General features: G+C 52.1%; 181 protein-coding genes, 33 tRNA genes, 6 rRNA genes, 1 other RNA gene and 1 riboswitch (2 of these 222 cut by a window edge). Of the genes, 167 read left to right on the forward strand and 54 right to left on the reverse strand.

The features are described 5' to 3' along the window. The 22 genes from ssrA to MKY59_RS01060 form a co-directional block, all read left to right on the forward strand. Positions 1-107: a transfer-messenger RNA gene (ssrA, locus tag MKY59_RS00955) on the forward strand; it begins 258 nt to the left of the window's first position. Positions 108-360: 253 nt separating this feature from the next. Beyond that, positions 361-1866 (forward strand): class I SAM-dependent DNA methyltransferase, encoded by a 1506-nt coding sequence (locus MKY59_RS00960; protein WP_339275534.1) that lies wholly within the window; start codon positions 361-363, stop codon positions 1864-1866. Continuing rightward, the gene (locus MKY59_RS00965) at positions 1859-3007 is read left to right on the forward strand and encodes a restriction endonuclease subunit S (protein ID WP_339275536.1); all 1149 of its coding nucleotides are present in this window, start codon (positions 1859-1861) and stop codon (positions 3005-3007) included. The genes MKY59_RS00960 and MKY59_RS00965 overlap by 8 nt, the downstream gene beginning before the upstream one ends. A 23-nt stretch (positions 3008-3030) precedes the next feature. Then, on the forward strand, positions 3031-6399 hold the full coding sequence (locus MKY59_RS00970) for a DEAD/DEAH box helicase family protein (protein ID WP_339275538.1): 3369 nt from the start codon (positions 3031-3033) through the stop codon (positions 6397-6399). A 359-nt stretch (positions 6400-6758) separates the two neighbouring features. Further along, entirely contained in the window at positions 6759-7664 is a 906-nt protein-coding gene (locus MKY59_RS00975) for an ABC transporter ATP-binding protein (RefSeq protein ID WP_339275540.1), read from the forward strand. 26 nt (positions 7665-7690) lie between these two features. Further along, the gene (locus tag MKY59_RS00980; RefSeq protein ID WP_339275542.1) at positions 7691-8434 is read left to right on the forward strand and encodes an ABC transporter permease; all 744 of its coding nucleotides are present in this window, start codon (positions 7691-7693) and stop codon (positions 8432-8434) included. Further along, entirely contained in the window at positions 8435-9607 is a 1173-nt protein-coding gene (locus MKY59_RS00985; RefSeq protein ID WP_339275544.1) for a sensor histidine kinase, read from the forward strand. Further along, complete coding sequence (locus MKY59_RS00990; protein WP_339275545.1) at positions 9608-10213, forward strand: response regulator transcription factor; 606 nt, start codon at positions 9608-9610, stop codon at positions 10211-10213. A gap of 399 nt (positions 10214-10612) precedes the next feature. Beyond that, positions 10613-10813 carry a cold-shock protein gene (locus MKY59_RS00995; RefSeq protein ID WP_236420365.1) on the forward strand — a complete coding sequence of 67 codons (201 nt, stop codon included), beginning with the start codon at positions 10613-10615 and terminating at the stop codon, positions 10811-10813. 79 nt (positions 10814-10892) lie between these two features. Beyond that, positions 10893-11105 carry a cold-shock protein gene (locus MKY59_RS01000; protein ID WP_236420364.1) on the forward strand — a complete coding sequence of 71 codons (213 nt, stop codon included), beginning with the start codon at positions 10893-10895 and terminating at the stop codon, positions 11103-11105. Positions 11106-11297: 192 nt separating this feature from the next. Continuing rightward, positions 11298-11495, forward strand: coding sequence for a hypothetical protein (locus MKY59_RS01005; RefSeq protein WP_236420363.1), 198 nt, complete (start codon positions 11298-11300; stop codon positions 11493-11495). Further along, positions 11488-12063 (forward strand): zeta toxin family protein, encoded by a 576-nt coding sequence (locus tag MKY59_RS01010; RefSeq protein ID WP_339275549.1) that lies wholly within the window; start codon positions 11488-11490, stop codon positions 12061-12063. Before MKY59_RS01005 ends, MKY59_RS01010 begins: the two co-directional genes overlap by 8 nt. A gap of 784 nt (positions 12064-12847) precedes the next feature. Continuing rightward, entirely contained in the window at positions 12848-13576 is a 729-nt protein-coding gene (locus MKY59_RS01015) for a YheC/YheD family protein (RefSeq protein ID WP_339275551.1), read from the forward strand. A gap of 42 nt (positions 13577-13618) precedes the next feature. Next, complete coding sequence (aepX, locus tag MKY59_RS01020) at positions 13619-14518, forward strand: phosphoenolpyruvate mutase (RefSeq protein ID WP_236420360.1); 900 nt, start codon at positions 13619-13621, stop codon at positions 14516-14518. Continuing rightward, positions 14515-15678 (forward strand): phosphonopyruvate decarboxylase, encoded by a 1164-nt coding sequence (aepY, locus tag MKY59_RS01025; RefSeq protein ID WP_339275552.1) that lies wholly within the window; start codon positions 14515-14517, stop codon positions 15676-15678. The genes aepX and aepY overlap by 4 nt, the downstream gene beginning before the upstream one ends. After that, entirely contained in the window at positions 15675-16775 is a 1101-nt protein-coding gene (locus tag MKY59_RS01030) for a 2-aminoethylphosphonate aminotransferase (RefSeq protein WP_339275554.1), read from the forward strand. The genes aepY and MKY59_RS01030 overlap by 4 nt, the downstream gene beginning before the upstream one ends. Positions 16776-16800: 25 nt before the next feature. Beyond that, positions 16801-17541: a YheC/YheD family protein gene (locus tag MKY59_RS01035; RefSeq protein WP_339275555.1), complete on the forward strand. Its 741-nt coding sequence runs from the start codon at positions 16801-16803 to the stop codon at positions 17539-17541. A 934-nt stretch (positions 17542-18475) separates the two neighbouring features. Further along, entirely contained in the window at positions 18476-19402 is a 927-nt protein-coding gene (locus tag MKY59_RS01040) for a metal-dependent hydrolase (protein ID WP_236420356.1), read from the forward strand. 216 nt (positions 19403-19618) lie between these two features. Then, positions 19619-19981 carry a hypothetical protein gene (locus tag MKY59_RS01045; protein WP_236420355.1) on the forward strand — a complete coding sequence of 121 codons (363 nt, stop codon included), beginning with the start codon at positions 19619-19621 and terminating at the stop codon, positions 19979-19981. 59 nt (positions 19982-20040) lie between these two features. After that, on the forward strand, positions 20041-20667 hold the full coding sequence (locus MKY59_RS01050) for a polysaccharide deacetylase family protein (protein ID WP_339275558.1): 627 nt from the start codon (positions 20041-20043) through the stop codon (positions 20665-20667). 142 nt (positions 20668-20809) lie between these two features. Then, positions 20810-22066, forward strand: coding sequence for a mechanosensitive ion channel domain-containing protein (locus MKY59_RS01055; RefSeq protein ID WP_339275559.1), 1257 nt, complete (start codon positions 20810-20812; stop codon positions 22064-22066). Positions 22067-22279: 213 nt separating this feature from the next. After that, entirely contained in the window at positions 22280-23134 is an 855-nt protein-coding gene (locus MKY59_RS01060) for an aldo/keto reductase (protein WP_339275561.1), read from the forward strand. Between the two features lie 128 nt (positions 23135-23262). On the opposite strand, the gene pdxA is transcribed toward MKY59_RS01060, so the two are convergent. The 4 genes from pdxA to MKY59_RS01080 all read right to left on the reverse strand — a co-directional run bounded on the left by pdxA (position 23263) and on the right by MKY59_RS01080 (position 28455). Continuing rightward, positions 23263-24264 (reverse strand): 4-hydroxythreonine-4-phosphate dehydrogenase PdxA, encoded by a 1002-nt coding sequence (gene pdxA, locus MKY59_RS01065; RefSeq protein ID WP_339275562.1) that lies wholly within the window; start codon positions 24262-24264, stop codon positions 23263-23265. After that, entirely contained in the window at positions 24261-25556 is a 1296-nt protein-coding gene (locus tag MKY59_RS01070) for a four-carbon acid sugar kinase family protein (protein ID WP_339275564.1), read from the reverse strand. The genes pdxA and MKY59_RS01070 overlap by 4 nt, the downstream gene beginning before the upstream one ends. Positions 25557-25619: 63 nt before the next feature. Then, entirely contained in the window at positions 25620-26609 is a 990-nt protein-coding gene (locus tag MKY59_RS01075) for a 2-keto-3-deoxygluconate permease (protein WP_236420349.1), read from the reverse strand. 163 nt (positions 26610-26772) lie between these two features. Further along, positions 26773-28455 (reverse strand): PrpR N-terminal domain-containing protein, encoded by a 1683-nt coding sequence (locus MKY59_RS01080; protein WP_339275566.1) that lies wholly within the window; start codon positions 28453-28455, stop codon positions 26773-26775. 516 nt (positions 28456-28971) lie between these two features. On the opposite strand from MKY59_RS01080, the gene MKY59_RS01085 reads away from it, so the two are divergent. Next, entirely contained in the window at positions 28972-31080 is a 2109-nt protein-coding gene (locus MKY59_RS01085) for an RICIN domain-containing protein (RefSeq protein WP_339275568.1), read from the forward strand. Positions 31081-31216: 136 nt separating this feature from the next. Then, positions 31217-31435 carry a hypothetical protein gene (locus MKY59_RS01090; protein WP_236420346.1) on the forward strand — a complete coding sequence of 73 codons (219 nt, stop codon included), beginning with the start codon at positions 31217-31219 and terminating at the stop codon, positions 31433-31435. A 152-nt stretch (positions 31436-31587) separates the two neighbouring features. On the opposite strand, the gene MKY59_RS01095 is transcribed toward MKY59_RS01090, so the two are convergent. Beyond that, positions 31588-33348, reverse strand: a complete 1761-nt coding sequence (locus tag MKY59_RS01095) for a methyl-accepting chemotaxis protein (RefSeq protein WP_339275570.1) — start codon at positions 33346-33348, stop codon at positions 31588-31590. 274 nt (positions 33349-33622) lie between these two features. Between MKY59_RS01095 and MKY59_RS01100 the strand changes: the two genes are divergently transcribed. The 7 genes from MKY59_RS01100 (at position 33623) to MKY59_RS01130 (ending at position 39933) form a co-directional block, all read left to right on the forward strand. Next, entirely contained in the window at positions 33623-34321 is a 699-nt protein-coding gene (locus MKY59_RS01100; protein ID WP_339275571.1) for a PspA/IM30 family protein, read from the forward strand. A gap of 72 nt (positions 34322-34393) precedes the next feature. After that, positions 34394-35425, forward strand: a complete 1032-nt coding sequence (locus MKY59_RS01105) for a TFIIB-type zinc ribbon-containing protein (RefSeq protein ID WP_339275572.1) — start codon at positions 34394-34396, stop codon at positions 35423-35425. A gap of 41 nt (positions 35426-35466) precedes the next feature. After that, entirely contained in the window at positions 35467-36225 is a 759-nt protein-coding gene (locus tag MKY59_RS01110) for a TPM domain-containing protein (RefSeq protein ID WP_236420419.1), read from the forward strand. 42 nt (positions 36226-36267) lie between these two features. Further along, the gene (locus tag MKY59_RS01115; RefSeq protein WP_236420342.1) at positions 36268-37278 is read left to right on the forward strand and encodes an SPFH domain-containing protein; all 1011 of its coding nucleotides are present in this window, start codon (positions 36268-36270) and stop codon (positions 37276-37278) included. Positions 37279-37515: 237 nt separating this feature from the next. Further along, positions 37516-37749, forward strand: coding sequence for a DUF896 domain-containing protein (locus MKY59_RS01120; protein ID WP_236420418.1), 234 nt, complete (start codon positions 37516-37518; stop codon positions 37747-37749). Between the two features lie 94 nt (positions 37750-37843). Then, entirely contained in the window at positions 37844-38809 is a 966-nt protein-coding gene (locus MKY59_RS01125; RefSeq protein ID WP_236420341.1) for a ring-cleaving dioxygenase, read from the forward strand. A gap of 35 nt (positions 38810-38844) precedes the next feature. Further along, positions 38845-39933, forward strand: coding sequence for a low temperature requirement protein A (locus MKY59_RS01130; RefSeq protein ID WP_339275574.1), 1089 nt, complete (start codon positions 38845-38847; stop codon positions 39931-39933). 187 nt (positions 39934-40120) lie between these two features. Here the strand turns inward: MKY59_RS01130 and MKY59_RS01135 are convergent, their stop codons facing one another. Next, positions 40121-40795, reverse strand: a complete 675-nt coding sequence (locus MKY59_RS01135) for a class D sortase (protein ID WP_339275576.1) — start codon at positions 40793-40795, stop codon at positions 40121-40123. Positions 40796-40881: 86 nt separating this feature from the next. Next, positions 40882-42063, reverse strand: a complete 1182-nt coding sequence (locus tag MKY59_RS01140) for a response regulator (RefSeq protein WP_236420338.1) — start codon at positions 42061-42063, stop codon at positions 40882-40884. Positions 42064-42592: 529 nt separating this feature from the next. Between MKY59_RS01140 and MKY59_RS01145 the strand changes: the two genes are divergently transcribed. Together MKY59_RS01145 and MKY59_RS01150 are read left to right on the forward strand one after the other, a co-directional pair. Then, positions 42593-45379, forward strand: a complete 2787-nt coding sequence (locus MKY59_RS01145; RefSeq protein ID WP_339275578.1) for a glycoside hydrolase family 3 C-terminal domain-containing protein — start codon at positions 42593-42595, stop codon at positions 45377-45379. A gap of 106 nt (positions 45380-45485) precedes the next feature. Beyond that, positions 45486-45677 (forward strand): hypothetical protein, encoded by a 192-nt coding sequence (locus MKY59_RS01150; RefSeq protein ID WP_236420336.1) that lies wholly within the window; start codon positions 45486-45488, stop codon positions 45675-45677. 172 nt (positions 45678-45849) lie between these two features. On the opposite strand, the gene MKY59_RS01155 is transcribed toward MKY59_RS01150, so the two are convergent. Next, entirely contained in the window at positions 45850-46755 is a 906-nt protein-coding gene (locus tag MKY59_RS01155; RefSeq protein WP_339275580.1) for an AraC family transcriptional regulator, read from the reverse strand. Between the two features lie 231 nt (positions 46756-46986). On the opposite strand from MKY59_RS01155, the gene MKY59_RS01160 reads away from it, so the two are divergent. The 14 genes from MKY59_RS01160 (at position 46987) to MKY59_RS01225 (ending at position 69368) form a co-directional block, all read left to right on the forward strand. After that, entirely contained in the window at positions 46987-48453 is a 1467-nt protein-coding gene (locus MKY59_RS01160; RefSeq protein ID WP_339275582.1) for an alpha-L-fucosidase, read from the forward strand. Continuing rightward, a complete protein-coding gene (locus MKY59_RS01165; protein WP_339275584.1) occupies positions 48450-50213 on the forward strand; it encodes a beta-galactosidase in 1764 nt (587 codons plus the stop codon). The genes MKY59_RS01160 and MKY59_RS01165 overlap by 4 nt, the downstream gene beginning before the upstream one ends. Positions 50214-50325: 112 nt before the next feature. Then, positions 50326-51192, forward strand: coding sequence for a sugar phosphate isomerase/epimerase (locus MKY59_RS01170; RefSeq protein ID WP_339278298.1), 867 nt, complete (start codon positions 50326-50328; stop codon positions 51190-51192). Positions 51193-51669: 477 nt separating this feature from the next. After that, positions 51670-52728: a Gfo/Idh/MocA family oxidoreductase gene (locus MKY59_RS01175; protein ID WP_339275585.1), complete on the forward strand. Its 1059-nt coding sequence runs from the start codon at positions 51670-51672 to the stop codon at positions 52726-52728. A gap of 217 nt (positions 52729-52945) precedes the next feature. Further along, a complete protein-coding gene (locus tag MKY59_RS01180) occupies positions 52946-54361 on the forward strand; it encodes an alpha-L-fucosidase (protein ID WP_339275587.1) in 1416 nt (471 codons plus the stop codon). A gap of 359 nt (positions 54362-54720) precedes the next feature. Next, on the forward strand, positions 54721-55701 hold the full coding sequence (locus tag MKY59_RS01185; RefSeq protein WP_339275589.1) for an ABC transporter permease subunit: 981 nt from the start codon (positions 54721-54723) through the stop codon (positions 55699-55701). 15 nt (positions 55702-55716) lie between these two features. After that, on the forward strand, positions 55717-56625 hold the full coding sequence (locus MKY59_RS01190) for a carbohydrate ABC transporter permease (protein WP_339275591.1): 909 nt from the start codon (positions 55717-55719) through the stop codon (positions 56623-56625). Between the two features lie 171 nt (positions 56626-56796). Continuing rightward, positions 56797-58434, forward strand: a complete 1638-nt coding sequence (locus tag MKY59_RS01195; protein WP_339275593.1) for an ABC transporter substrate-binding protein — start codon at positions 56797-56799, stop codon at positions 58432-58434. Positions 58435-58630: 196 nt separating this feature from the next. Then, entirely contained in the window at positions 58631-60850 is a 2220-nt protein-coding gene (locus MKY59_RS01200; RefSeq protein WP_339275594.1) for a helix-turn-helix domain-containing protein, read from the forward strand. Between the two features lie 325 nt (positions 60851-61175). Then, positions 61176-63497, forward strand: coding sequence for a glycoside hydrolase family 3 N-terminal domain-containing protein (locus tag MKY59_RS01205; RefSeq protein ID WP_339275595.1), 2322 nt, complete (start codon positions 61176-61178; stop codon positions 63495-63497). Beyond that, complete coding sequence (locus tag MKY59_RS01210) at positions 63494-66694, forward strand: alpha-mannosidase (protein ID WP_339275596.1); 3201 nt, start codon at positions 63494-63496, stop codon at positions 66692-66694. The genes MKY59_RS01205 and MKY59_RS01210 overlap by 4 nt, the downstream gene beginning before the upstream one ends. 222 nt (positions 66695-66916) lie before the next feature. Next, on the forward strand, positions 66917-67801 hold the full coding sequence (locus MKY59_RS01215) for a sugar phosphate isomerase/epimerase family protein (protein WP_339275598.1): 885 nt from the start codon (positions 66917-66919) through the stop codon (positions 67799-67801). 4 nt (positions 67802-67805) lie between these two features. Further along, entirely contained in the window at positions 67806-68678 is an 873-nt protein-coding gene (locus MKY59_RS01220; RefSeq protein ID WP_236420322.1) for a sugar phosphate isomerase/epimerase family protein, read from the forward strand. A 261-nt stretch (positions 68679-68939) separates the two neighbouring features. Beyond that, positions 68940-69368, forward strand: a complete 429-nt coding sequence (locus MKY59_RS01225) for a VOC family protein (protein ID WP_236420321.1) — start codon at positions 68940-68942, stop codon at positions 69366-69368. A gap of 162 nt (positions 69369-69530) precedes the next feature. Here the strand turns inward: MKY59_RS01225 and MKY59_RS01230 are convergent, their stop codons facing one another. Next, positions 69531-70403, reverse strand: a complete 873-nt coding sequence (locus MKY59_RS01230) for a hypothetical protein (protein ID WP_339275601.1) — start codon at positions 70401-70403, stop codon at positions 69531-69533. Positions 70404-70612: 209 nt separating this feature from the next. Between MKY59_RS01230 and ytxJ the strand changes: the two genes are divergently transcribed. The 7 genes from ytxJ (at position 70613) to MKY59_RS01265 (ending at position 80866) form a co-directional block, all read left to right on the forward strand. Further along, entirely contained in the window at positions 70613-71149 is a 537-nt protein-coding gene (ytxJ, locus tag MKY59_RS01235; protein WP_236420319.1) for a bacillithiol system redox-active protein YtxJ, read from the forward strand. A 411-nt stretch (positions 71150-71560) separates the two neighbouring features. Continuing rightward, a complete protein-coding gene (gene kdpA, locus MKY59_RS01240; RefSeq protein ID WP_339275603.1) occupies positions 71561-73243 on the forward strand; it encodes a potassium-transporting ATPase subunit KdpA in 1683 nt (560 codons plus the stop codon). Between the two features lie 193 nt (positions 73244-73436). Further along, positions 73437-75458 (forward strand): potassium-transporting ATPase subunit KdpB, encoded by a 2022-nt coding sequence (gene kdpB, locus MKY59_RS01245; RefSeq protein WP_339278299.1) that lies wholly within the window; start codon positions 73437-73439, stop codon positions 75456-75458. A 42-nt stretch (positions 75459-75500) separates the two neighbouring features. After that, positions 75501-76061, forward strand: coding sequence for a potassium-transporting ATPase subunit KdpC (kdpC, locus tag MKY59_RS01250; protein ID WP_339275604.1), 561 nt, complete (start codon positions 75501-75503; stop codon positions 76059-76061). Positions 76062-76252: 191 nt separating this feature from the next. Continuing rightward, positions 76253-78565 carry a histidine kinase gene (locus MKY59_RS01255; protein WP_339275606.1) on the forward strand — a complete coding sequence of 771 codons (2313 nt, stop codon included), beginning with the start codon at positions 76253-76255 and terminating at the stop codon, positions 78563-78565. Next, positions 78552-80171, forward strand: a complete 1620-nt coding sequence (locus tag MKY59_RS01260) for an ATP-binding protein (RefSeq protein ID WP_339275607.1) — start codon at positions 78552-78554, stop codon at positions 80169-80171. Before MKY59_RS01255 ends, MKY59_RS01260 begins: the two co-directional genes overlap by 14 nt. Continuing rightward, the gene (locus MKY59_RS01265) at positions 80168-80866 is read left to right on the forward strand and encodes a response regulator transcription factor (RefSeq protein WP_339275608.1); all 699 of its coding nucleotides are present in this window, start codon (positions 80168-80170) and stop codon (positions 80864-80866) included. The genes MKY59_RS01260 and MKY59_RS01265 overlap by 4 nt, the downstream gene beginning before the upstream one ends. A gap of 80 nt (positions 80867-80946) precedes the next feature. On the opposite strand, the gene MKY59_RS01270 is transcribed toward MKY59_RS01265, so the two are convergent. After that, positions 80947-82248 carry an alpha-glucosidase/alpha-galactosidase gene (locus MKY59_RS01270; RefSeq protein ID WP_339275610.1) on the reverse strand — a complete coding sequence of 434 codons (1302 nt, stop codon included), beginning with the start codon at positions 82246-82248 and terminating at the stop codon, positions 80947-80949. A gap of 222 nt (positions 82249-82470) precedes the next feature. On the opposite strand from MKY59_RS01270, the gene MKY59_RS01275 reads away from it, so the two are divergent. The 6 genes from MKY59_RS01275 to MKY59_RS01300 all read left to right on the forward strand — a co-directional run bounded on the left by MKY59_RS01275 (position 82471) and on the right by MKY59_RS01300 (position 88732). Beyond that, the gene (locus tag MKY59_RS01275) at positions 82471-83319 is read left to right on the forward strand and encodes an AraC family transcriptional regulator (RefSeq protein ID WP_339275611.1); all 849 of its coding nucleotides are present in this window, start codon (positions 82471-82473) and stop codon (positions 83317-83319) included. A 71-nt stretch (positions 83320-83390) separates the two neighbouring features. Further along, a riboswitch (cobalamin riboswitch) is annotated at positions 83391-83582 on the forward strand. Between the two features lie 113 nt (positions 83583-83695). Then, the gene (gene nikB, locus MKY59_RS01280) at positions 83696-84685 is read left to right on the forward strand and encodes a nickel ABC transporter permease (RefSeq protein ID WP_339275613.1); all 990 of its coding nucleotides are present in this window, start codon (positions 83696-83698) and stop codon (positions 84683-84685) included. Continuing rightward, complete coding sequence (nikC, locus tag MKY59_RS01285) at positions 84682-85518, forward strand: nickel transporter permease (RefSeq protein WP_236420309.1); 837 nt, start codon at positions 84682-84684, stop codon at positions 85516-85518. The genes nikB and nikC overlap by 4 nt, the downstream gene beginning before the upstream one ends. Before the next feature lie 15 nt (positions 85519-85533). After that, positions 85534-87126, forward strand: a complete 1593-nt coding sequence (locus MKY59_RS01290) for an ABC transporter substrate-binding protein (protein ID WP_339275616.1) — start codon at positions 85534-85536, stop codon at positions 87124-87126. After that, positions 87123-87914 (forward strand): ABC transporter ATP-binding protein, encoded by a 792-nt coding sequence (locus tag MKY59_RS01295; RefSeq protein ID WP_236420307.1) that lies wholly within the window; start codon positions 87123-87125, stop codon positions 87912-87914. The genes MKY59_RS01290 and MKY59_RS01295 overlap by 4 nt, the downstream gene beginning before the upstream one ends. Further along, positions 87911-88732, forward strand: a complete 822-nt coding sequence (locus tag MKY59_RS01300; RefSeq protein WP_339275618.1) for a dipeptide/oligopeptide/nickel ABC transporter ATP-binding protein — start codon at positions 87911-87913, stop codon at positions 88730-88732. The genes MKY59_RS01295 and MKY59_RS01300 overlap by 4 nt, the downstream gene beginning before the upstream one ends. A gap of 122 nt (positions 88733-88854) precedes the next feature. On the opposite strand, the gene MKY59_RS01305 is transcribed toward MKY59_RS01300, so the two are convergent. The 3 genes from MKY59_RS01305 to udk all read right to left on the reverse strand — a co-directional run bounded on the left by MKY59_RS01305 (position 88855) and on the right by udk (position 91673). Then, on the reverse strand, positions 88855-90003 hold the full coding sequence (locus MKY59_RS01305) for a DUF4179 domain-containing protein (RefSeq protein ID WP_339275619.1): 1149 nt from the start codon (positions 90001-90003) through the stop codon (positions 88855-88857). After that, entirely contained in the window at positions 89987-90520 is a 534-nt protein-coding gene (locus tag MKY59_RS01310; protein ID WP_236420304.1) for a sigma-70 family RNA polymerase sigma factor, read from the reverse strand. The genes MKY59_RS01305 and MKY59_RS01310 overlap by 17 nt, the downstream gene beginning before the upstream one ends. Positions 90521-91040: 520 nt before the next feature. Continuing rightward, complete coding sequence (gene udk, locus MKY59_RS01315; protein WP_236420303.1) at positions 91041-91673, reverse strand: uridine kinase; 633 nt, start codon at positions 91671-91673, stop codon at positions 91041-91043. Between the two features lie 361 nt (positions 91674-92034). Between udk and MKY59_RS01320 the strand changes: the two genes are divergently transcribed. From MKY59_RS01320 to MKY59_RS01340, 5 genes are all read left to right on the forward strand, one after another. Beyond that, a complete protein-coding gene (locus MKY59_RS01320) occupies positions 92035-92883 on the forward strand; it encodes a PRD domain-containing protein (RefSeq protein ID WP_339275621.1) in 849 nt (282 codons plus the stop codon). Between the two features lie 119 nt (positions 92884-93002). Next, positions 93003-94925: a beta-glucoside-specific PTS transporter subunit IIABC gene (locus MKY59_RS01325; RefSeq protein WP_339275623.1), complete on the forward strand. Its 1923-nt coding sequence runs from the start codon at positions 93003-93005 to the stop codon at positions 94923-94925. A gap of 93 nt (positions 94926-95018) precedes the next feature. After that, positions 95019-96476, forward strand: coding sequence for a family 1 glycosylhydrolase (locus MKY59_RS01330; RefSeq protein WP_339275625.1), 1458 nt, complete (start codon positions 95019-95021; stop codon positions 96474-96476). 5 nt (positions 96477-96481) lie between these two features. Beyond that, positions 96482-97432, forward strand: a complete 951-nt coding sequence (locus MKY59_RS01335) for a 2-keto-3-deoxygluconate permease (protein WP_339275627.1) — start codon at positions 96482-96484, stop codon at positions 97430-97432. A 243-nt stretch (positions 97433-97675) separates the two neighbouring features. Continuing rightward, a complete protein-coding gene (locus tag MKY59_RS01340; protein ID WP_236420298.1) occupies positions 97676-98146 on the forward strand; it encodes a hypothetical protein in 471 nt (156 codons plus the stop codon). A gap of 68 nt (positions 98147-98214) precedes the next feature. Here MKY59_RS01340 and MKY59_RS01345 read toward each other — a convergent pair whose 3' ends face one another. Then, positions 98215-101226 (reverse strand): DEAD/DEAH box helicase, encoded by a 3012-nt coding sequence (locus MKY59_RS01345; protein WP_339278300.1) that lies wholly within the window; start codon positions 101224-101226, stop codon positions 98215-98217. A gap of 5 nt (positions 101227-101231) precedes the next feature. Continuing rightward, the gene (locus tag MKY59_RS01350) at positions 101232-102995 is read right to left on the reverse strand and encodes a hypothetical protein (RefSeq protein WP_339275629.1); all 1764 of its coding nucleotides are present in this window, start codon (positions 102993-102995) and stop codon (positions 101232-101234) included. Positions 102996-103135: 140 nt separating this feature from the next. On the opposite strand from MKY59_RS01350, the gene MKY59_RS01355 reads away from it, so the two are divergent. Further along, positions 103136-103954 (forward strand): endonuclease/exonuclease/phosphatase family protein, encoded by an 819-nt coding sequence (locus tag MKY59_RS01355; RefSeq protein WP_339275630.1) that lies wholly within the window; start codon positions 103136-103138, stop codon positions 103952-103954. Between the two features lie 137 nt (positions 103955-104091). Here the strand turns inward: MKY59_RS01355 and MKY59_RS01360 are convergent, their stop codons facing one another. After that, the gene (locus MKY59_RS01360) at positions 104092-104919 is read right to left on the reverse strand and encodes a methyl-accepting chemotaxis protein (protein ID WP_339275631.1); all 828 of its coding nucleotides are present in this window, start codon (positions 104917-104919) and stop codon (positions 104092-104094) included. A 477-nt stretch (positions 104920-105396) separates the two neighbouring features. Between MKY59_RS01360 and MKY59_RS01365 the strand changes: the two genes are divergently transcribed. The 15 genes from MKY59_RS01365 to MKY59_RS01435 all read left to right on the forward strand — a co-directional run bounded on the left by MKY59_RS01365 (position 105397) and on the right by MKY59_RS01435 (position 125178). Further along, positions 105397-107691: a glycoside hydrolase family 88 protein gene (locus MKY59_RS01365; protein WP_339275632.1), complete on the forward strand. Its 2295-nt coding sequence runs from the start codon at positions 105397-105399 to the stop codon at positions 107689-107691. Between the two features lie 216 nt (positions 107692-107907). Continuing rightward, the gene (locus tag MKY59_RS01370) at positions 107908-109242 is read left to right on the forward strand and encodes an extracellular solute-binding protein (protein WP_339275634.1); all 1335 of its coding nucleotides are present in this window, start codon (positions 107908-107910) and stop codon (positions 109240-109242) included. Between the two features lie 43 nt (positions 109243-109285). Continuing rightward, positions 109286-110236: a sugar ABC transporter permease gene (locus tag MKY59_RS01375; RefSeq protein ID WP_236420292.1), complete on the forward strand. Its 951-nt coding sequence runs from the start codon at positions 109286-109288 to the stop codon at positions 110234-110236. Beyond that, entirely contained in the window at positions 110233-111081 is an 849-nt protein-coding gene (locus tag MKY59_RS01380; RefSeq protein ID WP_236420291.1) for a carbohydrate ABC transporter permease, read from the forward strand. Before MKY59_RS01375 ends, MKY59_RS01380 begins: the two co-directional genes overlap by 4 nt. Positions 111082-111108: 27 nt before the next feature. Next, positions 111109-112965, forward strand: a complete 1857-nt coding sequence (locus MKY59_RS01385; protein ID WP_339275635.1) for a sensor histidine kinase — start codon at positions 111109-111111, stop codon at positions 112963-112965. Further along, positions 112962-114569, forward strand: coding sequence for a response regulator (locus MKY59_RS01390; protein ID WP_339275637.1), 1608 nt, complete (start codon positions 112962-112964; stop codon positions 114567-114569). The genes MKY59_RS01385 and MKY59_RS01390 overlap by 4 nt, the downstream gene beginning before the upstream one ends. Before the next feature lie 57 nt (positions 114570-114626). Continuing rightward, positions 114627-115175 (forward strand): GNAT family N-acetyltransferase, encoded by a 549-nt coding sequence (locus tag MKY59_RS01395; RefSeq protein ID WP_339275639.1) that lies wholly within the window; start codon positions 114627-114629, stop codon positions 115173-115175. A gap of 188 nt (positions 115176-115363) precedes the next feature. Beyond that, positions 115364-117229: a 3D-(3,5/4)-trihydroxycyclohexane-1,2-dione acylhydrolase (decyclizing) gene (iolD, locus tag MKY59_RS01400; protein WP_339275641.1), complete on the forward strand. Its 1866-nt coding sequence runs from the start codon at positions 115364-115366 to the stop codon at positions 117227-117229. Between the two features lie 21 nt (positions 117230-117250). Continuing rightward, on the forward strand, positions 117251-118180 hold the full coding sequence (iolE, locus tag MKY59_RS01405) for a myo-inosose-2 dehydratase (RefSeq protein WP_236420286.1): 930 nt from the start codon (positions 117251-117253) through the stop codon (positions 118178-118180). Then, on the forward strand, positions 118177-119187 hold the full coding sequence (gene iolC, locus MKY59_RS01410; protein WP_339275642.1) for a 5-dehydro-2-deoxygluconokinase: 1011 nt from the start codon (positions 118177-118179) through the stop codon (positions 119185-119187). Before iolE ends, iolC begins: the two co-directional genes overlap by 4 nt. A gap of 448 nt (positions 119188-119635) precedes the next feature. After that, a complete protein-coding gene (locus MKY59_RS01415) occupies positions 119636-121108 on the forward strand; it encodes a CoA-acylating methylmalonate-semialdehyde dehydrogenase (RefSeq protein ID WP_339278301.1) in 1473 nt (490 codons plus the stop codon). 175 nt (positions 121109-121283) lie between these two features. Next, positions 121284-122336: an inositol 2-dehydrogenase gene (iolG, locus tag MKY59_RS01420; RefSeq protein WP_339275644.1), complete on the forward strand. Its 1053-nt coding sequence runs from the start codon at positions 121284-121286 to the stop codon at positions 122334-122336. A gap of 115 nt (positions 122337-122451) precedes the next feature. Next, positions 122452-123261 (forward strand): 5-deoxy-glucuronate isomerase, encoded by an 810-nt coding sequence (gene iolB, locus MKY59_RS01425; protein WP_339275646.1) that lies wholly within the window; start codon positions 122452-122454, stop codon positions 123259-123261. Positions 123262-123414: 153 nt separating this feature from the next. Beyond that, on the forward strand, positions 123415-124422 hold the full coding sequence (locus tag MKY59_RS01430) for a LacI family DNA-binding transcriptional regulator (RefSeq protein ID WP_339275647.1): 1008 nt from the start codon (positions 123415-123417) through the stop codon (positions 124420-124422). Between the two features lie 396 nt (positions 124423-124818). Next, on the forward strand, positions 124819-125178 hold the full coding sequence (locus tag MKY59_RS01435) for a hypothetical protein (RefSeq protein ID WP_339275648.1): 360 nt from the start codon (positions 124819-124821) through the stop codon (positions 125176-125178). 79 nt (positions 125179-125257) lie between these two features. Here MKY59_RS01435 and MKY59_RS01440 read toward each other — a convergent pair whose 3' ends face one another. The 4 genes from MKY59_RS01440 to pyk form a co-directional block, all read right to left on the reverse strand. Next, on the reverse strand, positions 125258-126058 hold the full coding sequence (locus tag MKY59_RS01440) for a DUF4261 domain-containing protein (RefSeq protein WP_339275649.1): 801 nt from the start codon (positions 126056-126058) through the stop codon (positions 125258-125260). A 108-nt stretch (positions 126059-126166) separates the two neighbouring features. After that, the gene (locus tag MKY59_RS01445) at positions 126167-126538 is read right to left on the reverse strand and encodes a DUF1304 domain-containing protein (protein ID WP_236420413.1); all 372 of its coding nucleotides are present in this window, start codon (positions 126536-126538) and stop codon (positions 126167-126169) included. A 148-nt stretch (positions 126539-126686) separates the two neighbouring features. Continuing rightward, complete coding sequence (locus tag MKY59_RS01450; RefSeq protein WP_339275650.1) at positions 126687-127436, reverse strand: WecB/TagA/CpsF family glycosyltransferase; 750 nt, start codon at positions 127434-127436, stop codon at positions 126687-126689. Between the two features lie 238 nt (positions 127437-127674). Beyond that, on the reverse strand, positions 127675-129090 hold the full coding sequence (gene pyk / locus MKY59_RS01455; RefSeq protein WP_236420278.1) for a pyruvate kinase: 1416 nt from the start codon (positions 129088-129090) through the stop codon (positions 127675-127677). 112 nt (positions 129091-129202) lie between these two features. Here pyk and MKY59_RS01460 point away from each other — a divergent pair, with 112 nt between their 5' ends. After that, complete coding sequence (locus MKY59_RS01460) at positions 129203-129982, forward strand: AraC family transcriptional regulator (protein ID WP_236420277.1); 780 nt, start codon at positions 129203-129205, stop codon at positions 129980-129982. Between the two features lie 55 nt (positions 129983-130037). Here MKY59_RS01460 and MKY59_RS01465 read toward each other — a convergent pair whose 3' ends face one another. Further along, positions 130038-130718: a phosphatase PAP2 family protein gene (locus MKY59_RS01465; protein WP_236420276.1), complete on the reverse strand. Its 681-nt coding sequence runs from the start codon at positions 130716-130718 to the stop codon at positions 130038-130040. Between the two features lie 301 nt (positions 130719-131019). Here MKY59_RS01465 and MKY59_RS01470 point away from each other — a divergent pair, with 301 nt between their 5' ends. From MKY59_RS01470 to MKY59_RS01480, 3 genes are all read left to right on the forward strand, one after another. Next, a complete protein-coding gene (locus tag MKY59_RS01470) occupies positions 131020-131805 on the forward strand; it encodes a CPBP family intramembrane glutamic endopeptidase (RefSeq protein WP_339275652.1) in 786 nt (261 codons plus the stop codon). Between the two features lie 357 nt (positions 131806-132162). Beyond that, positions 132163-132363 carry a cold-shock protein gene (locus MKY59_RS01475; protein ID WP_236420274.1) on the forward strand — a complete coding sequence of 67 codons (201 nt, stop codon included), beginning with the start codon at positions 132163-132165 and terminating at the stop codon, positions 132361-132363. 115 nt (positions 132364-132478) lie between these two features. After that, positions 132479-132697, forward strand: a complete 219-nt coding sequence (locus tag MKY59_RS01480; RefSeq protein ID WP_236420273.1) for a cold-shock protein — start codon at positions 132479-132481, stop codon at positions 132695-132697. Positions 132698-132858: 161 nt separating this feature from the next. Here MKY59_RS01480 and MKY59_RS01485 read toward each other — a convergent pair whose 3' ends face one another. After that, positions 132859-133215 (reverse strand): hypothetical protein, encoded by a 357-nt coding sequence (locus MKY59_RS01485; RefSeq protein WP_339275655.1) that lies wholly within the window; start codon positions 133213-133215, stop codon positions 132859-132861. A gap of 159 nt (positions 133216-133374) precedes the next feature. On the opposite strand from MKY59_RS01485, the gene MKY59_RS01490 reads away from it, so the two are divergent. Further along, on the forward strand, positions 133375-134118 hold the full coding sequence (locus tag MKY59_RS01490) for a class I SAM-dependent methyltransferase (RefSeq protein WP_339275657.1): 744 nt from the start codon (positions 133375-133377) through the stop codon (positions 134116-134118). A 136-nt stretch (positions 134119-134254) separates the two neighbouring features. On the opposite strand, the gene MKY59_RS01495 is transcribed toward MKY59_RS01490, so the two are convergent. After that, positions 134255-134899, reverse strand: coding sequence for a GntR family transcriptional regulator (locus tag MKY59_RS01495; RefSeq protein WP_236420270.1), 645 nt, complete (start codon positions 134897-134899; stop codon positions 134255-134257). Between the two features lie 278 nt (positions 134900-135177). Between MKY59_RS01495 and rocD the strand changes: the two genes are divergently transcribed. The 23 genes from rocD (at position 135178) to MKY59_RS01610 (ending at position 145349) form a co-directional block, all read left to right on the forward strand. Further along, positions 135178-136374 carry an ornithine--oxo-acid transaminase gene (rocD, locus tag MKY59_RS01500; protein WP_339275659.1) on the forward strand — a complete coding sequence of 399 codons (1197 nt, stop codon included), beginning with the start codon at positions 135178-135180 and terminating at the stop codon, positions 136372-136374. A gap of 64 nt (positions 136375-136438) precedes the next feature. After that, positions 136439-137401 (forward strand): arginase, encoded by a 963-nt coding sequence (rocF, locus tag MKY59_RS01505; protein WP_339275661.1) that lies wholly within the window; start codon positions 136439-136441, stop codon positions 137399-137401. Positions 137402-137933: 532 nt separating this feature from the next. Continuing rightward, positions 137934-139485, forward strand: a 16S ribosomal RNA gene (locus tag MKY59_RS01510). 229 nt (positions 139486-139714) lie between these two features. Further along, positions 139715-142640, forward strand: a 23S ribosomal RNA gene (locus tag MKY59_RS01515). 76 nt (positions 142641-142716) lie between these two features. Continuing rightward, positions 142717-142833: ribosomal RNA gene (gene rrf, locus MKY59_RS01520) — 5S ribosomal RNA — on the forward strand. The 16S, 23S and 5S rRNA genes sit together here with 17 tRNA genes alongside, the layout of an rRNA operon. A 48-nt stretch (positions 142834-142881) precedes the next feature. Beyond that, positions 142882-142958: transfer RNA gene (locus tag MKY59_RS01525), tRNA-Ile, on the forward strand. A 34-nt stretch (positions 142959-142992) separates the two neighbouring features. Further along, positions 142993-143068: transfer RNA gene (locus MKY59_RS01530), tRNA-Ala, on the forward strand. A gap of 1 nt (position 143069) precedes the next feature. After that, positions 143070-143145 (forward strand) — tRNA-Asn (locus MKY59_RS01535). A 4-nt stretch (positions 143146-143149) separates the two neighbouring features. Beyond that, positions 143150-143241, forward strand: a tRNA-Ser gene (locus MKY59_RS01540). A gap of 15 nt (positions 143242-143256) precedes the next feature. Further along, a tRNA-Glu gene (locus tag MKY59_RS01545) sits at positions 143257-143328 on the forward strand. A 9-nt stretch (positions 143329-143337) separates the two neighbouring features. Further along, positions 143338-143413 (forward strand) — tRNA-Val (locus MKY59_RS01550). Positions 143414-143429: 16 nt separating this feature from the next. Further along, positions 143430-143503: transfer RNA gene (locus MKY59_RS01555), tRNA-Met, on the forward strand. A gap of 26 nt (positions 143504-143529) precedes the next feature. Further along, positions 143530-143607: transfer RNA gene (locus MKY59_RS01560), tRNA-Asp, on the forward strand. A gap of 126 nt (positions 143608-143733) precedes the next feature. Continuing rightward, positions 143734-143809, forward strand: a tRNA-Thr gene (locus MKY59_RS01565). Between the two features lie 83 nt (positions 143810-143892). Continuing rightward, positions 143893-143965: transfer RNA gene (locus tag MKY59_RS01570), tRNA-His, on the forward strand. Positions 143966-143982: 17 nt separating this feature from the next. Next, a tRNA-Gln gene (locus tag MKY59_RS01575) sits at positions 143983-144057 on the forward strand. A 15-nt stretch (positions 144058-144072) separates the two neighbouring features. Beyond that, positions 144073-144148: transfer RNA gene (locus tag MKY59_RS01580), tRNA-Lys, on the forward strand. A 10-nt stretch (positions 144149-144158) separates the two neighbouring features. After that, a tRNA-Leu gene (locus tag MKY59_RS01585) sits at positions 144159-144246 on the forward strand. Between the two features lie 7 nt (positions 144247-144253). Further along, positions 144254-144328: transfer RNA gene (locus MKY59_RS01590), tRNA-Gly, on the forward strand. 5 nt (positions 144329-144333) lie between these two features. Continuing rightward, a tRNA-Arg gene (locus MKY59_RS01595) sits at positions 144334-144410 on the forward strand. Between the two features lie 17 nt (positions 144411-144427). Continuing rightward, positions 144428-144501 (forward strand) — tRNA-Pro (locus tag MKY59_RS01600). Between the two features lie 13 nt (positions 144502-144514). Beyond that, positions 144515-144585 (forward strand) — tRNA-Gly (locus tag MKY59_RS01605). A 158-nt stretch (positions 144586-144743) separates the two neighbouring features. Then, positions 144744-145349 (forward strand): short chain dehydrogenase, encoded by a 606-nt coding sequence (locus tag MKY59_RS01610; protein WP_339275662.1) that lies wholly within the window; start codon positions 144744-144746, stop codon positions 145347-145349. Between the two features lie 232 nt (positions 145350-145581). Here the strand turns inward: MKY59_RS01610 and MKY59_RS01615 are convergent, their stop codons facing one another. Beyond that, positions 145582-146451: a CYTH domain-containing protein gene (locus MKY59_RS01615; protein WP_339275663.1), complete on the reverse strand. Its 870-nt coding sequence runs from the start codon at positions 146449-146451 to the stop codon at positions 145582-145584. Between the two features lie 133 nt (positions 146452-146584). Next, on the reverse strand, positions 146585-147493 hold the full coding sequence (locus MKY59_RS01620) for a LysR family transcriptional regulator (RefSeq protein ID WP_236421466.1): 909 nt from the start codon (positions 147491-147493) through the stop codon (positions 146585-146587). Between the two features lie 164 nt (positions 147494-147657). Here MKY59_RS01620 and MKY59_RS01625 point away from each other — a divergent pair, with 164 nt between their 5' ends. The 7 genes from MKY59_RS01625 to MKY59_RS01655 all read left to right on the forward strand — a co-directional run bounded on the left by MKY59_RS01625 (position 147658) and on the right by MKY59_RS01655 (position 155717). Then, positions 147658-148674: an ABC transporter ATP-binding protein gene (locus MKY59_RS01625; protein ID WP_339275665.1), complete on the forward strand. Its 1017-nt coding sequence runs from the start codon at positions 147658-147660 to the stop codon at positions 148672-148674. A gap of 88 nt (positions 148675-148762) precedes the next feature. Then, positions 148763-149845 carry an ABC transporter substrate-binding protein gene (locus MKY59_RS01630; RefSeq protein WP_339275666.1) on the forward strand — a complete coding sequence of 361 codons (1083 nt, stop codon included), beginning with the start codon at positions 148763-148765 and terminating at the stop codon, positions 149843-149845. A gap of 29 nt (positions 149846-149874) precedes the next feature. Next, positions 149875-151560, forward strand: a complete 1686-nt coding sequence (locus MKY59_RS01635) for an iron ABC transporter permease (RefSeq protein ID WP_339275667.1) — start codon at positions 149875-149877, stop codon at positions 151558-151560. Further along, complete coding sequence (locus tag MKY59_RS01640) at positions 151557-153044, forward strand: MBL fold metallo-hydrolase (RefSeq protein ID WP_339275669.1); 1488 nt, start codon at positions 151557-151559, stop codon at positions 153042-153044. The genes MKY59_RS01635 and MKY59_RS01640 overlap by 4 nt, the downstream gene beginning before the upstream one ends. Positions 153045-153086: 42 nt before the next feature. Continuing rightward, on the forward strand, positions 153087-153347 hold the full coding sequence (locus MKY59_RS01645) for a hypothetical protein (protein WP_339275671.1): 261 nt from the start codon (positions 153087-153089) through the stop codon (positions 153345-153347). A 195-nt stretch (positions 153348-153542) separates the two neighbouring features. Continuing rightward, a complete protein-coding gene (locus tag MKY59_RS01650) occupies positions 153543-154772 on the forward strand; it encodes an anhydro-N-acetylmuramic acid kinase (protein WP_339275673.1) in 1230 nt (409 codons plus the stop codon). Positions 154773-154877: 105 nt separating this feature from the next. Further along, on the forward strand, positions 154878-155717 hold the full coding sequence (locus MKY59_RS01655) for a MurR/RpiR family transcriptional regulator (RefSeq protein ID WP_236421472.1): 840 nt from the start codon (positions 154878-154880) through the stop codon (positions 155715-155717). Between the two features lie 291 nt (positions 155718-156008). On the opposite strand, the gene murQ is transcribed toward MKY59_RS01655, so the two are convergent. Both murQ and MKY59_RS01665 read right to left on the reverse strand, forming a co-directional pair. Beyond that, positions 156009-156914, reverse strand: coding sequence for an N-acetylmuramic acid 6-phosphate etherase (gene murQ, locus MKY59_RS01660; RefSeq protein ID WP_339275675.1), 906 nt, complete (start codon positions 156912-156914; stop codon positions 156009-156011). A gap of 22 nt (positions 156915-156936) precedes the next feature. Further along, positions 156937-157899 carry a BadF/BadG/BcrA/BcrD ATPase family protein gene (locus MKY59_RS01665; protein ID WP_236421459.1) on the reverse strand — a complete coding sequence of 321 codons (963 nt, stop codon included), beginning with the start codon at positions 157897-157899 and terminating at the stop codon, positions 156937-156939. A gap of 326 nt (positions 157900-158225) precedes the next feature. Between MKY59_RS01665 and MKY59_RS01670 the strand changes: the two genes are divergently transcribed. From MKY59_RS01670 to nagZ, 7 genes are all read left to right on the forward strand, one after another. Next, positions 158226-159581: an extracellular solute-binding protein gene (locus MKY59_RS01670; protein WP_236421458.1), complete on the forward strand. Its 1356-nt coding sequence runs from the start codon at positions 158226-158228 to the stop codon at positions 159579-159581. Positions 159582-159619: 38 nt separating this feature from the next. Next, positions 159620-160543 (forward strand): sugar ABC transporter permease, encoded by a 924-nt coding sequence (locus tag MKY59_RS01675; RefSeq protein ID WP_236421457.1) that lies wholly within the window; start codon positions 159620-159622, stop codon positions 160541-160543. A 23-nt stretch (positions 160544-160566) separates the two neighbouring features. Further along, positions 160567-161400 carry a carbohydrate ABC transporter permease gene (locus tag MKY59_RS01680; protein ID WP_236421456.1) on the forward strand — a complete coding sequence of 278 codons (834 nt, stop codon included), beginning with the start codon at positions 160567-160569 and terminating at the stop codon, positions 161398-161400. Between the two features lie 51 nt (positions 161401-161451). Next, positions 161452-162561, forward strand: coding sequence for a sn-glycerol-3-phosphate ABC transporter ATP-binding protein UgpC (ugpC, locus tag MKY59_RS01685; protein WP_236421455.1), 1110 nt, complete (start codon positions 161452-161454; stop codon positions 162559-162561). A gap of 73 nt (positions 162562-162634) precedes the next feature. Then, positions 162635-163354 carry a hypothetical protein gene (locus MKY59_RS01690; RefSeq protein ID WP_236421454.1) on the forward strand — a complete coding sequence of 240 codons (720 nt, stop codon included), beginning with the start codon at positions 162635-162637 and terminating at the stop codon, positions 163352-163354. Positions 163355-163443: 89 nt separating this feature from the next. Further along, positions 163444-164625: a DUF1343 domain-containing protein gene (locus MKY59_RS01695; RefSeq protein ID WP_339275677.1), complete on the forward strand. Its 1182-nt coding sequence runs from the start codon at positions 163444-163446 to the stop codon at positions 164623-164625. A 19-nt stretch (positions 164626-164644) separates the two neighbouring features. Then, on the forward strand, positions 164645-166327 hold the full coding sequence (gene nagZ, locus MKY59_RS01700) for a beta-N-acetylhexosaminidase (RefSeq protein ID WP_339275678.1): 1683 nt from the start codon (positions 164645-164647) through the stop codon (positions 166325-166327). A gap of 109 nt (positions 166328-166436) precedes the next feature. On the opposite strand, the gene MKY59_RS01705 is transcribed toward nagZ, so the two are convergent. The 6 genes from MKY59_RS01705 to MKY59_RS01730 all read right to left on the reverse strand — a co-directional run bounded on the left by MKY59_RS01705 (position 166437) and on the right by MKY59_RS01730 (position 173597). After that, on the reverse strand, positions 166437-167279 hold the full coding sequence (locus MKY59_RS01705; protein WP_339278302.1) for a formylglycine-generating enzyme family protein: 843 nt from the start codon (positions 167277-167279) through the stop codon (positions 166437-166439). 168 nt (positions 167280-167447) lie between these two features. Then, positions 167448-168920, reverse strand: coding sequence for a sulfatase-like hydrolase/transferase (locus MKY59_RS01710; protein ID WP_339275679.1), 1473 nt, complete (start codon positions 168918-168920; stop codon positions 167448-167450). Further along, positions 168917-170467: a sulfatase gene (locus MKY59_RS01715; RefSeq protein ID WP_339275681.1), complete on the reverse strand. Its 1551-nt coding sequence runs from the start codon at positions 170465-170467 to the stop codon at positions 168917-168919. The genes MKY59_RS01710 and MKY59_RS01715 overlap by 4 nt, the downstream gene beginning before the upstream one ends. Before the next feature lie 7 nt (positions 170468-170474). Continuing rightward, the gene (locus MKY59_RS01720) at positions 170475-171341 is read right to left on the reverse strand and encodes a carbohydrate ABC transporter permease (protein ID WP_339275683.1); all 867 of its coding nucleotides are present in this window, start codon (positions 171339-171341) and stop codon (positions 170475-170477) included. Positions 171342-171350: 9 nt separating this feature from the next. Further along, entirely contained in the window at positions 171351-172223 is an 873-nt protein-coding gene (locus MKY59_RS01725; protein ID WP_339275684.1) for a sugar ABC transporter permease, read from the reverse strand. 69 nt (positions 172224-172292) lie between these two features. Further along, complete coding sequence (locus MKY59_RS01730; protein WP_339275686.1) at positions 172293-173597, reverse strand: extracellular solute-binding protein; 1305 nt, start codon at positions 173595-173597, stop codon at positions 172293-172295. A gap of 219 nt (positions 173598-173816) precedes the next feature. Here MKY59_RS01730 and MKY59_RS01735 point away from each other — a divergent pair, with 219 nt between their 5' ends. After that, positions 173817-174779: an AraC family transcriptional regulator gene (locus MKY59_RS01735; RefSeq protein ID WP_339275688.1), complete on the forward strand. Its 963-nt coding sequence runs from the start codon at positions 173817-173819 to the stop codon at positions 174777-174779. Positions 174780-174848: 69 nt separating this feature from the next. On the opposite strand, the gene MKY59_RS01740 is transcribed toward MKY59_RS01735, so the two are convergent. Next, a complete protein-coding gene (locus MKY59_RS01740; protein WP_339275690.1) occupies positions 174849-176282 on the reverse strand; it encodes a serine hydrolase in 1434 nt (477 codons plus the stop codon). Positions 176283-176544: 262 nt separating this feature from the next. Here MKY59_RS01740 and MKY59_RS01745 point away from each other — a divergent pair, with 262 nt between their 5' ends. Continuing rightward, the gene (locus MKY59_RS01745) at positions 176545-178518 is read left to right on the forward strand and encodes a methyl-accepting chemotaxis protein (protein WP_339275692.1); all 1974 of its coding nucleotides are present in this window, start codon (positions 176545-176547) and stop codon (positions 178516-178518) included. Positions 178519-178736: 218 nt separating this feature from the next. Beyond that, positions 178737-179912, forward strand: coding sequence for a DUF2087 domain-containing protein (locus MKY59_RS01750; RefSeq protein WP_339275693.1), 1176 nt, complete (start codon positions 178737-178739; stop codon positions 179910-179912). Between the two features lie 85 nt (positions 179913-179997). On the opposite strand, the gene MKY59_RS01755 is transcribed toward MKY59_RS01750, so the two are convergent. After that, positions 179998-181998 (reverse strand): methyl-accepting chemotaxis protein, encoded by a 2001-nt coding sequence (locus MKY59_RS01755; RefSeq protein ID WP_339275694.1) that lies wholly within the window; start codon positions 181996-181998, stop codon positions 179998-180000. Positions 181999-182349: 351 nt separating this feature from the next. Between MKY59_RS01755 and MKY59_RS01760 the strand changes: the two genes are divergently transcribed. From MKY59_RS01760 to MKY59_RS01780, 5 genes are all read left to right on the forward strand, one after another. Continuing rightward, positions 182350-183075 (forward strand): AzlC family ABC transporter permease, encoded by a 726-nt coding sequence (locus MKY59_RS01760; RefSeq protein ID WP_236421470.1) that lies wholly within the window; start codon positions 182350-182352, stop codon positions 183073-183075. After that, the gene (locus tag MKY59_RS01765; protein WP_339275695.1) at positions 183066-183395 is read left to right on the forward strand and encodes an AzlD domain-containing protein; all 330 of its coding nucleotides are present in this window, start codon (positions 183066-183068) and stop codon (positions 183393-183395) included. Before MKY59_RS01760 ends, MKY59_RS01765 begins: the two co-directional genes overlap by 10 nt. A 206-nt stretch (positions 183396-183601) precedes the next feature. Then, complete coding sequence (locus MKY59_RS01770; protein ID WP_339275696.1) at positions 183602-184408, forward strand: NAD(P)-dependent oxidoreductase; 807 nt, start codon at positions 183602-183604, stop codon at positions 184406-184408. Between the two features lie 184 nt (positions 184409-184592). Further along, a complete protein-coding gene (locus MKY59_RS01775; RefSeq protein ID WP_339275698.1) occupies positions 184593-185249 on the forward strand; it encodes an SGNH/GDSL hydrolase family protein in 657 nt (218 codons plus the stop codon). A gap of 160 nt (positions 185250-185409) precedes the next feature. Then, a complete protein-coding gene (locus MKY59_RS01780) occupies positions 185410-185751 on the forward strand; it encodes a general stress protein (protein ID WP_339275700.1) in 342 nt (113 codons plus the stop codon). Between the two features lie 138 nt (positions 185752-185889). On the opposite strand, the gene MKY59_RS01785 is transcribed toward MKY59_RS01780, so the two are convergent. Further along, complete coding sequence (locus tag MKY59_RS01785; RefSeq protein ID WP_236421437.1) at positions 185890-186144, reverse strand: hypothetical protein; 255 nt, start codon at positions 186142-186144, stop codon at positions 185890-185892. A gap of 510 nt (positions 186145-186654) precedes the next feature. On the opposite strand from MKY59_RS01785, the gene MKY59_RS01790 reads away from it, so the two are divergent. The 4 genes from MKY59_RS01790 (at position 186655) to MKY59_RS01805 (ending at position 194551) form a co-directional block, all read left to right on the forward strand. After that, entirely contained in the window at positions 186655-188607 is a 1953-nt protein-coding gene (locus tag MKY59_RS01790; RefSeq protein WP_339275701.1) for a heparinase II/III family protein, read from the forward strand. Positions 188608-188669: 62 nt separating this feature from the next. Further along, positions 188670-190601 (forward strand): glycosyl hydrolase, encoded by a 1932-nt coding sequence (locus tag MKY59_RS01795; RefSeq protein ID WP_339275702.1) that lies wholly within the window; start codon positions 188670-188672, stop codon positions 190599-190601. 111 nt (positions 190602-190712) lie between these two features. After that, positions 190713-191843, forward strand: coding sequence for a glycosyl hydrolase (locus tag MKY59_RS01800; protein WP_339278303.1), 1131 nt, complete (start codon positions 190713-190715; stop codon positions 191841-191843). 335 nt (positions 191844-192178) lie between these two features. After that, entirely contained in the window at positions 192179-194551 is a 2373-nt protein-coding gene (locus MKY59_RS01805; protein ID WP_339275703.1) for an Ig-like domain-containing protein, read from the forward strand. 110 nt (positions 194552-194661) lie between these two features. On the opposite strand, the gene MKY59_RS01810 is transcribed toward MKY59_RS01805, so the two are convergent. The 6 genes from MKY59_RS01810 to MKY59_RS01835 all read right to left on the reverse strand — a co-directional run bounded on the left by MKY59_RS01810 (position 194662) and on the right by MKY59_RS01835 (position 198875). Further along, positions 194662-195207 carry a chromate transporter gene (locus tag MKY59_RS01810; protein WP_236421543.1) on the reverse strand — a complete coding sequence of 182 codons (546 nt, stop codon included), beginning with the start codon at positions 195205-195207 and terminating at the stop codon, positions 194662-194664. Between the two features lie 3 nt (positions 195208-195210). Then, positions 195211-195798 (reverse strand): chromate transporter, encoded by a 588-nt coding sequence (locus tag MKY59_RS01815; RefSeq protein ID WP_339275705.1) that lies wholly within the window; start codon positions 195796-195798, stop codon positions 195211-195213. Between the two features lie 12 nt (positions 195799-195810). Further along, on the reverse strand, positions 195811-196305 hold the full coding sequence (locus MKY59_RS01820; protein ID WP_236421541.1) for an Lrp/AsnC family transcriptional regulator: 495 nt from the start codon (positions 196303-196305) through the stop codon (positions 195811-195813). 236 nt (positions 196306-196541) lie between these two features. After that, on the reverse strand, positions 196542-197654 hold the full coding sequence (locus MKY59_RS01825) for a PAS domain-containing protein (protein WP_236421540.1): 1113 nt from the start codon (positions 197652-197654) through the stop codon (positions 196542-196544). Then, positions 197647-198297, reverse strand: a complete 651-nt coding sequence (locus tag MKY59_RS01830; RefSeq protein WP_236421539.1) for a response regulator transcription factor — start codon at positions 198295-198297, stop codon at positions 197647-197649. The genes MKY59_RS01825 and MKY59_RS01830 overlap by 8 nt, the downstream gene beginning before the upstream one ends. Positions 198298-198443: 146 nt before the next feature. Continuing rightward, positions 198444-198875 carry a GAF domain-containing protein gene (locus MKY59_RS01835; RefSeq protein ID WP_236421538.1) on the reverse strand — a complete coding sequence of 144 codons (432 nt, stop codon included), beginning with the start codon at positions 198873-198875 and terminating at the stop codon, positions 198444-198446. A gap of 317 nt (positions 198876-199192) precedes the next feature. Between MKY59_RS01835 and MKY59_RS01840 the strand changes: the two genes are divergently transcribed. Then, positions 199193-199969 carry a Crp/Fnr family transcriptional regulator gene (locus tag MKY59_RS01840; protein WP_236421537.1) on the forward strand — a complete coding sequence of 259 codons (777 nt, stop codon included), beginning with the start codon at positions 199193-199195 and terminating at the stop codon, positions 199967-199969. Between the two features lie 116 nt (positions 199970-200085). On the opposite strand, the gene MKY59_RS01845 is transcribed toward MKY59_RS01840, so the two are convergent. From MKY59_RS01845 to MKY59_RS01855, 3 genes are all read right to left on the reverse strand, one after another. Continuing rightward, positions 200086-200625: a GNAT family protein gene (locus tag MKY59_RS01845; RefSeq protein ID WP_236421536.1), complete on the reverse strand. Its 540-nt coding sequence runs from the start codon at positions 200623-200625 to the stop codon at positions 200086-200088. A gap of 93 nt (positions 200626-200718) precedes the next feature. After that, positions 200719-200874, reverse strand: a complete 156-nt coding sequence (locus tag MKY59_RS01850; protein WP_236421535.1) for a hypothetical protein — start codon at positions 200872-200874, stop codon at positions 200719-200721. A gap of 177 nt (positions 200875-201051) precedes the next feature. Then, positions 201052-201348, reverse strand: a complete 297-nt coding sequence (locus MKY59_RS01855) for a hypothetical protein (protein WP_339275709.1) — start codon at positions 201346-201348, stop codon at positions 201052-201054. A 500-nt stretch (positions 201349-201848) separates the two neighbouring features. Between MKY59_RS01855 and MKY59_RS01860 the strand changes: the two genes are divergently transcribed. The 21 genes from MKY59_RS01860 to MKY59_RS01960 all read left to right on the forward strand — a co-directional run bounded on the left by MKY59_RS01860 (position 201849) and on the right by MKY59_RS01960 (position 210958). Continuing rightward, positions 201849-203400, forward strand: a 16S ribosomal RNA gene (locus MKY59_RS01860). Between the two features lie 225 nt (positions 203401-203625). Further along, a 23S ribosomal RNA gene (locus tag MKY59_RS01865) occupies positions 203626-206551 on the forward strand. 75 nt (positions 206552-206626) lie between these two features. After that, positions 206627-206743: ribosomal RNA gene (rrf, locus tag MKY59_RS01870) — 5S ribosomal RNA — on the forward strand. 39 nt (positions 206744-206782) lie between these two features. After that, positions 206783-206859, forward strand: a tRNA-Ile gene (locus tag MKY59_RS01875). A gap of 34 nt (positions 206860-206893) precedes the next feature. Then, positions 206894-206969 (forward strand) — tRNA-Ala (locus MKY59_RS01880). Positions 206970-206978: 9 nt separating this feature from the next. Next, positions 206979-207050, forward strand: a tRNA-Glu gene (locus tag MKY59_RS01885). Positions 207051-207070: 20 nt separating this feature from the next. Then, a tRNA-Val gene (locus MKY59_RS01890) sits at positions 207071-207146 on the forward strand. A gap of 5 nt (positions 207147-207151) precedes the next feature. Continuing rightward, positions 207152-207227: transfer RNA gene (locus MKY59_RS01895), tRNA-Thr, on the forward strand. Positions 207228-207237: 10 nt separating this feature from the next. Then, positions 207238-207315, forward strand: a tRNA-Asp gene (locus tag MKY59_RS01900). 187 nt (positions 207316-207502) lie between these two features. Next, a tRNA-Phe gene (locus MKY59_RS01905) sits at positions 207503-207575 on the forward strand. 11 nt (positions 207576-207586) lie between these two features. Continuing rightward, positions 207587-207672: transfer RNA gene (locus MKY59_RS01910), tRNA-Tyr, on the forward strand. A 9-nt stretch (positions 207673-207681) separates the two neighbouring features. Beyond that, positions 207682-207755 (forward strand) — tRNA-Trp (locus MKY59_RS01915). 17 nt (positions 207756-207772) lie between these two features. Further along, positions 207773-207848: transfer RNA gene (locus tag MKY59_RS01920), tRNA-Lys, on the forward strand. Positions 207849-207858: 10 nt separating this feature from the next. Continuing rightward, positions 207859-207946, forward strand: a tRNA-Leu gene (locus MKY59_RS01925). A gap of 7 nt (positions 207947-207953) precedes the next feature. Beyond that, a tRNA-Gly gene (locus MKY59_RS01930) sits at positions 207954-208028 on the forward strand. A 5-nt stretch (positions 208029-208033) separates the two neighbouring features. Further along, a tRNA-Arg gene (locus MKY59_RS01935) sits at positions 208034-208110 on the forward strand. Between the two features lie 13 nt (positions 208111-208123). Then, a tRNA-Leu gene (locus tag MKY59_RS01940) sits at positions 208124-208202 on the forward strand. Between the two features lie 6 nt (positions 208203-208208). Further along, positions 208209-208282 (forward strand) — tRNA-Pro (locus MKY59_RS01945). A 13-nt stretch (positions 208283-208295) separates the two neighbouring features. Beyond that, a tRNA-Gly gene (locus MKY59_RS01950) sits at positions 208296-208366 on the forward strand. A gap of 652 nt (positions 208367-209018) precedes the next feature. Further along, a complete protein-coding gene (gene cdaS / locus MKY59_RS01955; protein ID WP_339275710.1) occupies positions 209019-209648 on the forward strand; it encodes a sporulation-specific diadenylate cyclase CdaS in 630 nt (209 codons plus the stop codon). 203 nt (positions 209649-209851) lie between these two features. Beyond that, a complete protein-coding gene (locus tag MKY59_RS01960; protein ID WP_339275711.1) occupies positions 209852-210958 on the forward strand; it encodes a Glu/Leu/Phe/Val dehydrogenase in 1107 nt (368 codons plus the stop codon). A 75-nt stretch (positions 210959-211033) separates the two neighbouring features. Here MKY59_RS01960 and MKY59_RS01965 read toward each other — a convergent pair whose 3' ends face one another. Then, positions 211034-212245: an MFS transporter gene (locus MKY59_RS01965; protein WP_339275713.1), complete on the reverse strand. Its 1212-nt coding sequence runs from the start codon at positions 212243-212245 to the stop codon at positions 211034-211036. A 253-nt stretch (positions 212246-212498) separates the two neighbouring features. On the opposite strand from MKY59_RS01965, the gene MKY59_RS01970 reads away from it, so the two are divergent. Then, positions 212499-213077, forward strand: a complete 579-nt coding sequence (locus MKY59_RS01970; RefSeq protein ID WP_236417753.1) for a TetR/AcrR family transcriptional regulator — start codon at positions 212499-212501, stop codon at positions 213075-213077. A 74-nt stretch (positions 213078-213151) separates the two neighbouring features. Here the strand turns inward: MKY59_RS01970 and MKY59_RS01975 are convergent, their stop codons facing one another. Beyond that, positions 213152-214267 (reverse strand): LLM class flavin-dependent oxidoreductase, encoded by a 1116-nt coding sequence (locus tag MKY59_RS01975; RefSeq protein WP_339275715.1) that lies wholly within the window; start codon positions 214265-214267, stop codon positions 213152-213154. Between the two features lie 467 nt (positions 214268-214734). Between MKY59_RS01975 and MKY59_RS01980 the strand changes: the two genes are divergently transcribed. From MKY59_RS01980 to MKY59_RS01990, 3 genes are all read left to right on the forward strand, one after another. Next, positions 214735-216024, forward strand: coding sequence for a transcriptional regulator (locus MKY59_RS01980; protein WP_339275717.1), 1290 nt, complete (start codon positions 214735-214737; stop codon positions 216022-216024). Between the two features lie 292 nt (positions 216025-216316). Beyond that, positions 216317-217675, forward strand: a complete 1359-nt coding sequence (locus MKY59_RS01985) for a helix-turn-helix transcriptional regulator (protein WP_339275719.1) — start codon at positions 216317-216319, stop codon at positions 217673-217675. A gap of 247 nt (positions 217676-217922) precedes the next feature. Further along, a complete protein-coding gene (locus tag MKY59_RS01990) occupies positions 217923-218111 on the forward strand; it encodes an aspartyl-phosphate phosphatase Spo0E family protein (protein WP_236417742.1) in 189 nt (62 codons plus the stop codon). Between the two features lie 129 nt (positions 218112-218240). Here MKY59_RS01990 and MKY59_RS01995 read toward each other — a convergent pair whose 3' ends face one another. The 4 genes from MKY59_RS01995 to MKY59_RS02010 form a co-directional block, all read right to left on the reverse strand. Beyond that, positions 218241-218891 (reverse strand): amino acid ABC transporter permease, encoded by a 651-nt coding sequence (locus MKY59_RS01995; RefSeq protein WP_236417740.1) that lies wholly within the window; start codon positions 218889-218891, stop codon positions 218241-218243. 33 nt (positions 218892-218924) lie between these two features. Next, on the reverse strand, positions 218925-219650 hold the full coding sequence (locus MKY59_RS02000; protein WP_339275721.1) for an amino acid ABC transporter permease: 726 nt from the start codon (positions 219648-219650) through the stop codon (positions 218925-218927). A 107-nt stretch (positions 219651-219757) separates the two neighbouring features. After that, complete coding sequence (locus MKY59_RS02005) at positions 219758-220594, reverse strand: transporter substrate-binding domain-containing protein (protein WP_339275723.1); 837 nt, start codon at positions 220592-220594, stop codon at positions 219758-219760. Positions 220595-220636: 42 nt separating this feature from the next. Further along, complete coding sequence (locus tag MKY59_RS02010) at positions 220637-221377, reverse strand: amino acid ABC transporter ATP-binding protein (protein ID WP_290371467.1); 741 nt, start codon at positions 221375-221377, stop codon at positions 220637-220639. Between the two features lie 458 nt (positions 221378-221835). Here MKY59_RS02010 and MKY59_RS02015 point away from each other — a divergent pair, with 458 nt between their 5' ends. Beyond that, positions 221836-223455: a glycoside hydrolase family 28 protein gene (locus MKY59_RS02015; RefSeq protein ID WP_339275724.1), complete on the forward strand. Its 1620-nt coding sequence runs from the start codon at positions 221836-221838 to the stop codon at positions 223453-223455. A 255-nt stretch (positions 223456-223710) separates the two neighbouring features. Here MKY59_RS02015 and MKY59_RS02020 read toward each other — a convergent pair whose 3' ends face one another. Beyond that, positions 223711-224562: an AraC family transcriptional regulator gene (locus MKY59_RS02020; protein ID WP_236417728.1), complete on the reverse strand. Its 852-nt coding sequence runs from the start codon at positions 224560-224562 to the stop codon at positions 223711-223713. 254 nt (positions 224563-224816) lie between these two features. Between MKY59_RS02020 and MKY59_RS02025 the strand changes: the two genes are divergently transcribed. Then, positions 224817-225275 (forward strand): cupin domain-containing protein, encoded by a 459-nt coding sequence (locus MKY59_RS02025; RefSeq protein WP_236417726.1) that lies wholly within the window; start codon positions 224817-224819, stop codon positions 225273-225275. 108 nt (positions 225276-225383) lie between these two features. Here the strand turns inward: MKY59_RS02025 and MKY59_RS02030 are convergent, their stop codons facing one another. Continuing rightward, the gene (locus MKY59_RS02030) at positions 225384-226211 is read right to left on the reverse strand and encodes an aldo/keto reductase (RefSeq protein ID WP_339275725.1); all 828 of its coding nucleotides are present in this window, start codon (positions 226209-226211) and stop codon (positions 225384-225386) included. A gap of 329 nt (positions 226212-226540) precedes the next feature. Between MKY59_RS02030 and MKY59_RS02035 the strand changes: the two genes are divergently transcribed. The 4 genes from MKY59_RS02035 to MKY59_RS02050 all read left to right on the forward strand — a co-directional run bounded on the left by MKY59_RS02035 (position 226541) and on the right by MKY59_RS02050 (position 230177). After that, positions 226541-227797, forward strand: coding sequence for a DUF445 domain-containing protein (locus MKY59_RS02035; RefSeq protein ID WP_236417717.1), 1257 nt, complete (start codon positions 226541-226543; stop codon positions 227795-227797). A gap of 388 nt (positions 227798-228185) precedes the next feature. Next, positions 228186-228557, forward strand: a complete 372-nt coding sequence (locus tag MKY59_RS02040) for a hypothetical protein (RefSeq protein WP_236417716.1) — start codon at positions 228186-228188, stop codon at positions 228555-228557. 15 nt (positions 228558-228572) lie between these two features. Continuing rightward, complete coding sequence (locus tag MKY59_RS02045; protein WP_236417715.1) at positions 228573-229853, forward strand: hypothetical protein; 1281 nt, start codon at positions 228573-228575, stop codon at positions 229851-229853. Positions 229854-229904: 51 nt separating this feature from the next. Continuing rightward, complete coding sequence (locus tag MKY59_RS02050) at positions 229905-230177, forward strand: hypothetical protein (RefSeq protein WP_236417714.1); 273 nt, start codon at positions 229905-229907, stop codon at positions 230175-230177. Positions 230178-230340: 163 nt separating this feature from the next. Here the strand turns inward: MKY59_RS02050 and MKY59_RS02055 are convergent, their stop codons facing one another. Then, on the reverse strand, positions 230341-230686 hold the 3' portion of the coding sequence (locus tag MKY59_RS02055) for a YxeA family protein (protein WP_236417713.1). The gene runs 8 nt beyond the window's last position; the window shows 346 of its 354 coding nt (coding positions 9-354); its start codon lies off the right edge, out of view — the gene reads right to left on this strand; the stop codon is at positions 230341-230343.

Here is a 230686-nt window from a genome sequence, read left to right on the forward strand (position 1 = left end):
CCGGTTACGGGGCGTCGGCTTAGGTGACATCAAAACTGTGACTACACCCGTAGAAGCTTATGTGGCGTTATCTTCGGACAGGGGTTCGACTCCCCTCGCCTCCATTCTCAAAACCCGCTCTGTGAGCGGGTTTTATTTATTATTATTGAGTGAAGAAATGTAATTTGGATGTAGAAACAACAAGGATTCGTCAAGGACTTGTTCCAAGAAGAACTAAAGCTGAAAATGGACTATAACAGATTTTTACATAGTACAAGATGATTGATTATGATCAAATGGCACTGGTCACACATTTAGTTTAAAATAGATCGTAAGAGAAGGTGTCCGCAATAGGTACCTTACTATAATGGGGGTTACAACTTGATTACAGGTGAGATCAAAAACAAGATCGATATTATATGGACAACATTATGGACAGAGGGAAATACAAACCCTTTAACAAATATTGAGCAATTAACATACTTACTCTTCATTAAAGGCCTAGATGAAGGCGAACTTAAGAAAGAAAACGAAGCGGAATTTTTAGGGCTTGAATATAAAGGGATTTTCTCGGAAATGCCAGCAGACTTCAATGAAGTGCAAAAGAAACACTGGCCAATGATGCGTTGGACACAGTTTAAGAACTTACCAGCCCAAGAGATGTATGAAGTAATGGTGAGTACGATTTTCCCATTCATCAAAACGTTAGGTGGTAAAGAAGAATCTGCATTCTCAAAGTACATGAAAGATGCAATGTTCCAAATTAATAAGCCTGCTACATTACAAAAAGTAGTAACAGCACTTGACAGCATCCCGATGGAAGAGCGTGATACAAAAGGGGACATTTACGAGTACTTATTATCGAAGCTACAACAAGCGGGTACAAATGGTCAATTCCGTACACCACGTCATATCATCAATATGATGGTAGAACTCATGAAGCCGTCACCAGAAGATATCATTATTGATCCGGCAATGGGTTCAGCGGGTTTCCTTGTTTCAGCAAGTGAATATTTACGAAAGAACCATCAAGACTTATTTTTAGTACAAGGGTTAAATGAGCATTTCCACAACCACATGTTCTATGGTAACGATATGGATACAACGATGTTACGTATTGGGGCTATGAACATGATGTTGCACGGGGTAGACGCTCCAAATATTGATTATCGTGATTCACTATCTGAGGAAAATAAAGATGAGGAGAAGTACACATTAGTACTAGCGAATCCACCATTTAAAGGATCTTTAGACTATGATGCGGTATCGAATGACTTATTAAAAGTAGCGAAAACGAAGAAAACAGAGCTACTATTCTTATCACTAATTTTACGAGTGTTAAAGGCTGGTGGACGTGCTGCTGTGATCGTACCGGATGGTGTATTGTTCGGTAGCTCCAATGCGCATAAGGCTATTCGTAAAGAAATTATTGATAACAATAAATTAGAAGCGATCATTTCAATGCCAAGTGGCGTATTTAAGCCGTACGCAGGAGTTTCAACAGGGATTATGATTTTCACGAAAACAGGTACAGGTGGAACGGATCACGTATGGTTCTATGATATGAAGGCTGATGGGTATTCATTAGATGATAAACGCGTTCCAATTGAAGCGAATGATATTGAAGATGTTATTGCACGTTTCAGTAACTTACAAGGCGAAGCAGAGCGGAAACATACAGAGCAATCATTCTTTGTGCCAGTGGATGAGATTCGTGAGCAAGGGTATGATTTGTCGATTAATAAATATAAAGAGGTTGAGTATGAGGAAGTTAAATATGAAAGTCCAATTGTACTTCTAAAGAACATTTATAATTTAGAAGATGAAATTCAAAAAGAGCTAGGAAATTTAATGGATCTATTGAAGGAACGTGATTTAAATGTTTAAGATGGAATATTTGTCGGATATTACGAATAACTTAGATAATTTGAGAAAACCATTAAATGCTCAAGAAAGGGAGTTAATTCGAAAATATAAAACCTATCCATATTGTGGAGCTAATGGTGTATTAGAATATGTAGATGAATTTATTTTTGATGAAAAAATTCTTTGTATCGCAGAAGATGGAGGGGAATGGGGATATAATCAAAAGTGCACTTATATTATGAACGAACCTTGTTGGGTTAATAACCATGCTCATGTTTTGACAGCTAAAGACAAAGTGAGTCTCGAATACTTATCTATATATTTAAATTTTATTGATTTAAATAAATTTATTACTGGGACAACAAGAGGTAAGTTAACTAAGAGTGCTTTAGAAATGATCCAAATTCCATTACCTTCATATACAAAACAAATTGAAATAGTTTCCTTGTTACAAAAAGTAAAAGATATAATACAAAAACGCGAATCCCAAATAACAGCATTAGATGAATTAACACAAAGTTTGTTTTTAGAGATGTTTGGAGATCCAAGAGCAAACGATTTGAATTGGGAAATAGGTACAATTAATGATTTAACAGAAAGTACTCAATATGGTTCAAGCCAAAAAGCAAGTGAAAGTGAAGGTAAATATCCGATTTTAAGGATGAATAATATTGATTATAGTGGAAATTGGGATTTTACTAGTTTGAAATTTATTGATTTAAGTGAAGGAGAGCTAGAGAAGTATACAGTTAGACCAGGAGATATTTTATTTAACAGAACAAATAGTAAAGAACTGGTAGGGAAAACGGCAGTTTTTAATGAAGAAGAAACTTATGCTTACGCAGGATATCTTATTCGATTAAGGGTTAATGAAAGAGCAAACCCTGAATTTGTTTCAAATTACTTAAATTCTAAGTATGGTAAAAGCATTTTATTAAATAAAGCAAAAAGTATTGTTGGTATGGCTAATATCAATGCACAAGAATTAAAAACTATTCCAATTTATCTACCACCTAAAGAATTACAAGATGAGTTTGGACATAAAAAGCGTGCTATATTGGAAAAGAAGAAAATTTTATTAAATGCTCATAAAGAAATGGAGAATCTATACAATTCCCTACTCCAAAAAGCCTTCAAAGGCGAACTCTTCCAAGAACAATAACTATCTCGCTAGGAGATGAGTATATGTTGAATTTCGACTTTTTAAAGGAGAAACAGTCATTCACTAGCTTTGCCAATGCCTGTTTTGAAGCGGAAAAGGCGATGCAGGTTAGCCCAGCCACGGTTGCGATTTTATCGCGCCGTGCGCTCGAACTTGCGGTGAAGTGGGTATATCAGTTTGATAATGATGTGAGAATACCCTATCAGGATAACCTCTCAAGCTTGATTCATAATCGTCACTTTTTGGGCATCATTGATGAAGAACTGTTGCCAATGATGAAATATGTGGTGAAGCTTGGTAATGCAGCTGTACATACGAATGTGGCAATTACTCGTGATGAAGCGGTGTTGTCTTTACATAATTTACATCAGTTTGTAGCATGGATTGATTATTGTTACGCAGAGGAATATACCGCTTCCACGTTTGATGAGGCGTTACTGTATAATGCAGTGTACAAGCGAGAGCGTCCAGAGGAATTAAGCGACTTATATGACAAGCTAAGTGCTAAGGATCAGTCACTTGAAGAGCTTCGTAAGCAAAATGAAGAGCTCCGTGCACAACTAACGGCTAATCGTGTAGAGTCACAACGAGATTACGATTTTGATGTCGATACGATTTCAGAGTTTGAAACGCGTAAACGTTATATCGATTTAGACTTAAAGTTAGCTGGCTGGGAAATTGGCAAAAATGTTGAGGTGGAATATCCGGTAACAGGCATGCCGAATGCAAAAGGCGAAGGTTACATAGATTATGTGTTACGCGCTACGAACGGTAAAGTTTTGGCTATTGTTGAAGCGAAACGCACTTCACGTGACCCCAAAGAAGGACGTAACCAAGCAAAACTGTATGCGGATTGTATGGAGCAGATGCAGGGTTTACGGCCAGTCATCTTTTATACCAACGGCTTTGAAACGCATATTTGGTATGACCGCTATGCAGCACGTAAAGTATCAGGCTTTTATACACAAGATGAGCTGCAATTGTTAATCGACCGTCGCCACATGAAGCAGCCTTTAAAGAATATTGAAATCAACGATGATATTACAAACCGTTACTATCAAAAAGAGGCAATTCTAGCGCTTTGTGATACGTTCAGTAACAACCAACGAAAGGGCCTGCTCGTAATGGCCACTGGCAGTGGTAAAACACGTACAGTGATCTCATTAGTCGATGTGTTAACGAAGTATTATTGGGTGAAAAATGTCCTGTTTCTTGCGGATCGCACATCATTAGTGAAGCAAGCATTCCGTAATTTCAACACACTTCTTCCGAATTTATCATTAAGCAATATGCTTGAGAAGAATTCGAATCCAGAAGCTGCTCGTATGGTGTTCTCGACATATCCAACGATGATGAACGCGATTGATGAAGTGAAGCGTAAGGACGGCAATCGTTTATTTACGATAGGGCATTTCGATTTAATTATTATTGACGAATCACACCGTTCAATCTATCAGAAGTATAAAAGCATTTTCGATTATTTCGATGGGATGCTTGTCGGTTTAACTGCAACGCCAAAGGATGAACTTGATAAGAATACGTACACGATTTTTGATTTAGAAAACGGCGTACCGACCTTTGCCTATGAATTAGCGACGGCTGTAGAGGATGGCTACTTAGTTGATTATCGCACGCGAGAAACAACGTTGAAAATTCTAGATGATGGTATTCGTTATGATGATTTATCCGAGGACGAAAAAGAAGAATTTGAAGAGATTTTTGAAGATGAACCGCAAGTAAGGGATATTGATAGCTCAGCCATTAATCATTTTGTATTTAACAAGAACACAATTGATCACGTGTTAAATGACTTAATGGAATATGGCTTGAAGGTCGAAGGTGGGGACAAGTTAGGGAAGACTATTATTTTCGTCAAAAACCACAAGCATGCGATGGCCATTAAAGAACGCTTCGATTTGAAATTCCCTGAATACGATGGTAATTTTGCTGAAGTAATCGACTATAGTGTGGAATATTATCAGACGCTTATTGATGACTTCTCAACTCCGGACAAGATGCCACAAATTGCAATTTCGGTTGATATGCTAGATACTGGAATTGATGTGCCTGATGTATTAAACTTAGTCTTCTTCAAAAAGGTGCGCTCGAAAACGAAGTTCTGGCAGATGGTCGGTCGCGGAACACGTCTCCGTAAAGACTTATTTGGACCAGGATTGGATAAGGGCTACTTCTTAATATTTGATTATTTAAGAAATTTTGAATATTTCCGTGTGAATGAAAAAGGTGAAGAGGTCAAAATAACTCAAACATTAACGGAAAGGCTATTTAACACAAAGGTTGACATTGTACGTGAATTACAATCGCTTCAATATCAAGAAGCACCGTTTATATCTTATCGAGAACAGCTGTTGAAGGAAATCGTATCGGACGTTCGAGCATTAAATGATGAGAATTTCCGAGTGCGCCAATACTTACAATATGTGCACAGGTATCAAAATGAGGAGACCTGGCAAGCGTTATCGGTCGTGCAGACCAATGAAGTGAAAGAAAACATTTCACCGTTAATTACACCGATTGAAGATGATGAGTTAGCCAAACGCTTTGATCTGTTAATGCTGACGATTGAATTAGCAAGTTTGCAGTCAAATAATGCCACAAAGCCAATTCGCCGAGTGATTGATACTGCCGAAGCACTTTCAAAACTAGGGACAATTCCACAAGTATTAGCACAAAAAGATGTGATTGATGATGTACGAACGATGGAATTCTGGGAAGAGGCTTCGCTTGCTGACCTAGAAAGGGTACGTATTGCACTACGTGATCTAATTCGCTATATTGAGCGTTCGAATCAGAAAATCTACTACACGGATTTCCAAGATGAAGTGTTAACTGTTGCAGAAAATGCGTCGATTTATAATGTGAATGACTTACAAAGCTATCGAAAAAAGGTAGAGCATTACTTAAAAGAGCATCAACATGAGGATACATTAGCGATTTATAAGCTGCGTAACAACAAACCATTAACGAAGCAAGATGTGGAATACTTAGAGCAAATTTTGTGGAGTGAACTTGGTTCCAAAGAACAGTACGAAAAAGATTATGGCGATACCCCGGTAACAATGCTCGTTCGTAAAATCGTAGGTCTTGACCGCCAAGCCGCTGTTGAAGCATTTTCAACGTTTATTTCTGAACAGAATTTGAACTTACAACAAACGAAATTCGTTGAGTTGATTATTGATTATATCGTTAAGAATGGCACATTAGAACGCCAAGCATTGCAGCAAGATCCGTTTAGTTCAGTAGGTGGGATCATGGTTGTGTTCAAGGACCAGCTTCCAAAGGCTCGAGGAATTTTAGATATCATCGATCATATTAACCGTAATGCGGAGGATATTTCTAAGGACTATTCACAAAGTCCTTTTGCATATTAGGTAAATCCTTGTTTATATGATGACGTCAATCGTATTTTTGCAAAGCCGTGGTTCGCCTCCATTAGAGTCAAGAAACCATCAACCAGTAATCTGGTAGGTGGTTTTTTGCTGTGTTCGATTAAAAGTGTAAAATCCGTAGCTATAAGTTTGCAAAGCAAGACACCTCACTCAAAGAGTGTCAAATGCACGTTTTGCTGAAGAAGGACCTCTAGAGGTCCTTCTTTTTTGCTGTCGCTCTTTATTTTCTGACATTTGTCATAACCGGCTTGTGACAACCCACACTAATTGAATCTCGCGCTTTTTCAATATAATGAGGACATCAGGTAACGAAAGAAAAAATTAGCGGAGGTCAGGACAAAATGACAAAAGCCATTGAATGTATAAATCTAGTAAAGAAATTCGGCGATTACTGCGCTGTTGATCATATGAATCTGTCGTTTGAGAAAGGTCAAATAACAGCATTGCTCGGACCGAATGGGGCGGGTAAGACAACAACCATTTCTATGATCCTCGGAATGATCAAGCCAACATCAGGAGAAGTCAGGGTCTTGGGGGTTCCGTCTGGAACAAAGGAATTACGGCAGCGCGTCGGAGCGCTTATGCAGGATGTTAAAGCAGCAGATGGACTTACGGTGAAAGAAGTGCTTCAATTGTTCCGCAGTTATTATCGTAATCCGATGTCGCTCGAGCGATTGTTAGATATTTCGGGTCTCCACGCGGATCAGAAACGACGCGCATCCTCGCTGTCTGGAGGACAACGCCGTAGATTAGCTTTCGCCCAAAGCTTGGCGGGAAATCCAGAGCTTCTCCTGCTTGATGAACCAACCGTCGGAATGGATATCGAGGCTCGTGGCCGCTTTTGGGACACCATCCAAGCGCTAGCAAGTGACGGACGTACGGTGCTCTTAACTACACATCATTTAGATGAAGCGGATGCTGTCGCAGATCACATCGCAGTCATCACCAGTGGACAGGTTGTTGCGGAAGGGACTCCAGCACGTTTAAAGGCTCAAACAGCACTTAGAACCGTTTCATTTCGAGCGGCGAACGCGCCAGCTGAGCAGGAATGGCTCACATTACCTGGTGTAGAAAAGGCAGAATGCAACGGCGAGCGAATTCGCCTATATGCTCAAGAGACCGATGTATTGTTACTTAAACTGATGCAGTCTGAATGGGGAATTTCCGATATTGATATACAATCGGCCAGCTTAGAAGATACATTCCGAAGTCTTACAGGCTCAAATAAACAAGCGATTATACGATAAAAAAACATTTTTAGGAGGAGACAGCTATGTTACATATGTTTGTTGCCCAGACCAAAGCAGAAAGTTTGCGAATTATCCGCAGTCCATTTTTCTTACTTTTCTCCATTGCGATGCCGCTTGCTTTCTACTTTTTATTTGCGAGTATGAATGGGGTAGATAAATCGATTCAATCCACAACTTGGGGCGTCTTTTCATTAATGTCAATGACTGCATTCAGTTTGATTGGTACAGCCGTATCTCAATTCGGTATCCGTCTATCGTTCGAGCATCAAGACGGGTGGGTACGCCTGTTGAAGCTGACTCCACTATCTCCTGCAGTCTGGATTGGGAGCAAAATTGTATCGCAAATGGCTGTTCACTTGATCGTCATTGTGGTTATATTTTTATCTGCTGGCCTTGTTCATGATATACAATTGACAGCCGGGCAATGGATTTCATGCGGATTATGGTTATGGATCGGGAGCATATCTTTTCTGGCGCTTGGTGCATTGTTAGGAACGCTTAAAAATGCGAATACCTCCGTTGCCATCGGAAATGTATTACAGATGGGACTTGCCATTGTGGGAGGGCTTTGGATGCCGCTTAGTACTTTGCCAAGTTGGATGGGCTCGGTCGGGGAATGGCTTCCATCTCACCGTTATGCCAATGGGGCATGGAATATGATCGCCGGGAAAAATCCAGCAAGTATTGATTTCATAATCTTGACAGGATGCGGTCTCTTCTTTATGCTACTATCAATCTATATATATAATCGACGGGATGCGGTCTAATTGAATAGAGAAAAGTGGCGTCTCTTTCCAAAATCGGAAGGGGTCGCTCCTTATATTTTGTTAACAAATTTAATGATACCCATGTACTTTTTACTTTATGAGCCATCAAGTATACAGTGGCTTGGCTTTGTTCTGTTAGGCATATTCGTTCTATCGTTTCGACAATCCTACTTTTATACAAAGTGGGCCACGCCAATATTGATCGTTCAGGTGGGAATACTTCTAATTTTAGCAGGTGTATTTCACCCTATGTATACGTTTATAGGTTTTATGATAGCTGCTCCGCTGAGCAAACAAAAGCTGCCGATATTACTCTCCATAACGATCATTTTCACTGTGGCTATGGGATTTATCGCTGTTCCTTACTTGGAACGGATGGGCAGCCTAGTATGGATAGGGCTGGTGCCTATGTTTGGCATCTGTATTCTGCCGTATATTATTCGAACTTCGACTCGCTTTCAACAGAAGTCTGCGCGGCTGCGGGCAGAAACGGCTGAACGAATGGCACAGCAGGAGGAGCGCCAGCGGATCGCGCGTGAATTACATGATACGTTGGGACATACGCTGTCATTAATTGCACTAAAAGGGGAGGTCGTTGAGAAATTGGTCAATCGTAACCCCGAGAGAGCGATCGAAGAGGCTCGTGAAATACGAGAAACGGCACGCGCAGCCTTGAAACAAATGCGTGAATTGGTTACGGAGATGAAAGTTACTTACTTCGCTGATGAATATAAGCATGCTGTATCGTTATGTTCAGCTGCAGGCATACCGCTTTTATTTCAATATCAATCGATTTCAGATCCCAGACCTTCTAATGTAGGGACGGAGGACGCTTTAGTAAACAGTCAGCTTCCTTTAACACCCTTGCAGGAGACGATTTTGGCGATGTGTTTTCGCGAGACGATTACAAATGTGGTTCGACATAGCCGAGCAACAAGTTGCAACGTTCTTCTCGACATTCAGGAAGGGGAGGTTCGTGTATCTGTACGTGATGACGGTATTGGGGCAGATACGGAACAATTCTATACTAGCAGTAATGGCCTCGCCGGATTACGGCAACGGTTGGTTATGATCGACGGACGTATGTCGCTGTCTTCGTCCCCAGGCAAGGGGACGGAAGTCACCTTACATATACCTAGGGTAATACGAAATGAAAAGGTAGGTAGAGCTTAGATGATTCGTATTGTTTTGGCAGAAGATCAAAAGTTATTAAGGGGAGCGCTGGCAACGTTACTCTCGTTAGAAGATGATATTGAAGTAGTCGGTCAAGCTGAAAATGGGGAAGAAGTGATGTCCATGATCCAGCAATATGAACCAGATGTAGCTGTTCTGGATATTGAGATGCCACTGAAAACCGGGTTAGATATTGCGGAATTGATTCAAAAAAATAAGTCCGCTTGTCGTGTCATCATCTTGACGACATTCGCGCGTCCCGGATATTTCCAGCGGGCGATGCAGGCAGGAGTTTATGGATATCTACTTAAAGATACGGGCAGCGATGAACTGGCTGATGCGATTCGTCGGGTCCATGATGGGAAACGTGTCATCAATTCGGAATTATCCCTCGCGGCATGGGATGATCCATGTCCATTATCACCCAGGGAGCGTGAAGTCATGAAGTTGGCTGCCCAAGGCTTAGTTCTTCAAGATATTGGAGCACAGCTGTTTCTATCCTATGGAACGGTACGGAACTACATGTCCGACGCGATTGGGAAGCTCGGGGCAAATACACGGATCGAGGCAATAGATATCGCGCGCAGCAAGGGATGGCTGGATTGAGGAGAACTGCGAGGTATGGAGGTAAGCGGATCGCCTACTCAAGGGATGATGTTGCCAGCCCATAGAGAGCTTTAGAAGCTCTCCTTTTTTAGGACCGCAACTTAGCATACCGTAACCTAATCCATACACTCCGGCGAATTGTGGTTTTACATAGCCGCGGTTCGCCTCCATATGTAGTCAGTGTCGTACTGCAAGATAGGTGAGGAGCAATTAAACGAAAGCAAAGACAAAACAAACTTGTAAATCAGCTCCAGTTGTGTTAGAGTTAGTTCATTGGAATTTCGACCTAAGATCACATATTGTAGAGGGTTAGATTTTGATTATGTAGCCTTGTACAATATGTGATTTTTTTTTGAATTCGAAGATCATGTAAAAATAAAAATATGGAGGTAATGGATCATGGCACAAGGAACAGTAAAGTGGTTTAATGCAGACAAAGGCTTTGGTTTTATCGAGGTTGAAGGCGGAGACGACGTATTTGTACACTTCAGTGCAATTGTTAGTGACGGCTTCAAATCTTTGGATGAAGGTCAAAGAGTTGAATTTAGTGTAGTACAAGGCAATCGAGGCCCACAGGCCGAGAATGTTGTTAAACTGTAAAGCTGTAGTAGAAGGTCCCGGCACTTAGTGTTGGGACTTTTTTTTCGCCATTATTCCAGAAGAGAAAGAGGGATGCTGTTTGTACTATTCAAGGAAAAGACTGATGATTGATCTTCCAGAGGAAATGACAACGATATGGTCATGCACCAATGAAAAGTGCAACGGATGGATGAGGGATAACTTTGTCTTTTCGATTCAACCCGTTTGTGGCCAGTGTAATTCCTTCATGGAGAAGAGTGAGAAAATGCTGTCTATTTTAGCTAATACAAGCCCTAATCAGACGAAGCACTAATAGTGAGGACCAGTGACATCAAAAATGTCACACTACTACACACCCGTAGAAGCCTATGTTGCGTTATCTTCGGACAGGGGTTCGACTCCCCTCGCTTCCATATGTAGTAAGTCAAAGAGCCATCGACCAGTCATCTGGTTGGTGGCTCTTTATGATATAATAAGCGTAATTATAAAGATGGAGGGATTCAAGATGCTTTCAAATCGAGAACAGCTCCAAGAAATTCTTAAAAAAGCTAACCAACATGCACGCAAGCAAGCCAAAGAATCAGGTGCATCAATATATTATATAAAAAATAATAAACGTATACGAGAAGATGCAGAAGGTAATAAATTCGAGATCGTTTTTGATGCAACCGGCAACCGGCGGGAGTTAGAGTATAATGAATGATACCCGACCCATTATGACGGTTTTTGCAGGTACCAATGGGGCTGGCAAAAGCACAATTAGCTTGCAGATGAGAGAATGGCTAGGTGAGCTAGTTGACCCAGACCAGATTGCACGAGAATTAAACCCTGATGATCCAAGAGGTGCCGATTTGTCAGCAGGACGGGAAGCAGTAAAAAGAATTCGTTCCCTTATCAAGGGAAGACACCCCTTTGCTATTGAAACGACATTATCAGGTACATTTGTTTTGAAGCATATGCAAATTGCCAAAGATGCCGGATATAAGATTGTCATGTATTATATCGGCCTCCAAGATGTCCAAATGCATATAGATCGTGTGGCTTCTCGTGCCGAGCAAGGTGGACATTGGATTGCTGAAGAGGATATTCGTTTTCGGTATGGTCAGTCGTTACAAAATCTTAAACCTGCTTTAGCCATCGCAGAACAGGTTACCATCATCGATAATACATACGAGCCTTCGATTGTTGCTGAAATCATAAACGGTAATTTGCTTTATTGTGTGGAGTCAATACCTGATTGGTCCAGAACTGTGCTTGTAAGGTACAGATGATTAATTAGTTGCCAGTAAAACTGTGACTACACGTAGAACCGTTCGCAGTGGATAAGTAACCCTTCAAAAACATCGCCATCTACTGTTTCCACTCGAACAAGTGCATTAGCATGGCTTTTACATATGTTTGCTATATGATCGTGAAAGGATTTTAAGTTATGCATAGTAGTTGGATCCATTCGAAACAGTGTTTGTTCTTGTTGTCCCTGCAGTTGTAAGCTCATGGTTTTGATCTCCAGCTTAGATTCATTCATTTCTCCATTGTATGCAGAAGCCTATAGGGAGTGACGAATCTGTGTATGAGATTTTCTGGGGAAAAATGCAGGAGATCATGGAGAATGCACATCCAGCGTATTGTCGATCAGCCAAACACAATAACTCGCAGTTCGTTGCAGGCACCTAAACGGTGGACCTGCTCTTTTTATGCCCAAAATCGCAAAAAGGAGCGAGGAATTCCATGAAATCAACTATTTATGTACATGTATCTTCAGATCGGTAAGCATAGAAAGAACGGTCCTTCCCAACTTGGAAGCTTCCTGGCATCTGTCGAAGTAAGACTGTATGGTCGCTTGAACGCTTTGCTGAACGATTCGGAAGTTTCGTAACCTGATTCGAGAGCAAATTTGTATGTATGGAAAATTCATACGGAATGGAGTTCCGGTGATAGCGATCACCTCTGCGAACACCCATTTAATTTTTTCCCCCACTGGTATTCGTCTATACAGCAGTGAAGTTTGATGAATATGCTCTTGTATCTGAGACCCAAGGGGAGAGATGAATATCAATGTCGATTGGGAAAATGAGGAAGTACAAGGAGATGTTGAGGAACCCTGTCCTGCGTCCATATTTGCCTGAAACTCATCGGATGACGAAATCAAGGACCTTAAGGATGCTGAAAACCCATTCATCCCTCTTTATAAAACCTAATCACGGGAGCGGCGGTAGCGGAATCATCCGAGTCAAGAGACTAAGAAGGGGATTTGAGGTACGGTGCGGCTCAAGTCGGAAAATGGTTCGACGTTCCTCAGTCCTCAAAGTGATTCATTCTTACCGGAAATCAAAGCATCGGTATTTGGTGCAGAAAGGCCTGCGATTAGCGAAGTATCATGGGGTGATCTTTGATATCCGTGTATACCTGCAGAAGCCAAAGAATCATTGGATGATTGCGGGTATGGTCGCCCGTGTTGCCGCACCTCATAAGTTTGTGACCAATTATCATAAAGGGGGGCATGCCAAATCTTTGCGAAGGGTCCTCTTTAGTATTTTCAAGCATAACCATGCCAAAGTGAATGCCTATGAGCGCAAAATAAAAAAACTATCCATTTCCATCGCCAAAACAGTGAATAAGTGGCATTCCATTCATGAACTAGGGGTTGATCTTGCCATAGACAAGAAAGGCCGGATTTGGATCATTGAAGCTAATTCGCATCCGGGTCATATGCTGTTTACTCAGCTCTCCGATCGCACAATGATCAGGACGATTATGGCAAACAAACGATCCATCGGAATATAAGCTCCATATTGATGATTGCAATGGGAAGGGGAAAAGTTTCAAATGAAAAAAACAAAGGAGCTTAGAAACCTGATCAACTCCGATAAGCTGGGGTTTATTATGGAGGCTCATAATGGCCTGTCTGCCAAAATTGTTGAGGAGGCAGGTTTTAAAGGGATTTGGGCCAGCGGTTTATCGATCTCTGCAGCGATGGGAGTAAGGGATAATAACGAAGCCTCCTGGACTCAGGTGCTGGATGTTCTGGAATTCATGAGCGACGCAACGTCCATTCCGATTCTAATGGATGGGGATACAGGATACGGCAACTTCAATAATGCAAGACGCCTGGTCAAAAAGCTGGAGCAGCGGGATATTGCAGGGGTATGTATTGAAGATAAGCAATTTCCGAAAATGAACTCTTTCATAAACGGCCAATTGCAGCCAATGGCCGATATCGATGAATTTTGCGGCAAAATCAAGGCGATGAAAGATACGCAAATGGACGATGATTTTTTGGTTGTAGCCAGAGTAGAGGCATTTATTACGGGCAGAGGGCTTGACGAGGCGCTGCGGCGGGCTGAAGCATACCGGAAGGCAGGTGCCGATGCGGTGCTCATCCACAGCAAACGGCCGGATATTATGGAGATTGAGGCGTTCATGAAGGAATGGGCGGGAAGATTACCCGTAGTCATCGTGCCTACGAAGTATTATCTGACTCCAACCGACAAGTTTCGGGAACTGGGGATTAGCCTTGTCATTTGGGCCAACCATAATTTGAGATCATCCATCAAAGTCATGAAACAAGTATCCCGCAAAATTTATCAGGAAGAGAGCCTTGCCCATATCGAAAAAGATGTTGCGACACTGGACGAAGTATTCGGGCTTCAAGGGGCAGAGGAACTGCAGGCCGCGGAACAAAAATATCTCCCGGCGCCGAACTCCGGCTCGAATGAGGGAATATGATGGACACGAGAATTTTTGGAGAAGAGCTCCGTAATTTAGGATTTACCTTTTTCAGCGGTGTACCCTGCTCCTACCTGAAAAATTTAATCAATTATGCCATCAACGAAACCGATTACGTTGCAGCGGCCAATGAAGGGGATGCGGTTGCCATCGCATCCGCTGCTTCTCTAGGAGGGCAGAAATCCGTTGTACTTATGCAAAACTCAGGGTTAACCAACGCTGTTTCGCCGCTATCTTCCCTGATCCACCCCTTTCGAATTCCACTGCTTGGGTTTGTCAGCCTTCGCGGAGAGCCGGGTGTTCCCGACGAGCCTCAACATGAACTTATGGGCAGGATCACGACACAGCTGCTGGAATTGATGGAGGTGGAGTGGCAGTATCTCTCCAAAGATTTGGAGGAGGCCCGGAAGCAGCTGATTCACGCCAATGAGCAAATTGCCCGGAATCGACCGTTCTTCTTTGTAGTCAAGAAAGGGACCTTTGACGCTGAGCCTTTGAAAAAGCTACAAAACTCCACTCATTCCAACCAGATCATACGGCATGCCCATAAAGACAATCAGATGCCGGCACGATATGAGGCATTAGCCGTAATCAATGCGGTGAAAGACAGGGACACGGTACAGCTTGCTACCACAGGCAAGACAGGACGGGAATTATATGAAATTGAAGATGCAGGCAACAATTTGTATATGGTGGGCTCTATGGGGTGTATCGGTTCTTTTGGACTTGGGCTCGCCCTGAGTCAGCCTGGCAAAAATATCGTCGTGATTGACGGAGACGGTTCTTTATTGATGCGTATGGGAAGCTTGGCGACAAATGGGTACTACAACCCGAGCAATATGATTCATGTTCTTCTCGATAATAACGCTCACGAATCGACAGGCGGACAGAGCACGGTATCCCATAATGTTGATTTCGTAAACATTGCTGCTTCCTGCGGTTATACGAAGTCGATCCATGTCCACAACCTCGAAGAACTGAAAGCTTGTTTGCAACAATGGAAAGAGTCTAAAGGACTTACTTTCCTGTATTTAAAAATATCCAAGCAGTCCAAGGCACAGCTCGCTCGCCCGAGCATAAAGCCTCACGAAGTAAGAGAACGCCTACAGCGATTTATCCAGAACGATTCCGTAAAGATCAAGGAAGTGGATGGCTCATGAGTTCTGCCGTAAAGAGAAACATTTTGCTGACCCCCGGTCCGGCAACGACTACAGAAAGTGTGAAATGGTCACAGGTCGTTCCGGACATATGCCCTCGCGAGGCTGAATTTGGCGAGGTGATGGAGCATATTTCCACAGAGCTCACCCGCTTGGTTGCGGATCCGGACCATTATCAAACCGTATTGTTTGGCGGGTCGGGCACGGCAGCCGTTGAATCCATGATCAGCTCCGTCCCGGATAACGAAGCCATGATCATTGTCAATAATGGCGCTTATGGGAAACGGATGTGCGAGATCGCCAAGGTCTATGGAATCGATTATTTAGAATTCAGGAGTCCCTTTGATGATGCTATTAATATAGATGCATTAGAGGAGTGCATCCGCTCCTCCGACCGCATGATTTCTCATCTCGCTGTAGTCCATCATGAGACCACAACCGGCCTTCTGAACAAGGTGAAGGATATTGGCTTGTTATGCCAAAAGTATCATATCAACATGATGGTGGACGCGATGAGTTCATTTGCTGCGATCCCGATTCAAATGAAAGAAATGAACATTTCGTTTCTCGCATCAAGTTCCAATAAGAATTTGCAGGGAATGCCCGGGGTTTCGTTCGTGATTGCAGAAAAAAGCAAATTGGATCATTTGAAAGGCAGGAAACCACGAAATTATTATTTGAATTTGTACGCCCAATATCAATATTTCGCTGAAAATGCGCAAATGCGGTTTACACCGCCGGTACAGACTTTGTACGCGCTCAGGCAAGCCATTCAGGAATTAAAGCAGGAAGGCGTGGCACAGCGTTACGATCGATACAAGGCATCCTGGAAAACCTTAATCACTGGTCTGACCAGGCTGGGATTAACCTATCTCGTTCCAGAAGAGCATCATTCCAAGATCATAACCTCCATTCATGAACCTTATGCAGGTTATGATTTTCAATCCATGCATGATTATTTCTACAGCAAAGGCATTATGATTTATCCCGGCAAACTAGATGAACTGAAGACGTTCCGGATTGCCAATATCGGGGATATTACGTCCAAGGATATCGAGGTGTTTTTGGAATTGCTTGAAAATTATTTAGGCAGCATTTAAGTGAACATGAGAAAGGCGGAGTCCCATGGGATCGGTGACAAAAAATAAATGGTTGAAATATTTGCTTTTGAAGAAGTATGGCCCCCTTGCTCCTTACGTACCCACAACGAAAAGGATGAGCCGACATTCCTTCTGGGCTCTTCTGCGAAAATACCGGCATGTCATTGTTAAACCGGTATGGGGGAGTCGCGGTCGGGGAGTCATTCAAGTCTCGTATTTGGGTAATGACAAGTTTGCCATACACTACGAGAACGTGAGAAAAGTGATTCAAGGAAAAAAGAATATTTATCGTTATATCCGAAAAAAAATAGGGTCTGCCGATTACATGGTTCAACGGAGAATTAATCGCCCGACCATCAACAAACGTCCCTTTGATATGAGAGTCATCGTTCAACGGAAACACCACTCATCCCGATGGGTAGTTACGGGAAAGGTGATCAAGGTTGCGGGCAAAGGTTATATTGTGTCCAATAATACCCGGAGTAAGGGGAAATTGCTTAGGTTTAGGTCGGGTATTCGGAGGTCATCCATTAGGCGTTTGTCTGTCTCCGGTTTGGAATCCAAAATCGATGGAGTTTCAATTCTTTCCGCTAGGAGATTAGGAGCCTTTTTTCCCGGGCACCGTATTTATGGCCTCGACATTGCAACAGATCAGCGAGGGCATGTATCCATTATTGAAGCCAACCTTTATCCGGCCATGTCACATTTCCGTAAGCTAAAGGATAGAAGGGTGTATCGGCGAATACTCTCATATAAGAGAGGTTGATATACAGCCAATGCGTTAGGATTGGAAGTCGCAGAAGGTACTGAGCTAAGCCGAGAATTTGTATGTTAAAGCAAAGAAAAAGGAGAACTGTCATTGCAGTCCTCCTTTTTTACGATTCATTGCTTTTTGGTAGGCATTTTTATTACAAAGAATAAGATCGATAAGGCAAACAGAGCATGTGAGGTTGTAACCAATAATCTATAACCCTCACCTAGGTCCTTTATACCGAAGAGAATATTAATTAAGGATACCAAACCTGTAATTATAAGTATCACCAGTGCGAGTAGGTACATGTTTAGTCCCCCTTGAAGATTGACAACTTGGTTTTCCAACCTTGGGTAGTAACATCCGCCTAACATGAGCGCTAGTAAAAGCCGGTAAAGAGAATGAGGACAACAAGAGTGTGGATAGTTGTTACAGGAATATAATAGCATTCAGCGTTTTATTTGTATATATATGTAAAAATAAACGAGTTCGTTGAGTTCTCGCAGCTTGAAAAGGATTCTGGGGATGTGGAAACAATGCATTAGGACTAGCATTCAAAAATCAAGGAGCAGATGAATGCTCACTCTGTATACGGAGCACAAGGTATAAAATTGCATTTGTTGAATCGGAAGAATCCCATGAGTCTATCCCGGCATATCATTGATACATATATGGGAATTTCAACACGACTATACAAGGCTCAGCTTCTTCCTGAACATTTCGACTAGAACATTAGGTGCCCATTTTCCGCTTTGTGATATAATATCCGTAAATTACTAATTAGAGGGCGAAGATACTTTTAAATAATGACTGCTTTAAGAAATTCCAAAGAAAGCAAATCTTTAGTATGCTCTCAGGAATTTTAGTACCGTGAGTGAACCCAAGCCATGTGTCCTGTATATCCGGATAGAGAATTGACTCACGAACAGACTAAAAAGGAGTAGTTCCATTGGATCCTTATCTATATTTGTTTTTTCATGTCTTATCACATGCCGTTCTTGGGGCAGCAATTGCATGCTGCTTTTTGCCAAAGAATAGTTGGAAGGACCGTATGATCGGCCTATGTTCAGGTGCATTGTGTGGTGTAATTCCTGATATTTTTGGGGACAGAAGTATAGCCCCATGGTCGCATTCTGTATTGATTGCCCCATTTTTAGCTTTAGGTGTAGCATTTTTGACAAAACTGTTCTATAAAAAGACATCTTTCAAGTTAATTTGGGGATCATCTACTTTGTCTGTTTGGTTTGGACACTTGCTTCTTGACTATATGGGACATGATCTACCAGCATTTTATCCAGTTAACGACAAGTCCTATATTATGGGGGCTATTACATTGGGAGACCCATGGATATGGTTTCCGTTAGTTGTCGGTCTTGGATGGAGCTTTTTCTTAAAAAACAAGCCTAGATTACCTGTAATAACCTCAATAATATTCGTAGTGATATATTTAATTTTCCGAGTAATGGCAAAAGAGATAATCGAACATAAAGTGCAAGTTCAGTATCCTGTTTCCGAAAAGTCATATATAACAGTAGAGCCTGATAGTCATTATGAGTTTCCGTTAAACCCCAGCGAATGGTTAAAGTTCAGGTTTGAAATTATTAGTTCTCATTATTCAAGAGGTGGGGATGCAGGTTTTTTGGGGGAGAAATCGGATGTGCTACTTTGGTACGATTTTTATCCAGTTGCGCGTGATATTACCATAATGAATGGAAAACATAGTTTGATGTATTCGGCCGAGTCTAAAGTTAGTCTTTCCGTTACTGACGAATGGACAGAAGCTGGTCTCAACTTTATTAGGGGAGAGTATGAGGGTAATCAGCTTACCTTCAAACAAACGGAAAACGGTCAGTGGGAGGAAGTTCTATCGAAATAGTTTGACGACTGATCCTGGCCTGACGAAATTATAAAACGCAGCGGGTAGCAAAGTACTTCCACCATGACATGAATCTTGGTGATTACTCCGTTGTGCTACGTCTGGCGGCTTTCTGCTCATACCTATGTTCGATTATGGCATTTTTCTTGAAGGCCAGATCTTCTCCTCACGCAATTCTAGTGAAGTATATAATTGTAGATTGGCTGGTGAATCTCAATGGGTGGAAAATCCTGGCTAGTGGTGCAATATCCATTGAAAAGTGCAAAAGGCAACCAGCGTGACCAATGGTTAAAAGAGAAGGTAACGGAATGTTTGGAGAGCTCCCTCGCCAATGCTGACCTGGGATATGTCGATGGTTCAGATATGGGGAGGTGCGTTTCCGACCCCAAAAAGTATGCGCTTAATATATTTTGTGTAGTTACAGAGGAGGAACAGAGCATAGCTTTGGTGAAGAGAGTTTTAAGAGAGAGCAGGCTCGACCATACACGAATTCAAATAGCCACCATGCCCTATGGAGAAGAAGAGACCTATACGCTGAAATATGGCTATAAAAAAGGGGTTGCCGACTTTTCTCTTTAGCGTAATTTGGAGAAGTAAAAGAGCGTTGGCAGGATGTATAAGAGAGGAGACACTCATAAATGGGGAAATTATCGTTGGTAGAACAGGTTAACGTTGGGGAAAAGGTAGTTGCCTTCACATTTGACGATGGACCGCACCCGGTATATACGTATCAGTTGCTTGAGATCTTCCGCGGCGCGGGTGGACGGGCGACCTTTTTTATGATTGGTCAGGAAATGGAAGCGCATCCAGATCTTGCGGCGGCTGTGCACCGTGAAGGGCACGAGATCGCCAACCACACCTATTCGCATCCCGATCTGACCAAACTGACGCTGGAGACAGCCAGAGAGGAGCTATTGCGGACAGAGGAGCTCATCCGAGAGGTCACGGGGGAAACGGCACGGATCTTCAGGCCGCCTTATTTCGGGGTGAATGATGACATTCTGTCCCTGGCTGCGGAGCGTGGATACCAGACGATCGGAGCGGTCAATGGCGGGGCAAAGGATTGGGAGAATCCTGGCATCGAGTATATTGTCGAGCACACAAGGCCAACCGTCAGGCCGGGCAGCATCTTGATCTTCCATGACGGATACGGGGAGCGCTCCCAGACGGTGGAGGCTGTCCGGACATTGGTCAAGGAACTGGCCGCAGAGGGGTATCGCTTTGTCACGGTCAGTGAACTGCTGGACATGGCAGCTTGTACGTGAAGCGGCGAACAAGCGACGAATGGACACCATCTTAGGTGTCCGTTTTTGTATTTGCGAATATCGTCCATGGTATTTACTCGCAAACTTTGCCCGGCACCGCTCTCAGATGATAAGCTGATACAAACTGCATTAGGAGGAGACAATGGACTTTATCAGAAATCAACTAGACGGATTTGGCATCAACGAACCTGCCATTGGATATCTCTCGAATATGATCATGGTCGTTTTTATCGCCGTGGTCTCGGTACTGGCTAATTTTATCGCAAAGAGAATCGTGCTGCGGACGATCCTTCATATCGTCAATAACCATCGATTCAAATGGGGCCACATCATCGTGGAGAAAAAATTGTTCCACAAGCTGTCGCATCTCGTTCCGGCCATCATTATCTATTATTCCGCGAGTCTTTTTCCGACTTATCAAGCGTTGATTGAAAAGGCTGCGATGACTTACCTGATCGTCGTGACCATCACCGTGCTGAATGCATTTCTTAATGCGTTTGAGGCGATCTATCGCTCGTTTGAGGTTTCCAAAATTCGCCCGATCAAAGGATATATCCAGGTTGCCAAGATTATTCTTTTCATCATCGGAGGCATTATCGTCATTTCGAGCCTGATCGGTCAGAATCCATTAATCATTCTCAGCGGGCTTGGCGCGTTATCGGCCGTATTGATGCTGGTCTTTAAAGACTCCATCCTAGGCCTTGTGGCTGGCGTTCAGCTATCGTCGAATGATATGGTGCGCGTAGGCGATTGGATTGAGATGCCGAAATATAATGCGGACGGCGACGTAATCGATATTACCCTAAACACGGTAAAGGTGATGAATTTCGATAAAACGATTACGATGATTCCGAGCTACGCTTTGATTTCGGATTCGTTCAGGAACTGGAGAGGCATGCAGGTATCCGGCGGACGAAGGATTAAGCGAAGCTTTTATATCGATATCAGCAGCATCCGTTTCTGCACCGAGGAAATGATCAGCGAATTTCAGAAGATCCACTACCTTACGGATTATATAACGACAAAATTAAATGAGATCCAAGCGTACAACCTTGAACATGAAATCAATACGGAAAGCAATGTGAACGGCAGGCAACTTACGAATGTGGGCGTATTCAGAGAGTACATCCATCAGTATCTTCGGAATCATCCCAAAATCAATCAGAACATGACGATGATCGTCAGACAGTTGGCGCCGGGAGACACGGGGCTACCGCTTGAAGTATACGCATTTAGCAATGATACCAACTGGGGAGTATATGAATCGATTCAAGCCGATATCTTTGACCATATTTTCGCCGTTGCGCCGACGTTCGGGCTGCGTGCGTTCCAAAACCCAACGGGGCACGATATTGCGCAGCTTAAGGACAGCAGGGAATTTTCGCGAGGGTACTCATAAATCATTCAATTCATACCATCGCATATGGCGTGAACTGTTGAACGAAGCGATAAGCCGTTGACCAACTTTTGGTTGATGGCTTTTTTTCGATAAAAGTACTCCGGAATCGCTTCTGACCCATGCCGAATTGATTCACTCCCGCGTACAGGGGTAGAATAGACAAGTAGGCAAGTAAATTTTTCCATTATCCCCCCAGCAAAGGAGAGATTTCAGATGTACCATCGCATTCCGGAGCATACGTTGAATGATGGCTTAAAGGTGCCCGCAATCGGGCTTGGTACCTACAGCCTGAAAGGGGAAGCCGGCGTCAAATCAATCGCGGGCGCAATAGATGCGGGTTATCGCCTGATCGATACGGCGTATAACTACGAGAATGAGGGAACGGTCGGCAAGGCCATCCGGCAGAGTTCCGTATCCAGGGAAGAGCTCATCATTTGCTCCAAGCTGCCAGGACGTTACCATAGCTATGATAAAGCCATCGTGGCTGTAGAAGAATCGTTGTATCGGGCAGGGCTCGATTACTACGATCTGTATTTGATCCACTGGCCGAACCCCAAACAGGATCTGTACGTGGAGGCGTGGCAGGCTCTGATCGAGGCTAAAAACCGTGGTTATATCCGTTCGATCGGGGTTAGCAACTTCCTGCCTGAGCATAATGATCGTCTGGTGAAGGAAACCGGCGTAGCACCGAGCTTGAACCAAATCGAGCTCCATCCGTTCTTTAACCAGGGCGATCAGCGGCAAAAGGATGCCGAGTACGGCATCATTGCGGAATCCTGGAGCCCGCTCGGACGCGGCAACGATATCGTGCAGGACATCGTGAACGATGAAAAGATCCTCCAGATTGCAGAAACGTATGGCAAAACGGGGACGCAGGTCATTTTGCGCTGGCATACCCAGCTCGGTGCCATTCCGATTCCGAAAGCAAGTTCTCTCCAGCATCAGAAAGAGAACATCGATATTTTCGATTTTGAGCTGACCGCGGAAGAGATGGGAGTCATCTCTTCGTTCAGCCGTGAGGACGGACGGTTGTGGGGACAAGATCCGAGCGAATACGAAGAGTTTTAAATGAACATATGATGCAATGATGAGTATCACCGAAAACGAGACGGCAAGATATGCGCATGAACCAAAAAGCAGCGATTCTCCATCCCAAAGAGAATCGCTGCTTTATTTATGCTTCTAGCACAAGCTTATTAAGCCTGCGTTTTCGGTGCCAGCTCAATCGCCGAACGGATGGCGGCCAGCATGCTTTTGTCGTCAGCAATATTTTTACCGGCGATGTCGAAAGCCGTGCCGTGGTCAACCGATGTGCGGATGATGCCGCCTTTGAGGCCAACCGTGATGTTCACGCCTTCCTCGATGCCCATGACTTTGATCGGGGCGTGCCCCTGGTCATGGTAGCAGGCAACGACGATGTCGAAATCGCCGCGGCCCGCACGGAAAAAGAGCGTATCGGCAGGCAGAGGTCCAACGACGTTGATGCCTTCTTGCTGCGCGCGCTCGATGCCTGGCTGCAGCTTCTCTTCTTCTTCGCCGTTGCCGAACAGGCCGTTTTCGCCCGCATGCGGATTAATGCCGCATACCGCAACGCGGGGGTTGTCGAAGCCGGCTTTTTTCAGTGTATCGTGAGCCAGTTTGACGACAGTGTATGTTCTTTCCGGATTGATACTTTGGATCGCTTCAATCAGTCCCATGTGGGTGGTCAGGTGAATGACGCGCAGATTAGGCGTCGTCAGCATCATGGAGAAATCTTTGGTATCCGTCAGGTCGGCCAAAATTTCAGTGTGCCCTGGGTAGAGATGGCCGCCTTTGTGCAGAGCGGCTTTGTTTAATGGCGCTGTGCAAATGGAGTTAATCTGCTGTTTTTTGGCCAGGTCAACGGCTTTGGCCAGGAACTGGAAGGCGGCATCTCCGGCAATGCCAGATTCTTTTCCGTACTCGAGATCGGCAGGAACGAGGTCGAGGTCGATAACGTCCACGGTGCCGAATTCGTATTTGGCGTCAGCCGGGTCTTGAATCGCATGGATATTCAGGTTCGAGCCGATAATAGGCAGCACGCGTGCCAAAATTTTGGCGTCACCGATAACAAGCGGTTTGCAATTGTCGTAAATCTCCTGATGGCCCAGTGCTTTCATAATGATCTCGGGTCCGATGCCGGCGGCATCGCCCATAGTTATTCCAATAATCGGTTTCATGCTGGAACGCCTCCTTTTAATTTTTGAATGGCATGAATGAACACGTCCGGTTTGCCGAATCCACCTGCTTTGGTGATCACATGCAGGTTGTCGATGCCGATGAATTTGGAGATCGGCACGCCGATTTCGAGCTCGTCCAACAATTCGAATCCGCTAATGTTCCATTTGATGCAAATCTGCTTAGCCGTATCTCCGCCGGTCATCGATACCCCTTTGAACCAGCCCTCTTCCAGCAGCTTGGCGCACACTTCGCCAATGGCCCGCACGATTTCGTTGCTGACCTCCGTGTGGTCGAGACCATTTGCTTCTCCAGTGGCGCGAGCCAATTCGATATCTACCGGCTCTGCGGTAGAGTAGATCACGACGTCTTTGCCTTCCAGCGCTTTCGCTTTGACTTCCTCGTACACGCGGTCAATTTCCACCGTCCGATCTTCGGCTCCCCCCACTGCTTTGAAAGAATGGAACGGGATCGATGTGACGTCCGTTTGTTCCAGCAGCAGCTTGAGTTGTGCGCGTGAGTTTTTGTTCACGCTGCCGACGACGGTAAGAATCGGTCCGCCATTTTCCGGGATGGTCAGCTCGGAGGAGTTGGCCCCCAGATCGTAATGATCGGGAAGGTAATTGGCAATCCCTGCCGATCCTGCCCAAGCAAACGTGTAGTCCAGCTCGCTGGTAATGCTCAGAATTTGTTCCAAATGGCTCTCTTCCGTCGAATCTACGAGCACATAAGGAATGCCCTGCTCCTTGAAGCCTCGCAATTGCTCCTGAATGCGATCTTTTCCTGCCGCAAGGTCGTTGACCGTGATTTCACCGATCTCATACTTCGTTTGCTGTTTCAGCAGATCCGGAAGATAGGAGAGGGTCACCGGCGTTTTCGGGTCGTTCGCAATTTCGGTTTCCGCCAGCGGAATGCCGTTCAAATAATGTGTGCCGTTCAGGATCGTGCGGTTGTTTTTGGGATAACCCGGAGCGATCATCATGAAATCAGGTTTCACGACGTCGTAGACGGCATCGATCTCGATGCCGATATTTCCGCGCATGGTCGAGTCCATTTTTTTGAAAATGGACTCATATCCGCTTCGCTTCAGCAGCTGGGCTGCGCCAGCGACGCGTTCATAAGCTTTCTCCGCCGCGATGGAACGGCTGTCGGTATCAAAGACGACGGCATCGTACTTGGTGATGTGATCCTCGTCCATGTCAAATAATACGCTTGTTTTCAAACCATGACGGGCCAGCTGTACACCGCTGTCATTGGCACCGGTCAAATCGTCAGCAATAATGGCTAATTTCATGCGGCTATCGCCTCCCTGTAAGCTAAATGAATACGAAGTTGCATCAAAATGATGAAGCTCGGTTTATGAAGTCGTTTTCGGTTGATTGTATTTCGCCACGCCGCCTGATTTCTCCAGCCGTTTGGACAGGAAACCGATGAAGATCGGCAGCAGGATGGCCGTGGTCACTACGCTTGCGGCAATCTGTACAGTAGCGATTTCGGCGATTGGAGCAAAGGATGCGTTTGCAGCTACGATCGCGGCAGGCGTACCTACTGCGTTACCGGCAGTGGAACCTTCCGAAGCCCCAACGATCGGGTTCCATCCAATCGCTTTGAAGAGCAGAAATCCAATCCCGCCCGTAAGCAATACGGTCAGCACGCCAAGCAGAATACCGCTCAGTCCGCCTTGAATGATGGCCGAGAAGTTGATGCCCATACCGAGCGAAAAGGCAAAGAACGGAACCAGCTTGTCGCTGCCTTTATGCAGCCATTCCGCCAGATTGCGGTCCAGGTTACCAAGAATGACACCTACGATCAACGGCAAAAGTACCGCCACGAAAGACATCGGGGAGAACATGCCGTTGGCAAAGCCCATGGCACCGAAGATGGAGAGTGCAACCATCGTCAGGAACGGGCCGTCGCTCAATGCAAGAAAAGGATAAGCGGCTTTGTCGTCTTCCTTGCCGTACTGGCCGGCCAAGGCAATGTACAGACCGCCGTTGGAGTTCGTCATTGCAGCAATGATGGCAAGTGGCGCAAGGCCAAGAAACAATCCGTTCGAATCAGCGAAGAAAATGGCGATCAAACCTATTATCGCACCAATCCCCCACTTGAACGCAAGCAGCGTGAGACCTTTACCTACAGAAGAACCTGCCGTTTTGAACGTGATTTGCGTTCCGGCGATCAACAGGAACAATGCGATCAGCGTGCTTGAACTATTCACGAACAGCGCTTCGGTGAATCCGCCGATGCGGAGTGCGTTTGGAGCAAACGTATTGATGCATGCGCCGATGAGCAAGGGAACAACCATCATGCCGCCAGGGATACGATCTAATGTCGCTTTGATTTTCATAAGTGATAGCTCCTTAGTAATCGTTTTATAAAAGCGTTTGCAGGGACTATCTTATCTCATGGTGTTTATTTTGGCAACACATAATTACTGTAAATTTAAATATCCCATCAATAATGTTTAAAAATGCAACACTATAGCGTGAAAAAAGGGCGAAAACTTAAAGTCACTCTTTAAGTTTTCGCCATAAGGTGGCTCGGTTGATACCCAAGCGTTCGGCTGCTTTGGATTGATTGTTGTTTTCCTCGCGCAGCACATATTCGATGATTTCTTTTTCGATTTCTTTCAGCGTGCCATCCAATCGGATCGTATTCGAGACCGGACGTTGACGAAGCAGCCGGGATAATGTTTCGGTCGAAATGACGAAATCCCGTTCGTTCAGCGCCGCCTGTTTGACGAGATGTTTCAATTCGCTCACCGTCATTTGTGCCGATTGTTCCCGAATGAAGCGCAGCGCGTCTTCTTTGATTTTTACGGCATTCGTTCCATATTGCTGATGATAACGGCTCAAGAACTGCTGGATTAGAGCCGGCAAGTCCTCCTGCCTGTCGGCCAGGCTTGGCATGATAATCGTATTCAGTTTCATATGGAGGGGCCAGTGATCGTCCAGCGCTTGCTCGCTCAGAATAAACACGCCGATTTTCATGTCCAGGCAGGTCTCGACAAAAGAGAGCAATTCCTGATCCTGAATTCGGTGTTCCACATGGTTAATTTCAACGTTGCGCACTTTCGCTAGCGGAATATTGTGCAAATGGCCGGGAGGAAGCTGCGACATGTCTATCTGCAGGAGCAATCCGCCGTCCGAGTACATTTGATGGAGATGTTTGATCAGGAATGACTTGCCGGAATCCGGCTCGCCAAGCAGATGTATCGCTTCATGCTTTTCATGGAGCGCCTTGGTGTTCTTCAGGACGGCCTGCATGGCCGGCGATTCGGCCACGATCGGTTCGATCGAAGCCTCGGTATATGACTTGATACCGAATTGTGCAAATGAATAAGGATTTCCTTTTTCCATGTAATATATCTTATAGTTTTGGTTATCCAGGGTCGTTTCATGCGCCGTGACTGTCAGTTGGTAGTCGTCCACCATAAAAACGTTTTGTACTTTCGATTGGTGGAACTCCAGGTTGGTGTTAATGATATGAATCTGGTTTTCGGTGAGCGGATTGCGCTCAAAGTCGGCAAGACTCTCGAAGATCACCTTATTATGATCGTTCAAAATGAGCAGGTTCGGATGTTCCTGTGTTGCCAAATTGTTCAGGATCACGGAAGCCGTTTGATTTTGGCTCAGATAACGGTATACGAGCTGTGCGTCTTCCAACGCCCGCATAATCGATTCTTTGCCGGACTGGATCAGGAAACCTTCCAATCCATAGGTCTTTGCCGTATTGACGGTGATGACGTCGCCGACAATCTGTCGGTAACCGGATGCCTTCAGCTCCAGCAGCAGCGGAGCCACTTCCTCGGAGCTGTTGATCGTATACACTTTCAAAGGCAGGTCCATCAGATCAATGATTGCCTGCGCGCCGGACGTGATGTTGGAAAAACCGACAATGGCGGTAAGGCCGTTGAATTGGCTGGCCAATGTCAAGGAACGAATCATGTCGTATCCCGACAGCTGCACGTCAATGACGGGGATGGACACGGCATGTTTGATCAATTTGGCCGTTCCTCCGCGGCTGATGATGATCTGCGCTCCGTTTTTTTCCGCTTCGACGGCGTGTTCCACGCCTTTGGCCAAGTCGCCCACGTTCAGCTTGACGGCCAATTGGGGGAATTGGGGAATGCAATCTTGTATGATAGGAATCATCGCTTCGTAAGGAGCGACAATGTGAACTCGTGTACGCATAATGATCCTGCCTTTTAATCAATATCGCCATTCATCAAGAGGATCGGTGATCCCAATGAATGAGCGCTTCCCTTATTATAGCCAACTTACAAGAGGAAGGCACCTTTTGTGTATATTGACGATGAGCTGGCCCGTGCGAATGCGACCCGATATGTGCAGGGGGAATGGAAAGGGGATCTCGAATGATTCACATTTTCACTAATCTATTAACGAATATATATATTTTGCAATGTGACAAAAAATGCCTTACTTCGACAAGGAGGACCCTTTAATATGAGGTTTAGTGTAGGGTTTGGAGCACCAAGTCGCTATACTTAATTCTAGAGAAGGAGGGTGTTAATGTATATATTCATAAATTAGTGAAAACGCATTCTTTTTGAAATGAATGGAATTGGGGCATTCGGAATGATTGGCTTTTTTTGTTTTGTAAGCGCTTCATATAAGAGTGACTCGTTAAATTACGGAGATATCGATTCTGCAATATATCATCCAAAATGAAGGGAGATTGGCCCGATCATGCAGCATATTCATAAACGATGGAACAAGCTGGGTTCGATGTTGTTGGTTTTCGTGCTGTTGGCCGTTACTTTGGGAAGCGGGAACGCGTTGGGCGCCGCAAGCTCGTCGACCACTTCGAACACAACCCGGGTTTCCGTGCACGACCCGTCGATCTATTACGATTCGGCTACGAACAAATACTATATTTACGGTTCGCATCTGGCTCAGGCCAGCAGCACGGATCTTAGGAACTGGTCGTATGAAGGAACGCAGGGATACGCCAACAGCACCCTGTACGCACCGTCCACGTTTGAAGGATATTACTACCTCAAAAATAAAAACAGCGGCTTGTACCTGGACGTGGCCGACGGCTCGGCCGCGGACGGAACAAGCCTTCGTCAATGGTCTTATAACGGTTCCGATGCGCAGAAATTCAGAATCATGCATTACGGGAACGGGGACTACTACCTGCTTACGGCCAATTCGGCCTACAAAAGCGCTATTGACGTCAATGGCGGATCGGCTACGGATGGTGCTCCGATTGAGCAGTGGGCATATTGGGGCGGTGCGATGCAGCTGTTCCGGATTCAGCAAAATGCGGACGGCACGGTCGCATTCCTGACCAAGGCATCCGGGTATACCGGGGCGTTGGATGTGGCTGGCGGCAGCACGACTGCCGGAGCAAGCATACAGCAATGGAACTACTGGGGAGGAGATATGCAGAAATGGGAGCTGGTCAAAGCAGGCGGCACCGGCAATGCGTCCCGCAGCGCCGGGGCGGCGCTGACGTCCGCTCTGGCGGTATCGTATGCTTGGGCCGGATATAACGATCAGGACAGCTCCGGCGGCCATGCGGTATGGGCACCGGCTTCGCCGATCTACAATCCTTCCTATACGTGGGCAGACGGTTCCAAGGGCGCCTACATGTTGTATTACTCCACGTCTTCGACCTATATTCGCTCAGCCATCGGTTTTGGCGTATCCAAGTCCGTAAAGGGGCCATACGAGTACATTGATACCATCATTTACTCGGGCTTCACCAGCGGAAGCAATCCAATAACCACCACGTCATCCCTCGGCTCCAAAACGGTAAACACGTGGTACCAGAATACCAACATTCCCGAGCTGATCGACAAAGGCACGCTTTCCGGCACGCGGAGCGGCTGGTTCCTGGGCAATGGCGGTTACAACAACACGCTATTCCCGAATGCCATCGATCCTACATTGACTTACGATAGTTCCGGAAAACTGTGGATGAGTTACGGCTCTTGGTCAGGGGGAATTTACATTCTTCAGATCAATCCCGATACAGGGCAGCCGATTTATCCGGGATCGGATAGCGGCAATACGGACCGTTATTTCGGGAAACGCATTGCGGGCGGTTACGGCAAAACCGGAGAAGCGCCGTACATCATTTATGACAAGGATGCAGGCTACTACTACCTTTACGTGACGTACGGCGGTTTGGCCAATGAAGGCGGGTATCATATTCGCGTGTATCGTTCCACAACGATCGACGGAACATATACCGATGCTGCCGGCAATCAGGCAGTCTATGCATCCGCTTCCGTCGATCAGTCGACCCGGGGAGTGAAGCTCTTCGGCAACTATGCGTTGGCCGGCATACCGCTCGGGTACAAATCGGGCGGGCATAATTCTGCCTTCGTCGATACGGACGGTGCGAGGTACTTGATTTACCATACCCGCTTCAATAATGGGACCGAGTACCATGAGGTTCGGGCGCATCAGCAATTTTTGAACGCCGACAAATGGCCGGTGACGGCCGTATACGAATTTTTGGGCAGCAGCATCTCTTCCACCGGATATAGCGCGAGCGACATGACGGGAACGTACCAATTCGTCAATATGGGGCTGGATGCTTCCATTAGCGGCGTGGGCATGCTTCCGACCCGAAGCGTGACGCTGAACGCCAACGGGACGATTACCGGCGACGTGACAGGCACATGGTCGAACACCGCCGGTACGTATTACTGCACCATGGTCATTAACGGGGTGACGTACAAAGGCGTATTCTTCAAACAAAAAAATGAGCTGTCCGGCCATAACGAAGTGATGACATTCTCACTGATCGGTTCCAACAACCAATCCATCTTTGGTTCCAAATAGGATCATCTGCGATCGGCGATGCCAGTTCCCTTTGGATTAGGCGTGTGATATTGATCACGGAAACAGAGCCTGCCGTTTTCCAAAATAACCATAGTGAAGTGATGCTGTGTTTAGGGAAAAGGAGGCACGATCATAGATGGCAGGAAGCCGCGAAATGGTTCAACCTGATTACATTATCGAACAAGTCGTCGACCGGTTCCCGTGCAGGGCACTGTGGAGCGAAGGCCGCCCTTGTCTGGAGTATCAACGGGAAGGCGATCTGGTGCAGATTGCGGAATATGTTCGAGAGCACTTTGGAGTCGAGCTGCTGGACGTCTTTTTCACCGCCGTGGAGAGTCTTCCGCTTGAACCGTGATGAACTGATGACTACATGTAACAGGAGCCCAAATAATCAACACAAACGCAATAGAAAAACTCACGAGACAGATGGCCGCAAGGCCTGGCATCTCGTGAGTTTTTTAATCCTGCCTTCATGCGCAGGTGATGCGGTCGGGAAGACAGGATGTCCTATGCCTGCAATTTGAAGCGGCTGATCAGCTCGCCCATCCGGATGACGCTGGCCTTGACCTGTTCGGACTGGTCGGATACGTCGCCGGATTGTTCTGTTGCCGATACCATCTGTTCGGCAATATGCTGCGTGGACACGGCCGATTGTTCGCTGGCTGCGGCAATTTCCTGAATGGAGCGAACCATCGTTTCAATGGATTCATTCGTCTCCTGTATGATGTGGAACAAACTAGCCGATGCATTTTTGTTCTGGTTTGCATGCTGTGCGTACTGTTCTGCCGTTTCTTGAAGCAGCATCGCATTTTCATTGACTTGTTGGGACACCCAGGCGAGCAGTTCCCGAACATGGGAGGACAAGTTGGTAACGGAATCGACGACCTCAACGGTCACCTGCTGGATTTGATCGGCAGCCTGGCGGGAGCCGTCCGCAAGCTTGCGGATCTCATCGGCCACGACCGCAAAACCTCTGCCGGCGTCTCCGGCTCGTGCGGCTTCAATCGAAGCGTTGAGGGCAAGCAAATTGGTTTGTGCCGAGATGTTCAGGATGGACTGGGAGAGCAGGCTGATTTGATCCACCGCCTGCGCACGCACTAAAGCATTGCTCAACCGGGTCTCGGTTTGTTGATACACTTGTTCCGCGGCCTTGCCGGATTCCTCTGCACGGGCTACCAACTGATGAGCTTGTTCAATGCTTTCTTCGGCTTGGACCACGCTCTCCTGGGCTTTGCTGCCGATGAAATGGGCCGATTCACGGATGTTATCCGCCGATGAGTTCATCGTTTCCGTATACGCGGACGTCTCCTGCATCGTGGCTGACAGCTGCTCTACGGTAGCGGAGACGTCCAGGACGCTTTTGTTCAGCTCCTGCATGCTGGCATTGGTGTTTTCGCTCATCGCATGAATGGAGCGGGATTCTTCCGCTACGCCCGTAATGATATTCACCGTGCTTGCCGTCATTTGGTCAATGGAGCGGGCGATGACGCTGATCTCGTTTTTCCCCTGTAATAGCTCGGGATTCAATGTCGCATACATGCGCCCTGCCGTGATTTCCTGGCAATACTGGGTGATGCCTTTCATTCGGCGGTGAAGGTTGCGAACGGTGATCCAGGTCCCGCCGACCATAAGAACCAGAAGAATGATTTGAAGGAAGCCGAGTATGCTGGCATGGTTTTGTATGTTGGTTTCGGTTTGTTCGAACAGGGCGGCCGATTGTGCTTCATTGTACTCGGCCAGAGCGGTTAACGATTCAACGATCGCGGTGCTGTTCGAGTTGATGCGATTGCGTTCCTCCTGGTCGTAGGTGCTGGTATTTTTCTTGGCCTCCATAATCTTTTCGATATCTGCATAGTATGTATCCAGCTTTTGCTTCAAGTCGCCGTACATGCCCTGTTCTTGCTCGTTAAGATGTTGTGAGGAATAGCTGTTCAAGCCTTCGGACACGAGCCCTTTTCCTTTTTGAACCTGTTGATATTGCTTGTCCGTGTATTCCGATTTATCAAGCACCTTGGTATAGTTGGCACGCATGTTGTAGAAGTCGGCTTTGATGCCGAGAATGATGGCTTGATGCTGGAACCGGTCCTTGTATAACGTTTCCTGACCGTCTTGCGCGCCTTTCATGCCGTCCATGCCGACGAGAAATACGACGAACAAGGCGATCACGTTGAAACTGACCATCAAAATGAAGGTTGTCGTCAGCTTCAGGCGGTTTAGCCAAGCGAACCTGCCTGAAGAAGATGGTTCCGAATCGGATTTGCGAAACATATAGAATCCCCCTTGTTGTATCGATCCGTGCCGTGATTGGGCCGGATGTAATGCTATCCTGCTCAAGCATCGTGCACTTGCCACGAATCGTGATATCTATATGGATATATCGGAATATGGGACATTATGGAACAGGTAGAAAGTGGATGATTTTTAAATAAATGATTTAATATTGAAAGTTGTTATATGTTTGAATCGTCATAGAAAAATGAAACCTCTGATGTAAATTCATGTATTATAGTAAAAATGGTTACTTACTGTAGGAGGTACGGACATGGGCGTGTGGACGAGATTCAGGGATGTCATGAAGGCAAATGTAAACCATCTGCTGGAACGGGCGGATGATCCGGAGAAGGTTGTGGATGCATGCATGCGAAGCATGAACAGCGATCTGGGCCAGGTTAAGGCAGAAACTGCAGGCGTATTGGCTGAAGAGAGCCGGGCGAAGCGGGCGGTGGATGAGTGCGCAGCAGAAATCCGGAAACTCCAGCGGTATGCCGAAAAATCGGTTCAGGACGGCGATGAGGACAGGGCAAGAGGATTTCTGGAGAAGAAAGCAAAGCTGGCGGGTAAAATGGGCGAGCTTCAGGCGGCCCATGAACGGGCGTCGGCCAAGGCGAAAATGATGAAACACATGCAGGATAAGCTGGTATCCGATCTGAATCGGCTTGAATCCAGGCATGCGGAGCTCAAGGGAAAAATGGCCGATGCCCGGGCGCAGCAGCAGGCAAATGAACGGAATGCCGCGCTGCGGAGTGCGGATGCTGCCTTTAAAGCGATGGAGGAGAAGGCAAATCAGGCGCTAAATGAAGCAACGGCGCTTGCCGAGTTGCGTGCAGAAGCACAAGGCGACGATTTGGATGAATTGATTGCGCAGCTGGAGCGCGAGATGAATGCTGAGCCACGCGGTGGAAACGAGGCACTCACAACCGAGGAGGAGCTCCGGGCCCTGCAAGAACAGCAAAGGAAGTAATCGTCAGCTCTGCGTAACTTGACTTGTATGGAAGGAGCAAACGACCGATATTACAGACATGGGGGTGGGCAAATGCCTGTCATTGAATATAAATGCCCCAATTGCGGCAGCGGCATGATGTTTGACAGCGTTACAGGAGCATTGTCCTGTCCGAGCTGCGGACGGAAGGACGACATTGAGCAGCTTCCAGACCCTTTGAAGCGGCAGGTCTTCGAGGCAGGAGAGGTGAAGGAGTACCATTGCACCAGCTGTGGAGCCGTTATCGTAACCGAACCGGAGACAAGCGCCACGACATGCAGCTTCTGCGGATCGGCGGTGGTGCTGGCGGACCGATTGAGCGGGGAGTTGGCGCCTGCCAAGGTCATTCCGTTTTCGATTGGAAAGGAAGAGGCGAAGCGAGCGTTTAAAAAATGGTGCAAAAAAGGTTTACTGACACCCAGCTTTTTCATGACAGCGGACCGGATCAAGGGAATCACCGGAATATACGTGCCGTTTTGGTTGTATGAGCTACATAATAAGGTTGTTGTAAGCGGTACGGGGACCAAGATAAGGACCTATACCCAAGGAGATTTTGATTATACGGAAACCAGGTACTTCAACATTTATCGAAGAATACGGCTAAATTTCGTAAATCTTCCTATTGATGCTTCCGCCAAGATGAACGATGCATTGATGGATAAACTGGAGCCGTTTCCTCAGAACAAGATGAAGGAGTTCAAAACCCCTTACTTAGCCGGATACATTGCAGAGAAGTACAGCTATACTGATGAAGAGCTGCTTCCTAGGGCGAAGGACAAGATGATGCCATATATCGACGAGTATGTGTCTTCAACGGTATCACAGTACAACAGCGTCAGCTTCACGGATGAACACATCGATACTGCGATGAAAAAGGCGGATTATGCATTGCTCCCGGTGTGGATGGTGCAGTACGACTATAAGGGGAAGGAATATACCTTCGCTATGAATGGTCATACGGGCAAGATTGTAGGCAAGCCTCCTATAAGCAAAGTTAAGGTTACCGCTTGGTTTACGGGGATCGCAGGAATTTCTTTCGTGGCCCTCAAGACGGTTTCATGGATAATGGGAGGGGGATTCCTTTGAAAAATAGGGCGAGAGGATTTTCATTGATTGCTCTTGTCTTGTTGGCGGCCTGTTGGTTGTTTCCATTATTCGCAGTGGATAAGGTGGCGGCAGCCGGAAACAAAAATTTGATTTACGATAAGGCTGGACTGCTCTCCAAACAGGAGAAGGACGAGTTGAATCGGCTTGCCAATGAGTACGGTGCCGAACGGGAAACGGACTTTATTATCTATACGTCCAACAATGAGGCAAATAAGGATGTACAGCTAATGACAGAGGATTTCTATGATAAAAAGGGTCCCGGTTACGATAAGGCTCACGGCAATGCCGTCATCTTGGCCATGGATATGCACAATCGAGAAATATACTTGGCCGGCTTTTATAAAGCGAAGGAGTATCTCGATGACAGCAGGCTGGATAAGATCAGGGACAAGATCACGCCTGATCTGACTGACGGAAATTATGAGATGGCCTTTGAAAAATACATTCGATTATCGTACAAATACATGGGATATGAGCCTGGTGTAAACCCAGAAAATATTGTATTTAAGTTGTGGTTTCAGCTTGGTGTTTCCATTGTGATAGCTTGGATCATCGTAGCTGTGATGGTCTCGCGTTCAGGAGGCAAGGTGACCGTCGATCGAACAACATACCAGGATTCGGCAACTTCCAGCGTAGTAGATCGGCGAGACGAGTATACTCACACTACCGTGACCAAACGCAGAATTGAAAGCAGCAGCGACAGTTCAAGCGGCGGCGGAGGCGGCGGGGGTACGACCAGTGGCGGGCACTCGCACAGCGGCAGCCGGGGATCTTTTTAGGATGATGGCGGCTTATTGATTTCAGGAAAGGAAGGGATAAGGATGGGTTTTTTCAGGAACCAATTTGCAAACGTGGTGGAATGGGAAGAATTCAGGGATGACATGATTTTTTGGAAATGGAGCAACCGGGAAATCAAAAAAGGCAGCAAGCTGGTGATCCGTTCGGGGCAGGATGCCATTTTCCTCAACAACGGCAAAATCGAAGGCATATTCGAGGATGAAGGTTCGTTCAGTATCGAATCGGACATCATTCCGTTTCTGTCTACATTAAAAGGATTCAAATTCGGCTTCAACAGCGGCATGCGGGTTGAGGTGCTGTTCGTCAACACCAAAGAGTTCACCGTACGGTGGGGCACGCAGAGCCCGATTCTGATCCCGACGCCGCAGCTTCCCGGGGGCATGCCGATCCGAGCGAACGGCACGTTTAATTTCAAAGTGAGCGACTATGTCACACTGATCGATAAAATTGCGGGCATCAAACAGAGCTATCTCGTCGAGGATGTCAAAATCCGCATGACCGCCGTATTGGATCAATTGCTTATGAAGTGGATCAGCCGGGAAGGCAAGGACATGTTCAACCTGCAGGCCAATGCCGCCGAAATTGCGCGCGGAATCCGCGAGGATCTGGACATGGAAATGATGGACATCGGCATTGGCATTACCGGTTTCCAAGTTATGAGCTTTAATTATCCGCAAGAAATCCAGGACATGATTACGAAAACAGCCTCCCACGAAATGATCGGCAACCTTCAGAAATACCAGCAGGTCAGCATGACGGACGGCATCGCTTCGGGCAAGGTGAAGGGTGGGGGAGCAGCTTCGGACATGGCAAGCATGATGATGGGCATGAACATGGCGAACGAAATGCTGAAGAACATGAATCAGGGCAATGCAGGTCAACATCAGAACCCGAACCAGCAGCAAGAAGCCGGTCAGTCCAATGCGCAGGGAGGAAGCGCCCCTTCTTCCAATGCACCGAATTTTTGTCCGAATTGCGGAACCAAAAACGAAGGCTCCAAATTTTGTCCGAACTGTGGTCATAAACTGGGGTAACACGAATGTCTCCCGCCGGGGAGGCGGTATAAGCTGGCGGACGGGTGAACTTGCACCCGGTGGCCGGCTTTTTTTCTCTCCCTGTAGTTGTACGGCAAGGCATTACCCGCCGGGTGGAAAACAATGATTTATTTTTAGTTGAAAAGTGTTGACAAAGTGAACGAGATATATTATCTTTAAATCAAGATATTTAATATAAAACAAAACAAACACCACAATAAAGGAGAGATCAAGATGATTATTCCAATGCTGGACAGAATCAACGAGTTGTCGAGACAGGCGAAAGAGAATGGTTTGACGGAAATGGAGAAAATGGAGCAGGCCCGCCTGCGCCGGGAATATCTTCAGGTCTTCCGCGGCTCGGTCAACGACATTCTGCTGAACGCAACCATCTATGATCCGAATGGCGATGACGTCACTCCTGACAAACTGAAAGCAAGACAGGAAGAAATCGCGAAAGACAAAGAATAAATTTTTTTACTCATATATCTTAAAATAAAGATTATATAATTCAAAATAAATAAACAAAACAAATAAAAATGGTATACACTTAGGAGGAATTACAATGACTATTCAAACGACAGGCATCCACCACATTACCGCATTCGCTGGAGACCCACAGGCTAACGTTGACTTCTATGCCGGGGTTCTCGGACTGAGACTGGTGAAAAGAACCGTTAATTTTGACGCACCAGACGTGTACCATCTGTATTTCGGGGATGAACACGGCAGTCCAGGCACCATCATCACGTTCTTCCCGTCAGCTGGTGCACGTCGCGGCCAGATTGGCGGCGGCCAAGTCGGCGTAACGACGTATGCCATTCCGGTCGGTGCGCTCGATTTCTGGCAAGAGCGTTTGGAGGGTTTCGGTCTTAACGTGACGAGAACAACCCGCTTCTCCGAAACATTCCTACAATTCGAGGACACCGAGGGGCTGCGTTTGGAACTCGTTGAACGTGAGGAAGGAGCAAACAGCACTTGGACGCAAGGAAGCATCCCGGCTGATAAAGCGATCAAAGGATTCGGCGGCGCCGTGTTGTTCAGCGTCAATCCGTTGAGAACGATGGATGCGCTGGTACGCATTCTGGGCTTCGTCAAAGTGGATGAGAACGCAGAGTATGCCCGCTTCCGCTCCATCGGTGACCTGGGCAACGTGATCGATGTGCCTGTAGAGCGTATTCCGCTTGGAACGGGCGGGGCAGGTACGGTGCACCACATTGCATGGCGTGCCAAAGATTTCGAGGAGCATGATCAATGGAGGGATGCCGTGTATCAATACGGATACCAGCCTACACCGATCCGGGATCGTCAATACTTCAATGCCATCTACTTCCGTGAAGCGGGCGGAATCTTGTTCGAAATCGCGACGGATCCTCCGGGCTTTGCAAGAGACGAACCCGCCGAGACCATGGGAGAAAAATTGATGCTGCCGGATTGGTTCGAACCGCACCGCGATCAGATCGAGGCGAATCTGCAGCCGATTGAAGTACGGGTATTGGAACCTGCGGGCACGACTTTGGAGCAAGGCTAATTAACATTTATTTTGCTTAAGAGAAAGGGAAGAGGATGATGGAAAAAAAGGTAACCTGGCTGGAGCTGTTCTATGATCTGCTCTTTGTCGCAGCCGTGTCCAAGGCAGGCCATGTCCTGCTCCACGCCGAGCATGGCATTATCCCCTATGATTATCTGCTGAAATTTGTGTTGATTTTCATTCCTGTCTGGTGGGCCTGGGTCGGCCAGACGATGTTTATCAACCGCTATGGACAGGATATTCTCGCACATCGCGTGTTCCTTATCCTGCAGCTCCTGTCCGTGTTGGTCATGACGGCGAGCCTATCGGTTGATTTTGACCAGTATTATCTTCCCTTTTTCATCGGCTACATCGGTTCAAGAGCCTTCACGGCGATCCAGTATTTCTTGCTCCATGGGTCCAAAAGCGACCATCACCTCAATGCGGCGCGTTTCTTGGGCCTAAGCTTCCTGATCGGCATTGCGATCTCGTCGTTCTCCCTGTTCTTCGATTCTTGGGTTCGATACCTCATCCTGTACGCCGGCATTGCGGTCGATATCATTCTTCCGCTGATCGGCCGCAGACGCTTGGTGAAAGTGCCGATCCATACGCACCATTTGATGGAACGCTTTGCCTTGTTCACCATCATCTTGCTTGGGGAATCCGTCGTTAGCATGATTGCAGTGCTGCAGCTGGACCGCTGGAACCTGGAGTCGATCCTGTTCATTGCCTTTACGGCAGTATTCGTGATCGCGATGTGGTGGCAGTACTTCGATAATGTGGAGAAAAACGTGAGCAAAGAAATTCGCACCTCCGGGCAGGCGATGATTTACGGCCACCTGTTCATCTATATCTCGATGAGCATGATCGCAGCCTCGATCCAGCTGCTGTACTTGAACAAACTGAACTACGGCTTCATGCTTGCCTTTGCATTCGGTTCGTTGCTGCTGTACTTCGCTTCCACCGCGCTGGTGTTCCACCAGTACAAACACGCACATCTGCGCATGCGCCCACTGCAATTGGCGATACTGCTTGCAATCGTGGGAGTCAGCATCGTCGTGGATCTTGTCTACCATGTGCCTAATTATGTCGTGATGGGGGAGAATATGATTTTCTTCCTGGCTTATGCGAAGCTGACGACTTGATTTGAAGTAATCTAGAGTTTTGAGAAAAGCTGCGAACATTGTTCGCGGCTTTTCTTTAATTTTTTCGCAGCATCGTTGGGATTTTCCATTGTAAACGGGTGATTGAATAGCGCCAAAAAACTCCCGCCGGAACGGGAGCCTCTTTTTCAGCAAGAACATATGGAAACCAACGGATAAGAATCGATATCTACGTATGGGAAGCGGAAGATGGAGTTGCAACCGCTCTGACAATCAGACGGTGAGTCGGGTTAATGAGCGGATCACAAGTGATCAATGTAAGCACTTGGCCCAGTTTGGGATCTTCCAACACCGATAAATCGGTAGGCTCAACGACGGTGATTCGGTCAACCTTGTAGTTGATCGTTGTTCCGCCAGCCAGGGTGACCTGAATATCGTCGCCGATCTCAAGCTCTCCGAGCCGATTGAACAGACGGCCTTTCTTGTGCGCGCGATGGGCTGCGATGGCAGCGTTCCCTTCAGACCCAATCGGGGAGGTCTCTACCAGATGAGTCGCCGCGACCTTCATGTTTTGCACGGTGGCATCCTCCAGGATCGGCAGACGGACGTCGATTTTGTCGATGGAAATCAAACCGATTGCGTCTTGGGTGGAGTCCAATAGCTGATTCACTTCCGACCCCGAGAGATTTGCTTCCTCTGCTCCTTCTGTAAAGGAGGAGTTCAATTTGGACAGCCCGCTTTGCAGGTTTTGCGGAGAAGCGGCAGTCTTTTTAGGGGCTGCGAGCTCCTGTTCCAGCCGACTCATGACCCTTGCCTGCTGCCAGTCGTTCCATTTTTCCTGCAAATATGGAAAGCTAATCACCAATGCTCCAACCAATATGAACAGCATGGAGAGTTTTTTCATGGAATTGCAATGCTCCTTTGATTCAAGAATGACGATTCATTCTTTAGTGTAAGGAATGAACATCTACAAAAACTCAACAATGCAATTTATGCCTGCTTTAGAGAGCGCTTCTGGGGTTCGATACCGGCCTGCTCGACAGACCATTCCTCAAAAGTAGCGGGCAGCGTAATGCCAAGCTCTTCCCAGTACAAGTCTTTCATTTCCTGATAATGAGCCGTCGCTGCATCATGCTCGCCCAGATCCACATAGAGTCCGATGAGTCCCAGATGCGTTTTTTCACTATAAGGGTGGACGCCGAGGATTCGTTTATACTCATTGATCGCCTCGTGAACCTTGCCTGCCTGGATGTAGAACTGGACGAGATTCATGGAGTGATGGAGCCAGAGCAGCCGCAGCCGCTGACGTTCTCCTTCTGCCCAGTGGTAATCATGGTCTGCCAGATAGTCGTTGACATACAGCTGGTTCAGCTGGTAGTGCTCTTCGTAGTTTTCTTCCGTGATCTCGCCCAAATTGCGGATTCCCTGTTCGAATCGATCCACGTCAATGATTACTTGCAGCGTATGAAGCGTATACCCTTCGCCGCCGCTTGCATTTACAATTTCCACAGGCATGCCCGCTTGTTCAAGACATTTGCGGATATGGTATATGGTAGTGTACAGATAAGTCGATGCTTTTTTGAAATCCTGGTCGGGCCAAAACTCCTGAATGAGCAGGTCCTTGCTGACAAACTGGTTGCGATTATGCAGCAAGTAGGCGAACAGCTCCTGAGCTTTGGTTGTGCGCCAGCGAAATTGGGCCTGACCCGCTTCGCGGTTCGGTCCGTTTGGGACGTAGGCTGGACGCAGCGTCTTGAAACAGCAGATCATCTGGCCTGCAGGCTCATTGGGCAGCGATTTCGTCAGCGTCATACGTTCCATCACACGTTTCATCGATTTGGCCAGGCGCTCGGCTTGAACTGGTTTGAGCACGTAATCGAGGGCATTCATTTCAAAAGCATCAATCGCATAACGGTCATAGCCGGTTACGAAAACAATATCGGATTGCGGGCTCGCCGCTTGCATCATCTCCGCTGCTTGCATCCCGTTCACCTCCGGCATGACGATATCCAGGAAAATCACGTCAGGTTTGTGTATTTTCGCCTGTTCGATGGCTTGTAGCGGATTGGTGCAGCTGTCCACGATTTCGACATCGGGCAAAATGTTTAAAAGTTGTTTGGTCAGAACTAAAATAGCAAGTTTCTCGTCGTCCACCAACAATGCTCTGATCATGAGATATACAACCTTCTTCCCCAACATTATAAAAATAAGTATATATACGTTCCAGTGAAGCCGTAAAATTCCCGTAATGAGAGGAAAAGCCCATTTTAACAAGGACCATTTCCCTTGAACGCGCATCGAATGATGCCTTTTTTATGTATGGGCCGCGGCCCCCATAAATAATGACTTGCTTTCGTGCTAGGTGTGATGCTGCACCAAACAAAGAAATCATGCAAATCAAAACAGACTACTAAACCTAACCATCATATCAAACATTGAAACATCTCCATAGTAAATCGGTTTTTTTCTCAAGTTTCTTAATATAATCTCGTGTTTTGAATAGCCATGCAAGTCCTAATTGTCAGCCGGAGAACGTCCGATTTATGAACAATATTAATGAAGTTTCTAAGAAAAACGTTTTCGTATTTATTTTCCGCCATGGAATCTGGTAATATGAGACTAGATACAGGTGAATTACTCGGCTTCAGTCAACGAGATCGAGATTCATGGGTATGGAGATGATAATCAGGAGGGGAAACGGGTGAGCACAAATCAGATTGGTGTTCCTTTGGAAGGGTTTGCAGAATTTAGCCGGACGGTTGCTGCCGAAGGGGCCGTTTTGCTTAGAAATAACGGAGATTCACTTCCTATTCGAAAATCCGAAAACGTTTCAGTTTTTGGCCGAATTCAAGTGAATTATTATCGCAGCGGAACGGGTTCCGGCGGTAGTGTGCATGTCGCCTATACAACCAACTTGTTGGATGGGCTGCGCAGCAAAAAACAGATCAGCGTCAATGAGGAACTCGCGGCCGTTTACGAAAAATGGATTGAGCAGAATCCGTTCGATGATGGTGGCAAAGTCTGGGCGGCAGAGCCGTGGAACCAGAAGGAAATGCCGCTGACGGATGAATTGGTGGCTCAGGCAAGAGCGAAGTCGGATAAAGCAATCATCGTCATCGGCCGTACGGCGGGAGAAGACCAGGATAACGCTGACGCGCCGGGAAGCTATCAATTGACGGAAGACGAGAAAGCGATGCTGAAGCTGGTTACCAACCACTTTGAACAAACGATCGTAGTTCTGAACGTATCCAATATCATCGACATGAGCTGGCTGGATGACGAGAGTTACGTCAACCCGATTCAAAGCGTGATCTACTCGTGGCACGGCGGCATGGAAGGCGGAAACGCGATTGCGGACGTTCTGGTCGGCGAAGTGACGCCAAGCGGTAAACTGACGGATACGATTGCTTATTCGATCCATGACTACCCTTCGACCAGCAATTACGGAAATGAATTCAAGAACTTGTACCAGGAAGATATTTATGTAGGGTACCGATATTTCGAAACGTTTCGACCGGAAAAGGTCCAGTTTGAATTCGGGTACGGCCTCTCTTACACCACATTTGCAGTAGAGACCGAAGAAGCCCAAGTCGTAGCCAAGAACGACAAAACTTGCATTGAGATCAAAGCTGTGGTAACCAACACGGGTTCTGTCCATGCTGGCAAAGAAGTTGTGCAGGTGTACTACGAAGCTCCTCAGGGTAAATTGGGACAGCCTGTCAAAGCGTTGGTTGCCTTTGGCAAAACAAGCTTGCTGCAGCCGGGAGAATCGCAGACGCTGACGATCAGCTTCCCGGTAGATTCCATGGCTTCTTACGATGACGCCGGGGTGACCGGACATGCTTCCGCTTATGTAATGGAAGAAGGAACATACCGTTTGCATGTCGGAACCAGCGTCAAACAAACGGAACATGTGAAGGTCGATGGGCAGGAAGGCTACGTCGTGGAGTCCGTACGGGTTGTCGAGCAGCTTGAAGAAGCGATGGCACCCGTCGAGTCGTTCACACGCATGAAACCGGGAGCGCGCAAGGAAGACGGGTCATATGAGCTGACCTATGTGGAGGCTCCGAAACGCAAGGTCGACATGGCTCAGCGGATCGAACAGCGTCTGCCGGCGACGTTGGAGCAGACCGGGGACCAAGGGTACAAGCTTCAGGATGTGAAGGATGGCAAAGTGAGCCTGGAAGCCTTCGTCGCCCAATTGAGCGATCAGGATCTTGCAACCTTGATCCGCGGTGAAGGCATGAGCAGTCCGCTCGTTACGTCGGGAACGGCCTCGGCATTCGGCGGCGTGAGCGATAGCTTGTTCAAGCTTGGGATCCCGGTGGCTTGTACAGCCGACGGCCCGTCCGGCATCCGTATGGACAGCGGCGAGAAGGCCACGCAGGTGTCCATCGGAACACTGCTGGCAGCCACATGGAATACACAGCTGGTGGAAGAATTGTACGTGATGGAAGGTCAAGAGCTGCTCCGAAACCAGATCGACACGCTGCTCGGCCCTGGCCTCAACATTCGCCGCAGCCCGCTGAACGGCCGCAACTTCGAATATTTCTCGGAAGATCCGCTCATTTCGGGACAATTCGCGGCGGCTTGTACGCGTGGCATTATGAAGGGCGGATCGAACGCCACGCTGAAACACTTTGCCTGCAACAACCAGGAGAAACACCGCAGCAAAGTGGATGCCGTCGTATCCGAGCGTGCGCTCCGCGAGATTTACTTGAAAGGCTTCGAAATTGCCGTCAAGGAAGGCGGAGCCAACTCCGTGATGACGTCTTACAATCCGGTTAACGGACACTGGGCAGCTTCGAACTACGATCTGAACACAACCATTTTGCGTGGAGAATGGGGCTTTGAGGGTATTGTCATGACCGACTGGTGGGCGATCATGAATGATGTCGTTCAAGGCGGAGCAGCCGACCGTAAATACACCAACTGGATGATCCGCGCCCAGAACGATCTGTACATGGTTGTGCCGAACTATGGCGCGGAGATCAACGGATGGGACGACAACACGCTGGAGTCGTTGGAGAACGGCACGTTGACGCGTGGTGAGCTTCAGCGCTCGGCCAAAAACATTTTGACGTTTATTCTGAACGCTCCGGTCATCTCCAGAAAACTGGAATTGAACGAGACGGTTGCCGCGTTCAAAGCTGATTCAGCCCTGTCTGCCGAAGGTGCGCAGGCATTGGCGAACGATCCTCAAGTGAAGCCGGCAGTAGGCGAGCCTGTGCGCATGAACGTGACTCAGGCCGGCGAATACCGGATCATCGTGCAAATCATGTCACCGGAACCGGAGCTGGCCCAAAGCGCCTGCAACGTGCTGCTGGGCGGCCAATTGATGACGACCATCCAGACGAACGGAACGGAAGGCAAATGGATCCGGCAGCGCCTGGTGAAAGTGCAGCTGGAGGAAGGCGTGTACGAATTGACGCTGGACTTCACCAAGCCAGGTTTGCAGATCGATTGGATTGAATTTAAACTGGTTTAAAGCAGCTTGTCGCCTGTGACGCGAAACATGATCATATAAATGCTGCTATGGAGGAATCCGTGAGAGGGCTGAACGCTGAACAAACTGTTCCGGGAGGTCGCGAAACGTGAGAAGGTACAATTTCTGGAGTCCGATCCTGTTGATTGCGGTGGCGCTGATTACGAGAAGCCTGGTGACCAACTTGGCCCTGCTCTTTGGCCTGTCGCATGAGGCAGCCAGCAATCTCGCCATGATTGCCATGATCATCGCTGCACTTATTATGTATACCCGCATGACGAAGGCACGGCGCAAAAAATAATAAAACAGTTCACACAAAGGCCCCTGCATTTTAGCAAAGGCCTGCCATTCAGACACCCTTGAGGTGTCTTTTTTTCGTTATTTCTAGGAGGGGGCATCCCCGTCGACGCCTCCTACGGCGAATGCAGGGAGAGACTTTCATTCCTTTCATTCCTTTCTTCCGTACAATCCCCTCAGGCCCGAGGCCGCGGGCGAAACTGGTTGGGCGATAATCCCGTGCCCCGCCTGAACTGCCTGGAGAAATGACTGACGGAATGATAGCCGAGCTCATCGGCGATGTCCTCGACCGTTTTGCTTGTGCTTACCAGCATTTGCTTGGCTCGGTTGAGTTTGGTTTCAGTGAGGTACTGGCGTGGTGATATGCCGTATATTTCTTTGAACACTTTGGTGAATTGGCTGCGGCTCAGATTCAGTTCGTCCGCTGCCTGGCTTATGGAGCCTTCGCCCGAGATGAGGTGCTGCAGCTTCTCTTCAATGAGATGGGCCGTGTCGGCTTTATGAATGGTCGAATGCAGCGGTTCGGCGGCCATCGACTCCTCTTCTACCTTCACGGCCAGTCGGAGAATTTCCTGAATAATGAGCAGAATGTAGGCCTGGAGCGCGATTTTCTGGACAGGGTTCAGCGTCAGGCGTCGTTCCGTCTCCGCGGCGGGCATCTCGCCTGCAGACGCCAAACTGGGCTGCATCTCCCGTTCGATGTGTGCGACGTATTCCGTCAACCCAGCCATTTCCGCCATGGAGGCGGGAAGAAGATGGTATTCGCGTTGGCTCAGCGTCTTGCGTATGGAGTAATCGTCCATATCGAAGTGTATGTCGAAGAAACGAAAGCAATCCTCGCTTTCGGCCATATTCTCCATTTCGTGCCGGGTACCCGAACGAATGAACAGCCAATCTCCGGGCCGAAGCCGGATCTCGAGATGCTGCAGCTTCAGCCTAGCTGTTCCGGCCTGGCAATACATGATTTCATACAAATGATGGTGATGTCTGGGATATCGCCAACCGGGCGGTTTGGCGCCGAAATGGCAGCCCGTAATGTGCAGCGTGTTGGTCATATTCGGAAAAATCACGTCAGTGTACATTTCGTCGCCCCCAACGGTCATGTTGCCAAGATTATATCACTCGGATGTAGGCTGTAAAAGATGAACTTGACGCTTGGCGCATGTCGCAGAAAAGGTAGTCCGCTGAGGATGAAATGGCACAAAAGGTCAAAAAGCCGGACGTTTTGTGAATGGTGGTTGGCAATCTCGGCTTTTATGATAGATACAAGGGGTTAGCCCACCATTGCGGTACGGAAAAGGAGGAGGGCATGCATGGTACATTCGGGAACACCTGCGAGCGATTGGATCAAAGCGGCGGCACGGATCGTTCCATCCGAACGGCAGCTGGCTTGGCAGGAGATGGAATTCTACGCGTTCATACATTTTACGGTAAACACGTTCACGGATCGCGAATGGGGAACGGGAGACGAGGATCCGGCGTTATTTGCTCCCACGGAACTGGATGCGCGCCAGTGGGTGCGAGCGTGCAAGTCGGCCGGCATGACCGGGCTGATCCTGACCTGCAAGCACCATGACGGATTCTGCTTATGGCCAAGCAAGCACACGGATCATACCGTGTCCGCGAGCCCGTGGCGCGAAGGGAGAGGCGACCTCGTTCGCGAGGTCGCGGAGGCGTGCCGCGAAGGCGGGCTGCGTTTCGGCATATACCTTTCCCCATGGGATCGGCATGAGCCTTCATACGGCGATTCGGCGCGTTACAACGCGTTTTTCCTGAACCAGCTGCGTGAACTGTTGACCGGTTACGGCGAGCTGTTCTGCGTATGGTTTGACGGTGCTTGCGGGGAAGGACCAAACGGCAAACGGCAGGAATACGACTGGCCAGCGTACTACGCGCTTATTCGCGAGCTTCAACCGGGGGCGGTCATTTCGGTTTGCGGTCCGGACGTGCGCTGGTGCGGCAATGAAGCCGGATGTGTGCGTTCTTCGGAATGGAGCGTCGTCCCTGCGCATATGCAGGATAATGAGAAGATTCAGGCCGAATCGCAGCAGGTGGATGACGGACAATTCGCCAGCCGCATCGGCACGCAGGATGACGATCTTGGCAGCCGGGAGGTGATCCGGCGCCATTCGCGGTTAATCTGGTATCCGGCCGAAGTGAACACGTCGATCCGTCCCGGCTGGTTCTATCATGCCAGCGAGGATGACCAGGTCAAGTCGCTGAAGGAATTGCTTGCCGTCTATTATGGGGCGGTTGGCGGCAATGCCACCTTTTTGCTGAACCTGCCGCCTGACAAGCGGGGGTTGATCCATGAACGCGATCTGGAGCGGTTGAACGAGCTGGGCAATCATCTGAGGGAGACGTTCAGGGACAATCTGGCGTTACGAGCACGTGCCGAAGCATCGGAAGCCCGGGGTGGGAAGCATACACCCGCCATGGTGCTGGACGGCGACAAGCAGACATACTGGTCCCCTCGCGAGGGCACGGAGCAGGCATGGTTGCAGCTGGAACTGCCGGGAAGGGCGATCTTTGACCGAATCGTGCTGATGGAACATATCCGATCCGGCCAGCGGATCGAACGATTCAGACTGGACGCGCGTACTTGCGATGGATCATGGCAGGAGATCTACTGCGGAACCGTGGTGGGTTACAAACGAATTTGCTGTTTTGATCCAGTTGAGGCTGACGCTGTTCGTCTGACTATAGAGCAATCCCGGTGGTGCCCGACATTATCCGGGTTTGGCATATATAGAAGCACCGCGAAGGAGGCGAGGGCATGACGGTCCTGCAGATTGAAAACGGGCAATTCCTCTGGGAGGATCGCCCCTTCCGGATCATTTCCGGCGCGATCCATTATTTCCGGGTGGTCCCCGAATATTGGGAGGATCGCCTGCTGAAGCTGAAGGCTTGCGGTTTCAACACGGTCGAAACGTATGTGCCGTGGAACCTGCATGAGCCGGAACCTGGCAAGCTTCGTTTCGATGGGCTGGCCGATATCGAGCGATTTGTCCGGTTGGCCGGCAGCATGGGGCTGCACGTCATCGTTCGGCCCAGCCCGTATATTTGTGCGGAATGGGAATTCGGCGGTTTGCCCGCCTGGCTGCTCGCGGAAGAGGGCATGCCGCTGCGGTGCGCGGACAGCCGGTTCCTGGAGAGAGTGGACCGGTATTATGATATGCTGCTGCCCAAGTTGAAGCCGCTGCTCAGCACGCAAGGCGGACCAATCATTGCGCTGCAGATCGAGAACGAATACGGCAGCTACGGGAACGATGCCCGTTATTTGTCCCATTTGCGGGACAGCATGCTGAGGCATGGGATGGACGTGCCGCTGTTCACCTCGGACGGACCGACGGATGCCATGCTGCAGGCAGGTTCGGTACCGGGCCAACTGGCAACGGTTAATTTCGGTTCGGGCAGCGAAGGCGCATTCTCCAAGCTGCGTGTATATCAGCCGGACCAACCGCTGATGTGTATGGAATTTTGGAACGGCTGGTTCGATCATTGGGGTGAGCGGCACCATGTCAGGGATGCGGCGGATGTGGCGCAGGTTCTGGATGACATGCTGTCTGCCGGAGCTTCGGTGAATGTCTACATGTTCCATGGCGGCACGAATTTTGGGTTTTATAATGGAGCCAACTGCCAGGAGAAAGAACGGTACGAACCGACCGTCACCAGCTACGATTACGATTCGCCGCTGAGCGAATCGGGGGAACCGACCGCCAAATTCTATGCGGTAAGAGAGGTCATCGGGCGGCATATCGAGCTCGGAGAGCTGGAGCTTCCCGAACCGGTCGGCACGATGGCGTACGGGAAGGTGGAACTGCCGGAACAGGCGCCGCTGTTTACGCGGCTGGATGCGCTTTCGTCAGCGGTGCGGCGCAATTGCCCGGAGCCGATGGAGAAGCTGGGCCAGGATGTTGGCTTTATTTTGTACCGTACACGGATCACTGGCCCAAGGGAGGAGCAGGAGCTGGTGGTGCAGGAGGTGCGGGACAGGGCGCTCATTTTTGTGAACGGGACATACCGGGGAGTATTGGAACGGGGCAATGCCGAATTGTCGGTTTCCTTTGCCGTGCCGGAGGAAGGTGCCGACATCGCCATTCTGGTGGAAAACATGGGACGCATCAATTACGGGCCGTATCTGAAGGACCCTAAAGGCATCACGGAAGGCGTGCGGCATGGGTTTCAATTTTTGTACGATTGGACGATCCATTGCCTGCCGTTGTCCGAACTGTCCGGATTGCAATTCGAACGGGTTGAGAGCGCCGAGGGACCGTGTTTTTATCGGGGGCAGTTTGACGTGAATGAAGCCAAGGATACGTTTTTGCGGCTGGATGGTTGGACGAAGGGGGTTGCGTTTATCAACGGATTTAATCTGGGGCGTTACTGGAACAAAGGGCCGCAGCAGACGTTGTACGTGCCAGCTCCCTTGCTTCGTCCGGGTGGGAACGAACTGATCGTGTTTGAGCTTCACGCTCCGGCGGAGAGGGCCGTCACCTTTGTGGATCGGGCGGTGCTGGACGTGGAAAATGGAAAATAGAATACCGCGCGATTATCGGCAATTGTGCGATGGAATGAAACACGGTATACGTTGGATATAAGCAAATAAGTGAGTGGTTCAACTACACGAAACGGGAGAGAGGATGGGAAGAATGAAAGTTGGCCTTAGCACCTATAGTTTGCAGCAAGCGTTAAATCGCGGGGACATGACGGTTCTGGATGCCATTCGTTTCATCGCCGAGCAAGGGGGCGAGCATGTGGAGATCGTGCCGATGGGTTACAGTCTCGTGGATCAGCCGGATTTGATTGGCCAGATTCGGGACACGGCCGCCGAAGTCGGGATCGACATTTCCAACTATGCCATCGGGGCGAATTTCGTTGCTTTGGAGAGCGAAGAGGCATTGGAGCAGGAAATTCGGAATGTGATGAATCATGTGGACATTGCCGCCGCGCTCGGCGTGACGCGAATGCGCCATGACGTGGCTTTCCGCCCTGCGCATGAGGGAACGGTGGCCCAATTCGAGACCGATCTGCCGATCATTGTGCAGGCGTGCCGGCGTATTGCGGATTATGCGGCAGAGCGCGGCATTACGACGAGCCTGGAGAACCACGGCTATTACGTGCAATCGAGCGAACGCGTTCGCCGGGTGCTGCATGAAACGGCGCGGGACAACTTTAAGACAACGCTCGACGTTGGCAACTTCCTGTGCGTGGATGAAGATCCGATCAGTGCGGTGAAAAACAACATCCCGTATGCTTCGATGGTTCACGCGAAGGATTTTTACTTGAGGCCGGAATCCCGGAATCCGGGGGAAGGCTGGTTCCAAACCGCCCATGGCAATTATTTGCGCGGGGCGATCGTAGGTCATGGCGACATCGACATGTACGGTGTGTTCCGCGTATTGAAACAGTCCGGGTATGACGGATATATCTCGGTCGAGTTTGAAGGCATGGAGGATTGCCGCACCGCCTCGTGCATTGCCATGGATAACGTGCGCAGGCTGTGGGAGGAAGCTTAGGGGCCTGATGGAGGTTAGACGGCCGGAAGAGCTTTAGTGTAACACGGTAGGGAAAGCAGCCACAGATGCATGGGCAAAGCTTAGTGTCTGGGCAAATGCCCAGATAATGACCGGAAGGAATAGTTCAAGAATGATGCTCTGTGTAAGGTGTTCCGAGGAAAAGTAGTTGAAGAGGCCGACACCTGAAGAGTTCTAACGAACATTAAACACCTTATACTGTCTGATTAGCTTCCTTTTAAATTCTAACGAACCTCAGCAGCGCTATTTGGGTCGAAACACAAGTAATATGCCCGAATCTGGTGGAATAACGTGCCTGAGGTTCGTTACAGCACCGACAACCTGGATTTCCGATAAATAAGGTGTCTGAGGTTCGTCAGCGGGTAGCCGTGCGTTGCCATTATGCATTTCATCCTAAATGAAAAATCGAAAGCGATAACAACACCAACACCAATACCACAATCATGGAGGGGAAAACCCATGTCCAAACTGAAAGTTGCCGTCATCGGCGCAGGTTCAATCTCCGACTGCCATTTGCAGGCATATGCCGACAATCCTGACGTTGAAATCTATGCCATATGCGATCTTAACGAAGAGCGTGCCAAAGACATGGCGAAGAAATACGGCGCTTCCCGCGTGTTTACCGATTATCGCGACCTGCTCGCTATGCCGGAAATCGATTCCGTGAGCATCTGTACCTGGAACAACTCGCATGCCGAGATCAGCATCGCCGCGCTGGATGCGGGCAAAAACGTGCTGTGCGAAAAGCCGCTCTGCCAGACCGTGGAAGAGGCGCTCGCGGTCGAGCAGGCCGTCAAACGCAGCGGCAAGCTGCTGCAGGTCGGCTTTGTCCGCCGCTATAGCGACAACGCCCAGATTTTGAAGCAGTTCATCGAAGCGGGCGAGCTTGGCGACATTTATTATGCCAAGGCTTCCTGCCTGCGGCGGCTGGGCAATCCGGGCGGATGGTTTTCCGACCGGGAACGCTCGGGCGGGGGTCCGCTGATCGATATCGGGGTACATATCATCGACATCTGTTGGTACCTGATGGGCAAGCCGAAGGTGAAGTCCGTTTCTGCCAACGTTTCGAACATTTTGGGCAATCGGGCGCATATTCGCAACCTGTCGTTCTACAAGGCGGCCGATTACGATGCCTCCAAAAATAACGTGGAGGACATGGCCAATGCGATGATTCGCTTTGAGAACGGGGCAAGCCTGCTGATTGACGTCAGCTTCACCCTGCATGCCAAATCGGACGAAATGTCGATCAAGCTTTACGGCGACAAAGGAGGAGCCGAGCTGGAGCCGGAGATTATGGTCATTGGCGAGAAGTTCAACACCATTTTGAACATGACGCCCCAGGTCGATTCCAAGTCCTTTGATTTCATGGGTTCCTTCCGCAACGAAATCAATCATTTCATCGATAGCACGCGAGGCCGCAAGGAAACGCTCAGTCCGGTCGAGGACGGCGTCGAGATCATGAAGATTTTGTGCGGCATTTATGAGTCGGCGCGCCAGGGGCGCGAGATCGAATTGTAAAAGAAGGCTGAGTCACGCGCATATAGCCATGCCATCGAGCAAGGTAACACGGTAAAACGAGATTACGCGAGCTTGATTGAACCATCGTTGACCGACATACCGCCGCTCCATCATCGAGCGACGAATATAATACGGGGATCCAACCGAACTATCGCACGCCACCATTGCTGCGCTATAGTTGGACCCTCGGATCATGCCGAACGAGGAGATGAACGCCATGAGCGAAACGCAGGATACCGTATTGGAGCAGGAAGAACAGGTGGTCGAGGCGGGAGTGCACAATTTCAGCAAGGAGGACGAGTGGGTCAAGCCTGAAGACCCGCTGCTCTTGGAGCGCTTGGAGTGGTTCAAAGACCAGAAGCTGGGATTCATGATGCACTGGGGCCCTTACTCGCAGCTTGGATTGGTCGAATCGTGGGCGCTGAGCGATGAGGATGGCGACTGGTCGCGCAACGACGTGGACTGGACGGACGACATGGAGCAGTTCAAGCGGGAGTATTTCGATCTGAACAAAACGTTCAACCCCATTCGTTTTCAGCCCGATGAATGGGCGCAATTGGCGGCAGACAACGGCTTCAAATACCTGCTGTTCACCACCAAGCACCATGACGGCTTCTGCATGTGGGACACGCATACGACCGATTACCGCATTACCGGCCCGGATACGCCGTTCCATCGTCATAAATACGCGGACATCTGCCGCGTGCTGTTTGATGCGTTTCGTGCCCGCGGGCTCGGCATTTCGGCGTATTTCTCCAAAGCGGACTGGCATACCCCTTATTACTGGGCACCGGGAATGGAACGGGGACGCCATATGTGGCGCGGCCCTTCCTACGATCCGAAGCAGTACCCGTGGCTATGGGAAAAGTTCGTGGAATTCACGCATGAGCAGATCATGGAGCTGCTGACCAAGTATGGACGGATTGAATGCTTGTGGCTGGATGCCGGTTGGGTCCGTCCCGGACGGCACGGTCAGGATATACGCCTGGGCGAAGTGGTTGAGCGGGCCAGACGGAGCACGCAGCCATGGCTGCTGGCAGCGGATCGTACCGTGGGGGGCCCTTACGAAAACATCGTGACGCCGGAGCAGACGATCCCCGACCGGCCCATGAACATTCCGTGGGAAAGCTGCATTACGGTGGGGCATTCGTTCGCCTTTGGCTTCGATGACCAGTACAAGTCGCCAAGGCAATTGGTTCACCTTTTGCTTGAAGTGGTGTCCAAAGGAGGCAATCTGGCACTCAACATCGGTCCGCAGCCGGATGGGCGACTGCCCAAAGGCGCTGTGAGAAGCATTCAGGGCCTTGGCGAATGGCTTGGCGTTCACGGCGAAGGCGTATACGGCACCCGAATCTGCGAGCCTTTTTATACGGGAGAGTGGGCGTTTACCCGCAAGGAAAACGTGGTGTATGCTTTCCGTTTATACCAAAAAGACGAAGTCCCGGAGCAACCAGGCGGTCGGCTAATCATCCCTTACCAAGGCGAGGTCAAGCAGATCGAAATGATTGGCATCGACGGAGCACTGGCATATCAGCGTACGCATGATGGATTTGCCGTGGAGCTTCCACGAACGGAAAGCACAGATGAAGGAGTGCCGATTACCTATACCTTCCGTTTGATCGGAGCGGAGTAATTTTAACGAGTTGCCCGATGACTAACTTTTACTATTTCACCCGAAAAATCCTTGAAGACCACGACGGTTTTTGGGGATTTTTTGGTGCATGCTTTTTTTCGCAGATTCACGGAACGTGGAGGATAAAGTGCCGTTTTTCCTTGATGGTACAAGGGGTTTTCGAATTTGGAGAGGTGGGAGAAAAGTGTGAATTGATCGTTGAGGGTGCAACAGAGTACGATCAAATTCAAGAAAGCGCTACCTGACATGATTGTTCACATCATTAATGTCCAGACAAGAGATGTCGCAAAATTAGAGGCTGTTTGAGGGATGTAAATGTAATGTATCATTACAATTGAAGTATAGAAGGAGTGACGCGAATGAGTCGAGCTACGGAAACCCTACCCACCAAGCTGGAACTACAGCAACGCAGAAACGACGCTGAGCCGAAACGGCAGCATCCGTTTATCAAAAGCCTCAAAAAGCATTGGGAGCTCTACCTGCTGGTGCTGCCTCCGGTATTGTACCTGCTGATCTTCAAATACATTCCCATGGTGGGTGTGCAGATCGCTTTTAAGGATTTTAGCGTGGTCAAGGGCATTTGGGACAGTCCATGGGTTGGGCTGAAACACTTTGAGGCGTTCTTCGAGTCCCCCAACTTCTGGCTGCTTATTAAAAATACGATCGGCATCAGCTTCTACTCTCTCCTTGCCGGTTTCCCGATTCCGATCTTGCTGGCGCTGGCGCTAAACGAAATCCGGACGGGCTTCTTCAAAAAGTCGGTACAGATGGTAACCTATGCTCCGCATTTCATCTCGACCGTTGTCATGGTATCGATCATCATTCTGATGCTCTCGCCGCATGTGGGCGTGGTGGACCGGCTATTCTCATTCCTCGGTTTTCCGATGACCAACTTCATGGGCATCCCTGAATATTTCAAATCAATCTATGTCTGGTCCGGCGTGTGGCAGGGCATGGGGTACTCCTCCATCATCTACATCGCGGCGCTGGCGTCAGTCGATCCTTCGCTGTATGAAGCGGCCCGAATGGACGGGGCGTCGAGACTGCGAAAAATATGGCATATCGACATTCCCGCATTGGTGCCGGTCACGGTCATCATGCTGATTCTGAGCCTGGGCAGCATTATGGGCGTAGGCTTCGAAAAAATATTTCTGATGCAGAATCCGCTCAATACGAGCGCTTCGGAGGTCATTTCGACTTACGTGTACAAGGTGGGGCTCATCGGAGCCAACTTCAGCTTTTCCTCGGCAGTGGGATTGTTCAACTCGATCATCAACCTGATCCTGCTGGTCGTCGTCAACGCGATCTCGCGCAAAGTATCCCAAAACAGCCTGTGGTAAAGGAGGACGATGCATATGCTCAACCTGTTTAATCGCAACCGGATCAAGGACCCGCTCGGAGACCGTGTGTTCATGTTTTTCAACTACCTGTTCCTGACGCTGGTGCTGCTCATCGTGTTCTACCCGCTGCTTTACATTATCAGCTCCTCCTTCAGTTCCTCCCGGGCCGTGACGTCAGGCCAGGTATGGCTGTTCCCGGTCGATTTCAACATCAAAGCATACATTTCGATCTTCAAAAGCCAGCAGCTGATGCTCGGCTTCTGGAACACGATCATCTATACCGTGGTCGGTACGCTGATCAACGTCACGCTTACCGTCATGCTGGCCTACCCGCTATCGCGCAAATCGTTCTATGGCCGCGGCATTCTCATCATTTTCATGATGATCACGATGTTTTTTGATGGGGGACTCATTCCGACGTATCTGTTGATGAAAGACCTCCATCTGCTGGATACGCGCTGGGCGATGTGGCTGCCGGGAGCGCTCGCGGTGTTCCAGGTCATCGTGGCACGGACGTTCTTCCAGTCTTCGATTCCGGAGGAATTGGCCGAAGCGGCAGAAATGGACGGCTGCCGGGACATCCGCTATCTCATCAGCGTGGTGCTTCCTTTATCCAAGCCGATTCTGGCCGTCATGACCCTGATGTACGCGGTCGGGCACTGGAACGCTTACTTCGATGCATTGATCTACCTGCGCTCGGAAAATCTGTTCCCGCTGCAATACGTGCTGCGCAATTTGCTGATTCTGAACGCCGCCGATCCCGCCATGCTTGCCGGAACAAGCCAGCAATTGCGCGATCAGGGCTTCGAGCAGGTGCTGAAATACGCGCTGATCGTTGTCGCGAGCGTGCCGATCCTCATCCTGTACCCGTTCGTGCAGAAGCATTTCGTCAAAGGGGTCATGATCGGGTCCCTGAAAGGATAACGGACGAAGCGATTCTTTCGTTCGCGCATCTTGAAGGGAGGTGAGGGAGCGCTCCGGCATCCGGATTCGCGTTTAGAGAAGCGAGCAGCCGAATGGAACCCGGAAACCCAAATCAACATGGAAGACGTGAAGGGGCATAACTATCGTTCTCATTCAAAAGGAGGAGTCAGGTTGAAAAAATCATGGTTGTCGATGTTGTTTCTGATCATAGCTTCGGTGATGCTGCTGTCGGCGTGCGGTTCATCGGACGGGGCGGACACGGGGAGCGGGGATAGCGGCGAGAGCGGCGGGCCCGTGACGATGACGTTCTTCGCTCCGCAGGGCAAAGCGCCGATGGAGGAGAACGAGTTCACCCGGTTTATCGAGAACAAGTTCAACGTGAAGCTGAAATGGGACCTGGCACCGACGGACGCGCTTCAAGACCGCAGGCAGCTGCTTCTGGCGAGCGGAGACTATCCCGAAGTTTTCCTGCACGGCAAGTTCACGACGTCCGACCTTCAGAACTACGGCAAGCAAGGGGTATTCATTCCGCTGAACGACCTCATTCAGCAATACGGTCCGAACCTGACCAAAATCATGGAAGAGAAGCCGTATTTCAAGGAAGCCATCACGGCACCGGACGGCAATATCTATGCACTTCCTATTTTCAATGAATGCTACCACTGCACGTATGCGCAAAAGTACTGGATCAATACCGAATGGCTGGATAATCTCGGACTGGAGATGCCAACCACGACGGATGAATTGTACACCGTGCTGAAGGCGTTCAAGGAGAAGGACCCGAACGGCAACGGCAAAGCGGATGAGATTCCGCTGACAGGTGCCCCAAACAAATATGTATGGAACGGCAATATCGATGCCTACTTGATGAACAGTTTCATATATAACGACAATGATAAGTATTTGATTCTGGAAAATGGAAAAGTCGACTTTGCCGCCAACAAAGAAGGCTGGAAAAAGGGACTGGAGTACATGAACAAGCTGTATTCCGAAGGTTTGATCGATCCGGCGGCGTTCACGCAGAACGATCAGGCAATCGGACAGCTCGGCAATAAGGAAGGCGATGAAACGGTCGGCTCGGTCACGACGGCGCTGCTCAGTTACCTGGTGAATACGTACGACAAAACGATTACGCGCCATCAGCACTGGGATATCGTGCCTCCGCTGAAAGGGCCGGATGGCGTGCAGACGACTGGAGCAACGCAGAGCGTAGGCGAATTCGAATTCGCCATCACGAACAAAGCGACGGAAGCCCAACAGATTGCGGCCATTCAGATCGTCGATTACATGTTCAGCGAAGAGGGTGCTCTCTATGCAGAGTACGGTCCAACGGAAGGAAAGGGATGGAAGAAGGCCGAGGCGGACGAAAAAAACATCAATGGCGAACCTGCCAAGTATAGTTACTACAACCTGCCTGAACGCGATCCGAATATCGTCGTGAACGAGAGCTGGTCGCAAATCGGTGCTCACGATTTGTCCAATACGTTCCGCAACCTGTTCGCTGAAGGGCAGAACCCGCTTGAAGCCGAAGGTTACGGCACGCGCCTTGCCCAGGCTACCAATGTGTATGCGCCGTACGCCCCGAAAGAGGTCTATCCTGCCAATGTCTTCATCCGTCCCGAGGATACGGAAACGGCCGCTCAGCTGACCACAGCCATCAAGGATTACGTGCAAACCAACATGGCCCAGTTCATTATCGGCAGCAAGAGCATCGACAAGGAGTGGGACGCGTACGTGAAAGGATTTGACGGGCTGGGTCTGAGTCAGTACCTGGAGATCTACCAGCGCGCGATCGAGAAAAACCAATAATCCAGACGGATCTATAAAAGAGGCTGTCCCGGTCCGATGAATCGCGACCGGGACGGTCTTCTCCTATACTCCTTGCATTGGGGCTCATGTGAGTTGAATTTGAATGAAGGTTTCATAAGCGGAGGGGATATTTGCCGCTCCAGGCAAGGGCGGGTGATGTATTTCATTCATATATCAGTGGCGGGGGGTTCCGGAGATGAGGAGCAATTGGTTCAGACGTTTGCTGTTGTCGTATTTGCCCGTGTTTTTTATCGTGACCACCATTTTGTTTTTTATCTTTTTCCAGGTGTTCAATGAACAGAATCGGAGGGAAGCCCTCAAAGCCAATGAATTTCTGGCCTCGCAGGTGACCCAATACCTGGACAATTCGCTGCGGTCGATCGATTTCAAGGTATTGCGCGAAATGTTGACCAACAGCACCCTCAAAAATTATTACGCCGGCTACGGCGGCGGGGATGTCTATGCGGACATTCAGGCGATGGAGGCCATTGACGAGCTGAAAATCGAATACCCGCTAATCGATTCCATCTATCTCGTTCGAAATACGGACGATACGGTGTTTAGCAATGGAAAGCGGGTTGCGGTCGCCGATTTTCCCGATGCCGGTTTTATCCGGGACAGCCGCGAAGCGGACATTCAAAAATGGGTCGGTGCCAGAGCGTTCAAGGCGTTTCCGTCCCAGGCGGCCAAACAGGTCGTCACCTTGATCCGGGGAGCCAGCAATGGTGCCGGACTCATCGTGGTCAATGTGGACTTGGCCACCCTGCGCAAATCGATCATGCAGATGTATGATCCGGAGTTCACGTTCGTTCATATCTATAACAACCAGGGAGGCAATCTGTGGGATGGAGCAATGGGTGAGCGATCTGCCGTCAAAGCAGCATCCGGCGAAGTATTCTCGGAGTTTACGTCCAGCTACAGCGGATGGAAGGTCCAAACCGGGCTGAATAACGGCAAAATCGTCAAATTTGCCCTGAAGTTTTACGATATCTGGTTTGTGTTTGCGCTGGCCGTGGTGTTGACCGGCGTGATCTGGGTGATTTACGTCACCCGTAGAAATTACAAGCCGCTTCAGCAGATCGTTACGCTGATCGAGACGGTGGCCTCGCAGAAGCAGCCTGCGCCGGGGGTCAACCAGGCGAAGGAAAACGAATTCCGTTTCATCCATGCCACGCTGGAGCGCATGATCGAGCAATCCAGGCATTATCAGGAGGAACATGAGGAGAACCTCATTTTGCATAAAAAGTACCTGTTCCAGGAGCTGCTCGAAGGCACTTCCGAATTTTCCGCAGAGGAATTGGCCGCAGGCATGCGCAGGTTCAACCTGCCCGAGCCGGGAACGCGGTGGTCCGTCATGGCGGTGGAGATTGACCGCTATGCCCGCTTTACTGCCGAGTACCATCTTCAGGATCAGTCGCTCCTGAAGTTCGTCCTGTCGAGCATGCTGCAGGAGAACGCCCGCAAGGAAGGCATGGAAGTATGGGCAGAGTGGATTGCGGGGCATAGGCTGTACGCCATTGCATGGCTGCCGGAAGGGGTGCTGCTGGAGGATGCGGAACAGCGGCTTCTCTCAGGGTACATGGAGCAGGTGGGCCAATATCTGAACTTTACGGTCACGATCGGCGTCGGGCGGGTGGCTGTTGATCTGCGCGGCTTGCGCGCCTCCTTCAAGGAGGCGGTCCGTACACTCGATTACAAAGCTGTGCTTGGTCTTAACCGGATTATCCCTTGTTCGGACGTTCCGGACTCGACCAACGACGTCTACGAGTTCCTGAAAACCATCTCTTCGCTGGTGCAGGCCATGCGGCTGTCCGATGGCGATTGGGAGAAGCATTTCGATCGGTTGTTCGAGCAGATCCGCGCTTCGGTTCTGTCCAGGCAGGAGATCATGAACACGGTCCAGCTGCTGTTCCAGCACTACAACCGGGAATTCGCTGAGCTTCCCCGCGAGTACCATGAGCTTTGGGCCGAAGTGTTCGGAGGTCTGCTGCCGCGGCTGGAGGAATGGGAGACGGAGGAGGATTTGCGCCTGCTGTGCCTGGAAGGATTCCGGGAGCTTGCACGGCGGATGAACGAGCTGCGCTGTTCCAAGAAACACGGGACGAACATTTTGGAGATTCGAAAGTATATCGAGGAGAATTATAGCAATCCGGACCTTTCTCTGAATTATTTGAGCGATCTGTTCGATATCAATCCGAAGTACCTGAGCAAGCTTTTCAAAGACGAAATCGGGGAGAAGTTCGTCGACCTGCTGATCAGCCAGCGGATCGAGAAGGCCAAACAGCTGATGCAGGAAACCGACAAAGCTATTCAGGAAATCAGCGAGGAAGTAGGGTATACCAACTACAACTCCTTTAACCGGGCATTCAAAAACGTGGTCGGCATGGCGCCGAGCGATTACCGTAAAGCTATTTGATAAGACGGTGCATCTCGTGAACAGTTTAACGAATCTCAGACACCTTATATCGTCGAAATCGGCCGATCTGTCGCTCTAACGAACATGAGACACGTTAATTTCGCCTTAAATGCTGCATCGACCCTCGATTTTCAGCAAATAACGCTGCTGAGATTCGTTAGAGCTGAGAAGGCTGCTGTTTATTAGAAGTAACGTGTATACGATTCGTTAGAAACTGAGGAACCCTTTTGAATTGTTCATTTGACGTTTGGCAGGGAATGAAAAGTTGGCGCCGATGCGCTCGTACTTCTCGCATACTATTTTGATGTACAAAAGGAGAACGCACATGGACTACAGAGATGCTTCACGTCCGGTACCCGAGCGGGTGCAGGATCTGCTCGGGCGCATGACGACCGAGGAGAAGATTGGGCAGTTGATCCAGCCGATGGGCTGGAAAGCGTACGCCAAAGAGGCGGACGGCACCGTGCAGGTGACGGAAGCATTCAAGCAGGACGTGGCGGATGGAGGAGTCGGGTCGCTCTATGGCGCGCTTCGTGCCGATCCGTGGACCGAGGTGACGCTGGAGACCGGACTTTCGCCGCGCCAGGGTGCGGAGGCGATGAACGAGATTCAGCGATACGCGATTGAGCATTCCCGGCTCGGCATTCCCGTTCTCTTCGGCGAAGAATGCTCGCATGGTCACATGGCGATCTGCGCAACCGTGTTTCCCGTACCCTTGCTGGTCGGGAGTACATGGAATCCTGCGCTGTATCGGCAAATGAGCGAAGCCATCGCACTGGAGACGCGCAGCCAGGGAGGGGCGGTGACTTATTCGCCGGTGCTTGACGTGGTACGTGATCCACGCTGGGGCCGTACCGAGGAGTGCTTTGCCGAGGATCCTTACCTTATTGGGGAGCTGGCTGTGGCTGCCGTCGAAGGTTTGCAGGGCGAGCGTTTGGATTCTCCGCATACCATTGCGGCGACGCTGAAGCATTTCGCGGCCTACGGCAGTTCGGAAGGCGGGCGCAACGCGGCACCCGTACATATGGGCATGCGGGAGCTGCATGAGATCGACCTGCTTCCGTTCAAAAAAGCGGTGGAAGCAGGCGCCTGCTCCGTCATGACGGCGTACAACGAAATCGACGGCGTGCCTTGCACATCAAGCACATATCTGCTGAATGACGTTTTGCGCGAGCAATGGGGATTCGAGGGTGTGGTTATCACGGACTTTGGCGCGATCCAGATGCTGGTGCACGGCCACAACACGGCGGAGAATGGCGAACAGGCCGCAGCTCAGGCGCTGAGGGCGGGTGTGGACATGGAAATGTCGGGATATATGTTCCGTAAGCATCTGAAACAAGCGTTGGAGCAGGGATTTATGGCTGAGCACGATCTGGATCAGGCGGTGAGCCGCGTGCTGGAGCTGAAGTTCAGATTGGGACTGTTCGAGCAGCCGTTCGTCGATCCCGCCTTTGCGGAACGGGTCATCGGCTGCGAAGCGCACAAGGAGCTGGCTCGGCAGGTGGCCCGGGAAGGCATAGTATTGCTGAAAAACGAAAACGGCACGCTTCCCCTCGCTAAAAAAGGGTATACACTTGCCGTCATCGGTCCGAATGCCAACCACGTTTATAATCAACTCGGCGATTACACCTCGCCTCAGCCGAAGGGAAAGGTCGTTACCGTACTGGAGGGCATTCGCGCCAACCTGGCGTCGCTCGGGGAAGATGCGGCCGAGGTGCTTTACGCGCCGGGCTGCCGCATCAAGGGCGAATCGCGCGAAGGGTTCGCTCAAGCGCTTGACGCTGCGGAGCAGGCCGATGCCATCGTGATGGTCATGGGCGGCTCCAGCGCCCGGGACTTCGGCGAAGGCACGATTGATTTGAGAACGGGGGCCTCTGTCGTTACAGACGACCCTTGGAACGACATGGAGTGCGGCGAGGGCATCGACCGCTCTTCGCTCAGTCTGACGGGCGTTCAGCTGGAGCTGGTGCAAGAGGTACATAAGCTCGGCAAACCCGTCATTGTGGTGTACATCAACGGTCGGCCGATCGCAGAGCCGTGGATCGACGAGCACGCGCATGCGATTCTGGAAGCATGGTATCCCGGACAGGAGGGCGGAAATGCCATCGCGGACATTTTATTCGGGGATGCCAACCCCTCCGGCAGGCTCAGCGTGTCCGTTCCGAAGCATGTCGGCCAGCTTCCGGTGGTGTACCATGCCAGACGAACCCGTGGCAAACGGTACTTGGAGATGGAACTTGCACCGCAATATCCGTTCGGTTTCGGGCTCAGCTACACCACGTTTGACTACGCTAATATCCGGGTGACGCCCGAAGTGATCGGACCGGACGAGGAAGCAGAGCTTCATGTAGACGTGACGAACAGCGGCACCGTTGCCGGAATGGAGGTCGTTCAGCTCTATGTCACGGACGTTACCGCCTCCGTTACGCGACCTGAACTGGCGCTGGGGGGATTCACCAAGATTGAGCTTGAACCTGGACAGACACGGACTGTTACACTCAAGGTCGGCTTTGAGCAGCTCTCGCTCGTGGACTCGCAGCTGCGCCGCATCGTGGAACCGGGTGAGTTCAGGTTGAAGGCAGGCCGTCATTCGCAGGATGGAATCGAGTGCACGCTGCGTGTACGGAACAAGGGGGGAGAAGCATGATCCGCATTCATCGTTTCATTCAGGATATGGAGCAGAGCCGCTGGCTTGATTGCATTGAGCTGCCACAGTGGCAGGTGCAGAGGACCAAATACGTTGTTCCAGCCGAATATGAAGACGAGCAAGAGGCGGCTGCCTTGGAGGACATTACGGCGCTGCAAGGCGTTCATGGCACGACGTATCGACTGGGCACTACATTGGATATTCCGCCGGAGTGGGAGGATGGCGCGATTGGCTTAGTTTTTGAAACCCGAGGCGAAGGATTGCTGCGAGTGAACGGCCAGCCGTATCACGGCTTGGACCGGAACCATGGCTTTGTGCCATTGCCAAGAAGCCGGACCGGCATGAATCCGCTGCTTGAGGTGGAGCTTTACGATCCGATTCCGGAGCCCCACGATCCCTTAAACCGGCAAGCCACGATCAACCCGCCGATCCGCGGCATCCGCGCAGCGCTCGTACACGTCAATCGCCCGCTGCAGAGCTTGATGTACAGCGTAAAAGTGCTCGCCGAATCGCTGCGCGAATTGCCGGAAGCCGACCTGAAGAGGGGCCGCTTGATCCAGGCCGTGCATCGGATTATGGATGAGATGTACGACAATCCGGAACGCTGGAGCGACGCAGGCTGGGTCGGCGAGTTCGAGCATACGCTCGCTCTTGCCGTACAGGAGGTGGACCCGGAGCCAGCCCGTTCCGGATTCATGCATCTGATCGGGCAATCGCATATCGACGTCGCTTGGCTGTGGCCGGTACGCGAAACGGTGCGCAAAACCAGCCGCACCTTCTCGACGATGTGCGCCCTGATGGACGAGTATCCGGACTTCGTCTACTCCCAGAGCCAGCCGCAGCTCTATGCCTTTGCGAAAGAGCATTATCCTGAGCTGTACGAACGCGTCAAGGCCCGGATTGCCGAGGGGCGATGGGAGCTTGTCGGCGGCATGTGGGTCGAGCCGGACCTGAACATTCCGAGCGGTGAATCGCTGGTGCGCCAGATGTTGTACGGACAGCGATTCTACGAGGCCGAGTTCGGCAAGCGGTCGAAGATCGAGTGGCTGCCCGATACGTTCGGATATTGTGCGTCCCTGCCGCAGCTGCTGAAGCAGGCAGGCATTTCCTACTTCATGACGACCAAGCTGAATTGGAATGACACGAATGTTTTTCCGCATGACTTGTTCGAGTGGGTAGGGATTGACGGTACGTCTGTGCTCTCCTACTTGAACCACGGCGTGAATGAGCATACGCGCCCGAAAGATGTGGCGGAGCATTGGCAGTCCTACAGGCAGAAGGGAGTTCATCCCGAGCAGTTGCTCCTATACGGGCATGGCGACGGCGGCGGCGGGGTCACGAGCGAAATGGTGGAGATGGCTGAAAAAGCCGCCTTTATGGTGGGTCAACCTGTCAGCAGGTTCAGCACGGCCGCTTCATTCTTCGAAGGCATAACAGAGCGGCAGCCGGAATTGCCGCAGTGGCATGGCGATCTTTATTTGGAGCTGCACCGCGGAACGTACACGACGCATGCACGGAACAAACGCAGCAACCGCAAAGCGGAGGTGTTGTACCGGGAAGCGGAAGTGTGGGGCCAACTCGCGGGTCTCTCGAGCGCTGCCACATCAATGGCCATCCCAAAAGAGCGCGTCTCGAGCGCTGCCGTTCACGGAGCAGACCCGGCACAGTTGAAAAGCAAGCTGGATGAAGGATGGAAGCTGATCATGCTGAACCAGTTCCATGACATTATTCCGGGAACATCGATTCCCGAGGTTTATGTGACATCGGCGCAAGAATACGCTCAGGTCTTTGAACTGGGAACGTCGGCCTTGACGGGCGCACTGGATAATATTGCAGGGCAAATCGCCACCGATGGTGCAGAGGGACAGCCGTATATTATTTTCAACAGCATGGGCTGGGAACGAAATGAAGTGATTGAAATCACGCTGGATTCATCGATTCCGGAAATGGCTGCCTATGATCAGGAGGGGCATCGTCTTGAAGGCGAGCTTGTTCGGAGCGAAGGCGTGCATAAGCTGATGATTCACGTGACTGGCATCCCGGCATTTGGATATACAACGTTGTGGCTGCGCCAAGCCGACCGATCTGTAGCATCCGGTGAATCGGACCGTGTGGTCGGTTCGGATCATGCCGGCGATACCGGCAATTCCGTCCCTTCGCGTTGGGAAACGGACGAATATGTGCTCGAATTCAACGAGGCGGGCGAGATTACCCGCTGGTATGATAAATCGCTGCAGCGCGAGTGGCTGAAGCCCGGTGAGTTGGCGAACGAGCTGCAGCTGTTCCATGACAGGCCCACGTATTGGGATGCATGGGACATCGATCCCCGGTTCGAGTCGCAGCGCGCCGATCGGGCACGTTTGATCTCCAGCGAGGTCGTTCGACAGGGCGGCGTGCAGGATGTGCTGCGCTTCCGATGGGAGCTGGGCGCATCCAAGATCGAGCAGGATATCGTGCTGTGCCGCCATCAGCGCCGCGTCGATTTCAGGACGCGTGTGCAGTGGGCGGAGAGTCATAAGCTGCTGAAGGTAGCTTTTTCCGTAGATTTGGTAGCGACCCGGGCGACCTACGAAATTCCGTTTGGCGCGTTGGAGCGGTCAAGTCATGCCAATACAAGCTGGGAACAGGCGCAATTCGAGGTATGCGGCCATCGCTGGGCAGACCTTTCCGAAGGCAATGGCGGGGTCAGCCTGCTGAATGATTGCAAATACGGCTATGACATTAAAAAGCAGACGCTCCGGTTGTCGCTGCTGCGGGCTCCGAAATGGCCTGACGAACATGCCGATCAAGGGGAGCATGAGTTCACCTACTCCTTGCTGCCACATGCGGGAGATTGGCGTGAGGCGGGCGTGGTGCGCCGCGCCATGGAACTGAACCATCCGGTGCACGTGGTCGCTGCGGAGCAGCATGCAGGTATAATGCCCGGCGTATACGCGTATTTCCGCTTTGACAGCAAACACGTCATTCTGGATACGGTCAAAGCGGCCGAGGACGGCTTGGGAACGATTTTGCGTTTCTATGAATCTTCCGGTGGCAGGGAAACCGTGGAGCTGCGCTTGCCCCAAACATCGATAAGAGCGTGTACAGTCAATCTGCTGGAGGATGAGGGCGAAGAACTCTTTTGTCAGGACGGAGTGCTTCGACTGGCATTCAAGCCGTATGAGGTGAGGTCAGTGAAACTGATGCCAATGCACTAAGCGAAGGGAGCGTTTTTTGGCCGAACATGACATATTCTTTTCGTGAAGGCAGCAGGTAAGCAGCCGGAAAACGACGGGAAAAGTTTATGATGGAAAGCGGGCGTATCGGCAGGAAAAACAGGCAGCTATGGCAAAAGGTAAGCTTGTAAGCCGCACAGCAGCAACACGTCATGAAGAGGGCAGTACCAATCTGGGAAGCGAACATAACAGGGAGGGTAACGCATGAAATTAACCAACAACATCGGCGTCATCGTGGATAGCTTTGGCGTAGGCGTACGCGAGGGACTGGTCAAAGCCAAGTCGGCCGGAGCGGAGGGCGTGCAGATTTATGCGGTCAAAGGCGAGATGGACCCGGCGAACCTCACGCCGGCAGCCCGCAAGGAACTGAAGGATTACATCGCATCCCTCGGGCTGGAGATTTCGGCATTGGTCGGCGATTTGGGCGGGCACGGTTTTCAGGTGAAGGAAGACAATGCATGGAAAGTCGAAAAATCGAAGCGCATCGTCGATCTGGCCCTGGATCTGGGGACCAACATCGTGACCACGCACATCGGCATCGTTCCCCATGATCCGGCATCGGAAGTCTATCATACGCTTCACGCCGCTTGCGAAGAATTGGGGCAATATGCCAAAAGCGTAGGGGCCTATTTCGCCATCGAGACCGGGCCGGAGACGGCAGCCGATTTGAAGGGATTTCTGGACACCCTCTCGACCAACGGCGTATCCGTCAATTTCGACCCGGCCAACATGGTCATGGTCACAGGAGATGATCCGGTCCAAGGAGTGCATCTGTTGAAGGATTACATTGTGCATACGCATGTAAAGGATGGCGTTCGCCTGAAGGAAGTTGATCCGAGGGATGTTTACGGAGCCGTTGGTTATGCGCCGATGGACCATGACAAAATCGCGGAAATGGTATCATCGGGCGTCTTTTTCCGCGAGGTTCCGCTAGGTGAGGGAAGCGTTGATTTTACCGCTTATTTTGCAGCCCTTCAGGACATCGGGTACACCGGTTACCTGACCATCGAGCGCGAGGTCGGCGACCAGCCGGAGCAGGATATTCGCAAAGCGGTGGAGTTTATCCGAAAATACAGAGGAGAGGCGTAAGCATATGAAAATCGGCCTGAGTACCTACAGCCTGCTGAACGAGTTGAACGCAGGGAGCATGACGGTGCTGGACGTGATCGACTGGATTGCCGCAAATGGCGGCGAACACATGGAGATGGTTCCATACGGTTATACCGTGGAGGACAATCCGGAACTGGCTGACGCTATTCGGGAGCGTGCGGCTGCCGCAGGCATTGAGCTGTCCAATTATTCGATGCCCGCCAATTTCGTGCAGGAGACGGAGGAAGCCTTCGAGGAAGAGGTTGCCCGGGTGAAGCGTCACGTCGACGTGGTTCATCGGATGGGCGTGAAGCATATGCGGCACGACGTCACAGCGTTCAAGCTGCCGAAAGAGCACATGACGATTGCCTGGTTCGACCAGCATTTGCCGCTCATGGTGAAGGGCAGCCAGTTGATTGCCGATTATGCTGCAGGCTTCGGCATTACAACGACGATCGAAAACCATGGTTTCAGCGTGCAGGCGAGCGACCGGGTGCAGCGGGTGCTGCATGCCGTGGATCGGCCCAATTTCAAAACGACGCTGGACGTCGGCAACTTCCTGTGCGTGGACGAGGACCCGATTGTTGGAGTCATGAATAATCTTCCGTATGCTTCCCTCGTTCATTTCAAAGATTTCTATGTGCGTCCGTTCGACGAAAATCCGGGCGAAGGCGAATGGTTCACCACATCCCATGGCAATTACATGCGCGGGGCGATCGTGGGACAAGGCGATCTTCCCATCCGCAAAATCGTCAAACTGATCAAGGACTCCGGCTATGACGGAGCCGTTACCGTGGAATTCGAAGGCATGGAGGAGTGCAAAGCCGCGTCCAAAATCGCCATGGACAATTTGCGCCGGTTCTGGAACGAGGCGTAGACTACCGCCGTAACAGATCATAATCTTTATGCAATGCATGCACTTAGCCAGCCGTGCACCCTTCATCAGAACTGCTTCGCTTAACCGCGCGGGCAGTTCTTTTCGTTTTTGACGCGGAGCATAAACGTTAGGAATTTGGAACATCCTACCTTGTGGCCGACTCGAATTTCACTGCTTGTCAGGTGGACAAGCCTTGGTATATACTCTTGACGCAAGTGAATTGAGCCATATAATCCGTGAGTTTAAAGGAGCTGGAAACGAATGTCGATCAGTCTGAATGTGTACCTTGTAACCAATGGAACCGGACGCGAAGCAGTGGAACTGTATAAAGAAGCATTTGGTGCCGAAGTGCTGGATTTGAAAACATTTGGCGATATGCCGCCAAATCCCGAGCATCCGATTCCCGATGAGGCGAAGGACTGGGTCATGCATGCATCCTTGCAGATCGGCAGCTCCCTGCTCATGATTTCTGATACCCTTCCTGGCATGGAGCATACCGTGGGCAACCACATCACGGTCACCGTAAATACGGATACGGCCGAGGAAGCCCGCCGCATTTTCGACAAACTGAAAGAAGGCGGAACGGTCACCATGCCGGTACAGGAAACGTTCTGGAGCCCGGCCTACGGCCAGGTTACGGACAAGTTCGGCGTGGGATTCCAGATCAGCGCAAAGCCTGTCCAAGCTTAATTCGGTCTTTAATGTCCCCGCTGCTGCTGGGCAGGGAAACAGTGAGGAAACAAACAAGCCTCCAAAGCAGCGCCCTGATAGGCGCTGTTTTCGGAGGCTTGTTTGTCTTGTATGAATGTACGTCGATAGACGTATTATTTCCCATGTTGGCTGCTTTCGACCCTACTGTTTCTGAATTTTGGACGGATTGTTGATCTTGTAGGGCACGGGGTGTTTAGCCAGTTTCTTTTTGATGATTTTGGCGTCAAACGTCAGCGTATCACCGACTTCAAGGTCCAGCTTTTTGATCGTGGCGCTGTGGCTGGACCAGGCCTCGCCCACTTCGAGCATATCCGGTTCCAGAATCGCGACGGCTTCATAGATGATGACTTCGTCGTCATTGTCGGCAAAATGGTTCGGCACCGTCGTAAATTCCTTCACGACCGCGGTCATTTTGACCTTGCCTTCCGGCAAATCGAGTTTGGCTGCCTTGGCTTTGCTCGCGGTTTTGGCCTTAGGTTTGTCCTCCGATGCGGATGCCGATTGGGGAGACACGTATTCTTCGACCAGCCCGTCCGGATCGCCTGGCAGACTGGCCGTGGATGCGATGGCTCTGTCAGTGGCGGAGGGCTGTTCTTCCGTGGCGGAAGAATTGTTGTCTGCCAAATCAGACGATTCTGCGTCCGAAACAAGTCCGTCATCGGATGAGGATTCGACGGAGCTTGTCTCGCTGCCGTCCACCACGCCTGGCGTGCCCGCTTTTTTGTCCGGCGCTGCAGCGAGCGTGCCTTTAAAGCCCGAGGCCTGCATTTCCTTGAGATAAGCGGGATGAATGCAGTGTTTCTGGTCGTTGTCCAGCTGAATGACTGCGGCCATGTGATCCACGAAACCAACGATGGTGCAAGGGACGTTCAGACCATTCCCTTTATAATAAAATGTTTTGAGCTTAGTCGCCTTGTCCGACAGCAGCCCCCATTCTTGGCACTTTTCGATGCGTTCTTCATCCGTGTGCAGCGGGGTATAAAAATCCGGCTCAATCATGAATGCATATGTCATCAAGAAAATCTCCTTTTCCCGTTCATTTCTATCCCTTTTCAGCGTATCCAAATTACAAATAGTGTAACACAAAAACAGGGGGTGAGATGAGTAATTACCCCCGTTTTTCATAGGCCTATGATATAATTTCTGGAAAGAGGACGAATGAATGCGGAGGATGCCTTCTAAGAGATCGGCGCTCCGATAACGTTGGGGGAAGGATGATCTTTGTGGATAAACAGGTGAACCATCAGGCGTTATGGCTCAGCATAGGTGTTGCCATCGGGGCCTGTATTGGCGTCGTCACAGATCAGATCGCGCTCGGCGTCGCCTTTGGGGCAGCGCTCGGCATATTCGTTGGTTCAATCGTGAGCAAGCGTGCTCTTGCCGATTCGGAGCGTCTGCTCAGCGGGCAGATTGCGGAGATATATAAAACAGACGATTGGGAGGAGGCACTCCGCCGTTCAGATGACCACCCTGTGCTCATCCTTAAGCATAGTACAACTTGTCCCGTCAGCGCGCGTGCGTATCGGGAATTTGCCGCTTTTGTCAGCGCGAATGCCGCCAATCCGGTACAGAATATGGAGTATCGGATGGTGGATGTGATCGAAAGTCGTCCGTTGTCCCGCCGGATCGCTGAAGAAACGGAGATTCGCCATGAATCGCCGCAGGTATTGCTGCTCAGCGAGGGCAAGGTTCTCCATCACGCTTCCCATTCGAAGATCACCAAGAAGAAGCTGTTGCAATGGGCGCAAGAACCGTTTTGAGCAACGAAAAATCGACCTTAAACATGAACCTGTTCGTTACAGCTGGGTTGCAGCTGGAGTGAAGGGTTCTTTTTTTGCATTTTTACGCTTTTTTTACGCGCTGCCGGTCCAATCTTTACCCCATTTTTACACGGTTCCGTATTAAAATTTCAATGCGAGCAGGAGAAAAAGGAGGAAATCCGGATGGTGAACGACGTCACGATGATTGCGTTGACGGTGCTGATGTTTGCACTGTTTTGGGGATTTATGAATTTTTGTGAGAAGGCATAGGGGAAGAAAGGGAGGGACCGGATATGGTCGTTGTAGGTTCGATCGCGCTGGCACTGATGGTGTATCTAGGCTATGTGCTGGCGAAGCCGGAGAAGTTCTGATGGCAGGTGTTGCAAGTGCGAATTGGGGAGGACACATGGAATGAGTACAGGTTGGTTGCAAGTGGCAGTCACGCTGCTGATCATCATCCTGCTGGTGAAACCGATGGGGAGTTATCTGGTAAAGGTGTTTGGCGGGCAAAGGACATGGCTTGACCGGATCTTTGGCGGTCCGGAGCGTTTGTTATACAAGGCGATGGGGGTACGGGAAGATGAAACGATGGGGTGGAAAAAATACCTGTCGGCCGTTCTCCTTTCCAATATGGTTATGCTGATCCTGATGTTTCTGGTGTTGCGGCTGCAAAAGTGGCTGCCGCTCAATCCGGACGGGATCGACAACATGCCTGCGGCACAGGCGTTTAACACGGCAGTTTCTTTTATGACCAACACCAACTGGCAGTCGTATACGGGCGAAAATGCTCTATCGTATCTGTCGCAAATGTTGGCCGTGACGTTTCCGATGTTCACGTCAGCTGCAACCGGCTTTGCCGTGGCGATTGCGTTCATACGCGGCTTGGTAGGCCGCAAGAATGAACTGGGAAACTTTTATGTGGACATGGTGCGTGCCATTACGAGAGTGTTTTTGCCGCTGAGCGTGCTCGTTGCGCTGTTTCTCGTATTTCAGGGTGTACCGCAGACGTTGGCCGGAGCTGTCCGTGCAGCGACGCTGGACGGGGGCGAACAGACGATTACGCGGGGACTGGTGGCTTCACTGGAATCCATCAAACACCTGGGTACGAACGGGGGAGGATGGTTCGGAACCAATGCGGCTCACCCGTTCGAGACGCCGACAGCTTTGGCCAATCTGGTGCACATCGTCTGTATGATGCTGCTGCCAACGGCACTGGTGTACGCTTTCGGCATCATGGCGAACAACAAGAAGCAAGGATGGGCTTTATTCGCCGCGATGAGCGCACTGTTTCTTGTTATGTTGACGACGGTATTCGTATCCGAATATCGCGGCGTGCCTGCACTTGAGGCAGCGGGCATCCAAGGAAACATGGAGGGCAAGGAAGTGCGGCTCGGCATTTCCGAATCGGCGCTGTTCACCGCAGTTACGACGGCGGCGACGACGGGCTCAGTCAACAATATGCACGAATCGTTGACACCGCTTGGAGGCATGGTCCCCATGGCCCAGATGATGCTGAACAACGTGTTCGGCGGCAAAGGCGTAGGGCTTCTAAACGGTCTGCTGTATGTGATCTTGGCCGTGTTCATCTGCGGTTTGATGGTTGGCCGGACGCCTGAATTTCTCGGCAAAAAGATTGAAGCGAAGGAAATCAAGCTGGCATCCATTGCATTGCTGATTCATCCGCTGATCATTCTGGCTCCTACGGCGCTGGCTTTCCTGAGCCCTGACGCCATGGCGTCCATTTCCAACGGTGGGATGCATGGAATCAGCGAGGTGTTGTACGCATTTGCTTCGGGAGCGGCCAATAACGGTTCCGCGTTTGCCGGGCTGAATGCGAATACGGACTTTTATAATATCGGCATCGGCGTAGTGATGCTGCTGGGAAGATACGTTTCCATGATTGCGCTGCTTGCCATTGCCGGATCGCTTGCCACCAAACGAATTGTTCCTGTAACAACAGGTACACTGCGCACAAATACACCGATGTTTGCCGCCGTTCTGGTGGTCGTCATTGTGGTCATTGGAGCCTTGACGTTTTTCCCGGCATTGGCGCTGGGGCCGATCGCAGAGCATTTGGCTATGTCGGTCGGATAGCGTTCGCCTGCATTAATCAGATGACGCTACGATGGGACAACAAAATAGGAAGTTACGACCTGCGAAGATAGTGAATCCATGAAAGAGGGAGCGCACAATGGAAGGAATGAACAACGAGCTGCTTGCGGCAGGTGCCGTGAGAGGAGAGAACGGCCATCTTCAGCCCGGGAACACCGGGAAGCCGGGACGGTTAATGAACAAGGAAATTATGCTACGGGCAATGATTGATGCATTCAGGAAACTGAATCCGGTGGCGATGATCAAAAACCCGGTCATGTTCATCGTCGAAGTAGGCACCTTGATTACGCTGCTGTTATGTATCAAGCCCGATTTGTTTGCTGCAGCGGCCGAGGGAGGGCGGGCGTACAACATGGCGGTATTTCTGATCCTGCTGTTTACGCTGTTGTTTGCCAACTTCGCCGAAGCCCTCGCCGAGGGCAGAGGCAAGGCGCAGGCAGATACGCTGCGCAAAACGAAGTCTGATACAACGGCCAGACTGGTGCAGAAAGACGGCACGACGCTTCAGGTTTCCTCGACCCAGTTGAAAAAAGGCGATGTTGTTCGCGTAGAAACAGGCGAAATGATACCGACCGACGGCGAGATTATTGAAGGGCTCGCGTCGATTGATGAATCGGCGATCACGGGAGAATCGGCGCCTGTCATTAAGGAAGCGGGCGGCGATTTCTCTTCGGTCACGGGCGGCACGCGTGTGGCTTCGGACTATATTGTCATGCGGGTGCAGACCGATCCGGGAGAATCCTTCCTCGACCGCATGATCTCGCTGGTGGAAGGCGCACAGCGCCAGAAGACGCCGAATGAGATCGCGTTGACTACCCTGCTTGCGGTGCTGACGATGATTTTCCTGATCGTCATTATGACGATGTTTCCGATGGCTGACTATCTGGGCATCCATCTTGACGTAGCGACGCTGATCGCACTGCTGGTCTGCCTGATTCCAACGACGATTGGAGGGCTGCTCTCGTCTATCGGCATTGCGGGCATGGATCGCGTCACCCAGTACAACGTGCTTGCCATGTCAGGGAAAGCGGTGGAAGCCGCAGGAGACATCGATACGCTGATTCTGGACAAAACGGGAACGATCACCTATGGCAACCGGATGGCATCCGAATTCGTGCCCGTACAGGACGTAACCGTGCAAGAGATGACCCGAGCGGCGCTGCGGGCTTCCGTGCGGGACGAGACACCGGAGGGGCGCTCTGTGGTTGAGTTGGCGGGCCGCCAGGGCGAACAGTGGAACGAGGCCGAGTACGCTGCGGCCGAAAGCGTAGAGTTCACCGCAGAGACGCGTATGTCGGGGCTCAACATGGCTGATGGACAGCAAATTCGCAAAGGAGCAGTCGATGCTATTAAACGCCATGTCGCGGCTCACGGCGGACGGGTGCCTGGCGATCTGGACGATATCGCAAGCCGGATTGCCAAAGCAGGCGGCACGCCGCTTGCCGTGGCCATCGATGACCGGATTTACGGTGTCATCTATTTGAAAGATACAGTGAAGCCGGGACTTAAGGAGAAGTTCGAGGAAATGCGCTCCATGGGCATCAAAACGATCATGTGCACGGGGGATAACCCGCTGACGGCTGCTACGATTGCGCTGGAAGCCGGTGTTGACGATTTTATCGCCGAAGCGAAACCGGAGGACAAAATCCGTGCCATTCAAAAGGAACAGCAGGAAGGCAAGCTCGTCGCCATGACAGGAGACGGAACCAACGACGCCCCTGCTCTCGCTCAAGCGGATGTGGGCCTGGCGATGAATTCGGGGACGATGGCGGCGAAGGAAGCTGCCAACATGATCGACCTCGACTCCGATCCGACAAAGCTGTTGTCCGTCGTATCCATCGGGAAGCAGCTGCTGATCACCCGGGGGGCGCTGACCACGTTCTCGATTTCGAATGATATTGCCAAGTATTTCGCCATCATTCCGGCGATGTTCATTGCCGCTATGCCTCAGTTGCAGGCGCTGAACATTATGAACCTGGCTTCGCCGCAGTCGGCAATCCTGTCGGCGCTCATATTTAACGCCGTCATTATTCCGCTGCTCATTCCAATCGCCATGCGCGGCGTGAAATATCGCGCCATGTCGGCCGACCGGCTGCTTGGCCGCAACCTTTTGCTCTATGGCATCGGTGGCGTCATCGTACCGTTCATCGGCATCAAGCTGATCGACCTGGTGTTGTCGGGACTGAATTTTGTATAAGAGTAGAGCTGGAACCATTACACGTTTGGGATGTGAAACACGATGAAAATGACAGTGATCGCCCTTCGACTGTCTTTAGTTTTAATGTTGTTATGCGGTGTCATTTACCCACTTGCAACGACAGCCGTTGCACAGCTGCTATTTCCGGCTCAGGCGAACGGCAGCCTGATTACGCAGCAGGGTAAGGTGATCGGTTCCTCGTTGCTGGCACAGAAAGTGGCCTCGCCGGGTTTGTTCCAGCCAAGGGCATCCGGTGCCGGATACGACGCTGCCGCTTCAGCTGGCTCCAACCGGGCTGTTGCATCAGAGGAGTATGCGGACGAGATGATGACCAAGATTGCGGAGATCAAGCAAGAAAATCCGGCACTCCAAACGGTTCCCGCCGATCTGGTGACCGGTTCAGGTTCAGGACTTGACCCCGATCTTTCTCCGGAAGCGGCCAAAGCCCAAATCCCCCGGATCAGCCAAGCTACCGGATTGGACGAACAGCGGCTGAATCAACTGGTGAACGCGCAAATTCGAGGACGGCAGTGGGGTCTGTTCGGTGAGCCGAGGGTCAACGTGACCGAATTGAACCTGGCCCTCTTGGCGGAGATGAAATAATCCGGAATTGAAACGGATTGGAATAGAGCCGCCACAGTCTCTGAACGGGCTGGATATACATGCCTTCCCCTGGCGCGAGCCGGTGGGAGGCTTCTCCGTTTTTTGGCCAAATTGCGTCACAGACTTGAAGGATGGGGGTGAGCCTATTGGACGAAAGCTTCAAGCGCCGATCTCCGGAGGACATTCTAAGGATGATCCACAAGTTACAGCAGGGCACGTTGAAAATTTACATCGGTCCGGTCAGCGGCTCGGGGAAGACGTATCATATGCTCAGGGAAGGCAACATGCTTCGCGAACAGGGAGTGGATGTCGTCATTTGTGCCGTTTCGACGATGCAGCGCCCAGAGACGGAGGAGCAGCTGGGAGCGCTGGAACGCATCCCGAGCATTCACTGGCTGCGTGAACGGGATGGTGCAGTGATGAAAGATCTCCATTTGGAAGCTTTGCTGGAGCGTAATCCTGAAGTGGTGCTCGTGGACGGACTCGCTCATCGCAATCGGCGCGGTGCTCGCCACGCCACGCGGCTGGAGGACATCCGCTGGCTGCTGCAGCATAACATCAGCGTGATTACGACCGTCAATGTATATGAGCTGGAGGGATATACCAAGCTCGCCCGCCAATTGACGGGGGTGTCCGTGGAACATACGGTGCCAGACGACACGCTGGAACTGGCCGATGAGGTGAAGCTGATCGACGTGACGCCAGAGGCGATATTAAACAGGCTTGCCGAAGGGCATCTGAGGGGCCATGAGAACCATGCTGTATTTCACCACGGCAACTTGGGCATTTTGCGTGAATTAGCGCTGCGTCTTATGGCCGAAGAGGTGAACGAATCGCTGCGCGAACATCAGGAGGAGACGGGTACCCCTGTCATGACAGGCAGCATGGAGCGCATTTTGGTATCCAGCCAGTATCACTGGAACGGTTCCATCTATATCCGACGGGGGCAGCAGATTGCCAAGCGGTTGAACGGAGAGTTGTACGCCGTCACATTTCGCATGGGGAAGCAGCCGCTCACCAAGGAGGCCGCGGCCTTTCGGCGGAACATGGTCAAGCTGGTGGAAAAGTTCGGAGGCCGGTTCGAGGAACTGCGCGCTCTGCATCGGAGGCATATTCCGTCCGTGCTGGCGCGTTATGCGACAAGGCATCGCATCACCCGGATCGTGATGGGTCACTCGCGCCAGAGCCGCATGCAGGAGCTCTGGCAGGGATCGTTCGTGAACTCATTGCTGCGCAAGGTGCAAGGCGTCGATCTGTTCCTTCTGGCCGATACTGCCCGAAGGGATGGCGAGCGCGTGCTTCCTGCCCGGCTGGCTGATGCGGATGCCCGAACGTATCGCAGATTGACCGATACGGAAATGAAGGCACAGATCGGGCAAATCCGTCGCGGCAAGTTTAAGGTGTATATCGGGGCCGCTCCCGGCGTAGGCAAAACCTACATGATGCTGCGGGAAGGCAATGACCTGCTGCGCAAAGGCATCGACGTACGCATCGGTCTGCTGGAGACGCATGGCCGGGCGGAGACGTTGGGGCAGATCGGCCAGCTTCCGCTCATACCACGTTTAAAGCTCAAATATCAAGGTGCCGAGCTGGAAGAAATGGACACGGCCGCAATCCTCCGCCTGTGCCCGGAAGTGGTGCTCGTGGATGAACTGGCGCATACCAACGTGCCTGGCAGCCGAAACAAAAAGCGGTACGAGGACGTGATCCGGCTATTAAACGCAGGTATCTCTGTCATTACGACCGTCAACGTGCAGCATCTGGAAAGCCTGAACGATGCGGTGGAGCATATCACAGGCATCCGGGTGCGGGAGACGGTGCCTGATCGGATCATGCAAATGGCCGATGAGGTACAGCTGATCGACGTTGCGCCCGAGGCCTTGCGGCAGCGCATGCGGGAAGGTAAAATCTATGCAGCAGCCAAGGTGGAACAGGCGCTGAATCATTTTTTTCGCGTGGGCAACCTGATTGCCCTGCGGGAATTGGCTTTGCGCGAGCTGGCCGACGACGTAGACGAACGGCTGGAGTCGGCAGGACGGGGAAATGCCCTGCGGGGCCCTTGGCGGCGGCAGGAAGTCGTTTTTGTATGCGTTAGCGTCGGCGCGCATGCCGAATTGCTGATTCGGCGCGGATTTCGTACGGCATATCGGTTAAAGGCCGCCTGGCACGTACATCATGTACAGGTAGGCCGTACGGCGAAAGAACAGGCGGGCCGGCTTGAAGCGTTGGAGCAGCTGACAGTCAGGCTGGGAGGCCGGTTTCATGTGCATTCGGCAGACCGTCTGCGGGATGTGCCGATGATATTGGCGAACAAGGCTGCCGAGGCCAAGGCGACGCAGCTGGTCGTTGGGCAGGCTCGGCTCGGTTGGCATTTCAACCGGTATCAGGGGACCGGATCGCTGGTTAGCCGGCTTATCCGGTTGTCCAGACACATGGATGTGCTCATTGTGGCCGATTACGATCATGAAGCGGGTGAGGTGTCGGCGAATCGTGCAGGAACATAATAGGGATCACCAGCATGAAGCACGGCTGGAAAAACAAAAGCTGCCCCATATATGGGGCAGCGTATCGGCATATGCGTGGGTAACGATCGCCATCGCGTTGCTGACCGCGCTGATCGACTGGATCGGGTTAAGCCGGGATATGGTCAACGCCGCGCTAGTCTACCTGTTTCCCGTATTGGTCAGCGCGGTCTATTGGGGACTTGGACCGGCAATATATGCGGCCAGCCTGGGCGCGGCTGCATTCGACCTGTTTTTTATTCCGCCTTATTTCAGCTTCAAGGTGGATGATTTAAGATACATTCTTTCCTTTGCCGTATATTTGGCGGTTGCCATCCTTACGGCTACCCTGTCGGGCAAGCTCCGGCAGCAGTTGGAGACCGTAAAGCAGCGTGAAGCCACCACCGGTCTTCTCTATGGCTTGAGCCGTCAGATTACTGCCATAACGGATATGGAAACATTGCTATCCAGCATCGCTCGGCAGGTGTCGCAGATGCTGAACGCCCCGGCGGCACTCTATCTTCCTGATGCGGAAGGGGAATTGCAGGCGTCGTCTTCGCCTGCAAGACCTGGAGAACCTGAATGGGGAACCAGTGAATCGGAGCTGGCCATCGCCAGATGGGTGCATGTTCACGGGCAGATGGCTGGCAGGGGATCTTCGAGCTTGCGGGAAGCCTCCGGAACCTATGTGCCGCTGCGCACGGAAGAACAGGTACATGGCGTGCTTGCGGTGAACATGGAACTGCCCGATCCCGGCAGTTTGCCGGAAAGACGCCGTTTGCTGGAAGCCTGTGCTGATCTGGCAGCAAGCGCGATTGCCCGAGTGAAGCTGGCGGAGGAAGCGCGTTTGGCCCAGATGACGGCCGAGTCGGAGCGCATTCGCACCGCCCTGCTCGATTCGGTGTCGCATGAGCTGCGTACGCCGCTCGCGGCCATTATGGGATCATCCACTGGCCTGCTGGAAAATGAGGAGCTTTTTACTGCCGAAGATCGGCGCGAACTGACGGCCAACATTCGGGATGCGGCGATGCGCATGAACCGGCTGGTGACGAACCTGCTCGAGATGGTCAAGCTGGAAAGCGGCATGCTTCAGCTCAGGCATAACATGTGCGACGTGGGCGATATGTTAAGCGTAGTGTTGGCGCAGGTGCAGCAGTATAAGCAGCAGCGGATAATCCGATTGGAGCTGCCCGATCAGCCGCCATTCGTTTCCGGCGATGAAGTTTTGCTGGAACAGATGCTGGTCAACGTACTCAGCAATGCGATCAAATACTCGCCGAATCCCAGCGAGATCGTCATCTCGGTCGCGATGGATGCCGGGGAGGGTTGGCTGGTCATTACCGTGGCCGATCAAGGTCCAGGCATTCCGAAAGCGGAACGCGAGCGGGTGTTCGAGAAATTTTACCGTTCGGATTCCACGAAGCACGTCACCGGAAGCGGGCTAGGGCTGGCTATTTGCAGAGGCATCGTCGAGGTGCATGGCGGCACGATTGCGGCGGAAGCCAATCCGGACGGGGGCACGCGCATGGTCATCCGTTTGCCGCTGGATGCGGCAGATACGGGATTTCTCGGGACGGGAAAAGAAGAGGGACAGGAGGAATGCACATGACGGCATCGCAAGGTGCACGCATCTTGGTCGTGGATGACGAACCGCAAATTCGTAAACTGTTAAAGGTGACGCTTCAAGCGCATCAATTCGAAATCCATGAATGCATGGACGGGGAAGAAGCCGTCGCTCAAGCCGGAATCATGCATCCCGATTTGGTTGTGCTTGATCTAGGCTTGCCTGGCATGTCTGGAATGGATGTGCTGAAGCGGATTCGTGAGTGGTCGCAGGTTCCGATCATCGTGCTGACGGCCAAGGACCGGGAGGAAGATAAAATCGCCGCATTGGATGGCGGTGCCGACGATTACGTGACAAAACCCTTCGGCATGGGCGAACTGGTCGCCCGCATCCGGGTTGCGCTTCGCCATGCAGCCAAATCGGCCGACGAACCCGTATTGCGCTGCGGCGCTTTGACCATTGACCTTGCCCAAAGGCAGGTGGAGTTGGAGGGCATGCCCATCAAGCTGACCCCGACCGAGTACGACATGCTGAAGGTGCTTGCCTCCAATGCAGGCAAAATCGTGACCCAGCGCCAATTGCTGCAGCAGGTGTGGGGCAGTCATCACAACGAATCGGACAGCCATTATTTACGGGTATATATAGGACATTTGCGCAAAAAATTAAACGAAGATCCTGCTCAGCCGCGATTCATCCAGACTGAACCAGGCATCGGATATCGATTTTTAATGCAAGACTAATGCCTGGAAATAAAAAAGAACAAACGCCATTCCCGGCACGATCCGAGAATGGCGTTTATCGCGTTACCACTATTGTAATGTTAAGACGTAAATTTCGGCAGCCAGTCGCCGTGAGCTTCGATCAAGTCGTCGCACAGGGAAACGATGTCGTCGATGGAAAGCTCGGCCGACGTATGCGGATCAAGCATCGCTGCATGGTAGATGTGATCCTTTTTGCCTGTGATGGCAGCTTCGATGGTGAGCAGTTGGGTGTTGATGTTGGTGCGGTTCAGCGCAGCCAGCTGCGGTGGCAGGTCGCCGATGTACGTCGGCGTGATGCCCGATCCGTCGACTAGACACGGTACCTCGACACAGGCTTCGCGCGGCAGGTTGGTGATGAGTCCGGTGTTCATGACATTGCCGCCGATTTTATAAGGACGGTTCGTCTCCATGGCCTCCATGATATGGGAGGCGTACTCCCGGCTGCGGGTATGCTCGATGTTTTCGCTGGCGAACAGCTTCTCGCGCATTTCTTTCCAGCCTTCGATCTGATTGACGCAGCGGCGCGGATATTCGTCCAGCGGAATGTTGAAGCGCTCGATCAGTTCGGGGTAATTCTTTTTGATGAAATACGGATGATACTCGGCATTGTGTTCGGAAGATTCAGTCACATAATAGCCGAAGCGATGCATCAACTCGAAGCGCACCATGTCGTCGTGCTTCTCCTGTTGTTTGATGCGGGCAAGGCGTTTGATTTCCGGATACAGATCCTGTCCGTCCCGCGTGACTTCAAGCAGCCAGGCCATATGGTTGATGCCCGCAATTTTGGCGACAACACCGGTCTGATCGATCCCGAGGGCGTCGAAGAGATGCGGTACGCACACTTGCACGCTGTGGCAGAGGCCGACCGTTTTCACGCCGCCATGCACGCTCATGACATTGGTCAGCACCGCCATCGGATTCGTGTAGTTCAGGAACCAGGCATCCGGGCAGACTTCCTGGATATCCCGGGCGAAATCCAGCATGACCGGAATGGTCCGCAAGTTGCGGAAAATGCCGCCGATGCCGAGCGTATCCGCAATCGTCTGGCGCAGGCCGTATTTTTTCGGAATTTCGAAGTCGGTGATCGTGCACGGATCGTATCCGCCCACCTGGATGGCATTAATGACGTATTTGGCTCCGCGCAGCGCTTCCTTGCGATCGGAATAGGTTTGCACCTTGCAGCCGCTGCCAAGCGAACGTGCCATGCTGACCAGCAGCCGTTCGGAATCGCGCAGCCGCTCGGCATCGATATCGAACAGTGCCAGTTCAAAATCTTGCAGCGCTTCGGTCATCATGACGTCGCCGAGGACGTTTTTTACAAACACGGTGCTTCCCGCACCGAGAAAAGTAATTTTGTTCATTTCAGGCTCAGCCTCCCTGGTGGATTGGTGTACCTCCACTATAGGGCGATTTGGCACGTTTCACTATGGCGCAACCTCACGTAAACATGGCATAATCCCATTTTTGCATTCGTTTACATTGCGATATGGCCCGGTTTGCCTGTTATAATTTTGATAAAACTCGAAGAAGTGAGTCGTGGGTGCAAACGTTGGCGGCTCTCCAAACAGAAGGAAGGGACAGACGTGAGCAGAATCGAAATGAATGTGGTGCCGATGGATTGGACGCAGATGGAACTGGTCATGCTTTTTTTCGGGTGGGAGGCCTGTGAGCCTTTGCATTACTGGGGGCCGGGCGTCCGTGACAGCTACATTATCCATTACGTTCACAAGGGACGCGGCAAGGTGCTGATGAACGATCGGCAGCATATGTTAACCAAGGGACAAGGTTTTCTCATTCTCCCCGACACGATCGTGCATTATGAAGCCGACGAGGCGGACCCATGGACGTATTCGTGGTTTGGCTTCAAAGGCGTGCAGGCCAAAGCGTTCATGCAGCGCGCGCAGTTGAATTCCGATCATCCGGTGTTTCGGGCAAGGAACGAGGCGGCGCTGGACGGATTGTATCAGGAAATGGTTCAGGTGTCCGGCCGCTCGGGCGCGGACGTGTTTACTCAAAGCTTGTTGTATCGCCTCATAGCCGAGCTGATTGCTTCTTCACCGGAAGAGGAGGGCAAGCGGCAGCCTTCTTCTACCAAAGAAGAGTACATACGACAGGCGGTGAGATACATGGAGAACCGATATAGCCAAAAAACGAGCGTTCTCGACATCGCGCAGGCCGTAGGACTGGATCGCACGTACCTGTCGGGGCTGTTTAAGGAAAAGTACGGCAAGCCGCTGCAATCTTTTTTTCTGGAATACCGGATGAATCGCGCCGCCGAGCTGCTGCAGAGTCCGATGCTGTCCATTAGCGAGGTGGCACATTCGGTGGGATATACGGACCCGCTATTGTTCTCCAAAATGTTCAAAAAGGTCACCGGCATGTCTCCGAAGGGAGCCAGAACCAAGTCCACTGAAACGAGTGATGCACGATAGAATAAGTCCCTTAAATTTGAAGAAAAAGCTATGATCTTGCCTACCTGCCAGTTATACTGGAACACATACCAATCGAATAGATGGAACTGGGTGCTGTACCCGATCGGGTACAAGCTTAATAGGGAAGCCGGTGAAATGCCGGCGCGGTCCCGCCACTGTAACAGGGGAATCAGGCAGCGATAAGCCACTGGCCATAGCCGGGAAGGCGCTGCAACGATGTTGATCCTGAAGCCAGGAGACCTGCCCGGTTTGACAACACAGCAACAGCCTACGGGAGATAGGAAGGTGTTTTGAATTAGCGCGATTTTTGTATGGGAATCGGTTTATTTGAGGCGTCCTTATCCGGGAATATACGGGAGAGGGATGCCTTTTTTGCATGGCAGAGATCGGGTTTGCTGTGAATCGAAGCAGAGAGGACGGCTGGCTTTTGGGCAAATACATCGGTAAAAGAATACTTCAGCTGGCAGCCGTTCTGTTCGGCATCACCTTCCTGACCTTTCTCCTGACCTACCTGTCGCCGGGAGACCCGGCCAGGCTGATGCTCATGGCTACGGGCGTGACGCCATCCGAGGAGCTGGTTGAGCAGGTGCGGGCAGAATTGGGACTGGACAAGCCCTTTTGGGTGAGGTACGGCCTATGGCTTGGACAAGTCGGGACAGGAGATTTCGGTACGTCGTACAAATACGGACGGCCCGTGTTCGACGTGCTGATGTCACGTTTGCCGGCCACGCTGCGTTTGACAGGCGGTGCCATGCTTCTTGTGGTCGTTGTTTCGTTTCCGCTCGGCATCCTGTCGGCCATCCATAGAAATAAAGTGCTGGATCTCATCATTCGCCTGTTCTCCTTCGCAGGGTTGTCCATGCCAAGCTTCTGGCTGGGCATGCTGCTTATGCTCTGGTTCGGCGTGCATCTGAAGCTGTTTCCCGTCACGGGCAGCTCGGGTCTGCATAGTCTCGTATTGCCTGCATTAACGCTGGCACTGCCTTTGATCGCTCAGTACAGCAGGCAAATCCGCGCCGTCATTCTGGAGGAACATTCCCAGAACTACGTAGACGGAGCCAGAGCCAGAGGCATGAAGGAAGGAACAATCATGATCCGGCATATTCTTCCGAACGCGATGCTTCCAGTCATCACGCTAATGGGCATGTCTACCGGGGCTCTGCTCGGCGGGGCCGCAATCATAGAGAGCTTGTTCGTGTGGCCGGGCGTGGGCCAGATGGCGGTGGAAGCGATCTTTTCACGGGATTATCCGCTCATTCAGGGTTATGTGATCTGGATGGCTACGATGTATGTCGTGTTGAATCTGTTGGTCGATGTATGGACCCATCTGCGAGACCCGCGGATCCGATTGGATGTGGATGTATGATGAGGACATTCCGGCTTACGTTGTCGCAGCATCGTTGGTTCGCCGTGGTGCTCGCGTTGACGGCGTGTTGGATCGTGCTCGCCATGATCGCCCCCCTGTTTGCGCCGCATGATCCGCTGGCCACCAACTTTGGCATGGTGCTGCAACCCGCCAGCCCCGAGTATCCGCTCGGGACCGACCAATTGGGACGATGCATTCTGTCCCGTATCCTGTATGGGGCACGCACGTCGCTGCTGCTGACCTTCATGATGATCGGCATCGTGTTCGGGATCGGCGTAGGCATCGGCATCATTGCCGGTTATGCGCGCGGCATCGTGGATTCGCTGTTGATGCGGCTGGCCGATACGATGATGGCTTTTCCCGGAATCATTTTCGCCATCGCCGTCGTCGGCATGTTGGGTCCGGGTCTGCTTCATACGGTCATCGCGCTGTCGGTGGTCTGGTGGGCCAAATATGCGCGCATGGCGAGAAGTTTGGTCATATCGCTGCGACAAAAGGAATATGTCGCCGCCGCCGCTTTCAGCGGGGCGCGTCGTACCCGAATCGTTTGGGGCACCGTTCTGCCGAACATGCTGTCACCGTTAATCGTGATGGCCATGATGGATGTGGGCGGCATGATGCTCTCCATATCCGGCTTGTCCTTCCTGGGGCTTGGAGCGCAGCCGCCGGAACCGGAGTGGGGAGCCATGCTGAACGAAGGCCGGAGATACCTGCAGACGGCCCCATGGCTATTGCTGTATCCGGGCCTGGCGATATTTTGTACGGTCATGATTTTTAATTTGTTGGGCGACAGCCTCAGGGATGTGCTGGACCCTCGAAAAAACGCAGCTTGACTGGAGGATATAGAAGTGAAAACAACCCGTTTAAAAGCAGTACTGCTTACGTTCGCGTCATTTTTTATTGTATTTGCCCTCACGGCATGCGGAAGTACCAATTCATCCAGCAGGACTGGTACCGGTGGGAAAGAAACAAGCTCGGCAACGAGTGCATCCGCTGTGCCGTCGCATTTGAACGTGGCTCTGTTCTGGCTCGGCACCAATCTGGACCCGGCGGTGGAATGGAACGGCTGGACGCTGACACGTGCGGCGATCGGCGAGACGTTGGTCCAGTTTGACGAGAACATGCAGCTTGTGCCCAAAATCGCCGAATCGTGGGAACAAGTCGATGACACCACATGGAAGTTCCAGATTCGCGATGGCGTTACGTTCCATAATGGCAACAAAGTCACGGCAGATGCTGTGAAAAAATCGATTGAGCGTGCCTTGGAGCTGAACGAAAGAGGGCTGTCCACACTGCCGATCGAATCCATGAAGGCGGAAGGGCAAGATTTGACGATCCAAACGACGGAACCTTACGCTTCCCTGCTCGGAAACATTGCGGAACCGCTGTTTGTCATCGTGGACACCAGCGCAGATACATCGAAATTCGAGAGCCAGCCGGTTGCAACGGGTCCGTTCATGGTAACCTCGTATACCCCGGATCAAGAAATTCAGGTGAAAAAGTATGACGGGTATTGGGACGGTGCTCCCGAAACGGATACGATCACGTTCAAATACATTAAGGATGACAGCACGCGAGCACTGGCCTTGCAGTCGGGCGAAATCGACGTGGCGAGCAACGTTGGGCGCAGCAGCCTCTCTTTGTTCGAGGACAAGGGCCAGTATGCCATCGACGAAATTCCAAGCTTGCGCACGCAGTTTGTCTGGTTCAATACAACGCATAAGCTGCTTGAGAATGCCAACGTTCGCCGTGCCATCTCGTATGGCATCGACCGCGAAATGTATGCCGGTACGCTGATCGGCGGCCAGGCGGCAAAAGGACCGTTTACTTCCGCGCTCCCGTTCGGATACGACAAACTCAAAGGGTACGACTATGAACCGGAACAGGCCAAGCAGCTGCTGGACGAAGCGGGATTCAAGGACACGGATGGCGACGGCATTCGGGAGAAGGACGGCCAGAAGCTGAAGCTTCAGATGATCCTCAACTCTGCGTACGAGTCGGATGCGACCGTTGCGGCTGCGATGCAGTCCCAGCTCAAGGAGATCGGAGTAAACCTGGAGCTGGCCTCTTACGAGGATTTGACCGACCATCAGAGGAGCGGTAACTACGATCTGGCGCTGACCAGCATTAATACGGGCATTACGGGCGACCCCCAGTACATCCTCGATTTCTATTTCAAAACGGGGGCGGAATGGAACGTTGGCGGATACAGCAATCCGAAGCTGGACGAAATCATCGACCGCCTGCATTCCGAGTTCGACGTCGAAAAAAGATATGAACTGGCCGCAGAGGCGCAGCAAATCATTCTGGACGATGCCGCTTATATGTTCATTACGTATACGCCGATCAACATTGTCAGCAAAAATACCGTTCAGGGTGCAACCATGTATCCGATCGACTTTTATTTGCTGGATCGCAACATCAAGGTGGAGCAGCAATGACCCCGTTGCTTCAGGTACATGATCTGCATGTGGCTTACGGGAAGGAACAAGCTGCGTTGAAGCACCTTTCATTCGAAATGCATGCCGGCGAAGTGCTGGGCATCGTCGGCGAGAGCGGCAGCGGGAAATCGACGCTGCTGCGGGCTCTGCTCGGCATGCTGCCCAGCAGAGGGACATATGCGGGAGGCGACATCTTGTTTCAGGGCCAATCCGTGATCGGCCTTGCCCCAAAAGACTGGAGCAGGATTCGCGGCAAAAGGATCGCCATGGTATTTCAGGACAGCGGGTCCCACCTGAATCCGATCCGCAAAATTGGCAGCCAATACGAGGAAGCGATCCGCACGCATATAAAAGTAACGCGCAAATCGGCCCAGCGTATGGCCGTGGATACGTTGTCCGGCATGGGACTGGCTGACCCTGAGCGCGTCATGAAGTCTTATCCAAACCAACTTAGCGGGGGCATGAAGCAACGGGTGGCCATTGCCATGGCCGTGACGATGGAGCCGGAGCTGCTGCTTGCGGACGAACCGACCAGCGCGCTCGACGTATCGACCCAAGCCGAGGTGATGAAGCGGCTGCGCGAACTCAGCGACCATAGAGGAACCGGTGTCATCCTGGTTACCCATAACATTGCCGTTGCAGCGCACATGGCCGACCGAATCGGTGTCATGCAGAGCGGAGAGATGGTTGAATACGGGCGGACCGCCGACATCATCACGTCGCCGCAGGCTCCGTACACCCGCAAACTGCTGAACGCCGTGCCCGAATTGGAGGAACATAGAGGATGAGTGGTCATGAAGCGCCTATTTTGGAACTTACGGAACTGAACAAATGCTACGCAGCGCCTGGACATGGTTCCGTGCAGGCACTATGCAACGTTAATCTGCAATTATATCCGGGCGAATGTCTGGGGATCGTAGGCGAAAGCGGCAGCGGAAAAAGCACGTTGGCCAGGTGTATCACACATTTGGAGAAAGTGACGTCCGGACAAATGTTTTATCGGGGGAAGGATATAACGCAGCTCAAAGGAGAACCATTGCGACAGCTGTATAAACAGGTTCAGATGGTCTTTCAGGAACCTTCGTCCATCTTCAATCCGCGGACGAGCATCGGCAAATTCGTGCGGGAGCCTCTCCTGAATTACAAAATGATGCGCCGTGCCGAGGCGGAAACGGCCGTGCTGCGCCTGCTTGAGCGCGTCGGTTTGCCCGCTGAAGCAGCGGATAAGTATCCGCATGAGCTAAGCGGGGGCGAGCAGCAGCGGGCGGTCATAGCCCGGGCGATCGGCGTGCAGCCGGACATCATTCTGTTCGATGAAGCTACTTCCGCTTTGGACGCCCCGATCCAGCAGCAAATGTTGGACCTGCTCGTCCAGCTCCGCCGGGAAACCGGCGTATCCTGCATGTTCATTTCGCATGACCTTGCCGTAGTGCAGAAAGTAAGCGACAGGGTTGCGGTAATGAACAAGGGCGAGATCGTGGAAGTGTTGGAGAGCGCTAAGTTAACCACGGCTGCACGGCATCCGTATACCCGTAGTCTGATGGCATCCGTTTTGTCCGTCAGGAAAATCAGGAATGAAATAAGGGGAAACAAAGAAGTCATATAAAAAACCAAGACTTCCCGAGTGATGTTCTGCCCGGGGAGTCTTGGTTTTTGTTTTGCCGGTTATAACCCGTTTCATCTGTTTCAGGAGGTTAATCTGCAGGCGATGACTGCTTTGAGGCCAAATTAGTGCTGGCTCGCAGGTGTGGGGAGCTGGATGGTCATCTCCATGCCCTCGATGAATTGGCGTTCTTTCACTTTTTCGTTGAAGTCATCTTCAATGATGAACGGCCGTACGACGAGGTAACGGGTACCCCCGGGAGTTGTGCCATACAAGCGATCGCTGTCCAGCCGGTTATCGGTATACAACCCTTCGCCGCTCAAGGCGGGAAGCTGTCGCCCCTGATCGTCAAATAGGGCAATGCCTACCTTCCTGAGTTTTTCCTCTTCCTTAAGAGTCAAGCTCTTCTTGCCATTCACCAGAATGGACGTGGAGATACGGGTCGTAATCGGCGTGATGTGGATGTTCGATACGGAAGCGGTAAACTGATCGTTGGAGGCGTGGGCCGCATCCGGCTTGAAATCGACAATGTCTTCCGTTGACTTGGTGAAAGGAACGTCCAGTTTGAATTCATGGTCGATACCCTCCAAGGAAATCGAGACTTCTGCGTTAAAGTGGTCGGGCAGAGAGGCACCCTGGCCTGCTTTTTCGAACACATTTTCGAAGACGAGTACGTCAGGCTCAGTCTCTCCTGCAGAGGAGTAGAACAAACCGCCTGTTTGTTGGTAGCCATCGACTTCAAAAAAGACATTGCTGATTCCGCTGCTTAAAGGAATGATATCTTCGCCGGTATCGTACTTCCCATCCTTGAGATTGGGAGCGTTGACCCGTACCAAAAAGGCTGCGCGCGTTCCGTCATACACCGTTTCGAAGACATCCAGCTTGACATCCTGATAAGAAACGGTGCTGTTTGTTTGGGATACCAGCCCGTCTTTTCCAGCTTGTTGCAGTCCGATATCTGCCTGAATGGTGCTGAACAGGCTGCCGACCAAAGGGATTTTTTTGATCGAGTCGGCCATGGCCGGCGATACAAAACCTGAAGCAAATACGGTAACGGCAGCTAAACTGCTGGCCATGGCAATGAACCCTGCGCGGCGCAGCCGGGAGCGTTTCCGGGCACGCGGCTGCGTCTCAATCTCCGGTTGAGTATGTGCATGCGCTGCCGGCAATGAAGCAAGGGTCTCATCGATGCGGCTGCGGACGAGCTCCGATATTTCCGGTTTATTCTCGCCTGTCTCACGTAGTAATTGTTCAATATTAGATGGTTTCAACATTTAATTTTCCCTCCCGAAACAATTTGAATTTACGGTACAACTCATTTCTGGCACGCTGCAGGCGCATTTTAACCGCGCTTTCGGAAATGTTCAGCGTATCCGCGATCTGCTTGGTGGTAAGGTCTTCAAAGTAATGAAGCACAACGACGATCCGCTTTTGTTCATCGAGCCGGTCAACGGCTTCTCTCAAATCCACATGATCGTAATCATGACCGTGATCGGGATTCTCGGGAACTTCTGCATACGATATGGATCGTGATCGACGGGACAATAGGGTGTTGCATTCGTTGATGAGGATGCGGAAGATCCATGTTTTGAAATATTTCGGCTCCCGAAGCGTATGCATGGCCTTGTAAGCCTTCAGTATCGTTTCCTGGACCGCGTCGGCGACATCCTCTTCTTGGCGAAGCATGCTTTTGGCGGTGTTGTACAATGAATGTTCCATATGTCTGATAAGGCTGACGAACGCCTCTCGATTTCCTTGGATGGCTTGTGGAACAAGTTGGGCCCAATCCACAGCGATCACTCCTTTCTGAATGAGCGTGCTATATAAACCGCACTAATCCATCACACAAGGCCACTGCGAGTGCAGTACCATCTTCCGATCGCTGTTATCCCCGGATTTTTTGACTCCCCTTTTTCAAGGGAAAATCCGGTGAACAGCCTATGCTTTCGAAGCAGCTTTCTTTCAGAAAGCTCTTAGACCGCTCCGCTTCTTCAGATTGGTTCTGCCTCTCCGTTAACGTGTGTATGTTTTTTTGCGATTTATATATATTTTTTTAATTTTGATACATTAGTTAGACCTGCGTGAGGCATGACACGGTCACAATTATTTTGGTGTACATGAAATATGGACGCTAATTCAGGGGCGAAACCCTGATGGAAACACAAATTGGAGAGTGGCATGGAGGTAAGGAAAGACACCGCTAGAGCAGCGTGAAGGAGAGGTATACACAAAAAAACGGATACGCAAAGTGCGTACCCGGTAAATCTTTGGACAAGTATAGTTGGATGGATCCATTCGATCCGGCCAATCCTTATGCCATATTCCAATTTTCGCCGTTCAGGTATTTCTCGGTGAGAATGGACAGCATCTGAATGCCGACTTCGTTGTGCCCGCCTTCGGGAATGATGATGTCCGCATACTTTTTGGATGGCTCGATAAATGCGTCATGCATCGGTTTGACCGTTTCGAGGTACTGTTTGTACACCGATTGGATCGTGCGCCCGCGTTCCTCGATGTCTCGGAGCACTCTGCGCAAAATCCGCACATCGGAATCGGTATCGACGAATACTTTGATATCCATCAGGCTGCGAAGCTGCTCGTCGATCAACACATGCAGACCTTCCACGATGACGATGTGGTTGGGCTCCAGCTCTACCGTTTCATCGGCGGAGCGATTGTCCAAGGTGAAGTCGTACACCGGCGCGTAAGCCGTCTGTCCGTTTTTCAAAAGGGTAAGATGTTCGATCAACAGATCATTGTCAAAAGCGAAGGGATGATCGTAATTGGTCAATCTGCGCTGCTCGGGCGTGAGGTGGGACTGGTCTTTGTAATAATTGTCCTGGGAGATAAACGTCACTTTGCCTGACCCCAGACGTTGAATGACGGAGCGGGCCACCGTCGTTTTGCCGGAACCGGTCCCTCCGGCGATACCTATAATAAGCATGGTCGTTCCATTAACCTCCTAAAAGTGGCTGCTTTGTCGTTTTGTATATGGAATTGAAGGCCGACTGATTCATAGCCTCTCAGTGAATGCACAATTCTTTTATTGTATCACAGTGCAGCGCATTTTTCATCTGAGCGGAGGGCGCCAGATTTGGGGAATTGCTCGCCCGAGAGTAAACCGACTAGTGCCGGGGCACCATATTCCTGATAATGGATGGTTGACAATTCCGCGCTGCGAACTATAATAAAGTTATATTCCTAACACGGACTGTTACTGGGCGAACCAGGCATGACCGAATTCGATTGCATAACCTGTAATCGCTTTCGGTCATTTTTTATTTTTTGCAGGGGGGTGAGCGTGCATGAAGGTGATCAAGAAAGTGAACAACAACGTGGCGATTGCCATTAATGACAAAAACGAAGAAGTGTTTGTGGTTGGCAAGGGAGTAGGTTTTCTGAAGACGCCATATGAGTTGACCGAAACAGATATGGTAGAAAAAATTTTCGTAGCTCCCAAAAACATCCGCATGTACGACTTGTTGAACAGCATTCCGATCGAGGATATTTACCTCGCGGAGGAAGTCATTAAGCTGGGCAGCGACATTTTGGGCAAAACGTTCAATCCCAATCTGCTGCTCACCCTGTCCGACCATATCAGTTTCGCCCTGGTTCGTACCCGTGAAGGCGTCTCCATCAAAAATCCGCTGGAATGGGAAGTGCGCACCCTGTACCCGGATGAGACCCGTGTAGGAGAAGCAGCAGTCCGATTGATTGAAGAAAAATCGGGGGTCAAGCTCCCGGCAGCCGAAACCACCTTGATCGCTTTGCATTTCGTGAATGCCCAGGTAGGTTCGGGCGAAATGAGCGATACGACCAAAATCATGACCGTGACCGGCGAGATTTTGTCCATCATCAAATACGCACTGAAAATCGACTTTCAGGAGGAGTCCATTCATTTCATGCGTTTTGCCACCCATATTCGCTACTTCATCATGCGGCAGATGAGCGGCAAGTCGCTGAAAGATGAGAATGAATCCTTGTACGAGATGGTGAAGGAGAAATTTCCGCGTGAACTGCAGTGCGTGGAGAAGATTGCGGCGTTTCTGCACAACAATTACGGCTGGACCTGTACCAATGACGAGAAATTGTATCTCATTCTTCATATCCAAAGGCTGATCTCCAATGACCAGCCCAATCCATTCGACAACTGAATGTAACCATATGGACTGTTACTGATTCGATCAGGCATGACCAAGCATAGGGGAATGACGATTCCCTGGCTTGGTCATTTTTTTTGAAATCTTCTACTACTTTGTTAAGGAGAATGGTCATGAACAACAAGGAATTGGCCCAAAACGTGCTGGAACTCGTCGGCGGCGAGCGTAACATTTCCTCTTTGACGCATTGCGCCACGCGGCTCAGATTTGTATTGAAAGAAGACGGAAAGGCAGACCTGAAGGCGCTGGACAGCCTCGAAGGCGTACTGAAAGCGCAAAATGCCGGAGGGCAGGTTCAAGTGGTCGTGGGGAACAAGGTTGACGCCGTTTACGGCGAGATTCGCAATCTTACCTCCGGCAATCTGCAAACGGAAGAAGGGGAAGCGGCACCGAAAAAGAAACAAAATCCGATCAATGCGGTGCTTGAAACGATCGCGGGTATCTTTACGCCCGTGCTTCCGGCCTTGATCGGCTGCGGTATGATCAAGTGCGTGGCTACCGTTATGGCGGCCCTTGGATGGTTTGAGGGCTCCGGCTTCCTGTCGATCATCAACATGATCGGCGACCTGATCTTCTATTTCCTGCCGTTCTTCCTGGCCGTAAGTGCGGCCCACAAATTCAAAACCAATCCGTATCTGGCCGTGGCGCTTGCCGCAGGCCTGATGCACCCGGTCATTCTTGATGCGGCGGCCAAAATTGCCGATACCGGTGTGAAAACCATTGATTTTCTCGGTATGCCGATCCTGCTCATGAAGTATTCTTCGTCTGTCATTCCCATTATTCTAGGCGTATGGATCATGAGTTACGTGTACCCGGTTGTCGACAAAGTCATTCCCAAGTTTTTGCGAGTCCTGCTGACGCCGATGATTGTGTTGTTCATCATGATCCCGCTCGAATTGATCGTGCTTGGGCCGATCGGTTCTTATATCGGTACCTGGTTGACGGATGGCATCAACTATCTGTACGCAACGGCTGGCGTGCTGGCAGGTGCGATTCTCGGGTTCTTTAAACCAATCATGGTTATGTTCGGCATGCACTATGCGATCATGCCGATTCAAATTCAACAGGTGGCAAGTCTGGGTTCTACCGTTTTGCTGCCGGCAGCGCTCGCAGGGAATCTTGCCCAAGCGGGTGCCGCATTCGCCGTGTTTGTGCTTACGAAAAACAAAACGATGAAATCAGCATCGGGCTCTGCCGGGTTTACCGCCTTGTTCGGCATTACCGAACCGGCGATCTACGGGGTCAATCTCCGTTATAAACGACCGTTCTTCGCAGGTTGCGCTGCAGCGGGAATCGTGAGCGGTTTCTACAGTATTGTGCATGCCAGTGCTAACGCGATTGCCCTGCCAGGTGTGCTGGCATTGGGGACGTACACGGCCGACAGTTACGTTTATGTCGTCATCGGCTCCATTGCGGCCGTTGTTCTTGGTTTCGTGTTTACGCTGCTGGCAGGCATCAAGGAAGATGCAGACGGGAAGACCGCTGCACGCAAAGAAAAAAATGCAGCTTCCGCGACAACGAGCGCGGTGGCGAACGAATCGCTTGCGGATTCTTCCGTCTCCGCAGCTTCGGCTGCATCCGACATGCTGATCGTGAGCCCGATGACGGGCGAGGTCAAGCCGTTGTCCGAGGTCGAGGACCAGGCATTTGCACAGGAGTTAATGGGCAAAGGCATCGCCATCGTGCCGACCGAAGGCAAAGTATATGCTCCGTTTGACGGGGTTGTTGAAGCGTTGTACAGAACCAAACATGCCATCGGGCTCAAAGCAGCGAACGGCGTAGAAATTTTGATTCATATCGGCGTGGATACGGTGAGCCTGAAAGGCAAACATTTCACATCCCATGTGGAGCAAGGGCAATCCATGCAGGCGGGCGACCTGCTGGTGGAATTCGATCCGGAAGGCATCAAAGCCGATGGATACAATACGATTACGTCCATCGTCGTGACCAACATGCAGCAATTCGGCGACGTGCTCACGGCGTCGGACAGCGGTTCGATCAAGGAAAGCGAAGCGCTGCTCAAATTGATTCCGTAATCGTAATCCAACCACAATCGTGGCGGATGCGTTGGGCCAATGGGAGCGCGGCTCCTTTTTGCCCCTTTTATCACACTCAAGGAGGAAAACAACATGACACAATCTTTATTCCCGGAAGGATTTTTATGGGGAGGCGCACTTTCGGCATGTCAGGCAGAGGGAGCTTACAACGTGGATGGCAAAAGCCTGACCATTCCCGAAGTGATGAAGTTCAATGCCAACAATGACCGCAAAGTTACCAAACAGATGAAAATTAACCGCGAGATGATCGAAGAGGCCAAAAACGACCCGGATACCGTTAAATATCCGAAACGCCGCGGCATCGACTTTTATCATACATTCCGCGAGGATATTGCCCTTTTTGCCGAAATGGGCTTCAAAGTGTTCCGTTATTCCATTGCATGGGCGCGTGTATTCCCTGGCGGAGATGATGCAGCACCAAACGAAAAGGCTTTGCAATTCTATGATCAAGTCATCGACGAGTGCCTGAAACATGGCATGGAACCGCTGATTACGATCAGCCATTTCGACATGCCGATCGTGCTGATCGACAAATTCGGCGGCTGGTATAACCGCAAGCTGGTGGACTTGTACCTCAACTACTGCGAAGTGTTGTTCAATCGTTACAAGGGGAAAGTGAAATACTGGGTAACGTTCAACGAAATCAACATGAGCGTGAAGGCCGGCGCCAAAACGCTCGGCATTATCGAATACGACAAACCGAATTACGAGGAAATGCTGTTCCAAGGGCTGCACCATCAGTTCGTGGCGGCGTCCAGAGCAACCAAACGGGCACACGAGATCGACCCGAATAACAAAATCGGCAGTATGGTGGCTTATTTCACGACCTACCCTTACACGTGCAAACCGGAGGACGCGCTCCAGATGCAAAAGGATGACCAAATGAAAAACCAGTTCTTCCTTGACGTGCTGAACCTGGGCGAATACCCGTATTTCGCCAAGACGTACTTCAAGGAAAAAGGAATCGAGCTGCAGATGGAGGATGGCGATCTGGATAGCATCCGCGCGTATACGGCCGACTTCGTGGGCATGTCCTACTACAACTCCATGATTTCCAGCAGCGACACGGAACAGTTGGAATTGACGGCAGGCAACGTGCACAGCGTGTACAAAAACCCGCATTTGCCCGAAAACGAGTGGGGCTGGCAAATCGACCCTGTGGGTCTCCGTTATACGTTGAACCTGGTATATGATCGCTACCACAAACCGGTATTCATTTTGGAGAACAGCTCCGGTTTCTACGACAAAGTGAATGAAGACGGCACGGTAAACGACCCTTACCGCATCGATTTCTTAAGCAAACATATCGAACAGATGGGCCTGGCCATTCAGGACGGCGTGGAAGTGATCGGGTATACGATGTGGGGACCGATTGACATGATCAGTTCTTCGACGTCGGAGATGAGCAAACGTTACGGTTTCATCTATGTCGATCAGGATGACTACGGCAACGGTACGATGAAGAGAACCCGCAAAGACTCCTTCTATTGGTATCAGAACGTGATCCGGACGAACGGAGCCGAGCTATAGACGCAATGAACATTCTGGGATCGGTTAAAAAAATTCCCGGCGGCCTGCTCATCGTGCCCATGATGCTGGCAGCCGTCGTCAACACGGTGTTTCCGCAGTTCTTTCAGATGGGTGACCCGACAACGGCGCTATTCACCTCGAAAGGAACGATGGTGCTCATCGGCATGATTCTGCTCGTATCGGGCACGCAATTGAACTTGCGGAAGCTCCCTGTCACGCTGAAGCGGGCAGGGGTGCACTGTCTGGCCAGAGTGCTGATCGCCTGGCTGTTCGGCTGGACATTCGTGCAATGGTTCGGCGTGGAGGGCTTTGCCGGCATTTCCGCCGTTGCGTTCATCGCCGTGTTGACCAGCTGCAATCCGGGCCTTTACCTGGCCTTGATGAATTCCTATGGAGACGATGTGGACCAGGCAGCATTCGGCATTTTGAACCTGATCGCCGTTCCGGTTATTCCGGTCATGATCCTGAATTCGGCCAGCGGCGTGGGGATCGATTACTTGAGCGTGCTGGCCACGCTGGTTCCTTTCCTGATCGGCATCCTGCTGGGCAATCTTGATGGCAATATCCAGAAGATGTTTGCTCCGGGAACGGTCATTTTGCTGCCGTTCTTGGGGACAAGCTTCGGGTCAAACATCGACCTGGGCGTTGCTTTCCGTTCGAGTCTGTCCGGGCTGCTGGTAACGCTGCTGTTATTCATCCTTTGTTTACTGCCGCTGATCATGATTGACCGTGCTTTGTTAAAGCGCCCGGGGTATGCGGCAGCAGCCACCTGCTCGGTCGCCGGATTGTCCATGGTGGTGCCTGCCATGGCCGCCGGATTTAATCCGGCTTATGCTCCGTATGTTGAATCGGCTATTGCGCAGATCGCTTTTGCGGTTATCCTGACATCCATCACCGTACCTTATATCGTGAAACGGCTGGCCGGAAAGGGAGCATCGACGGAAACGGCACATTAACCCAATAAACATGAGCATCCATTGCGGTCCATTGCCTTGCCCAGATGTGGGAGAGGAACGGTCCGCTTTTGGTTTGGTTGGACAGGGTGAGTGGGGGCAAACTGCCGCATTTAGAGCCTGGAGTATCAAATGTGTCTCATTTTTGCGATTATGGGTTGAAGGTTGTAGGACCTTTGATATAATGGCGTCGAAAGATGTCTCTTTTTGTATAGTCGTCTTTCGAAATTGGGGGAGGTGTTTTCGGTGAAAAAAACGGGCAAGTTCATTACGTCCACCGTGATCGCCACGGTAGCAGCCGTATCCATCGGTTCTGCCGTGTCGGCGCAAAGCAGTACATATGTGGGATCGTCCATCCCATCCGTGACTGGCATCGATTTGCAAAGCATGGATTTGGAGACGGCGCTGATGATGGTCCAAACCCAGCGTGCCGCATTGTTGGAACAACAGCTTAAATCGCAATTGGACGCGGTGCAGCAGCGCAACCAGCAGATTGCGCAATTGAATGAACAATTGCAGCAAGCTCAACTGCGCGGGGACCAAGCTGCGGTCCAAGCGATCAAGAGCCAGATCGATGCACTGGGCAGCTCGCAGCAAATGGACATGCTTCGCCTGCAGTCGTTGAGCAACAAGCGCAACGAGGCATTTGACGTCATGACCAATTTCATCAAAAAAATGCAGGATTCCAGATCGTCCATTATCGGCAACATGCGATAAGACAGGGAAGAGCGGGTAAGCAAAGAGCGAAGGCGGAGTTTTGACTCCAGCCTTCGCTCTTTTTTAGGTCAAGACCAATCCCGCCGACGGGTGAACAAGTCCTGCAATTCATCGGTCGACAGCTCGGTAATCCAGTTTTCGGAGCTTGTAATGATGTTGTCGCTAAGCTGCTGTTTGCTTTCCAGCATTTCGTCGATGCGCTCCTCGAGCGTGCCAAGCGAGATGAACTTGTGTACCTGAACGTCCTTGGTCTGGCCCATGCGATAGGCGCGGTCGGTGGCCTGGTTCTCGACGGCCGGGTTCCACCAGCGGTCGAAATGGAACACATGGTTGGCCGCCGTCAGGTTAAGGCCGACTCCGCCTGCCTTGATCGACAGGATGAAAACGGAAGGCTGCTGGTCCGCCGGCAGCGTCCGGGATTGGAATTGTTCGATCATGCGATCGCGCGCTTTTTTGGACGTGCCGCCGTGCAGGTAGAGCACGGGTTCCTGCAGTTCTTGCCGCAACACCCTCTGGAGCATTTCGCCCATGCCGATATATTGCGTGAAAATCAGGCAGCGCTCACCTTCCTCCCGCAGCTCCCGCACAAGCTCCATCAGCCGTTCCAGCTTGGCCGAGCGGCTGATCAGCATAGCCATGTCCTGCGGGCTGTACGTGTCGTACTCCGAGTCGGCTTCGCCTGCGGACAGCGCCTCGGGAGGCGGTTCTTTCGTAACCAGCAGCGGATGGTCGCAGAGCTGCTTGAGCTGGGTCAGGGCGGACAGGATCGCGCCTTTGCGCTTGATGCCCTCCAGCTCTTTCATTTTGTCCATCAATTCCTTGACGGATTGGTCATAGAGGGCGCTTTGTTCGCCGGTAAGATGGATATAGGTTTTCATTTCGTTTTTGTCAGGCAGATCGAGCTGGATGTTCGGGTCCTTTTTTTTGCGGCGAAGCATGAACGGTTTCACCAGCTGCTGCAGGTCCTGCATGCGGTCCTCGTCTTTATCCTTCTCGATCGCGCTGATAAAGCGGTTCTGGAACGCTCTGGCGCTGCCCAAATACCCGGGGTTGATGAAATCGTAGATCGACCACAGCTCGGCGAGCCTGTTCTCGATCGGCGTACCTGTCAGCGCAATGCGATGTTTGGCGGGAAAGCTGCGTACGGCGAGAGACTGTTTCGTCTGCGCGTTTTTGATATTCTGCGCTTCGTCCAGGCAAATGGAAGCCCAGGTATAAGACTGCAGCATTTCCTGATCCAGCGTTGCGGTGGCATAGGACGTGATGACGATATCCACTTGCTCCGTCTGGGCCCGGAATTCGTCTCCGCTGCTTCTGCGCGCCCCATAATGAAGCAGGACGTTCACGGACGGGGCAAAACGGCTGATCTCCTTCTGCCAGTTGCCCAGCACGGAGGTGGGACAGACGAGCAGGGCAGGCGCCTGTCCTGCGGAACGTGGTTCGTTTTCCTTCAGATGCAGAAGGTACGTAATGAACTGAATCGTCTTCCCAAGCCCCATGTCGTCGGCGAGACAGGTCCCAAGCCCGAATCGGCGCAGGAAGCCCAGCCAAGAGAAGCCTTCCTTCTGGTAGGAACGAAGCTCGGCGTGCAATCCGGCCGGCACCGGCAGCGAAGGAGCGCCACCCTGACCGCCGCCAAGCTGGGCAATGATGCGGTTCAAGTGTTCGTTCAGTTCCACTTCCAGATGGACGCGATCCGGCGATTCTTCAGGTTCTTCTTCCTGCTGTCCTTCACGCTGCTTGAGCTTGCGATATTCGCGCTGCTCGTTATGCAGCAGATGCAGATGCAGGATGTCCTGGAACGACAATCCCTGCTTTCGGTCCACGCCTTCCATCGCCCGCCGGATCTGTTCCAGGAGGGCGGGATCGAGCGGTACCCATTCACCGCGGAAGCGGACAAGCCGCTCGTTGCGCGCGACCAGATCGGCGAATTCCTCTTCGCTCAGGTCCGTATCGCCGATCGCAATGCGCCAGTCGAAATGAATGATGGAGTCCAGTCCAAAAAAAGACTGACCGCGTTCTTTGCCTTCTTCTTCCTTGACTTTGGCGCGAAGACGCGGCTTTTTCTTGCGGGCGGCTTCCCACCACCCCGGCAGCAGCACTTGCCAGCCCGCTTCGAGCAATCGGCCGCTCTCCACCGTCAGGAACTGCCAAGCCTCCTGGTCGCTCAGCGGTTCGCTCAACACGTCGCGGCTGCCACGTTCCGAGCGGTGGACGCGCGTTAATTGGCCGCGCAGCTGATCCAGCCAACCGGCGGAACGATCCAGGATGAAGGCCTCCCATAGCTGCGGCCATTCTCCTTCGGCGCGGCCTTGCGAGTCCAGCCTGATCGGCAGCAGCACGGAGGCGTCCAGCTTGTCCTGCAATACGAGCCGCAGCCGCCAGGCGGGGGAGTCGTCATCCGGCTCCAGCAATTGCAGCAGCGGACGGAACGGTGCCGCGTCCGCTTTCCAGCCGATGGAGACAAGCCATGCCTGTGCATCCAGGCCGGGCGCAACCTTCGGCAAGGCGCCGCCTTGAGGGAAGAGCTGCGGAAATTCGCGCCGCAGGTCGGTCGCGGTTTCCTCCGTGCCGTAGCAGTGCTGGAAAACGGAGGCGGAATATGCGGCGGCAAGGCCTTCGCCGAAGCTTTCGTCCGTTTCCTCCAGCGCTTTGGCGAGAGCGGAGCGATCCTGCGCTTTGAGGCTGGCACCATCCCAAGACCATTGCAGCCGCCCCGAGCGAAAAGCGTCGAAGCTGGGCACGAATTTGCGGTCTTCGATGGTTGCTGCCAGAACCGGGGCCAGCCTGATGAGGTGAGCGGCCTGTTCGTCCCACTGCCATTCGATGTGCAGCAGGGTGTGCATGTCGGCAAAGAACGGAATGACTTCTTCGGCGGGAAGCACGACCAGCTCAATCTCTTCGATCTGCCGGGTTTCGAGTTCGGTACCGTAGAACGAAGGGGCGTGCCAGGCAAATAAACGCTGTTTGAGCGTTTGTCCGGGCACGAATTGGTAGGTGTTCGACGCCCCGTAGAACAGGGCGTCCCCGTAACCTGTCAGAGCAACATGGACAACGATGGTTTCGGTATATGGATGAATGGCGCTCATGAGATCAATTTCCCTTTCCGAAGCTCTTCCTGCAAGGCCCGCAGCCGGCTGTTGCGAACAGCGAGTGAAGTAATGAACGCTTCCCAGCGTTCTTCCTGCTTCAATTTTTTATACAATTTGGCCAGCCGCTTGAGCAGTTTGACCGCTGCTTTGTATCCGTCCCGGTTGCGCTGCTCGATATGGCGCTCGGCAGCCTGGTGGTAGAAGGGCAGCAGCAGCTCCGGCGCCTCCTTCTCGATCGGTTCCAGCATAGCGACCCGGAAATCGAGCGGCTCAGCGCCTGTGCTTAATTGAAAGTCGATCCATCTGCGCCATTGCCCACGCTGATGCATCGCTTCTTCATAGGCCGGACGGGAATGGGGAAGCATACCGACCAAGGTATCCCACATCCGGTTTTCCTCTTCCGGCAGATGTCGAAGCGTGTCGTCCCATAGCTGCATGTATGCCTGCAGCGAATCGTTGCGGCGGCCGACCAGAAGCGGCCCAAGCTCGCCGAGCCATGCGGCTAGACGTTCCCAGCGGGAATCATTTGCGAGTACATGCAGAAAATGCATCAAATGCTCCGGCGGCATACCGAATGCGGAGTGTCCGCGACCCAGCAGCTGCCAAGCCCGTTCATCCCGTTCCAGGTGAAACAGGATCCATCCCTGCGCCAGAGCAAGAGGGAGGGATCCTGCAGCGCCTGTCTTGGCACGTTGTTCAGACCCCGAACCGTTTGCACCTCCGGGCCGAGCTCCGCCTGCCGGCGTTGAGGCACGTTGATTTTCCTGTTCTACGGCCACGAGGGTACGTAGTTCGGATTCAAGCATGGATACCCGCTTGTCCGACAGGGGAACGATCCAGTTCAACCAGAGCTGCCGATAGATCGGCGTGAAAAACAATAGGGTTTGCGTTTCGGACAACATCTGGCTGCGCAGGTATTGAACCGTCTCTTCCACCCGGCCCCAGATTCGTTCCCGCTCCGCTTCGCTTTGATTGGACAGCTCAAGCGGTCGGTTCAACTCGTTTTCCGCGTTCTGCAGCAGGGCATCGGCAGCCATTTGTGCGGCAACATTCAAATAGATGGGCATACTTGGAATTGAACCGCGTTCCGGCACGCAAAAACGCAGCAGATGCAAGTGTGCGTGCAGTGCGAACAACTGGTCCATTCCGGGGGATAACTTGGGCTTGATCGCGTAGAGCTCGTCTTGGGCTTCCTGCACGTAGGATATGCTGGGCGTTCCCGTGCCAAGCCGGACCAAACATTTGGCGAACAGGTCATGCCATGTATCGATGTGCAGCTCCGCCAGCGATGCGGCTTCTTCCTTCAGTTTCATATAGCCGTAATCGGGAGGCGTCTCCGTCCGGGGAATCACCGTGTGTCCGGCTCTTCCGCTGCTTGCCTTGCCAACCGGTTTGGAGGGATTGCGTTTCAAAACCGTGCTTGTATGCGCATTGGCTATGGCCTGAACGGGGCGGCCAAGCTGTTCGGCCCAACTCATCATGATTGCAGCGATGTGCCTGCAGCCCGAAGCTGCCGGACAGGTACATTGACTTTCCGATAACGCGTAGGGGTTCAGCGTGGCTTCTTCGTGTTCGTCCGAACCTTGAACGGTGGCCGAGACGTTGCCTTGTTCGCTATAATGCAACGCAGCGACGCGTTTTTGTTTATAATATTGGAAGCCGCGCATGAGGGTCAGGCTGTCATACTGGTCGGCCACCTGGGCGATCAGCTGCTGCCACTGCGCGTCAGTCATGTTCATGTCATTCGATATGTTCATCATTCCATCTCCTGGCTACGTCATGCTCTATAACCATCATATCAGTTATGGACTGCCTCGTGCATGAATTCTGCGAATAGTTTCCGTTTCGATGCAGCGCCGACGACATGCAGCCAGAATATAACTACGGGAGCGAGCTTATGAAACTGTTAACGTTAAACGCCCACGCATGGGTAGAAGAAGACCAGATGAACAAAATCGGCGGACTGGCCCGGTTCATTAACGAAAACCGGTTCGATATCGTCGCCTTGCAGGAGGTTAACCAAACCGCGCAGGAGCAGCCGCTATCAGCAGAGGAGCTGGACCGCTATGTTGTTGCCGAACCCGGTACGGTCATTAAAAAGGATAATTACGCCCACGTCCTGCTTGGGCAGCTGGATACGCCCTACTATTGGACATGGATTCCGACCCATGCCAGCTTCGGCAAATTTGATGAAGGACTGGCCATTTTGAGCCGGACGCCGATCAAGGCGGCGTTTGGAGAGTATGCTTCGCATCTTCAGGATTACTACAATTACCGGACTCGCAAAATCGTTGGGGTGCAAACGGTCGTTGAAGGACAGGCAACCTGGTTTGTGAACGGTCACTTCAATTGGTGGAACGACGAGCTGGAGCCGTTTAAAGAGCAGTGGGATCTCACCGAGGAAAAGCTGGCCCCTTACAAAGAACAGCCGTTATACATTATGGGCGATTTCAACAATGTGGCGGAGGTTCGTGGCCAGGGTTACGATTACATGGTGGAAAAGGGCTGGAATGACCTGTACGCGACAGCCCTCAGCAAAGATGAGGGAGCAACAGTAGTCAAAGCCATTGCCGGTTGGTCGGACAACAGCCGTCCTCTGCGCATTGATTACATTTGGTCCGCGCATCCGGTTCAGGCCCAATCTTCAACGGTTGTGCTGAACGGAACGAACGGTCCGGTTGTATCGGATCATTATGGCGTGGCGGTGGAGATTTAGAATCGCTCAAAGGTTCGTGTGGATAGGCCCAACAAAGGCCGCCCGTCGTAGTTTTCTTCGAAATCTACGGCAGGGCGGCCTTTTGCATCATTATGTCCTGTCTATGTATCGATCTTAAGGGTGACTTAGCGTTCTTTCTATTCCAAGGCCAGCATCTGGTGCACGAATTTTTTCAGATCGGCGCTCGTCTGGCTGAGCTGTTCGATGCTTACCATGAACTCCGCGACCAATTGGGCTTGATCCACCGTGGCAGTCGTAATCTGGCTGATCTCCTGCTCCATATGTTTCATGGACTCGCGAACGTTGCCCAAAGAGGATTCAATGTCTGCAGCAGCTTGCTTCGTGTGATCCGACAGCTTGCGAACTTCGCTGGCCACCACGCCGAACCCGCTTCCCAAATCGCCTACCCGTGCCGCCTCAATCATGGCGTTAAGTCCCAGCAGGTTCGTTTGTTCCGATACTTCGCGAATCACCGAAGTGACTTTGGTCACGCTTACCGAGTTTTCCACCGCCTGTTTCGAGTTGCGCAAAATCTCCTCCGATGTGGCAGACAGCTCCTCGGAATGCGCAGCAACCTGCTGAATGCCGCCGAGCAGCGCGTTGATCGTGGATTCGTTCTCGTTGATCAGGTTTTCCAAGGTAAGATGATTGTCCAGAGAATAGTTCACGCCCAGAATGCCGACAACCTCGTCGTTTTCCTTGATCGGAATCAGAATGGAGTCGAAGGGTCTTCCCTGCAGGTCGCCAGGCATGCGAACAATGGTACGAGAGTCTTTGTTGGCAAGCATCTTGAAGTTTTTGTAATCGTCATGAAGCTCGTCCCCGACTTTTACACCGATCTCCAGGCTTTTGGCTTCGGAGAAATAGAGCACTTTCTCATGGTCATTAATGGATATCGATACGTCGTCGCGAAACATTTGCTGCACAAAAGGCATGGCATTCACCAAAGATTCTAGCGTATTCATGGTTCATCGTTCCTTTCCAATGCAAATGGCTTGAATTAAAATGGGGGGATTCCCCAGTTAAATCGTGGAAATTTCCACCTACTATCTATATCGGCAGTTGTTGTCGGAAACTAAACCGTTGTTTGAAGGTTTTGCGGACATCCCCTTCTGCGGCTGAACTAGACGAAACGTTGAATCGGGAAGCAGGGAACGGATGGTTTTTCGGCAGGTGGTTTCATCAACCAACCATGCCTCGATGGACGATCTTTCCTGTCCGACCGGAATGTAAACGCAACCAAAAAACTTGTGGCGTCCCATGAGGCCGTCGGGTATACTGTGGCTATGATCTGTCGTTCATCAGAAAAAGGGAAAGGCGGGTCCTGCATTGAGAAATGGTATTTCTTATGGAGGTTAAGCGCTAAACCTAGCTTTATATGAAGTTCATTATGGCTTTTGCTGCATGTTGGCATGATTTCAGCGAGAGAGGGATGTATATCTATGACGATCTATTTCAATGAACCGCAGAGCATGTACCACCGATTCGGGGATGACCCCGAACACGTACTGAAGGTGCTGGCCGAGCGTTACATCGGGGCTAATCCGCAAGCGGATTTCGTGTATCGAAAGTTTCAGAAATCCGGTATTTTGCAGAATGATCAAGGGCTCTATGATCTGAATCTGGGGGAACGCTTCCCCGATGCGAAGCAAGGACAGGTTTCTTATGCCGCTGCGCTGGTCTGGGGGGATGAGGATCGGAATTTGGACGTGCTGGTAAGCTGTTACGGTCCGGTTCGTTTCTGGTTCAACGGTCTATTAACCTATCGTTCCACGGTCATCGATGAAATCAAGCCTGATGCAACCGTGAAGCTATCCTTGGATATCAAGCCAGGCTGGAACATGCTGCTGCTGGAACTGAAAAATACGGCTGCCGGATTCGGCTGCCGATTCGGCTCCGACGAAGGCAAGGTCCGCATCCTGAACGTGCTGGCTCCGTTTCGGGGGAGAAAAGGTAGCGCGGGCTGGGTATATTCCGAACCGATCTGCCCGGATCACGTTCCCGCAGGCATTGGCGACCTCCTCGGCGAGGAGGGTCCGGACTTGCTTGGCGACGAGGCGGCCTGCGGTCTGAATTGGCTGCCAGAAACGCGGTGGTCCCCCGAGCGGCAGAACCTGCCTGTGCCGGAGCGTTTATTCGGGCGGCTCCCGGGCCGGCGGGTGTACGGCTGGACCCGAATTCAGGCGGGCAGCCCCGCGGGGATTCCCGTTCGCCTGTCAGGCCATGCGTCGGGACCGCTCCGTATTTGGCTGGAGGGCAAACTAGCGGCAGCACTGCCTGAGGCGGGTTCGTTCGACGTGGAGATCGAAGCGGGACCCGGAACGGGCGATTTGCTGGTTTGCAGCGAATGCCCCGCGGCCGGTGAGCCATGGCAGTTTCATGTGGGCGCAGCCATCGGCGCGGAGCCGGCTGCCCACGTGCTCCCGTGGCGGGTTCATGGCGCGGAAGGCGAAACATGGCTGTATGCAGGACCTTTCGAAGCCGATGCGGAACCTGATGCGACAGAAATGTGCCGTATGGATCGGATTTTTGCGGTGCAGGGCAATGGCGCAGATCACGAACCGGAGCATACGTATTGGCGGCTGGATGGACCCGAGGCATGGGTGCGTCCTTATTACGAGAACGCGATGCTGAGCAACAAGTGGACCGTCGGTTCCGTTACCAATTACGGACGCTGGGATTATCCGCTCGGCGTAACCGTATATGGTTTGCTGCAGACGGGACGTTACCTGGACAGGCCGGATATGATCCGTTACGCAGCAGAGCATGTGCAGGCGTGTACGACCATGTACGAGTACTCGCTGTGGGACCGGAAGCAGTATGGCTTTCCGGCCATCAACCAACAGCTCGTCATGATGAAAATGCTGGATAATTGCGGTTCGTTCGGTTCTGCCATGCTGGAAGCGTACGGCGAGTGCCGGGAGCAGACCTTTTTGCCCATCGCGGACACGATCGCGGACTTTATGCTCAACAAACTGGAACGGCGCGATGATGGAGCCTTTTACCGGAAATGCCCGGGCGAATATTCGGAAAATACGATGTGGGCGGATGACCTGTACATGAGCACGCCGTTCCTTGTCCGTTATGCACGCCTGAAAGGCGACCCGGCTGCGCTCGACGAAGCGGCGAAACAATTTTTGCTTTTCCGCAAATACCTGTTTATGGCCGATCAGAAGATCATGTCGCACGTTTATGACTTCAAGTATGGACAGGCCACGCGCATTCCGTGGGGACGCGGCAACGGCTGGACGCTGTTCTCGCTGTCCGAGGTGCTTGCCGCGCTGCCGGAGCAGCATGCGGACAGACCGGCATTGATCGCGTTTTTCAACGAATTATGCGAAGGATATGCTGCCCTTCAGGCGGAGAGCGGATTATGGCACCAGGTGCTGAACGACCCGGATACCTACGAAGAGGCCTCGTGCACGGCGATGTTTGCATACGGGTTCGCCCGGGGAGTGCGCTTTGGCTGGCTTAAGAAGCCGGAAGTGTATGCCGAAGCTTCGCGAAAGGCATGGCAGGGATTGACCCGTGTGGCCATCGACCGTCAAGGAAACGTGCATGGCGTATGCAGCGGATCGAGATATGCGTTTACCTCGGAATACTATGACAAGGACTTGTTGACGGTGACCAATGATAACCATGGCATCGGCATCATGATGCTGGCAGGCACCGAGGTAGCGCGTATGCAGGAGCATTTGGAACAACGCCAATCGCCAGCAGTTGTCCGGTCATCCTGAATACCGCAAAAGGAAAAGGCCGAGAAGGTGACATATGCGTAACGCCGCCGGGAGTGCATGCTCTCGGTGGATTTTTAGATCAGAAAGATCGATATTCCCCCAACCCCTTACTTTTTTGACAGGATGGCTTACTTTTGTTTATGTTCCGCCTGAAGAACTCCCGGTACAATATATTTGTAAGCGATTACACGTTAAAAAAGGGGAGGAAATTCATCAATGCTGCATATGAAAAAGTGGGTAACCCTGTGCTGCCTGACCCTGTTATTATTCGCTACAGCCTGTTCGGGAGGAACCTCCAGCCCTGCGGCGTCGTCCGATGGCGGGAAGCAGGGGGAGTCTTCCGGCAATATCGAGCTTCGCATGACGTGGTGGGGGTCGCAGACGCGGCATGATCTGACCACCAAAGTCATCAAGCTGTTTGAAGAAAAACATCCCGGCATCACGATCAAGCCGGAGTACTCCGGCTGGGACGGATATATGGATAAGCTGACCACTCAGGTCGCCGGCTCCAACGCGCCGGACATCGTGCAGATGGACTACGCGTTCCTGACCGATTTTGCCCGGCGAGGGGCCTTGCTGGACTTGACTCCGTATGCAGACAGCAAGGAGCTTCGCACGGAAGACCATGACGAGAGCATGATCAAGGCCGGAACGATTGACGATAAATTGTACGCCATCACGCTCGGCGTGAATGCGCCTGGCGTCATCTATGATGCAACGCTGTTCAAGGAGCTGGGCATCGAGGAACCGCAGGAAAGCTGGACATGGTCCGACTTCAGCAAAATTGCCGCCAGCATCGCCGCGGCCAAGGGCGAAGGCTTCTACGGTTCGGCGGATATTTCGGGCGCGACGAACATGTTTGAAGTGTTCATTCGCCAGACGGGCAAAGGGCTGTTCGACGGGGGCACGCTGACGGCAACCAGCGAAGAGCTGCAGCAGTGGTTCGACATGTGGGGAGCGCTCCGTGCCAATGGCGGCGCAACGCCGGCCGAGGTGACGGCATCCACGACCAACGCCACGGAGACGCGTCCGATCTCGCTCGGAACGGCCGCCATGGACTTTGCCTGGTCCAATCAATTGCTGACATTCCAGCAGGTGAACAAAAACCAGGATCATACGCTGGGAATCCAGGTCATTCCGCATTCCGAAGGCGAGAAACAGATCGGCGAATACCTGAAACCGGGTCAGTTCATATCCGGGTATGCCAAAACGAAGCATCCCAAAGAGGTGGCGATGTTCATCGACTTCATGGTGAACGATCCGGAGGCGACCGCCATCCTGGGATCGGAGCGCGGCGTGCCGGTGAACTCCAACATTCGCGAGCAGTTGAAGCCCAATCTTTCCGAAGGGGAGCAGACCATTTTCCAATTCATCGACGTTGTATCTCAGCATTCCAGCGAGATTGACCCGCCGTATCCGCAAGGGTTCTCCGAAGTGGATGCCAGCTTCAAAACGGCGAGCGAACAGATCGCATTCGACCAGGGAAGCATGCCGGACGTCATTGCGCAATTCATCGAAGGCGCCAAGGCTGCGCTGGGTTCAAGCCAATAACAGTCTGCACGTATCCGGAATCCAATGAGCGGGAGGAAATGACATGAGTACAACGCAGGTCAGCCATGCGACAACCGAACGCGTGGCTGCCCGGGCCGCGAAACGGAGATATGCCCATAACCGGGCAGCTCTCCTGTTCCTCGCCCCGTGGCTGGTAGGTTTGCTGCTGCTGACGCTTGGACCGATGATTGCTTCGTTATATATTTCGTTTACCGACTACAGCATCCTGACCTCGCCTGTATGGGTCGGCCTGGAGAACTACGTTACGATGTTTACGTCGGATAAGTTGTTTGGTCAATCGCTGAAAGTCACCTTTACCTATGTGGCCGTCTCCGTGCCGATCAAACTGATTTTTGCGCTGATGGTGGCGCTCCTGCTGAACAAGGGCATTCGTGGGCTGGGCCTCTATCGAACCGTTTATTACATTCCGACCTTGCTTGGCGGCAGCGTGGCGATTGCCATGCTGTGGCGCAAAATGCTGGGCGGCGACGGCCTGCTGAACGGGCTGCTCGCCATGATCGGCATCAAGGCCCCCGATTGGGTGGCGAACCCGAAGTATGCCCTGTATTCCATCGTGCTGCTGTCCGTGTGGCAGTTCGGCTCGTCGATGATCATTTTTCTGGCTGGACTGAAACAAATTCCGCCCGAGTACGAGGAGGCATCGGCGGTGGACGGCGCAGGCCCTGTACGCCGGTTTTTCAACATCACCTTGCCGATTTTGTCCCCGGTCATTTTTTTCAATCTGGTCATGCAGCTGATCACCTCCTTTCAGTCGTTCACGCAGGCTTTTGTCATCAGTAACGGAAGCGGAGGACCGGTCAATTCCACGCTGATGTATTCCCTGTATTTGTACAAGAAGGGTTTTTCGTTCTTCCAAATGGGTTACGCCTCTGCCATGGCGTGGATTCTCGTTATTCTGATCGGCGTGTTTACTTTGCTCGTGTTCCGCAGCAGCCGCCTGTGGGTGCACTATGAGGATGGTGGAAAATCATGATTGGACAACGCAGCTCTACCGCATGGGTCGTTGCAAAGCACGTAATGATCTCGGCGATCGCCTTTGTCATGCTGTACCCGGTGCTATGGATGTTAGGCAGTTCGTTTAAACCAGGGCACATGATATTCACGGAAACGTGGTTCTGGCCGAAGGAATGGAACTTTAGCAATTACGTGAGCGGCTGGACGGGAATTCAGGGCAATCCGTTTTCCCGCTTCCTGACCAACTCCGTCGTACTGTCGCTGGGCGCCGTGCTGGGCAACGTAATCTCCTGCTCGATGGCTGCTTATGCCTTTGCCAGACTGGATTTCCGCTTCAAGGCGGTGTGCTTCGGGCTGATGCTGATGACGATCATGCTGCCGCATCACGTGACGCTGATCCCGCAGTATATCTTGTTCAACCATCTGGAATGGATCAATACGTACCTGCCGCTCGTCGTACCGAAATGGCTTGCCACGGACGCGTTCTTTATTTTCCTGATGGTGCAGTTTTTCCGCGGGCTGCCCAAGGAGCTTGACGAAGCGGCCACGATCGACGGCTGCGGTCCGGTTCGCATTTATACCAAGGTGATTCTGCCGCTTGCGTTCCCGGCGCTCGTCACCACGATGATCTTTACCTTTTTGTGGACATGGGACGATTTCTTCAGCCAGCTGATCTATTTAAGCGACGTCAGCAAATACACGGTGCCGCTCGGTCTGCGCCTGTTCTTGGATTCCAGCTCCCAATCGGATTGGGGACCGATGTTTGCGATGTCCGTGCTGTCTCTGCTGCCATGCTTTATCGTCTTCATCGTCTGCCAGAAATACTTCGTGGAAGGCATCGCGACCTCCGGGCTCAAAGGGTAATTCCAAGACGAAGGTAGGGACTTTAGCATGAGGAAACGAAGCGTATCCTTGTTTATCCGCCATAGGCTGCAGCAAAGCAAGCTCACCACTTTGATGGTGACTTGCTTTATTGCATTTAATCTGCTGCTTGTGTCGGTGATCGTATGGCTGTCCTATCAGTCGTTCTCCAAAGTGACGTTCACCGAGATCAGCAATGCGCGCCTGGCGCTTCTCAACGAAAGCACGCGCCGAGGCTTCGATTTCATCACGAACGTAACGGGCACCGCATATTCCCTGGCAAGCAACCGGGAGCTGTCCAGCCTGCTGGAAACGGCAGGCACGGGCAGGCTGACGCAGATTCATCAAAGGCGCGAGGTCGCCAAAATACTGGAGCACACCGTAGTCGTGAGCGAGGGGATCACCTCGGTGGAGCTGTACACCGATGCGTTCAACGGCGTAGCCGTGACGATGGCCGATCGCATTTACCCCGTCGATACGGTAGCGGCCGATTCGTGGTACGGCGCGCTGGAAAACGCGGATGCCGCCTGGGTCCCGCTCAGGGAGAACGGATCGGGGCATTCGCTCGTCGGATACGCCCAGCGCATATTCGACAGTCATGGCGGCACGGTAGCTTATGTACTGATCCGGTTAAGCCGGGAGGACATCGTTCGGCGTTTTGCCGATCTGCCGCTCGTATTGGACGGACAGGTCCTGCTCGTGGATACGTCGGGGAGCGTCATCATGCAAATGGGCGAAAACGGAGCGGATGGCACGGCCTTCGGCAATGGCGACTCGTCAAGCGCGGAAACAGCGACGGTGGGGGATGCTGCGCCTTGGGTGGATCAAGCCTGGCTTGAGGAACATGCAGCGCATGCAGGGGACGGCTTTGAGGTGGCGTCTGCCCCGGGCGGCTCGCAGCTCGTGCTCTATTCCCGGCCTGCCATGCTGCAGTGGCGCTTGGTGCAGATCATTCCCGTGCACATGTTATTAACCCCTGTCCGTGCGGCGGGTTGGCAGGTGCTGGGGGTAGCCGTCATAGGGTTACTGTGTTCGGCCGTGTTGGCCTGGTTGTTCGTTCGCGGCATCGTGCGGCCTCTGCGGCAGTTGATTAAACGCATGCGGCAGCTGGAGCGCGGGAACTTCGACACGCGCGTCGAACTTTCCTTTACCGAGGAGTACGCCCATCTGGCCTACGGGTTCAACCACATGGCCTCCCGGTTGACGGATCTGATGGACCAGGTCCGCGAAGAGAGCCGAGCGAAGCGGGAGGCCCAAACGAGCCTGCTGGAGGCGCAGATCAAACCGCATTTTCTCTACAACACGCTCGACATGATCCACTGGCGCGCCATGGACTATCAGGCACGCGACATCAGTCGCATGATCGTGCAATTAAGCAAACTGCTGCGCATCGGACTGAGCGGAGGCAAACTGTTTATTCGCGTGCGGGACGAGTTGGAGCACGCCCGCTGTTACGTGAGCATTCAAGCGGAACGACTGCCGTTTGCCATCGACTACGAAGAGCGGGTCGACCCGCTCGTGCGCGGGTGTTACATTCCGAAGATCATCCTGCAGCCTTTTATCGAAAATGCGGTCATGCATGGCCATCCTGCGGACGGGGCGCTTCAAATTCGGGTGGATATCCAGGCGGAAACAAGTAATTCAGAGGATCGGCTTGTTATTCGCATTACGGATAACGGGCAGGGACTGCCGGACGGTTGGGTGCTGGGGAAAACCTCCGGCATCGGCGTGCGCAACGTGCATCAACGCATCCAATTGTACTGCGGAACAGGGTACGGCGTGCAGCTTGGCACGGCCGAGTCGGGCGGCGTACGGGTGACGCTTACGCTGCCGCGGATCGAGAGCGAGGAACAATTGAATCTGTGGGTAGGCGGTGAGAGCGCATGAAAACGATCCTGCTGGTGGATGACGATCCGCATATGATCCGGGCGCTGACCCATCATGTCGATTGGCCATCCCTTGGCCTGACCATTGCAGGGACTGCCGCGAACGGCGCGGATGCATTGGAGCTGTTTCGCGGCGTGAAGCCGGACCTGGTTATGACGGATATCTACATGCCGGGAATGACGGGACTCGAGATGACGCAGGCGCTGAGGAGCGAGCATCCCGACGTTCCTATCATTATTCTGAGCGGGTACGACGAATTCGAGAATGCACGGGCGGCGATGCGGTGGGGCGTGAACCACTTTTTGCTGAAACCGGCGGAGGTGGAGGAAATCGAGGCCGTGCTGCGCGAGGTCATGCTGGAACAGGATGTGAGAGAGCGGCGAGAGCGGCTGGAGCGCGTTTATAAACAGGAGATCGGACGTGTGCTTCCCTATCTGAGAAAACAGTTCCTGCATGAGCTTCTCACCACGCGGTACCGTCCGGAAGAAATGTCGCGGGACCGAATGGAATATGTCGGATTGAGCGATGCCGGACGCGTTCGGGCCATCAGTCTGCAGCTGGGTCGCCCCGAATTCCTGACGCGCATGAAAGAACGCGACTGGCAATTGCTCAGGTATGGCGCGGCGGACATCATCAGGGAAACCGTGCAAACCCATGCTTCAATGATGGCAGAGAGGCAGCATATCGAAGTGATCGACTACTCGGATCGAGTGTTCGTGCTCGTCATGCTGGAAGGCGATTCTTCGGCAGAGTCGATTCAGCGGCTGCTGCAGCGCATGATCGACCAGGTGTTCACGTATCTCAAAATGGAGATGAACGCAGGCGTCGGCGGGTGCAAGGGTCATTTATGCGAGTTGATGGACTCCTATCTGGAGAGCCGGGAGGCGCTGGAAACGGCAGAATTCCAGGGGGGCAGCCGGGTGTATTGTTATGAAACGGACGGGTGGCAGGAAGCTCCTGCTCCCGATTACTCCATACAGCTTCGGCAATGGAGCGAAGCGTGGACCGACATGCGGCCGGACTTGGCGGAAGAGGTATGGCGCCACATTCGCTGTTTGTTGGAGAAAGGGAGCGGAACGAGCATGCAAGAGGTACAAGTGGTGGCCGTAAGCCTGTTCGATACGCTGACGCAAAGTTGGAGCAGCCGATATCCCAGGCTTGACCCTCCGTTGGCAATGAGCGACTTTTTGCGCGACATTCAGCTTAAATATACGCTGCAGGATCTGATATGCTGGATGGACGGCGTGATTCGGAATTGGCTTGAGCAGGCAAGGAAAGAAACGGCCGAGAAGAAAACCAACAAGCTGGTGATCCAGGTCAAGCGATACGTGGAGGAGCACTATGCGGAAGAGATCAGCTTTGAGGCCATTGCGCGGGGGTTGTACGTTCATCCCAAATATTTGAGCCAACTGTTCAAGCGGGTGACGGGGGAAAACTTCGTCAGCTACCTTAACGGATATCGGGTTCGGAAGGCCATGGAGCTGCTCAAGACGGGAAGATACATGGTGTACGAGGTGAGCGAGATGACGGGGTTCCGCAATGCGACCTATTTCAGCCAGGTGTTCAAAATGCTGACGGGAAGAAGCCCGTCCGAAGTAGACTAACCGCGGATCATGAACGGATGACATGCTGAATAGAATACGAAATGGAGTTATGAGGAAATGGTAATTGAAGAACAGCGGTTCCAGTCAAAGGGCAAGACATTTGCGATCAGGTCGGCGCAGGAAGGAGACGGAGAAGCGTTGTCGGCACTGCGCTTGCGGATTGACGGGGAGACCGAACATATGGATCGCGAGCCGGGTGAAGCGTTTATCGATGCCATCGGTTTTGAAGATCTGATTGCCCGGGATACGATCAAGCCGCGAAATCTGTTTTTGGTGGCTGTGGCGGATGGGAAGATCGTGGGATATTCGAGATGCGAAGGGAGCGAATTGAAGCGGTTTGCGCATAAGGTGGAATTCGGCGTAGGCGTTGCGCAGCATTATTGGGGGTACGGGATTGGTACGCGGCTGCTGGAATGTTCACTTGGTTGGGCGGATGCACAAGAGGCGATTAAGAAAGTGGCGCTGACCGTGCTGGCTGCCAATGCGAAGGCGCGAGCCCTGTACGAGAAGGCGGGGTTTGAGGTGGAAGGCGTGCTGCATAACGACAGGCGGCATGCGGACGGAACGTACCATGATACGATCGTGATGGGAAGATTCAGGCCGTAATTTGGCGAGTCTGTGAAAGAGGAAAAGCGTTTTATGGGTTCTGTAATAAAACGCTTACAAAAAATACTTGCCTAAATGATACGGCTGTAATATCATGTGAATTAAGCGCTTAACCTTCAGGGGTAAGGCGCTTAACTTTAACGTAGATTAAGCGCTTAACCCATGAAGGGAAAGGAGACGATTCATCCATGACAACGATTCGGCTGACGATGGCTCAGGCATTGCTCCGCTATCTCGACCAGCAATACATTTCCGTGGACGGCGAGGAAACGAAGTTCGTAAAAGGCGTCATCGGCATTTTCGGGCACGGCAACGTGACCGGCATCGGGGAAGCGTTGGAACACAGCCCCGGCAGCCTGACGTATTTGCAGGGCAAAAACGAGCAGGGCATGGTGCATACCGCAGCAGCCTACGCCAAACAGAAGAACCGCAGGCAAATCTATGCCTGCACCACGTCCATTGGACCGGGTGCCTTGAACATGATCACCGCTGCAGCGACGGCTACGGTCAACCGGATCCCTGTGCTGCTGCTCCCGGGAGACAATTTCGCTACGCGGGAGCCCGACCCGGTGCTGCAGCAGCTTGAAGTTGGAAGCGATTACACTATTTCCGCTACCGATCCGTTCAAAGCCGTAAGCAAGTACTGGGACCGCATCGTACGGCCGGAGCAATTGATGACGGCGTTGTCGAACGCGATGCGGGTGCTGACCGACCCGGCCGAGACGGGCGCGGTGACGCTGGCGCTGCCGCAGGACGTGCAGGCCGAGTCATATGATTATCCCGCGGCATTTTTCGAGCGGCGGGTGCACTACCTGGACCGGCGTCCCCCGGTCCGGGCCGCCCTCGAGCGGGCGGCTGAGCAGATCGCCCGCGCACGCAGGCCGCTGCTGATCGCAGGCGGCGGCGTACTGTACGCCGAGGCGTCCGCGCAGCTTGCGGCCTTCGCCGAAGCCTTCGGCATCCCGGTCGCCGAGACGCAAGCCGGCAAAAGCGCCCTGGCATGGGACCATCCGCTCAATGTGGGAGCGGTTGGCGTAACCGGTTCGCTGGCGGCCAACCGGCTGGCGCGGGAAGCGGACGTTGTCATCGGCGTCGGCACGAGGTTTTCGGACTTCACGACGGCGTCGAGGTCTGCTTTCCAGCATCCCGACGTATCCTTCGTCAATATCAACTTGAACGGCATGGATGCCGCGAAGCTCGGCGGCGAAGCGGTGCTGGCCGATGCGCGGGAGGGTCTTCAGGCTTTGCAGGAGGCGCTTCAACTGCGGAAATATCGCAGCGGATACGAGTCATCCGAGGTGGCGGATCTCCGTCGACAGTGGGATGCCGAGGTAGATCGGCTGTATGCGCTCAAGCATGAGGCGGGATTGGCGCAGACGCACGCGCTCGGCATCATCAACGACGCCATTCCATCCTCATCCGTAATCGTCTGCGCCGCGGGGAGCCTGCCCGGTGACCTGCACCGTTTGTGGCGGTCGGCCGAGCCGAAGACGTACCACATGGAGTATGGCTTTTCTTGCATGGGCTACGAAGTGAGCGGCGCGTTTGGGGTAGCCTTGGCCGAGCCGGATCGTGAGGTGTATGCGTTGGTTGGCGACGGCAGTTATCTGATGCTGCACTCCGAATTGGTGACCAGCCTTCAGGAAGGACGCAAAATGACGATTTTGCTGTTCAACAACAACGGCTTCCAATGCATTCACAATTTGCAGCGGGAGCACGGCAGCGACGGGTTCGGCAACGAATTCCGCTATCGCGAGGCCGGATCCGGACGTTTGACCGGGGAGTACATGCCGATGGATTTCGCCGCCCATGCCCGCAGCTTGGGTGCAAAGGGTTATCGGGCGGAGAATGCGGAGCAGCTGGAACAGGCACTTCGGGCGGCGCAGGCCGAGACGGTGACGACATTGATCGAAATTCCGGTGGTGCCTGGCACCAACTCGGGCGGTTATGAATCGTGGTGGAACGTGGGTGTTCCCGAAGTATCCGCAGAGGGCAAGGTGGTAGAAGCACATGGCGCCATGCGGCGGAATCGCGCCAAAGCAAGGCTCATCTAATCGCAAAGGAGACGGGAATATATGAGCAAGCTTCCATTTCGGATCGGCATTCATCCGATCAATTGGGTCGGCGAGGATGTGAAGGAACACGGCAACGATACGACGTGCGAACAAATTTTGGACGACATTCAGCGTCTCGGGCTGACGGGCACGGAGATGGGGCGCAAGTATCCGACGGATCGGATTGAGCTTAAGAAGGAACTGGATCAGCGGGGCATCCGCCTCGTTTCCCAGTGGAAGTCGGTGCTGTTTTCCGATCCTTCCTATCGGCAGTCCGAACTTGACGGTTACCGCCGCCACGCCGAATTTTTGCAGTCCATGGGCAGCACGGTGATCAGCACATGCGAGGTGGGCGGTTCCCTGCATTTCGACCCACGGCGCACGCCCCATGAAAAAGAGGTGCTGAGGCTGGGAGAGCCGGAGTGGCAAGCCTTGGCGGAAGGGCTAAACGCCGCCGGGGAGATTGCCCGCGAGCATGGTTTGAAGCTGACGTATCATCACCATGGCGGCACGGCGGTAGAACAGCCGGAAGAGATCGATAAGCTGATGGAGCTGACCGATCCTGCCCTGGTTCACCTGCTCTATGATACAGGGCACGCTTATTACGGAGGAGCCGATCCGTTGGAAGTGCTGCGCAAGCATTATGACCGGATCGCTTACATTCACCTCAAAGATGTCCGTCCACAAGTGCTGGCAGAGGCACGGGCGGAGCAGAGCGATTTTGTGGGGTGCATTCGCAAAGGAGTATTCACGGTCCCGGGTGACGGCTGCATCGACTTTGCCCCCATTGTGCAGGAGCTCGTTTCCCGAGGGTACAACGGATGGGCGATGCTTGAAGGGGAGCAGGACCCGGCAGTGCATAACCCTTACGAATATGCAAAGCGTTCCCTGGCGTATATCGATTCTCTTGTCCGGGAGCCAAACGATACGGAAAGGAGTCCGCTCACATGAACTACGTTGATTTCCCCGCTTCGCGGAAAATGGATTTCACGGCGATCGGCCGCCTGTGCATCGACTTGAACGCCAATGAAATCAACCGTCCGATGGAAGACACGATGACGTTTACGAAGTATGTCGGCGGTTCGCCCGCCAATATTGCGATCGGGATGTCCCGTCTTGGCTTGAAAACGGCTTTTGTCGGCAAAATCGCGGACGACCAGATGGGGCGGTTCATTCACCGCTACCTGGAGAACAACGGCATCGATACGTCCAATGTAGTTACTGATGATACCGGTGCGGTTACCGGGCTGGCTTTCACGGAGATCAAAAGCCCGACCGATTGCAGCATTCTCATGTACCGCGACAACGTAGCAGATCTGAAGCTGAAAGCTGGAGAAGTGCAGGAGCAGTTGATCGCCGACTCGCGCGTATTGCTGATTTCGGGCACGGCACTGGCGCAAAGTCCTTCCCGCGAAGCGGTGTTTCAGGCTTTGGCGTATGCGAAGCGGCATGGGGTGGTGATCGTGTTTGATCTCGATTACCGTCCTTACACGTGGACGTCGCCGGAAGAGACGGCGGTGTACTACAACCTTGCGGCCGAGAAATGCGACATTTTGCTGGGCACCCGCGAGGAGTTCGACATGATGGAGGCGTTCGACCACAACCCGGACCGCAGCGATCAGGTGACGGCCCGGAAGTGGTTTGATTTTTCGGCCAAGATCGTCGTCATCAAACATGGCAAGCAAGGCTCCATCGCTTATACGAGGGAGGGCCAATCCCACCGTGCGGACAGCTATCCGGCGCGGGTGGTGAAGACGTTCGGCGCGGGCGACTCCTATGCGGCCGGTTTCCTGTACGGCTTGATGCAGGGCTGGACGATCGAGCAAAGCATGGGTTACGGCAGTGCGGCTGCATGCATTGTGATTTCCAGCCATAGCTGTTCGGATGCGATGCCGACAGTAGAACAGGTCAACGACTATATTGAGCGCTGCAACCGGGGCGAGATTACGGTTCCCTGAATGGTGACGCAGGCAAGAAGTAGCGCAAGCCCATTTAGGATGATATTGCTGGAATGTGTGAGGCTGGGTCAGGAAAATTTGGTTTCCGGTTCAGTCAGGAGCTCCAGCAACTTTATAGAGGGTGGCCGAAGTTTCAAAGGCTGTGACAATGTGGTTGGAAAATGTAACGAACATGAGGCACCTTATTCCCTCGAAAATGGAGGCTGTCTAATCCTAACGAACTTCAGCGGCGTTATTTACCGGAATTAGCTGCGACAAGAGCATAAATGGGGCAAATAACGCTTCTCATGTTCGTTAGAATTCCAGATGGTCGAAATCTCGCCGAATAGCGTGCGTCAGGTTCGTAAGAGGTAGACATCAGACAGCCGCTACCGACGCCAGAGTCAGGGTTGCTGTGCAGCAGAGACGAGTATACCGACTAGAACACCGTTGAAAGGGGAACAGGATGATGGGAAATGAAACTTCAACGCAGACGGGCGTTAAAATCGTGCAAAACTGGATCGGGGGTGCCTGGACTAGTCCGGCAAGCGACCGCACCGAGCCGGTGGTGAATCCGGCGACGGAAGAGGTCATCGCCCTCGTTCCGTTGTCCGAACAAGCGGACGTGGATCTTGCCGTGAAGCGCGCGAAGGAGGCGTTTGCCTCGTGGAGCAAAACGCCGGTTCCGCGGCGCGCGCGCATTCTGTTCCGCTACCAGCAGCTGCTGGTGGAGCATTGGGAGGAGCTGGCGCGGCTGGTTACGCTGGAGAACGGCAAAAGCTACAACGAAGCTTACGGTGAAGTGCAGCGCGGCATCGAATGTGTCGAATTCGCGGCAGGCGCTCCGAATCTCATGATGGGCAAACAACTGCCCGATATCGCCACAGGGCTCGAATCGGGTATGTACCGGTACCCTATCGGCGTTGTAGGGGGAATCACCCCCTTCAACTTCCCGATGATGGTACCGTGCTGGATGTTCCCGCTGGCGATCGCGTGCGGGAACACCTTTGTCCTGAAGCCGTCCGAGCGTACGCCGCTGCTGGCATGCCGCCTGGCGGAGCTTTTTCAGGAAGCGGGGCTTCCGGACGGCGTGCTGAACGTCGTTCACGGCGCGCACGACGTCGTGAACGGGCTGCTTGAACACCCGGATGTTCAAGCGATCTCGTTTGTCGGCTCACAGCCCGTGGCCGAATACGTGTACACGACTGCCTCCGCGCACGGCAAACGGGTGCAGGCGCTCGCCGGTGCCAAAAACCACTCCATCGTCATGCCGGATGCCGATCTGGACCTGACGGTGAAGGAAATCACGAGCGCCGCTTTCGGCTCCGCAGGTGAGCGCTGCATGGCCTGTTCCGTCGTCGTTGCCGTCGGCGACGTGGCGGACGCGCTCGTGCAGAAACTGGCGGATGCCGCCGATCGGATCACGATCGGGAACGGTATGCATGACGGCGTATTCCTCGGCCCGGTTATCCGCGGTCCGCACAAAGAGCGCACGCTGGGCTACATCGAGTCCGGACAGCAAGAAGGGGCGAAGCTCATCCGTGACGGCCGGAAGGATGAAGCGGCCGGAGCATCGGGGTATTTCGTCGGGCCGACCATCTTCGATGACGTGGACAGCACGATGAAAATTTGGCGGGACGAGATTTTTGCGCCCGTGCTTTCGATTGCGAGAGTAGCTACGCTGGAGGAAGCGATCGAGCTGGCGAACCGCTCCGAGTTTGCCAACGGGGCATGCCTGTTCACGCAGAGCGGTTCGAGCATGCGGCAGTTCCGGGAAACGATCGATGCGGGCATGCTAGGCATTAATCTGGGCGTACCTGCCCCGATGGCGTTTTTCCCGTTCTCGGGCTGGAAAAAATCCTTCTACGGCGATCTGCATGCCAATGGCACCGACGGCGTCGAGTTCTATACACGCAAAAAAATGGTGACGGCCCGCTGGTAATCGGCGGCAAGCCAAACGCATTAAAGCGCAAGTGCATACTTGCATGCATGCATGGAACGGCGTTTTTGCGAAGCATCCCCTCTACGATCCGTGGTGGAATGATGATTCGCGTCCTTAGAAGCTCCGCTCCTTGAATGGTTGCAGTATGTCCAGTCGCATACAGGAGGATAAACGAATGACGAAGGACAAGGTGAGAATCGGAATTATCGGAGCAGGCAGGATCGGCAAAATCCATGCCGACAATCTGCTCCGCAACCCGCATGCCGAAATCGTCGGCATCAGCGATCTATATGCAGGGCCCGAGCTGGAGAGCTGGGCCGCAGGACGCGGCATCCCGGTTGTCACAACGGACAGCGGTGAGCTGCTGGCCATGTCCGACGTGGACGCGGTGCTGATCTGCTCGTCCACCGACACCCATGTGCCGCTCATGGAACAAGCGGCGCGCGCAGGCAAACATATTTTCTGCGAGAAGCCGGTCAGTATGGATCTGGCGCAGACCCGTTCTGTTGTGGAGGCGGTCCGGCAATCGGGCGTGAAGCTGCAGATCGGGTTCAATCGCAGGTTCGACCATAATTTCAGAAGGGTACGGGAGCATGTGCAATCGGGTGCCATCGGGGACCCTCACATCGTCAAGATCACGTCTCGGGATCCCAGCCCGCCTCCGGCGGAATACATTCGGGTATCGGGCGGCATTTTCATGGACATGATGATCCACGATTTCGACATGGCCCGTTATTTGACGGGCAGCGAAGTGGAAGAAGTATATGCGCAAGGCAATGTGCTGATTCATCCGGTCTTTGCGGAACACGGCGACGTGGATACGGCGATTGTTACCCTGACGTTCAGCAACGGCGCGATTGGGGTCATCGATAACAGCCGCCAGGCGGCATACGGTTATGACCAGCGCGTTGAAGTGTTCGGATCACTCGGCAGCGTCGCCGCGGCCAATGATCATCCGAACACAGCCGAGATCAGCACGGCGGCAGGTCTGATGCGCGACAAGCCGCTGCATTTTTTCCTGGAGCGGTATAACGAAGCTTACGTGCAGGAAACGGCTCTGTTTATCGACGCGATTCTAAACGATGTGCCGGTGCTGGTTGACGGTCATGACGCCGTGCAGGCAGAGCGCATTGCGCTGGCGGCCCGCATGTCGATGCAGCGGGGAAGGCCGGTCAAGCTTAGCGAAGTGCCGGGGGCTCCCGTCGGATCGAAGACGGTTTCTTTGTGAAGAACGTCAATCATTGGAACGAAAAGCCGGATCACGGATACGCTGCAAATAAAGGATCGGCAATCATGGGCATATTGAATGCTTCCAAGTTCATGGAAAGGAGTGTCATCCACAAATGTCGGAATACATCATCAAACCGAAGAGCACGCCTGACGAAGACGGAACGATCCTGACGGTAACCCCGGAGACTGCCGGATGGGAGTATGTCGGTTTCCAAGTGGCGAAACTGGCGAAGGGACAGACGCTGACGCGGGAGAGCGGCGATCAGGAGTTATGCATCGTCTTTCTCAGCGGGGTGGCGGATGTCTCCACCAGAGAACAGACCTGGGAGCATGTGGGGAAACGCATGAGCGTTTTCGAAAAAATTCCCCCGTACTCCGTGTACGTCCCAAATTTGGATCGGGTAGAAATTACGGCACGAACAGCGTTGGAGCTGGCCATCTGCGCGGCCCCGGGAAAAGGCAGTTATCCGGCACGGCTGATTGCGCCCGAGGATGTCGGCGTGGAGGGACGCGGTTACGGAAACCTGGAACGCCAAATCCATAACATTTTACCGGAGCAGAAGGAAGCCGACAGCTTGCTGGTGGTGGAAGTATTTACGCCAAACGGCCACTGGTCCAGCTACCCGCCGCACAAACACGATCAGGATGCATTGCCGGAAGAATCGTTGCTGGAGGAAACGTATTACTTCCGCGTGGAGCCCGAGCAAGGGTTTGCCATTCAACGCGTGTATACCGATGATCGTTCCTTGAATGAGACGTTAGCCGTGAACAACGGAGAAGTCGTGCTGGTTCCTCGCGGATATCATCCGGTAGGCGCTCCTCCAGGGTATGACGTGTATTATCTCAACGTGATGGCCGGCCCGACACGAATTTGGAAGTTCCGCAACGATCCGGATCACGATTGGCTGATGCAGCCTAAATAATTCACACCCGTCTTCGTTGCCGTTATAGCGGTTAGGATACAGCTTGTGCCTGAGCTGGATGGGCGGATCATAACAGTCCATGCCGACTCATGTTGCTTATGGGGGCATCCGCCTGCATAATGGGATGTAAACGAAACCAAATGGGGAATCTCGATGAAAGCAACCATTTACGATATTGCGCGGGAGGCCGGGGTATCTATTGCAACCGTCTCCCAAGTCATTAACGGCAAAGGCAAAATCAGCGAAAAGCGGCGTGCCGAGATCATGGAAATCATGGAGCGCCTGAACTATCAGCCCAGCGCCATCGCCGCGGCCCTGACGGGCAAACAGACGTACACCTTTGGGCTGCTCGTACCCGATATATCCAATCCGTATTTTGCGGAACTTGCCAGAGCGGTGGAGGATCGAAGCCGCAAATTGGGCTACAGCGTCGTTATTTGCAGTACGGACAACAAGGACGAGCGGGTAGAGCGCTATTTGAACCTGTTACAGCAAAAAAGAGTCGACGGCATGATGATCGGAACAGGGATCAGCAATGCCGAAATTTTGGCGCCGCTCCTGCAGCAGTCCATTCCCGTGGCCTTGATTGCCCGGCACCTGCCGACACTGGAGGTGCACACCGTCGCAATCGATGACCGGTTGGGCGGGGCCCTGGCGGCGCGTCATCTGCTGGAGCTTGGGCATGAACGCATGGCGGTTCTGGCGGAGCAAGCGGGGGTGAGCAGCAGCCGCGAGCGGGTGCGCGGCTTCCGTGAAGCATTGGAGCAAGCAGGGCATGAGCTGGCAGCAGAGCGAGTGCTGGAGTCTGCAATCGAGCCCGGCGCAGCCAAAGCGGCCGCGCTGCAGCTGCTCGGCGCATCCCCTCGGCCGACGGCGCTCTTCTGCTGCAACGACATGCAGGCCATCGGAGCGCTCCAAGCCGCCAAAGAACTGAAGCTGCGGGTACCGGAGGAACTGTCTGTCATTGGTTTTGACAACACGATCCTTGCCTCGGTGACCAGCCCGCCGCTCACCACGATCGCCCAGCCGATCGAGGAACTTGGGCGCCATGCCGTGGATTTGCTGATCGATGAGCTCAAAGAGGAAAGGCAGCCTGCCCGGAACATGATCCTGAAGCCCGAGCTGGTTGTTCGGGAATCGACGGCCAAGGCCCGCTCATAATCGCTCGGGCAGTGCAATCCAATCAAAAAACAAGCCGAGATCACACTCAAGCAAGGCGTGAAATGCACCCCAATTGTTAGACACACTCTAACAGTTGGAGGTGCATTTTTTTGTTTTTTATTTTCGGTGCAGTGCCTCATAACTTACGCCGATTCGTTGGAACTTGTTGAATGAGTGATATAAGATTTAATGGTATACTGGGAAATATGAACATTTAATTCAGTTACATGAATCATTCTTAAAATATGCAAATGGAGTGAGGGGATTTTGCTGAGGAGAAAAAGAGGCATCATTATTGCTGTCATTTTGATGGCAATAGTTGCAATTATGATACCGATATACATCAATCAGCAACGTCACACGACGTTTCGGGCTGAAGTGCTGGAGCATTTTGGGATGCTGGATCGGTTTAAACGATTGGAAATCCGGCAAATATCCAAAACAGTGAACGAAACTGACGAGGAACGTGTTATTGAAGACGCTGAGGAGATCAGGAAGCTGCTGAACGATTATAAAGATCACGGATTGAAGCGGGCCGATCGCCCGAGCCTCAGCGAAGAAGCATCACCTTATTACTACGAATGGAGACTATTGATCAACAAGGAGGGCAGGGAATCGTCCGGATTCAACATCACGTTTTACGACAAGCAGCACATCGAAATATTCGATGCTTCCGCAACAAGGGATGCACTGACGAGTTATAAAGTGGATGAGCCGATGAACTGGTCCCGGATGGAACAGTATTTCAAGGATTGAAGAGGACAAGTTTACATAACAAAGGGAGAACGCGGCTAAGTCGTCGTTTTCCCTTTTGTTATTATATGGAATTGTGCATTTAAAATCCAATTTTCAAGCTGCTGCCTTCGACGGCAACTCCTTCGGTAAGGGTGATCGGCAGCTTTTGCTCGGCCGAGAACCCAAGGGTCTCTCCTTCGTGCAAGGTGACGTTGTTTTCGACGACATAGTTCATGGTCATGAACATCATCTCGAACACGTCACTTATATGTTGCTGGGAATGAACGATTTCCATTTCTTTCTTACCGAAGTTGCGGAGTCCTACGGTATAGGCAGATGAGCCTTCAGGTCCCTGATACAGCCCGATAAAAATCCAGAGCGACACTGGCAGCTCGCCGTCTTTCAGTGAGCGGCTTGTCTCTACGTATTTATTCGCTTCCGCAACCATTGGTGCCGTGTAGATGGCCAGGGCGTGATCCAACTGCAGCAGCGCACAAGCTGTTTTCGTAAACAACACATGTCCGCGGATCGGATCATCTGCATTGAGCACCGATACGATGATTTGCGATTGATGTCGTGAGGTTACCTGTTCCGCTTCGCGCCAGAGCACATTCAGTTTGGCGTTCTCCTCCACTTCACGGTCTGGAATCGGTGCTTCGATGTGGGCACATACGACCTGCATATCATCCACTTCGAAAAAAAGATTTCCCTCCTCCGGGCGCTCCGCAATTTCAATGTTCCATTCGCGTTTCATCGTGTGTATGAAAGCATCGAAATCGCAGTCCAGGCGCTCGAGCAAAACGAAACCGACGATCGTTTCATTGTAGGGCGCTTGCTCTGTCGCTCCAGAGGTCGACGGGGTTTCCTTTTTGCGTCGTCTAAGTTTGTCAAACAGTCCCATGAGACGTTCTCCTTCCCGAATTCATCACAATGATCGGCATGTCCATGCCATGACCCTAACATACCATATCCAAGGCACGCTTGTAATGACCGGTCGGCCATTTCCCCTTTACGGGAGGAAGAGAACCAATAACAGGGCAATGATTGCAGGCAGACCCTGCTTGATAATAATAGAGCGGGAAGCTGTTGCACCCCCATATAGAGCGGCGATGACGACACATGCCAGGAAAAAGATCTGGATCTGGTGTCCGAAAGCCGCATTCGGATGAACGAGTCCCCAGATCAGTCCTGCGGCGAGAAACCCGTTGTACAGCCCCTGATTCCCTGCGAGTGCTTTCGTGGATTCGGCGAATTCCGGCGTGGTTCCGAACGTTTTCATTGTACGCGGACTAGTCCACATAAACATTTCCATCACTAAAATGTAAATGTGCTCAATGGCTACAAGAGCCACGAAAATCATGCTGATCAAACGAACCACCATACTTTCTCTCAATGTAATTTATTGGCTTCTGCTTCATTATAAGGTCTGGCACTCTAAATCGGAAGCAAAAAAGTTTTGGACAATTAAATTGTGTGAATTTATAATTGGTCGAATACCCAATCAGACAAAAACAACGACCCCGAATACATCAGGATCGTTGTCGTTTGGTTTCTTTGAAAAGCAATGCCTGAACGGCGAAGCGCGGCAAAATGAGTTGTCTCCGCCATCTGGAAGGCTGGCGCATGAGGCGATACAGCCACTCAAGATGGAGTTTCTGCCATAGCGCCGGGGCACGTTTTGTTTTGCCTGCCACGATATCGAGGCTTCCTCCGACGCCGATGGCCACGCGGGCCTGCAACCGATCCCGATACCGGTGTATCCATTCCTCAGCGTAAGGCGCGCCTAGGGCAACGATCAGAAAGTCAGGCTTGGCCGCCCCAATCTCTTCCACAATACGCAGCTCATCTTCCTCCGTAAAAAAACCGTGATGACGTCCGCATATCGAGACGCCGGGATAATTTTTTTCGATGATATCGGCCGATCTTGCGTTTACATGCTCTTCCGCGCCGAGAAGGTAGAAAGACCAACGTTGGCGATCGCCCTCCTCCAACAGGCGAAACAGCAGATCGCAGCCGGTGACCCGTTCGGTCAACTTTCCTCCACGCAGCCTCGAAACCATGACAATGCCCGCTCCATCAGCTGTAACGAGCCCTGCCTGATCGACAATGGAGCGTAGGCGGTCGTTGTGCTGACAGGACATGACGATTTCCGGGTTGCCTGTAATAACGTGAAACAGCGTGGCATCATTTCCTTGAATAACATCGCCTAATAAGGATAACGTTTGTTCCATATTTACGTTGGGGAAGGGAATCCCCATAATGTTGGTTGTTTCGTTCATCGGTCTATCCTTTCTGGTTTCACCCCTGCATGTTTCAATAATTATCCGTAAACCCAACTTATCCCAGTATATCGAAAGCGGCCTTCGATGACTATGGCGAAATGACGATGAGCTTCTGCTTCCAGCTGCAAATAAAAAAGGCCCACCTGCATAACCCGGCTGACCCGTAATCGAACAAAAGCAACCCGTGAGGCCGGGTTGCTTTTGCGCGCTGCTATTCACTTGCTTGTATGTGGGATTATACTTGCAGGACCTTGATCAGGTTCGTATTGCCGGATTGACCGATCGGAACGCCCGCAGACAGCACGATGATGTCGCCTTTTTCAATGTAACCCGTTTTGATAGCGTTGCGCGTGGACGATTCGAACATTTCGTCCGTCGTAGTCACTTTGTCGCCCAGCACCGGAATAACGCCGGAGAGCAGGCAGATTTTTGCGAGCACTTTCTCATGCTGCGTGACCGCGATGATCGGCGCTTTTGGACGATATTTGGAGATCATGCGCGCCGTAAATCCGCTCTCGGTGGAAGTAATGATCGCTTTGGCATTCAGCACGAGCGAAGAGCTAACGGCACCTTGGCTGATGACTTCAGTGATGTTAGCCACCTGTTGGGCCGATTTCTGATTGAATTGTTCCTTATAGTCGATCATCGTTTCGGCGCGGCGCGCAACGGCAGCCATCGTACGGACCGATGGGATCGGATATTTACCCGCAGCGGACTCGCCGGACAGCATGACTACGTCTGCACCTTGCAGCACGGCATTGGCTACGTCACTCACCTCGGAACGGGTAGGACGCGGGTTGACCTGCATCGATTCCAGCATGTGCGTGGCCACGATGACCGGTTTGCCGGCACGGTTACATTTGTCGATCATTTCTTTTTGCATCATCGGCACGTCTTCGATCGGCACTTCGACCCCAAGATCGCCGCGCGCAACCATGATGCCGTCCGATGCTTCGATAATGTCGTCGAGGTTGGTCATGCCTTCCTGGTTTTCGATTTTGGAAATAATCTGAACATGCTCGGCGCCACGTTCTTTGAGAATGCTGCGGATTTCGCGAATATCGTCGCCCTTGCGCACAAAGGAAGCCGCAATGATTTCGATATCGTTTTCGATCCCGAATCCGATATGCATGACATCGCGTTCGGTTACGCCCGGAAGGGTCGTTTTGATCCCTGGCAAGTTCACGCCTTTGCGAGGTTTCAGAATGCCGCCGCTAACGATATCGCAATGAATTTCGGTGCCTTCGACAGAAGTGACCGTCAGATCTACCAGACCATCGTCGATCAGAATGCGGTCGCCTGGCTTCACCACGAGATTCAACTCAGGATAGTTTACCGAGATCCGTTCGGCATCGCCCAGAATTTCTTCCGTGGTCAGCGTCAGTTTTTTGCCAGCCTGCAGATGGCAGGAAGCCTCTTTCAATTTGCCGATACGCACTTCAGGTCCCTTGATATCCATCATGATCGGCACATATTTGTTCAGCGCGGAAGCAGCCGCGCGAATGTTGTTGATCCGTGCAACATGATCCTCGAGCTCGCCATGTGCCATGTTCAGACGTGCCACTGTCATGCCTTCCTGAATCATTACCTTCAACGTTTCAATGGAGTCACAAGCAGGTCCCATGGTACAAATAATTTTTGTTTTCAACATGTTATTTCCTCCTCATATCCTTTGCTTATAGGGTCATTGTAGCGTTTTCTGTCGAATCCGAATATGAACTATAGTACAATGATTGGAGTATAGTCCAATGGCGAGGTGTTTTATGATTACCCCACTAGAAGTGCGGCACATCAACAGTGTCGGCTGGTACGAAAAGGGCGTGCCATCAAGGGGGACTTGGCGGCTCAGCTTGGTCACCTATGGAAAATGTGTATATTGGGTGAACGGCGAGAAACAGATCATGGAAAAGGGAGAACTGCTGCTGATCCCGGAGAGCGTATCTTACTACGGCAAAAGCATCCCGACCGTTACCCACACCCAGATTGTCGTCCATTTGCAATGTCCTGCTTCCGGTGAATTGCCGATGTTGGAACAACCGGAAACGCTGCGGCATAAACCGGGCTGCTATGAACTTATCCTGGAACGCATGAAAACGATTCTCCAGCAGTGGCAGGAACGGCCATCTTATTATGTCATGATGAGCCAAGCCTTATTGACGGAAGTGTTAATTTACGTGAATCGGGAAGTGGACCGGGGCGTGATCCCGCCCGAGAAACATGTGCATGCGGAGCGGATGAAACGATACATCGAACGGCATTATCGCGAAAAGGTGACCAAAGAGGAGCTCGGGGATGCAATCGGCCGGACGCCCAATTATGCGGCGGCATTATTCAAAAGCATGACGAATCAAACGATCAGTCAGTACGTGCATGATCAGCGGATGAAACGGGCCATGTACATGTTGACGGAGTCCCGGCTCTCCGTGCAGGAAATTTCCGAGTTTCTCGGCTACCGGGACCTCTCTTATTTTTACCGCATATTCAAACGCCTTACGGGAACATCCCCATCAGACCTGTTGCAGGAACGCCCGCCAACGATATAAGAGATGATTGCATAAAAAAAGAGGGCATATCGCCCTCGCAAATCATGAATTCGTATTACGCACTGCCGCTTGTACTCTTTGTCCCCGACGCACCAAGCGGTTGCTTGGCTGTTTTTTGTGCGCGCTCTTTGCGGCCGGCAAAAGCATGGACCGCCCAATAGGCCGCTTCCGCGAACGCGATGCCTCCGGCTACGTCCAGCAGGGAGTGCTGCTTCACGAACACGGTCGATGCAATGATGAGCCATAGCCACACTGACCAGGAGATTTTGGCCAGCGGTTTGAACGTAAGATGCCGTTGAACGATGATGAACAGCAGATAGCTGGTCAACACGTGAACGCTCGGAAAACAGTTGTATGGAGCGTCATTGCTGTAAATGAACTGTACCAGCAAACTGCTGAGGTCGCTGCCCTCCACAACCGGACGGGGAACGTGCGTAGGAAAGACCGCGAAACAGATGTTTGCGGCAATCACGCCAACGTTATACGTGAACAACGCTCGCCAGAACAGGGATTTGTTGGTTATGCCCAGATACAAAAAGCCTAGATACAGGATTGGCATCCAGCTTACGTACGGATATATGAATTCTTTGATAAACGGAATTTTAGTATCGATCAACGCATAATTGTAAAAGACATCGCTGCCTGTATTCCTGCCCAGCAGGACGTAGATGGAGCCCTGAAGCGGAACGCAAAGGATCGCAAGCAAGTGCCACCAGCGCTTAAAGAGTGCTTTCATGAATTACCCCCTGATTGTTTTTCTGAATGAACCATGAATCCTGATGTGTCTTCTGCCTAAGAAGACGTTTGGAAACGGCGTCAACCCTGCATCCGTATCATTATTTTATGTGAAATGGCTTGAAGGGCAATGAATCTTACCTGATTTTAGGGTAATCACGTCCCAAGAAAGTCTCTATTTTGTTACTTTTGCAGTTTAATCCAATCTACGATATACATATTGTGGAATATGTGGTACAAATATTGTTGGTTATCAATTCGCATGACAACGAAAAAAGAAAACGAAATGGGGAAGAATTTTTATGTTGGTTTCCCAGTCCCAAGACAGTGAATCTTTTTCCGGGCGCAGGCCCATACTCGCTGTGGTCATTATCGAATTGCTTCTGCTGCTGGCTGTTTTTGCCGCCGGGGCCGTCGCTACCATTCGGGAAATGGACTATACCGCGCCTGTATGGATGTCTTTCACGCCGATCGCGGTCGTGCTGATAATCTATTTGACGTTCCGGCGCAGATGGGGTTTGATCGGATTTCGCTCGTTGCGAACGATTTCGGCCCGGCAGTGGATGTATTATATCCCGCTGCTCCTTCTGCTGGGCACGCTGCTTTTGAAGGGGTTCGGAGAATTGACCCTTTCCAAATCGGTCTTTTTTATTTTCTTTACCTTGTTGGTCGCTTTCGTTGAAGAAACGATTTATCGGGGATTGATTTTTACGATCTTGTTGCGCAAAAGCGTAGTCGCGGCTACAGTTGTTTCCAGCGTTCTGTTCTCCGTTACGCATATCATGAACGCCATGTCGGGCCAGAGTCTGGGCGATACCCTGCTGCAACTGGTATATGCATTGTTGGTCGGAGTGGTTCTTGCCCTGCTTATGAGTCTGAACGGGAATATTTGGCCGCTTATTTTTTTCCATTTTGTTCATAACCTGATTCAATTTCTGGGGGATGACCATCAAGGGGAAGGCTCGCTTCCTTACGATATTTTTGTTCTTGTTGTGTTGGCCGCTCACGCGATCTGGTTGGTGCTCCGCCTTCGGGCCGATTCTTCGAGCGTCAGTCAACCCAAACAGGGCCCTGCAATGATGAAGTAAAATCATCCTTTGGATATGCAGTTCAAAATTCGATCAGAAATAAATGTATAAATTGGTTTCGATCTGCATATCCTTTCATAAGACGAAGCGTGGTAAGCGCGCCGGTGACCTTTTCCGGGTTAGACGAATAACATGTATTTCCATAGCTGTTTGAAAACAAAATACAGGAATTGCTTTTTGGCAGAAGTAGAGGTATAATACAAGAAAGTTGATAAAAAGTGTCAAACCTAATTCACATATTGTAAAGGGCGATCACTTGGAAGTTATGACTGGTACCTTTTATAATGTGTGAATTTTTATTTGCTTGTGCAAAGAACAAAGGAACATGTTAATTTTTGATTTGGAGGTGTAATTCACATGCAAAACGGAACAGTTAAATGGTTCAACGCTGAGAAAGGCTTCGGTTTCATCGAAGTTGAAGGCGGAGAAGATGTATTCGTACACTTCAGCGCAATCCAAGGCGAAGGCTTCAAAACGCTGGACGAAGGTCAACAAGTGCAATTTAAAATTGTACAAGGAAACCGCGGTCCTCAAGCAGAAGAAGTTGTAAAACTGTAATTCAAGCATAGCTGCCCTTAACATGTTATAATGATTAAAGGCAGCTTTTCTTTTTTTGCTACTGTGAAATAACGTCTGCAGGATGTGTTTCCAATATCAAAAGGGGGTAGAAGTCATGTATAATCGCAAAAAACCGATTGAAGAGATTCCGCAAGCGGATGCGGCAATCTGGGAATGTACGAGCGATACGTGCAAAGGATGGATGCGGGACAATTTTGCGTTTGACAGCGTACCAACTTGTCCGATATGTACTTCTGAGATGGTTAGCACAACGAGAATGCTGCCATTGCTTGAGAATTCGACGAACCCTGCAAAGACAACGATGTCCAAGTGAAATCGGATATAGCATCGTTTTCTCACCTCTAGCGAGGTGTTTTTTTTATTGCTGGCGTGACCAACGATGATTCAAAGAAAAAGCATGGGCCCATCGCTAACGATGGAGACCATGCTTTTTTGATATTTTCAGGCTGGAATGGCGAGCGGGGAAGGCCGAGGTCAGATGAATAAGAACGGGATCAGCAGCAATGTGGCTACGAGTGCCAGGTCATAACCGGCCCCATATCCAGGTCCATAAGATCCGTAAGATCCATAAGGTCCATAACCATAAGGTCCGTAGGCCGAGGAATTCACTTTTTTCCCAGCCGTACGTTTTTTGCCGCTTTTGCGAAGTTGTTGTCCGGGTTTAACGGAAGACAAACGCGGACCTTCGAAGCAGTTGTTCAGGTAAACCTTTCCATCCCGAAAGCCGCCCAGTGCGCCATACATGTGCTTTCCGTCTTTCATAATGAGACAAACCGGACGTCCAATGTGCGGTGACACCGTCTCTTCGCAGATCGGATGAATTCTGTGCATGCATATCCTCCTTCGCGTTGCGAATTGCCGCCTGAAATCAACGGTTTGTATATCATAGTAAAAGCCGGCGGGATTGGTATGGGTGTGTACCCGTAAAACGTATGGGGATGTGCCGTTTTTGGCGTTGGTCCATACACTGGAGAGGAGGGGGATGAAGTTATGGACTATCATGATATGCTGGCAAAGCTTGGAGAGGGGAGTGCTCATCCTGGGGGATTTGCGGCAACGGTCCAACTGCTTCGTTCGTTGTCGCTGCCTGCGCATGGAAGTGTGCTTGAAGTTGGGTGTGGAACAGGACGGACGGCGTGTTTGCTTGATCGGGCGGGATATCGGGTTACGGCCGTGGACCGGCATCGAGGGATGCTGGAGAAAGCGGTAAGGCGTGCGAGGCGAGAGCGGCGTCATATCCGTTTTGTTCAAGCTGATGGCGAAGCATTGCCTTTTCCGGATGACAGTTTCGATATCGTATTTGTGGAGTCGGTCACGATTTTTATGCGGCGCCGCCGCGCCCTGTCCGAGTATAGGAGGGTACTGAGGCCGGACGGTCTGCTGATTGATCGGGAAATGACTTTGTCCGGAAGCAGATCCGATAAAATGTCGGAGGAACTGAAGCGGTTTTTCGGGTTAAGAACGCTCGCTACGGTGACCAGATGGAAGGAGTACTTTAAGGAAGCCGGGTTCGAAACGGTGAAGGTGCTTGAACGTTCTTCCTCAATTGGAAGGTGGAGAATCGACCATGATCCCCTGCGGGAGATGGACCCGGATCTGTATGAAGACGTGCAGATGAAGAGAATGAGTCGCCTCAATGACCGGCTGCTTGCGAAGTATGGCAGGCGCCTGGGTTATGCCGTATTTGCTGCGAGTGCGCCAGTAGTGGACGATTACATGAATGCAAAACAATGAAGTTTTCAATAAGAACATTCTTGGTATAAAAGATAAAAGGCATTCCAACCGTATTGGGCTCTGTCCTGTTGTAACTAACAGACGAGGAGCTTCAGCGGCTGGAATGCTTTTTTATATGGTCTAGTTATGCGCGGGATTACAACATGTCGTTATCGATGATACGCCAGTGATGCTTCAGCAAGGATTCCAATAAAGGTTTATCCTTGTCTTTGAATGCGTCCAAAATGTGGCGATGCTCTTCATTGACTTCGCGGAGTATGCTGAAGAGTCTGTTCTTGTCCTCGCTTGCATAAGACTGCCTGATAAATCCGTTTTTCAGCATGTTCAGCATTTCGATCACGGTAGCGTTGCCGCAGCGCTGAATGTACAAATGGTGGAACTGGTACTGATCTTTATTGTAGGCCGGAAGATTGAGCTTGGCGATATCTTCGTCCATTCTTGCGATCAAGGCCTCCATTTCAAGCAAATCGGCATGGGTTAACTGGTCTGCCGCCAGAGTTCCGGCAAGTGCCTCCAATGCTCCGATGGCTTGGGAGAATTCAAGCTTTTTGGCGGCATCGAAGGGCGTGACGATGAATCCTCTGCGCGGGATGTATTGCAGAAGGTTATCCGATGCGAGTTGGAACAATGCCTCCCTTGTCGGAGTTCGGCTGATGTCGAGTTTCTTGCAGATCTCCGCTTCATTGATTTTCTGATTAGGGAGCAATGCGCCGTTCTGTATTTTTTCGGCGATATATTCGTAGACATGGTCTTTCAAGGACCGGTATTTGGGTACGTTCATATCGAATCCCCTTCCATGAACCGTGATATTGTGATATGCGCATGGGCACAGAGCCCGGTGCAGTGTCCGTTCGAGTGGCTGAAGTTTAAATCATATTAACACCGGGACTGGAGTTGGGCAAGCGGGCAGAGCGGTCAAGGGAGCTCTACTCAGGCTGAGGATTATGGAATCAGTAGGCTATGGCATAAAAAAGGCGAAGGAGTCGTAATCCGGCGAGGCACAGCATACATTGATATTGTATTTTGTATACAAATCAACAAAAGTTGGTGATGGGACATATGTCAACATCAGAAGTGTTTATTCATTGGTCTGAGAAGCACGCTGCGCCTAACTATAACCCGCTCCCGATCGTCATCGACAAAGCGGAGGGGGTGTGGGTGGAGGATCCGGAAGGGCGTCGGTACATGGATATGTTGAGCGCATACTCGGCCATGAATCATGGCCACCGACACCCGACGATCGTGCAGGCGCTGAAAGAGCAAGTCGAGCGGGTCACGCTGACATCACGAGCATTCCACAGCAGTGCGGCTGCGACATTTTACCGAAAGCTGTCGGAGTTCACGGGCAAATCAAAAATTTTGGCGATGAATACCGGTGCCGAAGCGGTTGAAACGGCGATTAAGGCTGCACGCAGATGGGCTTACCGCGTCAAAGGCGTACCGGAAGATCAAGCTGAAATTATCGTTTGCTCAGGCAATTTTCACGGGCGGACCCTGACGGTAACTTCTTTTTCTTCTTCATCTTCATATAAAAAGGACTTTGGTCCGTTTACTCCAGGGTTTCGCATTGTTCCTTACGGTGACATCGAAGCGCTCAGGCAGGCCATTACGCCATATACGGCAGCATTTCTCGTAGAGCCCATTCAAGGAGAAGCGGGGATTGTTATACCGCCTGACGGGTATTTATCGCAGGCGATGGCATTGTGTCAGGCGCAGAACGTTCTGCTGATGGCCGACGAAATCCAGACCGGATTCGGCAGAACAGGCCGGAGGTTTGCGTCGGATTGGGAGGGGGTGGAGCCGGATCTATGGATTATGGGCAAAGCGCTGGGGGGAGGCGTTATGCCTATCTCCGCCGTAGCCGGCGAGTCCGAAATTTTGGATCTGTTCGAGCCGGGTTCGCATGGGTCGACGTTTGGCGGCAACCCGCTTGCTTGCGCGGTGGCCGTTGCCGCCCTGCAAGTATATGAAAACGAGAGGTTGGCAGAGCGATCAGAGCGCTTGGGGAACTATTTTATGAAGCGGCTCCAGAGTGTCCGGAATCGATGGATTCGCGAAATACGCGGAAGAGGTCTATTCATTGGAATGGAGCTGCATGCTCCTGCGCGTCCGTTCTGTGAAAAATTGATGCGTTCCGGTTTATTGTGCAAAGAAACGCATGAAACGACGATTCGGTTCGCCCCGCCGCTGACGATCAGGGAGTCGGAAATCGATTGGGCTGTGGAGCGGATTGAACGGGCTTTTGTTAACGCATAGATTGGGGATGGGAAGAGAACGCCGCTTATTACTTCTAATAATGAAGAACAAGGAGGCAGCTTCCATGGGGGAAGAGCATGTTGAACGATGTCAGGAACTCGAAAAGCCGGGAACATCGGTACGATCGGCTGTCCGGCAGATTGCCGTCGTTAAGGTGCCCTTCGGTCTTGGTGGCGCGCAAAGGGGAGCGGAGTTCGGGCCCGGCGAATTGATCGCCGCCGGATTGAAGCGGGAATTGGAGTGGTTGGGTTATGTGGTTTCTGAAGAGATACGAGTGGATTGTCTGATGGAGAGTTCCGCAAAGCCTGGCCAGAATGGTACAAAGTATCTGGCTGAGGTGGAGCAGATGAGCAGAAATGTGTGCGCCGCAGTTTCCGGCGCCGTGACCAGAGGTTCCTTCCCGCTTGTCCTTGGCGGAGATCACAGCGTTGCAATCGGCACGATCGCCGGATTGACCGCAAAATATGCGAAGCTGGGAGTCATATGGTTTGATGCCCATGCGGACATAAATACGGAGAAGGCAAGTCTGTCAGGAAACATGCACGGCATGGGTTTGGCCGCGGCATTGGGCCATTCGTCTTTTAATATATCCCGTATCCCTGGAGCCGGACCGTTCATCGATCATACAAACCTTGTATATGTAGGTTTAAGAGATCTGGACGAGTATGAAAAAGAAAAGATCGGGGAGCTTGGAATCCTAAGCTTCACCTTACGAGATATCGATCGAATGGGCATTCAGCATGTCGTTGAACAGGCGTTGTCCGCGGCCGGAAACGGCACGGACGGCATTCATGTCAGTTTTGACATGGACTGCCTGGATCCCAGTGAGGCGCCTGGCGTGGGTACTCCCGTACCGGGTGGATTGAGTGGTCGTGAGGCTCATTTTGCGCTGGAACTGCTGGCCGCAACGAATCGGGTAACTTCTATGGAGTTAGTCGAGGTAAACCCGTTTTATGACATCGACAGGCAAACTGCAAGACTGGGTGTTGAATTGATTGCTTCTATATTAGGTAAACGAGTATTGTAGAGATTGCGCATGGGTAAGGAAAGCGATCGGAGACAAGGCCGGATATGATGTTTCCTTCGAAGAAGCGGATGTCCGGCCAAACCGGATCATTTCAATAGAAGGTGAGTACGAGTCGTTTCAGTGATCGGAAATATGGAGGGGAACTCTTTTTGAAAAAAACACTTGCATAATATTTATGTACATGGTATATTCTAATTCCGGCCAAGAAAACACCGAGAAACACACGGTGCGGCAAGCAAAGCAAATAAGCTTCGAAAAAAGAAACTTAAAAAAACACTTGCAAAGTTGGTTCGGATGTGATAAGATATAAGAGTTGCTAAGGACAACGACTTAGTGACGAAAACGAAGTTTGATCTTTGAAAACTGAACAACGAGTGAGTAATGCGAGGGTTTTTGGTGCATGTCGTATGACTGTATAAAAACCGGAGCGATATTGAGATATTTTATCTCGTCAGATTCAAATGAGCTAATCGCTCTTTTCAATACCTCAGATGATTTTCATCACGATTAACCTCGTGACCGAGATTCATCTTTATTGGAGAGTTTGATCCTGGCTCAGGACGAACGCTGGCGGCATGCCTAATACATGCAAGTCGAGCGGACTTGATGAGAAGCTTGCTTCTCTGATAGTTAGCGGCGGACGGGTGAGTAACACGTAGGCAACCTGCCCTCAAGCTTGGGACAACTACCGGAAACGGTAGCTAATACCGAATACTTGTTTTCTTCGCCTGGAGGAAGCTGGAAAGACGGAGCAATCTGTCACTTGAGGATGGGCCTGCGGCGCATTAGCTAGTTGGTGAGGTAACGGCTCACCAAGGCGACGATGCGTAGCCGACCTGAGAGGGTGATCGGCCACACTGGGACTGAGACACGGCCCAGACTCCTACGGGAGGCAGCAGTAGGGAATCTTCCGCAATGGGCGAAAGCCTGACGGAGCAATGCCGCGTGAGTGATGAAGGTTTTCGGATCGTAAAGCTCTGTTGCCAGGGAAGAACGCTTGGGAGAGTAACTGCTCTCAAGGTGACGGTACCTGAGAAGAAAGCCCCGGCTAACTACGTGCCAGCAGCCGCGGTAATACGTAGGGGGCAAGCGTTGTCCGGAATTATTGGGCGTAAAGCGCGCGCAGGCGGTCATTTAAGTCTGGTGTTTAATCCCGGGGCTCAACCCCGGATCGCACTGGAAACTGGATGACTTGAGTGCAGAAGAGGAGAGTGGAATTCCACGTGTAGCGGTGAAATGCGTAGAGATGTGGAGGAACACCAGTGGCGAAGGCGACTCTCTGGGCTGTAACTGACGCTGAGGCGCGAAAGCGTGGGGAGCAAACAGGATTAGATACCCTGGTAGTCCACGCCGTAAACGATGAATGCTAGGTGTTAGGGGTTTCGATACCCTTGGTGCCGAAGTTAACACATTAAGCATTCCGCCTGGGGAGTACGGTCGCAAGACTGAAACTCAAAGGAATTGACGGGGACCCGCACAAGCAGTGGAGTATGTGGTTTAATTCGAAGCAACGCGAAGAACCTTACCAGGTCTTGACATCCCTCTGACCGGTACAGAGATGTACCTTTCCTTCGGGACAGAGGAGACAGGTGGTGCATGGTTGTCGTCAGCTCGTGTCGTGAGATGTTGGGTTAAGTCCCGCAACGAGCGCAACCCTTGATCTTAGTTGCCAGCACTTCGGGTGGGCACTCTAAGGTGACTGCCGGTGACAAACCGGAGGAAGGTGGGGATGACGTCAAATCATCATGCCCCTTATGACCTGGGCTACACACGTACTACAATGGCCGGTACAACGGGCCGCGAAGCCGCGAGGTGGAGCTAATCCTAAAAAGCCGGTCTCAGTTCGGATTGCAGGCTGCAACTCGCCTGCATGAAGTCGGAATTGCTAGTAATCGCGGATCAGCATGCCGCGGTGAATACGTTCCCGGGTCTTGTACACACCGCCCGTCACACCACGAGAGTTTACAACACCCGAAGTCGGTGGGGTAACCGCAAGGAGCCAGCCGCCGAAGGTGGGGTAGATGATTGGGGTGAAGTCGTAACAAGGTAGCCGTATCGGAAGGTGCGGCTGGATCACCTCCTTTCTATGGAGAATCGTCTTCTGCGATGAAGACATTCAAATTTAAAATCTAGCCAGGTCGGCTAGTTACTCACTCGTTGCTCAGTTTTGAGAGTTCAAACTCTCATGATTGTTCCTTGAAAACTGGATATCGAAACGAAAAATGCGAATTAGAACATTCCTTTTAGCTGAACTTGTGTCAAAACAAGTTTCAATAAAACGGTAGATTGCATCTTACTCTTTATGAGTAACATGGTTAAGCTACTAAGAGCACACGGAGGATGCCTAGGCGCTAGGAGCCGATGAAGGACGTGGCGAACAACGATACTGCCTCGGGGAGCTGTAAGCAAGCTTTGATCCGGGGATGTCCGAATGGGGAAACCCAGCTGGCGTAATACCCAGTTACTCTTGTCTGAATACATAGGGCAGGAGAGGCATACCAGGGGAACTGAAACATCTAAGTACCCTGAGGAAGAGAAAACAATAGTGATTCCGTCAGTAGCGGCGAGCGAACGCGGAACAGCCCAAACCAGAGAGCTTGCTCTCTGGGGTTGTGGGACGTCTCACATGGAGTTACAAAGGAGCCGGTTAAACGAAGAGGTCTGGAAAGGCCCGCCATAGAAGGTAAAAGCCCTGTAATTGAAAGTCTGCTCCCTCCGAGACGGATCCCGAGTAGTGCGGGGCACGTGAAACCCCGTATGAATCCGGCAGGACCATCTGCCAAGGCTAAATACTTCCTAGCGACCGATAGTGAAGCAGTACCGTGAGGGAAAGGTGAAAAGCACCCCGGAAGGGGAGTGAAATAGAACCTGAAACCGTGTGCTTACAAGAAGTCAGAGCCCATTTTAGGGGTGATGGCGTGCCTTTTGTAGAATGAACCGGCGAGTTACGTTCCCGTGCAAGGTTAAGGTGAGAAGCCGGAGCCGCAGCGAAAGCGAGTCTGAATAGGGCGACATAGTACGTGGACGTAGACCCGAAACCGGGTGATCTACCCCTGTCCAGGGTGAAGGTGCGGTAACACGCACTGGAGGCCCGAACCCACGCACGTTGAAAAGTGCGGGGATGAGGTGGGGGTAGCGGAGAAATTCCAATCGAACTCGGAGATAGCTGGTTCTCCCCGAAATAGCTTTAGGGCTAGCCTCGGAAAACAGAGTCGTGGAGGTAGAGCACTGATTGGGTGCGGGGCCCGCAAGGGTTACCAAGCTCAGTCAAACTCCGAATGCCATAGACTTACTTCCGGGAGTCAGACAGTGAGTGCTAAGATCCATTGTCAAAAGGGAAACAGCCCAGACCATCAGCTAAGGTCCCCAAGTGTGTGTTAAGTGGGAAAGGATGTGGAGTTGCACAGACAACCAGGATGTTGGCTTAGAAGCAGCCACCATTGAAAGAGTGCGTAATAGCTCACTGGTCGAGTGACTCTGCGCCGAAAATGTAACGGGGCTAAACACACCACCGAAGCTATGGCTTGATCTTATGATCAGGGGTAGGGGAGCGTTGTATAAGGGTTGAAGGTGTACCGTAAGGAGCGCTGGACATTATACAAGTGAGAATGCCGGTATGAGTAACGAAAAGATCAGTGAGAATCTGATCCGCCGAAAGCCTAAGGGTTCCTGAGGAAGGTTCGTCCGCTCAGGGTAAGTCGGGACCTAAGGCGAGGCCGAAAGGCGTAGTCGAAGGACAACAGGTCGAAATTCCTGTACCACCGTAAATCGTTACGAGCGATGGGGGGACGCAGTAGGGTAGTGACGCAGGCTGATGGATGCCTGTCCAAGCAGTGAGGCTGGTTAGTAGGCAAATCCGCTAACCATAAGGCAGAGCTGTGATGGGGAGTGAAAATTACAGTAGCGAAGGTCATGATCTCACACTGCCAAGAAAAGCCTCTAGCCAGATGAAGGTGCCCGTACCGCAAACCGACACAGGTAGGCGAGAAGAGAATTCTAAGGCGCGCGGAAGAACTCTCGTTAAGGAACTCGGCAAAATGACCCCGTAACTTCGGGAGAAGGGGTGCCCCGGTAGTGTGAATAGCACGAGGGGGCCGCAGTGAAAAGGCCCAAGCGACTGTTTAGCAAAAACACAGGTCTGTGCGAAGCCGTAAGGCGAAGTATACGGGCTGACGCCTGCCCGGTGCTGGAAGGTTAAGGGGAGCGGTTAGGGAGCAATCCCGAAGCTGTGAACCGAAGCCCCAGTAAACGGCGGCCGTAACTATAACGGTCCTAAGGTAGCGAAATTCCTTGTCAGGTAAATTCTGACCCGCACGAATGGCGTAACGACTTGGGCGCTGTCTCAACGAGAGATCCGGTGAAATTTTAATACCTGTGAAGATGCAGGTTACCCGCGACAAGACGGAAAGACCCCATGGAGCTTTACTGCAGCTTGATATTGAATTTGGGTACGATCTGTACAGGATAGGTGGGAGCCTGAGAAGCATGAGCGCCAGCTTGTGTGGAGGCACCGTTGGGATACCACCCTGATCGTATCTAGGTTCTAACCTGGTGCCCTGATCGGGTACGGGGACAGTGTCAGGTGGGCAGTTTGACTGGGGCGGTCGCCTCCTAAAGAGTAACGGAGGCGCCCAAAGGTTCCCTCAGAATGGTTGGAAATCATTCGAAGAGTGCAAAGGCATAAGGGAGCTTGACTGCGAGACCTACAAGTCGAGCAGGGACGAAAGTCGGGCTTAGTGATCCGGTGGTACCGCATGGAAGGGCCATCGCTCAACGGATAAAAGCTACCCTGGGGATAACAGGCTTATCTCCCCCAAGAGTCCACATCGACGGGGAGGTTTGGCACCTCGATGTCGGCTCATCGCATCCTGGGGCTGAAGTAGGTCCCAAGGGTTGGGCTGTTCGCCCATTAAAGCGGTACGCGAGCTGGGTTCAGAACGTCGTGAGACAGTTCGGTCCCTATCTGTCGTGGGCGTAGGAAATTTGAGAGGAGCTGTCCTTAGTACGAGAGGACCGGGATGGACGTACCGCTGGTGTACCAGTTGTTCCGCCAGGAGCACCGCTGGGTAGCTATGTACGGACGGGATAAGCGCTGAAAGCATCTAAGCGTGAAGCCCCCCTCAAGATGAGATTTCCCAATTAGTAAGACCCCTTGAAGACGACGAGGTAGATAGGCTGGGGGTGGAAGTGCAGCAATGCATGGAGCTGACCAGTACTAATCGGTCGAGGGCTTATCCAAAGAAATGCAGGTTCTAAGATCGCAAGTTTCGTTTCGAATCCAGTTTTCAGAGAGCAATCTCTGAACTGAAAAATCGTTTGGTGGCGATGGCGGAGGGGTTCCACACGTTCCCATCCCGAACACGACCGTTAAGCCCTCTAGCGCCGATGGTACTTGGACCGCAGGGTCCTGGGAGAGTAGGAAGCCGCCAAGCGAAACCCTTTCGGGTATTGAAATACTTCGAAGGTCTTGAATATAATTTGGGCCCTTAGCTCAGTTGGTTAGAGCGCACCTCTGATAAGGGTGAGGTCGGTGGTTCGAGTCCACCAGGGCCCACCATTTAACTTACAAATCAATAAATCCTACATATCATGGGGCCATAGCTCAGCTGGGAGAGCGCCTGCCTTGCAAGCAGGAGGTCAGCGGTTCGATCCCGCTTGGCTCCACCATTCCCTGATAGCTCAGTTGGTAGAGCACTCGACTGTTAATCGAGTTGTCACAGGTTCGAGTCCTGTTCGGGGAGCCATTATGGAGAGGTGTCCGAGTTGGCCGAAGGAGCACGATTGGAAATCGTGTAGGCGCCAAAAGCGTCTCGAGGGTTCGAATCCCTCTCTCTCCGCCAGCTTGGTTTTATTGAGGCCCGTTGGTCAAGGGGTTAAGACACCTCCCTTTCACGGAGGTAACAGGGGTTCGAATCCCCTACGGGTCATAGTAGTATGGAGGCTTAGCTCAGCTGGGAGAGCATCTGCCTTACAAGCAGAGGGTCGGGGGTTCGATCCCCTCAGCCTCCACCATATATTTTTTTAACGACGCGGGGTGGAGCAGCCCGGTAGCTCGTCGGGCTCATAACCCGAAGGCCGCAGGTTCAAATCCTGCCCCCGCAATTGAACTTATTTTAATAAGGGATCGTGGAACCGTGGTGTAGTTGGCCTAACATGCCTGCCTGTCACGCAGGAGATCGCGGGTTCGAATCCCGTCGGTTCCGCCACTTGAATATTCATCAGGGATGAAAATCCGTAAATGGGTTCGTCGAAGCATTCACTTCGAGAGCATAAGCTGCGCAGTCTCGAACGAAGTGAGAGTATCCCGTCGGTTCCGCCACTTTTATGATTTTGCCGGTGTAGCTCAACTGGTAGAGCAACTGACTTGTAATCAGTAGGTTGGGGGTTCAAGTCCTCTCGCCGGCACCATGATTTTCTTTTAGCGGTTTGAATAAAACCGGGTCCGGTTGGACAAACTATAATGTTCCTACATTGCGTTGGAACAACGTATGGCGGTCGTGGCGAAGGGGTTAACGCACCGGATTGTGGCTCCGGCACTCGGGGGTTCAAGTCCCCTCGATCGCCCTTTATCTTAACTTTATAGGGGATTAGCCAAGCGGTAAGGCAACGGACTTTGACTCCGTCATGCATAGGTTCGAATCCTATATCCCCTGCCATTATTTTTTCGGTGAGAGCCATTAGCTCAGTTGGTAGAGCACCTGACTTTTAATCAGGGTGTCGAAGGTTCGAGTCCTTCATGGCTCACCAGTTATATTATGCGGTCGTGGCGGAATTGGCAGACGCGCACGGTTCAGGTCCGTGTGGGCTAACCCCCCGTGGAGGTTCGAGTCCTCTCGACCGCACCAATCATATGCGGACGTGGCTCAGCGGTAGAGCATCGCCTTGCCAAGGCGAGGGTCGCGGGTTCGATTCCCGTCGTCCGCTCCAAATATGCGCCCTTAGCTCAGCTGGATAGAGCGTTTGACTACGAATCAAAAGGTCGGGAGTTCGAATCTCTCAGGGCGCGCCATATTTACTCTCAAGTATCGGGATGTAGCTCAGCTTGGTAGAGCACCTGGTTTGGGACCAGGGGGTCGCATGTTCAAATCGTGTCATCCCGATTTTTTATAAGATGCGGGTGTAGTTCAATGGTAGAACTCCAGCCTTCCAAGCTGGTAGCGTGGGTTCGATTCCCATCACCCGCTTAACGAATCGCAAAATAGCTCTTGCCTTGTGCAGGGCTATTTTTTGTTTTGTATCGAAAATATATGGTCATCCGATCAACGATTTGAATTTGATAACAGACGTGATCTTTGATTAAATAAATGAAGTGAATGAACAACGACCAGGGGGGATTCGAAGGATGAAGCGGGCACTTGTTATTGGAGGACATGGAACATTGGGCAAAGCGGTTGTTGCCAAGCTGCAGGAATGGTCTGTGGAAGTTGTAACTGCAGGCAGAAATTCGGGAGATTATACGGTCGATATGACTTCAACCGATAGTATCAAGACGCTTTTTGAAACGGTTGCCAATATCGACTACGTCATTGTGACAGCAGGCCAGACTCATTATGCCAAGCTGGCTGAACTCACTCCCGAGAACAACATGGTCAGCGTGCAGAGCAAGCTGCTTGGTCAAGTCAACATTGTGCTCATCGGTCAACACTACATTAACGATAAGGGAAGTTTTACACTGGTCAGCGGAATTATCAAGGACCATCCGATCGAACAGGGTGCTTCCAGCGCGATGGCGAACGGGGCTATTGATGCATTTGCCAAGGCGGCTGCTTATGAACTGCCAAGAGGTATCCGTTTGAACTCCGTCAGTCCGAATCTGTTTGTGGAATCGGCCGAGAAATACCGTGATTTCTTCATTGGGTTTAACCCGGTGCCCGTTGAGCGCGTCGCCAATACGTTCATTCAAAGCGCGCTTGGCATTGAAACAGGGCAAACATTCAAAGTGTATTGATACTGCCACATTTATATAGGAAAAAGAACATCTGAAAAGGATCGTTTATCTCACCGCAAAGTGCTAGCGGACAAACAAAGGCCTCATTTCATTGATCTTAAGGATCAGAAATGAGGCCTTTGTTTCATGCTATTTTGACCAGCCAGCAGGTGGGTAATCGTTCCGGCTGTTCTGTCAAAAGTGGAGATGTATCAGAAACGCGATGCTCAAACAACATACCCCGTAGATTCCATTAATAACGTTCCAAAATAAGTTGGGTTTTCAGGCCGTCTCCCGGAAGAAGCCAGTTTTCGTTCTCCAGCAGCTGCATCAGTTGGGCACGGAGGCCGGATACCGTAGACGCGTCGTCTGTCTTGAAGGAGACCTCCACGATGTTCTCAATCCCCGTGCCAGCTTCATTCAGAATCGGCCACACTTCAAGCGTCATTTCTTGACCGTTCCAAGTCCCTTCATAACGCTCAAACGTAATCGGGCCGTAGGCACGGGAAGCGGACAATTGTTGTTTGCCCCAGTTGGAAGCAGACCAGTTTTTCAGTTTGCCCGGCAGTTTGTCGAGCAGCATTTCCAAAGCCTTGCTATCGGAAGGAAGCTGCTCGCCGCTTGTTATGGCATCGACTTTTTTGGTATTGGAGAAGCTCAGGGTCTGTTTGCCGTAGCCCCAATCGATTTCAGCCTCGTAATTATCGTCAGATGCGTCAAATCCCTCCTGGTTAGCCAGCGTCAACGCTGCTTCGACATCACCATCAATGATCGGGTAGCGCTTTTTATAGGTCAGCTCGTAATTGTTTTTATCCTCCTTCTTGCGGAAGCGTACGTTCCAGCCCTGCTCGTCCAATCCAAGGGAATCGGTGTCAAAATATTCTACGCCAATGGCTCGTGGCGAGCTGTCCAATCCAAGCGTTTGCAGTACGTCGCTGTTTGGTTTGCCGTCGGCATTCAGCACGGCTTCCGGCTTGGCCAAAAACTTGACTTCATAAGCGGGTACCGCGTTGGCCGCAGCCGATGCCTGAGGAGTTTCGAGCACCGTCAGTCCACTTCCCAGCGTCATGATGCTCAGCATGATTGAAGCGGTGACCTTTTTCCATGTTTTCAAAACATTCACTCTCCCTAAACTTGGATTAACGTACAGTACCAATGTAGCGTTCTAATATCTTGAATCCATCAAATGGAGGGCCTGTTTGCGTTAATCCTGCATAGATTTGATGAATGGTCCCCGATAGTTTTTATTCATAAGATCAAAAACGGACAGGCGGAAAGTGGGTGCTCATCTCGCGCAGCATTTCCTTAAAACGGTTCACCTGCACGGAGGCATGGCGTTCTTTATTATGCACGGCATAGATATGGCGGGAGGCCTGTTCTCCTGGAATAGGGAGCACCTGGACAAGCCCTTGCCGTTCCTCCCACTGCACGGCCATCCGCGACATGAAGGACACATGCCCGCCGAGTAGAACCAATTGTTTGATCGCTTCGAGCGAATCCATCTCCACGGCAGTGCGCAGACGGACGGCATGCTGCTCCAGCCATTGGTTGGTCAAACGGCGCGTGCTGGATTCATCCCCATGCAGGGCAAAAGGAATCCGCGCAATATGCTCGGGCTGCAATTCTTCCAGCTGCGTTAACGGGTGCTGCGGGGCACAGATCAACACCAGGTCATCCGCACACAGTGGCTCTGCGTGCAGTAAAGGTCTTACGAACGTTTCGGAAGAGATGATGCCGAGATCGATCTGGTGCCCGATGAGCATGTCGCGGATGGCGGACGAAGGTTTGACCGACAGCACGATGCGAATGCCCGGGAATTCCTGCGAAAATGCATTGAGCATGGCCGGCAGCAAGTAGGTTGCAGGCACATAGCTTGCCCCAATATGCAGACTGCCCCGATACAGGCTGTCATATTCCCGTACGACGCGGCGGGCTTCCTGGGTAAGGGCATTGATTTTGACGGAATAGTGCAGCAGGGCCTGTCCTGCCTCGGTCAGAAAGGTTTTGCCATTGCGCGATTCAAAAAGTCGCACGCCCATTTCTTCCTCCAATGATTTCATATGAAACGTAACAGTGGGCTGTTTAATACCCAGAACTTCGGCGACGCTCGTCATGTGGTGATGTTTGTCGATCAGTTCGACGATTTGCAGTTTGATCAGATTCAAGCGAAAGGCACTCCTTCCATATTACATATCTCCTCTATAGATTTAATCTATGAACATCAACAGAATTCATCTAAAAAGTTAATTCCAATTTTACATTCGGCTCATACAAACCGCGAAGGCAGGCGTTAGACTAAGATCAGAACAGAGGACAGGCAGGGGTGCTCATGAAACTAGAAATCAGAAACGTGCAAAAATCGTTTAACCGGACGCCGGCGCTGTTTCCCACCGATCTGACGCTGGAGCATGGTCAGTTCACAACACTGCTCGGCCCGTCCGGCTGCGGCAAAACGACGCTGCTGCGTATACTGGCCGGATTGGAGCAGCCGGATGCGGGAGAGATTTATGCCGACGGCGAGTGTATCTATTCCGCAGACAAGCGAATCGATGTGCCTACGCATAAGCGAAATCTCGGCATGGTGTTTCAGGATTTTGCCTTATGGCCCCATATGACGGTATATGAGAACGTAGCATTTGGACTGCGGGCCGGCAGGCAAAAGGGCGAACTGCATCAGAAGGTCACTGAAGCGTTGGAGATGGTGCGTTTGCAAGGCATGGAGGGTCGTTATCCTCACCAATTGTCGGGCGGACAGCAGCAACGGGTCGCTTTTGCCCGAGCGGTGGCAGTCAAACCAGGCGTCATTTTGTTCGATGAACCACTGAGTGCGTTGGATGCAGTACTACGGGAGGAAATGCGGCTGGAGATGATGGCTCTCGTACGCGACATGGGGCTGACGGCGTTGTACGTCACTCACGATCAGGTTGAGGCGATGTCCATGTCGGATGAAATCGTTGTGATGCAAAAAGGGAGGATTATGCAAAAGGGCGCTCCTGAAACGATCTATTCCTCGCCAAGCAATGCATACGTAGCCTCGTTCATCGGCAAATCGAACTGGCTCACCACAGATCAATCCATGATTCGTCCGGAACATGTATCCTGGAGCAAGAGCGAACATGACGACCTGTGTTATCAGGGCGCGGTGATCGATGTCAGTTATGTCGGTGAACGCTACGAAATTCGGGTACAGATCGACGGTCTTAGCATCTGGACGACCTACTCCAACACAAGAGTAAAAGCCGGTGAGCGCGTCAAGCTGTATGTGTCGCCGGACCGGATTTGCCGTATGGGTGAAAAGCCTGCGGAGCGCAAGGTAGAACGCAGCGCTAGCGGGGCTAGCGCATAGAGCGACAGTACGGTAGCCATGCAATGTTACATTTTCGCTGAAATCGATTAAAAACAAATTGAACAAAACCAGAGGAGAGGTATTCCAAATGATGAATGTTAAAAAACGCAAAAAAGGCGCCATGCTGCTGCTGACGGCAGTAATGAGCATCAGTTTGTTCGGCTGCAGCACGGGGAACGGGGCAACGGGCACAAGCGCACAGGGCTCTGGGGAGAGCAGCACGGCGGCGGCAGGGGCAGAGGCACCAGCCACATCGACTACCGGTGGGAAACTCGTATTGTACAGTGCCGGCCCGCAGAAACTGGCAGATAACATCATCCATGGTTTTACAGAGAAAACGGGCATTGAAGTCGAGATGTTCCAAGGAACGACAGGTAAAATTTTGGCGCGTATGGAGGCTGAGAAAGCCAACCCGGTGGCCGACGTTGTCATTCTGGCCTCGTTGCCCTCCGCACAAGCATTGAAAGCAGATGGCCTGACATTGCCATATCCAGAAGCCGCGAATAGCGACAAGCTGAACAAGGAATGGTCTGATGCCGAAGGCAACTACTTCAGCTCCAGCGCTTCTGCGCTTGGCATCGTGTACAATACGAAACTCGTCACAACGCCGCCAACGAGCTGGGCCGATCTGGCTACGGCAGCTTGGAAGGACGCCGTCAACATTCCGGATCCTACCCTGTCCGGGTCCGCCTTGGACTTCATCACCGGTTATTTGAGCGCAAACGGGGAAAAAGGCTGGGACTTGTTCAGCCAATACAAAGCGAACGGCGTTGCCATGGCTGGTGCCAACCAAGAGGCGCTTGATCCGGTCATCACCGGAGCGAAAAGCATCGTAGCGGCAGGCGTGGATTACATGGCGTATTCCTCCAAAGCGAAAGGCGAACCGCTGGATATCGTATACCCATCGGAAGGAACCGTGGTCAGCCCTAGACCGGCAGCGATCCTGAAATCGAGCAAAAACGTAGAGAACGCGAAAGCATTCATCGATTATTTGTTGTCCGACGAAGCACAGAAACTGGTTGCAGATGCTTACCTGATTCCAGGACGCGAAGATGTGGAAGCAACTAACCGTGCCAATCTGAAGGACATTCCTCAGCTTAAAGTCGACTGGAACTGGATGAGCGAGAATGGCGACGACACAGCGGCACGCTTCTCGGAGATTTTCAAATAAACGGCTTCGCGATCTGAGGTGAACAAGCAGTGAGACCTGTTGCAGTGGACAACAACCGTATTTTTCGGAGAGTGGGCGTCATTCTCGCCCTCTTTCTGCTAACCGTAAGCATTGGCGTGCCGCTGCTGCTGATTTTCTGGCAGAGCGTGTACGTGGACGGGCAGTGGGATTGGATGGCCCCGCTAAGAACCATTGCCGGACACCATTTGTCCGGGGTGCTGTTGAATTCTGTTTGGCTGGGCATATGTGTAGCGGCGGGTACGACGCTCTTGTCGCTGCCGCTGGCTTGGATGATGGCAAAGACGCGCATGGGACGGCATCGCTGGGTCGACGTCATATTGATGATTCCTTTCATGACCCCGCCGTATATCGGCTCCATGGGCTGGATTCTTTTCATGCAAAAAGGAGGCTATCTGCAGCAATGGTGGCCTTCTTCCGCAAACTGGACCGAGCATTTCTTCAGCTTCTGGGGCATGGTGCTGATCATGAGCTTGCATCTGTTTCCTTTCTTGTACCTGCTGCTCAGGGATGCGCTGATCCGCATCGGCGGAAACCTGGAAGAAGCAGGAGCCGTGCATGGCGCGCCGTCAGGGTATCGGTTCAGACGCATTATTTTGCCGCTGCTGCTGTCTTCTTACGGCATGGGGATCATGCTTGTGTTTGTCAAAACGATTGCGGAATTCGGAACGCCGGCGACGTTTGGCCGCAAGATCGGGTATTACGTCATGACTTCGGAGATCCACAAGTATATCTCCAGTTGGCCCATCGATTTCGGCAAGGCGACCTCGCTTGCTTCGATCCTGTTGTCGGTATGTCTCGTGATGTGGTATATGCAATCGGCCATGAGCCGCAAGTTCACGTACCGCTTGGTCGGAGGGAAAGGCCAGCGTTCCAAAACCTATTCCCTTCGCGGGGGTGCCGGCTGGTTGTGCGGTTTGTATATGGCGGCATTGCTCATATTGTCGGTCGGCATTCCCTATTTCTCGATCATTGCCGCTTCGACGATGAAACTTCGCGGGGCGGGGCTCTCTTTCAACAATCTCACGTTGGAGCATTACGGAACCTTGCTCACATGGGGTTCGGTCAGTATGAAAGCGATCCTGAACAGTCTGGGATTGTCGCTCGCGGCTTCTACGGTGGCCGTTATTTTCGGCACGGGTTTCGCGCTGGCCATTGGCCGCTCGTCATCGCGCATGCAGCGTGTCATCGACCTGTTCAGCTTGTTGCCCAACACGGTACCGGGCATCGTTATGGTGGTGGGACTTATCTTGTTATGGAACGCACCGTGGATGCCGGTTAATCTGTACAACACGTACGGTATGGTGGTGCTAACCTATGTGGTATTATTTCTGCCCTATACGGTACAGTACGTCAAGTCGAGCTTTACCCAGATTGACGGCACATTGTTTCAGGCAGGTCAGGTGTTCGGCGGAAAGCCGCTATATATTTTGCGGCGGATTTTGGTTCCGCTCATCATTCCGGGCATGCTGGCCGGATGGATGATGACCTTTACGATCGCGGCGCGGGAGCTGGTTGCTTCGCTCTTGATTCTGCCACCATCGATGCAGACATCGGCTACCTATATTTTCGCTCAGTTCGAGCAGGGGCAAGTATCGCTTGGCATGGCGATGGCCGTCGTTTCGGTCGGCATGACGGTGTTGATGCTGCTGGGCATTGAGATTTTGAATTCAAAGAGAAAGTGGAATGCATCATGATGAAGTTGAAGGTATGGGGCGGAGCTGGCGAGCATGGTCGTTCTGCCTACCTCCTGAGCGGAAACCATGTTCACCTTTTATTGGATTGCGGGGTGAAGAAGGAAGGGGCCGGGGAATACCCGCTGATCGATCCGGAAATGGTTCCGCAGCTTGGAACGGTATTGTTGTCCCATGCCCATGAGGACCATTCGGTGGCGATTCCCCTGTTGTACCGGATGGGTTATACGGGAGAAGTATGGACGACCCGGGAAACCCGTGAACAGCTGAAATCTTATTTTCAATCATGGCGAAATAACATGGAACGTGCGGGGAATGAGCTGCCTTATACCGAAGCCGACGAGCAGGCCATACGTTATCGTTACTTGGAAGACGAATCGGAGAGCGCGCAATGGTTCGAAATTCTTCCCGACGTTCAGGCCATGTGGGGAAAGAGCGGGCATCTGGCCGGTTCGGTATGGCTGGGCCTACGGATGGAGGGCAAACGTATTTTCTATTCGGGGGATTACACCTCCGAATCCATGTTGCTGCAGGATGACTGTCCGGCAGACACGTTACTTATGCATGATGATCAATGGATTCATGAGCAACGAACGGGTACAGAACATGGTGAACGTTTGGGCCGGGAAGGAGTCGCTGTATCGTCCAAGCATCGCCCCAAAACGCTGGAGCATGTCAAACCGTCGACGGAAATTGCCAGCTTATCGCACGAGGCATTTATCCCGCATGTCATGGATTTGACCATCATGGATGCCGCTTATGGGACCGATTCCGAAACGCAGCAGGACAAACTGATGCAGTTGCATGAGGCGTTGCGGCAAACGTTGGACCGCGGCGGCAAAGTGCTTCTCCCCATGCCTGCGGTAGGGCGCGGACAAGAGCTTGTGCTCTGGGCACGGCAGCAGTTTCCGAGCGTACCCCTAATTGTGGAACCGAAACTGGCTGCAGGCATGATGCAGTTACTCCACTCCCCATACTGGTTGAAGAAATCCGGGGACTTGGGGCCAGGAACGGCAGTGGATGTCATCAAAAGGTTCCTGAACGAAGGCGGCTGGAGCTCGCCAATCACGAATGAGGAGCGCCAGCAGCTGCTGGAACGGACAGGACCGTCCTTATGGTTCATCTCCGACGGCATGCTGCAGTCCACGCTGGCACGGTGGTATTACAAGCAGTTTGCCGATGACAGCAAAAATCTTGTGCTGATTACCGGGCATGCCGCGAAAGGGACTTTTGCCCACCGGTTGTTGGAAAACCCCAAGGAGTACGGTGCTTGCGAAGTGCGGAAAATACGCTACAAGGTGCATCAAGGCGTGCGAGATGTCAGAGATATGCTGAACCGGATTCCCGCCAAACACACGGTGCTTGTGCATGCGGATCGTGCCGAAACCGATCGGTTGAAGCAGACGCTGCTTAAAGAGCGTGACAGCTTGCAGCCGGAGAAGGGGCTTTTGCATTCATTGGGCCCTGGAGAAGAACTGATTCTATGAACCAATGACATGATGCGAATGGAATGACCTGCTGGGTGCTGGATGCACCTAAGCGGGCATTTGGCGTTATGTGCGGTTCGCCATGCTTTTTGGGCGTTTTATGATATTGCAGCACAAAAAAACAACCTACATACGACCATCCATTTAGGTAGACCGAAACATATCGCTGAAATGATCCATTATTTACAGAAGGATCAAGAGCTTTGGGTTAATGGAAAGCAGCATACGATAGACAATGCTTGGGAGCTGCTGCAAGTCATGGGTTACTCCGATATGGAACCAATTTGGATCAAGCAATGGTAGTTGGAGTAAATCTAAGAACAATGCAGATTTGCCTCGTTTTCGAGGATAAGCGGTACATAAAGGAGTTGTTCCGATGTTCTGGTATGAGTGTAATATAATTTCATAATATTATTGACTTGTGAAATTTTATATCATATACTGAGTAAAATTTGTTCGAGAGATCGGATTCAATCGGCTTGCGGGAGGTATGGGGGAATGGATCGTGGCAGTTTTCCGATGTGGGAACAGTATCGCAAGAAACGGGAACATGTGATGATCGGCCTGATGTCGGGCACGTCACTGGATGGGACGGATGCGGCACTGGTGCGAATCCGGACGGATATAAGCGGTGCCTTGCAACAGATCGAGCTCGTTGATTTCATTTGCGTTCCGTATTCGGACACATTAAGAGAGCGGTTAATTCGGCTGTGTTCGCCCGAAACGGCCCGCATCGATGACCTTACGACCGCGCATTTTGGCGTTTCCGAGTGGTATGCGCACAGCGTGAGCGAGCTTATTCGTTCGGCAGGCATATCCCTTGCCGATGTCGACGTAATCAGCATGCATGGCCAGACGGTGTGGCACGCGCCGGAGGAAGCGGCTTTTCCCGGCCCGGCGGACACACTCCTTAACGTCAAATCGACTCTCCAGATCGGGGAGTGTGCCGTCGTTCGTGAACGGACCGGACTACCTGTCATCGGCAACCTGAGAGCCAGGGATATGGCTGCCGGAGGTGAAGGTGCGCCGCTGACGCCATATGCGGATGCGCTACTGTTCCGAAGTCAGGCCGTAGGAAGGCTGGTACAGAACATCGGGGGAATCGGGAACGTAACTGTTTTGCCTCCGCTTTCTTCAATGGAAGAGGTATCGGCTTTTGATACGGGACCCGGAAATATGGTCATCGACGCGATTGTTCGACAAGCTACCGAAGGACGGCAGCATTATGACCCGGATGGCAGCATCGCTGCCAGAGGGAAGGTGGATACAATATTATTGGAACAATGTCTGGACGATGAATATTTCCGCAAAATGCCTCCAAAGAGTACCGGCCGTGAAGTTTACGGGGCTGCTTACGCCGAACGTATCATGCAATGGGCACGGCAGCATTCATTATCGTTGGAGGACACACTAGCCACCACGACTTACCTTACCGCAGAGACCATTGTGCGGTCTGTGGAGAATTTCGTTCTGCCTAGAATGAACGTAGCTGCTATGCTGGCTTGTGGCGGGGGGACTTCCAACGCTACCCTGATGCGCATGATCCGCGAGCGCCTTCCCGCGAGTATTCGCCTTGAGCGTACAGCTGATCATGGCGTCCCGGATGACGCACGTGAGGCGATGGGTTTTGCGTTGCTAGGACATGAAGCGCTGATGGGAAGGGCGAATACCCTCCCAGCTGTGACAGGAGCGTCAGCCCCCGTAATTTCGGGCATCCTGACGTTATGACTCAGGTGGGATTTTACTCTTTACACTCAGATTAGACTTTTTAGAACGAATAAGACAAAATGAATGTACATGAATCAGTACGGAAGGGAGGCGCAGATGGAAGGCATGAAAGGCGGGCTTGTGCGTTTGCGCGCTATATTGGATGATTTGACCCCATCGGAACGGAAGATCGGGGCTTATATTTTGGAGCACCCTGAAGAAACGGTGCAGTCTTCGGTTGCGCAGCTGTCGGAGCGCAGCGGGGGCAGTCCGGCGGCGATCATCCGACTGTGCAAATCGCTGGAGGTGACAGGCTTTCAGGAACTGAAGCTGAAGATTGCCGGGGATTTGCAGACAGGGGAGTCGTATGAATATACGGAGATACGTCCACAGGACTCCATGGAAAGCATCATTCAGCACGTCTCGGCGAACAACATTCAATCGATCAAGGACACGGTTCACATTTTAGATCCTCGCATGGTGGAGCAGGCAGTGGATGTGCTGCAGAAGGCAAACCGTATCTTTTTCTACGGCGTGGGAGCGTCCAATCTGATCGCTTTGGATGCACACTACAAATTTATGCGCATCAACCGTACGAGCTTTTCGTTCGCCGATCCGCACATGCAGATTTCATCCGCTACGACGCTCCGGGCAGACGACGCCGTCGTCTGCATCTCGTATTCGGGCGAAACGGGCAGCGTCGTGTCTTGCTTGAAGCATGCACGCGAAGGCGGAGCAGCGACGATCAGCATTACGAAATGGGGCAGCAATACGTTAAGTTCGCTTGCGGATGTTCCCCTGATGATTACCTCCATGGAGAGCAATATTCGCAGCGGAGCCACCTCTTCGCGCATTGCGCAGCTTAACGTGATCGATATCCTGTATCTGGCGGTCGCCAGCAGGGACTATAACCAATCGGTTCAGTATTTGGAGAAGAGCCGTCAGGCCATCCTGGAACACAAATAAGTTGCAGTCAACCGGACGCTTGATTCCTAGGGCAACAACACACTTCGGCAAGCCACGGCCAATAACCCTTTTCTAACGTCCGTATCGGCACGAACGTTAGAAAAGGTTTTTTTGTATTTTTGCCATATTGCGAAGCTGACCCATAGAGTTGAGTATTGGTCTACTCTATAAAAAAAAGAGCCCGGACCATGCCGGACTCCAAGCTGCAAGCTTCATCCTTCAGCCTGCAGCTCGCATGCGTATAAACGATTGCATGCCCGCTTGCGGCACGCCGCGCGTTCTGTATTGCCGTCATGAAGAGCCGGCAATGGCGCTGCGGACAAACCCGCCAGCCGTATCCAGCCTTTTCACAGCTTCCGTCGCGTCCACATTGGCCATCAGCATGACGATGGCCGTTTTGACGTGTCCGTTTGCTTCCGCGAACGCCTGCTCCACTTGAGGTTCGCTGGCATCCGTTGCCAATCGGATCATACGCTTGGCCCGATGGACAAGCTTTTGGTTCGACGGGTTCAGGTCGACCATGAGATTGCGGTATACCTTGCCGAGCCGAATCATGGCGGTGGTGGTCAGCATATTCAAAATCATTTTTTGTGCCGTTCCAGCCTTCATGCGGGTAGAACCCATCACTACTTCCGGGCCGACAACAGCTTCGATGCTAATGTCCGCCAAGCTGGACATGGGGGAGCCTGCGTTATTGCTCAGGCTGATCACTCCGGCCCCCAATTCGCGCGCCCGTTTCATGGCACCCAGCACGTATGGCGTTCTGCCGCTGGCAGCGATGCCGACTACAACGTCATGATCATTCACGCCATGGTCATCGAGATCAGCCGCACCGGTTGATTCGCTATCTTCGGCCCCCTCGACCGGGTCCTTCACGGCACGGAAACCTCCGGCAATAATACCTTGCACCATGCTGGGCGGCGTGCCATAAGTCGGCGGACATTCCGAAGCATCCAGAATGCCGAGCCTGCCGCTGGTGCCTGCGCCAACGTAGAACAGTCTGCCGCCGGAATGGAAAGCTTCGACGATGCGATCGGCCGCTTGGGCAATGACTGGAATAAGCGGCTGAATCAGCTCGGCAATGCGGCGATCCTCCCGATTGATCAGTTCAACGATCTCCGCAGAAGGCAGCACGTCGATCTGATCCGTTAGCGGATGGGGTTGTTCGGTCAGCAATGAGTTAAGCATGTGATTCATCAGTATGGCCTCCTTGTCTCTTCTATCTGGTATCGTGCAGGGAGCGATGGAACCGTGCCAAGCGTGCCGCGCCAATGGCCGGAGGTGGAGCATGCTCCGTTTGCACGTATTCGAGTCCTTCGTAGTACCGGGAAAGCTGCTGCATAAAGGCCTCTCGGTACAATGGAGAATGACGAAATAACGATCCGGACAATACGACAGGTGCTGCAGGGAACTCCGGGTCTCGGGCAATCAGCGCTCGTGCAGTCTCGGCGAGGTGCCTTGCCTCGTCAGTGACCAAGTCGCTCGCGACAGGGTCTCCCGCTTCAGCCGCCGCGATGGCGAGGCGGGCGAGCGAAGCGGTCTCCTTTTTTCCCCAACCGTTGTGATATACGCGATCCTTGAGCTCTGTTGGTTCCTTGAGCCCCAGTTCTTGCAAGAGAAGCGAAGTCAACCGGGTTGGTGGCAGAATGCCGTCATGGCTCTGCATGACCGATTGAAGTGCGCGCTGCCCGATGCGATAACCGCTGCCTTCGTCGCCCAGCAAATGTCCCCAACCACCCGTGCGATAACGGGTGCCTTCAGAGTTGAATCCATAGACGATGGACCCCGTGCCGGAAATGCAGAGAACGCCGCGCGTACTACCCAAAGAGGCCATAAGAGCCGTTTCTCCTTCAGTTACAATCCAGACAGGGCATGTGTTAAACGCTTCCGGTAAACGTCTTTTCATGTATTGAATCACGACATCACTGATCATCTGACGTTCTTGCATTTTGTCTATACCTGACATACCAAGACATATACCATCACATTTTGTCAAAAGCTCATGATTTGTGCCAAATAGTCGATCCAATACTCTCTCCAGCTCGGGAACGGCTTGCTCCAGCGACACGCTATATGGGTTGCTTGGTCCTCCGCTGACTTGAGCAACAATATCTCCCGTATCGGAAATCAGCGCTGCATCTGTATTGGTACCGCCTCCATCAATACCCGCATAGACACGCAAAGTGAATCACCTCGCTTGCTTCATTTTTCTTTGTTCATAGTATAGTGGCAGGGAACGAAAAAGTAAAATTAAATTTTATGATTAAAAATATTGTTGAATTTTTATTTCACAGCTCATATAATGAACTCAATCTACAATTTTGGAAGGAATTAATACTGTTAATGTCATCTAAATTGACGTTAAACTTTCATTAAAAAGATTTGATTAGCAAAGGGCGGGTCGAATCTGAAGGGGAGGATGCGGAGAGATTTCAAAGGGTCAGCACACAGATTGGAATTGGCTCAGATATTTACCAAAGGTAGATGACATGCGAAGGAGATGAAAGCATGAAGAAGAGAAGTCTGGTTTGGTCCATGCTGTTAATGATGATTCTGGTAACGGCCTGTGGCAATGGGGGGAGCAGCGCGACGGAGAACGATCCTGACGCAAACGATACGGTGACGGTATGGACGTATCCGGTTCATGGCACTTACGAAGACGAGCTAAAGGATCTCATTGCAGATTTTAATAAAGAGCATCCGAATATCACGGTGAAGACCGAAGTGCTCTCATGGGCTGAGGGACCGAAAAAATTCGATGTTGCGCTGAACGCGGGGAATCCGCCTGATCTGTATTTCCACAGCGTGGACGGAACTTATGTGAATACCGGGCTTGCCCTGGAGTTGGACTCTTATCTGACGCCGGAGATCAAGGACGATTACCTGCCGGGAACGCTGGAGCTAGGCCAGATTCAAGGCAAGCAATATGGTCTCCCTTTATACCAATTCCAGTGGGCGTGGGGCGGAAACAAGCGCATTCTGGAGGAAGCGGGCATTGACTGGCAATCCATTCAGGCGAACGGCTGGACCTGGACCGAATTCAAGGAAGCTGCCGCGAAGTTGACCAAAACGTTGGATGGCGGTAAAGCTCAGTATGCTCTCGTTACCGATGGCACGTCGCTTGACTTCATTGAAATGTTGACGCGTAATAACGGCATGATCGACGTATTGGACAAAGACGGCGTGTTCCAGTGGAACGATGGCCGCATTCTGGATACGCTTGGTTTCGTCAAAGAACTGATGGATCAAGGTTACATGCCGAAGGAAACGGCCGCAATCGCTCCGGCGAAACGCACGGACATGTTCTATGCCGGCGAAGCGGCAATCATCTCCAAAGCGATTCCTTATTACGACGTGATGATCCAGAATCGCAGCAAAGACATCGATGCGGGCAACGTGCAAGGTGAAAAAATCGATTTCGTGTTGTTGCCTGTGCCTCACAATGACGACCAGCCGGCTCAGACGACGATGGGTGGCGAAGGTTATGTCGCGTTCAGACAGAAAAACGACAAAGGCGAGCAGCATGCCAAAAATACATTCCTGGTCATGGAGGCGCTTAGCGGCGCGAAGGCGGGCAATTCGGCCAATGAGTTGGCACTGCCGTTCGTAAGAAAGTCCCAGGCGGACCTCTTCAGAGGCAAGGAGCTGGGCAAACCGGAAAATATCGCTGCTGCCAACCTTATGGCTGAGAACATTGCAATGCCGGTTGTACTGGAACTGGATATCGACAAGGCTGCCCAAATGAAACAGTTTAAGGAGCAGGTTGTGAAACCGAATATTCAGGCTTTGTTCTCGGGGGAGAAAACGCCTGAGCAGATCGCTGAAGACTTCAAAGGCAAAGGCCAGCAAATGTTTGGCCAATAAGCATCCAGGCATCATCATCTCGGAGAGGAGGATTCGCCATGCAGACCGCCCTTGCGCCAAAGCCGTCCGCGGCCCGGACTTCCCGGTTCGCCCGGTTTTGGCGGGATTACGGGTGGGCGTATTTGTTTATTTTGGCGCCTGTCCTGCTGTTTCTTGTGTTCACGCTGTACCCGGTACTGTCGGCACTGGTCATGAGTTTCCAGAAGTACAATATTATGAATTCCACGTGGGTCGGGCTGGACAATTACGAGCGTTTGGTCAAGGACGATACGTTCTGGAAATCCATCCGCAACACGATCATTTTCACGGTGGGCACCGTGCCGGTCAACATTCTGATTACGTTTGTGCTGTCTTATTTCATCTTTCAAATGAAAAGCAAATGGCAGACCTTCTTCAAAGCTACGTTATATCTGCCTGCCGTGGCATCCGGAGTAACGATTTCCATCGTCTGGCTTGCCATTTTCGATCCCACCGACTCCGGTTTGCTGAACCGTTTCCTGAGCCTGTTCGGCCTGGACCCGGTCATCTGGCTGGGGCAGTCGGGAACGGCGTTATTTTCGCTTATTCTGATGAACTGGCTCGGTTCGCATGGTGCGGGCATCATTCTGTATTTGGCGGCGATGGGCGGTATTCCGAAGTCGCTGTATGAAGCGGCGGACATTGACCATGCCAGCGGCTGGACCCAATTCAGCAAAATCACGTGGCCGCTCCTCAAACCGACGACGCTCTATCTGCTTGTTACCGGAGTCATTACGTCTTTTCAGGTATTCATTTCGGTATATCTAATGACACAAGGCGGCCCGAACTTTGCCACAACGACGATTGCTTACCTGATTTATGAGACGGCCTTCAAGTTCTACGAATTCGGATTGGCGTCGGCGCAGTCGTTCGTGCTCGCGGTGATCATCATCGTCATCTCCGTGATTCAATTCAAGTACTTCTCGAGCGATATCGAGTATTAAGCAATCGGAGGTGAATTTCATCCATGAAAACATCACGCCATAAGCTGCTGCTGATCATAGCTGCCGTTCTGCTAAGCGTGTGGACGATCGTGACAGTCATCCCCATGTACTGGATGTTGGTAGGCTCGGTGCAGGATAGCGCAATGTCGGCATCCTTTCGGCCGCAGATGCTGCCGAATCAGCTGTCCTTGTCGCCGTATGAACGCTTTTTTGCCAAAACGGACGCCTGGCGCTGGCTCTATAACTCGCTGTTGATTTCGGCTATCCTGACCGTGACCAACGTATTCTTTGCTTCGCTGGCAGGGTATGCGTTTGCCAAACTGAAATTTCCGGGCAGTCAGGCTGTCTTCTGGACGCTGCTCGGCACGATGATGATTCCTGCTCAAGTTACGCTGATCCCGCTCTACATTTTGATGGTCAACGTGTTTAACCTCGGCGACACATACATCGCCATTATTCTGCCTGCCGCGGTAAGCGTAGGCAACATCTTTTTGATGAAACAGTTCATGTCCACGCTGCCAACCTCGCTGATCCATGCGGCGCGCATCGATGCATGCAGCGAATTCGGCATCTTCTGGAAGGTGATTCTGCCTATGGCGAAGCCGGGGATTGCGGTGCTTGCGATTTTTACCTTCGTCGCTTCGTGGAACGAATTTTTCTGGCCGTTTCTCATTACCAATTCCAACGAAATGCGCACCATTCAGGTGGGGCTCGCATCATTCGTCTTTGCCGAATCGACCGATTTCGGGGCGATGATGGCAGGAGCGACGATCGGCGCGCTGCCGATGATCATACTGTTCTTCTCGCTGCAGCGTTACTTCCTGCAGGGAATTACCATCGGCGCGGTTAAGGGATAACCTCTCTAATCGGGCTATAACACATGCGACAACGCAAAGGGGGATCTGCCAATGGCACGCGTGGAGTTTCGCCAAGTACGCAAAGAATTCAAAGATGATCATAAAGGAACGTTCACGGCTGTCGCCGGGTCGGACTTTGTCATAGAGGATAAAGAGTTCGTGGTCTTCGTCGGCCCGTCGGGATGCGGCAAAACCACGTCGCTGCGAATGATCGCCGGGCTGGAAAAACAAACGAGCGGAGATATCGTCATCGGCGACCGGATCGTGAACGAGTTGCATCCGAAGGATCGCGATATTGCGATGGTGTTCCAGGACTATGCGCTGTATCCACACATGACGATTCGGGAAAATTTATCCTTTGGACTGAAAAACTTGAAGAAACCGAAAGCTTACATTGATGAAAAGGTAAACCATGCCGCAGCCATCCTGGGGCTTGAGGCGATGCTGGAGCGCAAGCCGCGCGAGCTTTCCGGCGGCCAGCGTCAACGGGTTGCCGTGGGCCGCGCCATCGTGCGCGACCCGCAGGTATTCCTGTTCGACGAGCCTTTGTCGAACCTCGATGCCAAGCTGCGCGTGCAGATGCGTGTGGAACTGGGCGAGCTGCACAAGCGCTTGGGGGCGACGATCGTATACGTGACGCACGATCAGGTCGAAGCAATGACGCTGGGCGAGCGCATCGTGGTCATGAACCACGGCGACATTCAGCAGATCGCTTCGCCGAAGGAACTGTACGCAAGTCCGCGCAACATGTTCGTGGCCGGATTCATTGGCTCGCCGGCGATGAACTTTATCGATGCGCGGCTGGATGGTGCGCAGTTGGTTTTGGAGGGCACGTCGTTTGCTTTGCCGGAGGATGTGCTTGAGCGTTTGCGCGAGTATCAGGGCAAGCGGTTGATTCTTGGCATTCGGCCAGAGCATGTTTTTGGCGAGGATGTTGCGCCGAATATTCCGAGGGACCATATGCTGCAGGCAAGAGTGCAGGTCGTTGAGCATCTGGGCTCCGAAAATTTGATTTATTTTCCGTTGGGTAATCGTACCGTTACCGCCAAGGTGCACCCTGAGACGCATACGTATGTGGGTATGGATAAAGTGTTTGTGCTGGACCTGCGTAAGGCGCATTTCTTTGACCCGGAAACAGAGCTTGCAATTGGACGCGAATAAGTGGTGGAACAAGGAAGGTGCAGAGAAGTCGGAGTCATTTGTGGCAATAACCGCAAGGGAGGAGAGCTGAAATATGCGTAAGCTGAGCGAGGTGCTGGTAAAGACGGGAGTTGAAATCTATCAGGACATGATTCGGGTTGCCTTGTACAGTGTGGCCAGTTCGGTGGTGCTTGTGCCCATCCTGCTGTTTGCGCCGCTGCCCGTAGCGTTACTGCTGCTTGTGGTCGCATACATGCCTGTGCTGTTTGGAGCCTGCTTTGCGATGCATCATCGGCTGGAACGCAAGGAGCAGCGGAACGGCCTGAAGGATATGTGGACAGGGACGTTAAAGGGAATCGTCCCCGGAGGGATGGTTGGCGTACTGTTTGCTGTGTTAAGCTTCATTCTTTGGTCGACATGGTGGTACTACGGCGGCCAGGGAAGCATGTTGGGCATGGCGGTGATCGCATTTCAGACCTGTTTTGTGCTGATGGCGGCGCTTTCCCAGTTCTATACGTGGCAACTGGTCATTCAGAAGGATATGGGGATCGTGCAAGCGATGGGAGAGAGCGTCAAGCTGTTCTTCCGATATCCGGGATACACCATTGCTGCCGCATTTCAGGCATTGTGTCTTGCTGCGCTGCTCCTGTTAACCGTTGTGGGATATGGCGCGCTGTTTGCGGGCATGTTTGCCGTTTATCAGCATAAGGTGGCGCGAAATGTACTGGAGCCGGAGGAAGAACCTGCCGTACTGCAGGGTAATGACCATCAACCGTCCACTTGGTTTGGCCAGAGTCAAGGGAGTGCGCGATGAACGGAAGTGAAGGACGGCGTAAGATTCCGAGAAAGGATGTGGTGAAGGGTTTAGGCTCGTGCCTTACAAAGGCAGGAGTGGTTAAGCCGATGTCTTCCAAGGTTCGGACAGGAGTTGATCTGCTGGCGGAAGGTCTTTCCCATCCATGGATTACCGGTTCGCGCATCGGGTTGATCACCAATCCGACGGGCATCACATCCCATTTCAGGTCTACCATTGAAGTATGCGCCGGGCTGAAGGATGCCGAATTGGTGGCGCTTTATGCATGTGAGCATGGACTGGACGGCGAGCTGCAGGCAGGCGTACGTTTCGGAGATACACTGCATCCGAAGCTTGGCATTCCCGTGTTCAGCTTGTACGGAGAACAGAAAAAGCCCACACCCGCGATAATGGCTGGTGTAGATACGGTATTGTTCGATATCCAGGATATCGGCATTCGGTATTACACCTATGCATCGACGCTGTTTCAAATGATGGAGACGTGCGCGCAGGCGGGCAAGCGACTGCTTGTGCTGGATCGTCCCAATCCGTTGGGCGGATGCATCGTGGAAGGTGGCGTTTTAAACGCGGGGTATGAATCGCTTGTGGGTGCCTGGCGCATGCCGGTACGCCATGGTATGACGGTTGGTGAACTGGCGTTGCTCGTCAACAGTGAGCTGGAACATCCTTGCGAGTTGGACGTAGTCGCCATGGAGGGCTGGCGGCGCAAGATGTCCTTTGCCGATTGCGGGCTGCCTTGGATGATGCCATCGCCGAACATGCCTACGCTGGACACGGTGCGGGTATACGCCGGAAGCTGTTTGCTGGAAGGTACCAACGTATCGGAGGGCAGGGGCACGACCCGCCCGTTCGAGTGGATCGGCGCGCCATGGGTCGATGGTGAGCGACTGGCCGAGCGCGTTCGTCAGCATGGGTTAGAGGGAGTCCATTTGCATCCCGTGTACATGTCGCCGACCTTTTCCAAACATGCGGGTGAGTTGTGCGGAGGCGTTCGTATTTTCGTGACAGAGCCGGAGAAATTCCGCGCAGCGGACATGGGCTTGGTGCTTCTGCATGAGCTGATTTCGCTTGCGCAAAATGAGTTTCGATGGCTGGAGCCGCCAAAATCGGGTTCGCGGTACTTCATTGACTTGTTGACCGGAGGAAGCGTTGTCCGGGAAAACATTCATGATCCTGGAGTCCTGGAACGACTCAGACGGGAGTGGAAGATGCAGGCGATGGCTTGGAATGAGCGCCGGCAGCCGTTTTTGCTTGGTTATGAATGGGATTAATGCGGAAGGGGACGAAGAGATGATGGAGCAGAATCAAAGCGGTCGAAGCCTGCTGAAGCAGATGACGTTGCGCGAGAAAATCGGGCAGATGCTGCTGTGCGGTTTTCACGGCACGGAAGCTTCCGGAGATATTGAGCGCCTGCTGACGGAGGTCCCGATCGGCGGCGTGATCTATTTCGCGCGCAATGTGGAGTCGCCGGAGCAGGTAGAGCTACTGTCGAAAGGATTGCAGCACATTGCCAGGGGCAGAGGGAATTTGCCGCTCTGGATATCCATCGACCAGGAGGGCGGTATGGTAGCGCGAATTACCGAGGGCATTGCGCTGATGCCGGGACAGATGGCGATTGCGGCAGCAGGCTCGCCGGAGGATGCGTACGAAGCTGCGCGCATCAGCGGCATGGAACTGAAATCCATGGGCATTAACATGAACTTCGCCCCGGTACTGGACATCAACAACAATCCGGCTAATCCCGTGATCGGCGTACGTTCCTTCGGGGAAGAACCCGAGGCTGTAGCCGAATTCGGTGTACATACGATAAGAGGGCTGCAGGATGCGGGCCTTGCTGCAACGGCGAAACATTTTCCCGGTCATGGGGACACGGACATAGACTCCCACCTGGATCTTCCCGTCATCGCGCATGGGCGCGAACGGGTAGAACGCGTGGAGCTTGTTCCGTTTCGTGCCGCCATAGCGGCCGGCGTGGACGCGATGATGTCGGCGCATATTTATTTTCCGGCGCTGGAGCCGCAGCGGCTGCCAGTCACGTTATCTCCTGCCGTGCTGAGCGGACTGCTGCGCAAAGAGTTGGGATATGAGGGACTGATCGTTACGGATTGTATGGAGATGGATGCCATTGCCGTTCATTATGGGACGGTGGAGGCTGCGGTCATGGCCGTTGAAGCCGGAGCGGACCTCGTGTTGATCAGCCACACGGCAAAATTGCAGAGGGAGTCCTTCGGTGCGCTGGTACAGGCGGTAGAGAGCGGGAGAATTAGCGAAAAGCGCATCGACGAATCGGTCTTGCGGCTGCTCACATACAAAGCGAAGCGTGGACTGCTGCGGATGGATGCCGACGAGCCGGCAGCAGTGGCTGGCCGCGAAAAGGATAATGCCATGTCACTAGCTGCAGCTGCGCCTGAACAAGCAGAGCGCGTAGAGCGGGGCGATCGCTCGCATCTGGATGTGGCAAGGCGGATCAGCGAGAACAGCATTACGCTGGTTCGCGATGAAGAAGGAATGCTGCCGCTCAAGCTTGAGCGAACGCTGGTCATTACGGTGGCGACGGAGGTAACGACAATTGCTGACGAGCAGCTCGTCCAGGCACCGACGCTTGGTTCGGCACTTGCCGACTGTGGCCTTGAAGTAGTGGATCTGACGGTATCACCGGAAGACGTGGCGTCCGATTCAGCGCGTCTGCTTCAAGCCGCCGAAGATGAGGGTGTCAAGCAGATTGTGGTGGGCACTTACAATGCCGTCAATCCCTCAGGCGACCCGCAGCGCAGATTAATCGGCCGGCTAAACAGACTGGGCAAGCCGGTAGCAGTGGTGGCGCTGCGCAGCCCTTACGATCTGCTGGCCATTCCCGATGCATCGGTATATGTGGCCGCGTACGAGAGCAGGCCGCTGGCTATGCAGAGCATTGCACGCGCGCTGACGGGGCAGATTCCTTTTGCAGGGAAACTTCCGGTGTCTTTGAAATAGCACGTCGCTCTAATCGAACCATTACTGCTCTGCGGGAATCGAAAGAAAAGCTCGTTGCCATAGGCACCGGGCTTTTCATCGCACATACAGATCCAGGTTCCGCGTTGGTTTAGCGAACAACCACTCGAAAACCGCAGTTCCCGGACGAGCTGTCTGGCGTATTCCCGGTTCGCGCAGCTACACGATACCGATTGCAATATGAATGGTGGCACAAATAAGAGCCGCCGCGCATCGAAACCTTGTCCGACATTCCTGCAAACAACGGATTGCACGTTTCGGTGATTTCATGATACCTAGGCGTGAAACGGTCGAGGCACCATTCCCATACGTTCCCGGCCATATTGTACAGACCGTATCCGTTGGGACGGTAGGCATCAACGGGTGCGGTTCCCGCGTAACCGTCTTCTGCAGTATTTTCAGTCGGGAATCGCCCTTGCCAAATGTTGCATTGATGCTCTCCGTCAAGCAGCAATTCGTTGCCCCATACATACGTTTTGCCTTCCAATCCTCCTCTCGCTGCATATTCCCACTGCGCCTCGGTCGGCAGGATGGTGCCGGACCACGAGCAGTATGCCAAAGCATCGTTCCAACTGACGTGTACGACCGGGTGGTTCTCCCTCCCCTCAATAGAAGAATCCCTCCCTTCGGGGCGGTGCCAGCACGCGCCTTCCACGACGAGCCACCATGGCACGCCGTAAGGCACGCGCTGCACTTCGTTTCGAACCTTCTCCGACGCGAGCAATTCGAAAACGTAAGACCAGCCGAATTGCTCCGCTTCGGTCATGTAACCCGTCTCCTTGACGAATTCCTTGAAATCCCGATTAGTCACTGCATAGGGTGACATAAGGAAGCTATCCACTTCCACAATTCTGGAGGGCCCTTCGCCGTCCGAGGCGAAACCGTTCAGATCATTGGTTCCCATGACAAAGGTGCCGCCTTCGATGCGGACCATACGTTCCAGCAGTTCGGGCCGCACAGTTTCGACGCTGGTCCCCAGATCTGCATGATGATTGGGGAGCTGCACGGTCGCTGCAATGGCGGAATTCCGTTTTACGGAGCAGCAGCATCCGTTTTTCGATGGTTTCATCCGTGTTCATGCTCCTTTCGTTCAATATAACTATCATTCCCGTCGTGCGCGCCGGTGCGGGACCACGTCGCAAGTGGATTGGTAAAAATCAAGCATGCGCTCCTTCAAACGTTGCAATTCTTGCGCAAGGGAAGGATCGCTGATCCGGTTGCGGGTCTCTCCCGGGTCGAGAACGAGATCGTATAACTCGTCTTGCTCATCAAGTCTGCGCACATACTTGAACCGATCCGTGCGGATCATCGTGGCTTTGGTATGCTCCGGTCCCTCGCTGCGCTGCGTTTCGCCCCTTGGCCAATACAGGCTGCGGGGGTCTTCGTTAAACGGCGTGGATTCGTTGCAGTGCGATTCGCCATGCAGTCGGCCGCCCTCACTGAAAACGGCGTCACGGTGCTCCGTCAGCTGCCCGCTGATTACGCCGCAAAGGGAACGGCCAAAATGGGTGTACCCCTCGTCAATGCCTGCATAATCGTATACCGTAGCGCACAGATCGACCAGCTCAATCATGGCGTCGGAGATGCCTGGCCGTACCGGAACGCCTGCAGGAGGTTTGACGATAAAGGGGACGCGGGTCAGGCAATCCTCAAACGTGTTTTGCGTTTTTTCCACCAGCCCGTAGTCCCCTGTGAAATCGCCGTGGTCCGAGAAAAAGAAAATGGCCGTATCCTCGTACATTCCCGTGTCCTTCAGAGCCTGAACAAGTAGCCCAAACTGCTCGTCTACTCTGGCGCACATGGCGTAATACGTTGCTCGCAGCTCGTCCCAGCGCTGCTCGGTCCAACCGTGCAGCTGCATCCTCTCCCGCAGTCCGGTTAACATGGACGGTTTGCCTTCCCAGACCGGCTCGGCGACGCGGGGCGGCAGCAAGGAACGGTCAATCGAACCGTACCATGGCTCTTCTACGGCATAAGGGGGGTGCGGGTACAGGATCGGCAAATAAATGCATACAGGCTGATCCGACCGGGCTTCCCGAATCAGATTAATCGCTCCGTGGATATGAGCCCAATCCGAGTCGGGATAATAGTCTTCCCCGTCCCCTTTGTCGATGTTGCCGACGTAAAACGAATAGAACGTATCCTCTTCCGGTTTGCCGCGCCTCCAATCCGGTCCGAACATGCGTCTCGTTGTGTCGGGCGGAACATACTTGACGTCGCAATATTCGCCATAGCCCGATTCGGGATCGACCAGATCGTTTTTCCCACCCCACCATACGTAATAACCAGCCTCTTTCAGCTTTTGCAGCAGCATGGGTTCATCCGGCTTGAGCATATGGTACATGGTCCGATGGCCCCTGACGTGCGGATACCACCCCGTCATAAAGGAGCAGCGGCTTGGCGTGCAGACCGGGTTCTGACAAAAAGTGTGACTGAACGATACGGCATCTTCGGCTACGAAACGGTCCAAATGCGGCGTTCGTGCTGCCGGATTTCCGAGATGGCCGAGCACATCGCCCCGCCATTGGTCCGGATTGAACAGGATGATATGCGGACGCTTCGGTTTCGCGGTCATGGACGATGCTCCTTTTCGCCTTCGGAAGCCAATTCCCCGGAATACGGCACTTTTGCTTCCCGGCGTGCGTTCGGTTCGAGTCCCAATCGTTCATATTGCTCGATCGGCGCATCGTTCTCTTGCATAAGACGGATGAGCAAAGCAACCATTTTGGCCTCAAGTTGTGCATCCTCGATTGGATGCTCCTGTCGCGGGTCCGTTTCCAGGTCGAACAACAGCGAGCCGAACTGATGCAGCGTTCCCCGGCCTGCGCTCCTTATTTTCAAGACCTGTGCTCCTTTGGTAAACGGAAGTGGTCCGGCAAGCTCCATGTCCTGCAGCTCGGAAGGGGAGAAGCGGCTTCGCATATGCGTGGGCATCAGGGTGTAGTCGAACAGCGGCTGGTTGTCCTCGCTTGCGGCTGCTCTCATATATACGTAACGCCCGTCTGTAACGCATACGTGGCCGCCATGCAATCCGAACAGCGCTGCTTCGCGCACAGGTTGATCGCTGGTTATGGTAGCGCGAAGGGATTGACCATGCATATCGGATGTAGGCTGCACGCCGAAATAATCGAGCAGCGTTACAGGCAGGTCGATGGTTTGAACAAGGCTGTTTCGCCGTTCCCCCTGAACGTTGCTGCGCGGGTCCCAGATAAACAGCGGCGTGTGGGCGACCTCGTTATAGAAGGGCTGCACGCATTTGGCCCAATGTCCGTGCTCGCCAAGCAAGAAGCCATGATCCGTATTCACGATAAGCAATGTATCTTTCCACAGATCCAGCTCGTCCATGACATCCAGCACTTTCCCAAGATGGTCATCACACATGGTGAGCAGGGCCGCATAACGATGCCGCATGCGCTCTACCTCGTCATCCGTTTCCTTCACGGGTCCGTAAGCCGGCCAATCGTTTCCACGATCCCCGATCAGCTTCGGATACAAGTTGCGGAACGATTCCGGACTGTAGAACGGTTCGTGCGGATCGAACGTCTCCAGCTGCAGGAACCAGCGTTCTTGACCAGCGTTGCGGCGGATGAAGTCGATACCCAGCTCAAAGGTCTGTGCCTGCGGAAATTGCTCCTCGGAAACGATGTGTTTGCGATTGATCCGGTCGTGATGAACAATTTTCTGGTACGTTAACGGGATGCCCGATCCCGCTCTTCCTTGGGTAGCCTCCTCGCTTACCTCACCTTTCCAAGGGTCTCCTTCCTGGCCGCGAACGAATTCAAAGCTCTCATATCTGGGGTGATATGTTCCTCCCCCGTCTTCCCAATAATGTTGGTGATCCGTGACCAAATGAGTGTACACTCCTGCTTGCCCAAGCAGCTCGATGGCGGAATCGTCGAACGGTTCCAGCGGGCCCCAGCTTCGGTGCAGGAAATTATGCCGAGCTGTGTGCAGTTCCCGGCGGGCCGGCATGCAGGGCATGCTGCCGATATAACTGTTCAGGAAAACGGCGCTGCGCCGGGCAAGCCTGTCGAAATGAGGCGTTTGTACCCAATCGGGCGCGCCGTAGGGGGAGAGCATATGCCGATTTAACGTGTCGAACATGACCATGATTGCTTTCATGCAAAAATCATCCTTTCACACCCGAGGATACCACGCTGCGGATGAATTGTTTTTGGAATAGGAAAAAGGCAATGACGATGGGCAAAGACACCATCAGTGTAGCGGCCATCAACAGGTTGTATTGCACCTGATATTCGCCCCGGAAAACTTGAAGGCCCAGTTGGATTGTTCGCATGGACGGGCTGCTGGTGTAGATGAGCGGGTGAAAGAAGTCGTTCCACACCGCAACGAATTTGAAAATGCCAAGTGTACCGAGCAGCGGCCCGCTCAGCGGGATATAGATGTAGAAAAACAATCTCAGAATACCGGCTCCGTCAATATATGCCGCTTCGTCCAGCGCCTTCGGCACCTGCTGGAAAAATTGCCGTGCCATAAAGATGCCGAACGCTCCGGATAACTCGGGAATGATCAAGGCATAGTAGCTGTCCAGCCAGCCGGTCCCGCCGCTTCCAAGCCAGTCGTTCCCGCCGAAGAATGGAACAGACTTCAGCAGCAGGAATTGGGGGATGACCGTGACTTGGGCCGGAATCATGAGGCCGAGCAGCAGCAGCAGGAACATGAACTGGCTTCCTCGGAAGCGGAGCCTGGCGAAAGCAAATCCGGCAAGGGTATTTAACAAAAGGCTGCCCCCTACAGCTGCAGCAGTAACGATAGCACTATTGCGGAAAAAGAGACCCCATTCCGCCATGCCCAACGCCCGGACGTAATTATCGAATTGCAAGCCGGAAGGCAAGATGGTCGTTCTGCCCAATCCAAACTCGTCATCCCCCTTCAAGGAGGTGAAGACAAGCACCAGGAGCGGCAGAATAGACAGCGCGGTGACGAAAGCGAGTGCGGCATAGGCTGAAATTCGTTCGAATGTTGTCGGTTTCATGTCATTCTCCTAATCTGAGGCAGAATTTCGTCCGCCCATCCAGTATTGCAGCAGCGTGACAGCCAGCGTGACCAGCAGCAAAAAGACGGCCATCGCCGAAGCGTATCCCATTCGGTATTCTTGGAAGCTGGCATTGACGATCTGGCTGACGATCGTTGTGCTCGAATTGGCAGGACCGCCGCCGGTCAGAATGTATACCAGATCGAAAACCTGAAACGACCGAATGGTTGCAATGATAAACAGGAACAACAGCATGGGCTTCAGGAGGGGAATCGTGATGTGAAAAAACTGACGTAATCCGGAAGCGCCATCGAGCGCGGCGGCTTCATACAGGCTGACCGATATGCCTTGAATGCCGCCGAGCAGCACGATCATGCAAAATCCGATGCCTGTCCATATGCCAATCACGATGATGGAAGCAAGGGACGTGTCCGGGCTATTCAGCCAGTTGCGTCCGGCAACGCCCATGAAAGAAAGCCAGCGGTTCACCGGCCCGCTGGACGGATCCAGCAGCCATAGCCATGTCATGGCAACGGCAACGGAAGACAATGTGCCGGGCAAGTAGATCAAAGCCCGGAAGAGGGGCAGCAGCTTTAGTTGCATGGACATGAGCACAGCCAGAACAAGGCCGATGGCCATCGAGGGCAATACGGTGCCGAGCCAGTACCATGCGGTGTTGCCCACCGATTTGGCGAACAGCGGATCTTGGAGCAGGCGTGCATAATTGTCGAGCCCTTTCCATACGGGAGGCTGCAGCATGGAGTAATCAGTGAAGCTCAGGTAGACGATCCAGGCGATTGGAATCAGCCCAAACCATACGAATAGCAGCATGCTCGGAAAAACGAACAGATACGGGAAAACGCGATTCAAGCCTTTATTCATCGTTACACGTCCTTTGGGCCATGGAGATGCCCCTAATCCAGCCATGATACCGAATTAGGGTGCTCATGTTTACTTGATGGACTTGATTTCGTCCCGCGCAAGCTCGGCGTTGGCAGTCAAAGCATCTTCCGCCGATTTGGAGCCATTATAGGCTTCTTCGAGGGCCGTTCTCAGATATTTGATGTTTACTGACCAGTATTTGGAGGCGATATACCCTTGTGCATCGTTCATCGCTTCATAGATCACTTGATTTTGCGGAAAGTTCGTCAGATATTCGTCTTGAATGGATTGCAAAGGCGGAAGTGCTCCGGTCTTGGAAGTATAAGCCATTTGATTGTCCGGGCTGAACCAGAACTTGATGAAAGTCCAAGCTTCCTCCGGATGTTTGGAAGCCTTGGCTGCTGTCAGGAACGTGCCCAGCATCAGCGATGTGCGTTCTCCGTTCGGTCCTGCTGGCGGAAGCGCCCAATCCACCTGCTCCTTTCCGATGGATTGAATCAAGGATGCGGTATTGGAAGGAGAGACGAATGCCATCGCGGCCTGACCTTGAGCGAAAGGTGTCCCTCCGGTCTGCTGCTGATTGCTTGCCGTGAATACACCCGCTTTGTATAGCTCGACCAGTTTCTCAACCAGAGCGATGGAGGTTTCCGAATCAAAGGTCGGATTGCCTTCCTTGTCGTAAAAATTCTCTCCGTATAGGAGCAGGAGGGATAGATAGGATTGCTCTCCGTTGCTCGTCTGAATATCCAAGCCGGAGCGTACCGTCTGGCCGTTTTGCACGACTTTCAACCGATCGGCGTACTGGAACAGCTCATCGAGGGTTTGCGGCGGAGATTCCGGATCCAGGCCGGCTTCGGCCAAATAATCTTTACGCCATGCCAGTGGGCGCAGATCCGGTATCAACAGCCCGTATTGTCCATTCTCCCACTGGCCTGCTTTGAGGATATCGGGGTAGAAGTCGGTTGTCCCTTCCCACTGGTCTTTGTCGATGTATGGCTGCAGGTTCAGATATTTGCCCTGATCTACCGTGGAAATGAGCTGACCGAAGCCGAGACCATGCACATCCGGTTGCGTTCCACCGGAGTACGCGACGGCAAGTTTCTGGAAATATTGGTCCCAAGGGACAGAGGTTAGATTTACCTTAATATTTGGGTTCTGCTCCTCGAACGTTTCGATAGACTCCTTTACAGCGTTTACAGTCACCTGATCCGTCCCCGGAAACCAGAAGCTCAGTGCAATTTGTCCAGCGTTCTCTACCTTATCGGTGCTGGAAGCGTTAGGTTGGCCACTGCTCGTCAGACCGCATCCGGCAAGCAGCAGACTTAAGGCGGTCATTGTCAGGATGGCGCGAATGAGTGAATTTGCTTTCAACATGTTTCCCCCCAGATATGTTCGTCATCGTCGTTTACAGTCTGCGTGCTTCTCCGTACGTACGGTCAAAACACATATCAAGTATTCCGACTGAAATACTTGATTTTTGAATATTTAATGCCTATGATTATAGCATTCAGAGGTACAAGCGTATGTACTCAAAAAACGTAAATCGTTACCCATTATGCAGATTTGCACAATTAAGAATAGGGAGGGAGGATGTTGCAGAGAACCGTCCCTGCTGTCGATTCCATCTCAAAGGACCGGATTGACCGCTGGCATTCCCAGACCCGCCAGAGTCTTGAATTCGAGACTCGAAACTTGCTGGAACAGCTTTCCATCCAGATCCGATGGCTCAAGGAGTGGGATGTGCGGGAAGGCCATTCCGGCCGGTTTGTTTTCCCGTATACCGCCATTTGGCTGGTTACCGGAGGAAAAGCAACCATCCTGTACGATCAAACCCCTTACATCATCGGAAAAGGGGACATTGTATGCATTCCTCCTCAAACTTGCCAGTCGTGGCAGAGCATTGATGATTCGGAACCTTTTCATTATTATGCGTTTGCTTTGGAGGCCAAGATCGGGCTTCTGGATTTCATTCGCCTGTATCGTTTTCCAAGGGTAGCGTCTGCGGTTGATCCGTCCGCCTTCGGCAAACTGCTGCAATCATGGCACAACGTCGCCGATCAATGCATGTCGTACACCGAAACGATAAAGGAAGGGCGGGTGAACGGATTGCAGCAAGCGAGGTTGGACACGAACCAGGCCATCCAGTATTTGAAGATGCAAACGCTGGGCTTGTCGTGGCTGCTCCAACTGTTCGAGACGCTGCGTTCCTTCTTGCCTGAACGACCTGTAATGTACGACCACCGGATTTTCCAAATATGCAATTACGTCGCGGCGCATTTGTCCGATCCGATGACGCTGGATGATCTGGCGGAGCGTGCCGCTCTCGGCAAGGAGCAATTCAGGTCCCTGTTCCAGCAGACGCTCGGGACGTCGCCCATGAAATATGTGCAATTGATGCGCATGCAGCGAGCCAAGGAGCTGCTTTCGTTGACCGTCTATCCGATCAAGGATATCTCGGCGCAAGTCGGGTTCGAGAGCCAACACCATTTCTCGCGTGCCTTTCGCAAACATGCCGGCATATCGCCGCTGGAGTATCGCAGGCATCATACGGAGTAGCATGAACGCAAAAGACGATCCCCGGGAGGATCGTCTTTTTGCGTTCATGCTGATTATTGGGAATCGGTATTATTGCAATTGCATAGCTTGGGCCGTTCGGGATTCCACCTCGTCCATCAAGGCAGTCATGTCCATGCCTGCATGGTTGCCCAGCAGAATGATAGTCACATCATCGGACAAGTTGCGCGAGAGGGCTGTGGAGAAACCGCCGCCGCTACCGTTATGAAAGACCGTTCTTTTGTCGCCGTTCTCCTTGAGGATCCAGGCGTAACCGTAGTTTTTGTCCGAGTACGGTTCGTACATCGTTTCGATCGTATCCTGGCTCAGGATCTTGTCTGTATACAGTGCGCGGTCCCATTTCAGCAGGTCGTCTACGGTGGAATAGATCGTGCCCGAACCCGACTGGGATACGTAATAAGGGGCCTCGACCCATTCTCCGCCGGACTGCACGAACCCGCTGATCGTATTCACTTTAGGGGACGCTTCGCCGGAGTTTTTCATGTCCAGCGGTTTCAAAATCGTTTGCTGCACGTAATGGGCATAGCTCATGCCGGATACTTGTTCAATAACATAGGCGAGCAGTACGTATCCGCTGTTGCTGTACAAATAGGCAGAGCCCGGTTCGAATTTCAGCGTTTTATGGCGAATTTCTTCCACAGTCTCTTCAAGGGTGGTGCCTTCGCCACGGCCGAAAGCGGATGGCAGGCCTGACGTTTGGGATAACAGCATATGGAGGGTGATTTTGTCTCCCTCCGGTATGCCGGAAATATATTTGGAGATCGGGTCCTGCACATCCAGCTTTCCTTTTTCCGCCAAACTGAGAATGGAGGCTGCCGTAAACGATTTGCTCAGGGAAGCGATGCGCGTTTTCCGGTCAGGACGATTCAGCGTGTGCGCATCGGCAAGACCATATCCCTGCCGAAGCAATACTTCGCCTTTATGAGCAATGAGCGCGATGCCGGGAAACTGGATTTCGCGCAAGTAGTCGTCCACGCCGGCGACTTCGCTGTGAAGCAGGCTGACTTGGTCCGATCTGATGCTGACTCGCATTTGTCCCCCATCCGTACGCCCTACGTGAATATCTGCCTTGAGCGCATTCGCCATCATGCGTACAGGCAGCATCAACGTTCCGTTCAGGTTGCGGGAGTGAGTGGCAGCCTTCATCTGTAAGCCATTGACCTCGATCACATCGGTCCCTGCCTTGTGGACCAGCGTGTCCCGGCCTGAGGTGATGGTGGCCGACTGGGTCCGTTGATCCCATTTCAAAGAACCTTGTAACGATTGAACGACATCGCGCAATGGAACAAACGTCGTGCCTTGAATGATAAGCGGTTTGTTTTTCCAAAGCTGCTGAATGCCATCGACCTCAATGTAAACATCCTTTGTGCTTTGCGCGGCCGCTGCTGGCGAAGTCTGACCGATCCATGCCGGGGAAGCGACCAGAACAAAGGCGAGCAGGATGCGCAATACGGGCGAAAATACAGAAATAACGCCGTCCTGCACCTGAAGCTTGCGTAAAATTCGAATCCTCCCCTTCCAAACGTTTCATGTTTGTCCAACTTTAAGGATTATTGTAAACGATCTTGGAAAGGGGGTCAAAAAAGCGGTCGCAATCTGCAAAGTGGGGCGGGCAACTCATCTATTGGATAGCTTGCTGAAAGGGCATGCCGATATTTCATGAAACCATTTTGCTGCATCCATAATGTTTTCATGGAAACTGTCCGATAAATGAAAGGTGAAGCTAAACGATGGAGGCTATTTTATAATGAAGAAAAAGATACAAGGCTGGCTGAGGCCAACCGTAAAAAAACGGCTAGTCGCCGTATTGCTCCTATTTCTGATCGTGCCCAGTGTAACGGTGGGGTGGTTATCCTATCTGAAAGCGGCGGAAAGGGTTCATGAGGAACTTGTATCCACGGCACATGCCAAAGCGGAAATGTTGAACTTTCAAATTACCCAAATGCTGGACATGGAGAAACAAAACGCGGCGCAGCTTGCTGCCGGGGTATCTTCGAAAGACGTTATCGATAAATCGCCTGCCCTTCAACGAAAGATGGACCAGATGTCCGCTGCCCATGAGGAGCTTGGCGTATTGACAATTGGGGCAGAAGACGGCAGCTGGATGAAATCCCCGGACCCGGGAAGTCAGGTTTATGATCCGCGCGAACGCAGCTGGTACAAAATGGCGATGGCGAGCGATGAACCGATCATTTCGGATACGTTTCAATCTGTAACGACGGGCGAGTGGGTAGTAACCGCAGCAGTCAAGCTGCCTGACGGAAAAGGCGCGTTCGGGGCCAACGTCAGTCTCAATCATTTGAAAGCCTCGGTCGAAGAGGTGCACATCGGTAAAGCGGGCAAGCTGTACATGCTGGATAATGGCGGAAAATTCCTGTTCCATTATGATATTGAATCAGGAAGTCAGTCCGACCAGAGCTACATCAATGAAATGTACACCCAGGAACGCGGAACCGTGAGTTATACGTATAACGGGCAGGACATGATCGCCGTGTACGATACCAATCCGGTAACAGGGTGGAAAATCGTTGGCGAGCTGGTCGCTTCCGAAGCGCAAGAGGCCGTAAGGCCGATTATGATTCGGACGTATACACTGGTCGGAGGTGCCCTGATCATTGGTCTTATTGTGCTTGTGTTTGTGATTCGCAGCATCCATAGACCTTTGGCACAACTGACGCAGGCGGCATCCAAAGTAAGCTCCGGCGACTTAACCGTGCAGGTAGGGTTGAAGCGCAAGGACGAGTTTGGCAAGCTCGGAGACAGCTTTGACGCGATGACCTCATCGCTGCGCGGCGTACTGGGCGAAGTGCATGATACGTCAAGCCAGTTGGCGGCGTCATCCGAACAGTTGATGGCGAGTTCCGAGCAAACCTCCAGGGCTACCGAGCAGGTTGCCGAACTGATGCAGGATGCCGCGACGGGAACGGGAAAACAAAATGACAGTCTCGCGGCTACGGGACAGCTTGTGGAGGAAATGTCCCATAGCGTCAAAGAGATTTCGGCAAGCGCGGAGGATGCGGCACGGATCGCCGGGGAAGCTTCAGCGAAATCGGAAGCAGGCATGGTTACGGTGGAAGAGGCTGTGGCGCATATCCGGCAGGTGAATGGCGAAAGCGAAGCCGTATCGGCGGTGATTGAGGATCTGCGTTCCAAAAACGATGAGATCGTCGCGATCGTTGCCGATATTACGGCGATTGCGAAGCAGACGAACATTCTGGCGCTTAATGCGTCGATCGAAGCCGCGCGGGCCGGCGAGCATGGCCGGGGATTTGCGGTTGTTGCCGAAGAAGTGAAGTCCTTGGCCCAACATTCCGGCCATTCCGCCGGACGCATCAGCGAACTGATGCGTGAGATGCATGAAAAGACGGATGCAGTGCATTCGGCTTTTGCCCGGACAGGAGAAGGCATGCTTAAGGGTTCAGCTTTGATCACGGAAGCGGGCGAAGCTTTCCACACTATCCGAAGCGCCGTGCAGCAAGTTGCCGCGCAGGTCCAGGAGGTATCCACGGCGTCCCGAGCCATTGATGGGGGGATGGGTCATGTGACCAAAGCCGTCAACGATACGATTCAGCTGTCAGACCAGATCGCTGCCGGTACGGAGGATGGATCTGCCGCCGCCCAGCAGCAATTGGCCACGATGGAAGAGGTGGCAGCCTCTTCGGCTGCGTTGTCCAAGATGGCGGAAGATTTGCAAGAGATGATTGAACGATTCAAGCTGTAGCAAACATGGCGCAAGTCGTCGCAAAAACATGACAGAACCGCAGGGAGCAGAAATCCCTGCGGTTTTTTCGATTTGAGCTTTGGGGAAACCAAAATCCGAGTGATGCGTCTTGCGTGAGTTGGAATTGGGATACAGCTTGTTTTTGGAGTTTTGTTTGACAATTAATAAACAAAACAATAAAATGTCTATAAATAGACAAACGATTAGGCGGTTATTTTATGGAAAATATAGAATCTTTGCTGCAGGCCGCTTCGCTGGAAGAGATTAAGCGGGGATATCGACAGCAGGGAGAAGTTTTTGTATGCGTGTGCTGCGGCTACCAAACCGAGTCGGGAATTGTTTACCCGGAAGACGGGGTGCTCTATGAATCGGAACGATATATGCGTGTGCACATCGAGAAAGTCCATGGGTCGGTATTTGAGTATTTGCTGGAACTGGACAAAAGCGTCAACGGACTTTCCGACGTGCAGCGCGGCCTGCTTGGTCAGTTTTATGAGGGAAAAAAGGATGCCGAGGTGCAAGCGGCCCTCGGGATCGGCAGTGCATCGACCATACGCAATCACCGGTTTACGCTGAGGGAAAAGGAACGGCAGGCCAAAATTTTTTTGGCTCTTATGGAACTGCTTCGAAGCAAGGATACCCAAAAGCCTGCTGAGCTGGCGCAGCCCGTTACACGCAAGATGAGCATGATTGACGCGTCTTTGTTCGACATTTCCGAGCAGGATCGGGAAAAGGTGCTTCTCAAATATTTTCCGGAAGGCACGGACGGTCCGCTGGCCAGCTTTCACATGCAGCAGAAACATAAATACATTGTGCTTTGCGAAATCGCGAGGCGTTTTGAATCCGGAAGGACGTATACCGAGAAACAGGTGAATGAACTGTTGGGACGGGTGTACCCCGATTACGCGGAGATCAGGAGATATCTGGTCGACTACGCGCTGTTGGATCGCAAGCAGGATGGCAGCGAGTATTGGCTGCGTGACTTGGGGGAGAGTTCACAAAATAACGTCAAAGCGGCGAAAGGTGCAGCGAAAGGAGAGAAAAAAGGAATGAATCGACGCAAAGAACTGCAGGAGCAGGCCAAAGAAGTCAAAATCGAAGCAGGTATATATTGTATCCGCAATGAACGTAACGGGAAGGTGTTCGTAGACAGCACGCCGAATCTGAAAACGATAAACGGACAGAAATTCATGCTCCAGATGGGTACACACCTCAATCGCCAGCTTCAGGCCGAATGGAAGGAGTACGGCGAGCAGGCATTTACGATCGAAGTACTCGAGGTGTTAAAAAAAGAAGATAACCCGTATTTCGATGCCAAGGATGCTCTTGCCAAATTGCTGAAACGTTGGATGGAACAGCTCGAGCCTTACGGCGACAAGGGATACCATAGTTGACTGGGGCATGCAAAAGGGTAAAACGTACAAAAGGTCTTAACCGGCAATCGCGGTTAGGACCTTTTGTATTTCGTGGCAATTCGGCTTACAGCTTGAACTGCTCAACCAGCTTTTGCAGCTTATGCGCCAGATGGGCCAGCGAATCGGCCGAAGAGGAGATTTCCTGCATGGAAGCGACCTGCTCCTCCGTTGCTGCCGAAATGTTTTCGGTGCCATCGGCATTTTGTTCAGAAATTCCATGAATGTGGTCGATCGAATTCACGACTTCAGCCGTGCTCGCAGACATTTGCTCGGAAGCGGCTGCGATGTTTTCGAGCTGTGTATTTACGCTGTTGATTGCTTGATGGATCTGAGAGAACGCTTCATCCGCAAAGCGGACGGATTGCATGCCGCTGCTTACCTCGCGTTTGCCGTTCTGGGCTTCTTCGTTCGCTTGCACGATTTCCTTCTGAATGGCTGCGACAAGTTCGACGATATGTTGGCCGGATTGACTGGATTGCTCGGCCAATTTGCGGACTTCGCTGGCGACGACCGCGAATCCCCGGCCGTGTTCTCCTGCCCGCGCAGCTTCGATGGATGCGTTCAGGGCGAGCAAATTGGTCTGCGCCGCGATGCCGGTGATTGCAGACACCATCTCGCCAATGGCCGCCGAATGCCGGCCGAGCCGTTCCGAGGTTTGGGCCATGTTGTCCACCAACAGGCTTACCGCACCCATCTCGGCAACGGCACTCTGCATGGTTGCATTGCCCTGTTGGGCAAGTTCGCTGGCATGCATGACCGCTTCAGACACTTGCTGCGTGCTACCGGTGACCTGGCCTACGCCTTGCGCAAGCTCGTTCATTTGCTGTGCCGTATGCTTGAGGCTGCTCGCCTGTTTCTCGATGCCGGCGGCGGATTGCTCCGTAATCAGGGCGACTTGTTCCGTGGCTCTCGTCGTTTCCGAGGAATTGACGGCCAGCTGGGCGGAAGAAGCTGTTAGTTCTTCGGCCGTATGCCGTACATCCTGAATGACTCCGCGGAGGGATTCGCTCATTTTGTTAAAGCTGGCGCTAAGCATACCGAGTTCATCGTTGCCTTGAACAGGCACCTCGATGGCCAAGTTGCCTTCGCTGATTTCGTTCGTGGCCTGGACCAGACGGTTCAACGGCCGGGTGACCGATCGCACGATCCAAAAAATGATGCCGACGCTTACAACGATCGCAATCGCAATAACAACCAGGGTGGTGTACAAAATCGGACGTACCGATGCCGTGACTTCACTGTCATCGATAACACCGACAACGGTCCAGCCTGTCGTAGCGTTTGTTTCAAAGAAGGCATGCTCCGCATTTCCGTTCAGGGAGTAGGAGATGTTTCCGTTCTTTTGCTCGTAAATATCTTTATACGGTGACATCGTGCCTTCGGTACCGGGTTTCTCGGTAGGATGCACGATGATCTTATTTTGATCGTCAATGATGTAGAAATAACCCTTTTCTCCAAGTTTCGTACCGTTCACGGTTTTGGCAAGGCCTTCTAACGATAGACTGACCGAAACAACGCCATGACCGTCTTCCGTCGTTTGGGCTATTGCGGCAACGACATTATTCGTGATACTTGAGATGTATGGAGTGATTACTGTGGGGTTGTCCTTGTTGGCTATGGCGGCTTGATACCACGGGCGTTCCCGGGGGTCGTATCCAGCCTTGTTGACCGCGGTAACCGGAGAATTGACATAAACGCCCTTGTCCGTGCCGATTGAGGCAAGTTCCGCATCGTTGTGGCTTTCTTTGTATGCATCCAGAAGCGTTCGGATCGTGTCCGTCTCATCGCCCTGCTTAGGGCCGACGTTGCCCGGGTCCAGCTGACTTGCCAGCAGATCGACGTTTTTCTGAGTTGCGCCGATAATCTGGTCAATAGTCTGGTTGAGTACCTTGACGCTGCTCATCGCACTATCGAACATCTTTTGTTCCACTTTGGCCTCCGCCGTTTGGAAGGAGATGATGCCCAGGCTGACTGTTGGGATCAACAGTACCAGCGTAAACGATAAAATCAGTTTTTCTCTCATTTTCAGTGCTCTGGCCGTCCTGTGCTTCGTTCCTTGTTTCATCCGATTTCCCCCTCGGTGGCATGGCATTTCCGCATGCCCCTAAATGTGATCATCATCTCCATATGTAAGGCCAAGTCATTTCTACATCTGGAAAAACATGCATTTTCAGATGGTTCTGGTGCTATAGTATGACATATTTCGAGTTTATTCAACATAATTTTAAATGGCTTTGCATGAAAGTTGCTATGGATTAGTTCTTATGGATCATATCTGTTCTGTATACGGCTAATCTGTCTCTCGGGAAACCGCCAACTTGTGGTATATTTCTGGAATTAAGCAGACTACATCATAATTTGATTCGATGAAGACATCGGAAAGGAGTTGCATTACTTGAATAAAACGGTACCGGGAATGGACGCTAATGGAACGTACCGTGCTGAAACTTTGGACGAGGCCTCCTTCATGCAAGGCGTGAAGGATTGCGTTCCAACCCTTCTCGGATATTTGAGCATCGGCTTCGCCGCAGGAGTCATTGAAATGACGGCCGGGCTTAGCCTGGCGGAAACGGCGTTAATTAGCCTTATTCTGTATGCCGGTTCCGCGCAGTTCATCGCGGCGGGCATGCTGGCCTCCAACGGGTCGGCGGCAGCGATCATATTTACGATCTTTTTCGTCAATCTGCGCCACCTGCTGCTCAGCGCGGCAATCTCGCCGTATTTCCGCCACCTGACGCCGCTCAAAAACATGTGGATCGGCTCGCTGCTCACGGACGAGTCGTTCGGCGTGGCGATGACGCGGGCCATCGGACGCACGTCGCTGAGCCAGCGGTGGATGCATGGTCTGAACATTACAGCCTATCTGAATTGGTTTGCCGCCAATATGGCAGGCGCCTATTTCGGAAGATGGATTGCTAATCCCGAAAGATTGGGGCTTGATTTTGCGCTGCCTGCCATGTTTATCGGCCTGATCGTGCTTCAACTCGCCCAGCGGAAAAACAGAAGATTGCATATCAGCGTGGCGGTGATTGCCGTAGTCTGCGTCGTTGGGGCAAGCATGGCATCGCTGGGCAGCATGAGCATTATTGTGGCGGCGGTCATCGCTGCAACGATGGGGGTGCTAATGGAACGATGGAAATAAGATGGGACGTATTCTGGATCATTATGGGGGCGGCGCTGCTGACCTTCCTGCCGCGTGTGCTGCCGCTCATGCTCTTCAGCCGCATACCGATTCCGGGTTGGCTTCTACGCTGGTTGGAGTATGTGCCCGTAGCGGTCATGGCGGCACTCATCGGTCAGGAATTGTTTATGTCGGGTAACCAGCTTGTCCCCATTACGCAAAATGCTGCGTTATGGGCAGCGCTCCCTACGTTTGCCGTGGCCATCTGGACGCGCAGCCTGCTCGGAACGGTGCTTGTCGGCATTGTTGCCATGATGGTCTTGCGCTACTGGTTAGGGTGAATGCAGCATTGAGCAGGTTGCAGGCGCTTCGCAACCAATGAAAAGCGGCTCGGGGCAGCGTGCGAAAATGTGGCAGACGGACAGATGCCGATCATTCATCTAAGCCTGCGGGTAATTCCCTCTTTTCTTCGGTTAATAATGAAACATATGGCGTACCTGATCATTGGGTTTAACGTCTGACTTCACCAGGGAAGGGAGCGAGAGAGATGGAGTTACCAAGGCGAAAATTGTTGATCACCGGCGCAGCCGGCGTTATTGGACGCGCATTGCTGGATGGGTTGCAGGCATTGGACAGGTATGAAATCGTGGCGGCTGATCTGCGTCCGGATCATGATGCAGGCATCGTTGCGCTGGACGTGACGGATGCCTCGCGTTTGCGGGAATTGACCGAAGGTGTACACACGGTGCTGCACATTGCGTGGGCGAAGGACGAGGAGGACTTTTTGGGCAAGGTGCTGCCGATTAACGTGACCGGAGCCTACCATTTATATGAAGCAGCCCGGCTGAACGGGGTAAAACGCGTTATATTTGCCAGCTCCAATCATGCGACGGGCTTCTACAAAACAGGCGAGGCGATCGAGGCAGATGACCCGTACCGTCCGGACAGCTTCTATGGGCTCAGCAAATGTTACATTGAGCTGCTCGGCAGGTATTATGCCGACAAATACGGTCTGTCCTGCTTCAATATCCGTATAGGCAACTTTTCCGGAGACAATCACCCGCATTCCGAGCGAGCTTCGCATATTTGGATTTCGCCCAGAGACATGGTGCAGCTGGCTTCATGCTGCATCGAAGCGGACGAGTCCATGAGATTCTTCAATCTGTACGGAACCTCGGCCAATGCCGACAACTATTACGATATCAGCGATTTGGCGGACAGCATCGGATATCGCCCCGAGGATGACGCTGCGGTGCTATGGGAAGAGGCAAAACGCAGGGGAGAACCGGATAAGCAGGACGAGACGCCGTATCAGGGCGGGGGATATGTGGCCAAGGATCCACCGAAACGGTAATGGCCCCTTTGTCAAAGGAGAGTAACAGGAATTCGTTTGAACGTCGGAACTTTCGGAGAACCATGATATCGGCCTCGGCAAATGAATATGAAAACGCTATTTTCTATTGGACGGGAAAGGTCTACAATGGAAACAGGGCGTTATCGAAGTTCATTTTACATAGCGAGGAAGGAAAGAACATATCATGGTGAAAAGTCCGTCCGTTATTTTGTTTCAGGGAGATTCGATTACCGATGGAGGCCGCTCGCGCAATGACGATCCGAACCATTTTCTGGGCCACGGTTATGCGTACCTCATCTCCAGCAAGCTGGGCATGGAGTTGGCAGGCAAGCAGCCGATTTTCTATAACAGGGGCATTAGCGGGGATCGCGCTTCCGATCTGTACGCACGTTGGAACGAGGATACGATCAGCCTGAAGCCGGAGCTCCTCAGCATTTTGATCGGCGTGAACGATCTTTGGCGCACGATGAAAGGGGAAGCGAGCGGCATTACGGATCGTTTCGAACGCGCTTATCGCCATCTGCTCGAAGAGACGCGTGAAGTGCTGCCGGATACCGGTCTGGTTTTGATGGAGCCGTTCATCCTGAACACGGGCGCGCCAGCGGAACAATGGGACGTCTGGGAGAGGAAAATGGCCGCTTACCAGCGAATCGTTGCCGGGCTGGCGGAGGAATTCGGGGCCGTGTTCGTGCCGCTGCAGCAGGTGTTCGACGTTGCTCTGAAGCAGGCGGACGCCGCATACTGGCTCTGGGATGGCGTTCATCCGACGGCAGCAGGACACGAGCTGATGGCACGGCAGTGGCTGAAGATCGTGCAGGAAAGTCCGTTGAAAATCCAATAGCAAGGCAGGCGAGCAGAGAGGCATATGACATGCCCTCTGCTTTTTAATTGTTTTCAACTATTAAAACCATTTTTAGAAATAAAATGTTTAAATAACAATAGGAGGGGTAAATAAAAATCGTAGCACATTATATTCAATACCCGATAAGGAGTGAATTCAAATGGCACAAAACAATCAAAACGGAAAAATGAGCCGTGAAGAAGCAGGACGTAAGGGTGGAGAAGCAACCTCAAGAAACCATGACCGCGAGTTTTATCAAGAAATCGGCAGCAAAGGCGGAGAGGCAACGTCCAATTCGCATGATCGCGAGTTTTACCAAGAGATCGGCAGTAAAGGCGGAGAAGCGACTTCCAACAACCATGGCAGAGAGTTTTACCAGGAGATCGGCCGTGAGGGCGGTCGTGCGAGCGGAAACAACCAGGACAATGACGATGGCAAAATGAGTCGCGAGGAAGCCGGGCGCAAAGGCGGACAGGCCCGAGCCCGTAATCGAAACGATTAAAGACCTGGTCAGGACATGAACCGCCCTGACTAAAAAATAAACAAGGCCGGACTTCAACCCGAACGAACGGGGTGAAATCCGGCCTTGTTCATTTGGCGGTATTTCAAATGGCATCCATGAAAGCGACGGAAGCCATACTCAGGCAATATGCTGCTCCACAGCTTGGCGATGGCTGAACAAGGACTCGTCAACGATGGTGCGCAGAAATATCGGATCGATATCCGGGAGCAATGCTTCCGCATATCTCCACGCGTTTTCTTCGATGTGCAGCATCACTCTGAACCGATCCGCAGGAGCAGACGACGTGTCGAGAAGTCCTGACAGATACTCCAGCTCGTTGTCCTCGGCATGCCCCAGTTCATGAGCCAGGATGACGCGTATATAGGATCTCAAAGGTTCGAGCGAACCGAAAAGCAGCTTGCATTGCTCTATGATTTCTTCTTCGTAAAGAAAAACCGTATGGCTGGCAGCATGGTATTTGCCGCCGACTAGACGTCCATCCGGAAAACATGGTTCGATGCGGACACGAACCCGGCTTCCGGAACGCTGTACAAGATCGTCTGCCGCTTGGCGGAAAAATTCATGATACAGTGTTGTTCACCTATCCTTATAAAATGAATAAAAAGGCACGATCTGATGCTGATCGACAATGACATGTACGAGGTAGCGGGTCAAAAGGTTGCACCTTTTTTCCTATTCCAGCCATAAAATTTCCAGTGTCATTGTCTCCCTGTGTCGTTGGGGAAACATCGGACGAATTCGATCCGTCTGTGTAGGAGTTGCAGGAAATATGATTATTTTACGCAGTTTTATCAATAAATATCTGGTTTCGGAAATCCCCTTCATTTTTGCGACGTGATGGGCTAGAATGAAATCGGTTACATAAAACGGGGAGGGATGGCGATGACTGTTCATCCAGGCTTCGCTTGGCCGACGGATCAGATGAAACAAGCGCTTCGCACCGCAAGACCGGCTGCGTTGAAGAGCGTGCAGAGTTGGAGGGAACGGGTGGCTGATACGCTCCATAGCGCGGCTTTTGCTGATTTTCGCGCAGACCTGCTGGCGTACGAACAAAAGGCTCGCGAAGAGGCGATGCCTGAGCTAAGCTTTTCCCTTTATCGCGAATTCAGGGATACGGGTGAGCGCAAGGCATACGAGCAAGCGTATTTCGAACGGCGGGGGAGAGTTGTCGCGACCGGTCTGCTGGCTGCATTTTCACCGGAGCCGGAAAGGCTGGCTTTGCTGGAAGATCTGATCTGGAACGTGTGCCAGGAGCTGACCTGGTGTTTGCCGGCCCATGTCGGTGCCGGTGAGGAGGCGCGGTCGGGGATACAGATCGACCTGTTCGCCGCTGAAACGGCCCAAATGCTGGCGGAAATGGTCGTCATGCTGGGCGATGAGCTGGATGAACGCGTCGGCAGGCTTGTACGCGGGGAGATTGATCGGCGCATATTCGCTCCGTTGTATCGGGACAATGCCCCATTCGGTTGGGAGAGAGCGGACCATAACTGGTCGGCGGTATGCAGCGGGGGATGCGGTATTGCGGCATTGCTGCTTGTGGAAGACGAGGAGCTGCTTGCAGCGGCAGTCCGGAAAACGCTTGGTTCCATGGAGGCTTTTCTGAGCGGCTACGGCATGGATGGCGGATGTGCGGAAGGCATCGGCTATTGGGGGTACGGTTTCGGATTTTATACGTATTATGCCGACATGCTTCATTTGTTCAGCGGGGGAGAACTTGATCTGCTGTCCGGTCCGAAAATCGAAGCCATTGCAGCTTATCCTCGCCATATTCATTTATCGGAGGGTATCTTCGTCAACTATTCGGATAGCCGGGAACGGGAGGTGCTCCCGTCAGGCTTGTTGTCCTATTGGGCTTCCCATACCGGCAAGCCGGCAAGTCTCCCTTTTGAGCTGCCGCTGCTGACGGGCGATCCTTGCCGCCGCTGGGCACATGCCATGCGCAACGTGCTGTGGAGCGATCCGGTTTGGTTTGCGGCAGAAGGCCAACCTGCGAACCAGGCGACAACGGTCCATTTGGAAAACTTGTCATGGACGATTTCCCGAGGGACGGTGCAGGCAGAGAATGGCGCAAGTTGGACAGCTGCTTTTTCGGTCAAGGGCGGGCACAATGATGAGCCTCATAACCATAATGATCTGGGGCACTTTCTTCTGCATGCAGGCGGAGAAACGATTCTCTGCGATCCGGGTTCGGGAGAGTACACCAAAGCTTATTTTTCGCCGGGACGCGAATCGATCATGCAGATCGGCTCTCAGGGGCACAGCGTTCCGGTCATCGAAGGCACCTATCAGGTGTCGGGACGGAATGCAGCCGCGCATACGCTGGCGGCGGATGTAACTTCGCCGGGAAGGGCGGAGATCGCCTTCGACCTAACGTCGGCCTACGGGGAAGCGAATAACCTTGCAGCCTGCTTCCGTCATTTGAAGTGGAACGGTCCAAGAGGAAGCGAGGATGCGGAATTGGTTGTGGAAGATCGATTCGTATGGAAGAACGCAATCGATGAGAACACTGGCGGGAAACGTCAGGCGCTTCCTTTCGTGGTTGAACACCTGATTAGCAGATTCGAGCCGGTATCGGAGCGTGGACGGATTCGATGGGCGGGCCGACGCGCTGCCGTGACCTTGCATTACGACGCTGCTTGTTGGGATGCAAAGGTTGAGGTATTGGATGCCGTGGATCATGATCACCGCCCGTTGAGATTGTATCGAACGGCATTGTCTTTGAGCCGGGCGGGGTCGATGCCGGAATCCGGGCAAGGAGCTGGCCCCGGCTCGCCGGTCACCGAATGCAAGATGAGATTTGTCGTATCCCCACGAGGTGAAGGCGGCAAAGGATAGCGATGGGGTTGTGCGAGTTGTGACAGCAAAAGGGAAAATCCGATCTTAAGGAGGTCTGTCTCTTGTTAACGTATACAGCCGGGACTTCTTATCCTTGGAAGCGGGAGCTGGAGGAGTTTCGGGCATTGTCGGCGCAGGCGGATGGGATTGAACCGACCGGATGGAGTCGCAAGCGGAAATTGGCGCTCATTGAACAAATTGTGCGTGCGTACAGGGTTTATCAACAGGAAAATGGGGCGATCGAAGACCCATACTCAGGCAGGGAGCGGTATTACTCAACCCCAGCTTATGCGATGGCGGCGGCCGTGTTGGTTAAGGAAGGCCATGCGGATCTGCTGCCCTCAGCGTCGGCCGCCCTCACGCGAAGCATATCGGCCGTCGTGCAAGGGGAAGCTCCGGATTCCCATCCGGATTTTTTTCCAGTCTTGATGATGCGCGCTTATATGCTGCTCAAACCCTTCTTGCCTGAGCAAGCGGAGGTTTGGGCCGGGATGTTAAGACAGATTGAGCCGGAACGGGACTATGTATTTACGATGAGCAAAATGAACAATCCGAACCGTATGATCAATTGGAATGCCATCATGATTTCGGGCGAGGTTCTGCGTTGGAAGGAAGGACTGGCCGGGGAAGGGACCGAATGGATGGACCGTTATTTAAGCGCGTATCATCTGACGCGGTTCACGGCGCTCGGCCTTTATCAGGACGGCCCGCTCGATCGTCCGAATTGCCCGCTCGCCTATGACATCGCTACGCGTTACCATCTGGGCATCATGATTGATGCCGGATATGAGGGGGAGTGCGCCCCTGCACTTGCCGAATGTCTGCGGCACGGTGCCTTTTCCTCGCTGCTTACGCTCTCGCCGCTCGGAGAGATTCCCCCGCGGGGACGCAGTTCACAGCATCAGTGGAACGAAGCGGCTGCCGCGTCCGTGTTTGCGAGCCAGGCTTCGGCTGCATTGAAGGCCAGGGATCGCGGAATGGCCGGCATTTTTGCCCGCGCCGCCAACTTGTGCTTCGATGCCGTGGCCCGCTGGAGCATGGAAGACGGACGCTTGCATATCGTTCGAAATTTCTACCCTCCGGAGAAACGACACGGATATGAGGTATATACGAATCATACCTGCTATAACTTGTGGACGGTGGCGGCATTAGCCAATGCATACCTATGTGATCCGGGGGACGGGCTGAAGGAGCGGCCGATCCCTTCCGAGGTTGGCGCACGCGTGCTCCAGATGGACGGCTGGTTCGAGACGATTTCCGCTTCGGTGCCGGGTCAGCAGATCATCCTGCATACCGCGCTAAATGATCCCTACACGGTGCCGGGCCTGGTTCGCATTCATCAACAGGGGTTGCCTGGAGGCATCGGTCCCGCAGCGGCTGGACATGGGAATGCGGGATTCACCGAGTTCGGCGAAGGGGAGACGCTGCCGTTAAGTTACTGTCCGGCTTGGCAGACGCCTGACGGACAGTGGCATACGCTGGCAGAGGGAATTTCGTCCGGCGCGGAATACGACAGGGATGCAGGCATCGATCCGGCACTCGGTGGAGGCTCGGTCAAGCTGGAGGTGGAATCGGAAGCATTCCATGGCGAGCAGGCTCGGGAACATTTTTGCCGTAATTCATTCACGCTGGAGTGGCATGGCCCGCTGCAAGGATTGCAAGAACTGCGTATGCATGTCTTGCAGCAGCAGGGACTGCTGCAGATCACCTACGAGTTCGAGGGGCAGATTCAGGCGGCGGGTGCTGTCATTCCGCTCATGTTCGGCGACGGTGAGCAGCAGGCAGAGATCACTTGTTCCGCCAATCGTGTGCGTACCGAATTCCGCGGGGCCTATGCAGAATCGAAATTGGTGGACAGCATCGGGCGAGTGCATGTTCAGGACGGCACGGTGGCCTCGCGGAATGGCCTTCTGCGATTCGCCAGAATGGAAGTGCCGGGGAGCCGCACGTTGACGTTTACGGTGGAACTGGGCGCGTCGACAGGGAAGGCATGATGGGGTGCTTCTCTTTACAGGGGGATGCAGGTGCTTAATGAGCGGCTTGGTGATGTTGTCGAGTGGTGGCACGTAAAGAAAAGATAAAGGGGGAGTATTACAATGGCAGCTATGGCAGAAGAAACGAATTGGGCAGAAGAGGCATGGCAGCAGGGAGTGCTTAAAACCGTCAGAAACGCGCAGCGGATCAAGGATACGTTCCCGCATACCTCGATTCAGGGGGAATATGACCAGAACGCGCCGGAGTGGTGGACGGCAGGGTTCTGGCCGGGACTGTTGTGGCTTGTGCAGAGGGAAGCGGGGACGGCTCAGGAAGCCGATTCATTGTACCGGATCGCGTTGAGTTGCGAAGAACAGCTGGAGGTCTGTTTGCGTGATCCGGATCTGGTGGATCACGACCTTGGCTTCGTCTGGCTGCTTAGCGGCGTTGCCCATTACCGCCAAACCGGAAACGCGGACGGACGGAGGCGCGGGCTGCTTGCGGCCAACCTGCTCGCCGCCCGCTTCCATGTGCGGGGACAGTTCATCCGTGCCTGGAATTTCGATTCGGCGGCCATGGATACGCGCGGCGTGGCGATTATCGACAGCATGATGAACCTGCCGCTGCTCTACTGGGCATCCGAGGAGAGCAGCGACCCGCGCTTCCGCTGGCTGGCCGAAGCGCATGCCGATACCGTCGCGCGCGAATTCGTCCGCGGCGACGGGTCCATCTGCCACGTGGTGGAATTCGATCCGACCACGGGGCAGAAGGTACGGGAGCATGGCGGGCAGGGCCATGCTCCGGGTTCCGCCTGGGCGCGCGGCAACGCTTGGGCGCTGTATGGGTTTGCGCTGTCTTTCCGGTACACGGGCGAAGCCCGCTATCTGGAGACAGCGGAGCGCGCGGCCGATGTCTTCCTCGCCATGCTCGGGGAAGACATCGTGCCGCCATGGGACTTTCGCGCACCTGCCGAGCATCAGGTGGCGTGGGACTCGTCCGCTGCGGCCATCGCTGCCAGCGGACTGTTGGAGCTGGCGAAGCTGTCGCCGCGAGGCGAGGGATATGCCGCAGCCGGAGAGCGCATCGCGCGCGGCTTATACGAGCGCTACAGCTCCGGGGCCTCGTCCGCGGAGGAGGGGCTGATCCTGCAGGGAACCGTGCATTACCCTGAACGGCGCGGCCTGAACGTGCCGATTATCTATGGCGACTACTTCTATATGGAAACGCTGGCGAAGCTGCGCGGGCGGGAAGGATGGTTCTGAATCCCAGGGCTTCAGCTTCATGGTTGTTCAGCCGAAGGGGCGAATATATGCAACCGTCAGGAGCGAGCGAGGCATCCCATGTCGCATGGCCTGTTTATATGTTCTGTAGGGAGAGCTGTCTTTCGGGACGGCTCTTTCGCTTGGGCCAAACTTGCGGTATTTCCGGATCAGATATGCGCGGATCACAGGCATGCTGGGCATACATGCGGTTCCCTTAAGAAGACGGCTGCTTTTCGTGTTGTTTTCCTAAAAATCCACCGAAAGTCTAAACATCTGGAAAGTTCATGCCGACATTAAAGATATGGAAAAAAATGATCGCATTCAGGGGGGAAATGATGTTTAAGCCAAGATGGACCAAGTACATGGTGTTGATGCTGGTAATGATTTTGAGTATTTCCAACGTAGGCATGGTCGCTGCGGCAGACAAAGAGTTGTCCAAAATCGTCTTATCCAAGAATGAGCTGTCTCTTGAAGTGGGTGACTCCGGTTCAGTGACGGTGACGGGTGTATATAGCGATAATTCGTCGGCAAGCGTAACGCTCGGCTCCGATTGGAGCAGTAATTCGGATGCTATTGCTTCCGTGTATAGCGGGACGATTACAGCCAAAAAAGAAGGAGAAGCTACAATTACGGCTACGTATCAAGGTAAAAGCCAAACGTTGACCGTGCATGTCACGAAAAAGGTCAAAGCACTGTCCAAGAACGTGCAGACCCTTGATTTGCGGACCGGCGACACCAAAGAGATCGCCCTGACGGCAACGTACAGCGACAACTCGACAGATACCGAAGCTTCCAAAATTGCGGAATGGTCTTCCGACAACGAGAAGGTTGCTACGGTCGTCAACGGCAAAGTTACCGGACAAAGCGCCGGTACGGCAGTAATTACGGGTAAAGTCGGTAAACAAAGCGTCACCGTGGATGTCAACGTCGAGGTTGTTAAACGTGTCGATGTGGACAAAAAGAAAATCAGCTTGCTGTTGGACAAAAGTGAAGATGTCAAACTGACAGCGACCTATCCGGACGGTTCCACCAAAGACGTTACGACGCTGGCCGAGTGGACATCCAGCAATGAGAAAGTGGCTGACGCCATTCAAGGCAAAATCACCGGTTATGCTGCCGGTTCTGCGAAAATTACGGCAAGCTATGGTACCAAATCGGTAACGATCGATGTAGACGTAGACCTGACAAGCAAGATCAGCGTGGAGAAACAAAGCATTTTCTTCCGCCTGGCCGATACCAATAAAACGGCAAGCATGACTCTGACCGCTTCGTATCCAAACAGTGCGGATGTAGACGTGACCACTCAAGCCGAGTGGACTTCCAGCAACGAGAAAGTAGCCACCGTGTACCAAGGCAAAATTACGGCGGTGGGTGCAGGATCGACTACAATTAAAGCAAAATACGGGGATAAATCGGTGGAAATCGCCGTAGACGTGGATACGGCACGATATCTCGACATTAAAGGCGTAGAAGAAAAATTGACGATGAGTCTCGGGGATTCCACCAAAACCAAGACGCTTGAAGCCAAAGCGGAATATATCGATGGCAGCACAGAGGACGTGACTAAAAAAGCAACCTGGACATCCAGCGATGCGGACGTAGTTTACGTTTCCGAAGGCGACTTGATCGCTTACAAATCCGGTACGGCAACAATTACCGTGGCATACGGCGGCAAAACATCCAAATTCACCGTGAATGTGGACGTTCCGGACAAGTATCAAATGGAACAGAAAAAGGCTTCCGTTTCCGTTGGCGGCAAATTTAACGCCAAAGTACTTGCCGTCTACGGCGAAACGTCCAAGGACGTGTCCGAGGAGGCGGAGTGGAGCAGCAGCAGCGAGAAAATCGCTGAGGTCGACAGCAAAGGTGTCGTTACCGGTGTTGCAGTAGGTAAAGCAACCATCACCGCCAAAATCGGCGGAAAATCCCTTACGCTGCCGGTTGAAGTTGGCATGGCCAGCGGACTTGAAGCAGATTTGAACTATGTGGTGATGTCCGCCAAAGAAACCCAGCAAATCGTGTTGACGGCAACGGACGAGAATGGATTGACGCAGGTGGTAACGACGGAAGCCACTTGGAAATCGAGCAACTCCCGCGTTGCTGACGTCAAGAAAGGCGTTATTACGGCTAACGCGAGCGGTAAAGCGAACATCACGGCTGAATACGGCTCACAAAAAGTGACGATTCAAGTAGAAGTGGACGTGATTACCCGCCTCGTGGCTTCCGTTCCGGCATTGTCCATGAAATCCGGAGATTCGGGAGAGATCACCGTGACCGCAATCCTGGGCGATGGCACCGAGCGGGATGTAACCGACAAAGCCGACTGGAAGACAAATAGTTACAAGGTTGCTCAAGTAAGCAAAGGCAAGGTAAAGGCCGTCGGTTACGGCAAAGCGAAAGTAACCGCCAAATACGGCAGCAAATCGGTGAGCGTCGCCGTTGACGTAGATACGCTCAAGTATTTGCAAACCGATAAAGTAACGCTTACGATGAAACCGGGCGACAAAGTGACGGTAGTAGCTACCGCAACTTATGCGGACGGATCGGAAGCCGACGTATCCAAGCCGGCCCTATGGACGTCTTCCAAGATTGCCGCCGCAACCGTGAAGGATGGCGTCATTCAAGCAAACGGCAAAGGGAAAGCGACGATTACCGTGAGCTTTGCCGGCAAAAAAACCAAAGTGACGGTTATTGTAGAGGCGAAGTAATGCGAGCATTACCCGCATTCACATGCACCGACTAGAAAAGATAAAGAAAAAGGGTACTCGCATTAGGCGGGTACCCCTTTTTGCATTGGAACGTATGCAGCAACTTATAACTACATCGTATGGGACAAAACCAAGGCGCCGTATGCAAAAGCAATAACGATGAGAATGGCGGGATGCAGCTTGGTTTTGGTCATGACCCATAGCGAAATGCCTGAAATGATTAACGTTTGCCAGATGCCGATCGAATTCGCGGATACTTGCCCGAACTCCCAGGTGAGCAGGATCATAAGTACGGCAATGACTGGCTGCACGAGCAAGGTCATGCCTTTTACTTTAGGCGAGGTCCGGTATTTGTTGAGCAGTCTGAGCAGCAAAATCAAAGCGGCTGCCGACGGCACGATCGTGGCAAAGCTGGCAATGATTGCGCCGAACCAGCCTGCCACCTGATAGCCGACAAAGGCGGCGATTTTGGTAGCGATCGGACCGGGGAGCGCATTGCCGATGGCGAGCACGTCACCGAACTGTTCGCTGGTCATCCAGCCGTAATGGTTGACGACCTCTTCCTGCATCAAAGGGATGGAAGCCGGGCCGCCCCCGTAACCGAGCACGTTGGCCACGAAAAATCCCCAAAACAATTCCCACCAAGTCTGAATCATCGGTTAGGACACCTCCTTGTCGGAGCTGCGCTTTGCTTTGTAGCGCTGAACGAGATCCAGATGGAAGACGCCATACCCGAGAAATACCGCAACAACGATGCCTGGATGAATGTCGAGCAGCTGCAGCAGCACGAAGGCAATGACGCCGAACAGGATGGCGAATATTTTGCCAAGGCCTGACCATGCCTTTTTGGCAAATTCATAGGCCATCATGCCGAGCATGACGAAAATGACCGGGCGAACCGCCGCAACCATGCCGGCGACCACTTTGGATTCACGCAGGGCATACATGGAGCCGAGCAGGGCGATGATAGCGATGCTCGTAGGCAGAATATGTGCCAACACGGAGACGATAGCGCCTAAGACGCCTTGTTTTTTATATCCCAGATAAGCAGCCATCTTCGTGGCGATCGGTCCGGGGAGGGCATTCGCAATGGCCAGAATCTCGCCGAATTCGTCGTCGCTAACCCATTTGTATCTGACGACCGCTTCATAACGAATTAACGGAATAACCGATGGCCCCCCGCCGTAACCAAGAATGCCGGTCCTAACCATGCCTGCGATGAGACCGCTGTAAACCTTCCAACTCATGCTGTTATCCTCCTACAGTCTCATGCCCATTCGGCTTTTGTAACGCTTCAGAAGCAATTGGGATTCTACTTTGACGATGCCAGGCATCTTATACAGCTTCTCCAGCAAAAACTGCTCCATCTCTTCCATGTCGGCGAAAATGCCATGCATATGCAGCGTGCTGGGCCCGGTCATATGATACAGGCTGGTCACCGCCGGCTCTTCATCAAGCTTTTCGGCGACTTCGTCGAGAAACGGAGGCTCTACGTCTACATTGAAAAAAGCCGAGACCTGCATTCCGACCTTGACGGGATTGATCACGACAGTAAAGCGTTCGATGATGCCTTTTTCGGATAAAGCATTAATGCGGGCTTGGACGGCTACGCGCGACAAACCGATTTGTTGCCCCAGGTCCGTATACGAAATCCGGCTGTTCTGATGGAGGGCGGCCAGTATTTTTCGATCCATGGCATCCAGGTTGTGCATGAGCGGAATTTCTCTTCCTTCCGAAGAGCGCTTGTTAGTCATCAACGATCCTTCTTTCTCTGTCATTTTGTTGCGTTATATTTGAAAATCAACAAATGGAAAGACATTTTGCATGCAGCATCCATATTTTACTGACGAATCGTAATGCCAGTCAATTCATTTATTGAAAATGTGAATTTATTCCGAATTCCGGTTTGCAATTTGTAACCTATACCAAAGTAAAAAAACCGCCTGCGGTTCCATGCCGCAAGCAGCTCATTCCGTTAGAAGAACATGCTCTATTCCGTCTTTTTGGGGAGATAAAGGGTTACGGTGGTACCTTCCCCCGGATCGGAAGTCACCTTTAATGTGCCTCCTGCTCCGCGTGCCCGTTCCTCCATGCTGAACAGTCCGACGCCGTTGCCGGCCGTCGATGCGCTGAACCCTGCGCCGTGGTCGGCAATGGTAGCGACGATGGCCTCTGCAGTATCCTCCACGCTAACTGCCGCTTCCGAGACATCCGCGTATTTCGCGATATTGGTCAATGCCTCCTGGATAATGCGGTACATCGCTATTTCGCGGCTCGTATCCAGCCGACCGCGCAAATTGCAATCCAATTGAACGTTAATGCCATAATGGCGGGTGTAATTTTCAACATAAGTCCGGATTGCAGGAACGACGCCGAGATCATCGAGCACGGAGGGCCGCAGTTCCCAGGCCATGCCGCGGACGTCTTCCATGATGCCGGTAACCTGTTTTCTCAACGCTTCCACGCCTGGATGAGGCTGGTCGGCCAGCAGTCGATCCATTTGGATGACGAGGGAGAACAGGCTTTGGCCGATGCCGTCATGCAGTTCCCTCGAAATGCGGAGCCGTTCTTCCTCTTGAATGTTCATGACCTGGGTCATCATTTGCTGCAGTTCAGCTTCCACCGTTTTCAGTTTGGTGACCTCGCTGCGCACTGCGAGATATTGATAAGGCTTTCCTTCGTTGTCCAGAAAAGGCACGATGGTTGTGTTTACCCAATAATAGCTGCCGTCCTTGGCCCGGTTGCGTATTTCGCCATTCCATACCTGCCCGGAAGAGATCGTTTCCCACAGATTTTTCATGAAAAGTTTGCCGTGATAACCGGAATTAATGATCCGGTGATCCTGGCCGATCAGCTCTTCCCGCCGATACTGCGAAATCTCGCAGAACTTGTCGTTAACGTACTGGATTTTACCCCGGCTGTTTGTCAGTGCCACGATGGACGATTCATCCAACGCAAACTTCAAGTCGCTGAGTTGATGCAGGGAACCCTTCAGCCTGCTGCGGAATTCAGGATCGGCAATGTGGTTGTCGATCACTTCAAGCAGCTCGCGAACCGGTTGATCGGCCAGATTGCTGAGTCGGTTTGGACGCGCACTACTCAAAGTTCAACAGCCCCTTTTTCATTGCAAATTTGACGAGTTCCGGCCTGGTGCGCAATCCGAGTTTCTCCATTAAATTGCTTTTGTGCGTTTCGACCGTTTTGACGCTGATCACCAGATGCTCGGCAATCTCCTTGTTGGCGTAACCTTTGGCGATCCACGACAAAATCTCTTTCTCCCGTTCGGACAGCGTGTCGTACGGCCCGGCGTTCTCCTGCTTGGCTTTATCGAGGTATTCGCTCATCAGCCGTTTGGTTGCGCTTGGATACAGATAGGCGCTTCCTTCTGCAACCGAGCGTATAGCAGCTAACAGCTCCTCGTGCGGAGCGCTTTTGAGTATGTATCCGGATGCTCCGGCATGGATGGCACGGAACAGATATTCTTCGTCATCATGCATGGTCAGTATTAGAATGGACAGATCCGGCATAATTTTTTTCAGCTCGGCGGTTGCCGTCAATCCATCTTTGCCCGGCGGCATGCTGAAATCCATCAACACCACGTCGGGTTTCAATTCCTGAGCCTTTGAGATGGCTTCGTCACCGTCTGCTGCATCGCCAACGATGCGTATGTCATTTTTTCCGTCAAGCAGCGCGATCAGACCTGAGCGTACAACAACGTGGTCGTCTACGACCAACAAACGAATCACATCAATTCCTCCTGTTCCTTTGCATATTGCTGTCCTTATCATACCAAAAAAGCGAGGTACCCAGAGTTTGATTCTTCGAATCTTTCATCTAAAAAGCCTCGTTATCCCTTAGCGGGATAACGAGGCTTGGTTGGCAACCGACGTCTTCAGGCATACATTAGCGTTTGCAATTCCCTGCTTGCCTGCTCGGTCAGTTGAATAACATCCGGCGAAAAGCTGCAGGGCTGTCTGTTTCCGAGAAGAATGACGGCATCCGGGACGCTGCTCTTCTCAAAAATAGGTACGACGACCGCGCTGACCAGCCGCTCGGCAAGCATCAATGGGCAGCGCCCGGGAAGACGGTCGCCTGAAGTCCGTCCATCGGATATGGCGGTACGTCCGGTCCGAAGCGCCGTGCCCACGAGATCCTGGCCTGGCCGCATGTGCATCCGCTTCACGCGTTCATTGCTTGCGCCCGACGTGAACTTCCAATGAAGCATTGCTCCGGACAAGCAAGCCAATCCACAGAAGTCGCTGGATGTATGCTCGCGCAAATGATCGACGATCTCCTGAATGTCGAATGAAAACTCATCATGCATGAGAAGACACTTCCTTTTTGAAATGCTACCTTCGATGGTTCCTTACTATATATTGTAGGCAATTCGGAAGGCCTTGTAATTCAGGGAAAACCCCTATTTAAATCTGCGTATTTACCGATTATGGCATTGAAAAGACAGAGAAGCCGCATTCTACGCGAAGATGCAGACACCCTTGCCAATGCGGACCATTAACCGATGTGACATTTCTCACAGCAAATTCAGGGAATTTATCGCAGAGGTTCAGGTAATCCCCTGATAACCAATCCTGTATTTTCGCGGTATGATGGAATCATAAGGAAACACGAGGAGGAACAGTCATGAGTACGGTATTCGTGGAAAGAGGAACCCGAGCTACGGGACAGGAACCAACGGAGGGGAACAAAATGGTGCGGGAGACAGGTGGGATACTTTCGTTTGTTACAGCCGAGCAGTGGTCGTGGATTGAGGCGAAAATGCAATCCAAACGGGTTAAGGCCGGTTATAGCCTCTTTCTGGAAGGTGATGAAGCCGGATATCTGTACTACCTCCGCTCAGGCCGGGTGAAAATGACCAAATCGACGGAAGACGGGAAAGAAATCATTTTGTCGATCCAGCAGAAAGGTGATTTGATCGGGGAATTCGGCGGCATCGGTGGTCAAACGCATAGCTATAGCGCGGAAATGACGGAAAAAGGGGAATTGGCGATCATTTCGCTCGGCGACCTGGAAGGCGTTCTTAGCAAACATGGCGATCTCGCGCTGAAGTTTTTGCAATGGATGGCACTTTCGCAACGAATCACCCAGTCGCGTTTTCGCGACCTGCTCTTGTACGGCAAGGCGGGTGCGCTTGCTTCGACACTGATCCGTGCCAGCAACTCGTATGGTCGATTTACGCCGGAGGGAATTGTGCTGGACATGAAACTGAACCATACCGAGTTGGCCGAAATGATCGGCGCTACGCGGGAAAGCGTCACACGTATGCTTGGTGCATGGAAGGAGCAGGGGACGCTGGATACGCAGGACGGAAAGTTAATGATCCGCGATCTTGGAGCTCTGCGCAGCATGTGCGGATGCCCGACGTTTCCGAGCTGTCCGGAAGAGATGTGTCGCTTGTAACAGGAAATAGATTGGATGTATCTGCTTTGTTTTGATGGCGATTGGGGTCGCATCGGATAAATTGGAGGAGGGCTGATATTCGCTTGAGCGGGTGTCAGCCCTTTTCTGGATTGGTTTTATTCGACAGGGCTTCGACCATACTCACTGGCGAGAATCGAATACAGCAAAGAATCATGATAGGCGCCTTTGAAATGCCAATGTTCCCGAAGCAGGCCTTCGCGCTGCATGCCGATTCTCTTCATAACCTGCTCGGACGCTCTGTTGGCTGGGCGGCAGGTAGCGAAAACACGGTGAACGCCCAGTGTATTGAATCCATAATCGAGAAGAGCCATAGCGGCTTCGGTAGCGTACCCTTTTCCGTGATGCTCAGGGTGAAGCACGTAACCCAGCTCGGCATTTGTTTTCTCGATAAAAATGGCCACCGAGCCGATCATCAGATCCTGATCTTTTATACAAACGGCGAGCTCGTATGCATTCCTTGGTGATTGCTGCTGCTGAGTTAGAACATGATGGATGTATTGATGGGTGTCCTCTTCCGTGTTCGGTCCCCAAGAAGCATATTTGGCAACTTCGGGCAAGGATGAATACGAATGCACATGTTCCCAATCGGACTGGAGCATATCGCGGATGACCAAACGTTCGGTTTCAAGTTTCATGTCAATCTCCTTTCTTACATATAATGATATAAAAATAACCCATGAATCGATTCGGGTAAAGAACCGTTCATGGGTAGGTATGCAAGAGTAAAACTATCTCATGGGTTTGCATTGATCGGCAGGATACTTGTAGGCAAGCTTGCGGGTGATTTCTTTTTGCCATCTCGTATCCCCAAGCTGGATTGCCAGATTCAGAAGGTCGAGATAATCATCAAGCTGCAGCGTGGCTTTTTGCATGTCGGTATTCATTCGATATTCGTACCCCTTTATCTATGTGTTCAGAAATCATATGCATAGTTAATAAGTAACAGAACGACTATAATAATGATAATCATTATCAAAATATATGTCTATTATGCAATGAACGGTTATAAAAAGCAATGGCGATCAGCAAAAATGGATGCATTTTTTTGAGGAGATCATCCATTATCTTTGTGAGCCGGTTAAACGTAGGCACATCCAGATGAGGTAAGGGGCATAGACGCCGAGATAGGCTGCGGGAAAGAGAAACCACGCATCTAGCAATAAATGATGAATATCAGTCGTAAAGGTAGTGTTGTGGGCATTGGTAGCATACACGTCTCCGGCAATGACTGCAGCCATACTATAGAAGGATAACAGAGCGAGAACGTGAAATAAGCGTTCCAGGAATGCGATTCGGCGAGCTAGCCAAAACATCAAAATAGGAACGATGACGATTAATAGTAAAAAAACGAGTTTCATAGGCAGCATCTCCTTAAATATAGTGGGGGAGGTGTTGAATATTATCTAGTATCGACAAGAAAAGATAGAGCATACATGGTCTATTTTAAATCGTTGTTAGAAAATGACAGGTAAAAAAGATTATTTAAGTATTGCAATTATTCTATCAGCGTGGTATATTCTAATTCCGGCCAAGAAAACACCGAGAAACATGGTGCGGCAAGCAAAGCAAATAAGCTTCGAAAAAAGAAACTTAAAAAAATGCTTGCAAATTTGGTTCGGATGTGATAAGATATAAGAGTTGCTAAGGACAACAACTTAGTAACGAAAACGAAGTTTGATCTTTGAAAACTGAACAACGAGTGAGTAATGCGAGGGTTTTTGGTACATGTCGTATGACTGTATGAAAACCGGAGCAATATTGAGATATTTTATCTCGTCAGATTCAAAATGAGCTAATCGCTCTTTTCAATACCTCAGATGATTTTCATCACGATTAACCTCGTGACCGAAATTCATCTTTATTGGAGAGTTTGATCCTGGCTCAGGACGAACGCTGGCGGCATGCCTAATACATGCAAGTCGAGCGGAGTTGATAGGAAGCTTGCTTCCTTGATGCTTAGCGGCGGACGGGTGAGTAACACGTAGGCAACCTGCCCTCAAGCTTGGGACAACTACCGGAAACGGTAGCTAATACCGAATACTTGTTTTCTTCGCCTGAAGAGAACTGGAAAGACGGAGCAATCTGTCACTTGAGGATGGGCCTGCGGCGCATTAGCTAGTTGGTGAGGTAACGGCTCACCAAGGCGACGATGCGTAGCCGACCTGAGAGGGTGATCGGCCACACTGGGACTGAGACACGGCCCAGACTCCTACGGGAGGCAGCAGTAGGGAATCTTCCGCAATGGGCGAAAGCCTGACGGAGCAATGCCGCGTGAGTGATGAAGGTTTTCGGATCGTAAAGCTCTGTTGCCAGGGAAGAACGTCCTTGAGAGTAACTGCTCAAGGAGTGACGGTACCTGAGAAGAAAGCCCCGGCTAACTACGTGCCAGCAGCCGCGGTAATACGTAGGGGGCAAGCGTTGTCCGGAATTATTGGGCGTAAAGCGCGCGCAGGCGGTCATTTAAGTCTGGTGTTTAATCCCGGGGCTCAACCCCGGATCGCACTGGAAACTGGATGACTTGAGTGCAGAAGAGGAGAGTGGAATTCCACGTGTAGCGGTGAAATGCGTAGAGATGTGGAGGAACACCAGTGGCGAAGGCGACTCTCTGGGCTGTAACTGACGCTGAGGCGCGAAAGCGTGGGGAGCAAACAGGATTAGATACCCTGGTAGTCCACGCCGTAAACGATGAATGCTAGGTGTTAGGGGTTTCGATACCCTTGGTGCCGAAGTTAACACATTAAGCATTCCGCCTGGGGAGTACGGTCGCAAGACTGAAACTCAAAGGAATTGACGGGGACCCGCACAAGCAGTGGAGTATGTGGTTTAATTCGAAGCAACGCGAAGAACCTTACCAGGTCTTGACATCCCTCTGACCGGTGTAGAGATACACCTTTCCTTCGGGACAGAGGAGACAGGTGGTGCATGGTTGTCGTCAGCTCGTGTCGTGAGATGTTGGGTTAAGTCCCGCAACGAGCGCAACCCTTGATCTTAGTTGCCAGCACTTCGGGTGGGCACTCTAAGGTGACTGCCGGTGACAAACCGGAGGAAGGTGGGGATGACGTCAAATCATCATGCCCCTTATGACCTGGGCTACACACGTACTACAATGGCCGGTACAACGGGCCGCGAAGCCGCGAGGTGGAGCTAATCCTAAAAAGCCGGTCTCAGTTCGGATTGCAGGCTGCAACTCGCCTGCATGAAGTCGGAATTGCTAGTAATCGCGGATCAGCATGCCGCGGTGAATACGTTCCCGGGTCTTGTACACACCGCCCGTCACACCACGAGAGTTTACAACACCCGAAGTCGGTGGGGTAACCGCAAGGAGCCAGCCGCCGAAGGTGGGGTAGATGATTGGGGTGAAGTCGTAACAAGGTAGCCGTATCGGAAGGTGCGGCTGGATCACCTCCTTTCTATGGAGAATCGTCTTCTGCGATGAAGACATTCAAATTTAAAATCTAGCCAGGTCGGCTAGTGACTCACTCGTTGCTCAGTTTTGAGAGTTCAAACTCTCATGATTGTTCCTTGAAAACTGGATATCGAAACGAAAAATGCGAATTAGAACATTCCTTTTAGCTGAACTTGTGTCAAAACAAGTTTATATATTAGCGAAAACTGCATTGCTCATCCGAGCAATTGGTTAAGCTACTAAGAGCACACGGAGGATGCCTAGGCGCTAGGAGCCGATGAAGGACGTGGCGAACAACGATACTGCCTCGGGGAGCTGTAAGCAAGCTTTGATCCGGGGATGTCCGAATGGGGAAACCCAGCTGGCGTAATACCCAGTTACTCTTGTCTGAATACATAGGGCAGGAGAGGCATACCAGGGGAACTGAAACATCTAAGTACCCTGAGGAAGAGAAAACAATAGTGATTCCGTCAGTAGCGGCGAGCGAACGCGGAACAGCCCAAACCAGGGAGCTTGCTCTCTGGGGTTGTGGGACGTCTCACATGGAGTTACAAAGGAGCCGGTTAAACGAAGAGGTCTGGAAAGGCCCGCCATAGAAGGTAAAAGCCCTGTAATTGAAAGTCTGCTCCCTCCGAGACGGATCCCGAGTAGTGCGGGGCACGTGAAACCCCGTATGAATCCGGCAGGACCATCTGCCAAGGCTAAATACTTCCTAGCGACCGATAGTGAAGCAGTACCGTGAGGGAAAGGTGAAAAGCACCCCGGAAGGGGAGTGAAATAGAACCTGAAACCGTGTGCTTACAAGAAGTCAGAGCCCGATCTATGGGTGATGGCGTGCCTTTTGTAGAATGAACCGGCGAGTTACGTTCCCGTGCAAGGTTAAGGTGAGAAGCCGGAGCCGCAGCGAAAGCGAGTCTGAATAGGGCGACATAGTACGTGGACGTAGACCCGAAACCGGGTGATCTACCCCTGTCCAGGGTGAAGGTGCGGTAACACGCACTGGAGGCCCGAACCCACGCACGTTGAAAAGTGCGGGGATGAGGTGGGGGTAGCGGAGAAATTCCAATCGAACTCGGAGATAGCTGGTTCTCCCCGAAATAGCTTTAGGGCTAGCCTCGGAAAACAGAGTCGTGGAGGTAGAGCACTGATTGGGTGCGGGGCCCGCAAGGGTTACCAAGCTCAGTCAAACTCCGAATGCCATAGACTTACTTCCGGGAGTCAGACAGTGAGTGCTAAGATCCATTGTCAAAAGGGAAACAGCCCAGACCATCAGCTAAGGTCCCCAAGTGTGTGTTAAGTGGGAAAGGATGTGGAGTTGCACAGACAACCAGGATGTTGGCTTAGAAGCAGCCATCATTGAAAGAGTGCGTAATAGCTCACTGGTCGAGTGACTCTGCGCCGAAAATGTAACGGGGCTAAACACACCACCGAAGCTATGGCTTGATCTTATGATCAGGGGTAGGGGAGCGTTGTATGTACGTTGAAGGTGTACCGTAAGGAGCGCTGGAGAGCATACAAGTGAGAATGCCGGTATGAGTAACGAAAAGATCAGTGAGAATCTGATCCGCCGAAAGCCTAAGGGTTCCTGAGGAAGGCTCGTCCGCTCAGGGTAAGTCGGGACCTAAGGCGAGGCCGAAAGGCGTAGTCGAAGGACAACAGGTCGAAATTCCTGTACCACCGTAAATCGTTACGAGCGATGGGGGGACGCAGTAGGGTAGTGACGCAGGCTGATGGATGCCTGTCCAAGCAGTGAGGCTGGTTAGTAGGCAAATCCGCTAACCGCAAGGCTGAGCTGTGATGGGGAGTGAAAATTACAGTAGCGAAGGTCATGATCTCACACTGCCAAGAAAAGCCTCTAGCCAGATGAAGGTGCCCGTACCGCAAACCGACACAGGTAGGCGAGAAGAGAATTCTAAGGCGCGCGGAAGAACTCTCGTTAAGGAACTCGGCAAAATGACCCCGTAACTTCGGGAGAAGGGGTGCCCCGGTAGTGTGAATAGCACGAGGGGGCCGCAGTGAAAAGGCCCAAGCGACTGTTTAGCAAAAACACAGGTCTGTGCGAAGCCGTAAGGCGAAGTATACGGGCTGACGCCTGCCCGGTGCTGGAAGGTTAAGGGGAGCGGTTAGGGAGTAATCCCGAAGCTGTGAACCGAAGCCCCAGTAAACGGCGGCCGTAACTATAACGGTCCTAAGGTAGCGAAATTCCTTGTCAGGTAAATTCTGACCCGCACGAATGGCGTAACGACTTGGGCGCTGTCTCAACGAGAGATCCGGTGAAATTTTAATACCTGTGAAGATGCAGGTTACCCGCGACAAGACGGAAAGACCCCATGGAGCTTTACTGCAGCTTGATATTGAATTTGGGTACGATCTGTACAGGATAGGTGGGAGCCTGAGAAGCATGAGCGCCAGCTTGTGTGGAGGCACCGTTGGGATACCACCCTGATCGTATCTAGGTTCTAACCTGGTGCCCTAATCGGGTACGGGGACAGTGTCAGGTGGGCAGTTTGACTGGGGCGGTCGCCTCCTAAAGAGTAACGGAGGCGCCCAAAGGTTCCCTCAGAATGGTTGGAAATCATTCGAAGAGTGCAAAGGCATAAGGGAGCTTGACTGCGAGACCTACAAGTCGAGCAGGGACGAAAGTCGGGCTTAGTGATCCGGTGGTACCGCATGGAAGGGCCATCGCTCAACGGATAAAAGCTACCCTGGGGATAACAGGCTTATCTCCCCCAAGAGTCCACATCGACGGGGAGGTTTGGCACCTCGATGTCGGCTCATCGCATCCTGGGGCTGAAGTAGGTCCCAAGGGTTGGGCTGTTCGCCCATTAAAGCGGTACGCGAGCTGGGTTCAGAACGTCGTGAGACAGTTCGGTCCCTATCTGTCGTGGGCGTAGGAAATTTGAGAGGAGCTGTCCTTAGTACGAGAGGACCGGGATGGACGTACCGCTGGTGTACCAGTTGTTCCGCCAGGAGCACCGCTGGGTAGCTATGTACGGACGGGATAAGCGCTGAAAGCATCTAAGCGTGAAGCCCCCCTCAAGATGAGATTTCCCAGTATGTAAGACCCCTTGAAGACGACGAGGTAGATAGGCTGGGGGTGGAAGTGCAGCAATGCATGGAGCTGACCAGTACTAATCGGTCGAGGGCTTATCCAAGAAATGCAGGTTCTAAGATCGCAAGTTTCGTTTCGAATCCAGTTTTCAGAGAGCAATCTCTGAACTGAAAAATCGTTTGGTGGCGATGGCGGAGGGGTTCCACACGTTCCCATCCCGAACACGACCGTTAAGCCCTCTAGCGCCGATGGTACTTGGACCGCAGGGTCCTGGGAGAGTAGGAAGTCGCCAAGCGAAACCCCTTAAGGGGCTTTTTTTTCGCCTTATTTGCTTGGGCCCTTAGCTCAGTTGGTTAGAGCGCACCTCTGATAAGGGTGAGGTCGGTGGTTCGAGTCCACCAGGGCCCACCATTTAACTTACAAATCAATAAATCCTACATATTATGGGGCCATAGCTCAGCTGGGAGAGCGCCTGCCTTGCAAGCAGGAGGTCAGCGGTTCGATCCCGCTTGGCTCCACCATTATATCAAGGCCCGTTGGTCAAGGGGTTAAGACACCTCCCTTTCACGGAGGTAACAGGGGTTCGAATCCCCTACGGGTCATAGCAACTTTCTAAGAATGTGGAGGCTTAGCTCAGCTGGGAGAGCATCTGCCTTACAAGCAGAGGGTCGGGGGTTCGATCCCCTCAGCCTCCACCATATACGCCGGTGTAGCTCAACTGGTAGAGCAACTGACTTGTAATCAGTAGGTTGGGGGTTCAAGTCCTCTCGCCGGCACCATTTAGTGCCTGGAACCGTGGTGTAGTTGGCCTAACATGCCTGCCTGTCACGCAGGAGATCGCGGGTTCGAATCCCGTCGGTTCCGCCACTTGAATATTCATCAGGGATGAGAATCCGTAAATGGGTTCGTCGAAGCATTCACTTCGAAAGCATAAGCTGCGCAGTCTCGAACGAAGTGAGAGTATCTCGTCGGTTCCGTCACTTTGAATATTCATCAGGGATGGCAATTCGGTATTGGGTTTGTCAATTCCGCTTTTATCTTTATAAACGAATATGGCTCGGTAGCTCAGTCGGTAGAGCAGAGGACTGAAAATCCTCGTGTCGGCGGTTCGATTCCGTCCCGAGCCACCTTATATTGTGGAGGCTTAGCGAAGTGGCCAAACGCATCAGACTGTAAATCTGCTCCCGTACGGGTTCGGTGGTTCGAATCCATCAGCCTCCACCATTATTTTATAGGGGCATAGTTTAAAGGTAGAACAGCGGTCTCCAAAACCGTTAGTGTGGGTTCAATTCCTGCTGCCCCTGCCAGAGAATTTTTTTAGTAAGAGCCATTAGCTCAGTTGGTAGAGCACCTGACTTTTAATCAGGGTGTCGAAGGTTCGAGTCCTTCATGGCTCACCAGTTATATTATGCGGTCGTGGCGGAATTGGCAGACGCGCACGGTTCAGGTCCGTGTGGGCTAACCCCCCGTGGAGGTTCGAGTCCTCTCGACCGCACCAATCATATGCGGACGTGGCTCAGCGGTAGAGCATCGCCTTGCCAAGGCGAGGGTCGCGGGTTCGATTCCCGTCGTCCGCTCCAAATATGCGCCCTTAGCTCAGCTGGATAGAGCGTTTGACTACGAATCAAAAGGTCGGGAGTTCGAATCTCTCAGGGCGCGCCATTTAATTAAATAAGCCGGTGTGGCGGAATGGCAGACGCGCTCGACTCAAAATCGAGTGGGAAACCGTGGAGGTTCGAGTCCTCTCACCGGTATGTTTTCGGGATGTAGCTCAGCTTGGTAGAGCACCTGGTTTGGGACCAGGGGGTCGCATGTTCAAATCGTGTCATCCCGATTTTTTATAGGATGCGGGTGTAGTTCAATGGTAGAACTCCAGCCTTCCAAGCTGGTAGCGTGGGTTCGATTCCCATCACCCGCTTAAACTTTTTTTGAGACCCTTGTGCGACAAGGGTTTTTTCTTTGCTTAAATTTCGACATACTGATCTCGAAGCAGCGTGCCCGCGGTATGCCGTATCCTCAATCCTCGGAGCGATGCCGACCAGGGAGGAATATTCAATTCCACATCCTAGATTTCGGTATCTGTACCGGCCCATCCACAGTTCTGATTTTCGCCCGATCCTCCTAAAGAGTGGAACAACATATTATAAACGCAAAAAGAAATGTAGAAGTATTTAAGAATGCCACGATTCCTGGAGGCGAAGCGCTCGATCCTGGAACCCCAATAGTAGTCCAATTCGTCGTCTCTTAATGGTCTGTTTTTAAATTAATGCAAGAAGGATCTGCTTCGCATTTAGACGAGCGGGTCCTTTTCTCGATCTTGTGTACGTTTGACAACCATAGACTTCGACCATCACCCAACTTATATTTAAAACACAAAAAAGCTTTTGCGCTGCAAGGGCTTTTTTTGTTGCTTATAAATGATGTTCCACGGCTGATGAAAGAGCCTTTACTACGATGGCAAACAGATTATGCAGCATTGCATAGATTGAATGGGCTTATGGGCACGTTAATGAACATTAGGTACCGTGAACGTTGGAAAGGATGAAGACATCACGAAGGAGGAACATTCCATGATCCATCGGCAGGCAGATTGCGACAGTTCATCCATGCGGCAAAAATTGAAGGAGGATCTTCGGCGCGTGGCGAACCGCATGAATGAGACATTGACGCGTTTCGATCAGGATAGCGTCTGTTTGCTGGCACAGTTTGCGGAGATTCGGAACGAGATCAAGAGGGTCGAGGTGCTGGCTGCTTCCTTTTATCTGGACTGCTATTTGTCACCCTTCACGGAGAAATTTGCCGAACTGACGGTGAGTGTGCAGCATTTGTCGGATCGCAGATATGGTGCGTTGATTGTGATCGAACGCGAAATATCGCTTGAGAAGATTATCCATTCCGGCGTTGCCGTGGATGCGAAAGTCACGCATGCTTTGCTTGAGTCGCTTTTTATTCCGGGTGCTCCGTTACACGACGGTGCCGTGTTGATTCGCGGCAACCAGATCGTGTCGGCTGGCAACGTGCTTCCCGTCTCGCAGGCCGACGCCATTGGAGGAAAGTTGGGAACCCGTCACCGGGCCGCGTTGGGACTGAGTGAGCTGACGGACGCGATCGTGCTGGTCGTCTCCGAAGAGACGGGACAGGCTTCTTTTGCAGTCGACGGGGAGCTCCATCCAATCAACGTGATAGAGACGATTCAGTAAAGGTTAGGGCCTGCACGGAAAGGAAATATATTGCCCCCAGAAATAAGTAATCCATTCTGACATTAGAAAGCTAGTATGAATATGATCTTTACATGGTTGGTGTCATTGTAATGGAAATAATGAATCGCGTGCGCAACAGAGAGCAGTCAAAAAGACAGAACGATTGATTCGATCGCAAAAACGGTTTGAGGAGACGGTTAGCCATGAATTGGTTTGAAGCAATGGAACGCCATGATTACGAGGAGCTCGTCTTGTGTCAGGATAAATCATCCGGATTGAAGGCGATCATCGCTATCCATGACACAACGCTTGGACCTGCACTGGGCGGGACGCGAATGTGGACATATGCCTCCGAAGATGCAGCCATTGAAGATGCACTGCGGCTTGCCCGCGGAATGACGTACAAACATGCCGTATCCGGCCTGAACCTGGGCGGAGGAAAGGCAGTTATTATCGGGGACCCGCGACGGGACAAAAATGAAGCGATGTTTCGCGCTTTCGGCAGATACGTTCAAGGGTTGAACGGCCGTTATGTGACTGCGGAAGACGTCGGTACGACCGAGGAAGACATGAACCTGATTTATCAGGAGACGGACTACGTTACGGGCATCTCCCCGAGTTACGGTTCATCCGGTAATCCTTCTCCGGCGACGGCCTGGGGTGTATATCGGGGAATGAAGGCAGCAGCCAAGGAGGCACTCGGCACCGATTTACTGGAAGGCAAAACGGTAGCCGTGCAAGGCATCGGAAACGTGGCCATGCGTTTATGCGAGTATTTGCATGAGGAGGGAGCCCGCCTGATCGTGACGGATATCCATAAAGACGCTGTGCAGGAAGCGGTGAACCGTTTTGGCGCGATTGCCGTGGATCCCTCGGATATTACTGGCGTCGACTGCGATATTTATGCACCTTGCGCCCTTGGCGGCACCATCAATGACGACACACTTAGGACGCTGAAGGCAAAGGTCGTCGCTGGCTGTGCGAACAACCAGCTCTTGGAGACTCGGCACGGCGACCGACTTCACGAGATGGGCATCGTATATGCGCCTGACTACGTGATTAACGCAGGAGGCGTCATCAACATAGCCGATGAACTCAGCGGGTATAACCGGGAGAGGGCATGGAGCAAGATTGGGGAAATTTACGAAAATCTGGAGAAGGTTTTTGAAATTTCGCGGACGGAAGGTATAGCAACCTACATGGCGGCGGACCGTCTGGCTGAGCGTCGCATTGAATGGATGAAAAACGCGCGCAGTACGTTTCTGCAAAATGGGCATCACGCCCTGAGCTCCCGCAGATTGCGCCGATAAATCAGCATAAGCAAAAAATCAGGAGAGTCCCTTGCAGGATTCTCCTGATTTTTTATATGCGTCGAAACTAGAAGTTTAAGGATTGACTGCGGCCTGAGCTTTTCTCTCCGTCAGATAGTAACCGAGAGCAAGCAGCGGCATAATCAATCCGATAAGCGTGGTAAGGCTCCATCCTCCGGCTGCATAAGACCAGCTGCCGAGTGTTGAGCCGATCGCCCCGCCGATAAAAAAGATCGACATGAAGATCCCATTCACGCGTCCGCGGGCATTGCCTGCCAGAGAATAGATCACGCGCTGTCCCAGAACCAGGTTGCCCGAAACGGCCATGTCCAGCGTGATGGCGACGACGACGAGCAGAGAGAGCGACAGGACGGAGTGGCCTTGGAACAGATAAGCGAGACCGAAGGATAGGGCAGCGACGACCATGGCGACTCCCGTCAATACTTTGGTCATGCCCCGGTCTGCCAGACGGCCTGCAATCGGAGCAGCTATTGCACCGCCCACACCAGCCAAAGCGAACCAGGCTATGCCTTGCTGAGACATATTGAAGTCATTAGCCAAACGCAGCGGAACGGTGGTCCAGAACAGGCTGAAGGCACCGAACAGGCTGGCCTGGTAGAAAGCGCGGCGACGGAGCATCGGCAGTGTTCTGAACAACTTGGCGAGCGATCCGATAAGTTGGCCGTAATTCATGACAGGCTCGGGTCTCCGGGTAGGCAGGGCCCGAGAGAGGAGCAGGGTCAGCAGAGCTATTACGACGGCCGAGAAAATGAAGACCGCATGCCATCCGAACAGGCTGGTGATGAAGCTTGCGACAGGGCGAGCGAGCATAATGCCGAGCAGCAGGCCGCTCATCACGTTGCCCACGACGCGCCCCCGCTGCTCTTCGGAAGTCAGGTACGTGGCGTACGGCACAAGAATCTGGGCGATCACGGAGCCGATTCCGATAATCAGCGAAGCTGACAGGAACAGCGATGCATTAGGTGCGAACGAAGCCACCATAAGTGCGACGATCAGAACAAGGAGAAGTATAGTGATCAGACGGCGATTTTCGGTAATGTCGCTAAGCGGCACGATAAAAAGCAATCCAAGGACGTACCCGATTTGGGTAATGGTGACGATCAGTCCGGCTGCGGCAGACGATAGCCCCGTGGCAGCGCTGATTGGGCCAATGACGGTTTGAGCATAATAGAGATTGGCCACGATGAGCCCGCATGCCGAGGCCAAAAGCAATATCATCCATGATGATACGGGCGCAGCCGGCTTCGAATTTTTGGTCATTTCCATGACGATCATCCTCCGTAATATTCAAATTGTTATTCGTATCGTTCGTTGCAAGTTAAACATGAATTACTAAACGTTTAGTTCATTAATTATGGTTATATAATAAACTATACGTTTAGTATTGTAAATAGGCAAATTCATTTTTTCTGCATTCAAATTTGAAGCGGGGCGAAAATTGGTTGTGTCCGATTTCTTTTAGTATAATGAACGTACATTATATGGATGATTAGTTTATTAGGTTTGGGGAGGACTATCGATGACTGCCAAAAGAGGGCGCCCTCGCAACATGGAAACCCAGAACGCTATTCTGACCGCATCGTACGAGCTGCTGCTTGAACTCGGATTCGCGGCGGTTACGGTGGAGAAAATTGCTGAACGGGCGCAAGTGAGCAAGGCAACGATCTATAAATGGTGGCCGAACAAAGGCGCAGTAATTATGGACGGATACATGAATGCGGCCACGGCACGGCTTCCCGTTCCCGATACGGGAACCGTATTCGAAGATTTGCGCATTCATGCCGCCAATCTCGTCGTTTTTCTGACGAGCCGTGAGGGGAAAATGATTACTGAAATTATTGGAGAAGGACAACTCGATCCTGCGCTGGCCGAAGAATACAGAAGCAGGTATATCCGCCCTAGAAGGCAGGAAGCTTGGGGGATCATCGAGAAAGGCGTGAAACGCGGAGAATTGAGAGCCGATGCCAACATCGGATTGTATATCGATATGATCTATGGACCGGTTTTCTATCGAATGCTCGTTACGGGGGAAGGCATCTTGGAGAGCGACATCCTGGAGCTTCTGGACTCGTTATTTGAGGGGATTCGCGTTACATAGCGATTGTTCGGGCAAAAGATTAAGGGACGATTCCATGGAATCGCCCCTAGTTTGCGTGGGGAAGAGGACAAATATCATACCTGAAAAATCGGGGAAATGGCAGGAGGGATGCCGACAGAGGACGAAGTGGAGTCATGCTCATTCAGAATCGGGGGTGTGCTCCACACCTGACTGGGGATTTCCCTCCGTAAAATGGGAGCCACTTCTTCAGCGAAACGCTGTACTTGCTCTAACTGCTCCTGATGGCTCAGGCCGTCCACGCTGATGCTTAGCACCTGATGGCCAAATGCCTGGTGGTAATCCAGAATTTTTTCGACGATCTGCTCCGGGCTTCCAATCAGTACCGGGCCGTTAGCGATGTTATCCTCCAGGTCCTTGAAAGGCGACTGGTTATGCTGAGCGGCGGCTGTTGCATGAAATGCCTCGTAGTAGGGCTTGTATCGGCGTATGGCTTCCTCGCGCGTATCTGCCAAATACAGGCTGCCTGCTCCGGAGCCTATAAGCGCTTTGCCGGCATCGTGGCCGTAGTGCTCAAGGCGTTCTCGATAATGGTCAATCAGCGCCTTGTATTTGGCTTGGGGATGGAAGGAATTCGAAGTGAACAAAGGCTCCCCATGTTTGGCTGCAAGCTCGGTAGACAGGGTGCTGGATGCACTGCCATGCCAAACAGGGATGGTTTGCTGATAAGGCCTTGGCTGGGTTGTGACTTCATGTAATGGTGGGCGGTATTTTCCATTCCAGGTGACGCTCTCTTCCGTCCAAAGCCGTTTCAGCAGCTCGTATCGTTCTCCTAGAGATTCCCATTGATCCTCTTCACGGATGCCGAACAGCGGATAATGCCGGGGATCGTTGCCTTTGCCGATGATTAGCTCCAGGCGTCCGCCGGAGAAGTGGTCGAGCGTGGCGTAATCCTCGGCTACACGCACGGGGTCAAGCACGCTAAGCACGGTTACCGTCGTCAGCAAACGAATGCGCGAAGTCGCGGCAGCCACCGCGGTTAACACGACGGGAGGGGAAGATGAGAGGAAGGGAGCGCCATGTCTCTCGCCGACCCCATATGCATCGAAGCCCAGCTTCTCCGCCAGGCGGGCCTGATCCAATATGTTCAGGAACTTCTGCTGCGTGGTCAGGGCTTCGCCTGTTAACGCATTGGGCAGATTCATCATGAGGCTGAACAAGGCAAACTTCATTCCATCGTCTCCATATCCTATTGGAATAATTGGATAAGTTACTTTTTTAATGTACCATGGTCCGAATCAAACTTCTAATGGATTTTTTCTATAAGCAGCGGAAAAGGTGTAGAGTCAGATTCGAAGCCAGGTTATTTTGAATGCGTTGAGTACGGCTTCGCATATTAGCAGCCCGATCATGAACACGAGAAAATAATTTGATTAGTGACAAAAATCACTGAAAACGAACAGACATAGCATGAATGATATTGAAAAGGTAACGGAATTGCCACGATTTTTATTGACCACTGTAAAATTTAGGGTTAAAATTATTGTTATCATATAAATTCTAATTTCTGGATTTTATTGCGGGGGTGGGATGCATGGAACCTACAGCTACGATTCGCTCGACGATCGAGGATTACATCAGGAAACAGGGGTACACCCTGCAGTACTTTGCTGATATATCCGGTGTTAATGCAGGGACCTTGAGTGCCATCATCAAAGGAACAAGGCCCATCGCCATGGCACAGCTAGACTTGCTGACGGAAGGCATGAAGCTGGAAGAGGGGCATTTTTACGAGCAGTATGGGGCCGAATGCTTCGTGGAAGCAGCGCCGCATTGGAGGAGGCTGGAGCCTTTCCTGCAGCGTTGTGCCGAATTGGACAAGCTGGATTGCATCCAGAACGTGATTCGCCAGGTAACAGACGACCGTTCGTACATTTCCGAATTGTTCGAGATGGCGGAAGGCATGTTCGAGCGCGGACAGAAACAGGCGGCACTCATGCTCTACGAATGCGTTGCGGAGTGCGAGAAGTATCAACATTCCGAGCGTTTGGCACTCTGCCAATACCGGATTTTCACCTTGTCCTTGGGTCAGGATCAACATGCAAACCTGAGAGCGGCCGTGCATTTCGAGCCCTTCATCAATCGGCTGGATGAGGAGCGGCAGCTTGATGCGATCAAGGATCTGGCAAATACATATTCGGCCTTGCGCTATTGGGACAAGATGTTTGCGTTGGCGGACGAGCTTGGCCGTAAAGCCGAGTTGATGGAGCCTTACACGAAAAAAAGGGTGGAGAAAGAAGAACGGGTATCTGCCTATCCTTTATTTGTGTATAAAGCTTATTCCAACCTGTTGAAGGCCTCTGCTAGCGAATGGAAAGGGAATTATGTTCAAGCATTGGAATTTACAAAACAATATGAAAGCATCGTTAATATTGAAGATCCCAATGATGAAGAACAGTTTTATATCACAATGTTCATAGGCTGGACCAAGGTGAACAACATCTTATATAAGTTAATGATGGGTAATGAGGCTGTACTTCCGGATTATGTCGAATGGATCGATAAAAATGAAAAAGAGACGCTCACTGCTCTTGTCAAAATTGTCGAAGCGGCAAATCTTCATAATATGAATGTTGACGCGGTTTTACGCAAATTTGAACATAGGATCGACACGCTTTTAAGTGACTGGGCGTTATCTGCTGGATACAACGAACAAATTAAGAATGATCGCCATTCAAGATTTTTGGTGGAATTATCCGTATACCATTTCCGTCATGAACGCTATACGGAAGGGATGCAAAGGCTGTTGACCTGTTTAAGTTCTGCTATTAAGATTAACAATCACATAGATATCATACAATGTGTTGCTATGTTCGAAAAATTCAGGTCTTTTGCATCCAAAGAAGCTTTGAAAATGTATGCATTTCTTATGGAGGAGGTTCGCTCAAATTATGAAAATCAAAAAGATCGTAGCTATACTCTTGTTTAGCGTGTTAGTAGTCTTTACTGTGCAAGCAAGCCCCGTAGATATAGTTAAACTTATGGGGCCATCTTCACATGGAGATGGAACCTTATAGAGAACTAGAAATATAGGGGAACAAGAAATCAAAACGGCGTAACTCCTGCAACCGGAGGTAGGCCGTTTTTTCTATGTTGACTACTGTAAAATAAAGGATTAGAATCTCATGTATTAAAAAATGATTGAAAATTACTTCATTAATGGAGATAGCGATAGAACCAGAGCCTGATAAGATTAATTCTTGAGATGTGGAGGCTGAATAATGGTTACGGATACCACAATACGAGCATACATTGGCGATTTCATTAAGATGAATAAGCTGAAGCTCCAACAGTTGGCAGAGCTGACGGGGTTAAATGCAGGAACGATCAGCGGCATCGTGAATGGCAATCGTCCTATTGCTATTTCTCAGATTGATGCGCTCACGGAAGCTATGGAATTACCTAAGGGACATTTTTATGAACAATATGCGCACGAATTTTTTGTGGAATATGAGCCGCATTGGAGAAGAATTGAACCATTCCTCCTTCGCTGCGCCGAATTGAATAAATTGGATTTAATCCGTAAGGTTGTTTATGGAGTGACGGAAAAGCGAGTGTATCTGACGGATTTGTTTGAACTTGCCGAACAAATTCGTGCAAACGGCATGGGGAGCGCGGCATTAATCATTTATCAATGCATTGCTGAGGGGGAGAAGTATCAGTACTCAGAGCGATTGGCACTATGTCAATACAGAATTTTTTTATTGTCACAAGGATTAGAACAGAAGGAAAACTTAAGGCTAGCATCTGTTTTCGAGCAATATGTTGATCGATTGGATGAAGAAGATCAGTTAGACGGAATTAAAGATCTTATGAATACGTATGCAGCTTGTAGTCAGTATGATAAATGGTATGAGTCAACATTTAAATTAGAGAATAAATCAAAAATGGTTCGGCGATTTCTTAAAAATAAAAATGACTATAAATCAGTGTACCCCCCATTCGTATATGAAGCTTATGCATATTTGGTGAGAGGAGGTTATTACGATAAGGTCGGTGATTACGACAAGGCTTTGTCTTGCGCTAAGCATTATTATGACCTCACTCTGTTCGATAACCCGACAGATGAAGAATTGGTTCATGTAAGAAAATTAAGAAAATGGTCCCATATGAATACATTGCTTTATAAAGTATTACAGGGGGATGAAACAAAAGTATGTGAGTACCTAGAAGCGATCCCAGACGAGGATAAGGAACTTTGCATAGCTTTGCTTAATATTTTTCAGGCAGCGAACAAGTATGATTATGATACTGATTTTGTAATGGAGCAGTATCGGCAAACCATTGATCGATTGTTTTCGAAATCGTTGTCGACAACGCATCTATTTTACAATATCGATAAAGTGACATTTTTTTACGAACTTGCACATTATCAATTGCGAAAAGACAGGTTCGACGAAGGTATGAAATTTCTGCTCAAAAGCTTTGAAGATTCGATATGTATTCGAGATGAGCTGCGAACGCTGAAATGCGTTGATCTTTTTGGTGAATACAGGAACCATGCAACCGTACAGCAGATGGAAGAATACAAGAGGTTATTTCAGACTGTTTGTGAGCGTAAAAAATATGGAACCAACTGAATGTCGGACGCTGACCGATGTTGGTTGGTTTTTTTATTTGCTGAATATTTTCTTTTGGAGAGTTGTGAAAAATAAAGTAAATTTTTATCAGTGATTGGAAGTTTGTTGTTTGGTTATATTTGAGGAGGGTGTCAATATTCTATGAAAAATTATTCTTGCAAACCATCATTTCAATTTGCAAAGGAAAAAAAGTTCAACTTTTTGGCAAACTATCTTAAAATGGATATAAGAAGGGGAGGGGCATGCTGTGAGAGTACCGAAACAGATTAGAGACCAAATCGAACAGAACCGGAAGGAACTAAGTCGTTTGGCGGCCGATCATGGCATGCACGACCAGAAAGTGCTGCACCAGTCCATGGTGCTGGACGAGCTTATTAATGAGTACTATCGTTTCGATTACCAAAAACGTATTCTGAACCATCAGCCGATTGCGTAGAGCCGTCGGTTTTTTTGTTTGCAAAAATGAAAAGAGTCGAAAAACCGCCGATTGCATCGTGCATTCGGCGGTTTTGTCATGGTATCGTTCATACATTCATCGGATACGTTATCGAGCCATGCGTTCTCCTCAATGGATACGGGCCTCAAGTCGTCGTGCCACGATCGACAACGTGTAGTTGATGATAAAATAGAGCGCGGTCGCCAGCAGCAGGGCCGGAATAACGTAATTGAAGCTTTGTCCGCCAAGAATCTGTACATTGCGCATCAGCTCCGGCAAGGAAATGATGATCGCAAGGGACGTATCCTTTAGCAGGGAGATGAACTGGCTGACCATGGGAGGAGACATGCGCCGCAAGGCTTGAGGCATAATGATGCTGCCTAGTGTCTGCATATAACTCAGGCCGGACGAGCGGGCTGCTTCAATCTGCCCTCGTTCAATCGAGTTCAGCCCGCTGCGAACGATCTCGGCGATCATGGCCCCCTCAAACAAACTCAAACCCACAACGGTGGACCAAAATACAGGCAGTTTGATGCCGAGCTGCGGCAGGACGATATGGATGAAAAAAATGATCAGCAACAGCGGCAAATTGCGAATGATGTCCACGATGACCGCAGCAAGCTGCGACAGAACCGGAACCCGCATATACCGGATCGTTCCGAACACGGTTCCAAGCACGAAACTGAATACGATGGATAATCCGGCGACCTGGAGGGTTACCAGAAACCCCTGAAGCAGAAAGCGTAGATTGGGCCAAGCGTAAGCGCCGGCAAAGTCCATGGGATCGATCACCACCTTTGATAAAAGAATGCCTCACATCGTCGCTTGCTCCGAGCGCTTATTCGGTTTTCGGGAATGCTGATGTTTGGGCCGAATTCCACCATCGCTTTTCCCGAGCCGCCGTTCCATGTAGTGCACGAGGAAGCTGAGCGGCAAGGTCAGGACCAGATAGAACAAGGCAACGATCGTATAAACGCTGAGCGGCTGGAACGTATCCGAGTTGACCAAGTCGGCGAAATACATCAGATCCATGCCAGCCACGACGGCCAGTATCGAGGAATTTTTGACCAGGTTGATAAATTGGTTGCCGATGGAGGGCAGCACGATTTTGATTGCCTGCGGCAAGATGACCAGTTTCATGGCCTGAATGTAGGAAAGACCCGATGACCGGGCGGCCTCCAGCTGCCCGCGCGGTACGGACTGAATGCCCGCGCGGATCGCTTCGGCGATAAACGCCGCAGTATAAATGGTCAGGCCAAGCGTGCCCGAGATGAAGCCGTCCAATGAAATGCCGAGTGCAGGCAGCCCGAGGTAAAAGAAAAACACGACCAGCAGCAGCGGGATGTTGCGAATGAACTCGACAAACGCGGTGCCGATCCAGTTAAGCGGCTTGACGGGAGCGATGCGAAAGACCGCAATGACCGCACCCAAAAGAAAACTGCCAACGAGGGCGATCAGGCTAATCTGGATCGTATTCAGGAAACCTTCAAGGAAGCGGTCCGAGTGCCTCGTCAGCACGCTGAAATCCAATGTTCCCATAACGTTAAACGCCTCCGTTCGTTGCGGGAGTGACACAGATTGGGTGAAGCAGGGCAGAGGACTGGTATCGGTTGATTGTCTGCAGACCTATCCGCCCTGCTGCTTGTTTACTCAGGCTTGCTGCCGAGCCACTTTTCATGCAGGGCATCGTATTCGCCGCTATCTTTCATGTTTTTGAGCAGGGTATTCACTTCCTCCACAAAGGCGCTGTCTCCTTTACGGATGGCCATGCCGTATGGTTCGCTGGTGAAATTGCCGCCGACGAGCTTATAGTTGTTATCGGATTGCTGCATGCCGATGAGGATGATATTGTCGGTGGTCAGCGCATCGCCTTTGCCGGCTTTGAGGGCCGTGAAGGCATCTTGATAGTTGTCGTATTCCAGCACCTCGGCGTCCGGTGCTTTTTCGCGAATGTTTTGCGCAGACGTGGAGCCTTTCACCGCAAGCACTTTCACGCCTTTGCCAAGGCTATCCAGCCCGGTGATGGAGCTATCGTTTTTCACGAGAAGGGATTGCCCTGCTTCGAAATACACATCGCTGAAATCAACCTGCTCCTTGCGCTCATCGGTAATGGTCATGGTTGCGATGATGATGTCGATGTCGCCGTTTTGCAGCATGGGGATGCGCGTTTTGGAGGTGACCTCTTTCAGCTCGACCTTGGTTTCGTCTCCGAGAATTTGCTTGGCGAGCGCTTTGGCAATATCGACGTCGAAGCCTTCGACGGCTCCGCTGGACGGGTCTTTGAGGCCAAACAGCTTGGTATCATACTTCACCCCTGCGATGAGTTTGCCACGCTCTTTAATCTGTTCGATCGTACCTTTGGCCGAGGAATCGCCATCCCCGCCGCTCCCCGGTGAATCGCTCCCCGTATTATTGCAACCGGAAAGTACAATAGAGAGCATCAGCACCAACATGAATGCAGGCCATTTCAACACGTTTTTCATCGGATCATAACCCCTTTCGGATCGTGGATTTTCTCTGCTTTCCTAATGATGAATCAAGCGGCTAAGAAATTGTTGTGCACGTTCCTCCTTCGGTTGATCAAAAAAGTCGGCGGCAGCGGCTTCTTCCACAATTCTTCCTTCATCCATGAAAATAACCCGGTCCGCTACCTCGCGGGCAAAGCCCATCTCATGCGTCACGACGACCATGGTCATGCCATGATGGGCCAGGGAGCGCATGACGTCGAGCACTTCGCCGATCATCTCCGGATCAAGCGCGGAAGTGGGCTCGTCAAACAGCATGATTTTGGGCTCCATCGCGAGTCCTCGCGCAATTGCCACGCGCTGCTGCTGGCCACCGGACAATTGGGAGGGATAGCTGTCGGCTTTGTCGGCAATGCCTACGCGGGTCAAATACTTCATGGCCGTGGCCGCGGCCTGGTCTTTGGATTGTTTGCGTACTTTGATGGGGGCAAGGGTGATGTTATCGATGACTTTTTTGTGAGGGTAGAGATTAAAGTGCTGGAATACCATGCCGATGTCGCGCCGGAAGAGGTTGATGTCCACCTTTTTGCCATGCAGGGCGACGCCGCTAACGAACAGTTCGCCTTCGGTGATCGTTTCCAGACGATTGATGCAGCGAAGCAGCGTGCTTTTGCCTGAGCCCGAAGGGCCGATGATCACGACGACCTCGCCCTCGGCAATGGTGAGATGGATATCTTTGAGGACATGAAATTGACCATAATGCTTCTGAACACCCCTGAATTCAATCAAAATACATCCCATCCTTTCTGCTGTTTTGGTGTGACAGGAAATTTTAGGGATTAAATGGAATTGGTTATTCTATCATACCGAGACATCCTCTTCATGGCAATTGATTTGTTATAAAATATGACGTAAGTAATAGAAATAGTGGGCCTGAAGCTCGTTATTATGTTATATGTTTGTGATGTTGTTGGAATTGTTGTGACGAATCCTGACAAAAAAATGAATCGAATCGCCTAGATGATTTGTAGAGATTGGAATATATGGTTGTAGTATACTTATTATGGAGAAGCCCAAATGATGTGGATCATGGAGCATATAATCTCAAATTCCGTGCGGACAGAGCAAAAAAGCTCAACCCGAAGGGCTTGTCCTGCTGATATGATGGAGCCACCATCTGTGAACCGGGGGGTTGATGTCCGGTTTTGGTGCCATTCCAAAGTTATGAATAGTAATGATATGGAGGGTGATTCGGTTCGATGAATACATATAACGCTTCCTTGCAAACAGACAAAGGTACTGCTTTCAACACCAATGAACCAAAATATGAAGTACAGCTGCCCAAGATTCCTGCGCGTGATTTTCGAATCACCGATTACGGCGCCGTTGGAGATGGCCACACGGACAATTCGGAGGCATTCCGATTGGCAATAGCGGCCTGCGCGGAAGCGGGCGGCGGGCGAATCGTCATTCCGGCAGGCGTATGGCTGACAGGACCAATCGTGCTCCGCAGCAGCATCGAACTTCATACACAAGCAGGGGCGTTGGTCACCTTTAGTCAGGCATTTGATCAGTATCCCTTAATTGCATCGAGTTTTGAAGGGTGGCAAGTCGTCAGATGCCAATCCCCGATCGATGCCGAAGGGGTGGAAGATATTGCGATTACGGGCGAGGGCATCTGGGATGGGGGCGGTCAAGCCTGGAGACCGGTCAAACGTTCCAAGCTGACACCTTCGCAATGGAGAAAGCTTGTGTCTTCGGGCGGAGTGGTAGCGGGAGCCGGAGAAGAGGACCAGATCTGGTGGCCGTCCGCGTCTGCGCTTGAAGGCGGTTCCATCGCCCTGCGCCTATATCAGGAAAAGGTACGGGATGTGGCGGCCTATGAAGGAATTCGCGATTTTTTGCGTCCCAACATGGTCAGCCTGCGACGCTGCAAACGGGTGCTGCTGGACGGACCGACGTTCCAGAATTCACCGGCATGGAACCTGCATCCGTGGGCATCCGAACACGTGACGATTCGAAATGTGCAAGTGCGTAATCCGTGGTTCTCGCAGAACGGTGACGGGCTGGATATAGATTCATGCCGTCATGTGCTGGTGGAACAAAGCGTATTTGACGTTGGCGATGATGCCATCTGCTTAAAATCCGGCAAGGACGCGGAAGGACGCGAGTTGGGAATGCCCTCCGAGTACATCACGGTCCGGGATTGCACCGTGTATCACGGGCATGGCGGGGTGGTCATCGGCAGCGAAATGTCCGGCGGCATTCGGCATGTACGCGTGTCGGACTGCACGTTTATCGGCACGGACATCGGGCTGCGTTTCAAAAGTGCACGCGGACGCGGAGGGGTTGTCGAGGATATTCAGATCGAGCGTATTTACATGAAAGATATCATCTGGGAAGGCATCTCGTTCTCCTTTTTCTATGCTAACCAGGAAGGTTCAGCGAGGGGCAGCGACTTGGCGCAGGAGGTTAGCGAGGAGACCCCCGTTTTCCGTGACATTCACATTCGGGAAGTGGTCTGTGCAGGCGCGGAAACGGCGCTGTTTGTCAGCGGGCTGCCCGAAATGCCGTTGGAAGGATTGGTCATCGAAGATTACAAGGTACAGTCCCGATCCGGAGTACAGTGCTCCCATGCCAAACATTTGCGAATTGCGCGGCTGGAGGCCGACATTGCCGAAGGTTCCCTAATCCATTTGCATCAGTGCAAAGGAGCGGAGCTGGAGGCGATTGGGGGGCATGGCGCGGACGGGCGTTTGTTGACGTTGACCGGGCGAGAAACAGCGGGGATCGTTTGCCGCGAAGGTGATGACGAAACAGCAGGACGCCAGATATCCGTCGGACCCGAAGTGCGGAGCGGGGCGCTTATTCGCAGATAGTCCCGACAAGACGCCGCAGCTGGGTGAGGGAGCGGCGCTGTCATACAGACGTGTCTCGCGGTGGCTGGAAACAGGGCACAGCCACCGCGCCTTTTTTTCATAATGAGAACTCCAGTCGTTGATCTCCACATTCCAGTGGCTCGGCTTAAGCGTCCAATCGGGTAAGGGTCGCATTCGCGAAATGCGGCTCTTTTTGTCCTATATGAAAAAGACGGAGAGAAGGGCCGGAAATGCAATATGCTTGCTCCAGACCGTTCACCGATGTTCTTTCCGGTATCGAAGGGGGGTCGTCCCCGTCACCTGTTTGAATGTTTTATTGAAATGGGCCGTGTGCTCGAATCCCACCTTCTCCGCGATCATCTGTACCCGGTCCCTGGTAGAGAGCAATCGGCGCTGGGCCTCCCTGACGCGCACGACGCGCAAATATTCGCTGAAACGGAACCCCGTAAATCGGCTGAACATCCGGCTGAGGTACGAAGGGCTGATATAAAAACGGGACGCCGTATCTTCAAGCGTAAGGGCTTGGCTGTAATGCTCGTTAACGTAGCCTACGATTTCGCTAATCTTGTCCTGCATGGGATGGACGGGATCGGACATCGTCTGGCGCGTAGCCTCTTCTACGCGATGGATGCTGATCAACAGTTGGGCAAGCAGGCTTCTCACCGCAATCTCATGATGCGATCGGCGCTCTTTGCATTCACGCAGCATCTGCCATAACAAACGTTCGGTCTCCGGTTGCTCCTCTTTCGGGAAATGAACCAAACGGGAATGGTCAAAGGGAAGCAGGCCGCAGAGGCCGACCTCCATGCCCGTAGCAAAAGAGGGGGAGAACTCGATCAGGATCCGTTCAAAGCCGGGATTGCTTCCTTTGGATGTTGTATGTGGATCATGGGGATTGATGAGCATCAGGTCCCCTTTGCGTGCGGTAAGAACCTGTCCCTTCATGGAATACACCCGTTCTCCTTCCAGGAGATAATACAGCTCGTAAAACGGATGGGCATGCGGGTGTGTCATGGCGTATCCGTCCTGTCTGCGTATATGCTGAATGGTAAATGAATTCTCCCCGATGCGATACTTGGGTCCGATTCGATCCTCGATTACATGCATTTGCGCAGTTCCTCCCTGCAAGAATGGTTTACGAATATAACCATATCATAACGGAAAATCCAGTTAATTGTAAACGCTATCAAAAAATTGACATGCTGAAGGCCGGGGGTGGGGCGAATCGGCTCTAAATCCGAGTATCGTTCAGGTTAGGAGCGGGAAGGATGACAAAATATGAACGATGATTTACAGTAGGAGGAGTGGGACAGAGCCTGGATCGGCGTCTCCAAACTGAAGTGGAAGGAAGGAAATTGGTTATGACGACACATGAACTTTCGCCTCTCGTAGCTGCGCTCGACATGCAGCCGCACGTTGAAGGTGGTTGGTATAAGGAAGTATGGAAAGCATCCTATCAAATTCCGCAGTCCGTGCTGCCTGAAGCCTATTCAGGCCCGCGCTTTGCGGCGAGTTCGATCTATTTCCTGCTTCACCCGCATGAATTTTCCGAATGGCATACGGTGCTGTCGGATGAACTGTGGATGTGGCACAGCGGAAGTCCGATCGAACTGAAGCTGGGCGGTACCGGCGAGCGTCCGGAAAATGAGGAAGTCCATGTGCTCGGCATGGATATTGCCGCAGGACAGCTGCCGCAATTGCTTGTGCCGGCAGGTGCTTGGCAAACGGCGCGTCCGCTTGGCGATGAGCCGGTGCTCGTTTCGTGCGTGGTGGCGCCAGGTTTCCACTACGACGATTTCAAACTGGTAGCCAAGGGCTGATTTGGCTTTTCGAAAGCATCCTAACCATTGTTAACATTCATTCCAACAACAAACGAAAACCCCGATGCAGACATGAGCCTGCATCGGGGTTTTTGGCATCATTATTTTTTAGAAATTGAAGTTGTCGGGGTCCGAACCGAAGCGTTTGTTTTCGTTCAACCCGTTAATTTGCCCGATGTCTTCCGGCGTCAGTTCGAAGTCGAACAGATCGGCATTTTCCCGAATGCGCTGAGGTGTAACGGATTTGGGAATGGTGACGATGCCGTTCTGAAGGTCCCAGCGCAGAATGACCTGGGCCGGGGACTTGCCATACTTGGCTCCGATTTCTTGGAGCAGCGGATGTTCCAACAAATGGCCCTGACCAAGCGGAGACCATGCTTCGACCTGGATTTTATGCTTGCTGCAATAATCCCGCAATTCCTGTTGGTTCAATAGCGGATGCAGCTCAATCTGATTGACGGCAGGAACAACGGTTGCTTCGGTCATCAAATCCTCCAGATGGTGAATTTGGAAGTTGCTTACGCCAATGGCGCGAATGCGTCCTTCCCGATGCAGTCGTTCAAGCGCGCGCCACGTATCTTTGTATTTTCCTTTGACCGGCCAGTGAATGAGATAAAGATCCAGGTAATCCAGCTCCAGGCGCTCCATGCTGGCCTCGAAGGCAGCAAGCGTGGATTCGTAACCCTGGTCGGAATTCCAAACCTTCGTTGTAATGAACAAATCTTCACGGGCAATGCCGGATTCGCGAATGCCTTGGGCAACGCCGGTTTCGTTGTTATAGGCTTTGGCGGTATCGATGCTGCGGTAACCGGTTTCAATCGCCGTTCTGACGGCGTCCACGGCTTCTTGTCCGTCCTTCACCTTGAATACGCCAAATCCAAGCCATGGCATTTTGACTCCGTTATACAGCGTCGTCGTGTCCTGTACATGTTTCATGGTCCGAAATTCCTCCTTTGGTTATGTCGATGTGTTCTCCGTGTGCTTCCCCGGATGTGTGCTTGGCCCTGCAGGATGATTCCAACATTTATTATACTAAAGCTGCTCCTCCGTCGGCAAAGTTTATGGACCATGTTGGACATGAAGACCAGCTGTTTTTTTCCTTATTCTACAGGAAGAGGTTTGGATTTGATGCGCACGGGTGATAAGATGAAGTATAACGAGTCAGGGGCTTTGCTTCCGCTGACGAAGGATGATCTCAATTGAACGGATGCGGCTCGAACGGCAACTAACGGGGCGTGTCATTAACCATAAAGGAGCAAGTGGAGATGAAGAAATCGAAACATACCAAAACCGCGGCGGCCTGGTCCCTCGTCGTCATGGGGGCGGGATTTGCCGCATCCTTGCCGTTCCAAGGCTCGATTGCCGGCAAATTGCTGGTGGGGTCGTTCGAGGCCGGTTTGGTGGGAGGACTTGCGGACTGGTTCGCCGTCACGGCATTGTTCCGCCATCCGCTCGGCATTCCGATTCCGCATACGGCCTTGCTGCCGAAGAATCGGGCGAAAATGACCGAAGGGCTTGTGTCTGCCGTGGAGAACAACCTGCTCAACAAGGAGAGCATCACGGAGAAAATCGCCGGATTCAAAGCAGCGGAGATGGTGATGGATACCCTTATGCGGGAACTGCATACCGACGGAGCCAAGCAGATGATGGATACGCTCTGCAAACGCATTCTGGCCGGGCTGCCGCTGGAGCAAATTGCTCCCATCGTGGCGGCAGAGATCAAAACGCAAGCCGGGGCATTCGATCTTGGACCGATTCTGGAACGGGCGATATCGCAGGTGAGCGAAAAAGGGTATGACGCCAAGGCACTGGACTATGGCTTGAAGCAGGCTGAGGAATGGCTGGTGAAGCCGGAGACGGTCTACGTGCTTGGCGAGAGCGCCATGAAAGCGATCGGCGGCATCCAGATGAATGGGCTAATGCAGTTTGCGATGAACGCTTTTCTGGGTTACATGAACGAAGAGAAGATGGGCGCGATTTTGCAGGGGTATCTTTTCGACAGGGTAGAAGACATGAAACGCGAAGGCAGCGCCCTCCGCTACAAAGTGCTTGGCCTTGTCCGTGAGCAGGCCTCCAAGCTAGCTTTCAGCGCCAAGGTGCAAGACGGGCTGAATATGTGGAAGAACGACATGTTGAACCAATGGGATGCCGAGCAGACGGTGCTTAACAAATTGACCGAGCTGCGCGACAAGGCCCTTAGCGCCATGGAGGATGGAGCCTACGTAGAGGCGTATGCGCTGCCTGCCATCAGCAGGATGCTGACGGATCTGCGCTCCGACGAAGAGCTGCTGTCCGGGCTCAACGCCAAAATCGTGGTAGGCGTCACGACGTTGCTGGAGAAGAACCATTCCAAGATCGGCAGCCTGGTCCGCGAAAACGTCGAGAAAATGGACAATAAAACGTTGATTTCGCTGATCGAAGACAAAGTGGGACAAGATTTGCAGTGGATTCGGATTAACGGCGCGGTTACCGGTTTTATCATCGGAATCGTGCTCACGGGACTACGAATGGTGCTGGAATAATAGCGAGAACCCCAGAATCGTCTGGGAAAAGGAGAGAGCCGCAGAGCCGCTGGGAAGCGGCTCTCTTTGGCATGCGTTCGTGCCGTTATGGCACAAGGATTGCAGAGGGTTCAAGGAAAGCCCGGTTATAACAGCACAGCATGTTGCATCGGACCGACAAGCGGGTAATATAGACCGGGACACTTTGCCCGAATCATTTTAGGAATAAAGTTTCACAAAAACGATGCTGACAGCCGATATGGCCGATGTTGATTTTGTACTATCATTCATCTAACAGGCAAAATAGCGGATATGGAGCAAACGGGTCTGCATAGATTCATTATGGGGCGGATTGACTTCAGCGTCTGTTTTTCGCAGGAAACTCAATGGGGAAGAGAAGGTGACCCGCATGAAGCCGAGAAAACCTTGGGTGATTTTGTTAGTCGTGACGATGTTGTCTATGTTCGTATTGGGGGGGTGCCAGAACATGAAGGAAAGCGAAAAAGAAGCCTTGTTCAAGGAGGCGGAGGCCAAGGCTGTCAGTTATTTCAAGAACAATTATGAATTGGACGTGGCGATTACCAGCAAGAAGCTGCTGCCCGAAATGGCAATGAACGAGATCGGTCTGGAAGGCCATGTTCAGGGACACGAGGAACAACACTTCAGCATTTCGTATAACTATGACAAAAAAACCATGGTGGGCTTCGTCATGAGCCCGGAAATCAAGGAAGCCATCATAGCGAATGGATACGATCCGTTCGCGAAGCCGCAGGCCGAATAGGGAGGGGGGAACAGTTTGAGCCAAGGACAGAAAATCGATGACGAAACGTACAAGACGATGTCCCAGCTTGCCTACCGCGATTTCAAAGAAGGGGACGAGGTGCAGGACTTGCCGGGCTGGAAGGTGCTTGAAGACAGCCATGGGAACAAGAGGTCGGGATTCGATGCGGTGACCTTTTACAACCCGGAAACCAATCAGGCGGTAATCGCTTATCGGGGAACCGAAGGCAGTGCCGGACTGGATCGCATGGCTCCCGACTTGTTCGCGGACGGACAGATTGCGCTTCCCGAGTTGGGGCGCAAAATCGATCAAAGCATGGATCTGCGGCCCGACTGGCTGTCAGGCGGCATTCAGAAGGTCAAGGACGTTACGGGCATGACCGCAGTGGAAAACTTTTTCGGCGAAGTGGATAAAGGGATCGATAAACACCTTTCCTTTGGACCAAACCAGATGTACGAGGCTGAGGATTATGCCAAGGATATGCAGAAAAAACACAAGGATCTGGACTTTTCGCTGACAGGACATTCGCTTGGCGGCGGTAATGCGCAGTACGCTGCGGTGTATACGGGCCTGCCTGCAGTCACGTTCAGCGCGCCATCCGTCATTTCAAGTCTGACGCCGGGCATGAAGCGTAAGGCCGAGGATGGAGAATTCGACAGCCAGATCATCAATTTCGGGCATCCGGGCGATTTCGTGGCCAGCGGGTTTTTTGGAGGATACGACCGCCACGTCGGCTCTACCTATTACATCGATTCGAATTACCAAGACATGAACGACGACATGAGCATGATCGACAAGATCAAAAACACCTTCGGGGGCAAAGATTATCATAGCCTGGATCGCTATGAGTTCGAAAATGGCTACGTGTCCAACGAATTGTACGACCCCGTCACCGGCGAACGGATCGCACGCACGCCAAGACAGCCGTCCAACGCGCTGAGTGATCTTGCCCTGTTTATGCGTAACATTGGCATTCGCGCAGGCGAAATTGCCATGGGGGCGGTTGCGGGCACGATCCAGGTTACCCCGGAAGAACTCAAAGACGTGGCCACTCGCTGGAAGCAGCATGCCCAGCAATGCAACGGGGAACTGAACGCGGTGCGGGGCCGCATGATGCAATATCTGCATTCCAGCCGCAGCCGAAGGCTGGAGCCGATCGTTGGCCAATTGGATGCCTCGATGAACGAACTGGGTACTTGGCATATGAAACACACAAGCCAGTTTTTGAACTTCATTGAGCAAAAAGCCGAAGAATTCCGGCAGGCGGACCAAACGCAGGTTAGTTTTGCCCGATAGGGCATGGTCACTTGTTGCCTGGTTAGAGGGTGTACATAAGGAGGGAGCGAAGTGAACGGACAATTGCTTGTAGAGCTCAATGATCTCCGGACTGCGGAAAGGGAGCTGTCCCAGCTGCTGGTGCGCCTGCAGGCGGATGAACAGGAAGCGAGGGCGCTTTACAAACGGTTGGAAGACTGGAAAGGGCAATCGGCCGATCATGTCAGGCAGCAGATCGAAGCCTTTTTTGCAGGTCTGTCGAGCCGCATACAATCCATTGAGGAGCAGAAGCGGAGTTTATTGCAGTATATTGAGGCCATGATCCAGACGGACCAGTCGAGGTAAGCCATTTGCACCCCATCCGATCCGGTTCATAAAATAAATTCCATGGACTTTATAAACTGAACCCCGGCAATATGAACGGAGGCAGCTGCCCTCCGTCCGTATTACCGGGGTTGTTTGGTGCGAGGAGATGAATACGGCACACTTCCGTAGGCGATTCCGGATGCTATTGGGAAGATAACTGTCGTGCTTCGCCAGGAAGATCATTTGCACTGACCTCTTCCCAATGTGTGACTCCGCGCAAGGTGGTTACGTACAATTTCAGGAATGCGCCCTGCTGAAGCGGCTTGCTTGCGGTAAAGCTGAGTTGTTTCGATTTTCCCTCATCCGTGTAACCGGTCAGCTCATACGCGTATCGGCCATTGCTATCCGTCGTGGCGCTTTCCTGATTTACGACGGTGTAATAAATCGTTTTGCCTGCCGGATTGTCTGGGGTCAGCTTGGCCGGATTCATGAAAAACAGCCACAGGCCAGTCAAGATGACCAGTCCCACAGCCAGTAAGGTGAATGCT

The organism is Paenibacillus sp. FSL W8-0426 (assembly GCF_037969725.1).
Lineage (GTDB): Bacteria > Bacillota > Bacilli > Paenibacillales > Paenibacillaceae > Paenibacillus > Paenibacillus hubeiensis.

Coding starts and splice junctions, on each gene's coding strand:
- MKY59_RS01440 (WP_339275649.1), bottom strand. CDS start 126,058: ATGGGACTGTTTGACAAACTTAGACGACGCAAAAAGGAAACCCCGTCG.
- MKY59_RS00980 (WP_339275542.1), top strand. CDS start 7,691: ATGTTACATATGTTTGTTGCCCAGACCAAAGCAGAAAGTTTGCGAATT.
- MKY59_RS02015 (WP_339275724.1), top strand. CDS start 221,836: ATGAATACATATAACGCTTCCTTGCAAACAGACAAAGGTACTGCTTTC.
- MKY59_RS01845 (WP_236421536.1), bottom strand. CDS start 200,625: ATGAAACTTGAAACCGAACGTTTGGTCATCCGCGATATGCTCCAGTCC.
- MKY59_RS01680 (WP_236421456.1), top strand. CDS start 160,567: ATGAAAACATCACGCCATAAGCTGCTGCTGATCATAGCTGCCGTTCTG.
- MKY59_RS01140 (WP_236420338.1), bottom strand. CDS start 42,063: ATGATCAGAGCATTGTTGGTGGACGACGAGAAACTTGCTATTTTAGTT.
- MKY59_RS01360 (WP_339275631.1), bottom strand. CDS start 104,919: ATGAATACGCTAGAATCTTTGGTGAATGCCATGCCTTTTGTGCAGCAA.
- MKY59_RS01390 (WP_339275637.1), top strand. CDS start 112,962: ATGAAAACGATCCTGCTGGTGGATGACGATCCGCATATGATCCGGGCG.
- MKY59_RS01760 (WP_236421470.1), top strand. CDS start 182,350: ATGGACGCTAATGGAACGTACCGTGCTGAAACTTTGGACGAGGCCTCC.
- MKY59_RS01295 (WP_236420307.1), top strand. CDS start 87,123: ATGACCCCGTTGCTTCAGGTACATGATCTGCATGTGGCTTACGGGAAG.
- MKY59_RS01135 (WP_339275576.1), bottom strand. CDS start 40,795: ATGAAAAAACTCTCCATGCTGTTCATATTGGTTGGAGCATTGGTGATT.
- MKY59_RS01265 (WP_339275608.1), top strand. CDS start 80,168: ATGACGGCATCGCAAGGTGCACGCATCTTGGTCGTGGATGACGAACCG.
- nikC (WP_236420309.1), top strand. CDS start 84,682: ATGATGAGGACATTCCGGCTTACGTTGTCGCAGCATCGTTGGTTCGCC.
- MKY59_RS01180 (WP_339275587.1), top strand. CDS start 52,946: ATGAGCGAAACGCAGGATACCGTATTGGAGCAGGAAGAACAGGTGGTC.
- MKY59_RS01625 (WP_339275665.1), top strand. CDS start 147,658: ATGAAACTAGAAATCAGAAACGTGCAAAAATCGTTTAACCGGACGCCG.
- MKY59_RS02030 (WP_339275725.1), bottom strand. CDS start 226,211: ATGAAACATGTACAGGACACGACGACGCTGTATAACGGAGTCAAAATG.
- iolB (WP_339275646.1), top strand. CDS start 122,452: ATGTCGGAATACATCATCAAACCGAAGAGCACGCCTGACGAAGACGGA.
- MKY59_RS01750 (WP_339275693.1), top strand. CDS start 178,737: ATGGAAAATATAGAATCTTTGCTGCAGGCCGCTTCGCTGGAAGAGATT.
- MKY59_RS01090 (WP_236420346.1), top strand. CDS start 31,217: ATGGCAGGAAGCCGCGAAATGGTTCAACCTGATTACATTATCGAACAA.
- ugpC (WP_236421455.1), top strand. CDS start 161,452: ATGGCACGCGTGGAGTTTCGCCAAGTACGCAAAGAATTCAAAGATGAT.
- MKY59_RS01335 (WP_339275627.1), top strand. CDS start 96,482: ATGAACATTCTGGGATCGGTTAAAAAAATTCCCGGCGGCCTGCTCATC.
- MKY59_RS01450 (WP_339275650.1), bottom strand. CDS start 127,436: ATGAACGAAACAACCAACATTATGGGGATTCCCTTCCCCAACGTAAAT.
- MKY59_RS01325 (WP_339275623.1), top strand. CDS start 93,003: ATGAACAACAAGGAATTGGCCCAAAACGTGCTGGAACTCGTCGGCGGC.
- MKY59_RS01060 (WP_339275561.1), top strand. CDS start 22,280: ATGTACCATCGCATTCCGGAGCATACGTTGAATGATGGCTTAAAGGTG.
- MKY59_RS01715 (WP_339275681.1), bottom strand. CDS start 170,467: ATGAAAGCAATCATGGTCATGTTCGACACGTTAAATCGGCATATGCTC.
- MKY59_RS01725 (WP_339275684.1), bottom strand. CDS start 172,223: ATGAATAAAGGCTTGAATCGCGTTTTCCCGTATCTGTTCGTTTTTCCG.
- MKY59_RS01035 (WP_339275555.1), top strand. CDS start 16,801: ATGGGATCGGTGACAAAAAATAAATGGTTGAAATATTTGCTTTTGAAG.
- murQ (WP_339275675.1), bottom strand. CDS start 156,914: ATGAATCACATGCTTAACTCATTGCTGACCGAACAACCCCATCCGCTA.
- MKY59_RS01200 (WP_339275594.1), top strand. CDS start 58,631: ATGAGGAGCAATTGGTTCAGACGTTTGCTGTTGTCGTATTTGCCCGTG.
- MKY59_RS01855 (WP_339275709.1), bottom strand. CDS start 201,348: ATGAAACTCGTTTTTTTACTATTAATCGTCATCGTTCCTATTTTGATG.
- MKY59_RS01170 (WP_339278298.1), top strand. CDS start 50,326: ATGAAAGTTGGCCTTAGCACCTATAGTTTGCAGCAAGCGTTAAATCGC.
- MKY59_RS01300 (WP_339275618.1), top strand. CDS start 87,911: ATGAGTGGTCATGAAGCGCCTATTTTGGAACTTACGGAACTGAACAAA.
- MKY59_RS01610 (WP_339275662.1), top strand. CDS start 144,744: ATGAAGCGGGCACTTGTTATTGGAGGACATGGAACATTGGGCAAAGCG.
- MKY59_RS01115 (WP_236420342.1), top strand. CDS start 36,268: ATGGGTTTTTTCAGGAACCAATTTGCAAACGTGGTGGAATGGGAAGAA.
- MKY59_RS01970 (WP_236417753.1), top strand. CDS start 212,499: ATGACTGCCAAAAGAGGGCGCCCTCGCAACATGGAAACCCAGAACGCT.
- MKY59_RS01255 (WP_339275606.1), top strand. CDS start 76,253: ATGATCCACAAGTTACAGCAGGGCACGTTGAAAATTTACATCGGTCCG.
- kdpC (WP_339275604.1), top strand. CDS start 75,501: ATGAAAATGACAGTGATCGCCCTTCGACTGTCTTTAGTTTTAATGTTG.
- MKY59_RS01780 (WP_339275700.1), top strand. CDS start 185,410: ATGGCACAAAACAATCAAAACGGAAAAATGAGCCGTGAAGAAGCAGGA.
- MKY59_RS01745 (WP_339275692.1), top strand. CDS start 176,545: ATGAAGAAAAAGATACAAGGCTGGCTGAGGCCAACCGTAAAAAAACGG.
- MKY59_RS01305 (WP_339275619.1), bottom strand. CDS start 90,003: ATGTTGAAACCATCTAATATTGAACAATTACTACGTGAGACAGGCGAG.
- pyk (WP_236420278.1), bottom strand. CDS start 129,090: ATGTTGAAAACAAAAATTATTTGTACCATGGGACCTGCTTGTGACTCC.
- MKY59_RS01010 (WP_339275549.1), top strand. CDS start 11,488: ATGAATGATACCCGACCCATTATGACGGTTTTTGCAGGTACCAATGGG.
- rocF (WP_339275661.1), top strand. CDS start 136,439: ATGGGGGAAGAGCATGTTGAACGATGTCAGGAACTCGAAAAGCCGGGA.
- MKY59_RS01365 (WP_339275632.1), top strand. CDS start 105,397: ATGACGATCTATTTCAATGAACCGCAGAGCATGTACCACCGATTCGGG.
- MKY59_RS01155 (WP_339275580.1), bottom strand. CDS start 46,755: ATGTACACTGACGTGATTTTTCCGAATATGACCAACACGCTGCACATT.
- MKY59_RS01670 (WP_236421458.1), top strand. CDS start 158,226: ATGAAGAAGAGAAGTCTGGTTTGGTCCATGCTGTTAATGATGATTCTG.
- MKY59_RS01125 (WP_236420341.1), top strand. CDS start 37,844: ATGACTATTCAAACGACAGGCATCCACCACATTACCGCATTCGCTGGA.
- MKY59_RS01815 (WP_339275705.1), bottom strand. CDS start 195,798: ATGAGTTGGAAGGTTTACAGCGGTCTCATCGCAGGCATGGTTAGGACC.
- MKY59_RS01230 (WP_339275601.1), bottom strand. CDS start 70,403: ATGACATATGCATTCATGATTGAGCCGGATTTTTATACCCCGCTGCAC.
- MKY59_RS01100 (WP_339275571.1), top strand. CDS start 33,623: ATGGGCGTGTGGACGAGATTCAGGGATGTCATGAAGGCAAATGTAAAC.
- iolG (WP_339275644.1), top strand. CDS start 121,284: ATGACGAAGGACAAGGTGAGAATCGGAATTATCGGAGCAGGCAGGATC.
- MKY59_RS01370 (WP_339275634.1), top strand. CDS start 107,908: ATGCTGCATATGAAAAAGTGGGTAACCCTGTGCTGCCTGACCCTGTTA.
- udk (WP_236420303.1), bottom strand. CDS start 91,673: ATGCTTATTATAGGTATCGCCGGAGGGACCGGTTCCGGCAAAACGACG.
- MKY59_RS01435 (WP_339275648.1), top strand. CDS start 124,819: ATGCTGGATCGGTTTAAACGATTGGAAATCCGGCAAATATCCAAAACA.
- MKY59_RS01820 (WP_236421541.1), bottom strand. CDS start 196,305: ATGACTAACAAGCGCTCTTCGGAAGGAAGAGAAATTCCGCTCATGCAC.
- MKY59_RS01015 (WP_339275551.1), top strand. CDS start 12,848: ATGTCGATTGGGAAAATGAGGAAGTACAAGGAGATGTTGAGGAACCCT.
- MKY59_RS01375 (WP_236420292.1), top strand. CDS start 109,286: ATGAGTACAACGCAGGTCAGCCATGCGACAACCGAACGCGTGGCTGCC.
- MKY59_RS01960 (WP_339275711.1), top strand. CDS start 209,852: ATGAATTGGTTTGAAGCAATGGAACGCCATGATTACGAGGAGCTCGTC.
- MKY59_RS01965 (WP_339275713.1), bottom strand. CDS start 212,245: ATGGAAATGACCAAAAATTCGAAGCCGGCTGCGCCCGTATCATCATGG.
- MKY59_RS01165 (WP_339275584.1), top strand. CDS start 48,450: ATGACGGTCCTGCAGATTGAAAACGGGCAATTCCTCTGGGAGGATCGC.
- MKY59_RS01645 (WP_339275671.1), top strand. CDS start 153,087: ATGCACCTAAGCGGGCATTTGGCGTTATGTGCGGTTCGCCATGCTTTT.
- MKY59_RS01445 (WP_236420413.1), bottom strand. CDS start 126,538: ATGGTGGTTCGTTTGATCAGCATGATTTTCGTGGCTCTTGTAGCCATT.
- MKY59_RS01995 (WP_236417740.1), bottom strand. CDS start 218,891: ATGGACTTTGCCGGCGCTTACGCTTGGCCCAATCTACGCTTTCTGCTT.
- MKY59_RS01050 (WP_339275558.1), top strand. CDS start 20,041: ATGGGGAAATTATCGTTGGTAGAACAGGTTAACGTTGGGGAAAAGGTA.
- MKY59_RS01175 (WP_339275585.1), top strand. CDS start 51,670: ATGTCCAAACTGAAAGTTGCCGTCATCGGCGCAGGTTCAATCTCCGAC.
- MKY59_RS01675 (WP_236421457.1), top strand. CDS start 159,620: ATGCAGACCGCCCTTGCGCCAAAGCCGTCCGCGGCCCGGACTTCCCGG.
- rocD (WP_339275659.1), top strand. CDS start 135,178: ATGTCAACATCAGAAGTGTTTATTCATTGGTCTGAGAAGCACGCTGCG.
- iolD (WP_339275641.1), top strand. CDS start 115,364: ATGACAACGATTCGGCTGACGATGGCTCAGGCATTGCTCCGCTATCTC.
- MKY59_RS01185 (WP_339275589.1), top strand. CDS start 54,721: ATGAGTCGAGCTACGGAAACCCTACCCACCAAGCTGGAACTACAGCAA.
- kdpB (WP_339278299.1), top strand. CDS start 73,437: ATGAACAAGGAAATTATGCTACGGGCAATGATTGATGCATTCAGGAAA.
- MKY59_RS01690 (WP_236421454.1), top strand. CDS start 162,635: ATGCGTAAGCTGAGCGAGGTGCTGGTAAAGACGGGAGTTGAAATCTAT.
- MKY59_RS01850 (WP_236421535.1), bottom strand. CDS start 200,874: ATGAATACCGACATGCAAAAAGCCACGCTGCAGCTTGATGATTATCTC.
- MKY59_RS01705 (WP_339278302.1), bottom strand. CDS start 167,279: ATGGTCCGCATCGAAGGCGGCACCTTTGTCATGGGAACCAATGATCTG.
- MKY59_RS01215 (WP_339275598.1), top strand. CDS start 66,917: ATGAAATTAACCAACAACATCGGCGTCATCGTGGATAGCTTTGGCGTA.
- MKY59_RS02000 (WP_339275721.1), bottom strand. CDS start 219,650: ATGGGAACATTGGATTTCAGCGTGCTGACGAGGCACTCGGACCGCTTC.
- MKY59_RS01415 (WP_339278301.1), top strand. CDS start 119,636: ATGGGAAATGAAACTTCAACGCAGACGGGCGTTAAAATCGTGCAAAAC.
- pdxA (WP_339275562.1), bottom strand. CDS start 24,264: ATGAAACCGATTATTGGAATAACTATGGGCGATGCCGCCGGCATCGGA.
- aepX (WP_236420360.1), top strand. CDS start 13,619: ATGAAAAAAACAAAGGAGCTTAGAAACCTGATCAACTCCGATAAGCTG.
- MKY59_RS02040 (WP_236417716.1), top strand. CDS start 228,186: ATGAAGCCGAGAAAACCTTGGGTGATTTTGTTAGTCGTGACGATGTTG.
- MKY59_RS01190 (WP_339275591.1), top strand. CDS start 55,717: ATGCTCAACCTGTTTAATCGCAACCGGATCAAGGACCCGCTCGGAGAC.
- MKY59_RS01225 (WP_236420321.1), top strand. CDS start 68,940: ATGTCGATCAGTCTGAATGTGTACCTTGTAACCAATGGAACCGGACGC.
- MKY59_RS02010 (WP_290371467.1), bottom strand. CDS start 221,377: ATGGGATGTATTTTGATTGAATTCAGGGGTGTTCAGAAGCATTATGGT.
- MKY59_RS01655 (WP_236421472.1), top strand. CDS start 154,878: ATGAAAGGCGGGCTTGTGCGTTTGCGCGCTATATTGGATGATTTGACC.
- MKY59_RS01085 (WP_339275568.1), top strand. CDS start 28,972: ATGCAGCATATTCATAAACGATGGAACAAGCTGGGTTCGATGTTGTTG.
- MKY59_RS00975 (WP_339275540.1), top strand. CDS start 6,759: ATGACAAAAGCCATTGAATGTATAAATCTAGTAAAGAAATTCGGCGAT.
- cdaS (WP_339275710.1), top strand. CDS start 209,019: ATGATCCATCGGCAGGCAGATTGCGACAGTTCATCCATGCGGCAAAAA.
- nagZ (WP_339275678.1), top strand. CDS start 164,645: ATGATGGAGCAGAATCAAAGCGGTCGAAGCCTGCTGAAGCAGATGACG.
- MKY59_RS01805 (WP_339275703.1), top strand. CDS start 192,179: ATGTTTAAGCCAAGATGGACCAAGTACATGGTGTTGATGCTGGTAATG.
- MKY59_RS01430 (WP_339275647.1), top strand. CDS start 123,415: ATGAAAGCAACCATTTACGATATTGCGCGGGAGGCCGGGGTATCTATT.
- MKY59_RS01480 (WP_236420273.1), top strand. CDS start 132,479: ATGTATAATCGCAAAAAACCGATTGAAGAGATTCCGCAAGCGGATGCG.
- MKY59_RS01080 (WP_339275566.1), bottom strand. CDS start 28,455: ATGCGTACACGAGTTCACATTGTCGCTCCTTACGAAGCGATGATTCCT.
- MKY59_RS01495 (WP_236420270.1), bottom strand. CDS start 134,899: ATGAACGTACCCAAATACCGGTCCTTGAAAGACCATGTCTACGAATAT.
- MKY59_RS01105 (WP_339275572.1), top strand. CDS start 34,394: ATGCCTGTCATTGAATATAAATGCCCCAATTGCGGCAGCGGCATGATG.
- MKY59_RS01490 (WP_339275657.1), top strand. CDS start 133,375: ATGGACTATCATGATATGCTGGCAAAGCTTGGAGAGGGGAGTGCTCAT.
- MKY59_RS01640 (WP_339275669.1), top strand. CDS start 151,557: ATGATGAAGTTGAAGGTATGGGGCGGAGCTGGCGAGCATGGTCGTTCT.
- MKY59_RS01070 (WP_339275564.1), bottom strand. CDS start 25,556: ATGAAATTAGCCATTATTGCTGACGATTTGACCGGTGCCAATGACAGC.
- MKY59_RS01055 (WP_339275559.1), top strand. CDS start 20,810: ATGGACTTTATCAGAAATCAACTAGACGGATTTGGCATCAACGAACCT.
- MKY59_RS01005 (WP_236420363.1), top strand. CDS start 11,298: ATGCTTTCAAATCGAGAACAGCTCCAAGAAATTCTTAAAAAAGCTAAC.
- MKY59_RS00970 (WP_339275538.1), top strand. CDS start 3,031: ATGTTGAATTTCGACTTTTTAAAGGAGAAACAGTCATTCACTAGCTTT.
- MKY59_RS02035 (WP_236417717.1), top strand. CDS start 226,541: ATGAAGAAATCGAAACATACCAAAACCGCGGCGGCCTGGTCCCTCGTC.
- MKY59_RS01095 (WP_339275570.1), bottom strand. CDS start 33,348: ATGTTTCGCAAATCCGATTCGGAACCATCTTCTTCAGGCAGGTTCGCT.
- MKY59_RS01395 (WP_339275639.1), top strand. CDS start 114,627: ATGGTAATTGAAGAACAGCGGTTCCAGTCAAAGGGCAAGACATTTGCG.
- aepY (WP_339275552.1), top strand. CDS start 14,515: ATGATGGACACGAGAATTTTTGGAGAAGAGCTCCGTAATTTAGGATTT.
- MKY59_RS01975 (WP_339275715.1), bottom strand. CDS start 214,267: ATGAAGTTTGCCTTGTTCAGCCTCATGATGAATCTGCCCAATGCGTTA.
- MKY59_RS01465 (WP_236420276.1), bottom strand. CDS start 130,718: ATGAAAGCACTCTTTAAGCGCTGGTGGCACTTGCTTGCGATCCTTTGC.
- MKY59_RS01210 (WP_339275596.1), top strand. CDS start 63,494: ATGATCCGCATTCATCGTTTCATTCAGGATATGGAGCAGAGCCGCTGG.
- MKY59_RS01755 (WP_339275694.1), bottom strand. CDS start 181,998: ATGAAACAAGGAACGAAGCACAGGACGGCCAGAGCACTGAAAATGAGA.
- MKY59_RS01470 (WP_339275652.1), top strand. CDS start 131,020: ATGTTGGTTTCCCAGTCCCAAGACAGTGAATCTTTTTCCGGGCGCAGG.
- MKY59_RS01710 (WP_339275679.1), bottom strand. CDS start 168,920: ATGACCGCGAAACCGAAGCGTCCGCATATCATCCTGTTCAATCCGGAC.
- MKY59_RS01985 (WP_339275719.1), top strand. CDS start 216,317: ATGGTTACGGATACCACAATACGAGCATACATTGGCGATTTCATTAAG.
- MKY59_RS01205 (WP_339275595.1), top strand. CDS start 61,176: ATGGACTACAGAGATGCTTCACGTCCGGTACCCGAGCGGGTGCAGGAT.
- MKY59_RS01840 (WP_236421537.1), top strand. CDS start 199,193: ATGAGTACGGTATTCGTGGAAAGAGGAACCCGAGCTACGGGACAGGAA.
- nikB (WP_339275613.1), top strand. CDS start 83,696: ATGGCAGAGATCGGGTTTGCTGTGAATCGAAGCAGAGAGGACGGCTGG.
- MKY59_RS01730 (WP_339275686.1), bottom strand. CDS start 173,597: ATGTTGAAAGCAAATTCACTCATTCGCGCCATCCTGACAATGACCGCC.
- MKY59_RS01160 (WP_339275582.1), top strand. CDS start 46,987: ATGGTACATTCGGGAACACCTGCGAGCGATTGGATCAAAGCGGCGGCA.
- MKY59_RS01765 (WP_339275695.1), top strand. CDS start 183,066: ATGGAAATAAGATGGGACGTATTCTGGATCATTATGGGGGCGGCGCTG.
- MKY59_RS01130 (WP_339275574.1), top strand. CDS start 38,845: ATGATGGAAAAAAAGGTAACCTGGCTGGAGCTGTTCTATGATCTGCTC.
- MKY59_RS01030 (WP_339275554.1), top strand. CDS start 15,675: ATGAGTTCTGCCGTAAAGAGAAACATTTTGCTGACCCCCGGTCCGGCA.
- MKY59_RS01350 (WP_339275629.1), bottom strand. CDS start 102,995: ATGAACATATCGAATGACATGAACATGACTGACGCGCAGTGGCAGCAG.
- MKY59_RS00965 (WP_339275536.1), top strand. CDS start 1,859: ATGTTTAAGATGGAATATTTGTCGGATATTACGAATAACTTAGATAAT.
- MKY59_RS01810 (WP_236421543.1), bottom strand. CDS start 195,207: ATGATTCAGACTTGGTGGGAATTGTTTTGGGGATTTTTCGTGGCCAAC.
- MKY59_RS01220 (WP_236420322.1), top strand. CDS start 67,806: ATGAAAATCGGCCTGAGTACCTACAGCCTGCTGAACGAGTTGAACGCA.
- MKY59_RS01460 (WP_236420277.1), top strand. CDS start 129,203: ATGATTACCCCACTAGAAGTGCGGCACATCAACAGTGTCGGCTGGTAC.
- MKY59_RS01790 (WP_339275701.1), top strand. CDS start 186,655: ATGACTGTTCATCCAGGCTTCGCTTGGCCGACGGATCAGATGAAACAA.
- MKY59_RS01775 (WP_339275698.1), top strand. CDS start 184,593: ATGGTGAAAAGTCCGTCCGTTATTTTGTTTCAGGGAGATTCGATTACC.
- MKY59_RS01380 (WP_236420291.1), top strand. CDS start 110,233: ATGATTGGACAACGCAGCTCTACCGCATGGGTCGTTGCAAAGCACGTA.
- MKY59_RS01720 (WP_339275683.1), bottom strand. CDS start 171,341: ATGAAACCGACAACATTCGAACGAATTTCAGCCTATGCCGCACTCGCT.
- MKY59_RS01650 (WP_339275673.1), top strand. CDS start 153,543: ATGGATCGTGGCAGTTTTCCGATGTGGGAACAGTATCGCAAGAAACGG.
- iolE (WP_236420286.1), top strand. CDS start 117,251: ATGAGCAAGCTTCCATTTCGGATCGGCATTCATCCGATCAATTGGGTC.
- MKY59_RS01630 (WP_339275666.1), top strand. CDS start 148,763: ATGATGAATGTTAAAAAACGCAAAAAAGGCGCCATGCTGCTGCTGACG.
- MKY59_RS01045 (WP_236420355.1), top strand. CDS start 19,619: ATGGGTGGAAAATCCTGGCTAGTGGTGCAATATCCATTGAAAAGTGCA.
- MKY59_RS01695 (WP_339275677.1), top strand. CDS start 163,444: ATGTCTTCCAAGGTTCGGACAGGAGTTGATCTGCTGGCGGAAGGTCTT.
- MKY59_RS02005 (WP_339275723.1), bottom strand. CDS start 220,594: ATGAAAAACGTGTTGAAATGGCCTGCATTCATGTTGGTGCTGATGCTC.
- MKY59_RS01355 (WP_339275630.1), top strand. CDS start 103,136: ATGAAACTGTTAACGTTAAACGCCCACGCATGGGTAGAAGAAGACCAG.
- MKY59_RS02020 (WP_236417728.1), bottom strand. CDS start 224,562: ATGCATGTAATCGAGGATCGAATCGGACCCAAGTATCGCATCGGGGAG.
- MKY59_RS01320 (WP_339275621.1), top strand. CDS start 92,035: ATGAAGGTGATCAAGAAAGTGAACAACAACGTGGCGATTGCCATTAAT.
- MKY59_RS01330 (WP_339275625.1), top strand. CDS start 95,019: ATGACACAATCTTTATTCCCGGAAGGATTTTTATGGGGAGGCGCACTT.
- MKY59_RS01800 (WP_339278303.1), top strand. CDS start 190,713: ATGGCAGAAGAAACGAATTGGGCAGAAGAGGCATGGCAGCAGGGAGTG.
- MKY59_RS01835 (WP_236421538.1), bottom strand. CDS start 198,875: ATGCATGATGAGTTTTCATTCGACATTCAGGAGATCGTCGATCATTTG.
- MKY59_RS01270 (WP_339275610.1), bottom strand. CDS start 82,248: ATGAACAAAATTACTTTTCTCGGTGCGGGAAGCACCGTGTTTGTAAAA.
- MKY59_RS01485 (WP_339275655.1), bottom strand. CDS start 133,215: ATGCACAGAATTCATCCGATCTGCGAAGAGACGGTGTCACCGCACATT.
- MKY59_RS00995 (WP_236420365.1), top strand. CDS start 10,613: ATGGCACAAGGAACAGTAAAGTGGTTTAATGCAGACAAAGGCTTTGGT.
- MKY59_RS00990 (WP_339275545.1), top strand. CDS start 9,608: ATGATTCGTATTGTTTTGGCAGAAGATCAAAAGTTATTAAGGGGAGCG.
- MKY59_RS02025 (WP_236417726.1), top strand. CDS start 224,817: ATGACGACACATGAACTTTCGCCTCTCGTAGCTGCGCTCGACATGCAG.
- iolC (WP_339275642.1), top strand. CDS start 118,177: ATGAACTACGTTGATTTCCCCGCTTCGCGGAAAATGGATTTCACGGCG.
- kdpA (WP_339275603.1), top strand. CDS start 71,561: ATGAGTACAGGTTGGTTGCAAGTGGCAGTCACGCTGCTGATCATCATC.
- MKY59_RS01385 (WP_339275635.1), top strand. CDS start 111,109: ATGAGGAAACGAAGCGTATCCTTGTTTATCCGCCATAGGCTGCAGCAA.
- MKY59_RS01475 (WP_236420274.1), top strand. CDS start 132,163: ATGCAAAACGGAACAGTTAAATGGTTCAACGCTGAGAAAGGCTTCGGT.
- MKY59_RS01770 (WP_339275696.1), top strand. CDS start 183,602: ATGGAGTTACCAAGGCGAAAATTGTTGATCACCGGCGCAGCCGGCGTT.
- MKY59_RS01075 (WP_236420349.1), bottom strand. CDS start 26,609: ATGAAAATCAAAGCGACATTAGATCGTATCCCTGGCGGCATGATGGTT.